Genomic DNA, 225,675 nt, shown 5'->3' on the forward strand with positions numbered 1-225,675 from the left:
GCTCGTTCAGCAAGTGCCGCGCGAGCCATTATAACCGAATTAAAATTGCTATTGACCAGCATAATTTGGAAATCACCCTGCTTTAAGCCACTACCAATCTAAAATAAATCAGTCTGAAAAAGATAGTATGTTCCAATGGATAAATACGTTGGTTAGTAAGCCGGTGAGACCTCTGAAATCATGTAGCTGCTATGTCGGAAAGGTAAAATTTATAATTATGCGTGATCAAGCGACTCAATCGTGTGCATACAACTCTGTGTGCGAATGGGATTCCATAAGTATAGAATCCCAAAAATTGAGTAAGCTTTTCAAAATAAAATTTAAGGATTTCTAATTCGGTCTAAACCTGCTGGCGCGAGTTTAGTGCAGCGTAACTCTTGCCTGCTTTGAGTGGAGACTGTGCCTCTGCTGACGCGTTAGCGGTAAAGTAGTTTATGTCGGTTGGCTCACCGCCCAGCTGGCGGTAATGAGCGGCGCCGCGGCCGCCAATACCCTGCTGCAAATTCAAGTCGCCTCCCTCAAAGCCAAAGGCGAAGTCATCACCCCCGAAGCCGAAAAGGAGCTGCTCGACCGCATCAAAGCCCGCTACGAGGAGCAATTATCGCCCTACTACGCGGCGGCCCGCCTCTGGGTCGACGCGGTAATTGACCCACTGGAAACCAGGAAGGTGATTTCGGAGGGAATTAGCGCGGCGAATCACGCGCCAATTGAGAAGGCGTATAATGTTGGGGTAATTCAGGTGTGATATTATGACTTATAACTTCTTGGCAGCTAAGTTGGATAAAATGAATGTTCTCAATCATATTTTCGAGAATACTGACTTGCAGCTATTTGATAGCTATTCTGAATATGGTCAGGAGATTTGCCGGTACAGAAGTGCTTCTGAGATAGCCACCAAATTTGATTTGGAAAACGGTGGGCAATTTGCTATAACTCTCCAAATGTGGAGTCCTCGCTTTGGTGTAGAAATAGCATTTAGCAGAATTAAATTAAACCCAAAGTATTGTGATGGCCACACCTTCCGTTACTCGACAAGTGGCTGGGGCCTGATTCAATTATATCTAGGTGGGTGTCAGAAAAACTGTCTCCATCATTCCCATATTGGTCATTTTAATGAAAGAGGGGCTATGGGAAGGGTGGATAATGATAGTGAGTTGGCCGAAGTCAAACGTTGGAATTGGAAACAAATAGCATCGACTTCAGGACGTTTAAGAAGGCAGATTAGTAAAATGTCTGTTAGGAAATTTGACGGACTTGATGCGTTACCTGGTGCTGATGCTTTGAGTAAAGGCGGAGTAGAACTACGGTACTAAATCAATGATTCCCCTGCTTCCAGATTTGCCGTCAAGGCCCTTCACTTTCATGAATGCCGCCGCCCCGCCCGTAACTTAGAGCAACCATCCCACCAGAAAAGCCATGCAAACTCTCACGCTACACCTGCCCGATTCGCTGGACATGACTTTCAAAGAAGTGACTATGCTGCTGGCCACGCGGCTCTATGAGCAGGGATAAGCTGTCGCTGGGGCAGGCGGCCGAAATGACGGGTTACAGCAAGCGCACCTTCATGGAGCTGCTGGGCGACTACGGTGTGTCGGTGTTCAATTACCCGGCCGAGGACATCGCGCGGGACGCGGCCAATGCCTGAGCTTATCATCGCCGATGCCAGCTGCCTGATTTCGCTACCTGATATACTGGCTGCCGCAAGTTTGTGAATACTGCCATCGAACAAAATGCTTACCTTTGGCGTTAGTAACGCAGAGCGTAAGTATGATTGTATCATTTGGCTCGAAGGAAACGGAGCGAATCTGGCAGGGCGAGCAGGTAACCAAGTTGCCGTTGGAAGTGCAGAAGATTGGACGACGCAAGCTGCGCATGCTTCACAACTCCCAAAACATAGCTGACTTACGCATACCACCCGCAAACCGCCTGGAAAAGCTGGCTGGCAGCCTCAAGGACTTTTATAGCATTCGGATAAATGACCAATGGCGCATTGTCTTTAAATGGGATGCCGGCCAAGCTACTGAAGTAGCAATCATGGATTACCATTAATTTGCCTTCTGTCGATAACTGCATTTTTCTCCGTAGCCGCCCGGTTCAGGCTGCACCCTATAATGAAACGCCTCCCCAACATTCATCCCGGCGAAGTTTTGCAAGAGGAATTCTTAACCGAACTTAACCTCACAGCTTACCGCTTGGCGCAGGACCTGCGCATTCCTCAAACCCGCGTGGCGGCTATCCTGAAAGGTAAGCGCCGCATTACGGCCAATACGGCGCTGCGGTTGGGGCGCTATTTTGGCAATTCGCCCAAGTTCTGGCTGGGATTGCAAAATGATTATGACCTTGAAGACGAGCAACTAGCGCACGGGGTAGAGTTGGATTGCATCCAGCTTCTCTCCAAAGCAGCCGCATAGGTTGGCACTTGCGGCGTCTGTATCTGTCCAAAGCAAATCCCTAAAGCCGCCTCGCCAGCGGCTTTTTTGGGCCCCAAAAATTATTTCAGTATCGTGAGAATCAGATATCAAAAAGCTGATGTACGTTTGCAGTGTACTAGAACATTAGTACACTAAAACAACAGACACATGGTGCGCATCAGAAACCTCCATTTTGGGTACTCGCGGCGGGTGCCGCTGTTTGAAAACCTGAGCCTGACGCTGGAGCGGGGCCACATCTACGGCCTGCTGGGCAAGAACGGGGCGGGCAAATCGACGCTGCTCAAGAACATCGTGGGGCTGGCGTTTCCGCAGGCGGGCACCTGCGAGGTGAACGGCCTGCCGGCGGCGGCGCGGCTGCCCGCGGTGCTAGAGGACCTGTTTTTCCTGCCCGAGGAGCTGCACGCCCCCGCCCTCACGGCCGACCAGTTCGTGGCCCACACGGCGGGCTTCTATCCCAAGTTCAGCGAGGTGCAGTTCCACCGCTACCTGGCCGAGCTGGAGGTGCCGCGCCAGGTGAAGCTGCCGAAGCTCTCGTTCGGGCAGCAGAAGAAGTTCATGATTGCCTTCGCGCTGGCCGCCAACACCGGCCTGCTGGTGCTCGACGAGCCCACCAACGGCCTGGATATTCCCTCCAAGGTGCAGTTCCGCAAAACACTGGCCGGGGCCCTGAGCGAGGACCGCTGCATGATCATCTCCACCCACCAGGTGCGCGACCTCGACAGCCTCATCGACACGGTGCTGGTGGTGCACAACCGCGAAATCGTGCTCAACGCGGACCTCGAAGAGCTGGCCGAGCGCCTCACCTTCGGCACCGCCGGCCCAGCCGACAGCGCGGGGGCCCTGTACGCCGAGCCCTCGGTGAGCGGCCGCCAGGTGGTGCGCCCCAACCTGGGCGGCGCCTACGGCAAAGTCGATTTGGAGTTGCTTTTCAACTCCGTGACCGGCGACAACCCGGCCGTCGTCAACTACTTAAACGCCAACTCCGTGCGCCATGAATCAGCTGTTTAGTTTTTCGCGGTTTAGCCGCTTGTTCAGCCGGCACACGGCCGAGTTTCTGCCCGGCTACGCCATGGCCACGGCCGTGCTGGCGGGCGGCATCGGGCTGGTGCTGGGCTTCGTGGTGTACCTGAATGTGCTGAACCCTGAGATCCAGGGCCTGCTATTCCAGCTGGGGCTACTGTCGGCGGGGGCCCTGTTCACGGCCGGCATTTTTGCGCAGTATGGGGCCCCCAAGCAGGCCACGGTGGCCCTCACGCTGCCGGCCTCGCAGCTGGAGAAATACCTGGTGGGCTGGGTGTACTCCTTCCTGATTTTCAGCGTGGTGTACACGGCCTGCTACTACCTGGTGGACTGGCTGATGGTGGGCATGGACGACTGGTACGGCCGGCCTAAAGAGCTGTTTAGCCTGTTCGATGCGCACAAATTGTACGAGGCGTATTTCTACTACGCCGCGCTGCACGCCGGGGCCCTGTGGGGCGCCATTTTCTTCGAGAAGAACCACTTCATCAAAACCGCGTTTGGGGCCCTGGTGCTGGGCATAGTGCTAATTGCAGCCAACTACCAGGTGGTGAAGGCCTTCGTAGGGGATCACCTGCAAATGGCTTCGCCCTTCAGCGGCATCACGCTCAGCGAAGCCCCGGACCTGTACCGCGTGAGCCTGCCCGACGCGCAGGCCCAGTGGTTCATCCTGCTGCCCTTGGCCCTGGCGGTGCTGCTGTGGCGGGCCACGTACCTGCGCCTGACGGAAAAACAGCTATAAGCATGGAATTCAAAGACAACGAGGCCATTTACCTGCAAATTGCCGGGTACGTGAGCGAGCAGATTTTGCGGCAGCCCTGGGGCCCCGACGAGAAGATTCCGTCGGTGCGCGACCTAGCCGGCGAGCTGCAAGTGAACCCCAACACGGTGATGCGGACCTACGAATTCCTGCAAAACCAGGGCGTGGTGTACAACAAGCGCGGCATCGGCTTTTTTGTGGCCCCCGACGCCGAGACCCGGGTGAAGCAGTTCCGCCGCGAGCGGTTTTTGCAGCAGGAGCTGCCGGGGTTTTTCAACACGATTTCGCTGCTGGGCATCGGGTTCGATGAGCTGCAGCAGCGCTACCAAGCGTTTCAGGCCGGGCAAGCCGCCCTCATTCCCACTATTACCGATGAAAAACAGTAACAAATGGGTGCTGGCGGCCGTGCTGCTGCTGCTCGGCTCGCTCACGGCCTATAACATGGGCCTGCGGGCCGAGTACCGCACCGGCAACTACAAAGACCCGCTGCATAACTTCGCGGCGCTGGATTTCAAGAACTTCACCAGCGTGAGCGTGCCGGCGGCCACCGCCCTGCAAGTGAAAATCGTGCGGGGCCCCTTCGGCGTGCGCCTCAACAGAGACGTGGCCACGGCGGTGCACGTGGCCCAGCGGGGCGGGCAGCTGGTGGTCACGGCCAGCTTCGCGGGGCAGCGCCGGTACTGGGGGCCCCGCGACGTGCTCATCATTTCCTGCCCGCGGCTCGACAGCCTCAGCACCGACGCCGTGTACCAACTCGACGGAAAGCCCCAAACCGATAAAAACGGCACCATGGGCCGCGTGGCGGTGGAAGGCTTCGTGCAGGACACCCTCGTGCTGCGCCAGCGCCGCGCCAGCCGCGTGGCCCTGGCCGGCAACACGCTGCGCTACCTGCGCGCCGAAGTGGGCAGCGGCCCCGGCGGCGCGGCCCTCGACCTGAACGGTAGCAACCGCATTGCCGCCGCCGACCTCGACGTGCGCCGCCACGGCGAGCTCTCTATCAGCAACGTGGCCATTCCCCAGCTGCGTTACCATTTCGCCGACAGCGCCCAGGCCACGCTCGCGGGCACGGCGCTGGGCCAGCTGGCGCGCTAGGGCCCCGGCCGTCGCGTATTTGCCATTGCAACGGGCCCCGGTTGCACGGAGCAAACTTGAATCTGGAGAAAGCCCACGGCAACGGGCGCGGAAAGGGCCCGGCAATTTTTGCCGGGCCCTTTCCGCGCCCGTTGCGTACAACAGTTGGCTTTATCTCTGAAATTATGTCCCAAAAAACAGTAGCGGAAATCATCGTTGACACCCTGCAAGCGGCCGGGGTCAAGCGCGTGTTTGGCGTGGTGGGCGACTCGCTCAACGGCATCACCGACGTGCTGCGGGCCCGCGACGGCATCGAGTTTGTGGCCGTGCGCCACGAAGAAGGTGGCGCCTTCGCGGCCGGCGCCGAGGCCCACCTTACCGGCGATTTGGCCGTGTGCGCCGGCTCGTGCGGGCCAGGCAACACCCACCTCGTTAACGGCTTGTACGACTGCCACCGCAGCCGCGTGCCGGTGCTGGCCATCGCCGCCCAGATCCCGAGCGTGGAAATTGGCACCGGTTACTTCCAGGAAACGCACCCCGAGCGCCTGTTCCTAGAGTGCAGCCACTACTGCCAGGTCGTTGCTGTGCCCGAGCAAGCCGTGCGCATGGTGGAATCGGCCGTGACGGCGGCCCTTAGCCTGGGCGGCGTGGCTGTGCTGGTCATCCCCGGCGACGTGGCGTATTTGAAAACCGACGCCCCCGAAGTGCGCCTGCCCACCCTGCGCCGCCGCAGCGCCCTGGTGCCGTCGGCGGCCGATATTGCGCAGGCCGCCGCGCTGCTCAACGACTGCCAGAAAGTAACCATCCTGGCCGGCATTGGCTGCGCCGATGCCCACGCCGAACTGCTGCAAGTGGCCGGGGCCCTGCAAGCACCGGTGGTGCACGCGCTGCGCGGCAAGGACGTGGTGGAGCCGGACAACCCCTACGACGTGGGCCTGACCGGCCTGCTGGGCATGCCCGCCGGCTACCACGCCCTGATGGACGCCGACGCCATCCTGATGCTGGGCACCGACTTCCCGTACCGCCAGTTTTTCCCCGACGACGCCCGCGTGGTTCAGGTGGACAAGCGCCCTGAGCACCTCGGCCGCCGCACCCGCGTGGAAGTGGGCCTGGCCGGCGACGTGGCCGCCACCCTGCGCGAGCTGCTGCCCCACCTCATCGCCAAAGACGACGCCGACCACCTGAAAACCGCCCAGGAGCGCCACCGCAAGGACGACGAGCACCTCGCCGAGCTGGCCACCGGCGCCGCCGGGGCCCCCGAGCTGCACCCGCAGCACGTGGCCCGCTTGCTGAACGAAATCGCCGCCGAGGACGCCATTTTCACCTGCGACGTGGGCACGCCCACCATTTGGGCGGCCCGCTACCTGCGCATGAACGGCCGCCGCCGCCTGCTGGGCTCGTTCGTGCACGGCAGCATGGCCGGGGCTCTCTCGCAGGGCTACGGCGCCGCCCTGGCCTGCCCCGGCCGCCAGGTGGTGGCCCTGTGCGGCGACGGCGGCTTCGCCATGCTGCTGAGCGAGTTGCTGACCGTGCGCCAGCACAAAGTGCCCGTCAAAATCATCATCTTCAACAACTCGGCCCTGGGCTTCGTGGAGCTGGAGATGAAGGCCATGGGCACCCTGGAGTACGGCACCTAGCTGGACAACCCCAACTTCGGGGCCCTGGCCGAGGCCGCCGGCCTCAAGGGCTACCGCGTGAGCGACCCCGGCCAGCTCGAACGCGTGCTGCGCGAAGCCCTGGCCCACCCGGGGCCCGTGGTGGTCGACGCCGTGGTGCGCCGCCAGGAGCTGAGCATCCCGCCCACCATCGAGGCCAAGCAGGCCGCCGGCTTCGGCCTCTACGCCCTGAAAGCGCTGATGGACGGGCGCGGCGGCGAGCTGCTGGAAGTGGCCAAAACCAATTTGTTTCGGTAGGCCCCCCGGTTGGGTTAAAACGCAAACGGCGGGCCGGGCCCCCAGGGTTCGGCGCGCCGTTTGCGTTTCTTGGCTGGTAGCGAAGGTTTTCGCAGGTTCCGCGGTAGCTATCCGAACAGAAAGTTGTCATTCCGACGAAGGAGAAATTTGAATACTCAATTTGGCTGGTGTTTTTCGTCGGAACGACAAATTCACCGCCCTTCGTATAGGCTTTAAGTTACTCTTTCGTCAGTAACCAGTTGAAGCTGATGCCTTTCGATTCTTCGGTGCTTAGGTCAATGGATGAGCGTCCGGGCTGCGGGCGCCGGAGTTGGCGGTAGGGCCGCTGCTGGCCGTCGGCCGCTACCACCGCTAGGCTGGCGTAGGGAATAAAAATGTAGAGGTGGTCGCCGGGCTGGCAGGCTTTCGCCAAGGCCCGCAGGTCTACTTGCGGCTGCGTGGTGCGCCGGGTTGGCAGCACGGGCCGCCCGCGGCGCACCAGCGTCAGCTCGGCACTGCCGAATGCGTAGCGCGCCGGGGTGGGGCAGGCGGGGTCGGCTTGCACCTGCAACGTGGCGCGGAGGGCTAGGGCGCTGCCCGCGGCGGGCACTTCCCCCTGGTCAAGCAGCACCCTCAGTACCGGTTTTGGGCAGTCGGGCTGGGCGCAGGCTGCGGACGGAGCGGCGAGCGCCACCGCAAGCAAGAGGCGTTTTAGCGAGGGCAAGTGCATGGGCGCGGCAAAACAGCAGCAGGCTGAAAACGAAGTGTTTGGAAACGTGGAGCTGCTTGCTGCCAACGCCCGAAGCCAACTGGCATTGTGCAGGGCAAGCGGATAGCCGCTGTAGCACGCGATGCTACGCGGCTTCGGAAAGGGCGGTGGCGGTAGGAGCCCCGGGGCTGGCGTGGCCGCTGGGCCCCACGCCGCGGCCTTTTTCTTTTTACCTGGCCGCCCACGGAACACAAAGCCCGGCTCCGGCTGTTAAATTCGGCCCCGCCACCGCAGCGGCGACCGTTTTTGTACCCGATGACCAACAAAGAAATCAAAGCCCTTATCTCCCTGCTCGACGACCCGGAAATAGCTCCCCAGGTCCACAGCGAAATCCAGCACCTGGGCGAAACCATCATCCCGTTCCTGGAAGAAAGCTGGGAGGAAACCCTTGACCCCCAGCAGCAGCAGCGGCTCGAAGACCTGATTCACCACCTCCAGTTCGAGGGCTTGCAGCAGCGCCTGCGCGTGTGGCGCGAGGCCGGGGCCACCGACCTGCTCGAGGGCATGTGGCTGCTGAACACCTACCAGTACCCCGACGCCGACTACCAGGCCCTGAACCGGGCCATCGAACAGCTCCGCTTCGAGGCCTGGACGCTGATGCGCCCCGACATGCACCCCGCCGACCAGGTGCAAACCCTGAACTACGTGCTGTTCCGCTCGCACAAGTTCGCGGCCAACACCCAGCACTTCCATTCGCCGGCCAATTCCATGCTCCAGCGCGTGATTGAAACCAAGCGCGGCAACCCGCTGGCGCTCTGCGTTATCTACCTGCTGGTGGCCCAGCGCCTGCACTTGCCCGTGTTCGGCGTGAACCTGCCCAACCTGTTCGTGCTCACCTTCCGGCCCGAGCTGCCGGGGGCCGTGCCGTTCTACCTCAACTGCTACAACCGGGGCCTGGTGCTCTCGCGCACCGACATTGCCCACTACGTGAGCCAGCTCAACCTCACGCCCCACGACATCTTTTTCGAGCCCTGCTCCAACCTCGACATCGTGCGCCGGGCCCTGCGCAACCTGCAAATGAGCTTCGAGAAGCTCCAGGAGCCCACCAAAGCCACCGAAGTAGCCCAGCTGCTGGAAATTCTGACCGACGAAGCGCCGGAGGACGAAGAGGAGGACCAATAGGGCGTATTTTTGAAACGGTCGTGCTCGGCTGCGCGGACGCCGGATGAGCACGACCGTTTTTACGAATCAGGGAGGGCCCCCATTCGCGGACTCGCAGCCGCCGCGCTGCATTCCATCCATGCTGCTACCGCTTGATGAGGCAGCCGGCGGCCCGCTTGTCGGCCACGCCGGCGGGGCGGCCGGCCAGCAGGTTGTCGAGCACCTGGCGCAGGTAGGGCTGCTGCACGCCGCCGGCCACCTGGGGGTTGTCGTCGATGGCCCCGCGGTAGCGCACGGCGAAGCCGCCGCCGCCGGGTTGCAGCACCACGGCCTCGGTGGTTTTGTTGATGCCCAGCTGGCCGCTTACCTGCTGGCTGGCGTCGGTGAGGGTGGGCAAATCGACTTCGCCGGGGGCCGCGCCGCCGGGGGCGTCGAGGTTGATGGGCACGTTCACGAACAAAAACTGCACCCCGCGCCCGCTGAAGCCGCTGCTCAGCGCGGCCAGCCGCTCCTGGTAGAGGCGCGAGTAGGCGCAGGCCGGATTCAGAAAGATGACCACCACGGCCTTCTTGCCGGCGTAGCTTTTCAGCGACACGGTGGCGTTGCTGGCCGTTTGGAGGCTGAAATCTTCCACGGTGCTTTGGGCGCGGGCCGTGCCCAGGGCCACCGTGCAAAAGAGCAGCGCGGCGGCGGCAAGGATGGAAAGGCGGCGAATCGACATGGCAAAAGGGTAGGAGTAGGGCATAATCGGCAGCTAATGGATAAAGGCCGGAACCTCAGATTCCCAGCAGTAAGTGAGCACGTAGCCGGCCGCTGGCTGAGAATAGCAAACCCGGTGCCGGGTTTGGCCCTCGGCCAGGTGCAGCGCCGCCGGGATTTCCCCCGCCGGGGCCGCCGCGAACGGCTCCGGTAACGGCTCGAGTAGTAATTGCTGCTTAAAAATAAGGCCGCGCCGCGCCGCCAGCTTGTACAGCGTTTCTTTGGCGCTCCACAGCAGCGTGTAGTGGGCATCGTCGGCGGGCCCGGCCTGGGCCGCGGCCAGCTCGGCGGCCGACAGAAACTTAGGGGCGATGCGCCGGGCTTTGTCACGCACGACTTCCACGTCCACGCCGGCCCGGCCGCCGGCCGTGAGCAGGGCGGCGGCCCACGCGCCCGAGTGCGACAGCGACACCACGGCCCCGGCCGGCCGGCCGGGGCCCGCCAGGTAGGGGCGGCCGGTGGCGTCGTTTTGCACCAGCGGGGCGGGGGCCCCCGGCCAGAGCGCCGCCGCCACGGCGTGGGCCAGTACCCGCCCGGCCAGCCACTGGGCCTGGCGCTCGGGGCCGGCGGCGGGCAGCAGCGCGGCGTAGGCGGCCCCCGCACCGGCGGGGAGCAGGGCCCCGAGTGCGGCGGCGGTTTCGGTGCGGTGCCAGAGGCCGAGCACGGCGGTGGGGGAGAGGCGCAGCAGGCGGTGCAGGGGCATGGAAACGGGCGCGGAAACGGGCGCGGTCGGCGGGGCCGCGAAGGTAGGGCCCGGCCGGGTCCGGCCTACCTTCGCCCCGTGATTCGCCCCGACGTCCAAAAGCTAGCCGCCCTCACCGGCCACCGCGACGCGGTATTCGCCCTGACCGGGGGGCCGGCCAGCGCGGTGTATTCGTCGGGGGCCGACGGCCTGGTGGTGGGCTGGGACGCCGCCGACCCCGCCCGCGACGGCGAGGTGCTGGCCCGCGTCGAGAACTCGGTGTACGCCCTGCGCCACTTGCCGGAGTTGGGCTGGCTGGTGCTGGGCCACAACTTCCAGGGCCTCCAGGCCATCGACTTAAGCCAGAAAACGCTAGTGCGGGCCGCGGCCCTGCCGCCGGTGGCCATCTTCGAGATTGTGGCGTCGGAAAGCCGCCAGCGCCTGTACGCGGGCTTGGCTGATGGCACGCTGGCCGTGCTCGCGCTGCCCGACTTGCGCCTCGAAAAGCTGCTGCGCGTGGCCCAGGGCAAAAGCCTGCGCTGCCTGGCCGTGCACGAAGGCCGCGCCGAGCTGGCCGTGGGCAGCTCCGACGCCCTCACCCGCATCCTCGACCTCGACTCGCTGGCCCTGAAGTACGAGCTGGGCGAAAGCACCAACTCGGTGTTCGCCGTGGCCTACTCGCCCGACGGCGGCACGCTGCTCACGGCCGGGCGCGACGCCCAGATTCGGGCCTGGGACGTGGCCGCCGGCTACGCGCTGGCGCAAACCGTGGCGGCCCACATGTACACCATCAACAACCTGGCCTTCAGCCCCGACGGGCGCTACCTGGCCTCGTGCAGCCTCGACAAAAGCATCAAAATCTGGGACGCCGCCGACCGCACGCTGCTGCGCGTGCTGGACCGGGCCCGGGCCGCCGGCCACGGCACGTCGGTGAACCGCCTGGTTTGGCCGGGCACCGAAAACCGGCTAGTTTCGTGCAGCGACGACCGCAGCCTGGCCGTGTGGCAGGTTCAGGGGGCTGATGGCTGATGGCCATCGGCTGTTGGCTTTTTGGTCGACGCACCCGCAACTATTTAAAACGGAAAGCCATCAGCCAACAGCCATCAGCCATCAGCTAAAAATATGAAACTTACCGCCCTCGACATCCGGCAGAAAACGTTTGAAAAGTCCTTCCGGGGCGTGGACCGCGACGAGGTGCAGGCCTTTTTGACCACCGTGTCGCAGCAGTGGGAGCGGCTGGGCGACGAAAACCGCGAGTTGCGCCTCAAGCTCGAGCACGCCCAGCAGGACGTGCAGAAGATGCGCGAGGTGGAAAGCAGCCTCTACCGCACCCTGAAAACGGCCGAAGACACCGGCACCAGCATCACCGAGCAGGCCCAGCGCGAGGCCGACCTGCACCGGCGCGAAGCTCAGCTGCAGGCCGACCACACCCTGGCCGAAGCCCGCCAGCGGGCCCGCGCCATCGTGGACGAGGCCTACCAGACGGCCGAAAAGACCGTGGCCGACATGCAGCGTCAGGCCAGCGGCCTGGGCCAGGAGTGCCAGCAGCTGGAGCAGCAGTTCGACGGCTTGGTGCGCGAGCTGCACCGCCTGGCCGCCGACGCCCTCGAGAAGGCCGAAAAAGCCGGCCAGCGGCCCAAGGGCGGCGCGGCGGCCATCCTTTCGCGGGCGGCCAGCGTAAAGGTGGAACGGCCCGCCGAACCGGCCGCTCCCCAACCCCACCCCGCTATGCTTACTTCCGTTGCTGAACCCGTAGCCGCGCCGTCGGCCCTCAGCCCGTCGGCTTTCGTTGACCGCCCCGACCAGGCCCCCGGCCGGGCCCCGGCCAACTACAACCCCAAGCCTGGCCAGCAGCCCGACCCCGACCGGGCCCCGGGCCCCGACATCGAGCGGCCCCACGCGCCGGCCGAAAACCCCGGCATCGCGCCCGCGCCCAACATCGAGCAGCCCGCCCCGTCGCAGGTGCCCGACCCCGCCCCGCCTTACGTGGAGCCCGCCGCGCCCGACATCCAGCCCATTGGCCCCGACCGGCCCGAAATTGGCCAGCCCTCGCCCGTGACGCACCCCGGCCAGCCGATGGGCACGGGGGCGGAGAAATCGTTTTTTGACGAGATTTAACCCGGAGTCATAACCGGAAAAGCCCGTGCTGGTCGCGGGCTTTTTTGGGCCATTTTTTGGCCACGGGCCCCGGTAAACTGCCCGTGTGCGCAATTGCCCGGGGCAGCAACGCATCTTTGCTACGCAGTCGCCGCCCGGTTGCGGTTCGATTCCATCGTTCAAGCCGGCGGCGCCAAGACGCGTCGCTGCCCCGGGTCGGAAACCAAAAACTGTCCCGGACCGCTGGCGTTAACTGCTCATTACTAACTGTTAACGGTAAAGAAAGCATGGGCCAGATTGCACTCGAAGGCATGGAGTTTTTCGCCTTCCACGGCTACTACGACGAGGAGCAGCGCATGGGCAACAAGTACGGCGTGGACCTGTACATCCGCACCGATTTGCTGGCGGCGGGCGAGTCGGACAAGCTGGGGGCCACCGTGAACTATGAAGTGCTTTACCGCCTGGTGGCCGAGGAAATGCTGGCCCCCGCCCGCCTGCTCGAACACGTGGCCCACCGCGTGCTCGACCGCGTAATGGCCGAGCTGCCCCACGTGCAGCGGGTAAAAATCAGCGTCAGCAAGTTCAACCCGCCGCTGGGCGGCATCTGCCACCGGGCCCGCGTGACGCTGAAGCGGAAGCGCTAACAAGTTGCGGAAATCGGGAAGCAAGCAATATTTATAGAAAAATATTTACTTAATTAGCAGGCGGTTAACGCGGATAAAGCGCATCATACGAAATAATTCGTATGATGCGCTTGCAACTACGAATGAGTTCGTATAATCTTTGCGTTGTCCTACGAAATAGTTCGTAGCGCTTAGCCTTATCCGCATGAGCAAAGCCCCGCCCAAACCTACCGATTCCGAGTTGGAAATCCTGCACGTGCTCTGGCAGCACGGGCCCGCCACGGTGCGGGCCGTGAACGACGAGCTGGGCCAGCGCCGCCGCGCCGAAGTGGGCTACACCACCACCCTGAAGCTGCTCCAGCTGATGCTGGACAAGGGCCTGGTGCGGCGCGACGACGAGGGCCGCAGCCACGTGTACCGGGCCGCCGTGCGCGAGCAGGACACCCAAAACCTGCTGCTCGACAAGTTCGTGGCGGCCACCTTCGGCGGCTCGGCCCTGAAGCTGGTGATGCAGGCCCTGGGCAACCGCGCCACGTCGGCCGACGAGCTGGCTCAGCTGCGCCGGCTGCTGAACGACATCGAGATTCAAAATTCCTCTACCCCTACTTCCGCCCCCGACGATGAGCACGCTTGAGCAATTGGTTTCGCCCGCCGTGCTGCGGGCCCTGGGTTGGACGCTGCTGCACTCGCTGTGGCAGGGCGCGCTGGCCGCCGCGCTGGTAGCGGTGGCGCTACTGGCGCTGCGCCGCCACGCGGCTGCCGTGCGCTACCGGGTGGCGGCCGGGGCCCTGGGGGCCCTGGTGCTAGTGGCAGCGGGCACGTTTGGCTATTACTACGGGGCCCCGGAAACGCTGGCCGCGCCCACTTACGGCGTCGTTGAGCTGGCCCAAACCACGGCCGCGCCCGCGGCGGTAGCTGCGGATTTTGCATCTTCTGAAACGACTGTCGTTGCCACGCCGCCTTCGAGCTGGCTGGCCACCGCCCGCGCCCATTTCGACCAAAACCTGCCCTGGCTGGTGCTGGCTTGGGGCCTGGGCCTGCTGGTGATGAGCGTGCGCTTATTGGGCGGGCTGCTGTACGTGCGGCGGCTGCGCCGCCACCGCACCCGGCCGCTGCCGGCCGCCTGGCAAGCCCGCCTGGGGGCCCTGGCGGCCCGGGCCGGCCTGCGCCGCCCGGTGGCGCTGCTCGAATCGGGGCTGGTGGCCGCGCCGCTGGTGGTGGGGCACCTGCGGCCCCTGGTGCTGCTGCCGCTGGGCGCGGCGACGGGCCTGCCGGTGGCCTGCGTGGAAGCCATCCTGGCCCACGAGCTGGCCCACGTGCTGCGCCGCGACTACCTCGTGAACCTGCTGCAAACCCTGGCCGAAACCGTGTTTTTCTACCACCCGGCGGTGTGGTACCTGGGCCAGTGCCTGCGGGAAGAGCGCGAAAACTGCTGCGACGACCTCGCCACCCAGCTGGTGGGCGGCGACCCGCTGCGGCTGGCCCGCGCCCTCACCGCCCTGGCCGAGTGGAGCCAGGCCGCCGTGCTGGCCCCCGCCCCGCGCCTGGCCCTGGCCGCCACCGGCGGGCGCGGCTCGTTGCTGGGCCGGGTGCGCCGGCTGGTGCAGGCCGCCCCGGCCCGCCCCACCCGCGGCGAGAGCCTGGCAGCGGTGGCCCTGCTGCTGGGTGGCCTGGGCTTGCTGGGCACCGGCGTAGCCTTGGCCGGTCCGGCGGCCCCGGCCCCGGCCGGCCCGCGCCTGCGCCAACTGGTGCCCGCCGCCCCGGTGGTGTGGCACTCGCTGTCCGTCCCTGCTGATACCGTCAGACGCTTGGCGAAGGTGCCCCTGCCGCTCTCGGCCCCGGCCGTGCCTGCCATCCCCCCGGTTCCGCCCGTGCCACCGGTGGCCGACGCGCCCGAAGCCCCGAACGCTCCCGAAGCGCCCGCGATGCCCGAAGTGCCGGCAGCTCCCGACGCGCCGCGTCCGCCGCGGCTCCGCCGGCTGCGCGGGGGGCAGCCGGGCCCCGGCAGCACCGTTATCGTTGAGAAAGACAAGAAAGGCCGCCTCACCAAGCTGATTGTGGACGGGCAGCCGGTGGAAACCCAGGGCCCCAGCAAGAAAAGCAAGAAGGATAAGAAGATGCAGGTAGAAGTGATTCAGGTGCCTCCGGCGGGTGCCTGGGCCGTTGTGCCCGGCGGGCCCGGTAACCCCGAAGCCACGCTGCGGGCCCTTGGTATGGGGCCCCTGGTGCAAACCTTCGGGCCGGAGGCCAACCTTGAACAGCAAACCAAAATGTTCAAGGAGCAGGAGAAGCTGTTTAAGCAGCGCGAAAAGTTGTTTCAGGAGCAAAAGCAGCTGTTACGCCAGTTGAACACTTACAAGCTGGATACTTATAATCAGCAGCTTAACGGTCTTGCTCTTGTCACGCCGGACGTGAACATCAACATGGACCTGGACACCGACGCCATTGAGCGCGACGCGGTGGAATCGGCCCGGCGCAGCTTGCGCCAATCGCTGCAAAGCCCCACCCTGAGCGACGACGACCGCCGCGCCACCGAGCAAGCGCTGGCATCGCTGGAAAACCGCCGCATCAGCCGCAACAACAGCCAGGCCGAAGCCAACGCGCGCCGCGCCGAAGCAAACGCCCGGCAGGCCGGCGTGAACGCGCTGCGTGCTGACGCGAACGCCCGGCGGGCCGATGCCAACACGCGCCGCATCGACGCGGAGGTGCGCCGCCGCGAAGCGCAGGACCGGGCCGGTGAATCGACGGACGATGTGCGGGAGCGCCGCCGCGAGCTGCAAGTGCAAATCCGCGACGCCCAGCGCGAGCTGGCCCTGTTGCAGCGCGAAGAGGCGACGAGTAACAACGCGGCCGGCTCGGCCCGGGGCCCCCGCGCGCCGCAGACTCCGCCCGCGCCGCCGGCTTCCACGTCGTCCACCAAGGTGCGCGACGAGCTGCGTCGCGATGGCCTCATCGGCGCCGACGACAAAAGCTTCTCGTTTCAGCTCGACGACAAGGGCGGGCGCGTGAACGGCAAGGCCCTGACGCCGGCCCAGGCCGAGAAGTACCGCCGGCAGTTTTTGCCCGCGGCCACGGGTGGCGGCAAAAATAAATCCGCCATCAGCATCAACGTCAACGAGCGGTAGCCACCGGTTGCCGCCGCCAAGTACTTGGGCCAGCTTCTTGATTTGCAAGGAGCTGGCCCATTTTTTTGATTAAAAGCCCTCCTTTGCCAGTGACCAATCACATGCCCGTAAAAATATTTCTTCGGGGCCCCGTAACGAACCGCCCGCCCGGCGGTACTCCTTCCAAACCCTTCCTTCTCGTCGTTTGCTTTCACGTGTATGCCGCTTGCCGTAGTTGATGCGCCGCCCAGCGACGAAGCCCTGATGGCCCGGGTGCGGGCCGACGAGCTGGACTGCCTCACGGGGCTGTTCGAGCGCTACCAGGGGCCCCTGTTCGGGTTCCTGGCCCGGTTGGCCAACGGCGACCGGGACGTGGCCCAGGACCTGACCCAGAACGTGTTCGTGCGGGTGCTGCGCTACCGCGCCAGCTACCAGCCCGGGCAGCCCTTCCGGGCCTGGGTGTACCAAATGGCCCGCCACGTTTGGGCCGACCACTACCAACGCCAGCGCCCCACCGCCGACCTGGACACCGTAGAAAAAACCGCCGCCCACGGCCGCGCCGCCCACGCTCAGCGCACCGCTACCGACGAGCACCAGGCCCTGCACGAAGCCCTGGCCCTGCTGCCCGCCCCCCAGCGCGAGGTGCTGGTGCTGCACCGCTTCCAGGGCTTCGACTACGCCGAAATTGGCGAGCAGCTGGGCTGCTCCGCCGGCGCGGCCCGCGTAAAAGCCCACCGGGCTTTGGACGCGCTGCGGCGAATTTATTTGAGCTAATCAGTTAAAAGTTAACCTTTATCCATTAACAGTGGACACAAACTATCCTACTTCCGCCCCCTTGCCCGACCCGGCTTGCGCCGCGCTGCGGCCCTGGCTGCCCGAGCTGGCCGACGGCCGGCCGCTGCCGGCCGAGGCGGCGCACTTGGCCGCGCACTTGTCCACCTGCCCCGCCTGCCAGGCCGAGCTGACTCAGCTGCGCACGCTCTTCGCCGACCTCGACGCCCTGCCCGCCGAAGTGCCGCCGCTGGCCCTGCGCGACGATTTTCTGGCCATGCTGGCCCAGGAAAAAGCGGCCCTGGCCGCCAGCACTCCCGCCGCCCCCGGCCTGACGGCCCAGCGCGGCGAGCAGCCGTTAGCCATTCAGTTACCCCAGAACCCAGGCCCCAGGCCCCAGGCACCAGGCACCAATAATTGGGTGCGCATCGCGGCCAGCGTGGCGCTGGTGGCCATCGGCGCGGTGCTGGGCCTGCTACTGCGCGGCGGGGCCCCGGCGGCCCAGGTGGCGAGCGTGGCGGCCCCGGCGCAGCCCCCGCTGTCGGCGCAGTTGGCGGCGGCGCGGCAGCGGCCGGCTTCGGCCAGCCAGCGCCTGCTGCTGGTGAGCCAGGCCCCGGCCGCCGTGGTGGAGCCCGGCGACCCCGCCGTGCTGGCCCTCATCCACACCCTCGACACCGACCCCAACCCCAACGTGCGCCTGGCGGCCTGCGACGCCCTGTTCCGCCTGCGGGCCGACCCGCGCGTGGGCCCCGCCCTGGTGGAAGCCCTGCCCCTGCAAACCGACCCCAACGTGCAAATTACCCTTATCGAAACGCTGGTGACGCTGCGCGAAAAACGCGCCGTGCCCCAGCTGGAACAAATGAGCCGCCAGCCCGAAGTACTGCCCGCCGTGCGCCAGCAAGCCGAAAGCGGCCTGGGGCAACTGATTTGACCCCCACTGCCAAGTACAACGGAGGGGCCCGCCGTTCCCCGCGGGGCCCCGCAACGGCGCGCCACTCCGTTGTACCCGGCCTTTTCCCCCGGCCTTTTTTAAGGCTGCTGATTCCCTTCTTTCGTCCTCTTATCATGAAAAAATACGCGCTTCTTCCGCTGCTGGCCCTGGGGCTGGCCCTGCCCGCCCAGCTGCGGGCCCAGGAATTCCGAATGAAATTCAACAGTGCCCAAAACCGCAAGGTGGTGCTCGACATGCACGGCAGCGACGTGACGGTGGAGGGCTACGACGGCGACGAGCTGATAATTAAAGGCTCGGGCGGTTACGAGGCCCCACCGTCCAGCGCTATCGGCCTGCACGCCGTGTACAGCGGCGGCACCGACAACACCCGCCTGGGCCTGGCCGTGTCGCAGGCCGGCGACAACACCATCCGCGTGGTGCGCACCACCCGCGGCGAAGACCACTACACCGTGCGCCTGCCCCGCCAAACCGACGTGGCCTTCGGCCAGGACGGCTGGGGCAGCGACGACCTGCTGCTGCGCGACCTGGCCGGGCGCATCGAAGTGAGCCTGAAATCGGGCGACCTCCGGCTGCTGAACGTGAGCGGTCCCGTGGTGGCCAACACCATCAGCGGCGACATTCAAATAAAATTCGGGGCCACGCCCACCCAGCCCAGCGCCGTGTCGTCGGTGAGCGGCGACGTGGACGTGACGCTGCCCGCCGCGGCCAGAATCAGCCTCTCGATGCGTTCGATTTCGGGCGAAATCTACACCGATTTCGACCTGAGCCTGGGCGGCGGCAACGGCCTGCGCCACGTGGGCGGCCAAACCGTGGAGGGCCGCGCCAACGGCGGCGGCGCGGCCCTGTCGCTGAAGACGATTAGCGGCGACATTTTCGTGCGCAAAGCCAAGTAAAAAAATGTGAAAGATGTGGGGATGTGGGAGATGTGGAAATGAATGGACGGACAGCGGAGGGGCGCTTGGCTCAGTTCGGGCGCACCGCCTAGCCATGCTCGTCGCACCACTTCCTGTTCAGTTCCATATCCCGCACAGCACTGCATTTTCCACATTTTCACGTTCTCGCATCTCCACATTAAAAAAGCCATGAATCGTTTTCTACTCGCCGCCTCTTTGCTGCTCGGCAGCCTGGGCCCGGCCCTGGCCCAGCGCCTCGTGGCCCAAACCGCCGCGCTGGCCAGCGGGCAGGGCGTATTTCTGGACTTAAAGTACGCCCACAGCATTCGGGTGCGGCCGGGGGCGGGGCTGAGCGTGCAGGCCCGCGTGGCCCTCAACGACAACCAGAACAACGACTTGTATAGCCTGGACCTGGTGCCGGGCGCGGCGGGGCTGGGCGTGGTGGAAAAGCTGGACGAGGAGAAGCTGCGCCAAACCCACTTCGAGGGCGACTGCGACGAGGGCAGCCGCAACAACTCGGGCGGCGGCGTGCACGGCGGCTACACCCGCTCCGAAAAGACGGGCGGGCTGCGGCCCACCCTCAGCTACCACAAGGGCGGCTACAGCTACTGCGTGAAAATCGACTACGAGGTGACGCTGCCCGCCGGCACGGCCCTGCGCATCACCACGATTAGCGGCGACATCGACCTGAGCGGCCTGTCGGGGCCCGTCACGGCCAAAACCGTGAGCGGCAACCTGCTGCTGAGCGCCCTGAGCGGCCCCCTGACGGTGCGCAGCGTGAGCGGCGACGTGACGCTGAGCAACCTGGCCAGCGCCGCCGTGGAAGCCACCACCGTGAGCGGCGACGTGGACCTGAGCTGGCCCCCGGCCACGGCCGCCGCCCTGACTATGAAGACCGTGACCGGCGAGGTGTACGCCGACCCGGCCGTGACCTTCAGCAACCTCAAGGCGCACAGCTACGTGGGCTACGAGCTGCACGGCAGCTACGGCAGCGGCCCCGGGCCCCTGGTGAAGCTGGAATCGGTGAGCGGCGACGTGTTTTTTCGCCAGCAGCCGTAGGGCGGCCGGGCGTGGGCGAGGAGTGCCGGGGCCCGGGGCCCGGGGCCCCGGCCGGGGCGGCGTGCCCGAACCGCCGGCCCCCGGCGCGATAAAAAGTCGGGCCCCAGGCAACGGCGGCACTTTCCCCGGGTCATTGGCCCGCTCTAACTCTCCCCACCCAACGTTATGTATTACCTCCTGGCCTTGCGCGGGCCCCTGGCTCTAGTGCTGAGCTTGTTGTGCCTGGCCGGGGCCGCGCCGGCCGGGGCCCAGCCGGCCCCGGCGGCGGGGGCCCCCGCGGCCGCCGCGCCGCGCCGGCAGCTGGCGGCCCGCCGCACGGCGGCCCCCATCAAGCTCGACGGCCTGCTCGACGACGCGGCCTGGGCCGACGCCCCGGTGGCCGGCCGGTTCACCGAGCAGCAGCCCCACCCCGGGCGGCCCGAGCGGCTGCCCACCGAAGTTCGGGTGCTCTACGACGACGCGGCCATGTACGTAGGGGCCAAGATGGTGGAGGCCGGCCCCGACAGCATCAAGCGCGAGCTGACGCAGCGCGACAACATCGGCAACACCGACTTCATCGGCGTGTTTCTCGACCCCTACCGCGACCACCTCAACGGCTACGGCTTCCTGGTGATGAGCACCGGGGTGCAGTTCGACGCCCGCTACTCGCCCGCCAACGGCGAAGACGACTCCTGGAACGCCGTGTGGGACAGCCGCGTGGCCCCGCTGCCCGATGGCAAGGGGTGGAGCGTGGAAATTCGGATTCCCTACTCGGCCATCCGCTTCGCCCAGGCCCCGGTGCAAACCTGGGGCCTCAACTTCATGCGCCAGCGCAAAAAGGACAACCAGCGGTTTTTCTGGAACGAAATCAAGCCCAGCGTCGATGGCTTCGTGAACCAGTGGGGCGAGCTGGGGGGCCTCGAAAACCTGCACCCGCCGCTGCGCCTCTCCCTCACGCCTTACGTGAGCACCTACGTGAACCACTACCCCTACCAGGAGCAGGGCCGGCAAAACACCACCACCAGCTTCAACGGCGGGGCCGACGTGAAGTGGGGCATCAACGAGAGCTTCACGCTGGACGCCACGCTGGTGCCCGATTTTGGCCAGGTGCAGAGCGACAACCAGGTGCTTAATCTCTCGCCTTTCGAGGTGCAGTACCAGGAAAACCGCACGTTTTTCACCGAAGGCACCGAGCTGTTCAACAAGGGCGGGCTGTTTTATTCGCGGCGGGTGGGGGCCCAGCCGCTGGGCTTCGGCGACGTGGCCGGGGCCCTGGGCAAGGGCGAGTTCATCGCCCAAAACCCCGGCATAACGCGCCTGCTGAACGCCACCAAAGTGTCGGGCCGCACCCGCAAGGGCCTGGGCATCGGCGTGTTCAATGCCGTATCGGCGGCCAGCTACGCCACGGTGCAGGACTCGGCCAGCGGCCGCCAGCGCCGCGTGCTCACCCAGCCGCTCACCAACTACAACATCGTGGTGCTCGACCAGAGCCTGCCCCACAACTCCTTCGTTTCGTTCATCAACACCAACGTGAGCCGCGCCGGCGGCGTGTACGGGGCCAACGTGGCGGCCGGCCTGTTCCGCTTCAACGACCAGAAAAACCGCTATTCCTTCCGGGGCCAGGCCACTTACTCGCGCCGCCGCGGCCAACTGCTGAACGCGGACGCGCCCGTGGACGACCCCGACGGCTACCAGTACTACCTGAACTACGGCAAGATATCGGGCAACTTCACCTGGTACGTGGACCACGGCATCCAGTCGGCCGCCTACAACCCCAACGACCTGGGCATCCTCTTCGGCAACAACAACATGAGCCAGTCGGTGAACGCGGCCTACAACAAGTACCAGCCCTTCTGGAAGGTGAACAACCTCTACACCAGCGCCGGCGTCAACCACTCGTACCTGCTGCGGCCCCTGCTCTACCAGAGCCTGGACTTCTACGCCCAGGCCAGCACCACCTTCACCAAAAGCTTCCTGAACGCCTCCCTCACCCTGAACGTGGACCCCCGGCAGCGCGACTTTTACGAGCCGCGCACCGCCCCGCTCGGCCCGTACTACGTGCGGCTGCCGGGCAGCACCTACCTGGGTGGCTCCGTCTCGTCGGACGGCCGCAAGAAGCTGGCCTACGACCTCAGCGCCGTGGCCCGCCAGTACGCCCTCGACGACCGCCTGACGCGCCCGCGCCGCGCCACCTACGCCCTCACCCTGAGCCCCCGCTACCGCCTCAGCGACCGCCTCAACTTCCGTTACACGTTTGACTATAACCTGAAAGTGAACCAGATGGGCTACGTGAACGACGGCTTAAACCCCGCCGACCCGCTCGACCAGCCGCTGCTGGCCGTGCTGGGCCCCGACGTGCTGCTGGGCCGCCGCCGCGTGGTGACGTACACCAACACGCTGGCGGCCAACTACACCTTCACCAACCGCATCTCGCTCACGTTCCGCGCCCGGCACTACACCAGCAACGTGCACTACCTGGCGTTTGCCCGCCTGGGCCCCGGCGGCAACGAAGCGGACTTGCCCGCCTACCGCCGCAACCACGACAACAGCTTCAACGCCTTCAACATCGACACCGCCCTCGTGTGGTGGTTCGCGCCCGGCTCGCAGGTCAGCATCGTCTGGAAAAACGCCAACTCGACCTACCTGGAAGGCAACGAGGCCACCCCGCTCTACTTCGACAACTTGGCCAACACCGTCAACACCCCGCACAACAACAACGTGTCGGTGAAGGTGTTGTACTACCTCGACTACCTCGCGCTGCGGCCCCGGCGGGGGTAGGGCGGGCCGTAGCAGGGGCTTTAATTTGCCTCAGGCTTTAATTTGCGTCATGGTTAAAAAGCTTCTCTTCTGCGCCGGGACTGCCCTGCTGGCTCGCGCCGCCGTGGCCCAAACCGCCGCCGTGCCCCTCGATTCGTTGCGGGCCCGCGTGGAACGCACGCTCCAAGCCAAGCGCTACCCCGACGCTGCCGCGCTCCTGGGGCAGCAGGCGGTTGCGGAGCCTTACCGGTCGGCCAAAGCCGATGCCTATTACAACCAGGCCTGTGCCTTCGCGCTGGCCGGCCAGCCCGCCGCGGCCCTGCAAGCGCTGGCCGTTGCCCAAAAGCTGGGCTGGAACCGGGCCAGCCTGGCCCGCCAGGACGACGACCTCGCCAGCCTGCGCGCCACCCCCGCGTTTGCCAAAACGGTGGGCCGCATGGACAAAATCGAAGCCCAGTTGTCCGACCCCAGAAATGCCCGGCTGGTGACCAGCGACATCACCTTGTTTTGGCGGGCCTACGACCTGGTGGCCAAAGACCCGGCGCACGCCGCGGCCATCTACCAGCGCGAATACTTCGACAAGGGCAGCCCCGGCTTGCAGGACTACTACCAGCTGAAGATTAAGTCGGTAAAGGCCTTCGTGGCCAACCAAACCGCCAAGCCCGAGTTTTACCGGGCCATCCGGCCCAATACGCTGCGCATCGCCACCATGACGCCGCAAATCCAGGCGGGCTTCGTGAAATTGAAAGAAATCTACCCCGAGGCCCGTTTTCCCAACGTGTACTTCGTGGTGGGACGCTGGAATTCGGGCGGTACGGCTTCCGGCAACGGCATGCTCGTCGGGGCCGACCAGCAGTGCCGCACCCCCGATACGCCGCTGGCCGAGTTGGACCTGTGGGAGCGCAACAACTTTGCCGACCTCAGCGGCCTGCCGGGCCTGGTGGCCCACGAGCAGGTCCATTTCATCCAAAAAAGCAGCAGCGACCCCAGCTTGCTGCGCGGGGCCATCAACGAGGGCATGGCCGATTTCCTGGCTGAATTAACGACCGGGCACAACCCCAACGCCCGCCTGCAAGCCTACGCCGGGGCCCACGAAAAGGAAATCTGGGCCAGTTTCACCAAGGAAATGGCCGGCAGCAGCTGGAGCAACTGGATTGGCAATGCCACCCAGGAAACCGCCGACAAGCCCGCCGACCTGGGCTACTTTGTGGGCTATAAAATCTGCCAGAGCTACTACCAGGAGGCGTCCGATAAGAAGCAAGCGGTGCATGACATACTGAATATCAGCGACTATCCCGCCTTTCTGGCTAAAAGCCGCTACGCCGAAAAGCTGGCCGTTCGCTAAGCCCGCCAAGGCCCTGCCCGCTCATCAATAGCCTGGCTGCCACATCCCATGAAAGCCCAGCGGGATGTGGTGCGGCAGCCGCAGGCGGGCCAGCAGGCGCAGGTCGGCCGCGTCGGCCACGATTAAATCGGTGGCGTCGTCGGGGGCCGAGTAGCGCAGGTAGGCCAGGTAGCCGTCGTCTTCGGCGGGTTCGGGGCGGCCGTTGGGGGCCCGGCGGGGCACCACCACGGGCTCGCTGCACAGGGTGTCGGGGGCGTAGGCGTGGCGCACTTCGCCGGTCTGCACGTCGAGCTTGAGCAGGTGGTCGAGCAGGGGCAGGGGGTGGCCCGAGGGGCGGCCGATGGTCCAGGCGTAGCGGTAGGGGCGGCCCGTGTGGGCGGGGTGGATTTCGGGCAGCTCGCCCTCGCAGTCCGACAGCGACTGCCGGGCCACGGTGCCGGCGGCCAGGTCGAGGCGGAAGCGCACGAAGCGCGCCTGGGGCTGGTCGTCGGGCAGGTGGCCGCTCAGGTAGGCCTTGATGGCGGCCGAATTGGGGTAGTTGCCGAGCAGCAGCGCGTCGGCCACCAGCGTGCCGTCGGCGTCCTGGAAGCCGTTCACAAAGTGAAACGCGAAGCCGAATTCGGTGTGCAGCCGGTGCACGGTGCCGTCCGGGGCCACCACGATAATTTGCGTCGGCTGAGCGGTGTTCACCTTAATAGAAGCCGCCGGCGAGGTCAGCCCCGCGAAGGCCCGCAGCACGTCGAAGGCCACCGGGGTCAGGAAGAAAATCTGGTGCCCGCTCTCCGTCAGCACGAAGTCGTGGGCGAAGGTGGCTTCGGGCATGGGCAGCGCGTGGGCCAGCCGGGCCTCCCCCGCGGGGCTCACCTCGTAGAGCACCAGCCGGTGCTGGGTGCCGGCCACGGTGCCGAAGTTGTGCAGCACCCCGGTGGTGGGGTGCACCTTGGGGTGGGCCGAAAACGGCAGCTCGGGCGTGATGCGCCGGTCGAGCCACGAGAACGGGTTGCGCAGCACCCCGCCGTAGTCGAAGCGGCCGCGGGTGGCCAGCGTGGCGGGGTCGAGGGCGTGGGGCAAGCCCCCTTCCCACAGGGCCAGCAGCTGGCCGCCGTGCTGCACCAGGCTGGTGTTGGCGGTGTTCTTGAACTTGGTTTTGAGGAAGTTGGCGCGCAGGCCCCCGGGCAGGTTGGTGCCGAAGCTGCGGTAGAGCATCCGCCCGGCCTGCTCCTCGGCCACGAACTCGTCGGTGCGCACGTAGCGGTTGCGGTAGCGCACCGCCTGCCCGTCGAACACGAACCGCGCCACCATCCCGTCGCCATCAAACAAGTGGTCGTAGCGCACGCCGTGCTGCTCGAAGTGGCCGTTGCCGTTGCGCAGCAGCGTGCCCACCAGGTCGGGCGGCAGGGCCCCTTCCAGCAGCTCCAGGGCCACGTCGTCGTATTCGGGCGTGGTGCGGCGGTTGGCCTCCACGTAGTTGTGCAGGGTCGGGTAGTGGCGGACGGGCATAGAATTGACGGAGGAGGTTGCGGTAGTAACTCCTGACGGGCGCAATTAGTGGCAATAAGCGGCGGCAATTGGTTGGTGAATTGCTTATGCAATGCGATTCGCCGCAGGGCAACCTCACCCCCGGCCCCTCTCCTGCGGAGAGGGGTGCCAGTACCTCAACGTCGGGGGCTGAACGAGCAAATTGAACGCACCCCTCTCCGCAGGAGAGGGGCCGGGGGTGAGGTTGCCCTGCACCGCGCTACTCCGCCCCCAGCAGCCGTTCGGCTGCCGCCCAGGGCGTGAGCTGCCCGGCTGCTACGGCGGCCCGCACGTCCGCCAGGGCCCCCCGCACCCCCGCCCGGCCGTAGAACTGCGCCGCCAGGGCCTGCTGCACGGCGTCCTCGAACCACTGGAGCTGCTGCTCGGCCCGGCGCTGCGCGAAGTAGCCGCTGGCCCGGGCCGCGGCGGCGTAGGTTTCGACGGTGGCCCAGGTTTCGGGCAGGCCCGCGCCCGTGACGGCGGAGGTGAGCAGCACCGGCACCACCTGGCCCGAGGGCGCGGGCGGGAACAGGTGCAGCGCGTTCTGGTAATCGATGCGGGCGCGGCGGGCAGCCAGCTCGTTGGCCTGGTCGGCCTTGGTGATGCAGAGCGCGTCGGCCATTTCCATGATGCCGCGCTTGAGGCCTTGCAGCTCGTCGCCGGCCCCGGCCAGCAGCAGCAGCAGGAAGAAATCGACCAGGCCGTGCACGGCGGTTTCGGACTGCCCCACGCCCACGGTTTCGACGAAAATGACGTCGTGGCCCGCTGCCTCGCACAGCAGCAGCGCCTCGCGCGTGGCCCGCGTGACGCCCCCCAGGCTGCCCCCGGCGGGCGAGGGCCGCACGAACACCGCCGGGTGGGCCGACAGCCACGGCATCCGGGTTTTATCGCCCAGGATGCTGCCGCCGCCGCGCTGGCTGCTGGGGTCCACGGCCAGCACGGCCAGCTTTTTGCCCAGCGTTTCCACCACGTGGCGGCCCAGGGCCTCAATAAACGTGCTTTTGCCCACGCCCGGCACCCCCGTGATGCCGATGCGCAGGCTGCGCCCGGTGCGCGGCAGCACGGCTTGCAGCACCTCCTGGCCCAGGGCTCGGTCGGCGGGCAACGTGCTTTCGGCCAGCGTAATGGCTCGGCTCAGCACGCCGCGCTGCCCAGCCAGTAAGCCCTCAACAAAAGCAGCAGCGGAAAGGCGGGGGGCGGGCAAAGTAGGCGCGGGGCAGTGGTGGGGCCCCGTAAACTTACCTGTAGCGCAGCCTTCGCAGCCCGGTGGCCCAACGTCAAGCCCGTCAGTTAGCTCCCTGGCCCGGCCAATCGACTGGAGGTAGAGACGCGACCCTTCGCGTCTCCGCCGCTGCCCGACGACTACCGTAGTAATTGCCGTTCGGCAATGGAGACGCGAAGTGTCGCATCTCCACGGTCGTTATTTTAGCCGCCAAATACCTTTTTCAGCAGGGCGGTGGTGCGGGCCACGGGGTTTTCGCGAATGTCGGCTTCCTGCTGGGCGATGAGCGTGAACAGGCCGTCGATGGCCTTGCCGGTGGCGTACTGGTTGAGGTCGGTTTGCACGGGCTTCACCAGCGGCAGCTGGTTGTAGCGCGTGGTGAGGCTGGTGTAGTACTTGGTAGCGTCCACTTTTTCAAGGCTTTGCTGCATGATGGGCTGGAAAGCCGTGGTGAGCTGCGTAGTGGTGGTGCGTTTGAGGTACTGCGTGGCCGCGTCCTTCGAGCCGGTGAGGATGCCCCACACGTCGCTGAACGACAAGCTCTTGATAGCATTCAGGAAAATGGGCTTGGCGCTCTTAGCCGCGTCCTCGGCCCCGCGGTTCAGCGACAGCTCAAACTTATCGACCTGGCTGCCCAAACCGATGCTGCGCAGCGTGGTGGCCACGCGCTGCGCATCGGGCGGAAACGGGATGTGAATGAGGCTGTTCAGGTTGAAGCCGTCGGTTTTGGAAGCCTGGTCGGCTCCCTTGCTGATGCCCTGGATGAGGGCCTCCTTGAGGCCGCTGGCCGCCTCCGTGCTGCTCACGCCCGCCGGTACGCCGGTAGCAGTGCCGGCAGCCGGGGCGGTTTTGCCCAGCGTGGGCAGCTTGAGGCCCCCAATTTTGGGCAGCGAAAACTGGGCCTGGGCCCCGAGCGAGGCCCCCGACAGGGCCAGCAGCAAGGCGAAGAAGGAAGGTTTATTCATAACAAAAATAGGCAGCTGAAAGCGTGAGGATGGTGATGCCTAAGAAAAAAGCGTGCCGTTGTATTGTACCGAAAGCCTATCCAAAAAAGGCCGTCATGCCGACGAGCGCAGCCGAGGCATGACGGCCTTTTTTGGATAGACTCTTAATAGCTAACAGCTAACTCAAGGCACCACCACGAAGTTGGGCAACCCTAATTTACTGCGCCGCCCGCCCAGCTTGAGGCCATCATCGACGTACTGGCACGCTTTGCCGACCGAATTAGGACTTTGGATGACGCCGAGGCTGGGGTTGTCTTCGCGGGCCACGTAGATTTTGCCGTCGGGGCCCCGTTGCAGGGCCCCGATTTTGCGGTTGGCCGAGCGGCCCACCAGCGTGGCGGCGCCTTTCTTGGACAGGTCGAACTGCCAGATCTGGGTTTCGCCGCCGCCCGTGCCGTTGCAGCTGCCGTAGAGCTTGCTGCCGTCGGGCGAAAACTCGACCCCGTAGGCCTCGGCGTAGGGCCCGTAGCTGCGGGCGTTGCTGACTTTGCCGGTGGCGCGGTCGAAGTCATACACCTCGAACTTGTTGTTTTCGCGCCACAGCGCCGCGGCCACGTGGCGGCCGTCGGGCGAGAATTTTAGGGCCCCGATGGCGTTGCGGCCGGGCCCCGAGTTCACGCTGCCCACGCTGCTGAGCACCGGCTTGTTGCCCTGCACGCCGTCGGCCGTGACGAGGTAGGCCACGAAGGCGCTGGAGTTCCAGCGGTGGGCCAGCACCCAGGTGTCGCGGCCGTTGGCGTGGCGCACGGCGGCCAGCTTCTCGGCCACGGGCTGCACCAGCAGCAGGTTGGTGCGCGGCAGGTCGCCGAGGCCGTCGGCGCGCGTCATGTCGAGCAGCGAGTAGCGCAAGCCGTCGCGCCCGCCCTGCGGGGCCACGGTGAAGACGTAGAACAAGTTGCCCGAGCCCGGGTCGGGCACGATGAGGGCCGACTGGGTGCTGCTGCCGGGGCCCGTGGCGCTGGTGCCGCCCAGCAGGTGCTGGCCGTTGGGCATCACCTTGTGCTGGCGGTTCCACACGCTGATGCCGTTGGTATAAAACAACAGCTCGCCCTTGGCCGTGGTGGCCACCGCGCAGCCCTCGTAAGTGGCCATCTTGCCGTCGAGCAACGGCTTGGGGTCGCCGTCGGCGAAGCTCAGGCCGGCCTGCTGGCCGAAGTACCACAGGTCGGTGGGGCGCTGGGCGCGGGCCGTGCCGGCCAGTAGCAACAGCGGCAGCACGAGCAGGCGCAGGGAGAAAGCGGGAATCTTCATAGATGCAAAAAAGCAGTATATATGCCGGGTAAACGAAAACCGGGCCAACCGCGGGGCCCCTTTATTTAGTTTTGCACGGTGAAATGGTTTTGCACGGTGAAAGAATAGAACGTCATGCTGAGCGCAGCCGAAGCATCTCTACCGCAGCAGTAATCAGCTTGATTAGTGAGCGGTAGAGATGCTTCGGCTGCGCTCAGCATGACGTTCAAGTAGATGGCAATAATTAACCCCCATTCCCACAACGCCGGCCGGCCGCTGCTATTTTGCGAGGCCCTAGCCAGTCGGCCGCAGGGCCCCGTTTTCCGTTGGTACGCCCATGCAGCTTCCCCCACTTTTTGATTTCCTCGCCCGCCTGGCCGCGCACAACGACCGCGCCTGGTTCCAGGAGCGCAAGGCCGAATACACCCGCCTACGGGCTGATTTTGAAGAAGATGTCGCCTTCTGGCGGCAGGAGCTGAACCGGCTCGACCCGGCCCTGGCGGGGCCCCTGGGCCGCACCAGCGTGTTCCGCATCTACCGCGACGTGCGCTTCTCAAAAAACAAAGACCCTTACAAAACGCACTTCTCGGCCTACTTCACTGCCAGCGCAGGCAAAGACATCGACGCGCCCGGCTACTACGTGCAGGTGGGCCCCGGCGGCCAGACCCTGGTGGCCGCCGGCCTCCACCAGCCCGACAAAACCCAGCTGGCCGCCATCCGCCAGGAAATCGACTACAACGCGGCCGGCCTGCAGGCCGTGCTGGGGGCCCCCGGCTTCCGCCGGCACTTCGCCGGCCTCAGCGGCGAGCAACTCAAAAAAGCCCCCGCCGGCTACGACCCCGCCCACCCCGAAATCGAGCTGCTGAAGTTTAAGAGCTTCACCGCCAGCCAGGAAATCCCCGATGCTGAGGCGCTGGCCCAAAAGGACTTCCGCGGCTACGTGCTGGCGCGGCTGGGGGCCCTGGTGCCGCTCTGCGGCTTTTTGCGCGACGCGGTAGGATAAAAACGACGTAGAGACGCGACACCTGGCCTTGGCAATGCCTACCAGCTCAGCGTTTCCTGCTCGTGGCCCTGGCGCAGCAGGGCGCTGGCTTTTTTGCCGTTGGCTTCCAGGTTCACGATGTTCATCTGGTCAGCAAACGAGTCGAGCAGCACCGCGTTGCGGATTTGCACGCCCGTGGCCTTGCCCGGCACGGCCACTTTACTGTACAGCCAGTACGAGTCCTTTTCGGGCTGCATGCCCAGGAATTGCAGCGGCAGCGGGGCCCCGGCGGGCGTGTGCAGCACCAGCGTGCGGCGCAGGTAGTCGGCCGTGAGGATGGCCCCCTGGGGCCCCGCCGTCAGCAAATCGACGCGGACCGGCCGGCCTTCCGACAAGCCCTTTTCAAAGTCGTCGGTGAACACCTTGGTGGCCAGCTCCAACTGCTGCCTGGCCGCGTTGTAGCGCAGCTCCGTGATGCTGGCGTGGTAGGCGTGGAGCGCCGGCCGGGCGGGCGCGGGGCCCCCCAGCAGCGCCAAAACCAAACCAAGCAACGGCGCGAAGGATAGCATGAGGAAGGAGGGTTTAACTAAAGGCCGTCGTGGTTAATGGTCGTGGTTAATGAGGAACGTCATGTTGAACGCAGTGAAGCATCTCTACCGCGCCAGTAATCAGCGTTTACTGCTGCGGTAGAGATGCTTCACTGCGTTCAGCATGACGTTCTACTTGAAGGGCACCCGTTCTAGTGGATGGCCTTGAGCAACGGCTTGAGGATGATGACGTAGGCCATCAGCATCAGAATCAGGACCGTACCGATTTGCTGGGCCACGCCCAGGAACTTGTCGGATGGCTTGCGGCGGGCAATTATTTCGTAGAGCAGGAACACCACATGGCCGCCGTCGAGGGCCGGAATGGGGAGCAAGTTCATGAAGGCCAGCACCATGCTCAGGCCGCCGGTGAGGCCCCAGAAGCGCTGCCAATCCCACTGCCCGCCGTACTGCTGGGCAATTTCCACGGGGCCCCCGAGGCTTTCCGAAGCCTTGGCTTCGCCGCGGAAAATCTTGGCAATGGCGCGGCCTTGCAGGCCGATGACGCCGAATGCCTTGCTGGCACCCGCCGGCACGGCCTGGGCCAGGCTGTACTGGCGCTGCTCGAAGTGCATGGTGGGCTTGGGCTCGAAGCCGAGCTTGCCCGCGGCCGTCACGGCCGCCGTCAGGGTCAGGGGCTGGCCGTCGCGCTCCACGGCAAGGGCGGTTTTCTTGCCGGCGTTGGCCACCAGGGCGGCTTGCAGCTCGTCGAAAAACTGGACGGGCTGGCCCGCAATGGCCACGATGTGGTCGCCGGGCTTGAGGCCCGCCTCGGCGGCGGGGTTGCCGGCCACCACGCGGCCCACGGTGAAGGGCTCGCGGGGCCGCACGAACAGGCTGTCCTGCTGCTGGGCGAAGTGGTCCATGAAATTGGCGGGCACGTTCACGTCCACCAGCTGCGTGCCGCGCTCCACGGTGAAGTAGGAGTGCGAGCCCAGCAGCACCTCGGGCTTGTACACTTCGTCGAACTCGGCAAAGGGCCGGCCGTTGATTTTCACGATCTTATCGCCGGTGCGGAAGCCCATGCTGCGGCCCAGGCCGTTGGGCAGGATGCCGTAGCGGGCCTCGGAGGCCGGTAGGTAGCTCTCGCCGTAGTGCAGGGTGATGGCCGAGAAAATGACGATGCCGGTAATCACGTTCATGATGATGCCGCCGAGCATCACCAGCAGGCGCTGCCAGGCCGGCTTCGAGCGGAACTCGTCGGGCTGCGGGGGCCCCGCCAGGGCATCCGCGTCCTGGGTTTCGTCAATCATCCCGTGGATTTGCACGTAGCCGCCCAGCGGGAACCAGCCGATGCCGTACTCCGTCTCGCCCACCTTTTTCTTGACCAGGGCGAAGTTCATCACCGCCGGCAGCGGGAACAGGAAGTCGAAGAAGATGTAAAACTTATCGACCCGAATCTTAAACAGCTTGGCGAAGGCGAAGTGGCCAAATTCGTGCAAGCCCACCAACAGCGACAGGCCCAGCAGCAGCTGGCCGGCCATAACGAGAATTTCCAAACGGTGAATGATTGAAGGAGTGAATGAGTGAGGTCGGTGAATGAGTAGAAAAAAAGGGGGAGTTATCGACTAACAACTCACTCCTTCGCTCCTTCAATCATTCACCGCAACAACACCGAAGCGGCCCGCCGCGTTTCCGCATCGGTCTGCATCAGGTCGTCGAGCGACGGGTTGGCAAGGTACGGCACCCGCGCCAGGCACCCGGCCACGAGGTCGGACATCTGGCGAAAGCCGACCGCCTCCCGCAAAAATGCGGCCACGGCTATCTCGTTGGCCGCGTTGAGGATACAGGGCGCGTTGCCGCCCCGGCGCATGGCCCCAAAGGCCAGCTCCAGGTTGGGAAACGCCGCCCGGTCGGGGGCCTCAAAGGTGAGGCTGGGGTAGTCGAGAAACGAGAACCGCGGGAACGTGTTGGCCAGCCGCTGCGGGTAGCCGAGGGCGTACTGGATGGGCAGCTTCATGTCGGGCAGGCCCAGCTGGGCCTTCAGCGAGCCGTCGGCAAACTGCACCAGCGAGTGCACGATGCTTTGGGGGTGCACCACCACGTCAATCTGCTCATTCGTAAGCCCAAACAGCCACTTGGCCTCAATCACTTCCAGCCCTTTGTTCATGAGCGAGGCCGAGTCGATGGTGATTTTGGCGCCCATCTCCCAGTTGGGGTGCTTGAGGGCCTGGGCCTTGGTGACGGCCTCCATTTGCTGGGCCGAGCGGCCGCGGAAGGGGCCCCCGGAGGCGGTGAGAATAATCTTCTCCACCGGGTTCAGCTCTTCGCCCACCAGGCACTGGAAGATGGCCGAGTGCTCGGAATCGACGGGCAGCAGGCGCACGCCGTGCTGCTGCACCAGGCTGGTAATCAGCTCGCCGGCCACCACCAGGGTTTCCTTGTTGGCCAGGGCAATGTCCTTGCCGGCCCGGATGGCGGCCACCGTGGGCAGCAGCCCGGCGTAGCCCACCAGGGCGGTGAGCACCACGTCGATGCCGGGCCGCGTAACGACCTCGGCCAGGGCAGCCGGCCCGGCCAGCACTTCGGTTTCGGGCTGCCCGGCCAGGGCGGCCTGCACGGGGCCCCGGAGGCTTTCGTCGCCGATAACCACGGCAGCCGGGCGAAACTCCCGCGCCTGCCGCACCAGCAGCTCCCACTGCCGTTGGGCGCTCAGCACGGCCACCCGAAAGCGGCCCGGCTGCTGGCGGACCACCTCCAGCGCCTGCGTGCCAATGGAGCCGGTGCTGCCGAGCAGGGCCAGGGTTTTTATGGTAAAATCGGGGGTCATTTATTGAGTGGGAAAGACGCGGGCAAAGGTAGGGGCGGGGCGGGCCGCCGGCTTTTCGCCGGCTGCCCGCTACTCGTTGCTTGGGTTGGTGGGGCTAAAAATCGCCATCGCGGAACTTCACCCCCGGCCCCTGGCGATTTACAGGCAGTCGGCGAAAAGGCGGTAGGCCGGGGCACCCGGTAAGCTCGGCATATCTAACCGAGGCGCGGCCGCGTAAGCAGGAAAGTCGCCCGCGCGACTAAAAAATCCGGTTTCCTTTCATTTCTCCCTTTCCATGCCCCACCAACCTAAACCGCTCGACCAGCAAATCATTGTCATCACCGGGGCCACCAGCGGCATCGGCCTGGCCACGGCCCGCGCCGCCGCCAAGGCCGGGGCCCGCCTGGTGCTGGCCGCCCGCTCCAAAAAAGACCTCCGCACAGTGGCCCAGCAGCTCGAAGCCACCCGGGCCCACGTGGCCACGGTGGCCGCCGACGTGGCCCGCCCCGAGGACGTGGCCCGCATCGCCGAGGCGGCCCGCAGCCACTTCGGCGGCTTCGACACGTGGGTGAACAACGCCGGCGTGGGCATCTTCGGCCGCATCGAAGACGGCAACCCCGACGACCACCACCGGCTGTTCGAGACCAACTTCTGGGGCGTCGTCAACGGCTCGCTGGAGGCCCTCAAGCACCTTAAGGCGCACGGCGGGGCCCTTATCAACGTCGGGAGTGTGGTGTCGGACGTGGCCGTGCCGCTGCAAGGCATGTACTCGGCCAGCAAGCACGCCGTGAAGGGCTTCACCGACGCGCTGCGCGTCGAGTTGGAGCACGAGAAAGCGCCCGTAACGGTGACGCTCATCAAGCCGGCGTCCATCAACACCCCGTTCAACGTGAACGCCCGCAACTACACCGACCACGAATTGCAGCTGCCCCCGCCCGTGTACGCGCCCGAGGAGGTGGCGCTGGCGATTTTGCACGCGGCTGTGCACCCGATGCGCGACATTTACGTGGGCGGCGGCGGCAAAGTGATGAGCGTGGCCAACAAGTACGCCCCCGGCGTAATGGATTGGATCAGCGCCAAGGGCATTGCAAACCAGGAGGAAAGCGACAAGCCCGCCCAACACCCTGAAGGAGGCTTGCAGCAGCCCGGCCTAGGGGGCCACGCGCACAGCGACTACCCTGGCCACGTCGTGAAAACCAGCCTGTACACCCGCGCCACGCTGCACCCCGTGCTGGCCGGCACGCTGGCCGCGGCGGGCGTGGCCGCCGCCGCACTGCTCCTCAACGGCGGCTTCTCGATAGGCCCCAAGCAAGACGCCTGGGTGCACGAGTCGGGCCCGGTGCCGAAGTAGGGCCCCCGCCCGTGGTTGCGCCGGGGGTTGGGCCCGGGCCATGAGGAAAGCTAACGCTTCTGTAAAATTTTCTTGTGGCCCGGGCCCAACCCCCGGTGGCACGACCCCGCCTTGCCCCACCGGGCGTAACACTTTGCCGACCCCATCAGTCCCCCGAAATTATGGAATCCCACTCTGCCCGTCCCGAAGATTCGCTCTTCGATGCGGCCCGCAAGGGCGACGTAGGCGAACTTGAACGCCTGCTTCAAGACCCGCAAATTGATATTAACATTCAGAACGGCAAGGGCTTCTCGGCCCTCGTCTTGGCCACCTACGACAACCACCTCGACGCCGCCCGCCTGCTGCTCGACCACCGCGCGAACCCCGATTTGCAGGATGCCAGCGGCAACTCGGCCCTGATGGGGGTCAGCTTCAAGGGCTACGCCGAAATTGCCCGCCTGCTCATCGCCCGCGGGGCCAGTCTAAACCTGACCAACGGCAACGGCGGCACGGCCCTCATGTTCGCCACTATTTTCGGTCGCAACGAGCTGGTCAAGCTTCTGGTCGAGGCCGGGGCTGATACGACCATTCGGGACGCGCGGGGCCTGACGGCCCTGCACCTCGCCGGCCAACAAGGCAACCAGGAAGCTTGGCAACTATTGGGCGGGCCCCCCGAGGACGGTAAATAAATGCGCCTAAAGTCAGCAGTTAATAGTCTGGCAACCGGTAACTAGTGCCCAAAAAAGCGGCCGGTACCCAGCCGATGCTGGGTGCCGGCCGCTTTTTTGGCAACGCACGTATTTATATGCTGCGCACCACGCCGCCGTCTACGCGCACGGCAGCCCCGTTGGTGGCCGCCGCCAGGGGGCTGGCCAGGTAGGCCACCATGTTGGCAACTTCATCGGGGGTAATGAAGCGCTGGAGCAGCGACGATGGCCGCGCGTCGCGGACAATGCTAATACCAAGGTGAAAGGCGGCCGGCCGCGCGGCTTCGCCCCCGGGAGTTATACGGGTGGGCCGCGGCAACGCGCTGTGCTTTGCCGTTTGCAAGCGCCCGGTACGCCGACTGATTTATTCACAAAGCCATATTTTAAATAATTATATTAAAATTAAATAAAATAAATACTATACAAGTGCAGATATTATTTATTTATAAGTAAAAAAATCTTTTTATTTGTCTAGTCTTCAATAAAATTGCATAAATTAGTTGTGTAGTAATCGTCGATTTGCATTAATTATAGTTTGAATTTATTTTGTACTATACTAATAATAAGCATTGCTGATTCGGCCTGGTCACGCGGGAGAGTCGCGGTGGCCATTGGCTTTGGCTTTTCGCAAACATCGAATTTCTCCGGCCAACGCAACGACTGCGCCAGACGCGCTACGCCCCGTCGGGGACCCCCTTTTTTAATTCATCACCACTTTTACTTCAACCGCTATGTTGCCAGCTCTTTACGCAAATATTTTATTGTTGGGCCACGCACTGCTGCCACCGTCCGGGCCGGTGGCCCCGCCGCTCAAAACGCCCACTTCCGTGGGACTGGTCCGTTCGGCGGCGGCCTTGTCGGGGCGGGTGCTGACGGAGGCGGGGGCGCCGCTGCCGGGGGTGATCATCGTGGTGCAGGGCTCGCCGAGCGTGTCGAGCACGAACTCGGACGGGCGCTTTTTGGTGCCGCTGGCCGTGGCCGACCCGGTGCTCGTCTTCAGCTGCGCCGGCTACCGGGCCCAGACCGTGGTGCCGCCGGCCGAGGGGCCCCTCAGCGTGACGATGTACGCCACCACCGGCAGCGGCTCGGACGCGGCCACGGCCACGGCCGGCAGCGCGGTATCGGCGGGCGGGCGGGCCCGGGCGGCGGCGCTGCCCTTTGCGCAAGTGATGCCCGCTTTCACGGGCGGCGAGGAGGCGTACAAAACTTACCTGCGCGAAAACGCGCACTACCCCGCCGACGCTCAGGCGCAGAGCCTGCGCGGCGAAGTGTACGTGGGGTTCGTGGTGGACGAGCAGGGGCGCATCTGCGACGCGGAGGTGGTGAAGGGCTGCGGCCACGGCTTCGACGAGGAGGCCCTGCGCCTCATCCGCCTCATGCCGTGGTGGCAGCCCGGCCTCGATGAAGGCAAGCCCGTGCGCGTGGCCCGCACCCTGCGCATCATATTTCGGGTTCAGAAGCCGTAGCGGCCCGCCGCTTCGCCCAGCATTCCGGCGTTGCCGAAGCGCCGGGCTGCTACCCGCACTCGTTCGGGCCCGGCCCGGGGCCGCCACCCTTCCCGCCACAAAAACGTCCATCCGCCGCGTGCCGCCCGGTTTCCATCCTGCCCACCCAAATGCTAACCGTTATGCTACTAAATCTTTACGCCGCTACACTGCTGTTGGGCCACGCGCTGCTGCCCCTGTCGCCACGAGCAGTTTCTCCCGCGGCAACCGTGGCCGGCCGCTGGGCCCGTTCGGCGGCAGCCTTGTCGGGGCAGGTGCTGACGGAGGCGGGGGCGCCGCTGCCGGGGGTGATCATCGTGGTGCAGGGCTCGCCGAGCGTGTCGAGCACGAACTCGGACGGGCGCTTTTTGGTGCCGCTGGCCGTGGCCGACCCGGTGCTCGTCTTCAGCTGCGCCGGCTACCGGGCCCAGACCGTGGTGCCGCCGGCCGAGGGGCCCCTCAGCGTGACGATGTACGCCACCACCGGCAGCGGCTCGGACGCGGCCACGGCCACGGCCGGCGGCACCGTGTCGGCCGGGGGCCAGGCCCGGGCGGCGGCGCTGCCTTTTGCCGACGTAATGCCCGACTTCACCGGTGGCAGCCAAGCCTACCGTGCCTACCTGCGCGAAAACGCGCACTACCCCGCCGAGGCCCTGGAAAAAGTGCTGGCCGGGGCGGTGTACGTGGGGTTCGTGGTGGACGAGCAGGGGCGCATCTGCGACGCGGAGGTGGTGAAGGGCTGCGGCCACGGCTTCGACGAGGAGGCCCTGCGCCTCGTCCGCCTCATGCCGTGGTGGACGCCCGGCAAAATGGCCGGCCGGCCCGTGCGCGTGGCCCGCACCCTGCGCATTGTTTTTGAAGCGGTGGAACGGTAGCGGGCGCACCTGTTGTACGCAGCCCGGGGCAAAAACGGCCGTGCCCGCGGAGGCCGTTGCAACCCCGCCCGGCCCCCCAATTGAAAATGACGCCACTCCCCCCGCCGGCTGCTGTCGAGCCCCTGGGCCGCCCCGTGCCCCCGCGGCTTGGGGCAGTGAATGCGCTGCGGGGCTGTGCGCCACCGGGGCAGTGGCAGTTGCGGCGGCGGAACTGGCCGCGCAAAAAGCTGCCGACGCGGCTCCGTCAGGAAAATTCTGCGGCCCAGCGGCACCACCGGCCGGCGGACGTTGGCCCACGAAATAAGTGGAACTATGCTAAGCTGAATTATGCGAAGCAAAATTCTCGTGGACCATTCAATTAAGTTAAAAGAACGATCGTGCTAACCTGCATGTACGCCAGCTAAATATGGCCGTCTAATCGGATAGGCGTTTGTTATTATTAATTAAAAAAATAACATTGATTATGCATATAGAAAGCGTAAATTTTATCATAACAAAGTACTGATTAAGACGTTTCAAATATGAATAGTAAGTTCTCGCAACTTGTACCTATTTAATTAATTATTTCCTAGTTTAAATTATATAAAATAGTGAGGCTTCTTACTTTATCAGGTGCTACAAAGCACGTTGGCAACACGTTATCCAAAAGGCTTGAAGAGGTGGATGTGTTGCGGGGGTTTTCTTTGCTGGGTATCTGGCTGGTTCACTTTCTGTTGCCTTATGCCGTTCAGAATACTGCCGGCCATGTGCATGCGCACAGTACTGGGAAACTGGCGGTTGGGCTGGGGGTAGAAATGCTCATGGTGGGGAAATTTTTTAGTATTTTCTCGCTGCTTTTTGGACTAGGTTTTTCCTTGCAGTTGCGGAGCGCCAGTGCCAAAGGCCACCCCTTTGTTGGGCGTTACATCTGGCGGCTGGTCCTGCTGGGGGCCATCGGCGGGCTGCACCGGCTCATTTTCGAGTCAGATATTTTGCACCTCTACGCAGTGGTTGGCTTGCTGCTTGTGCTGGTTCGCCGGTGGGGCAATGCTTGGCTACTGTTCACCAGCGCCTCGCTCTTTATGGGGGGGCTCTGCTTTTCTTTCTGCGTGGCCCCGGCCACCGCCCTGTTCATCCGCGTGGCTGGCGAACCAACTGGCAGGTTCCTGATGGATGAAATCCTGGTTTATCGGTTGTTCACTGTCGCTGCCATGTTTGTGTTGGGCCTGTACCTGGGGCGCAAAAACGTATTTTCAGACGGGCCCGCAAACCGGGTTTTCTTCAAGCGGGTGTTGTTCGCGGCGGCCGGGCTATTCGTGGGCTTAAAGCTCGGGTACTACCTGCTGGGCTTGGGGGGGGGGGGCCAAGCGCACCCCTACGATGGTGCCTACTTCGCATTGAAAAACATTTCGTTGTCGGCTCTGTACGTGGCCGGCATCGTGCAACTGTACCAGCGGCCATTGCTGCGGAAAAAAATGGCCTGGCTGGGGCCCATCGGCCAGATGGGGATGTCCGTTTACGTGCTGCAATCCCTGTGCATGGTGTTTTTTGCCTGGGCCATCGAGCGCTACGTGGAGGTAGCGGCCCCGCAACTGGCGTGGGTGCTGGGGGCCGCCGCGCTGCTGTTTGCGGGGCAGGCCGTGGCGGCGCGGTGGTGGATGCAGCGTTTCCGCTACGGCCCGCTGGAGTGGGCGTGGCGCAGCCTGACGTACTTGAAGCGGCAGCCGCTGCGGCGGGTGCGGGCGCGGGTGTACTACCTGAGAAAAGATTTCGTCCCGGTTAGAACATTCGCCTTGCGCACCGTTCCTCTCCAGGCCAGAAGAAGAGCCGGCACCGGCGCCAAGCAAGCATGACGCCCCGCCCGCAGGCACCACTGCGGCAAAAATGCATGCCGCCGAAGGGCGGCGGGCCAGGGGGGCGTGCCGGCTATTGTGCCTCCAGCTTGCCCAAAATTTCCATCGCGGCCTTGGCAATCACCGTTCCGGGGCCGTACACGCCGGCCACGCCGGCATCGAAGAGGAACTGGTAGTCCTGGGCGGGGATGACGCCGCCGGTGATGACCAGGATATCGGGCCGGCCTTGCTCTTTTAGCTCCCGGATGAGCAAGGGTAGCAGGGTTTTGTGGCCGGCGGCGAGGCTGCTCACGCCCACCACGTGCACGTCGTTGTCCACGGCCTGCCGGGCCACTTCGCCGGGGGTTTGGAACAGGGGCGCCAGGTCCACGTCGAAGCCCACGTCGGCGAAGCTGGTGGCGATGATTTTTGCGCCCCGGTCGTGGCCGTCCTGGCCCATTTTGGCCACCAGCATGCGCGGGCGGCGGCCTTCGTGGGCGGCGAAGGCATCGGCGGCGGCGCGGGCCCGGGCAAAATCTTCGTTGTGGCTCATTTCCTGCGAGTACACGCCCGACACGGTGCGCGTGGTGGCCTGGTGGCGGCCGTACATGGCCTCCAGCGCGTCCGAAATTTCGCCCAGTGTGGCCCGGGCCCGGGCGGCGGTAACGGCCAGGGATAATAAGTTAAAAGTTAAAAGTTGAGAGTTAGGAGTTGACGCGTCAGTATCAGATTTTAACTCTTCACTTTTAATTTTTAACTCCTCTAGGCGCAGGCCGGCGGCCTCGGTGAGGGCGGCCAGGGCTACTTTCACGGCCACCGCGTCGCGGGTGGCCCGCACGTGGGTGAGGCGGGCCAGCTGGCTTTCGCGCACGGCGTCGTTGTCGATGTCTAGCACTTCGACCTCCGTTTTTTCGTCGGTTTGGTACTTGTTCACGCCCACAATCACTTCCTTGCCCGCGTCGATGCGAGCCTGCTTACGGGCGGCGGCTTCCTCGATGCGCAGCTTGGGCAAGCCGGTTTCGATGGCTTTGGCCATGCCACCGAGCTCCTCCACCTCCTGAATGAGGGCCCAGGCTTTATCGGCTAGCTCGTGGGTCAAGGTTTCGACGTAGTACGAGCCGCCCCAGGGGTCCACCACTTTCGTCACGTCGGTTTCGTGCTGCAAGTACAGCTGCGTGTTGCGGGCAATGCGGGCCGAGAAGTCGGTGGGCAGGGCAATGGCCTCGTCCAGGGCGTTGGTGTGCAGGCTTTGGGTGCCGCCGAGCACGGCCGCCAAGGCCTCGATGGCGGTGCGGGCCACGTTGTTGTAGGGGTCCTGCTCGGTGAGGGAGTAGCCCGAGGTTTGGCAGTGGGTACGCAGGGCCAGGCTCTTGGGGTTCTGGGGCCCAAACTGCTGCATGAGCTTGGCCCAGAGCAGGCGGCCGGCCCGCAGCTTGGCGATTTCCATGAAGTGGTTCATGCCGATGGCCCAGAAAAACGACAGGCGCGGCGCAAAATCATCGATGGGCAGGCCCACGGCCAGGCCGGCGCGCACGTACTCCAAGCCGTCGGCCAGGGTGTAGGCCAGCTCCAGGTCGGCGGTGGCCCCAGCTTCCTGCATGTGGTAGCCGCTGATGCTGATGGAGTTGAACTTGGGCATGCGCGCCGCTGTGTAGCTGAAAATGTCGGCGATGATGCGCATGCTGGGCCCCGGCGGGTAGATGTAGGTGTTGCGCACCATGAACTCCTTCAGAATGTCGTTTTGAATGGTGCCGGTCAGCTTTTCGGGCGGCACGCCCTGCTCCTCGGCCGCCACGATGAAGAAGGCCAGTACCGGCAGCACGGCCCCGTTCATGGTCATGCTCACCGACATCTGCTCCAGCGGAATCTGGTCGAAGAGGATTTTCATGTCCTCCACCGAGTCGATGGCCACGCCGGCCTTGCCCACGTCGCCCTGCACCCGCGGGTGGTCGGAGTCGTAGCCCCGGTGGGTGGCCAGGTCAAAGGCCACGCTCAGCCCTTTCTGGCCGCCGGCCAGGTTGCGGCGGTAGAAGGCGTTGCTGGCCTCGGCCGTCGAGAAGCCCGCGTACTGCCGCACCGTCCACGGGTTTTGGGTGTACATGCTGGCGTAGGGCCCCCGCAGGTAGGGGGCCTGCCCGGCCCCGAAGCCCAGGTGGTCGAGGTGGGCCACGTCGGCGGCGGTGTAGCGGGGTTTCAGCGCAATGCCTTCGGGCGTGGCCAGGGCCGGCGCGCCGGGGCCCCCCGGGGCGGGCTGGGGCGGGGCAGCGTCGTAGGCAATGGCGGCGAAGTCGGGTTTCATCAAAAGGGGGTTAGGAGTTATAAGTTATGGGTTATGAGTTGAGTAATGAAGTAGATACGAGCGAAGCAGCGCGTTTGCACCATGGAGCTGGCAAAGCGCAAACGGTTGAAAAAACTCACAACTTCTGACTCATAACCCATAACTAACCTTTACCGCCCTTGCAGGCGGGACAATACTTCTTCGGTGGTGTAGCCCTGCACCCGCATTTCTTGGAAGCCGAACACGCGCACGGCTTCCTGCAACGTAGCCAAATCGGAGGAGAGCAGCACGGGCGGCATGAATAGCTGCCGCTCGACCGGGATGCGGTAGAGGAAGCGGGCAAAGCGCTGAAACTGCTCGGGCGTGGCGTACATCAGGGTGGCCTCTTCGGGCGACGAAAACAGGAACGACAAGGTGCCCTCGGGGTGGCTGGCGGCCAGTTCGGGGCGCTCCAGGGCCGGCAGCAAGCGCCAGAACGACTCCTCGATGTGGCGGTTCACGCCCACGCCCAGCAGCACCAGGGCCGCCTGGCGGGTTTTGCGCTCGCGCCGCTCGAAGTGCAGGGCCGTGGCCAGGCGCAGCACTTCCGTCGGGTACGCCGCGCGGGTGGTGTCGAACGCGGCCGAGCGCAGCAGCTTCTTGGGGTTGAAGGGAAAACGCTCGGCGCGGTTTTCGAAGCGGTTGGTGCCCACCACCACCTGCTTGCCGGCCGCGATGCGCCGGAAGGTGGCCGTAGCGGCCGTGTGCACGTTTTCGAGCACCTGTGGGCGGGCCGCCGGCAGCCCACCCGCCGCCTCGGTGTGCTGGAACAGGGCCCAGGCCGCGCGGGCCAGCTCGTCGGTCAGGGTTTCGAGGAAGTAGGAGCCCGCGGCGGGGTCCTGCACGGCGTCGAGGTGGGTCTCCTCCTTGAGAATGAGGGACAGGTTGCGGGCCAGGCGGCCCGAGAATTCGTTGGGCGCGGCAAATAGGCTGTCGAACGTGCCCACCGACAGCGAATCGGCCCCGCCCAGCACGGCGCTCATGGCTTCGGTGGTGGCCCGCAGCAGGTTGGTGTGGGGGTCGAGGGTGGTTTGCGTCCAGGTGGCGGTGGCGGCGTGCACGCGCAGGGCGGCGGCGGGCGGCAGGCCGTAGGCGTGCAGCAGCGTGGGCCAGAGGCGGCGCAGGGCCCGCAGCTTGGCCAGCTCGGGAAAGTAGCTGGGCCCCACGGCCACGTGCCAGTGCAAGGCCCCGGCCACGGCGGCCAGGGGCGTGGCCGCGTCGGGCAGTTCGGCCAGCAGGGCGGCGGCGGTGCTCAGGCCATAGGCCAGCTGCTGCGCGTCGGTGGCCCCGGCGTTGCCAAAATACGCCGCGTTCACGGCCAGGGCCCGAAAGTCGGGCCAAGCCTGGGCCAGCGCTACGCAGCGCCGCAGCGCGGCCCCGTAGCCAACCTGCTCGCCGCCTTCGGGGCCCAGCGGGGGCGCGAAGCGCAGGAAGCCGCGCAACGCCGTGCCCGGGGCGGCGGCCACCAGCCGGGCCAGCAGCTCGTCGGGCCCGCTGGCCACGGTGTAGCCGATAAACGTGGTGGCCAGCGGCAGCCGCCCGGCCAGGTAGTCCGCGTCGAACGTGGCCGCGTGGGCCAGCTCGAAGTGCACGCCCTCGGCCCCGTGCGCCAGGGCCGTCAGGGCCCGCTCCACCTCAAAGTGGCCGTCGGAGCCGGCCGGTACGGGCAGGGCGGGCACGTTCAGCCAGGGGCGCGCGGGAAAGGGCAGGGGCGCGGGCGGGCCGCCCAGCGCGTCCAGCGCCTCGCGGTGGTAAAAGGGCTCCAGCACCAGGCCGTCGGGCAGGGGCCAGCGCAGGGCGGCGGGGTCCTGGCCTTTCAACTCGCGGGCCAGGCGGGCCTGCCATTCGGCGCTCGTCAGGGCCGGAAATTCGGTGAAGGCAACCGGTTGCGCCGGGAGAAGCTCGGACATAAGAAAGAGGCAGAAAACCACGGCCGCGCCCGGCCCGATGGTGCCCGCAAGATACCGCCCCTACCGGGAAAGGCCCGGCCAGCGGGGCCGCCAGAATTGCCGGGGCCCTACCTTCGCCCGGCGAAGAGGGCCCGCCGGCCCGTTCGTTCTCCTTACTGCTCCCGCGTTTTTTCATGCTGCGTTCCTTTCGTTTCACGGCCGCTGTGCTGGCCTTGGCCGCGGCCGCTGGTTGCCAGCGCGGGCCGTACCAGCCCACGGCCCACTTTGCGCCCGCCACGAGCCAGCCGGTAGCCAAAACCCAGGCCGAGGACCCCGCCGTAGCGGCCCTCATCCGGCCCTACCACGACAAGGTGGCGGCCGAAATGCAGGCCGTGCTGGGCACCGCTCCCGAAGCCCTGAACAAGAAACCCGGCGAGTCGCCGCTGGCCAATTTTGTGGCCGACCTGCAGCGCCAGCGGGCCGCCGAGCTGCTGCACGAGCCCGTGCCGCTGAGCGTGATGAGCAACGGCGGCCTGCGCGCCGGCCTGCCCGCGGGGCCCGTCACGCTGGGCAGCGTGTTCGAGCTGATGCCGTTCGAGAACGAGCTGGTGGTGCTCGACGCGCCGCCCGCCGTGGTGCAGCAGCTGTTCGACTACGCCGCCCGCGTGAAAATGGCCGTTTCGGGGGCCGTGTACACCGCCACGGCCGACGGCAAGGCCCAGGACATCCGCATCGGCGGCCAGCCCTTCGACGCCGCCCGGGCCCGGCCCTACGCCGTTGCCATCTCCGATTACTTGGCCGGGGGCGGCGACAACATGGTGTTCTTCAAGAACATTGCCCCGCGCCACACCGGCGTGCTGCTGCGCTCCGCCATCGCCGACCACATCCGCGACCTCACCAAGGCCGGCCGGCCCGTCACGGCTCAGGTGGAGGGCCGGGTGAAAGTGCGGTAGCTTAACGGCCTGCTGGAGTTAGTAGGAATTAAGAATATATTTATATAATTGGTTAAATAATTTTCCATGCAGCGCCGCGATTTCCTCCGTAATTCCTTGCTCGGCACCGCCGGCCTCACCGTGCTGGGGGGCTTGGCCAATTCGGCTGAGGCCGCCGTCAGCAAAAAAGCCGCCGCTCGGCTCACCATCTTGCACACCAACGACATGCACTCGCGCATCGAGCCCTTCCCGGACAACGGCGGGCAGTGGGCGGGCCTGGGCGGCATGGCCCGGCGGGCGGCCCTGATTGCCGACGTGCGGGCCCGGGAGCCCAACGTGCTGTTGCTCGACTCGGGCGATATTTTTCAGGGCACGCCGTATTTTAACTTCTTCGGCGGCGAGCTGGAATACAAGCTGATGACGCGCATGGGCTACGACGCCAGCACCCTCGGCAACCACGACTTCGACAACGGCCTCGACGGCCTGGCGCGGCAGCTGCCCAACGCCGGTTTCCCCTTTCTCGTCGCCAATTACGACTTCACGCAGACGCCGCTGGCCGGTAAGTTCCAGCCTTACAAAGTGTTCGTGAAGCAGGGCGTGCGCGTGGGCGTGTTCGGCCTGGGCCTGGAACTGGCCGGCCTGGTGAGCGACCGCAACTTTGGCCAGACCTTGTACCTCGACCCCGTGGCCAAGGCCAAGGAAATGGTGACCCAGCTACGAGGCCCCGAGAAGTGCGACATGGTGATATGCCTCTCGCACCTGGGCTATAAGTACGACAACGAAAAAATTGACGACCGCAAGCTGGCGGCCCAAGTCGCGGGCATCGACCTGATTCTGGGCGGCCACACCCATACGTTCATGGACGCGCCCGAGCCCATCAAGAGCCCCGACGGCCACGCCACGCTCATCAACCAAGTGGGCTGGTCGGGCATCAACCTGGGGCGGCTCGACTACGATTTTGCGCCCGGCGCGAAGCGAGGCGGGCTGGCGAGTGCCGCCGTAGTGCCCGTGGGCGGGGCCTGCTAAAAGCCCGACATAAGCAAGGAACATCCGACTTTTTTTCCTGCTAAGTTTTCCACAATTTTGTTCCCCCCCGGCTGAAACGCGTCCACGTTCGGGCCGGGTTTGGTTGTCTTTCTACCCTCGCTTGACTCTGCCCGGTTCGCTGGCGGACTTGTCCCATGCTCAAAGATTTTCGCACCGTTTGGGCAGGCTGTCTGCGCACGATTGCGGCCGAAATCGGCGAGCAAAGCTTTAAAACCTGGTTCCGGCCCATCGTGCCGATTGAGTTGAAGGACAACGTGCTCACCATCCAGGTGCCGAGCAACTACTTCTACGACTGGCTGGAAGAGCACTACGTGGACGAGCTGCGCCGGGCCCTGTTCCAGGAGCTGGGCCCCGCCGGGCGCCTCGAATACAGCGTAGTGGTGGACCAGGGCACGCCCCTCGACCAGCCCAAAACCCTGCACCTGCCCCCGGCCCGCAAGCAGGCCGCCCCCGCCCAGGACGCGCCCCCGCCCGAGGCCCGGCCGCGCCCCGTGCCCGGCAACGGCCCCGCCAGCGGCCCGCGCTACTACCAGGCCGCCGGCAGCCACCGCCCCGTGGGGGGGGCCGCCGCCGCCATCGCCGAAGCGGCCCCGCGCAACCCCTTCCAGCAGGCCCGCGCCGTGGACGGCAACCTGGTGCCCTCGCAGCTCAACGGCTCCTACACGTTCGACAACTACATCGAGGGCGACTGCAACCGCCTGGCCCGCTCGGCGGGCATCGCCGTGGCCAACAAGCCCGGCACCACCAGCTTCAACCCGCTGATGGTGTACGGCGGCGTGGGGCTGGGCAAAACCCACCTGGTGCAGGCCATCGGCAACCACATCAAGGCCTCGGGGCCCGAGCGGTTCGTGTTGTACGTGTCGGCCGAGAAGTTCACCAACCAGTTCATCGAAAGCGTGAAGTCGCACAAGGTGCAGGACTTCGCCAACTTCTACCTCCAGGTGGATGTGCTGATTCTGGACGACGTGCAGTTCCTGGCCGACAAGGACAAGACCCAGGAGATGTTCTTCCACATCTTCAACCACTTGCAGCAGTCGGCCAAGCAGATTGTGCTGACATCGGACCGGCCGCCCAAGGACTTGCAGGGCCTGGAAGACCGGCTGCTCTCGCGCTTCAAGTGGGGCCTGACGGCCGACGTGCAGACGCCCGACTTTGAAACGCGGGTGGCCATCATCCGCAACAAGATGGAGCAGGACGGGATTGACATCCCGGCCCCGCACGTGGTCGATTACCTGGCCAACTCGGTGCACACCAACGTGCGCGAGCTGGAGGGCGTCATCGCCTCGCTGGTGGCCCAGAGCAGCCTGAGCCGCCGCGACATTGATTTGGAAATGGTGAAGCAGGCGCTGCGCCACATCATCGAGGAAGTGGAGGCGGAGGTGAACCTCGACTTCATCCAGAAAACGGTGGCTGCCTACTTCGGCGTGTCGGTGGAGCTGCTGAAGGACAAAACCCGCAAGAAAGAAGTGGTGACGGCCCGGCAGGTGGCCATGTACTTCGCCAAGCACCACACCGCCCACACCCTGAAAACCATCGGCTTCCACTTCGGCGGGCGCGACCATACCACCGTGATGCACTCGGTGCAAACCGTGTCGGACCTGGTGGACCTGGACAAAAAATTCCGCGCCCAAGTAGACGATTTGCGGAAGAAATTCGCCAAATAGGGTACCGGGCTTTTCGGCGGGGCGGATTATCTTTGGGAGAACCCCGCTTTTGTTATGGAACGCTCCGCTGCTGCTCTTTCCGAATACGAGTCGGAGCGCGGCAAGCCCGGGCCCAGCGAAAACCACGGGGCGGTGCAGTCTAATCTGATTTTTGAATTGGGTACCCGTTACCGGTCGCAGTACCGGTTTTTGTCGGAAATCGACCTCAATGTTGGCGGGCGGGTGCTGGTGCCAGACATCGGGATTTTCTTCCCAATGGTCGTTGATATGGCGCACGACCAGCTAGTAGTGGAGCAGTTGCCGCTTACTGCGATTGAAATTATTACGGTTACCCAAGAATTGCGCAACCTGATTAGCAGGGCCAATCAATATTTGCGGGCCGGCGTGAAATCGTGCTGGGTGGTACTGCCCGAAGTAGCGGGCATCTTGGTGTATTCCGCCCCCGGCGAGTATAAATTTTTCCACGGCCCCCAGACCTTGACTGACCCGGCCACGGGCATTGAGCTGCCGCTGGGGCCCTTGTTTGAGTAGGGCGTTAAACGCGCGGCGGGTTGGGTTCGACCAGGGCGATGCCGTAGCGGACGGCGAAACGACGTATCTGCTCGCGGAATACCATTTTGCGGCGCTTGCCCTTCACTTCCTTCAAATCGAGGGCGTACAACTCGTTGTCTTTCAAACGTACGCGCATCACGGAGGCCAGCAGCTCCAAGCTGGCAATGTTCTCGACGGCGAAGACCTGCTTGGGCCGGAACAGGCCGTTTTTGTGCACCATGTAGCCGGGTGTAAACTCCAAGTAGCTTTGGGTGCCGAACACCGGGGCGTTGTTCACCAGCACGTAGCCGATGTACACCAAGCTGAAGGCCATGAACACCCAGTGCAGGAAGTGGTGGTCGTTGGCCATGGTGTCGCCCCAGGCCATGCCCGCCACGTACACCAGCCAGAACAGGCCGATGGCCAGCTGCCCCCAGAACGGGATGCGCGAAGTGTTGGCGGGGCGGAGGCGGATGCGGGTAGAACCAGTGGGCATGGCGACAAAAATAGCTGTCAGTTATTAGTTGTCGGTTGTCAGGCGCTCAGGTCCTTATCGGAACGATGACGCAAGCACCTGACAACCGACAACTATCAACTGACAACTAAACCTACGCCAGCTTGGCTTCCAGCGTCATTTTGGGCACGGCGCTGAGCACTTTCGACACCGGGCAGTTGGTTTTGGCGTCCTCGGCGTGCTTCTGGAAGTCGTCGGGCGTGATGCCCGCGCCCGTTACCTTGCCCACGGTGTGCACGTGGATGTGTTCGATGACCGGGTGGCCGTTGTTGGGGTTCATCGTCACGGTGCTGGTCGTGGTGATGTTTTCGATGGTGTGGCCGTGCTTGGTGAGCACGCTGGTGAGGTACATGGTGTAGCAACCGGCGTGGGCGGCGCCAATCAGTTCCTCGGGGTTGGTGCCCGGCTGGCCCTCGAAGCGGCTACCGGCCGAGTACGGCGCGTTGAGCTGGCCGCTATCGGTGGTGAGGGTGCCGCTGCCCTTAATGTCGCCGTTCCAAACGGCCTTGCCTGCATGATCTGCCATGATGGTGTTTTGAGTGGGTGAAGTTGTGGGGGAGAAACGGCGGGCCCGGCTTTAGGTTGTGCCCGCTGGGCCGCGAAGCCGCGCGGCGGCGCTTCCTTTGGGCCATGGGAATCAAATCAGCGCTGAGTCGGCCCCTGGCGGCCTACGTGGTGCACCGCGACCGGCAGTGGCAGCGCGAGCCCGTGGCCGCGCAGCTGCGGCTGCTGCGGCGGCTGGCGGCCACCGGGGCCCCCACGGCCTTCGGCCGGGCCCACGACCTGGGGGCCCTGCGCACCCCCGCCGACCTGGCCCGCCTGGTGCCCGTGCGCGACTACGAGGGCCTGAAGCCGTACTTCGACCGCACCCAGGCCGGCGAGGCCGACGTGCTCTGGCCCGGCCGGCCGCTGTACTTGGCCAAAACCAGCGGCACCACCAGCGGCACCAAGTACATCCCCATCACCCGGGCCAGCATCGGCAACCACATCAACGGGGCCCGCGACGCGCTGCTGCACTACGTGCACGCCACCGGCCGCAGCCGGTTTCTGGACGGCAAGCTCATGTTCCTCAGCGGCTCGCCGGTGCTGGAGCAGCACCACGGCCTGGCCACCGGCCGCCTCTCGGGCATAGCCAACCACCACGTGCCCGCTTACCTGCGCCGCAACCAGCTGCCGAGCTACGCGGCGAACATCATCGAGGACTGGGAAGCCAAACTCGACCGCATCGTGGAGGAGACGCTGCCCGAAGACCTGACCCTGATTTCGGGCATCCCGCCCTGGGTGCAGATGTACTTCGACAAGCTCTTGCAGCTCACCGGCCGGCCCATCAAGGACATTTTTCCGAACCTCAACCTGTTCGTCTATGGCGGCGTCAACTTCGCGCCCTACCGCGCCAAGCTCTTCGAAAGCATCGGCCGGCCCATCGACAGCATCGAGCTGTTTCCGGCCTCCGAAGGCTTCCTGGCCTTTCAGGACGAGCCTGGCAACCCCGGCCTGCTGCTGCTGCTGAACAGCGGCATTTTCTTCGAGTTCGTGCCCGCCGAGCGGTTTTTTGAGGCCAACCCGCCCCGCCTCACCATCGCCGACGTGGAGCTGGACCGCCAGTACGCCGTCGTGCTCACCTCCAACGCCGGCCTGTGGGGCTACTCGCTCGGCGATACGGTGCGCTTCGTGGGCCTGGCCCCGCCCCGGGTGGTGGTCACGGGCCGCCTCAAGCACTTCCTGTCGGCCTTCGGCGAGCACGTCATCGGCGAGGAAGTGGAGGGAGCCCTGCGCGAGGCAATGACCCAGTTCCCGGCGGTGGAGGTGGTGGAGCTGACCGTGGCCCCGCGCGTGAGCGCCGACCCCGGGCAGCCCTCGCGCCACGAGTGGCTGGTAGAATTTGCCCGCCCCCCGGCCGATGCCGCCGCCTTCGCCGGGGCCCTCGACGGGGCCCTGCGCCGCCGCAACACCTACTACGACGACCTGCGCCGGGGCAACATCTTGGTGCCGCTGCTGCTCACGCCGCTGCCCGCCGGCGCGTTTCAGCGCCACATGAAGCGCCTGGGCAAGCTCGGCGGCCAGAACAAAGTGCCGCGCCTGAGCAACGACCGGGCCCTGGCGGAGGGGCTGGTCGAAAATCCGTAACTTTAGCCATGCTCCGCCTCGACAAAACCGTGACCCGCAAAACCACTTTGCACGCCGACCAGGATGCGGAAGACGTGCTTTTTTGGCTAACTAAAACCCCGGAGGAGCGCATGGCGGCCGTTGAAGCCATTCGCCAGCAAACCTTCGCATTTCACCTGCCCAATACCGATGAAGGCCAATCAGCTCAGCCCCGACTTCAAAGAGTTTGTCGAATTATTAAACGCTCACGCGGTTGAATACCTCATCGTTGGGGCATTTGCGGTGGCTCGGTACGGAGTGGTACGCAACACCGGCGACATCGACATTTGGGTCAGGCAAACGGCTGATAATGCGGCCAAGTTGGTGCGGGTAGTGGCAGAATTTGGATTGGCCAGTTTAGGTTACACTGCCGCTGATTTTATGGAGGCTAATATCATCGTGCAAATTGGCGTTACGCCTTTCCGCATCGATTTATTGACTGCCATTGATGGTGTCACCTTCGCCGAATGCTACCCGAATCGGCAAACCTCCATGCTCGATGGAGTACCCGTTGCAGTTATCAGCATCCATGACCTGCGCCGCAACAAAGCGAGCACCGGCCGCGCCAAAGACCAAGAGGATTTGCGTTTGTTAAGCTTGCAGAATCCTGAGAACCTATCTGGAATTTAGCCCCATGCTCAAGTTTCTCAGCCTCTTTAGCTGCTGGCTGCTACTATCCAGTGGCATCAGCCAAGCGCCGCCTATTCGCTCGGCATCGCCAGCTAGTTTGTGCCGTGACTGTCCTCAACAGGTTCTCAGGTTTGACCCCTACGAGGTGCCCTCCTTCTTTGCAGTGCGTTTCCTTGTGGGAAGCAGTGTCTTTGCACCGGTTGGCCCTCTTGCCGAATGCACCAGGGGCGATTGCCAATTAAGCAAACAACTCCGTTTTGGGGCAATTTACTTAGCTGAGGGTAATCATAATGAAGGCCTAAGTCGCTACCCACATCCCATTGTGTGCAAGCGCGGCAAAGAAACGATGGTGGTGTATATACGGCCTAGTAGTGGTTGGGTGAATTCTCTCTACGACTCCATTCCTTTTCGGCCGGGTCGATACGAATTACTTCAATTGCCTGATAATACAATTGTAACAAGTCCACTCCGAATGCCGGACGGGACAACCATGACATCTTATCCGCGTGAAGAAGATATAGGTTTTGCTGCGTATTTCAGGCAGCATGAAGCTGACTTGTCTCAGGCTAATCCCTTTACGGGCTGCCGCTTCGACGACAGGTATAAGCCGAGCGCGGGCCGTAACCCCGCTGATTATGTGCCCACCACACCCGCCGATATATTTCGGCTATTGTTGGTGCACAAACACTACCTCAGTATTACGCACTGGAAGCTGCGTCCACTCACGGGCAAAGAGCAACGTTTGCTCGACGAGACTAGCCAAACCCACTAATTTTGCTTCACTCGCTTGAGGACCGGGCCGTGCGTTGCCCCATTCAGCTTTAGTCCATACCCGCAATGACCAAGCCCGTCCTCCACGCCGCCTGCCAGGCCTTTATTGAGCAGCGCATGGCTGCGGCCGCCCAGGCTATGCAGGCGGCCCAGGAATCGGCCAACTCCGACACCAAGAGCAGCGCGGGCGACAAGTACGAAACCGGCCGCGAGATGGCCACCCAGGAGCGCGACCGCCACGCCGCCCAGCTGCACCAGGCCCGGCAGCTGGCCGCCGAGCTGGCCCGCATCAGCCCCGACGCGCCCTGCGACGCGGTGCGGCCGGGGGCCCTGGTGCAGACTTCGCTGGGCTGGTTCTACCTGGCCATCAGCGCGGGCCGGCTGGTGGTGGACGGGCAAGAGTACTTCGCCGTGTCGGGGGCCGCGCCGGTGGCGGGGGCCCTGAAGGGCAAGCGGGCCGGGGAGGAGGCCTTGTTCAATGGCCAAACCGTGCGGGTGCTGGCGGTGGCATGAGGGTAGGCCAGGTACTTGCTTGTCAGCGGCTTTAGGCGCTGCCGGGCGGGTGCCGGGCGCGCCACTCGGCCATCAGGGCGGGGAAGTCGTCGGTGCCGTCGGTGAGCCAGCGCATGGCCGATTCCGGGTCGGAGAAGTAGTGCGCGTCGAACCGGATGGCCGGCTGCACCAGGTCGTGAAGCGCGTCGATGGCGAGCTGGTTGTGGACGCGGCTCTGGTCAATTACCAGCACCAGGTGCTGGAGGGGCAGCTGCACGAGGCCGGGCATCCAGTGGGCCCCCAGCCACAGCTGGTCGGCCACCGGAAGGTCGGGCACGGTGTTCATGTCAATCAGCAGGCGGCGCAGCCCCAGACGGTGCGCCAGGTCCAGCAGCTGCCCGGCGCTGGCACGTAGGCGCTGGGTGTTGGGCCCCGAAACCCATTCTACCCGCAACAGCCCCAGGGCCTCGGCGTGTTGCAAGTAAAAGTCGGGAAGGTGGCGGATGAGCATAAAAAGCAAGCGGGACAATTTACGGGCCTGAACCAAAACGGGCCGCGCGGGGCGCTTGGGCGGCCAACGCCCCGCGCCACCTAACGGCCGCGGCTGGGCGTGGGGCTGCCGGCCCCGGCGGCAAAACAAAACATTGCAAAGGTGCCGCCGTCTACGGCGGGGTAGGCCGGCCATCGTCCGGTTTTTTGCGAATGAAAATACTAGGCAAGGCCCCGGCGGCGGCGCAGGTGCAGCAATTTATCACGCTGCCCAACTTTAAAAACGGCAAGTTCCAGAACCTGGGCGGCGTCACATTCAGCCCCGGCGACATCCCGCTGGGCAAGCTGCTCGGCGGCTTCCTGAGCAAGCCCAAAACCAGCCGCCCCAGCCGCCCGGTGCCGTCGGTAACCACCGATTTGCGGGCCCCGGGCCCCTTCGCAAAGCCCACCATCATTTGGTTTGGCCACTCGTCGTACCTGATTAAATACCAGCAGCTTAATATCCTGGTCGACCCCGTGTTCAGCGGCAGTGCCTCGCCGGTGCCGGGCTCGGTAAAAGCGTTTGCGGGCAGCAACGGCTACGGCGTGGCCGACCTGCCGCCCCTCGACGTGCTCGTGCTCACCCACGACCACTACGACCACCTCGACTACGCCACCGTGGCCGCGCTGCGCCCGCGGGTGCCGCGCGTGGTGACGGGCCTGGGCGTGGGGGCCCACCTGCGCTCCTGGGGCTACGACGCGGCCCAAATTACCGAGCTGAACTGGCACGAAACCGCCGCGCCCCTGCCCGGCGTGCAGCTCACGGCCGTGCCGGCCCAGCACATGTCGGGCCGGGCGTTTGCGCCCCAGAACACCTTGTGGGCCGCTTTTGTGCTTCAGCTGGGGCCCTATCGCCTGTACTTGGGCGGCGACAGCGGCTACGGCCCCCATTTTCAGGAAATCGGGGCCCGGTACGGCCCCTTCGACCTGGCGCTGCTCGAAAACGGGCAGTACGACCAGCTGTGGCACGCCATCCACACCCTGCCCGCGGAAACGGCCCAGGCCGCCCACGACCTGCGGGCGGCCGTGCTGTGGCCGGTGCACTGGGCCAAGTTCGGGCTCGCCTACCACCCCTGGAACGAGCCGGTGCGGCTCCTGTTGCCCGCCGCCGCGGCCCTGGGCGTGCCCGTCACGGTGCCCCGCATCGGCGAGCCCTACGCCGTGGGCGACCCCGTGCGGCAGGAGCCGTGGTGGGAGTTTGCATAGGCGGTTTTGGGTCGGAGCCCCTGGGACTATAGCACGGGGTGGCACTCCATTTTTGCGCTGCTGTCCAAACGAAGTACCACTCCGTTCTACCAAACCGTACCTAAACATTCGGGCGGCCGAAGGGCTTTGCTACCAAACCTATGCACTGCGCCGGGCTCGGAAAATGGGGCGGTATGGCCGGCAGCAACCCGAGCCAACGCGGCAAAGGAACCGGCCGCCGGGGCACTAAACGAAAACCAGTATGATTACCGCCGCCCACATCGCCCAACTCGTCGTCGCCCTGTCGGTCATCTACGTGTGGGTGTTCCGCTTCGATAACATCGTGCTGGAATTCAAGCAGTACGGCCTGAGCGACCAAACCCGCACGCTGGTGGGGGCCACCAAAATAGCCCTGGCCACCCTGCTGATTGCGGGCCTCTGGTACCCGGCCCTGGTGCTGGTGCCCGCCCTGCTCATGGCCGCGCTGATGCTGGCCGCGCAGTACTTTCATCAAAAGGTAAACAACCCGCTCGTCAAACGCGCCCCTTCTTTTATCCTGCTGGTGCTGAGCTTGTTCATTGCCTACGCCGCCCTGCACATTTCTGCCGCCTGATGCACCTGCTCACCGCCCTCATCCTGATTTCCAGCTTGTCTTTTCTGGGGTACGGGGTGGCCTATTTCGTCTCGCCCAACATGAAAAACGAGTTCCGGCGCTTCGGGCTGGGCCGGGTGGGAATAGTGGCCATTATTTTCGAGCTGCTCGGGGCCGTGGGCCTGCTGGTGGGCCTGCGGAGCAACCCCGTCCTGCTGTTCGCTTCGGGCGGCCTGGCCCTGCTGATGTTCCTGGGGGTGGCCGTGCGGCTGAAGATGAAGGACAGCTTCCTGGTGTCTTTGCCGGCCTTGTTCTACATGCTGCTGAACGCCTACATTTTCGCCAAAGCGCTGTAGGTCAGGATATTAGAGCGGTTTCGGGGGCAGTGGCTGGTAGCGCGAACTTTGCAGTTCGCATCGCTGCCCGGCCATCGCCCGAACGAAGCGAGCAACGCGAACTACAAAGTTCGCGCTACGGCCCGCTGCGCTGTACGCTGCAACCGCTCTAGCCCATAGGCAGCTATGATTTTTAACGAAAACTTACCGGCCAAGAAGCAGTAGCCAAGCTAACAGCTAACAGCTAACAGCTAACAGCTAACAGCTCATTTCCAGGCCGGTGCGTCGCCGTCGGGCCGGAGGATGCGGAACTCCACGCGGCGGTTCACGCGGGCGTCTTCCTCGGTGGCTTCGTCTCGCAGGGGCTGCGAGCTGCCGTAGCCGCCGCTTTCGAGGCGGGCGGGCGCGATTTTGCCCTTGCGCTCGATGTAGCGCCGGATGGCTTCGGCCCGGGCCTGCGACAGCACCAGGTTGGCGTCGGGGTCGCCCTGCGCGTCGGTGTGGCCCGCGATGCTGAGGCGGTAGGTGGGGTGGTCGGCCAGGAAAGTCGTCAGGCGGTCGAGGGTGGGGTGCATCGCCGGCAGCACGTCGGCCTGCCCGGCCCGGAACTCGATGTTCTTGAACACCAGCGGCAGCTTGTAGTTCAGGCTGTTGGTGAGCAGGCTCACCACGGTGTCGCCCTTCAATTCGAACTTCTTCTCGACGCTGAAAAAATCGGGGCTCTGGATGAGCAGCACGTAGTGCGAGCCGGCAATCAGCTCGAAGTCGAAGCTGCCGTCGGGGCGCAGGTACTTGCTGGCCACCTCCACGCCGTTGTCGGTGTCGATGATGCTCACGATGCCGTTCAGTGGCTGGCGGGTCACGGAGTCGCGCAGGGTGCCGGCCACGGTGGTGGTGGCCAGGGGCTGGGCCTCCATCGGCAGCGGAAACGAGTAGAGGTCAAGATTATTGACGTCGGTGGCCTCGGAGCGGGCGTAATATAGGTTCTTGCTCTCGCGGTCGATGGTGAAGTAGTACTCGGGGCCCTTGCCGTTCACCAGGGGCCCGATGTTGCGCGGCTCCTGCCAGCGCCCGCCCACGCGGTAGGTTTTGTAGATGTCGAAGTCGCCAAAGTTCAGCAGCTGCCCGCGCGAGCTGAAGTACAGCACGTGGTAGAGCGGGTGGTAGAAGGGGCTCACCTCGTTCTCAATGGTGTTCACCACGGGCCCCAGGTTTTGGGCGGGGCCCCACTGCCCGTTCCGCTGGCGGGCGGTGTAGTAGATGTCGCTCAGGCCGAAGCCGCCCAGGCGGTCGGAGGCGAAGTACAGCGTGTCCTCGTTGGGCGAGAGCGAGGGCTGCGAGTCCCAGGCCACCGAGTTCACGGCCGGGCCCAGGCTGCGGGGCACGGTCCACTTGCCGTCGCGGCCCAGCCGGGCGGTGTACAAGTCGCAGTTGCCGTGGCAGGTGGGGCACTCGCAGCGGGCAAAAAAGATGGTGCGCCCGTCCTTGCTGAAGCAGGCAGAGCCCTCGTTGTAGGGCGAGTTGATGGGCTTGGGCAGCGGCTCGGCGTCGGTCCAGCCCCCGCCCTCGCGGCGCGACGTGTACAGGTCCTCGTCCACGGTGCCCGTCAGGCCCCGGCGCTTGCGCTTGCTGCTGAAGAGCAGCAGCGAGTCGTGCCCCGCCAGGGTGGGGCCGTAGTCGGGGTACTGGCTGTTCACGGCGTCGCCCATGCTCGTGTACACGCCCTTGGGGGGGTGGAACGTGTTGAGGTTTTTGCGGTACTCCACCATCTCGTAGTACATTTTCAGGGGTACGTAGAGGTCAACGTTTTTCTGCTCCAGCGAGTCGTAGTACAATTGTACTTTGGTGATGTCCGTCCGGTGATGTTTCAAGGCCAGGCGGTAGTACGCTTTGGCCTTTATCATTTGGCTGTCGCGCTCCAGCAATTGGCCCATGCGCCAAAGCATCCCGGTGCCGCGGGCAAAATTTTCGGGCCCGAACCGGGCCACGTAGTCCTCCAGCAGCAGCCGCGCCTGGTGGTAGCGCCGGTGCTTTTCGGCCCGGGCAATGGCATGCAGGGCCTTTTTGTCCTCGTAAAAATGGTAGCGGTTGATAAAAACGAAGTCGGGCGTGCCGTCGGTGCGCAGGTGCAGCTGGCGGCTGAGGTGGCTGTTGAGGCCGCGCACTTTGTAGGCCGCCGGGGCCGCCGGGGCGCTGGGCGTGCCCTGGGCCCGCACCGCCCCCGCCAGGCCCAGGCCCCCAAAGAAGACGAGCACCCGCAGCGCCCACCGGCAAAACATTACAGGCATGGCCCGAGGGTAAAGAATTAATTAGCGGACGCAAGTTGTTCAAAAAAATATAATTATCCGGGTAAGCGCCGCTTTGTCCGGCCGCCGCGCCTGGCACGGCGATTGAAACCTCGGGGCCGCCGCCGGGCTTATCTTGTCGGCTTATTATGTATGCGCGGCGGGCTGCCAGTCTGGCACCCGCCGCGTTCGTCCTCCTGATTCTTCTGCCATGCCCCTGGCTCATTCTTTTGCCGCCGTGCCGCACCTCTACCATTCGTACCATTCGCGCGGCGAAGCCAATCCCCAACCCGAGGCCATCGCCATCATGGCCGCCGACCCCGACCACCTGCTCAACGGCGACGACGCGCCCGCCAAGCTGCCGCTGCTGCCCGTGCGCAACACCGTGCTGTTTCCGGGCGTGGTGCTGCCCGTCACGGTCACGCGCAAGAAAAGCGCGAAGCTGGCGCGGGCCATTTACGCCAGCGGCGACAAGCTGCTGGGCGTGGTGGCCCAGCGCAGCCCCGACGATGCCGAGCCCACCGTGGCCGAGCTGCACCCCGTGGGCACGCTCGCCCGCATCCTCAAGCTCATCGACCAGCCCGACGGCCAGGTCACCATCATCATCCAGGGGCAGGTGCGCTTCGCCATCGAGGAAGAGCTGAGCTACGCGCCCCGCCTCACGGCCCGGGTGCGCTACTTCGCCGAAACCGCCCTCAACGCCGACGTGCCCGCCGAGTTTGCCCTGCTGCAAAGCCTGCGCGAAGCCGCCGGCAAGGTGGTGGAGCTGAGCCCCGAGATTCCGGCCGAAGCCCGCGGCATGCTCGACGGCATCCAGTCGCCGGCCTTCCTCACGCATTTTTTGTGCTCCAACGTGCAGCTCGACCTGCTGGCCAAGCAGCAGTTGCTGGAGCAGGACGACCCCGAGCAGCAGGCCCGCCAGTTGCTGGAGGCCCTGCTGAGCCAGGTGGAGCTGCTGGAAATCAAGCAGGACATCCGCACCAAAACCCACACCGGCATCGACGCCCAGCAGCGCGAGTACTTCCTGCGCCAGCAGCTCAAAACCTTGCAGGACGAGCTGGGCCAGGAGGGCCCCGACCAGGACATCAGCCGCTACCGGGCCCGCGCCGAAACCAAGCAGTGGCCTGAGCCCGTGGCCCAGCACTTCGCCAAGGAGATGGACAAGCTGGCCCGCACCAACCCGATGGCCCCCGACTTCTCGGTGATTTCCAACTACGTGGAGTTCCTGCTCGACCTGCCCTGGCACGAGTATACGAAGGACAAAATCAACCTCAAGCAGACCCGCAAAATCCTCGATGCCGACCACTTTGGCCTGGAAAAAGTGAAGGAGCGCATCCTCGAATACCTGGCCGTGCTCAAGCTGAAGCAGGACCTGAAATCGCCGATTCTGTGCCTGTACGGGCCCCCCGGCGTGGGCAAAACCTCGCTCGGGCGCAGCATTGCCACGGCCCTGGGCCGCAAGTACGTGCGCCTGAGCCTGGGCGGCGTGCGCGACGAGGCAGAAATCCGGGGCCACCGCAAAACCTACGTGGGGGCCATGCCCGGCCGTATCATCGCCCAGATTAAAAAGGCCGGGGCCAGCAACCCGGTCATTATTTTGGATGAAATCGACAAGGTGAGCGCCGACTTTCGCGGCGACCCCAGCTCGGCCCTGCTCGAAGTGCTCGACCCGGAGCAGAACTCGACCTTCGTGGACAACTACCTGGAGGTGGAGTACGATTTGAGCAAGGTGTTATTCATCGCCACCGCCAACTCGCTCGACACCATCCAGCCCGCGCTGCGCGACCGGATGGAAATCATCGACCTGACCGGCTACACCCAGGAAGAGAAGGTGCAGATTGCCAAGAAGCACCTCTGGCCCAAGCAGCTGCGCGAGCACGGCCTGGGGCCCCAGGAAGTGAAAATTACCGACCCCGCCCTGCACCGCGTGGCCGACGACTACACCCGCGAAAGCGGCGTGCGCGGCCTGGAGCGCAAGCTGGCCGCCGTGACGCGCAACCTCGCCCGCCGCAAGGCCGGCAAGGAGCCCATGCCCGCCGTGCTGGACCCCGCCGAGGTGCGCAAAATCCTGGGGGCCCCCATCTTCGACCGCGACATGTACCAGGACAACGACACGGCCGGCGTGGTGACGGGCCTGGCCTGGACCAGCGTGGGCGGTGATATCCTGTTCGTGGAGAGCCTGTTGAGCCGGGGGCGCGGCAAGCTCACGCTCTCGGGCCAGCTCGGCGACGTGATGAAGGAATCGGCCATTACGGCCCTGAGCTACCTGCGCAGCCGGGCCGATGAAATCGGCATCGACTACCGCCTGTTCGAGCAGTACGACTTGCACATCCACTTCCCCGAGGGGGCCGTGCCCAAGGACGGGCCCAGCGCGGGCATCGCCATTTTCACCAGCATGGCCTCGGCCTTCACCCAGCGCCGGGTGCGCCCGCGCCTGGCCATGACCGGCGAAATCACGCTTCGCGGCAAGGTGCTGCCGGTGGGCGGCATCAAGGAAAAGCTGCTCGCCGCCCGCCGCGCCGGCATGACGGACATCATCCTGTGCACCAAAAACCGCAAGGACGTGGACGAAATCACGGCCGACTACCTCCAGGGCCTGCACATCCACTACGTGGACCGCGTGCTGGACGTGCTGGGCGTGGCCCTGCTCGCCGAATTAGTGCCCCACCCCCAAAAGCTGCCCGTGCGCGACGAGCCGGTGCCCGCCGCGGGCCCCAGCGTGGAGGTGCAGTGAAGGGAGGGAATAGGTAATAAATTCTTACGCAAAACGTTTTTGCTTAAATTTAGAACGTCATGCTGAGCGCAGCCGAAGCATCTCTCCCGCTGACTAATCAAATGAATTAGTCAGCGGGAGAGATGCTTCGGCTGCGCTCAGCATGACGTTCTACGCTGCATTACCCGTGCCTAAATTCGTGCCTAAATTCCCTTTGTGAAGCACCTCTCCGCCCGCCGGCTCGCCGGCTTTGCTTTCGGACTCGCGGCCGTGCTGGCGGCCCGGCCCGCGGCCGCCCAGCTCGGGGGGCGCTCGGTGCTGTCGTTTCTGGACCTGCCGCCCAGCGCCCAGCTCGCGGCCTGGGGCGGCATGAACCCCTCGGCCCGCAGCTCTGACCCCACCATGCTCTTCGGCAACCCCGCGCTGCTGAACGAAGCCATGGACCGCCGCATCGCCCTGAGCTACGTGGGCTACGTGGCCGACATCAAGCAGAGCACCGCGGCCTACGTGTTCAACACCGCCAAGGCGGGCCGCTTCGGCCTGGCCCTCACGTACATCAACTATGCCGATTTGCCGAGCTTTGATGCCGCCGGCAACAGCCTGGGCTCGTTCGTAGTGAATGAGTACACGGCGGGCGTGAGCGACAGCTACACCAAAGGGCGGTTCACGGGCGGGCTCACCGCCAAGCTGGCCGTGTCGAGCATAGCAGGCAACCGCTCGGTGGCCGGCGTGGCCGACGCCGGGGTGCTCTACAAGCACCCCACGCAGGACTTCACGGTGGGCCTGGTGGCCAAAAACGTGGGCTACCAGCTCCGGCCCTACGATGGTACCGCCCGGGGCCCCCTGCCGCTCGACGTGCAGCTCGGCACCACCGTGAAGCCCGAACACATGCCGTTGCGCTTTTCGCTCACGGCCCACCACTTGCAGCAGTGGGACATCCAGTACCTCGACCCCGCCGCCACCACCCTCGACGCCAACGGCGTGCCCCAGGTGCCCAAGAAAAGCTTCGCCGACAACCTGGCCCGGCACTTCACGGTGGGCGCGGCCCTGCTGCTCAGCGACAACCTCCAGCTGCGGGTGGGCTACAACCACCTCCAGCGCCGCGAGCTGCGCCTCGACAACACCGCCGGCGGCGCGGGCCTCAGCTTCGGGGCGATGGTGGCCATCAGCGGGTTCCAGCTCGATTACACCCACGCCACGCTGCAAGCGTCGGGGTCAAGCAACTATTTTACCCTGGCGCACGCTTTGGCTAAGAAGAAAGAATAATCCACGGCCCCCGGGCTGGCGCACCGCCGGCCCGGGGCCCTCCCGCCTTATGCTCCAAGAACACTTCCTGACCCCGGCCCAGATTGTGGCCGAACTCGACAAGTACATCATCGGCCAGCACGAGGCCAAGCGCCACGTGGCCATTGCCCTGCGCAACCGCTGGCGGCGCCTGCACGCCCCGGCCGACATGCAGGCCGAAATTGTGCCCAACAACATCCTCATGATCGGGGCCACCGGCGTGGGCAAAACCGAGATTGCCCGCCGCCTGGCCCACCTCGCCGACGCGCCCTTCATCAAAGTCGAAGCCAGCAAGTTCACGGAAGTGGGCTACGTGGGCCGCGACGTGGAAAGCATGGTGCGCGACCTGGCCGAGCAGAGCGTGAACCGCGTGCGCCAGCGCCGCCAGGAAGCCGTGCGGGCCCAGGCCGCGCAGGCCGTGGAGGAAGTCATCCTCGACGCCCTTATCCCGCCCGTGGCCCGGCCCAACGGCAAGGGCAACGCCCGCCCCGTGCCCGGCTTCGGGGCCCCCGTGCCCACCGACGACGAGCTGGCCGCCGACCCCCAGGCAGACGACGCCGACCTGAACGAGCGCACCCGGGCCCGCTTCCGCGAAAAAATCCGCAGCGGCGAGCTGGACGACCGCCGCATCGAAATCCAGGTGGCGCAGGCGGGCCCCAGCGTGGGCGTGATGGGGGCCCCCGGCATGGACGAGGCCGCCCTCTCGGGCTTGCAGGACATGCTGGGCAACATGCTGCCCAAGAAGTCGCGCCGCCGCAAGGTGACTGTGGCCGAGGCCCGCAAGCTGCTCCTCGACGAGGAAGCCGCCAAGCTCATCGACATGGACGAGGTGAAGGAAGAAGCCATCCGCCAGGCCGAAAACGCCGGCATCATCTTCATCGACGAAATCGACAAGGTGGCCACCAGCGGCGGCGGCAAGAGCGGGGGCCCCGACGTGAGTCGCCAGGGCGTGCAGCGCGACCTGTTGCCCATCGTGGAGGGCTCGGCCGTGAGCACCAAGTACGGCACCGTCAACACCGACCACATCCTGTTCATCGCCGCCGGGGCCTTCCACGTCAGCAAGCCCTCCGACCTGATACCCGAGCTGCAAGGCCGCTTCCCCATCCGCGTCGAGCTGCAGAGCCTCACCAAGGACGACTTCTACCGCATCCTCAAAGACCCCAAAAACGCCCTCACCAAGCAGTACGAGGCCCTGCTAAAAGCCGAGGAAGTAGAATTGACCTTCGACGACGCGGCCCTGGAGCGCGTGGCCGAAATTGCCTTCGAGGTGAACGCCGAAGTGGAGAACATCGGGGCCCGCCGCCTGCACACCGTCATGAGCCGCCTGCTCAACGACCTGCTCTTCGACGTGCCGGATAAAATCGGCCCCCACGCCCACATCCAAATCACCGCCGCCCTGGTAGAAGAGCGCCTGGCCAGCATGGTGAAAAACCGCGATTTGAGCCAGTATATTTTGTGAGGTGTACCAAGCACAAGGCTGTATTCACGACAAAGGGCCCTGGCGTGCACGCCAGGGCCCTTTGTCGTGAATACAGCCTTGTATCTTACTTAACAAGGCGGACATCGACCTCGGTAGTAATGAGCGTCGTGCCGTCTTCCAGCGTTAAAAGGAAAAAGAAGCGCAGCTGGTTGGGCGTCAGGGGGCTTGTATTCGGCGTCAGCGTGCCACTGCCTCCCGTTGAAGTGCCGGTGAAGGCGAAGGCCGGAGTCATCGTGGCGCTGCTGGGCAGGGTAGCAAAAGCAGCATTGAGCCGAGCGCTGTAAGCCCGCACGGCGTTGAGGTCCGAGCTGAAGGTGATGGTGTTGGACCCATTGCCGGCCACCGTAGTAGTTAAATAGTTGGGATACTGGGTGTTCTGCAAGTATTCGACGCCGCTGTTGCCGGTTGCCACCCGCGTGATTTCCTTGATTTTGCCTCGGTCGGCCGGAATGCTGAAGGCAATGGTGAATTTGCCCGTGGAATTGGCGCTGCCGTTGGCGGTATCTACCTTGGTGGTAACGACGGGAAAACGCTCAAAAAATTCCTGGTTGGTGACCGTGACCGGAATTGCGGCGACGGCGTCCTGAAGCGGGCCGAGTTGGTTGCCGTAGTCCTTTTTGCAAGCCGCGAAGCTTGTGGAAAAGAGCACAAGGGCAAAAAGTTTAATAGCTATTTTTTTCATGGTGCGAAGCGAATGAAAGTTGTCGGAGCCGGGCGCTACGTAAGCCGTGGTGCACAAGTAAGCGCACACGAGTTTTTCAGTAAAAAACTACTAATCAAAACATAAGCTAACAGCCAGCAGCTAAAAGCTAACGGCTGGCTACTTAGAAGCCCACCAAACCCGGTCGGTGATGACCGCCTTAGGAATATTATCCCCGTTGCCAGCAACTTCGGACGGCGGGTATAGTAGGCGCTGCGGAATGTTCGGGGTCACGGAAACGTTCAGCGCCGGTTGCAGCTTGGGATAACCCGTTCTGCGGTAGTCATTGTAGGCTTCGTAGCCGTTGCCCACCCACGCGGTCCACTTTTGGCGGATGATTTGGCTGACCTTGTGTTCGTCGCTCCCGCTCAGCGTTACGATGGCGGGGTTGGCGGTGAAATAAGCATCGATATCGGTGTCCGAGAGGCCGGTTTTTTCCATCGACAGCCGAATGCCTTCTTGGTAAAGCGCGTTGGCATCGCCGGCTGTTTTCAGCTTCACGGCGGCCTCGGCCAGGATGAAAGCCCGCTGAAAATTGGTAAGGATGCGAATCGGTGTCTCCCCGCCCGTGCCCAACACGTAGCCGCCGTACACCGAGCGGTTGGCTCTGACGGGGGGGGTAACGTTGCTGCCGTTTTCAAAGCCGGTAAACTTGCCGAACGTTGTGACCTCAGTTGGGGCCGGGCTGCTGGGCGTGGTCGTGAAAAACTTGGGTAAGCGCGGGTCTTTAAAGGCCGCCAGCGAATCCAGAAAGCGCGTGCTGGCCATCTGGTCGTCGGGGCGGTTCGTGACGTTGTAGGAGTAGTAGGGGTTTGTGTTGCCAACCGCGGTGCCGAACGGAACCTCAAAATCGTCGGCATTCGCGCTGATGGCAGCGCTGCCGGCGGCTCCCTTGGCCAGCACTTCGTTAATCACTTTCGTGGCCAGGGCCGGGTCCTTCACGCTCACGGTGTTGGCAAACTTCAGCAGCAGCATGTTGCCCACTTTTTTCCACTTCGTGAGGTCGCCTTTGTAAACAACGTCGTCGGTTCCGGGCGTCAGCGCACTGGGCTTGTCCAGGTCCGCCAACCCTTCGCGCACCAAGTCGAACAGGCTCTGAACCCCGGTGGCCCCTTCGTAGATGTCCTGCTGCTTGTCGAAAGTGGGGTGAATAGTAGTCAGGCCTTGCAAAGCCTGCGAGTAGGGCACATCGCCCCACAGGTCGGTTGTCAACGCAAAATTGTAGGCCTTGATGAGCTTGGCAATGCCCGCGTAGGCGGGGCTGGTCGCCTGGGTGCTGGCAATCAGGGTTTGCGAGCCGTTCAGGTTGTAAGTGTACAAGTCATTCTCCCATTCGTTATCGTAGTTGCCGTTGATGACGTACTTGTCTTCCGTTTGGGGCTGATTGGCTATGCCCGCGTAGTGCTGTATGAAGAGGTCGGCGTCGCGGCCCAGGGTGTTGCCCACCACAAATCCGGTACCGATGGTAATGGTCGGCAGCTGCACGGACGGCGGAACGGTGCTCGTGTTGTTCGGACTGACGTTAACGTCCAGGAAACTATTGGGTGAGCAGCCTACGGTTGCAAGCGCAGCCACGACCAGCGCGGAACGCCGGAGAATAAATGAATTCTTCATTTTTATGATTTCTTTAGAGAGTAAACCGCAGGTAGGCACCGTAGCTGCGGACGCTGGGCGGGCCCTGCAGGTCAAGGCTGCGGATGTTGCCGGCACCTTGCGTGTTTACTTCCGGGAAGAAGTTGGCATTGGGTGCGTAGTAGAACAGGTTGCGGCCCGACAGCGACACGGACACGTTTCCGAAGGGCGTGTGCTCCAGCAACCCCTTGGGCAAGGTGTAGCCCAGAGACACCTCCCGCAGGGTGTAGTGGGTGGCGTCGAACACCTGCAGCTCGCTTTGGAAGCCCTGCCCGGTCCAGTAGCTCTGCGCATCTACCTGGATGTTGTTTTGGCGGTAGGTGCCGTCCGCGTTCTGAATCACGCCCGGAATGACGCGCGGCAGCTCCCGGTCCTGGCCGGTTTCTTTCAGCATGCCGGCGTACTTGTAGGCGGCCTGGGTGAAGGACAGCACGTCGCCGCCCACGACGGCATCAACCAAAAAGGAGAACCGGAACCCTTTGAAAGAAAAGGTATTGGTTATTCCTCCCTGCCAGTTTGCGTTGGGGTTGGCTATAACCTGCGAGTTCAGCTCGGGCACCCACAGGCCGGTTTTGCCATCAATCAGGTACTGGCCGTCGGGCGCGGTTGCCTTTTTTTGGCCCAACACCACCCCGTAGGGCTGGCCGACTACATAGGACGGCACGGAACCGATGAAGTAGTCCCCCGGGATCGACGAACTGGTTACGCCCGGGTAAATATCCTTGACCATGTTGCGCAGCCGGGTGTAGTTAGCGGCAATGTCCCAGATAAAGCCGGAAGCAGACTTTACGGGCGTGATGATGCCCAGCAGCTCAATGCCCTTGTTTTCGAGCCGGCCGGCGTTGGTTACGAAGCTGGTATAGCCGGACGTGGCCGGTAGGGTGACGGGCAGGATTTGGTTGGAGCTGACGGTGCTGAAGTAGGTAGCGTCGATGGTGAACCGGTTATTGAAGAAACCCAGGTTCAGGCCGACTTCGCGAGAGCTGGTGAATTCGGGCTTCAGCACGTCGCCACCGCCCAGGGAAGTGCTGGGGGTGAAGCCCACCAACCCGTTGAAGGGAAAGGTGACGTTGGCCACGTTGTTGCCCTGGCCCGCCTGGCTGTAGTAAGTGTCAAGAACGTAAGGGTCAGCGTCGCGGCCGACGCGGGCCAAGCTCGCCCGGACCTTGCCGTAGGAGAACAGGTGCGAATCGATGTGAAAGGCATCGGTGAAGACGAAGCCGGCCGAAATGGACGGGTACAGGAAAGTGTTGTTGTTTTTGGGCAGGGTCGACGACTGGTCAACCCGCGCCGTTCCTTCCAGAAACAGGAAGTTATTGTAGGCCAGGGACAGGTCGGCGTAGTAGCCGAGCAGGCGACGAATGCTCGAAAACTCACCGCTGCCGTTGAAGTTGGCGGCGTTGCTGGTGTTGTAAAAGCCGGGCAAGGAAAGCGAGGCCGCCGAAACGTACTGCTGGTTGCGCCGGCGCTGGTTAATCTGCTGGCCCGCTAGTAGCGTGGCGTTCAGCTTATCCAGGAAGATATTTTCCTTCTTAGCCGTGATCAGCAGGTCGCCGGTGAACTCAGCGTACTGCACATTGTCCTGGAAAATCAGGCCGCTGGGGTTGCGCACCGAGCCAAGCGCGGCAATCTGTTTCCGGCGGTCGGTGTAGGCATCCAGGCCAGCCCGGTACGTAACGTTGAGCCACGGGAAAAAATCGTAGCCGATGCTGGCCACGTTGATGAAGCGGGTGACGTTGCTGGTCGTGTTGGCATTCAGCAGGTTCCAGGTAGGGTTGTCCTGGCCCGGGAAATACAGGTTTCCCCCCGTAGCCGTCTGGTACGGTTGCCCTTGCAGGTCGAAGCTCCGCGGAACAGCGCCCAGGGTACCAAAGGGACTGGCGTAGTTGCCCGTCTGCGGGGCCAGCTGCTCGGTCTGGGAAAAATTTACCGAACCCGCGATTTTCACTTTGTTCTGTAGGGTAGTGCCGCCGCCCAGCTGAATGTTGGTGCGCTTCAGGGTGGACGATTGGGTAATGCCTTTCTGGTCGGTGTTGTTGACGTTGAGCGAGAAGTTCGACGTGCCATTGTTTCCGGCCAGTTGCACCCCGTTCGTTAGCAGGTGTCCCCGCTGAAAGAAATTGCGGATGTTGTCCGGATACGCCTGATAAGGCAAGGTCGTGCCATCGGCGAGCAACAAGCCGTTTGCCGCGGTGGGCGTCGTGCCGAAGCGGGGCCCCCAGGAATTGGTGCTGCCCGTGTAAATATTGCCGGCCCCGTCTGCGGTGGTATTCACGCCGTAGTCGCCTTGGCCGTAGTCGTTTTGAAAGGCGGGTAGGCCCTGCACATTCTGAATGTTAAAGCCGGAGCTGACATTAATTTCCAGCTTTTTGCTGACGTTTGCACCTGATTTGGTGGTAATCAGGATGGCCCCCGAGGAAGCACGCGACCCGTAAAGCGCGGCTGCGGCCGGACCTTTCAGGATGCTGATGCTGGCCACGTTCTCCGGGTCAATGTCCGCCGCCCGGTTGGGCGTTTGTGCGCCGTACAGGGTGCCCGCCGCGCCTCCGTTCGTGCGGTCGGCGTCGTTGCTGATCGGAATGCCGTCCACCACAAACAAGGGCTGGTTGCTACCAGTCAAGGATGTAATGCCGCGGATGTTGATGTTGGTAGAAGAACCGGCCAAGCCGCTGGCTCCCGTAATGTTAACCCCGGAAACCTTCCCTTGCAGGGCATTTATCACGTTGGGCTCGGATTTCTGAGCGATTTCCCCGCCTTTAAGCTCCTGGGTGGCGTAGCCCAGCGTGCGCTTGTCTTTTTCGATGCCCAACGCCGTTACCACGACTTCACTCAGCTCCCGCGTGTCCTGGAGTAGGACAACGTTAATCTGCGATTCCTTGCCAATGGGCCTCTCCTGCGTAGCCATGCCCACCGACGAAAACGTCAGCGTTGTCCCGTTCTCAGGAATGGTTAGCGTATATCCACCGTCAGCATTGGTAGAAACGCCTGATGTAGTGCCTTTTAGGAGCACCGTTACCCCCGGTAGTCCATCACCGGACTTTTGATCGGTTACTCTTCCCGAGATGGTCCGCGTCTGGGCCATCGCGTGCTGAAATAGCGTGAGCGTGAGCATCAAGCTCATGAGTAGGATTCTTTTCATATGCAATGAAAAAGGTTTGTTTGCGGAGAAACAAGTGTGAGATTCGGAAGAGCATATTAGTGCACCTGCTAAAAGTAGGAATTAGAAATGACTATAAAAACGGTTTGTGGACTGAATATTATAATTTTTTTATCAAATAGTAATAAAATATATCATTTAGGCTCATGACTAATTGAATATAAACAATTAGAAATCAACAAATTAATAAAATATAAGTGATAATGATAATTTTAATGTATTTACTTCTATTTAGTTGCTGTCGGGTCTATCCCTGTCAGTAAACCCAACGGCCTGATAAGCCACAAGGGCCCCGTCCGAAATTTTCTTTGGCATGAACACGGTACTCGTCGCCTCTACACCGTCATGAGCCGCCTGCTCAACGACCTGCTCTTCGGCGTGCCCGACAAAATCGGCCTCCACGCCCGCATCCAAATCACCGCCGCCCTGGTGGAAGAGCGCCTGGCCAGCATGGTAAAAAACCGGGGCTTGAGCCAGTACATTTTGTGAGGATTATGCGGTTTTTAGCCATAAAAAAATCCCCGGCCAATCTGACCGGGGATTTTTTATGTCCATTGCGCAGTACGGTTAATACATTGGATTCTGCGCAATCAAATTGTTGGTGATGTTGGTTTCGCGCTGCGGAATGGGAAACAGGTTGCGGAAGGTTTGCGTGTATGTAGGCAAAGCCGTCTGCACGGTGTTGGTGCGGCGCAGGTCGAACCAATAATTGCCTTCGTACGCGAGTTCCAGCCGGCGCTGCAACAGGATGTCGGTAACCAGGGCCGCTGCCGTGGTAGCCGTGGTCGGGGCCAGGCCCGCCCGGGTGCGAATAATGTTGAGCTGCGCGGCGGCCGTGGTCAGGTCGCCGGTTTGAGCGGCGGCTTCGGCAATGGTGAGCACCACTTCGGCGTACCGCACTACGTTGAACGGGTCGTCGCGGGTAGCGGTGTGGGTGTACTTCAGGGTTGTGCCCGAAGCGGCCACGTTAACGGCCAGGCGGCGGTCGCCGGCGGGGTGGGCCGCGGCAAGGGTGGTACCCGGGTCAAATTCGTTGCGTCCGCCCGGCGACGGGTACCAATAGAATGCGTACGAATTCTGGTCGGTAACCGAGAAAGCCAGCTGCCAGATGGCGTCGGGGCTTGTGAGACCAGTGGCGGCCGCGGTGGCGAACCCGGTGGTGGCGGGCACCTGTTTGGCGAAGGCCAGCGCGTCGGCATATTTGCGCATCCGCAGCTCAAACCGGGCCCGCAGGGCGAGCGCCGCGCTCTTCGTAATGGTGGTGCCGGTGCCAGTGGTCAGGTTGGCGATGGCAAAATCCAAATCGGCCCGGATGGCCGTGGCCACGTCAGCTTCTGACGACCGGGGAATGGCCGCCGTCTCGGTGCCGATGGCCGTGGTGGGCGTAAGGCGAAGCGGCACGCCCAGGCCCCCGTCGTAGCCGTAGCCCTGGGTGCTGCCGCCCCACAAACCCAGCAGGTTCATGTAGTGGTAGGCCCGCAGCGCACGGGCCTGGGCCTGGGTGGTTAGCTTTGGAAAAGCCGGGTCGGTAATCTTGTCGCTCTGCTGAAGCAGGTAATTGGCGCGGTTAATGGCTATGTAAATGACATCCCAGGTGTTCCCTACTTGCACGTTATCCGGCAGCGTCTGGTTCTGGGCGATTACTCCGTAAGTGGTGTTGAACGTGCCTACTTCCCGAATTTCTCCGGCAATCAGGTCGGCCGTGGACGGGAACGCGACTCCATCGTAGTCAGCCGCTTGTACTGCGTCGTAGCAGCCAAGCAAGCCGGCCGCAGCGTCTTCTTTGGTACTGTACCCGGTATCTGAGCTGACGCTGTTGCTCGGCTGTACGTTCACCGCCTTGTCACACGCTCCCAGCGCTAAACCCAGGCTCAAAAGCAGGGCCGAACGGGTGCTGAGCTGACGAAAATTTATTATTTGCATGGTTATGAGAGGCAAAGATTAGAACCCGAGTGTGACGCCGCCGGTGATGGTGCGGGCCTGGGGATAGGTGAAGAAGTCGGTACCTGGCGAAGTATTCCCCGAAGCGCTGGCAGCAGTAAAAGTGCTCACTTCCGGGTCGAGGCCCGAATACTTGGTAAACGTCACCAGATTCTGCGCCTGGGCGTATATGCGAACGGTGCGCAGGTGGGCTTTGGTTGCCAGCGCAGCCGGCAAGTTGTAGCCCAGGGTCAAGCTTTTCAAGCGGGCGTACGAACCGTCTTCCAGAAAACGGTCGGAAGTGCGAACGTTGGTGTTGGGGTCGTTGTACACGGCCCGCGGAATGGTAGTGTTGGTGTTGGTGGGCGTCCAGCGGTTCAACACCTCCACGTCTTGGCCATAACTCGTATTCATGCCTTGAGTGTAGGATTTTGACGTGTTGTATATCTGGTTGCCAACGTTGTACTGAAAAAAGACGCTGAGGTCAAAATTCATGAAGCGGAAAGTGTTGGTAAGGCCACCGAAATACTTGGGCTGGGCACTGCCCATAATCTCCTGGTCCGCCGCAGTGATAACGCCGTCGCCGTTCAAGTCTTTGAACTTGATGTCACCGGGCCGGGTGAGCGTCGATTGATAAGCGGCAGTAGCCGAACCCGTGGCCGTCTTGGCCGCGGCGTCCAGGGCACTGATTTCGTCCTGGGTTTGGAAGATGTGGTCAACCCGGTAGCCGTAGAAAGCGCCGAGGGGCTGGCCCACGATGAGGCGGCTGGCGAAGCCCTGGGCCGTGCCTGTAACGCTGGGGTCCGACAGTTTCGTGACGAGGTTGCGGTTGAAACTGATGTTAAAGTTCGTCTCCCAGTTGAAGCCCGTTCCTTCGTTGCGAATGTTGATGGTAGTCAGCGCAACCTCCAGGCCTTTGTTTTCAAGGCTGCCAACGTTGGAGCTGTAGCTGAAAAATCCCGTATCGTAGGGCAGGTTCTGCGCGAGCAGCAAGTCGTCGGTTTTGCGCTTGTAGATGTCCGCCGAAACGTAGAAGCGGTTTTGCAGAAAGCCAAAGTCCACGCCGATGTTGGTTTGGCGCGTGCGTTCCCATTTCAGGCTCGGGTTTGCCAACTGCGAAAGGTAGAGGCCACCCTGGTCCAGGTAGTTGGCACCGGGACTGATGAGGCCGCGCGAGCCGAAGTTGCCAAGGGGCTGGTTGCCCGTTTCGCCGTAGCTGCCCCGCACTTTCAGCTCGCTTAGCACGGTCTGGTCTTTCAGGAAGCTCTCTTCTATCACGCGCCAGCCCGCCGATGCGGCCGGGAAATACCCTACTTGGTTGTCAGCGCCGAAGCGTGAGCCTTGGTCGCGGCGAATAGAGGCCCCTATCAAGTAGCGGCCCTTGTAAGCGTAGTCCACTTTCGCCAGCGTACCAAACAGCGCGCTACCGGTCGAAGTCGAGCTGGCGGCCGTTTTCGTAGCCCCCGCCGATAGCTCACGGATGGCGTTGCTGGGGAAGCCCGTCACCTCCGTGAAAATGTCGCTTTCCGCATCGCGCTGGTATTCGGCCACAACCAAAGCGCTTAAGCTATGGTCGGCACCGAACGTCTTGTTGTAAGTCAGCGAGCTGATGTGGTTGTAGTTCAGGTCTTGCAGGGTCGCCGCCGTGGCATCGCCGCGCACCGCGGCCCCGGCGTTGGTAAGGGTCGAGTAGAAGCGGTCGTCGCGGCCGTAGGTGTAGTCGATGCCAAACGTAGCCCGGTACTTGAGGTTCTTGATTAGCTCAAACTCGGTGTACTGGCTGCCAATCAAGCGGTTATTCGTGCTCTTGATGTACGGTTCTTTGGCGGCCGCCACCGGGTTTTCCAGGGAGCCGTTTTTGTAGTACGTACCGTCCGCGTTGTAAATGGGCAAGTCGCTGGCGTAAAGGCGGGCGGTTGTCAGCACCCCATAAATGCTGTTGTCGCCGTTGATGCGGTTGTTCACGCTCTCGCTCAATCCAACGGAGGCCCCCATCCGCACTTTCTCCGACAGCTTGTTGTCCAGCGTCAGGCGGGCACTGCCCCGGGTGAAGCCCGAGCCGATGACCGTGCCTTTCTGATCAAAGTAGTTCAGGGCCAGCCGGTAGCGGCTGGCATCCGAGCCCCCCGAGAAGGTCAGGCCGTAGTTGCTGATGGGTGCCGTGCGCAGCACTTCCTTGCCCCAGTCGGTGCTGGTGGCCGTGGAGGGGTTTTGGAACTGGCTCAAAGGCCGGACAGGGCCAGCGTCCACGTACTGGGCCAGGCCGTTGACGACAGTAGCTCCCCCCGGACCGTAGATGTAAGCGGCCAGGTCGGCATTGCTGCGAAACGTCGTGCCGAAAGCCGGGTAGTTACCAGCGGCGTTGGCCGGGTAGCGGGCAGCGGCGGCGTCCAGAAACAGCTGCGTCTGCTGCTCTCCGTTTATTATCTGAGGGCGTTTCCACACCGATTGGCCTCCCGTGTAGTAATCGAGGTCGATGCGGGCTTTGCCGCTTTTGCCGCGCTTGGTGGTAACCAACACCACACCGTTCGAGCCCCGCGAACCGTAGATAGCCGCCGAAGCCGCGTCTTTCAGGACTTCGATGGACTCGATGTCGTTTGGGTTGATGTCATTCAGGCCGTTGGTCAACTGGTTGCCCGTGCCGAGCTGCGTCGTGTTGCCGGTGTTCACGGGTAGGCCATCTACTACGTACAAAGGCTCGTTGCTGGCCCCAATGGATGCCGCTCCCCGAACCCGGACGTTGACGCCCGAACCGGGCGTGCCCGAGCTTTGCGTTACCTGCACCCCGGCTGCCCGGCCCTGCAAAGCCTGGTCAAGACCGATGATGGGTTGGTCTTTGTAATCGGCCGAGTTCACCACGGCCACGGCACCTTTTACTTCACGGCGGTTCAGCTGCTGGCCGTAGCCCGTCACGACAACTTCGTTTAGTTGCTTGGTGTCGGTGACCATTGCCACGGTTACCAGCGAAGAGCTGCCGATGGCTTGTTCTTGCGTCACGAATCCAACAGAACTGAAAACCAGCGTGCCGCCCGCAGCGGGCACATTAAGGCTGAAGCCGCCGTCGGCGCCGGTAGAAACACCCGTGGTGGTGCCTTTAAGTAAAACCGTTACGCCGGGTATGCCCCCGCCGTTGGTTTGGTCCGTCACTTTTCCCGTAATGGACCGGGTTTGGGCCATTGCATGTTGAAACAAAGTGAGTATGAGCACCAGGCTCATGAGTAAGGTTTTTTTCATGTGTAATGAAAAGAGGGAAATGGTTGGTGAACTTAATGTGACGCTTTAGTAAATGAACTGTTGTGAATAATAAAAGTATGAATTACAAGTGAGTAAAAAAAAATATTTTAGTAAGAAATAATGCGATTTTTTTTAAGACCATAGCAAGAAAGATGCGACTTTATATGATTTTTAAGAGCTGCACTGAAGTCTATAAAGGATAAATAATCAGTTTTATAAATATTTCGGAAAAGGCAGGGCCTGTCGAAATAAGGGGAAGTCTTGAACTATTCTTTGGAGAGAAAATAGAAACGCAACATGTATTTGTGCTCAGCGACGACCAAGACTGGATGGATGGTGCAATGACAAAAAAAGCCCCGACTCACCGAGCCGGGGCTTTTTAGGCCGTTAAAATGTGATTTTAGGCTTAGTAGCCCGGGTTTTGCTGGGCCGCTAGCACCGGGTTGGTTTGCGTTTCTGAGCTGGGAATGGGCCACAAAAACAACGGGCTGCTGTACGCCACGGCCGGTATTGCCTGGCCCGTCAGCTGGGCGGTGTTGCCGCAGCCGTATCGTGCCAGCACCACCTGGCCGCTGAGCTGGCCGTTGAATTTGGCCGGAATGCCGCCCCCTGCTATCGGTGCGTATTGCGTGTCCTTCGCCAGCCGCGAGATGTCGCCCCAGCGGAAGCCTTCGCCCACCAGCTCTACCCGGCGCTCGTTCAAGATGGCTTGCACCAGGCCAGTACCCGTCAACGAGCCGGTGGCGTACTGGTCGGTGGTGGCCACCGACCGGTTCCGTACCGCGTTGAGCAGGTTAAGCGCTACCGCGCTGTTGCCGGTGCGGGCCTGGGCTTCGGCCTGGTTCAGGAGCACTTCGGCGTAGCGGATGATGGGCGCGAAGTCCGTGGAAGTAACGGCATCGGTGTACTTTTTGAGGACGTAAGCGGTCCGAAGGCCGCCGTCCTGCTGCATCATCACGGTGCGCCGCAGGTCGCTGCACGTGAAGAACGGCGCGTTGTACAGGTTGGGGCTCACGGCCAGCAGGGCCCGGCCGGCGATGCCGGTGGGGGCCGCCGCCGACGAGCCGTACACGTTTGCCAGGGCCCCGTTCACACCCGGGTTGTCGGTAGAGCTGTTTTCAACCGAAAAAATGTTTTCGACCGTTACCGCCGTGCCACCGGGAAAAGCGGCCCGCTGGGTGGGCATCAGCATGTAGCTGCCAATCGGGCTGGTGAATGTGGTGGTGCCGGTTATCAGCTTGTTGCCCTCCGTGATGGCGGCGGCCCAGTTGCCCTGGTAGAGCCGGATGCGCTGCTTCAGCGCGATGGCGGCTCCTTTGGTGGCCCGGGTTACCGAACCGAACGACCCCAGGCCCGAACGGGTGGTGGGCAGGTTGGTCTCCGCGAAGTCCAGGTCGGCCAGCATTTGGGTGTAGTCGTCGGCCACCGTGCCCCGGTCCTGGGCCGCGCTGGTGGTCACGTTGGCCACCGTGTTGTTCGGCACTGTCCGGTAGGGCACGCCGGGGTTGCTGCCGTTGCCGTCGGTGTAGGGGCGGGCAAAGTTGAGGACCAGCTCCAGGTGCGCCAGGGCCCGCAGGAACCGCAGCTCTCCTTCGTACACCAGCTCATCGCTGGCCGTGATGATGCCGCCCGTAGCGGCCTGCTGAATGCCCGCGATGGCCACATTGGCCTTGTTGGCCACCGCGTAGCAGTTGGCCCACATGTACGTGATGTTGGGGCTGGCCGCCGTTATCGAGTTTTGAAAGACGACGGCAAAAAAGCCGGCCTCGTCAGCCACGTCTTCGCCGCGCACGTCGCCCTGCTCGTTGGCTGCCGCCCCAAATGGGTAGCCCCGCGACCCACCGGAGTTGCCGTTGTAAAAGCCCGACTGCGCGGCATCGTACACCCCTGTCACCGACAGTGCCACGTGCGAAGCATCGCTGTAGGCAACCGCCTCGGACACGGAATCTACCGGTACAACGTCGGTTACGTGGCAGGCTCCTAGCCCTAGGGTCAGCGTGAAGGCAGCAGCCAGGGCGCGGCGGCGGTTGCCCGCCGCCAGAATCAATATATTTTTCATTGAGATTAGACGCTAAAGAGATTAAAAACCGATGTTCAGGCCGCCCGTGAACACGCGCTGCTGCGGGTTGCTGTTGTAGTCAATCCCGCGCAGCGTGTTGTTGGCGCTGCTGCTCACTTCCGGGTCCGCGCCCTTGTATTTCGTGAAGGTGGCCAGGTTCTGCACCTGGGCAAAAATGCGCACCCGGCTCAAGCGCACCGGGCCCAGCACGCGGCTGGGCAACGTGTAGCCCAGCGTGATGTGCTGCACCCGCACGAAGTTGCCGCTTTCCACGAAGCGCGACGATGCCGCGTTGGTCGTGTTCACGAAGGCATCGGTGCCGTACACGGCGCGGGGCGTGCTGGTCACGTCGCCGGGCTTCTGCCAGCGGTCCAGAATTTCCGTGCTGTTGTTCAGGAACGTCATTTGCAGCAGCTGCTGGCGGGTGGCGTTCATAATCTGGTTGCCAAAGCTATAGCGCAGGAAAACGTCCAGGTCGAAGCCTTTGTAGGTAAAGCCGTTGTCGAAGCCGCCAAACAGCTTGGGGTTGGTTTGGCCCAGAATGATTTTGTCCGCCGTGGACAGCGACGAAACCGTGGTGAGGGCCGTCGGGTTGGCGGGGTCGTACACGTAGTAGGTGCTACCAGTAGTTTTGGGAGTAACGCCGGCGGCACTGCCGGTAATGTTGCCCTGCACCAATGTGCCGTCAATCTTCTTGTATATCGGGTTGCCATTGGCCGAGTTGACGCCCTGGTAATCGAAGCCATATAAGGAGCTAATCGACTGGCCTACTTGCACGACTGTGTAAGTGCCGCCGAGATACGTGTTGTAAATTGGCGTGTTGTTGGCCCCCAGCGAGGTTACCTGGTTGCGGTTGGTCGAGAAGTTGAGCGTCGTGGTCCAGCTGAAGTTTTCGTTGCGCACGTTTTGGGTCGAAATGCCCAACTCGAAGCCCTTGTTGTACATCGAGCCCACGTTGTCGCTGTACGAGTTGTTCGGCACGCCCAGCGAGGGGGCCGTCGGCACGCCCAAAATCAAGCCGTCGATGATGTTGCGGTAGTAGTCGGCGGTAACTGTGATGCGGCCCCCCAGGAAACCCATGTCGATGCCGTAATCTTCTTTTTTCGATGTTTCGTACTTCAACAGGCCGTTGCCAAACTGGCTGTAGCCAACGCCCGCCTGCGCTCCGTACTGCACCGGCGAATAAGTGCCGGCATAGGGGAAAATTCCGATGTCGGAGTTGCCCACCTGCGCATACGAGGCTCGCAGCTTGAAGTCCGTCCAGACCCGGCCCAGGGCCGAGTTCTTGAAGAAGTCTTCCTGCGACACGCGCCAGCCCAGCGAGCCGCCCGGGAACGTACCGCGCTGGTGGCCGGGGGCCAGCGACGACAGCGCGTCCGAACGCAGGGTGAAGCTCAGCAGGTACCGGTCTTTGAACGAGTAGTTCACCCGGCCGAAGTACGACTGGTAGCCGTTCTGGTAGTAGTCGCCGCCAATGGTTGGGGTCGTCAGCGTGTTGCTGATGATGCCGTTCACGCCCAGCAGGCGGTCCGAAATGCCGGTGCCTTGCGCCGAGAAATAGCTACTGGTCGTCTTCTGGTACTCTACCCCGACCACGGCGTTGATCTTGTGGTTTTCGCCGATAATGTTGCTGTAAGTAGCAGTGTTGATCCAATTCCAGCGAATATTGGGGCTGAAGTACTGGTACACCAGGCCGTTCACGCCGCGGCCATCGCCCTGGCGCGGGTCGTAGTAAAGCAAGTCGTTTTCCAGCTGCGTGTCCGTGCTGAGCTGCGTGCGCAGGCGCAGGTTCTTCACCGGCTCTGCTTCCAGGTAGCCATTGCCAAGAATGCGGTAGCTGGTGGACCGGTAGATGTTGTTGTCGAGCGCGAAGTCGATGTTGGGGTAGCTGAAGGAGATGCCCTGGGTGTTGCTGCCCTGGCCCAGCGTACCCGCAGCGGTGGAGTAGGGGGTGCCGTCGGCGTTGCGGGCCGGCACGTTCGGAAACAGCAGCAGCGCGGCGGCCACGTTGCCCGACAAGCCGTTGCCGGCCGTGTTGAGGCCAACGGTCTGCGTCCGGGTCAGGCCGATGTTCATGCCCACTTTCAGCCAGCTTTTCACTTCGCTGTCAACGTTGGCCCGAAAGGTGAAGCGTTGCAGCGAGTTGGGCTTAATAATCCCGCTTTGATCGGTGAAGCCCCCCGAGAAGGCGTAGCTGGTTTTGTCAGTGCCGCCCGATACCGATATGGCGTGGTTCTGCTGGAAACCGGTGCGGAAAACTTCTTTCTGCCAATCGGTGCTGACGTTGTTGTTGGCCCCGGTGGCGTCCGTGAACGCCTTGGCCAGTTGGCCGCTGCCGCCCGCGTTGATGTCCTTTTCGTTGCTGATGGCAATGAAGTCGTCGGCCCCCAGGACCTTGTAGCGCTTCAACACGTTGGCCGCCCCGATGTACGTGTCGTACGTGATGGTGGCCTGCCCTTTGCGGCCGTGCTTGGTGGTGATGAGGATGACCCCGTTGGCTCCGCGCGAGCCGTAGATGGCCGTGGCCGAGCCATCTTTTAGTACTTCGTACGACTCAATGTCGTTGGGGTTGATGTCGGCCAGGCCGTTCGAGCCGTTGGCATCAACGCCGCTGAGCTGGCCCGTAAAAATGGGCTGGCCGTCCACCACCACGAGCGGGGTCGAGCCCGAAGTGATGGAGTTGGTGCCCCGGATTTGGATGATTGGCTGCTGGCCGAGCAAGCCGCTGGGGGTTTGCACCTGCACCCCGGCGGCCCGGCCTGCCAGCTGCTGGGCAAAGCTGGGGGTGGCCAGGTTGGCAATGGTTTCGCCCTTCACCGATACCACGGAGCCCGTCACGTCGCGGCGTTCCTGGGTGCCGTAGCCGGTCACCACCACTTCGCTCAGTTGCTTGGTGTCCTCCACCAGGGCGACGGTAAACTGCGACTGGCTGCCAATGGGCAGTTCCTGGGTCACGAAATTCACCGAGCTGATGACCAAGGTGCCACCGTTAGCCGGCACGTTCAGGCTGAAATTACCATCGGAGTTAGTCGAAACGCCCGTTGTGGTGCCTTTGAGCAAAACGGTTACGCCCGGCAGGCCGTCGCTGGTTTTTTGGTCCGTCACCCTTCCCGAAATGGCCCGGGTCTGGGCCATTACCTGTTGGAATAGGGCGAACATGAGCACCAGGCTCATGAGTAAGGTTTTTTTCATAAGAAAAGTGGGAGTGGAGAAATGGGTGAGTTTAGAAGTGAAATGAGCCCTGGGATTTTTTTAAAAACAGGTGTAAAACTATGCCCCAGTCAGCAAGTGTATTATTAGAATGAAGCACGAAAATCGCCAAAGACAAGCAAAGTAATAGCCAATAAAACTATATAAATCAATAAGTTGAAATAATAAAGAGTATTAATAATAATATATTTAATGCAATGATTTTGCGCAGTAGGTAAATGGCCCGAAAATTTGTGAAACCTGTTAATTCTGGCGGTATCCGATGCTGCTGTAGAGTCGGGTTTGCCAGGTCTTTAATTATGTGCTTCCATCACCCCACTAAATTCCTCACTTGACGAAAAGACTGGCGCAATATACCGCGGCTTCGGTAAAAGCTCGGCTTAGAAAGGCGCAACCCAGAAAAAATAGTGAGTTGTGTGCAAAAGCAGTTGGCCACCGGCTAATAAGAGGGTATAGCCTACTTGCTCGGCCAGCGCAAGGGTCCCCGTGGGGCCCCAACCAAGTGCGTTCGCCCTGGCCCAGGGCCCCACGGGGGCCGTTGTGAAGAGCTAACCGCTCCCTTACTGCTGCATCAAAAAGCCCTTGATGTACTCGTCCAGGTCGCCGTCCAGCACATTTTGCACGTCGGTGCGCTCGATGCCGGTGCGCAGGTCTTTGATGAGTTTGTAGGGGTGCAGCACGTAGTTGCGGATTTGGGAGCCGAAGTCGATGCGCTTTTTGGTGGCTTCGATTTTGTCGCGCTCGGCGTGGCGCTTGTCCATTTCCACCTGGTAGAGGCGCGAGCGGAGCATGCGCAGGGCGTGCTCCTTGTTCATGAGCTGGCTGCGCTCGATTTGCACGGCGATGACGATGCCCGACGGGGCGTGGGTGAGGCGCACGGCGGTTTCGACCTTGTTCACGTTCTGGCCGCCCGCGCCACCGGCCCGGAACGTGTCCCAGGAAATGTCGGCGGGGTTGACGTCGATGACGATGGTGTCGTCGACCACGGGGTAGGCAAATACCGACGCGAACGAGGTGTGCCGCCGGCCGCTGCTGTCGAAGGGCGACATGCGCACGAGGCGGTGCACGCCAATCTCGCTCTTGAGGTAGCCGTAGGCGAAGGGCCCATCGATTTCCAGCGAGGCCGACTTGATGCCCGCGCCCTCGCCGGGCTGGTAGCTGAGCTGGCGCACGCCGAAGCCGTGGCGCTCGCCCCACATGATGTACATGCGCATGAGCATCTCGGCCCAGTCCTGGCTTTCGGTGCCGCCCGCGCCGGGGTTGATTTCGATGACGGCCGGCAGCTGGTCTTCCTCGTCGGAGAGCATCCGCTTGAATTCCAGGGCCTCCACTTTTTGCTGGGCGGCGTCGAACTCCTTTTGGAGTTCGGCCTCCGTGGCGTCGCCTTCCTTATAAAAGTCGAACAGTACTTCGACGTCGGCCACGGCGGCCTGCACGGCTTCGAAGTCGTCGGTCCAGGTCTTGATGGCCTTGATTTCGCGGAGCTTGGTTTCAGCCGCCTTGGAGTCGTCCCAGAAAGTAGGGGCCAGGGTGTCGGCTTCGGCGGCTACAATTTGTTCTTTGCGGGTATCGTAGTCAAAGATACCTCCTTAGGGCCTCGGCGCGGCCCTTCAAGTCCCGCACGTGGTCTTGAGTCATTCTTAGGAGCGTTGAATGGTAAAAATTGGGGTTGAACGGGCAAAGGTCCGCAAAAAAAGGCAGCCGGCCCGTTGCGGGGCCGGCTGCCTGGACTATTCAATTAGGGGTTGGCTACTCGCCCACGGGCACCATCCAGCCGTGCGGGTCGGGGGCCTGGCCGGCGCGGATGGCCCCGAGGGCCGCGCCGAGGCGCTGCGACAGCGCCTCGGGAGCGGAGGCGGGCAGCTCGTAGTCGCGGCCTTCGTGGCCGATGGTGGCAATGGGCGCGATGGTGGCCGCCGTGCCCACGCCGAAGGCTTCCTGCAAGGTGCCGGCCTCCAGGGCCCCAATCACTTCGCGGCTGCTCACGCGGCGCTCTTCCACGGCCACGCCCATCTCGCGGGCCAGCTGGAGCACCGAGCGGCGCGTGATGCCGTCGAGGATGGACGTGCTGAGGGCGGGCGTGATGAGCTTGCCGTCGATGACGAACACGATGTTCATCGTGCCCGACTCTTCCACATACTGGTGTTCGGAAGCATCGGTCCAGATGAGCTGATGGTAGCCCTCCTGCTGGGCCAGCCGGGTGGGGTACATGGCCGCGCCGTAGTTGCCGGCGTTTTTGGCGAAGCCCGCGCCGCCCTCGGCCGAGCGCACGTACTGCTGCTCGAAGCGCACGCGCAACGGCTTGGTGTAGTACACATCAACGGGGCAGGTGATGATGGCGAAGCGGTAGCTTTCGGAGGGCCGCACGCCCAGCATGCCGTCGGTGGCAAACATGAAGGGGCGGATGTAGAGGGCCCCGCCGGGTACCCGCGGCAGCCAGGGCGCGTCGAGGCGCACCAGCTCCTTCAGGCCCTGCATGAACAGCTCTTCGGGCACGGGCGGCATGCACATGCGCTCGGCCGAGGCGTTGAGGCGGGCCCAGTTGTCGAGGGGCCGGAACAGGGCCACGCCCCCGCCGGCGGTGGGGTAGGCCTTCATGCCCTCAAAAATGGCTTGGCCGTAGTGCAGGGCCGAGTTGGCCGGGCTCACGGGCAGGTCGCCGAAGGGTAAAATCTGCGCTTCCTGCCACTCGCCGGCGCGGTAGTCCACGACGAGCATGTGGTCGGAAAATACCTTGCCGAACTCCAGGGGAGTGGCGTCGCGCTCGGCGATGCGCGAGGCGGTGGTGCGCTGGGTGCGAATGGCGAGGGTGTCGAGCATGGGCATAAAATTGAGGGGGCGAAGAGCGAACGGGTGGGATGGCCGCGAAGGTACGCGGGCCCCGGCCAATCCAAAAAAGGGCTATACCCGGGCCTTCCAGGTCACTTCCTCCACGCCCAGCTCGTGGGCCATGTAGCGGCTCAGCACGAACAGGTAGTCGGAGAGGCGGTTGAGGTACATCACCACCAGGTCGGCCACGAACGAGTCTTCGCGCAGGTGCACGGCCAGGCGCTCGGCCCGGCGGCACACGCAGCGGGCCACGTGGGCCTGGCTCACGGCGGGGTGGCCGCCGGGCAGGATGAAGGCCCGCAGCTCGGGCAGGGCCTCGTTCATGCGGTCCATCTCGTCTTCGAGCAGGGTTACGTCGGCATCGTGCAGGTCGGGCAGCTTCATGCGCGACTTCTCCGGGTCGGCGGCCAGGGCCGAGCCGATGGTGAAGAGGCGGTCCTGAATCTCCTTCAGCAGCGGCCGGCGCGGGGCGTTGATGTCCTGGTCGCGCAGCAGGCCGATGTAGGCGTTCAGCTCGTCCACCGTGCCGTAGGCTTCGATGCGCAAGCTGCTCTTCGGCACGCGGGTGCCCCCAATGAGCGAGGTCAGGCCCTGGTCGCCGGTCTTGGTGTAGATTTTCATGCAGTTAATGGTTGAATTGCTGAATGTTAAATTGTTAATTTTTTAAACGTTGGTTGCTGCTGGGTTAAGCAATTTCTGGAAACACCAATGGCCATTTATCCAACCATTAACAATTCAACAATTTATCCATGCACCGGCTGCTGGTTCACTTCCGTGTTCACCGCGTCGGATTCCACCAGGCCGTCGCGCAGGCGCACGATGCGGTGGGCGTAGCGGGCAATGTCCTCCTCGTGCGTCACCATGATGATGGTGTTGCCCTTGGCGTAAAGGGCCTCGAAGAGGTCCATGATTTCGTGGCTCGTCTTGCTGTCGAGGTTGCCGGTGGGCTCGTCGGCCAGGATGATGCTGGGGTTGTTGACTAGGGCCCGGGCGATGGCCACGCGTTGGCGCTGGCCGCCGCTCAGCTCGTTGGGGCGGTGCTTGGCGCGGTCGCCCAGGCCCACGCTCTGCAGCGCGTGCATGGCCCGTTCGTCGCGCTCGCGCTTGCCAAAACCGGCGTAAATGAGCGGCAGGGCCACGTTGTCGAGCGACGAGGCGCGGGGCAGCAGGTTGAAAGTTTGGAAGACAAAGCCGATTTCCTTGTTGCGCACTTCCGCCAGGGCGTTGTCGCTCATGCGGCTCACGTCCTGGCCGTTGAGCACGTACTGGCCGCCGCTGGGCGTGTCGAGGCAGCCCACGATGTTCATCAGCGTCGATTTGCCCGAGCCCGAGGGCCCCATGAACGCCACGTACTCGCCGCGCGCAATGGTGATGCTGACCGAGCGCAGGGCGTGGATTTCCTCGGTGCCCATGCGGTACACGCGGGAGATGTCGTGGGTTTCAATGACGTTCGGAGACATGGACGGGCGCGAAAAACAAACAAAAGAAACGCTTAAAAAACCGCGTGGGCCGCCCGGCGCGCCGCAAATTGCGCCTGAAGCGCCGCAAAAGCCGCCGGCGGCAGCTGCTGGCGCAATTTCGCGAGGGCCTCGGCCGCATAGTCGGCCAGGCCGGTGTCAACTGCTGCCAATACGTAGGCTTGCAACAGCGCCGGCGCGGCGGGGTTTTCGGCCAGGCCGGCCTGCACCGCGTCGTAAGCCGCCGGGTAGTCGCGGCGTTGGGTGTAGAAGCGGGCCGCCCCCAAAATGGCCGGCTCGTTGAACGGAGCCTCCCGCACGATGCGCCGGTAGAGGGCTGCCGCGGCGGGCCCCGGGCCAGCGGCCTGGGCCTGCGCCAGCCAGGCGGTGCCCAGCTGTGGGTAGCGGGCCGCAAAAGCCGCCCGCCACTGGCCGGCGTCGGCCGTGGGCAAGGCCCGGGCCAGGGGCGCGGCGGCGCGGCGCAGGGCCGTGTCGGGGGCCGCGGCGATGCGGGCCAGAACCACGCGGGCCGAATCGGCCCGGCCGGCCAGCACCAGGGCCGCGGCGCGGGCCAGCGGCGCGGTGGTGGCCCCGTGGGCGGCGGCCAGCGCCAGCTGGTCGGCGGCGGCAGCGTACTGGCCCTGCCGCAACTGCCACAGGCCCAGCAGCTGCTGGTAGTAGCCGGCCGTGGCCCCGGTGCCCGCCGCCAGGGGCTCCAGCAGCTGCCGGGCCGCCTGCTCCTGGCCCAGGGCGTGGCGCGTGAGGGCCTGCAAAAACAGCAGCTGCTCGTAATATGGCGCGTTGGCCGGGCGGGTGGCGAGGCGGGCCAGCGCGGGCAGCAGCGCCGGGCGGGCCTGCTGGGCCGCGGCCAGCGCCGCGTGGTACACGGCCGCGAACGTGGCCGCGTCGAGGTCGTCGCCGGCCAGGCCCACGGCAGGGGCGGCGGGCTGGTGGCGCAGCAGCCGCAGCAGGGTCAGGTTGCTGGCCAGGGCCGGCTCGTCGGGGGCGGGCCGAAAGCCTAGGGCCAGCTGCTGGGCCGCGGGCAGCAGGTTTTGCTGCATCAGAAACGCCAGCCGGTTGGTGCGGCTGGGGTACGCGCCCGGAGCCAGCCGCTCGGCTTTATCCAGGTAAAAAGCCACCGAATCGGTGAGGGACGTTTGGGTGAAGAGCTGGGCCAGGTCGCCGGCCAGGGCGGCGCTGGTGGGCTGCCGGCGCAGGCCCTGGCGCAGCGCGTCGAGGTCGTCGAACAAGTCCTGGGGCGCGGTGCCGAGGGCCGCCAGGCGCAGCGATACTTTCTCGTTGGGCGCGGGCAGGAGGGCCCGGCGCAGGGCCCCCAGCTCGTTCTGGCGCTGGTCGCGGGTGCGGTACAGGGCCGCCCGGCCCAGCTGGGCGGTCAGGTTGTTGCGGTCGAGCACGTCGCCGCTTTCGGCGTAGTAGCGCTCGGCCAGCAGGGCCAGGCCCAGCTCGTCGGGGCGGGCCTCGCTCTGCCGGCGGGTGAGGTCGCCGAGGCAATTGTACTGCCCCGCTCGCACCTGCGCGAGCAAGGGCCAGCCGAGGCGCAGCTGCACGGCGAAGAGCAGGCCCAGGCCCAGCACGTACACCGTATAAAACGGCAACCGCCGGGGCGCGAACACCACCCGGTACACCGGCAGCCGCTGCCGGATAAGGGGCCCAAAATTCACCAGCACATAAATAAAAAACGCGGCCCCCAGCCCCAGCAGCGCCGTCCCGCTGAAGCTGCGGGCCGCCTCCAGCAGGGGCGTGTTGTGGGTGGCCAGGGCGTAGGCCAGGGCTCCGGCAGCGGCCATTAGCAACAGCGGGTACAGCTGGGCGGCCCCCGGCGCGTAGGGCAGCCGGGCCGCGTAGCTCGGGGCCCGCAGCCGCAGGCCCAGGCCGGCCACCAGCACCGCGGGCAGCAGCAGCACCAGCGGGTCGAGGCCCACGCCGCGGTACAGCGGCAGGCGGCCGTCGGTCCAGAACCACGCGGCCAGCAGGCCGAGGTAGAGCAGGCTGGCTCCCACGAACGGGCCGAGGCCCAGCCGGGCCCCCGGCGTGGCGGCGCGGCCGGCCAGCCAAAGCACGCCCCGCACGTTCTCAATGCCCACCCACAGCACCAGCGCGGCCACCAGCACGGCCCCGCCCGGCGTGGCGTAGGCCGCCAGGTGCAAGGCCAGGTCGGGCCCCGAAAGCTGGCCCCGGGCCAGCAGCAGGGCCCCCAGCCCCGCCACCGCCGCCGCGCACAGCGCCGCCCGCCCCGCCAGCGGCACCCGCTCGCCGTAGGCGTGCAGCCCAAAAGCCAACCCGCCCACCAGCACCAGCGCCAAGCCCAGAAAGTACTGCTTCCCGACCGAAAAAACGCCCACCAGGTCCAGGTTAAGCGACATCAGCAAAAAGATGACCGGCACCATGGCGGCCACGAAGGCCGCCCGGCGCAGCGTGCTGGCCACCGCCACCCAGCCCGCCAGGGCCACCGCCAGCAGCCCGGCAAAAAGCCCCGCCGCCTCCGGCTGCGCGAAGGGCCCCGCCAGGTCGTGCGTCAGGCTCACGCCGAAGCCGCTGGCCTGCACGGGCAGCGCCACCGGCCCCACGGCCAGCGTTTGCAAAGTGAGGGGCTGGGGCAGCAGGTGCGGCACCAGCAGCAGGGGCAGCGCGGCCGCCGCCCCCGTGAAATAATAGTAAGCCGCCAGGCCCACGGCCAGCGCGGCCAAAAAGGCCAGCAAGTTGGGTCGCCAGGGCCGGGCCGGGCCCCGCAGAGGTAAGGGTGCCGCCAACTAATCGAGCACTTTGGGCACCCGGAAATAATCCGAATCCTTGCGCGGGGCGTTGCGTAGGCCTTCCTGGTGGCTCACGGTGTTGCGGCCCTCGTCGTCGCGCAGCACGTTGATTTCCTGCGACAAATGCACCAGCGGCTCCACGTCGGTCGTATCCACGGCTTCGAGCTGGGCCACGAAGTCGAGGATGTTGTTCAGGTCGCCGAGCATTTCTTTCTCGTGGGCCTCGTCAAATTCGAGGCGGGCCAGGTGGGCGAGGCCGCGCAGGGTGGCAAGGTCGGTGCTCATGTCCTTGGGTTATGAATTATGAGTTATGAATTATGGGTTGAACTAGATCGTCATGCCGGACGTGGCCAAGCAGAATATTAGCGTCTTGGAACGTCGTGCTGAGCGCAGCCGAAGCATCTCTCCCGCTTCGCTGGGGCCGTTCAGCGAAGCGGGAGAGATGCTTCGGCTGCGCTCAGCACGACCGTTTTTTGTTCTCACTAAATCACCGCCACGTGCTGGGGCCGGGCTTTTCGGCTCCTTCGGGCAGGAAGTCGGCGGCGAGCTGGGCGGCCACGCGGGCCTTGAGGGCGGGCACGTCGGCGGCGGTGAGGCCGGTGGTGGGAATGGCGGGGTGAAACACGATTTTGAGGCGGTGGCGGCGCACCCGCAGGCTGCCCTTCACATCGGGCATGAACATGTGGTTCAGCGGCATGCCCACGGGCACGATGGGCACCCCGGCGGCAATGGCCAGCTGGAACGCGCCGTCCTGCAACGGCAGCAGCTCGCGGCCGGGCGTGGGCGAAATGCGGCCCTCGGCAAAGATGGCGATGCTGCGCCCGGCGGCCAGGCCCTGGCGGGCCGCTACCAGGGCCCGGCCCCGGCTCACGGCGCTGGTGCGGTCCAGGGTGATGTAGGCCTTTGCAAACAGGGGGCCCCAGAGCGGCACCTTGGCCAGCGTGTGCTTGCCCATCATGTTCAGGTAGCCGGGGATGGTCTTGAACATCAGCATGATATCGATGTAGGAGCCGTGGTTGGCCACGTACACGCAGGGCTGGGGCAGGGGCCCGGCCTCCTCGTGGATTTCCTCAATCGGGATGCCCCACAGGGCCATCGAAAACCGGGCCCAGCCGCTGTAGATGCCGTGCAGCGCGGGGTAGCGGGCCGGCTTGCGGCCCAGCCACCACTGCGCCGGGTAGGTGACGACGAACGGCAGCACAAACCAAAACGTGGCCCAGGTGGTGTACAGGCGGTGGCCCAGGTAGCGAAACAGGTGGCGCATGGGGCAAAGTTAGCCCTTGGCGCGGGCCGCCAGCACGCGCTCGGCCTTCAGCAGGCCCGCCACGCTGATGCCGTCGGTGATGCGGTCGTCGAAGGCCATCTGCACGGCCTCGGCCAGGGGCAGCTTCCAGAGGCGCAGGTCCTCGGTTTCTTCGGGCTCGGTTTCGCCGGCGGTCAGGTCTTCGGCCAAGAACACGAAGCCTTCCTCGTCGGTGACGGAATTGGAGGTGTGCAGGCGGGCGATGCGCGTCCAGCGGCCGGCCAGCAGGCCGGTTTCTTCGCGCAGCTCGCGCTGGGCCGACGCCAGCACGTCCAGCTCTACGGGCCCCCCGCCCATCGGAATTTCCCAGCTGTACTCGTTCAGCGGGTAGCGGTACTGGCCCACGAGCCAGGTATTGCCCTCACTGTCAACGGGAATGATGCCAATGGCTTTATTCTTCATGCTCACCACGCCGTAAATGCCCGCGCCGCCGCGCGGGTTCAGCACTTGGTCCTCGCGCACTGAAATCCAGGGGTTTTGGTACTTTACATCGCTGGCTAAAACGCGCCACGGGTTGCGGGTTTCGTCGAAGGCGGGGTCGGGGAGCATGGGCAGGGCCGCGGGAATTGAAGAAAAATAGGTGCGGTAAATCTACGCCGCGTCCGCGCACGCCTTACGGCCGGCGTGCATTCGGAGAGAAATACGGTCCCTTGACCGAGTAAGTACAGGCGTTGGTCTAATTTAGTAAACATGCGACCCGACGGCCCTTTAGATTTGTTTTCATAAGTGCCCCGCACGGGCTGGAAATGTGGAAAGGAAGGACCTCTCGTGCGCTGGCGGGGTTGGCCAAAAAGCTGGGGTAGACAGCTTCCGGCCGGCCCTGCTGCTTATAAGGCCGTCGCCCCCGGGCGGCGGCCTTTTTTTGTGCCCCTGAACCCCGTTTAGGCAGCCTGCGTAAACCCCAGAGCCGCCCCGCGCCGACCACTTCCCGGCTTCGGGGCCCTGCTCATGGCCCAAAACCCCACCAAAAAGCCCGCCGCCGACCAAGCCGCCGATCCGCTCTTCAACCTCAAGCACGCCCAGGCCGAAGCCGACTTGGCCGCCAAAACCAACGGCCTCGGCCCCACCACCAACGAGTACGTCTCTTCCGACGAAGACGACGAAATTGCCGGCGCCGAGGGCCCCCGCGACAGCCAGGGCCAGCGCCGCGGCGAGAACGACGAAATTGTTAAGGGCGACGCCGCTGGCAGTCACTGAATAGAAAATTAAAAGCTGCGCGTGAAAAAGGGCCTGCCTTCGTCGACGAAGGCAGGCCCTTTTTCACGCGCTACAGCAGCCGGAACCCCGGGCGGTGCAGCGGGGTGGGGCCGTGGGCGCGGATGGCGGCCCGGTGGGCCGCGGTGGGGTAGCCGGCGTTCTGGGCCCAACCGTAGGCCGGGTACTGCTCGGCGAGGGCCGCCATGCGCTCGTCGCGGAAGGTTTTGGCCAGTATAGACGCGGCGGCGATGCTGCGGTAGCGGCCGTCGCCGCCCACGAGGCAGGTGTGGGCGTACCCGGCCAGCGGCCGGAAGCGGTTGCCGTCCACGAGCAGGTGCGCGGGGGGCACGGCCAGCGCTGCCACGGCCCGGTGCATGGCCAGGTAGCTGGCCTGCGCGATGTTGAGGGCCCCGATTTCTTCCACCGTGGCCTCGCCCACGGCCCAGGCCACGGCTTCGGCGCAAATGAGGGGGCGCAGCTGCTCGCGCTGCCGGGCGCTCAGCTGCTTGGAGTCGTGGAGCAGGGGCGGGGCAAAACCGGGCGGCAGGATGACGGCCGCCGCGAACACGGGCCCCGCCAGGCAGCCCCGGCCGGCCTCGTCGAGGCCGGCCTCGTGCGGCAGCCCGGTGTGGGTGGCCAGCAGCGCCGGGCGTACTTTGGGGGGCCTCACCCCTTCAGCTTAATCAGGTCCAGGAACAGGCTGAAGCCATCGACGCTGGTGCCGCCTTCGCCGAAAGTCTCGAAGCTCAGGGGCTTGACGATGTAGCCGCTCACGGCCAGCTGCCGGGCCTTGTAGCGGTCCGAGTCGAGGTCCGAGGTGGTCATGATGAACACGTTGAGGTCGGCAAACTCGGGGTCGGCCCGCAGGGCTTCGAGCAGCTCCAGGCCGTTCATGCGCGGCATGTTGATGTCGAGCATCACCACGTCGGGCCGGGCAATTTTGGCCTGGCCGTTCTCGCCGCGCAGCAGGTCGAGGGCTTCGCGGCCGTTGCGGGCGTGCGTCAGGGGCACTTCGATGTGCTGGCGGCGCAGCTCGCGCTGCACGTTCATCACGTCCATCTGGTCGTCTTCGACCAATAAGATGCTGGTGGGGGAGGGGTCGGGCGTCATGGAGAAAAAAAAGGATCGGGGGCGGGGCCCCGGCAAAGGAATTAAGTCAGGCGGCCAGCGCGGGCACGGCGGCGCTGGCCTTGGCGGCTTTGGGCTGGGCCGCGGCCGGCTGCTTGGGCCAGGTGAAAAAGAACGTGGCGCCCTGGCCCAGGGCCGATTCGACGCCGATGGTGCCGCCCTGGCGCTCCACAATTTTCTTGACGATGGCCAGGCCCACGCCGGTGCTTTCCAGGGTGTCGCGCTCCACGAGGGTTTGGAAGATGACGAATATCCGCTCGTGGTACTCCGGCGCGATGCCCGGCCCGTCGTCGGCCACCGAGAAGCGGTAGAAGGCGTCGGCGTCGTCGCAGCCGATGCGCAGGGTGGCCGATTCGAGATGTTCGTGGTACTTCACCGCGTTGCTGATGAGGTTGGTGAACACCTGCTCCAGCTGCACCCGCGTGGTGACGAGCGTGGGCAAAAAGAAGGGCAGCTCGAATTGCAAGCCGGCCGGCAGGTCCAGGCTGGCTACGATTTCGCGCAGCAGCTGGCGCACGAACACCGTTTCGTGCACCTCGGCCACGCGCCCCACCCGGGCCAGGTCGAGGATGCCGGTGATGAGGTTTTCCATGCGGTGCACGCGCTGGCGCATCAGGGCCAGGAACTCGCGCACGTGGGCCGGCAGGCCGGTGGGCCCCATGTCCTCCTCGATCCAGCGCGAAGCGCTTTCGATGCCGCGCAGGGGCGCTTTCAGGTCGTGCGACACCACGTAGGCGAACTGGTCCAGCTCGCGGTTGCGGGCTTCGAGCTGGCCGATGTTGGCGCTGATGGTGCGGCCCAGGCCGTTGAGGGCCCCGGTGAGCAGGCTCAGCTCGTCCTGCTCGCGGTCCACCAGCTGGGCGTCGTAGTCGCCGGCGGCGAGGCGGCGGGCCAGGCCCACCAGCCCGTCGAGGCGCCGCGCCAGCAGCCGCACCAGGTACACGGCCCAGGCCAGCCCGAACACCAGCGCCGCGGCGGCCACGGCCGCCGAAATCCACTGGGCCCGGCCCACGCTGGCGTCGCGCCGCGCCGCCAGCCGCTGCCGAATCCCGGCTTCGAGCACGTCGAACTGGCCGAGCTGGTAGCGCACGTTGTCCATTACCTGCTTGCCCGTCAGTCCCTCTACCAGCCAGCGGTGGGGCAGGCCCTGCAACGCTTCCAGGTCGGGGCGGTGCTGGTGCAGCGTGCGCTTCTCGCCGATGATGAGGTGCGTGTAGGCGCTCCACTGCTGGAACAGCCGCTGCGAGCGGTTGAGGTGGTCCAGCTGCACCGGGCTGTGGGTGACCAGGGCCCGCAGGTCGTTGAAGCGCCCCACCAGCTGCCGCTCGCCCTGGTAGTAAGGGTCGAGCAGCTGCTCGTCGCCCAGCAGCAGGTAGCCGCGAAAGCCAGTTTCCATGTCGATGATGTTGCTCAGCAAGCCGTTGGCTTCTTCCGACACCCGCTGCGACGTGGCCACGGCCCGGGCGTTGCTCACCACCTGGTCGGCCAGCCGGTAGTTGACGAACAACACCGCCGCGAAGAGTCCCAGCAGCAGTAAAAAGCCGGCAAACAGCTTGGTGCTAAGGTTCATTTTCATTTATTTGCCGCGCGGGAAGCCCGCCGGAAAAAATCGAAAAAGCGGCAGCGCTAGGCTTCGGTACGCAGCTTGCGCTCAATGGTTTGCAAAAGGGTCACAATGCCCTCGGCCTGGGCCAGCACGGCTGGCAGGCCGGCGGCGGCCGCCTCGGCGCGGCCGGCCAGGCGGTGGTCCATCAACACGTTGGCCGCCTGATGAATGCGGCGGTGGGCGGCGTCGAGGTCGCGCATTTCGGGCACGTGGGCGTAGGCCCGGGCCCGGCGCTCGGCAATCCAGTGCCCGAGGCTGCACTGGTCGGGGTCGCGCAGGGGGCCTTCTTCGTAGCCGTTGCCGTACAGAAACGAGCGCAGCTTGGTTTTAAAGGAGAAGTGGCGGGTCATGGCCGACTCGAAGTCTTGCTTGATTTCGCCGGGGCTCATGGCGGCACGCGGGGGAGTGGGCATAGACCCGCCTACGGGCCCGGGCCAAAAATGGCTATTTTCGCGGGCCAAAACCGCCGCGGCCGGCCCCACCCTTCTTTTCTACATGACCGTTTCCTCGCTCAAAACCGTTGCCCTCGACGCCACCCACCAGCGGCTGGGGGCCAAAATGGTGCCTTTTGCCGGCTACAACATGCCCGTGCGCTACTCCTCCGACCTCGACGAGCACCACACCGTGCGCCGGGCCGTGGGCATGTTCGACGTCTCGCACATGGGCGAGTTCCGGGTGCGGGGCCCCCAGGCGCTGGCCCTCATCCAGCGCGTGACGACCAACGACGCCGCCAAGCTCCAGCCCGGCAAGGCCCAGTACTCGGCCCTGCCCAACCACACCGGCGGCCTCGTCGACGACTTGCTGGTGTACATGCTGGCCGATAACGATTACCTACTGGTGGTCAACGCCTCCAACATCGAAAAGGACTGGAGCTGGATTCAGCAGTTCAACACCGACGGCGCGGAGATGGAGGACATTTCCGACCGCACCAGCCTCTTTGCCGTGCAGGGCCCCAAGGCCGTGGCCGCGCTGCAAGGCCTCACCAACGTGGACCTGGCCGCCATTCCGTACTACTCCTTCACGCAGGGCCCCTTCGCCGGGGCCCCCGACGTCATCATCTCCGCCACGGGCTACACCGGCGCGGGCGGCTTCGAGCTGTACGTGCCCAACGAGTACGCCCAGCGCGTGTGGGACGCCATCATGCTGGCCGGCCAGCCCCACGGCCTCAAGCCCATCGGCCTGGGCGCGCGCGACACGCTGCGCCTCGAAATGGGCTACAACCTCTACGGCAACGACATCGACGACACCACCTCGCCCCTCGAAGCCGGCCTGGGCTGGATCACCAAGTTCACCAAGGAATTCACCAACAGCGCCGCCCTGAAGGCCCAAAAAACGGCCGGCGTGGCCAAAAAGCTGGTCGGCTTCGTGATGGACGGCCCCGGCATTCCGCGCGGCCACTACGAGCTGGTGGACGCCGCCGGCCAGAAAATCGGCGACGTCACCAGCGGCACGCAGTCGCCGAGCCTGGGCAAGGGCGTGGGCCTGGGCTACGTGCGCGCCGAGCTGGCCGCCCCCGGCACCCCAATCTTCGTGCAGATTCGGGGCAAGAACCTGCCCGCCACCGTGCACAAGCTGCCGCTGGTGCCGGGTACGGAGGAGGCGTAGCTCAGTTCCCGCTTCTCCGAGGCCGTTGCGCAGCGGGGAGTAGCGCGAACTTTGTAGTTCGCGTCGCTCGCTTCGTCCCATCGATCTAACTTTTGGGCGACCGGGCGGCGACGCGAACTACAAAGTTCGCGCTACTCTCCGCTACGTAACAGTAGTTCTTCGCTTTCCAAAACTCCAAAAATGCCTGCTGTAGACGTTTGTTTCTCCCCCGATTTGCTGCCGCTGTACGATTTGCGGGGCCGGGTGGCGGTTATCGTGGACGTGCTGCGGGCCAGCACCACCATCGTCACGGCCCTGGTGGCGGGCGTCACGCACGTGTTTCCGGTGGGCAGCCTGGAGGAGTGCGCCGCCCTGGGGGCCCAAGGCTGCCTGACGGCGGCCGAGCGCGACGGCGTGCCGGCCGAGGGCTTCGACCTGGGCAACTCGCCCTTCGGCTTCCTCGACCCCGCCCGGCCGGTGCGGGGGCGCGCCCTGGCCATCAGCACCACCAACGGCACCCAGGCCCTGCGCCGCTCGCTGGCGGCCGAGGCCGTCGTCATCGGCGGCTTCGTAAACCTGACGGCCGTGGTCAGCTTTGCCCAGCAGCAGCAGCGCGACGTGCTGGTGGTGTGCGCCGGCTGGAAGGGCCGGTTCTGCCTCGAAGACAGCCTGTTTGGCGGGGCCCTGGCCGCCCGCCTGGGGCCCCTGGGCTTCGACGTGGAGCACGCCGACAGCACCCTGGCTGCGCTGCACCTGTGGCACCAGGCCCAGGCCGACCTGCCCGGCTACCTGCTGCAATCGGCCGCCGTGCGCCGCCTTAACGCGCTGGAAGCCAACGACGATTTTCTGTTCTGCGCGAAAATTGACACGTACGCCAATGCGTTGCCCTTGCTGAAAGACGACCGGCTGGTGCTGGCGTAGGGCCCCGACTACTTCAGCTTCTCGTTGTCCTGGTGCCGCTGGGCGTCGCGCTGGGTTTTCTTGGCCAGGTTGCGCGCCAGGGCCTCCGTGAGGTTGACGCCGGTTTGGTTGGCCAGGCAGATGACGACGAACAGCACGTCGGCCAACTCGTCGCCCAGCTCGTGGCCTTTGTCCGACTCCTTGAACGACTGCTCGCCGTACTGCCGGGCGATGAGCCGGGCCACCTCGCCCACCTCCTCGGTGAGGATGGCCAGGTTGGTCAGCTCGTTGAAGTAGCGCACGCCGGTGGTCGTAATCCACTGGTCCACGGTCTGTTGGGCTTGCTCGATGGTCATGTTAGATGACTGATAAGGAAGGCGTTAAGCAGCCGTGCATAAGTAAACGCACATTGCATGCCGTGTAAATTATTGAAAATTAGGAAGAAGGCTAATAGCTAGCAGCTAAGAGCCAACAGCTCACGATTTAAGCGGCGGGCGAATCGAGCACGATGGTGACGGGGCCGTCGTTCACCAGGCTCACCTGCATGTCGGCCCCGAAGATGCCGGTGGGCACGGGGCGGCCCAGCAGCTCGGCCACCAGGGCCACAAATTGCTGGTACAGCGGTTCGGCTACGGCCGGTGGGGCGGCGCCCACGTAGCTGGGGCGGTTGCCCTTGCGGGCATCCGCGAGCAGCGTGAACTGGCTCACCACCAGCACCTCGCCGCCCGTATCGAGCACGCTGCGGTTCATCTGGCCCGCCTCGTCGGCGAAGATGCGGAGCTGCACCAGCTTCCGGGCCCCCCAGGCCAGCTGGGCGGGGCCGTCGGCGGGGGCGAAGCCGGCCAGCACCAGCAGGCCCGGCCCGATACGGCCCGTGACGGCCTCCGCCACGGTAACCTGCGCGCTGCGAACGCGCTGAATGACAAGGCGCATAAGAAAAATGAAGTAGAATACTGGCCCGCCGGGGCCCCGGCGGGTGCCCGTGCCGACCTTTGCGGCGGCCCGGCCCCGGGGCCCTAATTAGCCCCCAATGCCTGCAAATAACGCCGTGCCGCCGCTTCCCGCCCCGCCCGATGCCCGCTGGGGACTGGGCCTGGCGCTGCTGGCGGTGCTGGGCCTGCGGCTGTGGCACCTGTCGGCCGCCGGCTTGCCCGACTACGACTCGGTGCGCAACTGGCAGCTGGTGCAGGAGCTGGCGCACGGCGACGGCCATTCGATGTTCTTCACGGCCGGGCCGGGCTTCAACCTGCTGTTTGCTCTACTGGCCTGCGTCACATCGGATGTGCGGGCGTTTCAGGTGGCCAACGCGGTGCTGGGCGCGGCGGGGCTGGGGCTGTTTGCGCGGTTTGTGGGGGAGGCGGTGGCAGGCAGCGGGCGGCCCTGGCGCAACGCCGAGGCGGTGGCGCTGGTGCTGCTGGGCGGCACCGGGCTGCTGCTCACGTTTTCGGGGCGCGATTTCACGGCCGGCGCGGGCGGGCTGGTGCTGGCGGCGGGCCTGCTGCGCAGCCACTTCCGGCGGGTGCAGGCAGGGCCCCTGGCCGGGCGGCAGGCGGCGCTGCGGCAGGCCGCGTGGTGGCTGGCGGCGGGCCTGTGCTACAGCTACAAGTTCCTGCTGGTGCTGCCCATATTAGGGGCCCTGGAGGGGTGGCGGGCCGACTGGCCGGCCTGGCGCGGGGCCGTGAAGTGGCAGGTGCTGGGCCGCCTGGCCTTGCCCTACGCGGTGCTGATGGCCGCCGGGGCCCTGCTGGCCGGCCTGCCCTGGTACCGCTGGCCGGCCACCTACGTGCGCCTCGTGCTGCCCGACGCGCCCAACCCCGCCGGCCGCCAGCTGGTGCTGAGCCCCGATTTTTTCTTCTACTTCCGCTACTTGTGGGCGTTCGAGTCGCCGCTGCTGCTGCCGGGGCTGGCGGCGGGCGCATGGCTGGGGGGACGGCAGTGGCGGGCGTTGCCCCCGGGGCCCGCGGGCCGGCCGCTGCCGCTGCTGCTGTACCTGGCCGTCTGGGCGGGGTGCTGGCTGGCGGGCATGGCCCTGCTGCAAAAAGCGCCCCGCGGCCTCACCTACGCCTTTTTGCCGCTGGCGGCGCTGGCGGTGCTCAGCCTGAGCTACTTGCGCGGCCGTTGGCGGGGCCCCGGGGCCGCCGTGCTGCTGGCTGCCCTGGCCCTGAACGGCTACCGGCTCTGGCAGCACATTTACCGCTACCCGCCCAGCCACTACCCCGCGGTGGCCGCCTGGCTGCGCACCCACGGGGCCCGGCGCGTGGCCAGCACCGTCGGCCTGGGCCTGGCGCCGTATCTATCTGAAGACAAGCAGTTCCTTAGCATCACCAACGAGCGCCAGCTGGGGGGCCTGCGCCGCCAGGGCTACGACTACGTGGTGCTCGATGCCTATTGGCAAGTGGCCCACGTGGCGCGGTTCGACTCGCTGCGCCGCCAGCGCCCGCTGGCCGCCTGGCCCGAAACCCGCCTCACCGAGCCGCTGCTGTTCCTGGAGCACTCCGAGTTCACCGGCCTCACCTACGCCCAAACCCTGGACTGGCAGCGCGAAGCCGCGCACGATTCGGTGCAGCTGCGCGTGTACCGCCTGGGGCCCCGATAGCGGTTTCTAGTTGTCAAATAGTATTCGGAGGAAGCGCAAAAAAACGTCATGCTTCGGCTGTGCTCAGCATGACGGCCTGCTAGATTACTAAAGCGTACCCTCACCGTTTCACGCCCAGGCTGTCCAGGTGGTGCTGGTAGCGGCGGGCGTTGCGCTTGTGCTGGGTGTAGGTGGCGGCGAAATCGGAGAAGCCGCTGCCGTCGGGGCGGGCGCAAAAGAAGAGGTTGCCGTTGTGGGCGGGGCGTAGCACGGCGTCGAGCGAGCTGGCGCGGGGCGTGGTGATGGGGCCCGGCGGCAGGCCTTTGTGGCGGTAGGTGTTGTAGGGCGAATCCACTTTTTTGTCCACGTTCAGCACGCGCTTGCGGGTGCCGAGGCCGTGCAGGGGCCACAGCAGGGTGGGGTCGGCCTGCAAGGGCTGGCCCAGGCGCAGGCGGTTGAGGTACACGGCGGCAATCAGCGGCTTGTCGGTAAGCTGGGCCGTTTCGCGCTGCACAATGCTGGCCAGTACGCTCACCTGCACCTGGCTCAGGCCCAGCGAGTCGGCCCGGGCCCGGCGCGCCCGCGACCAAAACCGGCGGTGCCGCGCCGCCACGGTATCCAGGAAAGCGGCGGCGCTGGTGTTCCACAGCAGCCGGTAGGGCCCCGGGATGAACAGCGTGCGCACCGTGCAGGTGTCGAGGCCGTAGCGGGCTTGCAGCCCGGCGTTATTATTCAGCAGCAGGCTGAGCTTGAACGAGTCGGCCTCGATTTGGCGGCTGACTTGCCGGGGCAGGTTTTCAAGGTAGTGAAACGGCGTCAGCTCAAACTGCACCGTGTCCTGGGGCCCGCTTTCGAGCAGCTTTAGTAGCGCCAGGTTGCCCAGCCCGGGGCCTAGGCGGTAGCGGCCGGGGCGCACGTGCGCCGGGTAGTTGCGCCAGTCGGCCAGCCAGGCAAAGGTACCCGGCTCGCGCAGCAGGCCCGGCCGCCCCAGCGAGTCGCGCACCGCCCCGTAGCCGCTGCCGGTGCGGATGTACAGGTAGGCATCGCCTTCGGGAAAGGCCACCACGTTGGGCCGGTACAGCACCCGCCACGCCGCGTAGCCCGCCGCGCCCAGGGCCAGCAGCCCAACCAAGAGCCAGCTAAGCTTTTTTGTCACAAAAAAACAGAAGGTTGGAAGCCTTGCACTACGGCTGGGGCAGGAAAAATGGCCTACTCCGCCTCAAAATTAGCCGCGCGCGGCTTGGCGCTGCTCCCACGCCAGGCGAGTGCCACGGCCCCGAAGGCCGCCGCGGCCGGAAGGATTCCTGGTAGCGTGCTGACCGCTTGATTTCGAGTGTTACTTTTAAAAATAAGTATTTGATTTTCTTATTCTTAAAAGTAACTCGAAATCAAGCAATTAAAACACTGGTAGTTAATGGCTGCTCACTCAAAAAAGCCCTTTCGGCCGTGCGGCCGAAAGGGCTTTTTTGAGTGGTTGCCCCGCTAACTTGCCGCTTTTCAGGCGGAGCTGACCGGCAAAAGGGGCCTCGGCGTTACGGCTGGGAAACCGGAATTTTTTTGGATACGAACCAAGCCAGCCGGACGGGGCTTTTGGTTGAACAGGGCGGGGGCGGTATTTCGTCAATCCTTGGTGCGGCGCTCGCGCAGGCGCTTCAGGCCGTAGGCAACACCGCCGGCAAGCAGCAGCGACGCGCCCCCGTCGAGGGGTGCCTCGGTGGGCCCGCCGGGGGGAACGGGGGTGGGGGCCGGGCTGGGGCCGCCGCTGCCGGGCTGGGCAAGGGCCGTTGCCGCCAGCACGAGTACGCAAATTGCTGTGCCGCACAGCGTGCCAATAAAAGTCTGGATGTTCATAAAAAAAGAGCTGACAAAAAATGAGGAGGAAGCTGAGCCGCAGGGGTGGCCATCAGTGGTCGAGCCGAATGGATTAGGCAGCAAGGCGTTCGTGCGCAGCTGGCGTCCGCTTGCCGAAGCAATGCCGTCGCTTCGTTGAACGATTGATTGGTGAGCGGTAGCGCTGCTTCGCAAGCGGACCGCCGGCTGCGCACGGCGTTCTAAAACGTTGAATCAGTGTCATCGAACTGCTTGGCCCGGGCCGACTGTTTCGGCCCGGGACGGTCAGCACGCAGTTACTTTATTACCATGCGCTTCACTACCTGGCCAGTGGCCGAGGTGAGGCGCAGCGAGTAAACGCCCGGGGCGAGGGCCGATACGTCGAACCGGGCGCTGGCTCCGGCCGCCGTCATGGCCACCGAGCGCTCCGACACCAACTGGCCGAGCTGGTTGACGACCTGGACCGAGACGGGCGTGCGGCCCAGCTCGGCGGGTAGCATCAGCGTGAAGCTGCCCTGCGCCGGGTTCGGGTACAGCTGCACCTGCTGGGCCAAGGCCGGGGCGTTGGCGGCCAGCGCGGCGGCCGGCCCGAAGCGCAGGCTGAAGCGGCCCGGCAGTGCCGTCGCGTCGGCCTGGAAGGTGTAGCCAGGCTGCTGGCTCAGGTTGATGCGCGCGCCGGTCTGGGTATCGAGCAGGAGCACTTCCGTGCCGGGTTCAAAGTTGACCAAGCTGCTCGCCTTCAGGGTGTAGGCACCGGCGGCGGGCACGTGCAGGTTCAGCGGCACCGTGGTGGCGCTGGTGAGCGGCGCCAGTCCGTTCACCGATAAGTCGTTGCTGGCCGTGAGGCTGCTCACGCTCAGCCCCGACGAGTTGGGCAGCTTGAACGCATCGAAATGGGCATCGAAAGCGGACGAAGCGCCCTGCTCGAAGTACACGGCCGTTTCGTCGGTCAGGGACTGGTTGCTGCCTTGCAGGTGCAGCTGCACCAGCGGGCGCGTGTCGGCGGTGCCCCGGTTAAAGGCGACTGCGGCGGCGGTCGTGGTTACCCGGATGCTGTTGTTCAGCGCGAAGCTGCCCGTGGCATGGCCGTCGCTCACCCGCACAAAAAATCCCTGCATGGCGGCCACCAGCGGGTTGCCGCCCACGCCGTTCACGTAGCTGCGGTACTGCCCGGCGTACCGGTCGGTGCTGTGGTACACGTACACGGCATCGTCCACGTTGGTCCGCACCACGCCGCTGGTCTGGCTGAAGTCAATGGGCGAAGGGTAGGGGTTGCCCAGCAGCTGCCAGCCGCTCTGGGGCTGGTTGCCGCGGGCGAGGTCGGTGCGGCTCACGGGGCCGTTGGTGAGGGCCCCTTGCAGGTCCACCACTTGGCCGGCGTCGATGTTCACGGTGTAGCCCCTCAGCACGTCCAGCACATCGGTGCCCGCGGGCACCAGAAAGCCTTGGTCGAAGGCGGCGGTTGTGGCAGCGGGGTCCACCACGCGGGCCTGGTCGTAGCCGAACACGTTTGGAAAGGGCGTTGCCGCGTTGCCCGTCGTGTTGTAAGCTTGGTTGAAAATCGGCGCGAAGCCCGGCGTGCCCAGGTCGTTGAACGTGGTGCTGGCCACCGGCGAGCTGTAGTGGCGGTAGCCCGAGGCAACATTAAAGGCCGGGTCGATGTAGCGCTGCACGGTGGCGGTGCCGCTCACGGTGCCGCCGGTGTTGTCCACCAGGGCCGTGCCGGCCGCGTCGGAAAGCAGCGTCAGCGGCTTGCCATTGGTGGTGAGGCCGCCATTGGTGAGGGCCAGGGCCCCGTGGACGCTTACCGCCCCGGCCTGGCTGGCCCCGGCGGGGTTGGTGATGGCCAGGCCCCAAAACTGGGTGCTGCCGCTGCCGCCGACGGGCTGCGCCGCGGTGCCGCTCAGGCGCACGGTGCCCGCCGTGGCGCTGATGGTGCCGCTGTTGTCCACGCTGCCCAGCACGTCGAGGGTGCCCCCGGCCTGCGTGAAGCTGGCCCCAAAGCCAATGGTGAGGCTTTTGGCCGCTGCGTTGCCGCTGGCAACCAGCGGGTAAGGCGACGTGCCGGTGGGCACAACGGCGTCCAGCACGCTGGTGGGCACGCCGTTCGACCAATTGCCGGGCGTGAACCAGTCCGTGGTGCCCGTGCCGAGAGGATCGCCCAGCCAGAAGGTTTGGGTAGGCGCCGGGGCCACGGCGGGCAGCGGCAGCGTGACCGTGCTCGAAGTCGACGAGATGCCCCCGCCGCGCGAAAGGCCCCGGCCTTCCACCACCGCGCCGGTAATCAGGTTGATGGCGCCGTCGACCAGCAGCGTGCCCCGCATCACCGAGTTTTGCCCCAGCGTGGCCAGGCCCCTTATCTGCCAGTACACGTTGCTGGGGTCGGCGCCGTTTTGCGTCACCACGCGGGAGTTGGCGCCCGTGGTCAAGGCGCCGTTCACCATCAGGAAAAACTTCGCATTCGGGTCGCCGCCGCCATCCAGAATCAGCGTGCCGGCCAGGGTGGTTGCCTGTTTCACGAAGTACGAGCCCGGCAGCAGGGTTACGGGCGGCGTGCCGCCGTACACGGCCTCTTCGGTTACGTAAATAACGCCCGACATGTAGGCGTAAGCCGCCTGCACGTCCGTGGCCGCTTGCGTAGCATAGGTGTCCCCCACGTGGATGTTGCCGTTCACCACCCCCGGAGGAAACCCGTTGAAGGCCCCCGCGTTGGTCCCGATGTCCCCGTTGATGACGGTGGGGCCCTGGTTGTCGACCGCGCCAACCGCGGTAAACAGGGCAAAGCTGGCCGCGGCGCCCAGCGGCGGCGCAGTCTGGCCGTGGCTCGCTTTGGGAAAAACCAGTAGCGTGGCCGAAGCCACCGTAAGGAGAAAGGATGTTTTCATAGATTTTGAACTTTACCGATGTGCAATAATTTTCACACGGCAAAGTTCATTCTCCCGCTTCTCAGAAAGTTTACATAATCTTCAAAATGGTTTGCATCATTCACACGTCCTCAAGTGCCAGGCGCCGCTTGTATTGTTTGAGCTGCCTGAAATAGCTTGGCGTCAATCCAGTAGCTTTCTTAAACTGATTAGATAGGTGCGACACACTGCTGTACCTTAAACTATTAGCAATCTGAGTAAGTGTAAGCTCATCGTACAAAAGCAATTCTTTTATCCGCTCAATTTTTTGGGCGATGAGGTAATGCTCGATGGTAATGCCTGTTGTCTCTGAGAAAAGGTTGGCGAGATACGTGTAGTCGTGGTTGAGTTTATCACTAATAAATTCAGAATTTTTTATTCTGATTTCTTCTTTGGTATAATGTATTATTTGAACAATTACATTTTTTATCTTTTCGACCAGGATGGCTCTTTTATCGTCCATCAGCTCAAGTCCCGATTTTAATAAAGCCCTGCCTAAGTGGTCGCGCTGTTCGTCCGTAATCACCCCGTCGACTTCGACTTCGCCCAACTCCACCGCCCCGCACTGTAGCCCGAGCTTGTGCAACTCCTCTTGCACCAATATTTTGCAGCGCCTGCTCACCATGTACTTGATGTAGATTTTCATTTTTTTACCAATGAGTGAACAGTTAAGGGCTTGGTATCCACTGCGCCGCTGTAATGGGCTGAATTTGCGCCTTAGTTTAGTTAATTTATTGGTAGCATGAAATTTACTGGAGGAAGTAGCGGGTGCTGGGAGGTAATTATTTGTTTGATACGCCCAAAGCAATGGCTGGCCAGCCCGGCGCTCTTGGTGAGGGTGTATTCGCTTGGGCCTCATTTCGGCTGAGTTCTACTGGTGCCCAGGGGAAGGCTCGCGTCCAAGTCTACCCCGTCGGGCCACTGCCGGGGCTTCCACAGTCGGGCCGTGTATTTTACGCTTAGGACTTGCGCACCTGGGCACCCAGTAGCCCCGGCGGGGCGGCTGTTTAGCAGTAAGTAATTGATTAAGAGAGTAACTAGTTAGGGCAACTAACGAGTATTCCTAATCAGCCGGCGTCCGCTTGTCGAAATAGTTCTCCTGCGTAACGGCCGCAACCGGCTGGGTTAAGGGCGCGGGCGAGCTACCTCGGCTGCGCGGCCGCTGGGTGGGCAAGGCGGCCTTGTAGGACAGGTACTTACCCGCGCTGGCGGTATCCGCTGGCGGGCCCCTATACTACTGGGACGTAGCGCCCGGCTATGCCGGTTCTGCTGGCTTCGGCGCCCCCACCAGCGCGGCCACGGCCTCGGCGTAGGCGCGGCGCGCGGCGTCTTGGTCCAGGCGCAGGGGCGGAGCGGCGCGCACCTCGCAGTTGGGCACGGCGCAGCGCTCGCAGGTTTCGTTCACGGTTTTGATGAGCAGGGCGGGGTCGGCGAAAAACTTGAGCTGCTGGCGCAGGGCGTCGTCGCAGCGCAGGCCCACCGTCACGCTGGTGGCGGGCTGGCCGGGGCCCCCGGCGCGGGCCAGCGTGAAGCACAGGTACTCGTCGGCGGTGCCGAAGTACTGCGAGCGCTGGGCCCCCAGCAGCAGGGCCGGGGGCTGGCCGGGCCCGGCAATGGCGGCCGCCGCCCGGGCCTCGTCGAGCAGGCGCAGGCTCACCCAGCGGCGGCAGTAGTGCTCGTTCAGCTCGTTGCCGTGGGGGTTGTGCAGGCGCGAGAGGTGCAGCTCCTTGGTCAGCTCGTAGGGGTAGCCGGCGGCGGCCTGGTCGAAGCGCAGGAAGAACAAGCTGTTCAGTCCGAAGTGCTTGGGCAGCAGCGTGGTGAGGCGCTGCATGAACATCTCCGCGCTCACGTCGTGCTGCGTCAGCAGGTCCAGCCAGGCCTGTGGGGCCCACTTGCGGGCCCCGAACAGCTGCCGCAGGTCGCGCACCAGCGCGTCTTCCTCCAGCAGCAGGGCCCCGGCGAAGTACGAAGCGCGGAAGTTGTTCAACACTTCGTCAAACGACGGCACGGCCGCGCTGCTGGGGTGGGCGTAGGGCCGCTCCTTCATTCTCAGGTAGTTGAAGGCCACCTCGCGGCCCAGCAGGAAGGCCTGCTGCCCGCGGCTCAGGCCGGGGCGCAGCAGCAGGGTGCGGGTTTTGGGCTGGAACACGGCCCGCAGCCGGCCCTGCGCCGCCGCCGGGTGCTCGCCCAGCGTGGTGCGGTCGAAGGCGTAGCCGTACTCCTGCGCCAGCACGGTTTCGAGGGCCGCCAGGGCCCCGGCCGGCGCCGCGCCCACCGCCGGGTGGCTGCCCAGAAACGCCCGCACGTCCTGCTCCAGGTCGTCAAAATAATTGTCGTGCATCTCCTGGTACGAGCGCAGCGCGGCCAGGAAAAAGTCTTCCTGGCCCATTTCGTAGTTGCGGGCAATTTCGAAGATGGTGCTGATGAAGGCGTTCATCCGGGCCGGCGCGTTGGCAATCAGGTCGAAGAGCCGGGCCACGTCGAGGCCGTACATCTCCAGCGGAAATTCCTGGAGCACCTTGGAGTGCAGCAGGTCGGAAATGGGCTCCAGCCGCCGCGGCAGCGTGGTGGACGTCAGCTGGTCGTAGCTCACGCCCAGCACCTTGCTCAGGCTCAGAATCTTGTCCGCCTTGGGGTATTTCTTGCCCTTCTCAATCTCGTTGAGGTAGCTCACCGACACGTCGCAGCTCCGCGCCAGCTCGGCCGGGGCCAGGCCCAGCTCCTGGCGCAGCTCGCGCAGCTTCAGCCCAAAAATGAGGCGCACGACCTGGCCGTGGTTCAGCATCGAGATATTTTTTTAAAGAAAACGCCGCGCGCTAAAACAGGGCCCCGGGGCCCCAAACGAGCATTTGCCGTCCGCGTTGGGGCCCCACAAAGGTAAGGAAGCAAAGCGAATCCACAGTATTAGCGAATATTCGCTAATACTGTGGATTCGCTGACGTATGTTTGCAGTACCACCCGCTAGCGCTGGCCCGGTGGCCACTGGTTTTCACCTCTTTCCCCTGCTCATGTCCTTCACCGCGCCTGCCCCCGCCCCGCCGCCCGCCTACCGTGCCCCCGCCCAAGTGCGCGTCATCGGCGCTTTCCGGCCCGAGTTTGCCGAAATCCTCACGCCCTCGGCCCTGGCCTTCGTGGCCGAGCTGCATCGGCGCTTCGACCCCACGCGCCGGGCGTTGCTGGTCCGCCGCGAGGCCCGCCAGGCCGAGATTGCGGCCGGGGGCACGTTCGATTTTCTGCCCGAAACTCGGCGCTTGCGCGAGCAGGACTGGACGGTGGCCCCGCTGCCCGCCGACCTGCTCGACCGCCGCGTGGAAATTACGGGCCCCGTGGAGCGGAAGATGATTATCAACGCGTTGAACTCGGGAGCCAAGGTGTTCATGGCCGACTTTGAGGATTCCAACGCGCCCACCTGGGCCAACGTCATCGAGGGCCAAATAAACCTGCGCGACGCCGTGCGCCGCACCATCCGCCTCAGCACGCCCACCAAAGAATACCGGCTCAACGAGGACACCGCCGTGCTGATGGTGCGCCCCCGCGGCTGGCACCTGGAAGACAAGCACGTGCTCGTGGACGGCGAGCCGGTGAGCGGCGCGCTGCTCGATTTCGGCCTCTACTACTTCCACAACGCCCACGAACTGGTGCGGCGCGGCTCGGGGCCCTACTTCTACCTGCCCAAGCTGGAAAGCCACCGGGAAGCCCGCCTCTGGAACGAGGTGTTCAACTTCGCCGAGGACAACCTCTCACAGCGCCGGGGCACCATCAAGGCCACGGTGCTGATTGAGACGCTGCCCGCCGCGTTCGAGCTGCACGAGATTCTGTACGAGCTGCGCCAGCACAGCGCGGGCCTCAACTGCGGGCGCTGGGACTACATCTTCAGCTACATCAAGCGGCTGGGGCTGCGGCCCGAGTATTGCCTGCCCGACCGGGCCCAGGTGACGATGACGGTGCCGTTTATGGCCGCCTACTCGCAGCTGGTCATTCAGACCTGCCACCGCCGCGGCGTGCACGCGATGGGCGGCATGGCGGCCCAGATTCCCATCAAAAACGACCCCGCGGCCAACGACGCGGCGATGGAAAAGGTGCGGCAGGACAAAATCCGGGAGGCCACCAACGGCCACGACGGGACCTGGGTGGCCCACCCCGCGCTGGTGCCCGTGGCCCTGGAGGTGTTCAACCGCCTCATGCCGGGCCCCAACCAGCTGGCTAACAAGCGCCTCGACGTGCAGGTGAGCGCCGCCGACCTGGTGCGGGCCCCCGAAGGCACCATCACCGAAGCCGGCCTGCGGATGAACATCGACGTGGCCATCCGCTACCTGGCCTCGTGGCTGGGGGGCAACGGCTGCGTGCCCATCCACCACCTGATGGAGGACGCGGCCACGGCCGAAATCAGCCGGGCCCAGGTGTGGCAGTGGCTGCACACGCCCGGCACCGCCCTGGCCGACGGCCGCCCCGTCACGACCGAGCTGTACCGGGCCCTGGTGCCCCCCATCATGGCCATCATTGAGGCCGAAGCCGCGCCCGGCAACCACATAATGGCCGCCGCCCAGCTGTTCGACCAGCTGGTGATGAGCCCCAGATTCATCGAATTCCTGACCCTGCCCGCCTACGACCAGCTGGCTTAAAATCGGCTCGGCGCTGGCCGCAGTTTAGCGCGCAGCGCGTAACTGCTGGCCGCCAAACGGCGCGAGTTTGTAACTCGCAAAATTGAACGGCCTGCCCTGCGCAACCCGCTGGGCCGCTGCGCGGCCGTGAGTCGCAGACTCACCCCGTTTACCGGCCAGCAGTTGCGCGCTGCGCGCTAAACTGCGGCCAGCGCGCTGGCTTTTCCCCCTCGTTTTCCGAATCAAAAATGCAGCTCCTGTAGCCTGCCGGGCGGCGCTTTGCCTTTTCTCAACGCTTCAATCTCTCACTCCAACCCACTCCATTCGCATGAAATCGCAACTGCAACGCACCGCCGACCTGGCCCTGGACTGGGCCACTAACCCCCGCTGGGCGGGCATCGAGCGCCCGTACTCGCCCGAAGATGTGCTGCGCCTGCAAGGCTCGGTGCGCATCGAGTACTCGCTGGCCCGGCAGGGGGCCGAGCGCCTCTGGGAGCTGCTGCACAGCCAGGAGTACGTGGCCGGGCTGGGGGCCCTCACGGGCAACCAGGCCGTGCAGGAAATCCAGGCCGGGTTGCAGGCCATTTACCTGAGTGGCTGGCAGGTGGCGGCCGACGCCAACAACGCCGGGCAGATGTACCCCGACCAGAGCCTGTACCCCGTGGACAGCGTGCCGGCCGTGGTGAAGCGCATCAACAACGCCCTGCTGCGGGCCGACCAGATTCAGCACCTGGCCGGGAAGTCGGACATCCATTACCTGGCCCCCATCGTGGCCGATGCGGAGGCCGGCTTCGGCGGCAACCTCAACGCCTTCGAGCTGATGAAGATGATGATTGAGTCCGGGGCCGCCGGGGTGCACTTTGAGGACCAGCTGTCGTCGGCCAAGAAGTGCGGGCACCTGGGCGGCAAAGTGCTGGTGCCCACCCAGGAAGCCATCAACAAGCTGGTGGCCGCCCGCCTCGCCGCCGACGTCCTGAACGTGCCCACGCTCATCGTGGCCCGCACCGATGCCGACGCCGCCGACCTGCTCACGGCCGACGTGGACGCCCGTGACGTGCCCTTCATCCGGCAGGACGCCGCCCGCACCAACGAGGGCTTCTACCGCATCCGCTGCGGCGTGGACGCCGCCATTGCCCGCGGCTTGGCCTACGCCCCCTACGCCGACCTCATCTGGATGGAAACCTCGGACCCCGACCTGGCCCACGCCCGCCGGTTCGCCGAAGCCATCCACGCCCAGTTCCCCGGCAAGCTGCTGGCCTACAACTGCTCGCCGTCGTTCAACTGGGCCGCCAAGCTCAGCGTGGAGCAGATGGAGACCTTCCGCGAGGAGCTGGCCGCCCTGGGCTACAAGTTCCAGTTCATCACCCTGGCCGGCTTCCACGCCCTGAACACCAGCATGTTCGAGCTGGCCCAGGCCTACCGCCAGCGCGGCATGGCCGGCTACTCGGAGCTGCAGGAGCGCGAGTTTGCCCTGCAAAAAGAGGGCTACCAGGCCGTGAAGCACCAAACCTTCGTGGGCACCGGCTACTTCGATGCCGTGCAGAACGTGGTGACCAGCAACCAGACCAGCACCGCCGCCTTGGTCGGCAGCACCGAGGAAGCGCAGTTCTAGCCGTCTGAACCGCAGATTAAGTGGATTTAACGGATAAGAACGGATTATAACTGCCCCTTATTTGTAATGAAAAAGGCCACTCAACAAGTGGCCTTTTTCATTAGACTTTAAAATTTCAATAGGGCCCCAGAATCGCCGCACACCGGATATCAAGGGTAGGAAGCTATTGGATCATCCGTTCTTATCCGTTAAATCCACTTAATCTGCGGTTCAGACAATCAGACAATTACGCAAACGGCTCGGCGAGCTGCCCATAGTCTTCGCCGTGCTTCTCGGCCGCCTCTTTTAGCAGCTGCTGCTGCCAGGGGCGGAGGGCCTCTGTGGCACCCTGCTCCACGATGTCGGCGATGAGGCGGTTGCTGAGCACCATGTTGGCCAGCACGGGGCCCTGGTCGGCGGCGAGGTGGGCTTTGAGGGCCAGCAGCAGGGTTTCGCGGGCTTCGGCGCGGTTGGCGGCGGCCCCGTTCAGGCGGCGGCGGAAGGGGAACTTGCGCTGGTCGGCGGGCAGCGGGGCCTCGTCGGGCAGGTCGGTGGTGCCGATGGCCAGCAGCTGCTCCGCGTAGGGGCCCCGCTTCAGCTCGGGGTGCAGGCCGTTGGCGGCGCGCAGCTGGTTGGCGGTTTCGAGGGGCTGGCGGGCCAGCTCGGCCAGCCGGTCGTTGCTGATGACGTGGTAGGGCGGGCGGTCGAGCTGCCGCGCTACGGTGTCGCGCAGCTTGTACAGCTCGCGGAACACCGGCATTTCCTGGGGCGAAATCTTGAACTTGGCGGCGTTGCGGGCCCAGGGGCGGGGCTCGTCGCGGCCGTAGCGCACGGCTTCCAGGGCGTGGTTTTCCTCGGCGGCCCACTGGGCGCGGCCCATCTCGGCGAGGCGGGCGGCCAGGCGGTCGGTCAGCTCGAACAGGTACAGCACGTCGTTGGCGGCGTACTCCTTCTGGGCCTCGGTGAGGGGCCGCTTCAGCCAGTTCGACTTCTGCTCGCCCTTGTCCACCTCAAAGCCCAGCTCACTTTGGATGAGGCGGCCCAGGGAGATGTTGTTGTCCTCAGCCGCCAGCAGGCTGAACTGCACGCTGGTGTCAACAATGGTGCGGCAGTTGACGCCAAATACTTCATCGAGGAGCAGAATGTCCGACTTGCAGGAGTGGAACACCTTGGCCACCGCCGGGTCGCGCAACACGGCGAACAGCGGCTCCAGGCCGGCGGCCATGTCGGGCTCCAGCGGCAGCGGGTCGATGAGGTACACTTCCTGCCCGTCAAATACTTGGATGAGCGCCACGTGCCGGCCGTAGCGGTAGCGCATGTCGTCAAACTCTAGGTCGATGCCGATGCGCGGCAAAGTGGCAAAATGGGCAGCAGCCGTGGCAATGGCGTCGGCCGTGGTGAGGTAGTGAATTGTGGACATCAAGGGCAAAAGTAGGAATAATCAAGGCCACTCGGGGCGTGGCAGGCAGCACCGGGCGAAAGTTGCCCGATTGGAATAAAGGGGGTAAAAAAAGAGGGCTATTTTCACGTAAAAAGTATTTTTTATGAAAAAACAGGTAAATTTTTACCGGTCTTCAGAAAAAATTCATGATGTTTGCGGGGCTTACCCCTTCCTTCCAAATCATTCAATCCTCAAAGTTTTTCTTATGGAAGTGAAAAAATTTACTCATTACACGCTCTTGTTGCTTTTAAGCTGGCTGCTGGCCGTTCCGGCCTGGGCGCAGGGCCAGGCCATCAGCGGGCGCGTAACCGGTGCGGACAGCGGGGCCCTGCCGGGCGTCACCGTCCTGGAGCAGGGCACCACCAACGGGGCCACGAGCGGCTCGGACGGCCGGTTCACGCTGAGCGTGCGGCCGGGGGCCACGCTGGTGTTCAGCTCGGTGGGCTACCTCAGCCGGACGGTGCCCGTGGGCAGCCAAACCAGCCTCGACGTGACGCTGGACGTCTCCACCACCGACCTGGCCGAGGCCGTGGTGGTGGGCTACGGCACCCAAACCAAGGCCAACCTGACCGGCGCGGTGGCGCAGCTCACCAGCAAGGACGTGGGCGACCAGCCGGTGCAGTCGTTCGAGCAGTCCATCCAGGGCAAGGCGGCCGGGGTGTTCATCGAAAACAGCAGCGGCAAGCTGGGCCAGGGCATCCGGGTGCGGGTGCGCGGGGTGTCGAGCATCAGCGGCAACACCCAGCCGCTGTACGTAGTGGACGGGGTGCCGGTGGTGTCCGACAACCTGTCGTCCACCTCCGCGGCCACCAACCCCATCGCCGACATCAACCCCAACGACATCGAGAGCATCTCGGTGCTCAAGGACGCTGCGGCGACGGCTATCTACGGCTCGCGGGGCACGCCCGGCGTCGTGCTCATCACCACCAAGCGCGGCAAAGCCGGGGCCACCCGCTTCAGCCTGGGGGTGCAGGGCGGCACCAGCGAGCCCACCCACAAGCGGGAGTTTCTGAACGGCCAGGAGTACGTGGCGCTCATAACCGAGGCCCTGGTGAACTCGGGCCGCACGCCCGCGGCCAACGCCACCCGCCTCACCGGCTACGCCGCCGGGGCCGCCGACCCGCTGACCTACGACACCAACTGGCAGGACCAGGTGCTGCACCGGGCGGCCTTCCAGCAGTACGACCTGAACGCCAGCGGGGGCAACGATAAAACCCGGCTCTTCTTTTCGGGGCAGTACAGCAAGCAGAAGGGCATCATCGTCAGCAACCAGTACGAGCGCATGGCGGCCCGCTTCAACGTGGACCACCAGGCCACGGAGAAGCTCTCGTTTGGCCTGAACCTGACGGCCACGCGCTCGGTCAACAACCGGGTGCCCAACGACAACGCCTTCAGCACCCCGCTGCAAATCGTGGCCCTGCCCCCCATTACGCCGCTCACCGACCCGCGCTCGGGCCTGATTAGCGGAGCCCTCGACCCCGCCACGGGCCTGCCCAACGCCACGTTTCCGCTCTACTACAACCCGCTGCTGAGCATTCAGGGCGGCTCGTACGTGACCACGGCCTACCGCCTGCTGGGCAACGTGTACGGGCAACTGAAGCTGACCAAGAACCTGGTGTTCCGCTCGGAACTGGGGGCCGACCTGCTGAACCAGGACGAGGAATCGTACAACGGCCGCATCACGGCCCGCAACTCGGGGCCGACCAACGGCAGCGCCTTCAGCGCCATCCAAACCGATGCCAAGCTGGTGATAAACAACTTCTTCTCGTACAAAAACACCATCGCCGACAAGCACAGCCTGGAGCTGACGCTGGGCACCAGCTACGAAACCGGCCGGCTCAACGGCACGAACGTCACGGGCACGCAGTTTGCCTCGGATGCCTACCGCAGCATCGACAACGCCTCGCAGATTACGGCGGGCAGCTCCTTCATCACGTCAAGCTCGCTGGTGTCGTACTTCGCCCGCGGGGCCTACGCCTTCGCCGGCAAGTACCTGATTGGGGGCAGCGCTCGCGTCGATGGCTCGTCGCGCTTCGGGGCCGAGCGCCGCTACGGCATCTTCCCGGCCGGCTCGGTGGGCTGGCTGATTTCGGAAGAAGACTTCCTGAAGGGAAACACCGTGCTGAGCCTGCTGAAAGTTCGGGCCAGCGTGGGGAAAACGGGCAACCAGAACTTCCCCAACTTCGCGTCGCGCAGCCTCTTCACGGGGGTGGGCTCGGGCTACGTGGGCACGCCCGGCCAACGCCCCTCGCAGCTGGGCAACAACCTGTTGGGCTGGGAATCGACGGTGCAGTACGACGCGGGCCTGGAGTACGGCTTCTTCGATAACCGCATCAGCGGCGAGGTGGACATCTACCGCAAAAACACGACCGGGCTGCTGCTGGCGCAGCCGGTCGCTGGCACGTCGGGCTTCTCGACCTACAACGCCAACGTGGGCAGCCTGCGCAACCAGGGCCTGGAGCTGGCCCTCACCACCCGCAACTTCGTGGGGGCCTTCGCCTGGACGACCAGCGTGAATGCGTCCATCAACCAGAACAAGATTCTGGACCTGGCGGGCCCCGATATTCTGGGCAGTTCCCTGAACCGGGCGCGGGCCGGCCAGCCGCTGGGCGAGTTCATCGGGCCCGAGTACGCGGGCGTGGACCCCGCCAACGGCAACGCCCTCTACTACCTGAACACGACCAAGACCGACGGCAGCCTCGACCGCACCACGACCACCAACATCAACCTGGCCACCTCCGTGCCCGTGGGCAACCCCAACCCGACCTGGACGGGCGGCTTCACCAACACGTTCACGTTTAAGGGCTTTGACCTGTCCGCCACGCTCGTCGCCGTGTTTGGCAACCAGATTTACGACGGCGGGGCGCAGTACTACTCGGTGGGCTTCAACAACGGGGCCGACAACCAGACCCGCGACCAGCTGAGCCGCTGGCAGAAGCCCGGCGACGTCACCAACGTGCCCAAGGCCGTGTACCTGGGGGGCAACGGCATCGGGGCCTCGTCGCGCTTCGTGCAAAACGGCGACTACGGCCGCCTGCGCTCGGTGGTGCTGGGCTACAACCTGCCCAGCGACCTGGCCAAGCGGGGCTACCTGCAATCGGCCCGCATCTTCGTGCAGGGCTACAACCTGCTGACCTTCACCAAGTACACCGGCTGGGACCCCGAGGTGAGCACCGACTACGTGAACGGGGGCGGGGTGTCGCAAACCCAGGGCAACATCAACCAGGGCATCACCTTCTACACCGCGCCGCAGGCCCGCACCTACACGGTGGGCATCAACCTGGGCTTTTAAACCCCGCGCGGCGGGCTCGTTACGCAGCCATTAATTTGAAGAAGGCCGCCCCCTTTTGCCTGCGGGCGGGGGCCGGGGCCGGCCACTTTTTCTTCTTACCCTTAGCTTTTCGTCTCATGAAAAAAATACTACCCGGACTGCTCACGGCGGTTCTGCTGTTGGGCGGCCTGGAAAGCTGTAACAACAACCTCAACGTGCAGCCCACCAGCTCCATCGATTCGGCCACCGCGTTTTCCAATTCCAGCGACGTGCAGGCGGCGCTGGTGGGCTGCTACGCGGGCCTGCAAAGCACCAACCTGTACGGCGGCTACCTCCAGTTCCTGACCGACCTGATAGCCGACAACGGCGACGAGGCCTTCGTGGGCACCTTTTCGCAGCCCCAGGAGGCCCAGCGCAAAGCGCTGCTCATCACCAACAGCCAGGTGAGCGCCACCTGGCTGAGCGCCTACGACGTCATCAACCGCGCAAACAACGTGCTGGCCAACCTGGGCAAGCTCGATACGCCCGCCCAGCAGGCGGCCGTGGAAGGCGAGGCCAAGTTCATTCGCTCGCTGGTGTACTTCGACCTGGTGCGCACCTTCGGCAAGGCCTGGAACGACGGCACCCCCCCGGCCAACCCCGGCGTGCCGCTGGTGCTGACGCCCACCGCCAGCGTGGCCGACGCCGTGCCCCTGCCCCGCAACACGGTGGCGGAGGTATATGCCCAGCTCATCACCGACCTGACCGCCGCCGAGGCCAAGCTGACCACGAGCGGCGGCCTCAACACGTTTTCGGCTTCGCGCTACGCCTGCGCGGGGCTGCTGGCCCGGATTTATTTGCAGCAGGGCAGCTACGCGGCCGCCGCGGCCGCCGCCAGCCGCGCCATCAGCACCACGGCCCGGCTGAACGCTTACTACGGCGACAACTTCGGCTACAACCTGGCCACCAACAGCGCCAGCCAGCTGGTGGGCAACACGGCGGAGGACATCTTCGCCATCCAGATATCGGCGCAGAGCGGTAGCAACCAGCTGAATACGTTTTATTCGCGCACCCGCCGGGCCGACGTGAACATCAACGCGCAGTTCCTGGGCCTGTTTGAGACCGGCGACAGCCGCCGGACGCTGTACTTCACCACCGCGGGCGTCACCTACACCACCAAGTACGACGCCCTCTACGGCAACATCAAGCTCATGCGCCTCGACGAGATGCTGCTGACCCGGGCCGAAGCCAACTTCCGGGCGGGCGGCACCCCGACGGGCCCCACCCCCGTGGCCGACGTCAACACCATCCGGGCGCGGGCCGGGCTGCCCGCCCTCACCGCCGTCACGCTGGCCGCCATCCTGAAAGAGCGCCGCATCGAGCTGGCCTTCGAAGGCTTTCGCCTCGCCGACCTCAAGCGCAACACGGAAACGACCATCGACCCGACGGGTGCCGCCGTCGCCTGGAACTCGCCGCGGCTGGTGTTTCCCATCCCGCTCCGCGAAATTAATGCGAATTCTAACCTGGTCCAGAACGCCGGATATTAGCCCCCCGGAATTTGGCTAAAACGGGTAAGGGCCCGTCCCGGGCCCCCCCTCTTATGCCTCGCTGTAGCAAAGGCCCCGACTAAGTAGTCGGGGCCTTTGCTGCGTGCGGAACTACCGGGCCCAGCGGTGCTGCGAGAGCAGTAAAAATAGCCGGTTGCCGGGCATAATAATTTGAAAATCAATTACAATAGGTAGGGGTAAAATTTAAGAATTAATATATAGTAAAAAATATAATATTCTGTTCACAGTGGTGGATAGGTTGCTTGAAGCACCGATATGCGGCCGCGGTGTGACCAAGCCGTGTGGCCAGCAGCGTGTTGGCGACGTCGGATTAACTTTAGGATAATATTAATAACAATTAGAATAAAAGGATATAGCGTAGCTGTTAGGGCAGAGTAAAAAAACAGGCCACCTTTGGCCATGATGAGACATAAACGAATACTTTCGCCTTCTGTACGTAGGTCAGATGGCGAATAATGTGCACCATTTGTCGTCAACTACCATCTATTTCTACCCATTCACTCTTTTCAGTTTCACTTTATGAAAATGAAATTTTTTACACGCTGCAAGCTTGTGCTGCTGCTAAGTTGGCTACTGGCCATTCCAGCCTGGGCCCAGACGCAGGCCATTAGTGGCCGGGTTTCGGGCTCCGACGGCGGCGGCCTGCCTGGGGCTACTATCCTGGAGCAAGGCACTACCAACGGGGTCAGCACGAACTCCGACGGGGCTTTTACCTTTAGTGTGAAGCCAAACGCTACGCTGGTCATCAGCTCGGTGGGGTACATTACCCAAACCATTCCGGTGGGGAGCCGGGCCACTTTCAACGTGACACTGACGGCCAGCGCCACCGAACTGGCCGAGGCCGTGGTGGTGGGCTACGGCACCCAAACCAAGCAAGACTTGACGGGCTCCATCGCGACGGTGGGCAGCAAGGAAATCAACAACGTGCCGGTGCTCACGTTCGAGCAAGCTATACAAGGCAAAGCGGCCGGGGTGTTCATCGAGAGCGGGGGCGGCAAGCTCGGGCAGGCTACCAAGGTGCGCGTGCGCGGCACGACGTCGGTAAGCGGCGACAACCAGCCGCTGTACGTGGTAGACGGCATTCCTGTCATCAACGACGACCTTTCGGGCAATGGGGCCCCCACCAACCCGCTGACGGACCTGAACCCCAACGATATAGAGAACATCAGCATTCTCAAAGACGCTTCGGCTTCGGCCATCTACGGCTCGCGGGCATCCAACGGCGTTATTCTGATTACGACGAAGCGGGGCAAAAGCGGGGCCACGCACTTTGAGCTGGGCTACCAGACGGGCGTGAGTGACCCCACCCGCAACCGGAAATTCCTGAACGCCACCGACTACGTGGCGCTGGTGCGGGAATCCGCCAACAATACCGACGACATTCTGGGCATCCCCCGCACCGACCCCAACGGCTACACAGCTTACGCTGAAAGCAAGCTCCAGAGCCTGTCGGGCGGCAACGACGATTACAAGACCGGGCTGGTGAACACCGACTGGCAAAAAGAATTGCAGCAGCGGCGGGCTGCTACAAACCAGTACAGTCTGTCGGCAAGCGGGGGCGACGAGAAGACCCGGTTCTACCTGGCCGGTAACTATATTAAGCAAAACGGCATCATCCGCAACAACAACTTTGAGCGGATAAATACCCGGATAAACATCGACCACAAAGCCACTACTAAATTAGTGCTTGGCTTGAACCTCAACTTGTCGCGTACGCTCAACAACCGCATCGACAACGACAATTCGTTCGGGACGGCCTACCAGGCCGTGGCCCTCTCGCCCATCACGCCGGTCATCGACCCGCGCACCGGCCTGGCCAGCGGGGCATTCAACCCCGCTACAGGTCTGCCGAACACTACTTTTCCGCTCTATTACAACCCGCTGCTGAGCCTAGATAACGTGCGCAACGCCACCACCGTGTACCGCACGCTGGGCAATGTGTACGCGGCTTACGACTTGGCCAAAGGGCTTACTTTCCGCAGCGAACTGGGCATCGACCTGCTCTTCCAAACCGAAGATTACAAAGCCGGCCTGCTCACGGCCCGCAACACGGGCTTCACTGTCAACGGCTCGGGCTACAACACCACCGCCCGCAACACCCGCTTCACCACGAACAACTACTTCACGTACCGCCCCACCCTGGGTGAGAAGAATTCGTTGGAAGTGGTGGCGGGTACGGCTTACGAAGAGCGCCGCCTCGACGCCAACTCCGTCTCGGGCCAGCAGTTTCCGAGCGACGCCTACCGCCTGATAAATGCGGCGGCGGTGATTAGCGGTGGCTCTTCTTCCAGCTCCCGCAGCGCCCTGCTCTCCTATTTTGGCCGGGCCAACTACGCTTTTGATAATAAATACTTGCTGACGCTGAGCGGCCGTGTTGATGGCTCGTCGCGATTCAGCAACCGGTACGGATTCTTCCCGGCAGCTTCGGTGGGCTGGCTGCTGACGGAAGAAAACTTCCTGAAAAACCAGAAGATTCTCAGCACCCTCAAGCCCCGCGTCAGCATCGGCCAGACCGGTAACCAGCAAGGGTTTCCCGACAACGCCTACACGGCGCAGTATAGCGCTGGCGCTTACGGCGGCATAGCCACCCAGCGCCCCGCAAGCATTGCCAACGACAATTTGAAGTGGGAAACCACCACGCAAACCGACGCTGGCATCGATTTTGGCTTCCTCGACGGGCGGATTTCAGGCGAAGTTGATGTCTACCAAAAGAAAACCAAGGGTTTGGTTCTCAATACCAATCTGCCCGGCATAACGGGATTCACGACCTATTTCCAGAACGTAGGGGACATGGAAAACAAGGGGTTAGAGTTCTTGCTTACCACCCGCAACGCCCTGGGGGCCTTTACTTGGACCACCAGCTTCAACGCCGCCACCAACATCAATAAGGTGACGAACCTGGGCGGGCAGGTTATTAACGGCGGCTACATCAACCGCGCCGTGGAAGGGCAGCCCATTGGCGTGTTCTACGCCCAGGAATTTGCCGGGGCCGACCCCATGAACGGGGACGCGCTCTACTGGAAAAACCGGACGATAACCGACGGCAGCACCGTTACCACCGTTATCGACCATAGCACGGGCACGACTAACGATTATAACACGGCGGCCCGCGTGGTATTGGGCAACCCCAACCCCCGCTGGACCGGCGGCGTCACCAATACACTGGGCTACAAAGGGATTGAGCTAAACTTCACGTTTCAAGGGGTGTTTGGCAACAGCATTTATAACGGGGCCGGGCAGTACGAATCAGTGGGCTTCGGCAACGGCCTCGACAACCAGACGACCGACCAGCTCGACCGCTGGCAGAAGCCGGGCGACATCACCAACGTGCCGCAGGCGCGGCTGTTCCTGGGCAACGGCATCAGCAACTCGTCGCGGTTCCTATCGCACGGCGACTATGTGCGCCTGAAAACGACGACCCTCAGCTACACTTTTCCTACCAGCTTGCTGGGCCCCGCGCACATCAGCAACGCCCGCCTGTTCCTGACCGGCGTCAACCTGCTGACCTTTACGAAGTACAATGGGGCTGACCCGGAGGTGAACGCCGACTACATCGCGGGAAACATTGGGCAGGGCAACGATTTCTATTCGGCCCCGCAGCTGCGCACCTACACGCTGGGCGTCATCTTGGGTTTCTAATCATTGGTCGTAGCCACGCTGCGGGGCATTGCCCTGCTGGGCCATTCTATCCATTCCTCACATGAAAAAAATAATTCACGTAGTTGCGCTGGGCTCTGCTTTGCTGGTAGTGCCCATGGCGGGTTGCAACAGCCGGCTGGATATCCAGCCCGTCAACACGGCCCCGGCCGACAAAGCGCTGAACACTTCTGCCGACGTCCAATCTTTGCTGCGGGCCGGCTACGCCGTCGTCGGCAGCGTTGACCTGTACGGGGGCCGCCTGCAATACACCGCCGATTTGCTCGGCGACCCCGCTGGGCCCAGCGGCGAGCTGTTCTGGCAAGGCACCTACTCGCAGCCCAACGAGATTTACAACAAGCGCATCACGACCACCAACACGTTCGTAGCGGGCACTTGGACGCAGGCTTACCAAGCCATCAACATTGCCAACACGGTGCTGGCCAACCTGAGCAAGGTGTCCGCTGTGCAGCAGGCCCAGGTAGAAGGCGGAGCTCGGTTTATTCGGGGTGCGATGTATTTTGAGTTGGCGCGTTTTTATGGCCGGGACTGGAACGACGGCTCGCCCAGCACCAACTTGGCCGTGCCCATCTTACTGACGCCCACCAACGTGCAGGACCCCAGCGGGGTGCTGGGCGATGCGGCCAAATTGCCCCGCAACACGGTGGCCGACGTGTACGCCCAAGCCATCAGTGACCTGACGGCGGCCGAAAGCAAACTGAAGGCTTCGGCCCCCAGCTCGCCCACTAGCTCGGACGTGGCCACAACCTATACAGCCTCGGGCATGCTCTCGCGGGTGTACCTGCAGCAGCAGCGCTACGACTTGGCGGCGGTAGAGGCCGATAAAGTGATTAGCTCAGGAATTTTCCGCCTTACTACGCCCATTGCCGACGAATTCAACTCGAAAATCAACACCAACGAAGACATTTTCGACGTCCAAATAACGGTGCAGGCGGGGGTGAACGACTTGAACACGTTTTATTCGACCAACGGCCGCGGGGGCGATATTTCCGTGCAGCAGCCGCTGCTAGACATGTTTGACCCGGCCGACGACCGCCTGAACCTGTTCAACCAGGACAACGGGGTGCTCACGACCAAATTCGACCAGGTGTACGGCAACATCCACGAGATGCGCCTCTCTGAGATGTACCTGACCCGGGCAGAGGGTAACTTCCGCGCCAATACCACCGTGGGCGGGCTGCCTGTCGATGACATCAACATCGTGCGGGCCCGCGTCAACCTGCCCCCGCTGGCTGCAACGGACCTAACGGTGCCCATTATTCTGCAAGAGCGGCACCTGGAACTGGCCTTCGAGGGATTTTACTTGCACGACCTCAAGCGCAACAAGCTGCCAGTGGGCACCCTGCCTTACAACTCGCCGCGCTTGATTCTGCCCATTCCCCAACGCGAGATTGACGTCAACGCCAATTTGGTGCAAAATGCTGGTTATTAGAGCGCAATGGTTAGCTACTGGCTGGTAAAAAGTTGAATAAAAAAGGCGGCTCCGTATTCGGAGGCCGCCTTTTTTATGAATCAATCTGATTAATACTATTTGTCTCCAATCAGCAGTTGCGGGGTGGCCCCGCGGCCGCCGCCCATGATGATGACCTTGGCGTTGGGGGAGGTGGCGATGGCTTGGTTGGCCTTGATGGCTTCGTACTGCAACAGCTTGTCGCTGAGCTGGGTGTTCACAATGCGCTGGTAGTCGGCGATGCCCTGGGCCTCGACGCGCTTGCGCTCGGCTTCCTGCTTCTCTTTTTGCAGCACGAACTGCATTTTCTGGGCGTCCTGCTCGGCGGAGATTTTGCTCTCGATGCTGGCTTTTACCGACTGGGGCAGCTGGATGTTGCGGATGAGGAGCTGGTCGAGCTGGAGGCCGTTGGTGCGGAAGTCCTTCTCGATGGCGGCCAGGATGCGGGCCTGGAATTCCTCACGGCGGGTGGAATACAGGGCTACGGCGTCGTAGTACACGGCATTGTCGCGGATGCGGGTGCGCGAGATGGCCCGCACGATTTTATCCTGGTAGTCCTCGCCGATGGTGGCCAGGATGTGGGGGGCCTGGGCGGGCACCACGTGGTAGAGCACGGTGAGGTCGATGACGACTTCCAGCCCGTCGGCCGACAGCACGCGGATGGCGTCGTCGCCGGCCTGCTGGCCTTCGTTGCGCACCGCCGACATGGTGTAGTTCTGGGTGCGGGTGTCGAAGCGGGTCACGTCCACGAGGGGGTTCACCACGTTCAGGCCGGGCTGGAGCACGCGGGACTGCACCTGCCCGAAGAGCGTTTGCACGCCCACCTGGCCCACGCCAATCTGGGACACCGTGCTCAAGGCCAGGCCCAGCACCAGCAGTGCCCCACCTAGAAATATCAGGCCGCCGCGCAGGTGCTCCAGCCGCTCGGAAAACCGGGCCGCGTTCAGCCCTAAGATCAACAGAATGAAACCGAAAACGATGAGGGTCATGTCAGTAAGTAGTTAACAAATAACAACGCGCAATCCGCGCGTTGAGCAAGCACTTCCGGTGGCCGGATACGCCAACGGTCATCACCCCTCGTCGTCGGCGCTGAAATCGAGGGCGCGGGCCAAGGCCACGCCTTCGCGGGCAATTTCGTCGAGCAGCGCGGGGGTATCGGCGTCCAGGGTGCGGCCGAACAGGTTGAGCAATTCCTCGCCCTGCTCATTCACGTAGAGGTTATCGTAGAGCTGGTCGAAGAGCCGGGCATCGCGGCTCACGATGCGGTCGATGTCCTGCGGGTTGCGGCTCTGCTCCAGGGCCCGGTGCAACACGTCCTGTACCCGGCGGCTTTCGTCGTGGTCGCCAAGGTCGGCCAGTAGCTTAAGCAGACCCATCGCGAGGCCCAGGCGCAACTGCTCGAAGCGAAAAGGCTGCTCGGCGGGTGGAGCGGTCCGGAACCGGTCGTGGGCCTGCCGGGCGGTAGGAGTGAGGTAGTGGGATGCCTCGGCCGGGGCGGCAAAAGCGAGGTGTAAAAGTTGTTCGTAGGGCAACATGGAACGCACGGCGCGACGCCGCGGGGCAAACGGGTAGCGGGGCGCAACCTTAGGGCCGAAAGTTACGCTTATAACAAAGCGTGGCCCGGATTGGGTCAACTCACCAGCCCCAACTTTTACTTTCTTTTGTTCCGATGACGCACAAAGCCAAATGGTTATCTTTTGCCCCTGCCGGGCTCTTGTTCATCGGGGCCGGGGCCAGCATGGTGCACTGGGCCGGATCCCTGAAAGACCGCCGGGTGCCGGCCCCGCAGTGGCTCGCTGCCGGCACGGCCGCCCTTGTCGTGCTCAACGCCGGCGTCAGCCTGTTCGGCCGCGGAGTAGTAGAAAAGGTGCTGCACGAAGCAAGAGAAAAGCCGTAGCACGTGAGGTAGCATGGTAACCGCTTAAACCCAAAAAAAGCGCCCCGGACCAGTCCGAGGCGCTTTTTTAGCAGGAAAGAAAAGCTATTCGCTCTTCGCTTCCATCTTAGCGGTGCCAGTTTTGGCTTTGCGGCTGGCTTTCATGCTGGTACGCTTCACGGCACCTTCGGTTTTCTTGGCTCCGCTCTTGATGGCTTTGCCGGTCTTTTTGGCCACGTTGCCGGCGGCGTCGGCCGTGTTGTCGAGGGCCTGGCCCACGTTGGTTTTGCCGGTCTTGGTCACCACTTTGGTGGTGCCGTTGTCACGGGTTTTTACTTCGGTGGTCGGAGTCGTTTGGGCAAAAGCGGCAGTAGAGAAAGCAACGCTGGCGAGCAACAGGAGTACTTTTTTCATGGGATGGGTGTAGAAAAATCGTTATGGGCCTTTGTACGATGCCCGGGTGCAAAAGTTATTTACAAGGAATGTGCCAGAAGCCGCGGCTCCCAAAAAAGGTGCTTCTTTAATCCGTCAGGGTAGCAGCAGGGAGCTGTCGCCGTAGCTGAGGAAGCGGTAGCCGGTGGCCAGGGCGTGGTCGTACACCGCGCGCCAGCCGGGGCCCAGCAGGGCGGCCACCAGCAGCAGCAGGGTGCTTTCGGGCTGGTGGAAGTTGGTGATTAGCCCTTGCACCAGCCGAAAGCGGTAGCCCGGGGCGATGAGCAGCCGGGTATTGGCCGCCAGCGCCTCGGTGCCGGTGCTTTCGAGGTGGCGCAGCAGGGCCCCCAGCGCCACGTCGGGGGCCACGTCGGGGGCGTTTTCGTAGGGTTGCCACTGGCCCACGGCCAGCTCCGGGCCCACCGGGGCCCCGGCGGCCAGCGCGGCCCCCAGCCAGTACAGGCTTTCGAGGGTGCGCAGGCTGGTGGTGCCCACGGCAATAACCGGCCGGGGCCGGTGGGCCAGCAATTGGCGCAGCAGGGCCGCCGTCACAATCAGCGGCTCGGTGTGCATGGGGTGTTCGGCCATCTGGGCGGCCTTCACGGGCTGAAACGTGCCGGCCCCCACGTGCAGCGTGACGTGGGCCGTGGCAACGCCCCGGCGGGCCAGCTCGGCCAGCAGCTCGGGGGTGAAGTGCAGGCCGGCCGTGGGGGCCGCCACGGCCCCTTCGTGGGCGGCGTACACGGTTTGGTAGCGCACGGCGTCGGCGGCGGTGTCGGGGCGGCCCAGGTAGGGCGGCAGCGGCAGGTGCCCGGCGGCGTGCAGCACTTCGGCAAACGTGAGGTAGACCGGTTCCCAGCGGAAGTCCAGCAGGGCCGTGCCGCCCGCTTCCCGGGCCTGGCGGGCGGCCCACAGGGTGGCGGGCTGGCCATCGGGGGCGGTAAACTCCACCGCCACGGGGCCTTCCTTCCAGCGGCGGCCATTGCCCACCAAGCCGCGCCAGGTGCAGGCACCGGTTTGGGCCAGGGCGGGCTCCAGGGCCCGGTGCGGGGCCACGGGCTCCAGGCAAAACAGCTCCACGGCCCCGCCGGTGGGCCGCTGGGCCAGCAGCCGGGCCCGCACCACCTTGGTGTCGTTGAACACCAGCAGGGTCCCTGGGGGCAGCTCGCCGGGCAAGTCGCGGAAGGTACGGTCCTGGATGACGCCGCCCCGGCTCACCAGCAAGCGGCTGGCGGCGCGGTCGGGAAGGGGGGCGGGGGCAATGCGCCCAGGGGGGAGGTCGTAAGTAAAACTGTGGATGGCGAGCTGGCGCGGGTCCGTCGGGGGGTTCATGGGCCCAAAGGTCGGGTTTCCAGCTAAAAATCGAGCATGGGGCTATTTGAACACAGCTTCATGCTCAAATTTTGATGAACCTAAGACCGGCGGAATAGCAGTAGGTGCTGCTGGGGCAGGGTTTCGATGGTGCCGACGAACTCCAGGCCCACGGCGGCCATTTCCTTGCGGGCCTGGGCCACGCTCATCTTGTGAATTTGCTTGATGGGCACGTTGGGGTCTTCGGCGCGGTACTCTACCAGGGCCAGGCGGCCGGTACCGGGCCGCAGGGCCCGCCGGATGGCGCGGCCCATTTCGCGCGGGTAATCGAACTCGTGGTAAGCATCCACAATCAGTACCAGGTCCACGGCGGCGGCGGGCAGGTTGGGGTTGTCGGGGCGGCCCAGCACGGGGCGCACGTTGGCCAGGTGGTTTTTGGCTTTGTTAGCGTTTAGCTCGGCAATCATCTCGGGCTGGATGTCGACGGCCAGCACCTCGCCTTTGGGCACCAGCCGCGCCATCTGGAAGGAGAAATAGCCCGTGCCGGCCCCGATGTCGGCCACTACGTCGGTGGGTTTCAACTTCAGCTCTTTCAGCAGTAGGTCGGTGCCTTCCTCCTCGCGGCGGTCGCTGCGGTCCAGCCAGTCGGCCCCTTCGTGCCCCATCACGTGGGCAATCTGCCGGCCCAGGTAGTACTTGCCAATGCCGTTGGGGTCGCGGGGCGGGGCCAGCTCGTAGCCGCTGGTGTCGGGCAGCTGCTCGGCGGGGGCGGCTACCAGCGTGGCCACGCGGCCGGTGGTGGCGGTTTCGGTGGGCAGCTGGGCGCAGGCCAGGGCCAGCAGGCCGGTGGCGGGCCCCAGCAGCCAAAGCACAAAATGTTTACGCATGGGAAATCAAGGCTGTTTGCGCGGGGTGAAACGCTGAAAGCGCCCGTACCGTTCAGGCCAGCAGGCCGGAAACAGGGCCCTCCGGTTAGAGTGTGAGCCAAAAGCAGGCGTCCGGGTTGGCCGCGAAAATTAAAAAAAGTGCGCGGGGTCAGCCACCAATGGCCAACTTCTCCGTAGAACGCCCAAAATAGCTTTTCATTTCTTCTCATTCTTTCTCATCATGAAAAAAATCTCTTCCCCCTTCGCGCGTCTCCTGGCCGTGGCCGGCTGTGCCCTGGCCCTCGGCAGCTGCAACCGCGCCGAGTACGCCACGCTGCCCAAAGCTTCGACCTACTACGGCGAAGCCGCGCACCGCCGCGCCGTGGCCGTAGCTGCCCCTGCTGCCGCCACGCCCGCGCCGGTTGTAGCTGCTGATGCCCCCATCGCTCCGGCTCCCGTGGCCACCACCGCGCCGGCCCCCGTGGCCGCCGCGCCGGTAGCCCCGGCCACCAAGCCGGTGGCCGCCGCTGCCCTGGCCGAAGCCGCCGCTGCCACCACAGTGGCCGCCGCGCCGGCCCCCAAGCCCACGCTGGTGCAGCGGATGCTGGCCAAAAAGGTGATGAAGAAGATGGACAAAATGATGGCCAAAGTGCAGCACAAGGACGCCACAGCTTCCACGGCCCGCATCGACGGCAACCTGCGCACCGGCCTGCTGTTCTTGCTGGTAGGCCTCATCGTTTCGCTCTTTGCTGGCGTTTCCAGCATCTTCGGGGTTATCGGGGCCATTCTGGCCGTTATCGGCATCATCTTCATTATCCTCTGGCTGCTCGACCAGGCGTAGTACCATCCGCAAGGCAACCAAAAAGGGCCCTGGCTTAATTGCCAGGGCCCTTTTTGGTTGCCGCCGGTCGCCCGTGCTACATCGGGTCCACGTCGGCCACCAGGCGGGCCTGCTTGAACTCTTTTTGGTCGCGCACCGCGTCCATGGCCTCGCCAATCTGCTCCTTGGCGTGCTTGAGTACGGTGTGGGCCCGTTCGAGCTTGACGGTGATTTCCTGCAAGAAGAAGTTGCGGATGCGGAAAATGTAGGGGGCTTCGGGGCCCAGCACGGCTGCCTGGCCCAGGCGGGCCACCAGCTCTTGGGCGAGCAGCACGGCGGCCTGCTCGGCCACGCCCTGCTCCACGTGCTTCACCGTCAGCTTGATGATGCGGGTGAAGGGCGGGTAGCCGTGCTCGCGCCGCTGCGTGATTTCGTACTCGTAGAACTCCAGGTAGTCGTTGCGCATCACCTTGTCGAAGATGACCTGCGCCGGGTCGGCGGTCTGAATCAGCACTTTGCCCTTCTTGCCCTTGCGCCCGGCCCGCCCGCTCACCTGCACAAACATCTGGTAGGCCCGCTCGTGCGCTCTGAAATCAGGATAATGGATGATGCTGTCGGCGTTGATGATGCCCACCAGGCTCACGTTGGCGAAGTCCAGGCCCTTGGTTACCATCTGGGTGCCCACCAGCACGTTGGTTTTTTGCAGCTCGAAATCGGAAATGATTTGTTGATAAGAGTTTTTGGCGCGGGTCGTGTCCAGGTCCATGCGCTGCACATTGGCCTGGGGCAGCATAATCTTGAGGTCGTCCTCGATTTTTTCGGTGCCGAAGCCCACCGTTTTCACCGCCCTGGAGCCGCAGGCGGGGCACTTGGTCACCATGCTTTCGTGGTAGCCGCAGTAGTGGCAGCGCAGCTCGTGGCTGTGCTTGTGGTAGCTCAGGCTCACGGCGCAGTTCGAACATTTAGGTATCCAGCCGCAGTCCTGGCAAGCCACCACTGGGGCGTAGCCGCGCCGGTTCTGGAACAGAATGACCTGCTCCTGGGCCCCCAGCTTGCGCTCAATCTCCCCCAGCAGCTCGGCCGAGAAGTGGTTGTGCATCGTTTTCTGGTCGCGGGCCTTGCGGGTGTCCACCAGCACCATATCCGGCATGCCCGCCTCGCCGAAGCGCTTGCTGAGCGTGACGAGCCCGTAGCGGCCCTGGCGGGCCTGGTAGTAGGTCTCGACGGCCGGCGTGGCCGAGCCCAGCAGCACCTTGGCCCCCTGGTAGCTGCCCATCATCAGGGCCACTTCGCGGGCGTTGTAGCGCGGGGCGGGGTCGTACTGCTTGTAGCTCGACTCGTGCTCCTCGTCCACGATAATCAAGGCTAGGTCATCGAAGGGCAGAAACACCGCCGAGCGCACGCCCACCACCACCTGGAAGCGGCCGGCCAGCACGCCGTTCCACACCTCCACCCGCTCGTTGTCGGAGAATTTGGAGTGGTACACGCCCAACCGCGAGCCGAACACGCGCAGCAGCCGGGTCACGATTTGGGCGGTGAGGGCAATTTCGGGCAACAGGTACAGCACCTGTCCCCCGCCGCCCAGGGCCTGCTGGATGAGGTCGATGTAAATCTCGGTCTTGCCCGCGCCCGTCACGCCGTGCAGCAGGGCAATGTCGCGCTCCCGAAAGTGGGCCATAACTTCGTCGCGGGCCGTGAGTTGGGCCGCCGTCAGGTCGAAGTTGGGTTGCACGGCGGCGTTTTCGTCCAGCGGAAAGCGCGACACAATCTGGTCGAACTGCTCCAGTACTCCGTTCTTAATCAGCGTATTTACCGCCGAAGCCGACAGGCGCGGGCTGCTGGTGAGGGCCGCTTTCTCGAGGCCTCCGTGGTTGGCGTGCTCGTTGTGGGCCACCGGCACCCGTTGCAGGTAGTGGAGCAGCACGTCGAGCTGCTTGGGCTTGCTTTCGAGCTGCTGAAACAGCTGCTCCACGGCGGCTTCGGCCACGAAGCGGTGGGCCAGGCGCACCTTCTTCAGCACCTTGGGGGCATACTTGTCGGCCGTGTGCTCAAAGAGGAAAATCACATCCTTTTGCATCAAGGACTTGATGACCTTGTGGAACGAGGCGATGCCCAATAGGTCGCCCACCTCGGTAAAGGTCAGGGCCTTGCCGTCGCTCACCACGCCCAGCGCGTCGATGATGACTTCTTCCTGGGCCGTGAGCGGGTACTCGTTTTCCTCCCGCGCAAAGCCCGGGTGCAGCTGGATGCGCGACTCGGAGCTGAGCTTGAGCGCGGCCGGTAGGGCGGCGTTTATTACCTCGCCCAGCGTGCAGAGGTAGTAGTCGGCCATCCAGCGAAACAGCCGAAGCTGCGGCTGCGTGACGACGGGCGCGTCGTCGATGAATTCGAGGATGTACTTGGCCTGGTAGTTGGCCGGCGGCGTTTCGTGCACGGCCGCCACAATGCAGCTCAGCGTCTTCTTAGCCCCGAACTGCACGATGACGCGCCCGCCAATCACCACGTTGTCGTTCAGCTCAAACGGCACCCGGTAGGTGTAGAGCCGGGGCAGCGGCAGCGGCAAAATCACGTCCACGAACAGCGTCACCCGGTCAGGCGAGCCGGCCGGGGTCGGCGAAACAAAGTCAAGCGCTAAAGTCAAAACGGCGGCAGAGTAGGCGAATAGTAAAGATAACGAGCCGGTCCCAGCCGCGGCACTGGCCGCAGTTTAGCGCAAAGTGCGTAACTGCCGGCCGGCAAACGGGGCGAGTCTGTGACTCACGGCCGCGCAGCGGCCCGGCGGGTCGGCCGTTCAATTCTGCGAGTTGCAAACTCGCCCCGTTCATCAGCCAGCAGTTACGCGCTTCGCGCTAAACTGCGGCCAGCGCTACAGCACCACTATTTCAGCGCGGCCTGGGCGGCGGCCACGCTTTGCACCGGGGCCAGGCAGGTATAGTTGCGGCACACGTAAATGTCGGTGTGCCCCGGCCGGGCCGGGCGGTGCTGGAGCAGTGGCAGGGCCCCCATCTTCGTCCCCCCGGCTACTACCGTGTCGAACAGAAACTGGCGGTTCAGCCCGGCGCGGAAGGCGTCGGCTTCGTGGCCCACAATGGCAATTTCGGGCCCCGGGTGCAGCTGGGCCGCGTACAAGGCGGCCCAGTTGGTGAGGTGCTGGGGCTCCTTCACCACCAGCGCCTGCACCTGGGCCAGCATGGCGGCCGCCAGGTCCACGTAGTCGGCGCGGCCGAGGTGGCGGCCCAGGCGGCGCAGGTTGTGCGCCATCACCGAGTTGGAGGCCGGAATCACGTTGTCGAACAGCTCCTTTTTGCGGGCAATGAGCGGCTCGGCGCTGCTGTCGGTGTAGAAAAACTGCGTCTCGGCAGGGTCGAAAAACTGGTCCAGCGCGTACTGGGTCAGGGCTTCGGCCTCCCGCAGCCACCGCTCGGCAAACGTCACTTCGTAGAGGCTGAGGTAGGCCTGGATGACCAGCGCGTAGTCCTCCAGAAAGCCGCTGATGTGCGCCGTGCCGGCCTTGAACGTGCGCCACAGCCGGGGCCCCTGGCGCAGGTGCTGCTCAATAAAATTTGCGTTTCGCTCGGCCATCGCCAGGAATTCGGGCTCGCCAAAGGCCCGGTAGGCGTCCGTGAGGCCTTGCAGCATCAGGGCGTTCCAGCCGGTCAGGATTTTATCGTCGAGGCCCGGCCGCACCCGCCCGGCCCGGGCGGCCATTATTTTCTGCTTCCAGCCCGCCACCAGCGCCGCCAGGGCCTCGGGCGCGAGGTGGTGGTGCACGGCAAAGTCGGCATCGGGCTCGCGGCGGTGCAGGATGTTGCGCCCGTGCTCCCAGTTGCCCTCGGCCGTGCAGTTGTAGTACTCGGAAAACAGCGGCTCCTCGGGCCCCATGATTTCGCGCAGCTCGTCGTGGGTAAACACGTAAAACCGGCCTTCCTCGCCTTCGCTGTCCGCGTCGAGCGACGAGTAAAAGCCGCCGTCTTCGCTGGTCAGCTCCAGCCGCACAAACTCCACGGTGTCGTACACCACGTCGCGAAACAACGGCTCGGCCGTTACCTGAAAGGCCTCGCTGTAGAGGCTCACGAGCTGGCCGTTGTCGTAGAGCATCTTCTCGAAGTGCGGGGCCAGCCAGTCGCCGTCCACCGAGTAGCGGGCGAAGCCACCGTGTGCCTGGTCGTAGATGCCGCCCCAAGCCATTTCGCGCAGCGTGAGCACGGCCTGGTCCAGGGCCCCCTGGCTGCCGGTCACGGCGTGGGCCCGCAGCAAAAAGCGCCAGATGCTGGGCATCGGAAACTTCGGGGCCCGGTTGGTGCCGCCCCGCTCCCGGTCAAAATTCAGCCCCAGGTGGTAAAGCAATAGCTTGAATTCTTCATCCGACACCCCACCAGCCGTGGCTACTGTGGCCCCGTATTTTTCCAGCTCGCTGGCCCCAATCACCTCCACAAACCGTGCGGCTGACTGCTCTAGCTCGGCGCGGTGCTCGCCGGCGTAGGCTTCACCGATGTTGGCCAGCAACTGCATCCAATTGGCCCGGGGGAAGTACGTGCCGCCGTAGAACGGCCGGGCGTCGGCGGTCAGAAACACGTTCAGCGGCCAGCCGCCCTGCACCCCCATGGCGTGCAGGGCCTCCATGTATACCTGGTCCACGTCGGGCCGCTCCTCGCGGTCCACCTTGATGCACACGAAGTGCGTGTTCATCACCGCCGCCACCGCCTCGTTCTCGAACGATTCGCGCTCCATCACGTGGCACCAGTGGCAGGCCGCGTAGCCGATGCTCACCAAAATGGGCTTTTGCTCGGCCTGGGCGCGGGCCAGCGCCTCGGGGCCCCACGCGTACCAGTCCACGGGGTTGTAGGCGTGTTGCAGCAGGTAGGGGCTCGTCTCGTGCGCGAGGCGGTTGGGGGCATGGGTGGGCATGGGAAGGAAGGCGAGGGGCGTGGCAGGTAAACAACAAACCCGGCGAACGAGGCCGGGTTTGAATTAATGCCGACTTACGCCGATAAATCCGAATCGGGGCCCGCGTCCGGCGGGGCCGCTGCTTTCTTCGCCCGCGTCGCCCGTGGCTTGGCCGGCTGCTGGGCGGCAGCCGGTGCGGCCGGTGCGGGTTTGGCGGCCGGTGCCGCCACGGCGGGTTTGGCGGCCGTGCGGCGCGACGCAGGTGCCTTCCTGGCCTCCACGGCCGGGGCAGGGGCTACCTCGGCCTTTTTAGTAGCACCGGCTTTGGCCGTTGGCTTGGCGGGTTTAGCTACCGGCCCGGCTGCTTTGGTCGTGGGCGTAGCCGCTTTGGCGGCGGGCTTAGCCGGCTTGACGGTTGCTTTGGCTGCGGGCTCAGCTGTCTTAGCTGCGGGCTTGTTTGCTTTAGCTGTTGGTTTAGCTTCCTCCACCGCTGGCTTGGTTGCCTTAGCTGTCGGTTTAGCTGCTTTGGCAGCCAGTGTGCTGGTCACCAGCGTGGCTGTGGCGCCCCGCATCCGGCCGGCTACCGGGCCGGTGGGCCGCACCAGTGGTGGGGCCAGTAGCTCGGCCAGGGTAGGGCCAGGTTTGGGGCGGGCCTCGTACTCGGGCCGCGCCGCTGGTGCAGCGGGCGGTGCGGCCGCGGCGGGCGTGGCAAACAGCGGCCGGGCTTTGGGCTGTTGCCGGCGGTCGTCGCGGTTCCGGTTGCCCGATGGCTCCGGCGCGGCGGGCACCAAGGCTTCAGCCGCCAGCGGGGCCCCGGAGACTGGCTGCCCCGCAGCAGCCGGCAAAGTCGTTGCTGATCCCGGGGCCGATTCGGCCGCGGGTGCGCCTTCGGCGGCCGCGGCATGGGGCTGGGCCGCGGCTTTTTCGGTGTTGCGCCCACGGTCGCGCCCGCCCCGCTTCACGGGCACCGACTTGGTGATGACGCTGGACTTCTGAGGTTCCGGCTGCGGGTTGCGCGGCGCGGCGGCCACTTCCTCAGCAGGAGCGGCCAATTCCGCATCGGCCACGGGGTTCTCAGCGCCTTCCTCGGCCTCCGTCGTTGCCAGCCGGGCCGCGTTTTTGCGGGCCGTGCGCTTGGCCCCGCCCCGCGAGCGGCGCTTCTTCTTTTTCGACGGATCGGTTTCGGTACCGTCGGCCGCGAACAGCGCGGCCTGGCCAGCCACCGGCGCAGCCGCTTCCACCGACTCAGCAGGGTACGGCACGGGCGGGGCAGCCGGCGCAATCGGCTCCTCCACGGGCATTTGCTGGTCCGCGTTGCGGCGGTTGCGGCCGTTGCGGTCGTTGTTGCGGGCCGCCCGCTGGGCGCGGAATTCTTCGGGCGACAGGCGCGGGGCCCGCTCGCCCGTCGTTGCCGGGGTATCGGCCGGCCGCTCGGTTGCTCCTGCTGCGGCGGTTTTCGTGCCTACGTCAATGCGCTCCTCCTCATCGGGAACCGCCTGCCCAAAGGCCGGAGTCGTGGGGACGGGCAGCGTGGCCAGCCGCTCGCTTACTTCGCGCAGCTCGGCGGCCACGTTCACGCGCTGGCGGCCCAGCTGCTCCAGTCGCTCCCTGGTGTTTTCCAGAAACTGCCGGTGCTCGGGGGCCGCCGCGTTCAGCGGCCGGTGCCCCAGGGCCTGGCGCAGCCCGGTCCATTCCTTGCGGAAGCGCCCAAAATCGGCGTCGAAGTACGCGCGGGCAAACTTCTCCCACACGTAGTCCTCCGCTACTTCCGACGGGTGCAGCATGTCGGCGGCGTAGAAGCGGTAGTCGCGCAGGTCGTCGGTCAGCAGCTCGAACGCGGGGAAGTAGCTCACGTCGGGCAGCAGCTCGCTCAGGTAGTGGCAGGCCACGCGCAGCACCGATTTGCTCACCGCATTCAGCGGCAGCGTGTCGCGCAGGTGGCGCACCGGGCTCACCGTCAAGATGATGCGCAGCTTGGGGTTGACGCGCCGCAGGTAGGCGTGGGTTTCGGCCAGGGCGTTGATGATTTCGTCGGGCGTCAGCAGCACCTTCTCGAACAGCTCGGCGGGCATCTTGTGGCAGTTGTTCACCAGCTCCCCGGTTTCGCGCAGGCGATAGGCCCAGGCCGTGCCCAGCGTGAGCAGCACCGCGTCGGCCCCGCGCAAAAACTCGCCCGTGCGCCGCACCGTTTGCTGGATGTCGTGCAGCAGCTCTACCGGCGTGGGGGCCCCCTGGCTGCCGTGCAGGTCGTAGCTCTGCCAGCGGCCCCGCGCCTCCACCAGGTGCTGCTGCCAGTCCACGTCCTCGCCCAGCGCCGCCCGCAGCAGCCGGCCCGCCGCCAGGGGCTGGAACACCGTTCCGAAGGGGTTTACCAGCACATTCACCTTGTCGGCGGCCAGCCGCGCCCCCATGCTGTCGGCAAAGCACGAGCCCAGCGTGAGCACCCGCGCCGCCGCGGACAGCTGCTGCGCCGCTGGCGCAATTATCAGTTCAGTTCTAAACATCGAAGCAAAAGTAGCCGCCCTGCACCATTAAAATAAAAAGCAAAAGGCCCCGCCGTTACGGCGGGGCCTTTTACAAGCCTGGATAAGTTTCACCTACTCGGCCACCACGCGGAAATGAACCGTGTGCTTCACCTCCTTGTGGAGGCTCAGCGTGGCAGTGTAGTCGCCGGCGGCCGAAGGCTCCTGGTCGAACGATAGGCGCTTGCGGTCCACGTCGATGCCCTTGGCCTTCAGGGCCTCGGCCAGCTGCAAAGTGGTGACGCGGCCGAAAATCTTGCCGCTTTCGCCCACCTTGGCCGGGATGTCCAGCACCATGCCGCCAATCTGGTCGGCCACGGCCTGGGCATCGCCCTTGATTTTGTCGGCTTTGTGTGCGGCTTGGCGCACGTTCTCGGCCGTAATTTTCTTGTTCGTCTTGTCGGCCAGCATGGCCAAGCCCTGCGGCAACAGGAAGTTGCGGCCGTAGCCCGACTTCACGGTCACGGTGTCGTTCTTGTAGCCGAGGCCCTTGACGTCGTCTTTGAGGATGATTTCCATGTCGTTTTTTCTGGTAATAAGTATTCGGTAGCGGGGAGTCGGCCAAGGAAATGGCCAAAAACTGCCTGCTGCCCAATACGGACTACTTATTTAAGGGCATCTGCTACGTAAGGCATCAGGGCTAGGTGGCGGGCTTTGGCCACGGCCTGGGTCACTTTGCGCTGGAACTTGAGGCTGGTGCCCGTGAGGCGGCGGGGCAGCACGCGGCCCTGCTCGTTCACGAACTTCAGCAGGAAGTTTGGGTCCTTGTAATCCACATACTTGATGCCGTTCTTCTTGAAGCGGCAGTACTTCTTGCGCGTGTCCACCGGCTTGTTCATGGCCGAGCGGTCGTTGTTGCGGTTGTTCGAGGGCGTTGCCATATCGCTGTTAAAATTATTGTGCTACGGCTTCGGTCTCCTTGGCAGCCTTCTGCTGGTTCATCTCGCCGTTGCGGCGGCGGCGGTTGTAGTCCACGGCGTGCTTGTCGAGCACCGTGGTCAGGAATCGAATGATGCGCTCGTCGCGGCGGTAAGCCAGCTCCAATACATCAACGATGTTGCCCGAGCCCGTGAATTCCAAGCAGAAGTAGTAACCAGTGGTTTTCTTCTGAATGGGGTAGGCCAGCTTGCGCAGGCCCCAGGCTTCGGTGGACAAAAGGTCGGCGCTATTTTCCTTAAGCACCTGGGTGAACTTCTCGACCGTCTCTTGCACCTGGCCCTCGTTCAGCACGGGGGTTACGATGAAGACCGTCTCGTAATTTCTTACTTCCATTACGACGGGGTGAAAACTGATGAAAAAAATTTGATTGGGGCGCAAAGGTACTTATTTCCAAACAGACTACCAAGCTGTTGGCCACTTTCTCGGCAAGACTGCATTTCTTGGGCGAAACGCTGAACAAGTTGCCCCGCTTTTTTGTCCAGAAGGTGGTAGCATTCCAACAGGAAACGGCCCTGCGCCCCGAGCGGCCGGGGCAAGGCTGGGCAGTACTGAGCTGCTGTGGTAGCCGAATAGTTGACTATTTAAATGACGCTTTACTGCTTATCTATTCTGATTCTAAATAGTGTTCTCACGTTGTTCCCAGGCCCATAATCGCCCCTCTGGCTTTTGCTGCCCACGATTCGTATCCTACCTTTGTGCCCCTGAAATGCCTTGGCGTTTCGTTATTTCTGCCTGTTTTCGTATGAATAGCAACCGACTAAGTTCGTTATCTCACCTGGTGCTGGCGCTGTTGTTCGCATTCGCCAGCGTGCGGCCCGCCTCAGCACAAGACCCCAGCTCTAGCGCCGCCACCGTGAGCAAGGCGGGCGTGACCCCTGGGGCCACCGCCGGTGCCACGCCAGCCACCGCTGTCGCGCCAGCCGCTGGCGGTGCCGATGCCGCTGCCGTGCAGGCCGGCGATGCCTTGTTCAAGGCCAACTGTACCCAGTGCCACGCCGTGAACGAGCAAGTGGTGGGCCCCGCCCTGGGCGGAATCAGCAAGCGTCGCCCCATTACCTGGATCATTCCGTGGATTCACAACTCGTCCAAAGTAGTGGCTAGTGGTGATGATTATGCCGTAGCCCTCTACAACAAGTTCCAGAAGCAGCAGATGCCTAGCTTCGCGGCGCTGTCGGATAAAGAGATTACCTCGATTGTGGCCTACATCACTTCGCAAGAAGGACAGGCTGCTGGCCCAACTTCCCAAGTAGTGGGTCCAGTTGATGGTAAGACCGATGGTGGGAGTGCTGGCGCTGATGCCGGTGGCTCTGGTAAAGCCGTTGATATCCTCCTCATCGCCTTGGTAGTGGTACTGATTGTGATGGTGGTTACCCTCGTCATCATCGGAAACCTGATGAAGGACGTGCTACGGGGCCGCAAGGACTTGGACGGCCGCGACACCGAGATTTTGGATCAGCGCTTCGATTGGGGCAAGCTGTACCGCTCGTCCGTGATGCGCGGCATCGTGGGCACGGTCTTCGCCCTGGTGCTGCTCTACGAAGGGGTGCAAAGCGTGATGGCCGTGGGCCTGACGCAGGGCTACCAGCCCACCCAGCCGATTGCCTTCTCGCACAAGCTGCACGCCGGCACCAACCAGATTAACTGCGCCTATTGCCACACCTCGGTGTACAAAGGTAAATCGGCCAACATTCCCTCGGCCAACATTTGCATGAATTGCCACTCGCAAATCAAAACCGAATCGCCGGAAATCAAGAAAATCTACCGGGCCATTGAGCGCAAGCAGCCGGTGCAGTGGGTACGTATCCACAACTTGCCCGACCTGGCCTACTTCAACCACTCGCAGCACACCCAGGTGGGTGGCCTCCAGTGCCAGACCTGCCACGGTCCCATTCAGAACATGGAAGTGGTTTACCAATACTCGGCCCTCACCATGGGCTGGTGCATCAACTGCCACCGCGAAACGCCGCTCAACACCAAAGGCAACGCTTATTACGACAACCTCGTGAAACTGCACGACACCAAAAATGCCGGGGCTCCTTTTACAGTGTCATCGAACGGCGGCACCGAGTGCTCGAAGTGTCACTACTAATCGGCTAAAAGCGGTTTAGGATTTTTTGAACATCGTTCCTTAATCCTAAACCGCTGCTTATCCCGCTTACCACAAAGAGAATCCGCTTATAAAATTCAAGTACCTCGCGGTTCTGGAGCATTACCAGCTAATCTTCCAAATCCCCGAGTCCCTAAGTCCCCAAAAATGAAGTACTGGAAAGGAATTGAGGAACTAGAAAGCACTCCCGAATTCATGAGCACGGCTTTTGCCGAGTTTCTGCCAGTTAAGGAGAGCCACGAAAGCAAGGACGCCACATCGGCTCCGCGTCGTGACTTTCTGAAACTAATGGGTTTTGGAGTTGCTGCCGCGACGCTGGCCTCGTGCGAGGCTCCGGTGCACAAAGCTATTCCTTACCTCAACAAGCCGGAAGAAGTAGATCCGACCATCTCCAACTTCTACGCTTCGACCTATTTTACCGGTTCCGATTATAACGCTGTACTGGTGAAGGCCCGCGACGGACGGCCAATTAAACTCGAAGGCAACCCCGAATCGCCCATTACCCGAGGCGGCCTTTCGGCCCGGGCTCAGGCCGCTGTACTTGATTTGTACGATAGCGCCCGCCTGCAACACTTCGCTATTAAAGGGCAACGCACCGAGACGGCCGAGGTTGACCGGCAAATTCGGGCTAAGCTAGCGGCCACGACGGGCAAGATCGTCATCGTATCGCCGACCATCATCAGCCCAAGCACTAAAAAGGCCATTGCGGTTTTTGCTGCCCGGTACGGTACCACGGAGCACGTAATGTATGATGCCCATTCGGCGAGCGGCTTGCTGCAAGCTAACAATGGAGTGCTACCGGGCTACGATTTCAGCCGAGCCAACGTTATCGTGAGCCTCGGGGCCGATTTTCTGGGCACTTGGCTCTCGCCGGTAGAGTTCGCCAAACAGTATGTGAAAAACCGGAAGGTGAGCAACGACAAACGTACCATGTCGCGCCATTTCCAATTTGAAGCAAGCATGTCGCTTACTGGCTCTAATGCCGATGTACGTGAAGCTATAAAGCCCTCGGAAATGGGAGCCGTAGCTGTGGCCCTCTACAATGCGGTAGTGGGCGGGGGAAATACTCCTACGTTCAGCAACCCGCGCGTGGCCCCGCAAATTGCTAAGGCTGCCGCCGAACTGAAAGCCAATCGGGGGGCCAGCTTGGTGGTAGCGGGTTCGAATGACCCTGCAGTGCAAGCCTTGGTAGCTGCTTTGAATCAGAGCCTCGGCAACGTTGGCACCACTTTAGATCTGACAACTCCCAGCTATGTGCGCCAAGGCGATGACGCCCGCATGGCCGCGCTGGTAAAAGATATGAATGCCGGTACCATTGGGGCCGTAATTTTCTACAACGCCAACCCGGTGTACAACCACCCGTTGGCCGCGGAAGTGAAATCTGGCATCGCCAAAGTGCCATTGACCATCTCGTTTAACGACCGCCTCGATGAAACTGGCAGTCTGTGCCAGTACGCTACTCCCGACAACCACTGGCTGGAATCGTGGAACGACTTTGAGCCCAAGCGCGGCTTTTTGAGCTTGTCGCAACCGGCCATCACACCGATTTTCGCTACCCGCCAGGCCCAAGAAAGTCTGTTGCGCTGGGCTGGAAACAATGAAACGTACTACAATTTTCTGCGCAATAACTGGCGCGGAGTTGTGAGCGGCCCTTTCGACGCGGCCTGGGACAAGGCGGTGCATGATGGAGTGGCCTTAGGTACAGCTTTGCCGGCTGCGCCGGCCATGCTTACCCCGGCTATGAGTGTTGGCGATGCCGTGTCGCGCATCAGCAGCGCACCTAAGCCTGCCGCTAATATGGTGGAGGTATCATTCTACGAAAAAGTAGGCATTCCAACCAGTGGAACGGGTTCTAATAATCCGTTCTTGCAGGAATTGCCTGACCCGATTTCGAAGGCTACCTGGGGTAATTACCTCGCCGTGTCCCGGTCTATGGCCGTTGCCAACAAGTGGGAGCAAGGGGACGTTATTAAAATCTCGGCTCCCAACGTGGCTCCCATTGAGCTACCCGTGCTTGTACAGCCTGGCCAAGCTGCTGGTACGGTCAGTATCGCGCTGGGCTACGGACGTACCATGAGCGGCAAAGCCGGCGACGGGGTGGGAGCCAACGCCGCGCCGCTGTTGATGGTTGCCAATGGTGGGGTTATGTACACTACAGTGGTCACCCTGGAAAAGACTTCGGCGAAGTCGCCCATTGCCCAAACCCAAACGCACCACACCATCATGGACCGCCACGAGGTGGTGCAGGAGAATACGCTGGCCAAGTACAAGGAGAACCCAAGAGAGGTAACTGAGCACGAGAAGGTGTACACGCCCGACGGCATGGAGAAACCTAACAAGGTTTCGCTGTGGCAGGACTACCAGTACAACAACCACCACTGGGGCATGGCCATTGACCTCAACTCATGCATCGGCTGCGGCTCGTGCGTGTTGGGCTGCCAGACAGAGAACAACATTGCCGTGGTGGGCAAACAACAGGTTATTAATCGCCGCGAGATGCACTGGATGCGCATCGACCGCTATTACTCTTCGGACCACCACGAAAACGAGTTTGAAACCAATGGTAAGATCAGTACCTACGCTGCCATGGAAGACCCTTCGGATAACCCGCAGGTGATTTTCCAGCCGATGATGTGCCAGCAGTGTAACCACGCGCCCTGTGAAACGGTATGCCCTGTGTTAGCTACTACGCACAGCTCGGAGGGTCTGAATCAAATGACTTATAACCGTTGTGTGGGCACGCGCTACTGCGCCAACAACTGCCCATACAAAGTGCGTCGTTTCAACTGGTTCTCGTACTACTCAAACGAGAAGTTCGAAACTGTTAACAGTCACATGTTCACCGACCTCGGGCGGATGGTGCTTAACCCGGACGTGACCGTGCGAGCCCGGGGCGTGATGGAAAAATGCTCTTTCTGCATTCAGCGTATCCAGTTGGGTAAGTTGGAAGCTAAAAAGCAAAAGCGCCGCCCTAAAGACGGTGAGATTGTTTCGGCCTGCGCCCAGTCGTGCCCTACTGATGCCATCGTATTCGGCGACATGCGCGACCCCACCACCCGTCTCAGCCAGTTGCTGCGCCGCGAGGACGGGGAGCGGGCCTTCCACTCGCTCGAATCTATCAATGTGCAGCCCAATGTGACGTACCTGACCAAGATTCGCAACTCGGCATCGGAAATGTTCGGCCCGGAAGAAGAAGCTTAATCAAGTTGCTTTACTGTTTGTTTCTCAGTACCTAAGCTCCAATATCCACTATGCAACACGTATCAGCAATTCGTGAGCCGCTCGTTACCGGGGGCAAAACGTTACACGACGTGACCCAGGATATTTGCTACCAAGTGGAAGCCAAGCCCAACATTCGTTGGATTGGGGCCATGAGCGTGGCTTTGTTCTTTCTGGGCATCTTTTTCTACTCCGTTTACCGGACCTTATGGTATGGCATCGGTGAGTGGGGCCTGAATAAAACCGTTGGTTGGGCATGGGACATCACCAACTTCGTGTGGTGGGTGGGTATCGGCCACGCCGGCACACTTATCTCGGCAGTGTTGCTGTTGTTCCGCCAGAAGTGGCGGTCATCCATCAACCGGGCGGCCGAGGCCATGACGATTTTCGCAGTTATCTGCGCCGCCATGTTCCCAGTGCTGCACATGGGCCGTCCTTGGTTGGCCTTCTACGTGTTTCCGCTGCAAAACACGCTGGGTTCGCTGTGGGTAAACTTTAACTCTCCGCTGCTCTGGGACGTGTTTGCCATCTCGACCTACTTCACTGTGTCGTTGGTGTTCTGGTACACAGGCCTTGTGCCCGACTTTGCTTCCATCCGCGACCGTGCCAAGGGCCCGATTGCTAAGTTCAGCTATTCCATGCTGAGCATGGGCTGGACGGGTTCGGCCAAAGCTTGGTCGCGCTACGAGACGGTATCGCTGATTCTGGCCGGTGTTTCCACCCCGCTAGTGCTTTCCGTGCACACCATTGTATCGATGGACTTTGCCACGGCCGTTGTACCTGGCTGGCACACCACCATTTTCCCGCCCTATTTCGTAGCTGGTGCCATTTTCTCCGGCTTCGCTATGGTACTCACGCTAATGCTTATCACCCGTGTGGTATTCAAGCTGGAGGACTATATTACTCTGGAGCACATTGCCCTTATGAATAAAATCATGATGGTAACTGGCTCCATTGTAGGGGTAGCGTACATCACGGAATTCTTTATCGCCTGGTATTCGCAAGTAGAATACGAGCAGTATGCTTTCCTCAACCGGGCTACTGGGCCTTACTGGTGGGCATACGCCATGATGATGACCTGCAACGTAATTACTCCGCAGTTGGTGTGGTTCCGCCGGGTGCGCTACAGCATCGGGCTGACGTTCATCCTCTCCATTGTCGTTAACATCGGTATGTGGTTCGAGCGTTTCGTCATCATCGTAACCTCGCTGCACCGTGACTACCTGCCGTCGAGCTGGGCTATGTTCTCGCCTACCATTATCGATATCGGAGTATTCGTTGGTACGCTGGGCTTGTTCTTCACCCTGTTCCTGCTGTTCGCTAAGTTCTTCCCGGTTATTAACATGGCTGAAATAAAGGCGATTCTTAAGTATACGGTCGATAACGGCCCTACTTATTCGAACAACCCTGGCCACCACGCCCCAGCCACTATTACGACCGTAACTCCTGGTGTGCCTGCTTCGGCTCCCGTAACCTACGACAAGCATGACTAAGCGCTTTGCCCTCGGCGTCTTCGATGACGAAGACATCCTATTGCACGCCATTGATAACATCCGCAGCGCGGGGGTCAAGATATACGACGTGTTCTCGCCCTACCCGGTTCACGGCATTGATGACGCATTGGGCATTGAGCGTTCGCGCCTGCCTATTGCTGCTTTCTTCTACGGGCTGTGCGGCCTTTCTTTCGCCCTGTGGCTCCAGATTTACACTTTGGGCTTCGACTGGCCAATGATTATTGGTGGCAAGCCACAGATTGGCCTGCCCGCTTTCATTCCGGTTTCCTTTGAGTTGACGGTGTTTTTTACCTGCCACGGTATGGTAATAACCTTTTACACCATCACTGGGCTGTACCCGCGCTTTAAGACGCCGGTGATGGACGTGCGCTCAACCGATGACAAGTTTGTAATGGCCATCGAGTTGGATGAAACCAGTTCGGCGATGCCGAAATTGACCCAACTGTTGCGCGAAAATGGCGCTTCAGAAGTCAATCAGAAAGAAATGACCAAGAAATAATGACGCATCCGCTGAACCTGAGTCTGCGCGTTTCGGCGCTGCTGCTGTCCCTGGGGGGGCTGGCCTCGTCCTGTTCGCCCCAGGCTGATAGCCCTGGGGTAGAGTACGCCCCTGAGATGTACGAGTCCATCCCTTATGAGCCATTGCGCCAGACGGGGTACAATACCATCAACGCGTTTGGCATCAACGAGCGCACGCCACCCACGGGTACGGTAGCCCGTGGCAAACTAAGCTACTACGATCACATTCCAAAGGATAGCGTTGGCATTGCCGAACGCACTCTGCACAACCCGTTTGTTTACACCAAAGCAAACCTGGAAGAGGGCCAACTGCTGTATTCCCGTAATTGCCAGCATTGCCACGGTGAGCAGGGCAATGGCCAGGGCCCCGTTGGACTCAAGTTCAAAGGCGTGCCTAATTATGCTACTGGCTACTACGCCAAGATGAACGATGGCCACATTTACCACGTCATCGAATGGGGCCGCAATCGCATGATGCCCCACGGCTCGCAGGTGAACCCTGAGGAGCGGTGGAAAATAGCTATGTACGTGCGGGCCCTTGAGCTTGGCAAGGGCCCCGACGGCCTGAAGGAAATGATTGCTAAAGGGGCAAACGCTACGGCGGCCGACACGGCGTCCGTGGGTGGGGCCCCGCCCACCAATACAGCCGGCTCAGATAAGGGTTCTGAAACGCCCGGTCAGGGTAATACCAAAGGCCACAACGGCTCCGCTAAATAATTCCTATCGCACGTACTATGGCAACTCTGACGCAACAAGAAAGCGCCACGGCTGAACGGCTCGTCGTTACGGATGGTGCCCGTAAGATATTTCTCACCATTATCATTGCCGGGGTAGTGTTGCTGGTGGCAGGTGTATTGGCCGCTATTTTTCACTGGGGGGCTGCTTCCGAAGCTACGGGAACCGTGGCACATCAAGCAGGCAGTCCACTCTGGCTGAAGCGCATAATAGTGAGCTTGTGGCACAGCAACCTATTCATTTTAGGCATTTCGGCCGTTGGGACCGTGTTCGTAGCTATTAACTACGTAGCATACGCCGGTTGGTCGGTAATTGTGAAGCGTATCGCGGAGGCGTTTAGCGTTTGGCTTATCCCTGGGGCCATCATCATGTTTGTGGTGTTCCTATTGGGCCGTCATGACATTTTTGACTGGACGCGAGAAGGAGTGATGACTAAGGGCTCAGCTACTTACGACCGTATCATTGCCGGTAAGAGCGGCTTCCTAAGCACGCCATTTTACCTGATTCGCATGGTATCGTACCTGGTCATCTGGTGGGCTTTCTCATGGAAGTTGCGTAAGCTATCCTTAGAAGAAGACTTAAACGGTGGCACTCAGTACTTCCACACTAGCGTGACCACTGCTGCACTTTTTCTCGTGCTATATGCGGTAACCTCGTCCATGTCGGCTTGGGACTGGATAATGTCGGTAGATGTGCACTGGTTCAGCACTATGTTCGGGTGGTATGTATTCGCATCTTGGTGGGTATCAGGCATTGCTGGGATTACGCTTACGGCTATTTTCTTAAAGCAGAACGGTTACCTGCGTTTTCTTAACGCCAACCACTTGCATGACTTGGGTAAGTTGATGTTTGGTTTTAGTATTTTCTGGACCTACGTATGGTTTTCTCAGTTCATGCTGATTTGGTACGCCAACTTGCCTGAAGAAGCTGTGTATTTCAACCAGCGTCTGGGGGGATTCAATGGCCAGTATACTGCTATTTTCTTCTTCAATATCGTCATCAACTTCTTCTTTCCGTTCTTGGCTTTGATGACTCGTGACGCCAAGCGGCAAATGATTGTCCTTAAGATTGCGTGCATTGCTATTCTAGTCGGCCATTGGTCAGACTTCTATTTGATGCTAATGCCGGGCACTATGCGGGGAGAAAATGGGTTTCTGATTGAAATAGGGGTCGCCGCCATTTTCTTGGGTTCCTTCCTGCTATTGATGACGCGCCGCTTGTCGGAAGCCTCGTTGATTCCTATGAACCACCCATTTGTTGAAGAAAGCATTCATCACACTACTTGATTATTGCCTGCATTAACTAGTAGCTGGGCATAACCTAAGTCAATCCGGCCTGTTATCATCTAGCAGTTGGTTAATCACCTCTGACCACCAATACAAATCTCAATGTCCACCCTTGTCATTATAGCCGTTTTGGTGTTGTTACTGGTCGTTTTCGGCCTGTTATTTCGCCTCCAGATTCTGTCTTCTATCTTTTCTGGTTCCTTCACCCGTGATATTGGCATGAGTAACAGCGTAAACGCTGTGTTGATGCTGGTGTTTCTGGTTGGTGGCGGCAGCTGGTTTGCCTACTCCTTCGTGGAGAACTATGGCAAAATGAACCCTCCGATTGCCTCGGTACACGGCCACCACATGGAAACCATGTTCTGGACCACGATGGCTGTTATCGGGGTAGCTTTTGCGATTACCCAAACGCTTCTCTTTGTGTATGCCTATAAGTACCAATACAAAGAAGGCCGGCGGGCATACTTTTTTTCGCACAATAACAAGATTGAAGTCATCTGGACGATTATTCCCGCTATCGTTATGGCGTCGCTGATTTTCGCGGGCTGGAAGGCTTGGACGCGCATCACCGGTCCAGCACCCAAAGATTCGGTAGTAGTTGAGTTGATGGGCAAGCAGTTTAACTGGCTTGTGCGTTATCCGGGCCGCGACTTGAAGCTGGGCGTAATTAATTACCGGTTGATTGATGCCTCAAACGACTTTGGCATTGATTTGAACGACCAAGCATCGCAGGACGACTTCACGACCACTGAAATTCACGTTCCCAAAGGCCACCCGGTACTGTTCAAAATCCGCTCCCGCGATGTATTACACGCGGTGTATATGCCGAATTTTAGGGTCCAGATGTACGCCGTACCTGGTATGCCGACTCGTTTCTGGTTCACACCTACAACATCGACGGATGAGATGCGGGCCAAGCTTGGCAATCCGAAATTTAACTACGAGCTGGCTTGTAACCAGGTATGTGGCAAAAGCCACTACGCCATGAAAGCGACGGTAATTGTTGATGAGCCCGACGACTATCAGAACTGGTTTGCTTCGCAGAAATCATTTGCTTCGCTAAACCCCGATTTGGTAGCTTCCTTTAAAAAGAAAGCCATCGAAGGAACCCCAAAGCCAGCAGTTGCCGCGGAAGGCAAGGAGACCACGCCCGCGCCCCTGGCCAACGCTTCGTTTTAAATAAACCTTAAGAGCCTTTCGATATGTCAGATATGTCAGCCAAGCCGAACCTGTCGGCTGGAGTTCAGACGGCCGGCGGCATAGGCACTGCCCCCGCATCGCACACGGAACATGGTGAGCACGCTCACCATGACGAGCACGAACACCACGAGCAACATTGGTTGTGGAAGTATGTGTTCAGCCAGGACCATAAAGTAATTGGTAAGCAATTCCTGATAACCGGTATTTTCTGGGCCATCATCGGTGGTACGCTTTCAAGCCTTTTCCGTTTGCAGTTGGGCTGGCCCGAAGGCACCATGGAATGGCTGACCCCAGTGCTTGGGAAATGGATTGAGGGGGGCAAGCTGAACCCGGAGTTCTACTTGGCCTTGGTCACGATGCACGGTACCATCATGGTATTCTTTGTGCTGACGGCTGGCCTTAGCGGCACGTTTTCCAACTTTTTGATTCCGCTTCAGGTGGGGGCCCGCGATATGGCGTCGGGCTTCATGAATATGCTCTCGTACTGGTTCTTCTTCCTGTCGAGCATAATCATGTTTATGTCGCTGTTTCTGGAGACTGGTCCGGCGGCTTCGGGTTGGACCATTTACCCGCCGCTGTCGGCGCTGCCCCAGGCCATTCCTGGCTCGGGCATGGGCATGACGATGTGGCTGGTGAGCATGGCATTCTTTATTGTGTCGCAGTTGTTGGGTGGGGTTAACTACGTTACTACGGTCATCAACCTGCGTACCCGGGGCATGAGCATGAGCAAGCTGCCCCTGACCATCTGGGCATTTTTCCTGACGGCTATCCTGGGCATCCTGTCGTTTCCGGTGCTGTTTTCAGCGGTTCTGCTGTTGGTATTCGACCGTTCTTTCGGTACTTCTTTTTTCCTCTCGGATATCTACATTGCCGGCCAGGCACTGCCTAACCAAGGTGGTTCGCCGGTACTGTTCCAGCACTTGTTCTGGTTCCTGGGCCACCCTGAGGTGTACATTGTGATTATGCCTGCCATGGGTATGGTTTCGGAAGTATTGGCAACCAATGCCCGGAAGCCGATTTTTGGCTACCGCGCCATGATTGGCTCGCTGATTGGTATCTCGCTACTCTCTTTCGTAGTGTGGGCTCACCACATGTTCGTGACGGGTATGAATCCTTTCCTGGGTTCGGTCTTCATGTTCCTGACGCTAATTATCGCCGTGCCTTCCGGGGTAAAAGTGTTCAACTGGCTGGCTACACTGTGGCGTGGTAATATCAGGTTCACTACGGCCATGATGTTTAGCATTGGTTTTGTGTCACTGTTCATTTCCGGGGGCCTGACGGGCATTATCCTCGGCAACGCCACGCTGGACATCCAGATGCATAACACCTACTTCGTTGTTGCCCACTTCCACTTAGTAATGGGCTCCGCAGCCTTCTTCGGCCTGTTCGCGGGGGTGTACCATTGGTTCCCGAAGATGTTCGGCCGCATGATGGACGAGAAGTTGGGCTACGTCCACTTCTGGCTCACGTTCGCCGGGGTGTACCTAGTATTCCTGCCCATGCACTACGTTGGTATCGCTGGCTTCCCCCGTCGCTACTACGCCTGGACTGGTTTTGACTCGTTTTCGCAGTTCGCTGACCTAAACAAGTTTATTTCGACAGCTGCCATTTTTGCTTTCTTCGCGCAGTTTATTTTTATCTTCAATTTCTTCTACAGCATCTGGCGCGGCCGTCGCGCTACCGAGAACCCTTGGAACTCGAACACGCTGGAGTGGACTACCCCGGTGGTGCCCGGCCACGGCAACTGGCCCGGCGAGATTCCTGCCGTGTACCGCTGGCCCTACGACTACAGCAAGCCCGGTGCAGAAGCGGATTTTATTCCGCAGAACGTCCCGTACTCGCAAACGCAGTCGTCGAACCTGCCTTACGAGCAAGAGTTGGCTGATTAATCGCTGCTTACCAACTGTCCGAAGCGGGCTGCCTAACCGGCGGCCCGTTTTTGTTTGACCCTTGTACAGGTAAGCATTTTGCCTTCTCAACTGTTGTTATCAATGCATGACGCTGCTTTTCGCCGTTTCCGTTTTGTGGGTTTGCTCACGGTTGTATCGGTCTATTTGCTGATTCTCGTAGGGGGCGTGGTGCGTAGCACCGGCTCGGGCATGGGCTGTCCCGACTGGCCAAAATGCTTCGGTACTTGGGTACCACCTACCAAGGCCAGTCAGCTGCCAGCCAACTATAAGGAGGTGTACACTGCTCAGCGAGTAGCAAAAAATAAAAAGCTGGCCCTAACGCTGCAACGCCTAGGGTTTGCCCAAGTGGCGGGTAGCATCTTCGCGCATCCCACGCAGTACATTGAAACGGATTTTAACCCCGTCAAGACTTGGATTGAGTATGTAAACCGCCTTTTGGGGGCCCTGATTGGTATTTTCGTGTTCCTGACGGCAGTGCTGGCCTGGCCCTACCGGCGGCGCGACCCACCGGTGTTTTGGCTGGCCGTATCAGTTTGGCTGCTCACCGGCGTGCAGGGTTGGCTGGGGTCCTTGGTGGTGTCGACCAACTTACTGCCGGTGATGGTAACGGTGCACATGGGGCTGGCGCTGCTGATTGTGGCCATTCTGCTGTATGCCGTGGACCGCGCCCGGGCGCAAACAGGTGCTACGGTGGCCCAGCCTCCCATGCTGGCCTCGGGGGGCCTGCGGGCGGTGCTTTGGCTGGGGCTGTTGGTCACGTTTGGGCAAATCATCCTGGGTACCCAAGTGCGCGAGCAAGTTGACATTGTATCGGCCGCCGTGAACTACACGGGTCGGGCCGGATGGGTAGGCCAGTTGGGAGGCGTATTCACGGTACACCGGGCTTTTTCGGGGGCCGTGTTGGCGCTGGTGCTGTACTCAGCATATGAATTGTGGCAGCTGGGGCCCCGGCGGCGGCGGCTAGCCCAAGGCATGGTGGCCGTGTTAGTGGTCGAAATGCTGGCGGGCATTGTGCTGGCCTACGCCGCCCTGCCGCCGGTGGTGCAGCCGGTCCACCTCACGCTGGCCACCGTGCTGTTCGGCCTCCAGTTTCTGGGGCTGCTGGCGGTAGGGAAACGGCCTGCCCGGCTGCAGATTGAGGTGCTGACCCGGCCCGCTCACGGGGTTGTTGCGTAACTTTGCGGCCCTGTTTGGCCCTCGAAGGGGCAATCCGCGTTTGTAGTCACCCCGTTGAATGGTAAAGGCCCGCGCCTATTTTCAGCTGCTCAAATTCCGGCTTTCGCTCACCGTGGCGTTTTCCAGCGCCATTGGCTACATGCTGCGGGTAGCGGAATTTCGTTGGTCCAACGTGCTGCTGGTGATGCTGGGCGGGCTGCTGGTCACGGGCTCGGCCAACATCATCAACCAGGTGCACGAGCGGGAACTGGACAAGCTAATGACCCGCACCGCGAAGCGGCCGCTGCCGCTGGGCATCGTCTCGCCGGCCGAAGCGTGGGTGTTTTGCGTGGTACTGGGCGTGGCCGGGCTGGCGTTGCTGGCGTGGCAGTTCAACTACCTCACGGCGGCGCTGTCGCTGCTGTCGCTGGTGCTGTACGGGTTTGTGTACACGCCCCTAAAGACGATTTCGCCCGTGTGCGTGGCCGTGGGGGCCATTCCTGGCGGGCTGCCGCCCCTCATCGGGTGGGTGGCCGGCATGGGGCCCGCGGCCACGTTTGCGGCGATGGGCCCCCAGCCGTGGGTGCTGTTCGGCATTCAGTTCATGTGGCAGTTTCCGCACTTCTGGGCCATTGCCTGGGTGGCCGACGACGACTACAAGCGGGCCGGCTTTAAAATGCTGCCCTCGCCGGGCAAGCGCGACCTGCGCACGGCCTTTCAAATCATGACCTATACGCTGCTGCTGATTCCGCTGAGCCTGCTGCCGCTGGAGTTCAACATCGCGGGCCGCATCTCGGCCGGGGTAGCGGCCGTGTGCGGGGTGCTGTTCCTGCTGCTCACCGTGCAACTTATGCGCACCCAGGACCGCAAGGCCGCGCTGCGCATCATGTTTGCCTCTTTTTTGTACCTGCCCATCGTACAAATCGCGCTGGTGTTGGACAAAATACAGTAGTTCTTTGTTAACAAGCCAGGGGGCACACCGCCCCCGCCGCGGCAACGCGGCCCTTTTAATAGCACACCGCTAACCAAGCGTATGAACCCCATCGAATCCCTTTCCGAAAAGGAAATAGGCCTGGGCTGGCACCCCAAGCGCGTTTTGCTGATTTTGCTGATGGTGTCGAGCACCATGATTTTTGCCTCGCTTACCAGCGGGTTCATCGTGCGGCGCGACGAAGGCAACTGGCGCGAGTTCGACCTGCCGTCTATTCTGGCATTTAACACGATAGTAATTGCGCTGAGCAGCGTGGCCTTGCAGTGGGCCTACATGTCGGCCAAGAAGGACGAAATAGGCCGTGTTAAGTTGGGCCTGGCGCTGGCGTTGGGGTTGGGGCTGGTGTTTCTGGTGGGCCAGTGGCTGTGCTGGGGGGCCTTGGTGGACGGCCGCACCTTCTTCGGTGGCATGGACGCCAACGTGTCCGGCTCGTTCGTGTACGTGCTGATGGGAATGCACGCCTTTCACCTGCTGGCGGGACTAGTTTTCCTGGCCGTGGTGCTGCGCCGCACGTTCAACTATCAGGTGCATTCGCGGGCTTTGCTCTCCATCGGCAACGCATCCATTCTGTGGCACTTCCTGGGCGCTCTTTGGCTGTACCTGTATTTGTTCTTACTTTTGAACCACTAAAACGCCCTATTTTTGTCCGCTATGGCCCAAACCACCACCTTGCAGCCCACCGCGGCCCCCACCCTCGACGCGCCCCGCACCGGCAACTGGGACGGTGGCAACGAACCCTTCAAGGCAAGCTACGGCAAGCTGATGATGTGGATTTTTCTGCTGTCGGATGCCTTTTCGTTCGGGGCCTTCCTGACCACTTACGGCATGATTCGCCACAAGCACGCCGTGTTTACCGGCGAGGCTTCGGCGTTCCATTTCAGCACCAAGTGGTGGCCGATTCCCGACCACGTATTCAATGCCTTCCCCGGCATGGGCCACGCCAACGTGCCGCTGGGCTTTGTGGCTTTGATGACCATGATTCTCATCTTTAGCTCCGTGACGATGGTGTTGGCCGTAGAGGCCGGCCACCGTATGGACAAGGCCGACGTGCAGAAGTGGCTGTTGTGGACCATCCTGTTCGGCGCGATTTTCCTCTCCAGCCAGGCCTGGGAGTGGGGCCACTTCATCCGGGGCCACGAAGAAGGCACGCTGATGGCCGACGGCACCGTGTTCCACGGGGCCAACCTGGCCGTGAACCAGTACGGGCCGGTGCTTTTTGCCGACTTGTTCTTCTTCATCACCGGCTTCCACGGCACCCACGTATTCTCCGGGGTGTGCCTACTGGTCTGGTGCTTCATCGCCACCACCAACGGCACCTTCGAGAAGCGCGGGCACTACGAGATGGTCGAAAAAATCGGTCTCTACTGGCACTTCGTGGACCTAGTGTGGGTATTCGTATTCACGTTCTTTTACCTGGTTTGACGATGAGTGAGCGAATGGGGGAACAGGGGGTGAAACACGACATCACCGGCTGGTAAACCTCATCTCAAAAGATACTCATCCACTTAGCTACTCATCCGCATCATTATGTCTTCTCCCGCTGCTACCGACCACGCCACGCTGAACGGCGAAATTGCCAAGCCCAACACCAGTTGGATTTGGCGGGTATTCTTCGTGCTGGTGGCCATCACGGCCGTTGAATTTGCCATTACGTTTGCCCTGGAAGCCCAACACTTCCGGACGCTGCGCAACAGCATTCTGATTGGCCTGACCATTCTCAAGGCCTTCTTCATCGTGGGCGAGTTCATGCACCTGAAGCACGAAACCAAGGGGCTCATCTGGATGATTCTGGTGCCGTCGACCTTGCTGATTTGGCTGCTGGTGGCTTTGGTAACCGAAGGCTCTTTCATCGGCGAGACGATGGCCCACATGTTCAGCTAGCGGATGCGGCCCCGCCAAACCCTGTTGCTGGGCTTTCTGCTGCTGTTGCCGGTGCTGGCCTTTCTGTTTCTGTACCGTTTCGGCTCCAACCGTTACGCGCTGCCAACCTACCTGCCCGACCGCGTGGATTCCACGCAGGTTGGCGGTAAGTGGCAGCGCGATACTGTTTTCCACCAAGTAGCGCTGTTTCGCCTGCTGGCTTCCGACGGCCGCGAGGTGAGCAGCCAGGACCTGGGCCGTGGCGTGTGGGTGGCCCAGCTGTTCGGGCCCGACGAGACCAGCGCCCGAGTGGCCCGCGAGCTGCTGCAAGTGCAGGAAAAATACCGCCACGACCCCCAGGTGCGCCTGGCGTCGGTGGTGCTGGACGCTGGTCCGGCCCCCGCCGCCGCGCTGGCCCGGCTGGCCGAACAATACGGCACCATTGCCGGTAAATGGATGTTCTTAACGGGGCCGGCGGCGGTGCTGGGGCCCCTGGTGCGGGGCGAGCTGGGCCGGGCCGCCCGCCCGCACCAGCTGCCCCCCGTGCCGGCCGCTGACTTGCTTCCGGGCCGGCTGCTGCTGCTGGACCGCGACCGGCGCGTCCGTGGCGTGTACGACGGCACCAAGCCGCGGGAAATTGACCGCCTGCTCACCGAAATCAACGTGCAACTCTACGACTATGCCCACCCCCGCTGAACAACTGCACCCGCCCGTGCTGCCCGCTGGCGACTACACGCGCTACAAAATTATCCTTGGTACGCTGGGCGTGGTGGTGCCGCTGCTGGTAGCGGTGCTGTTTTCGTTTCCCAACGTGTTCCGCATTCCCGGGGCCCAGGTAAAATTTCTACCGGCCGTGAACGCCGTGCTGAACTCGCTGACGGCGGTGTGCCTGCTGGCCGGCTACTACTTCATCCGGCAAAAGCAGGTGCTGCGCCACCGCGCCATGATGGGCACGGCCTTCGCCCTGGGCGGTCTGTTTTTGCTGTCCTACGTGGCTTATCATTCGCAGGTAGCCAGCACGCACTTCGGGGGCGTGGGCGCGGTGCGCTACGTGTACTTCCTGCTGCTGCTCACCCACATCAGCTTGGCCGTGGTCACGGTGGGCCTGGTGCTGTTTACGCTCTACTTTGCCCTCACGGGCCAGTACACCAAGCACAAGGCCATTGCCCGCTGGACGTTTCCGGTGTGGCTCTACGTGTCGGTGACGGGCGTTATCGTGTACTTCATGATTGCCCCTTATTATACTTAAGTTTTGGCGGTGCGCCGGGCGGGCGGGCCGAACTTTACCGTTAAAAACCTGTTGGTAGCTTATATGAAAACGAAAGCAACGATTTTCCGGGCACTGGCCGCGCTGGCGCTCGTGTTTATGCTGGGGCTGGCGCCGTTGGTGGCCGGGGCCCAGTGCGTGATGTGCAAGGCCCAGGTGGAGGCCGCCAAAGCCGAAAACGACGACTACGACGTGTCGGGGCTCAACAAGGGCATCGTGTACATGGCCTCCGTGCCCTACCTGCTGATGGGGGCCGTGGGCTTCCTCTGGTACCGCCGCACCCACCCCAAGCCCGCCAAAGCCAAGTAGGGCGGCTCCTGGCCCGGCCCCGCACCGACTGATTTTATAAAATGCCGCCAATTGGCGGCATTTTTGCTGAAATGAGCTTTCGCTTCAGCCCTTCGTCCGTGAGAAAATTGCTGACCACTTGGCGGCCAAGCCCGGTGGCGTTGCTGGTGCTGGCGGGGGTATTCTTTACGTTGGGCTTTCTGGCCAGCCGCTACGGCCAGCTGCCGGGCGTGGTGCGCCGCACCGACCTGCGCCGCCTGCAACAGCTGGTGCGGGCCGCCGAAACCGTGGCCAGCCGCGACGCCGACGCCATCGCCGCCCAAGTGCCGCGCGGCGACTACAGCTTCGCCCGGCTGCTGGCCACGTCGTACTACCCCGCCTTCGTGCTGCGCGACGGGAAGCTGCGCTACTGGTCGTCGGCCGAACTGCGCCCCAGCGCCGACGACCTGGCCGGGGCCGGCCCCGAGCGGGCCGTGGAAACGACGTTTGGGCGCTTCCTCCTGGTGCGCCGCCGCGCGGGGCCCTGGCAAGTGCTGGTTTACGTGCCCCTGGAGCGGCACTACGGCATCCGCAACCGCTACCTGCGCGAGGGCAGCACCGCCGACGTGTTCCAGGGCCTGCGCCTGCGGGTGGTGCTGGACAGTACGGCCCAGCAGCTGCCGGCGTTTCGGTCGCCGCAGGGAGCGTACCTGTTTTCCATCAAGCAAGCATTTCCGTACCGGCTCACGGGCCAGTACGTGCCGTTGGCGCTGCTGGTGCTGGCGGTGCTGCTGTACGCGGCGGGCTGGGGCGGGCTTGCCTGGCGCTACTGGCGGGCCGGGCGGGCGGGCACGGCGCTGCTGGTGGTGGGCGGGCCCCTGCTGCTGCTGCGCGGGGCGCTGCTGTACCTGGGCCTGCCGTTTTCGTTCATCGAATTGCCCCTGTTCGACCCGCGCGTGTACGCCGCCTCGCTGGTGGCCCCCTCGCTGGGCGACCTGCTGGTGAACGCCTTGCTGGCCTTTGGGGCCGCCGCCGGGGTGGGGGTGCTGTGGGTGCGCAGCCGGGTGGCGGAGCGGGCCCCGGCCCCGCGCGGCCCCCGGGGGCAGGCGCTGGCCATTGCGGCGCTGGGGGGGCTGTTCTGGGGGCTGCTGTGGCTGCTGTACGTGGACTACGGCAGCATCTTTACCGGGGGCCAGCTGAGCCTGGACGTGACGCGCGGCCTGCCCCTGACCGGTTTTCGGGTGGTGCTGGCCCTGGCCCTGGTGGCGCAAACGGGGGCCTACCTGATTGGCTTCTTCCTGCTCACGCAGTTGGCCGAAACCGTGCTGCAACACGTGCCCGAGCGGTTGCTGCTGCTGGGCACCGCGGGCACCGCCGCGGTGTCGTTGCTGCTGGGCCTGGTGCTGGGCCAGCCGCTGGCGCTGCTGTTGGGGGTGCTGGCCACGTTCGGGGCCCTGGTGCGGGCCGCGCGGCTGCGGGTGGGCCCGGCGGGGGGCTACCAGCTGGGGGCCCTGGGAGTGCTGCTGGGGGGGCTGGCCGCCACCACGGGGGCCCTGGCGCTGCACGAGCAGTTCGAGCAGCAGCTATTGGCCGACAAGCAGCGGCTGGCCAGCAGCCTGCTGGTGGACAACGACTTCCAAGGGGAGTTTCTGCTCGAAGAGCGCATCAATAAGATTGCCGCCGACCCGTTCGTGCGGCAAGCGCTGACCGGTTCTTTCGGCCGGGTAGAAAGCGCCGTGCGGCGCGTGGACCGGCAGTACCTGGGCGATTATTTCGACAAGTACGAGAGCCAGGTGACGCTGTACGACGCCGCCGGCCAGCCGCTCGACGCCCCGGCCGGCACGCCCAGCCTGGCCCAGGCCGGCCGTGCCATTCGCCGCCGGGCCACCCGCACCGACCAGCGCGGCGTGTACCTGCTGCGGGCCGACAACTCGTTCAGCTCGCGGCACTACGTGGCCCTGGCGGCCGTGGGCGGGCCCGGCCCGGGTGGCGTGGGGCCCGCCCTGGGCACGGTGCGGGTGGACCTCACCCTGAAAAAGCTGACTTCGTACAGCGTGCTGCCCGAGCTGCTCGTGGACCAGAAGTTTTTCCGGCCCAGCAGCGTGGACCAGCTCAGCTACGCCGGCTACGACCGCGGCCGGCTCGTGTACAGCGAGGGCGAGTTCGACTACGCCAACCGCCTGCCGCCCGCCCGCCTGCGCGACCCGCGCCTCTACGCCCTGGGGCTGGAGCTGGGGGGCTACCAGCACCTGGCCGTGCGCGGGGCCGGGCAGCGCACCGTGGTGGTGACCACGGCTACCTACTCGCTGGCCGACGGGCTGGCCAATTTCTCGTTTCAGTTCCTGCTGTCGGCCGGGTTTTGGTTGGTGCTCGGCGGGGCCTACCTGCTGCGGCGGCGGCGGGCCGGGGTGCGGCTGCGGCTCAACTTCAGCGCGCGCATCCAGCTGCTGCTGAACGCGGGCATCGTGGTGCCGCTGGCGGTGGTGAGCGTGGCCACGGCCGGCCAGCTTATCGCCTCGTACCGCTCCGACCTGATGCGCACTTACGAGCGGCGCGGCGAGCTGGCCCTGGGCAGCGTGCGCGCCCAGCGCCGCCTGCTGGCCGACACTACCGCCCGGCCCCTGCTGGCCGCCCTGGCCCGCAACGTGGCCGCCCTCACCGAAACCGACATCAACCTCTACAACGCCCGCGGCGAACTGCTGGCCAGCAGCCAGCCCCTCATTTTTGAGGCCGGCCTGCTGGGGCCCCTGCTCAACCCCGAGGCCGTGGCCACCCTGCGCGAGCGCGGGGCCCGCCGGGCCCTGCTCACCGAGCAGGCCGGCACGCTGGCGTTCACGGCCCTGTACCTGCCGGTGCGGGCCAGCGCCAGCGAGGTGGCCGACAGCGCCGGCTACCCCCTCACGGGCCGCCGCCCGCGCGGGGCCCCCGCCGACCTGCTGCCCGACGACGCGGCGGGCCCCATCGTGGGCTACCTCGGCATTCCGTTCTTCGACTCGGCCAAAAATCTCGATACTAAGCTCACGGGGCTGTTTACTACGCTGCTCAACATCGTAACGGTGATGTTTCTGCTGTTTCTGGGGTTGGCCTTCGTGGCGGCGCGGCAGCTCACGGCCCCCCTTAAGCTCATCACCGAAAAACTCACCCGCACCACCCTCACGGGCCAGAACGAGCCGATACCGTACCGCAGCAGCGACGACGAGATTGGCCTGCTCGTGCGCGAGTACAACGCCATGCTGGGCAAGCTCGAAGCCAGCCGCCGCGAGCTGGCCGCCCAGGAAAAAGAAGTGGCCTGGCGCGAAATGGCCCGCCAGGTGGCCCACGAAATCAAGAACCCGCTCACGCCGATGAAGCTGAGCCTGCAATTTTTGCAGAGGGCCATTGCCGAGCGCCGCCCCAACGCCGAGGAGCTGATTGGCCGCATCAGTCAGACGCTGATTACGCAGGTGGACGTGCTGAGCGACATCGCCACCTCGTTCAGCACCTTCACTAACCTGCCCGCCATGCGCCCCGAGCGCCTCGACGTGGTGGCCGTGCTCCGGCGCTGCGCCGATTTGTTCCGGCAGAGCGACGGCGACGAAAACGGCGAGCTGCGCCTGGCCCTGCCCCCCGACGGCACCTACACCGTGTTTGCCGACGAAAGCCTGCTCGTGCGCACCTTCAACAACCTGCTGCTGAACGCCAAGCAGGCCGTGCCGCCCGGCCGGCCGCCCCGCCAGACGGTGGCGCTGCGGGCCGCGGGCCCCGGCCAGGTGCTGATTACCATTGCCGACAACGGCGCGGGCATCGCCGACGACGTGCGGCCCAAGGTGTTCGTGCCCAACTTCACCACCAAGGAGGGCGGCTCGGGCATCGGGCTGGCCGTGGCCAAGCGTGGCATCGAGAGCGCCGGGGGCCGCCTCTGGTTCGAAACCGTGGTGGGGGAGGGCACCCAGTTCTTCATCGAGCTGCCCCTGGCGGGCTAGGCGGTGGGCCGTGACACGAAACCGGGCCCGGCGGCGTTACGGCCCCGTTCCGACCTTTACTGCATGGCCCGTTTCTACCGCTTGCGCTTTCCCTGGCTGGGCCTACTGGTGGCGGTGTGGGCGGGGCTGAGCGGCCCGGCGGCCCGGGCCCAGCAGCGGCCGGGGGCCGACACCCTTAAACCAGCGGCCGCGCTTAAGCTGGCAGCCGCCGCGCCCAAGGCCGCGGGGCCGGCGGCCCCCGCCCCGCCCCGGCCGGCCCGCGAAGCGCTGCCGCCCAACACCCGGCGCTGCCGCTACCTGCGCCTGGCGCTGGGCCGCGACACCACCGACTTCGCCCTGGCCGACACGCTGACCGTGGTGCCGGCCTCCGTGACGGCCGGCGGCCGCGCCGTGGCCTACGACCCGCGCACCGCCCGCTACCGCCTCGTGCGGCCCGCCCCGCGCGACAGCGCCGGGGCCCCGCGGCCCGACTCGGTGCTGCTCTGCTACCGGGTGCTGCCGCTGCGGCTGGAAACGGCCCGCTTCCGGCGCTCGGCCCGGCTCATGGACAGCGTGGGGTTCCGGCAGCGGCCGTTCGGGTACGAGGATTTTTCGGTGAAGGAGCAGATTCTCAACACGCCGGGCATCAGCAAAACCGGCAACCTGGCGCGGGGCATCAGCTTCGGCAACACCCAGAACGTGTTCGTGAACTCGGCCCTGAACCTGCAATTGGAAGGGCAGCTCACGGACGGCATCCACCTCACGGCGGCCATTTCGGACCAGAACGTGCCGTTCCAGCCCGAGGGCAACACCCAGCAGCTCCAGCAGTTCGACAAGATTTACATCACCCTCACCAGCCAGCAGGGCAGCCTGACGGCCGGCGACGTGGTGCTGCGCAACAAGCCCGACTACTTCCTGCGCTACTACAAAAACATCCAGGGCGCGGCCATCGAGGCCAACATCGGGCCCCCGCTGCCGGGCCTCACCAACGGCCCGGCGGCCCAGGGCGTGGCCAACACGGTGTTTCTGAACGGCCAGCCCGGGCAGCTGCCGGCCGCCCCGGGCGGGGCGGTGCCCACCCTCAACCCCGCCGGCATCAGCCAGCCCCAGCAGGCCGACCCCAACCGCCGGGCCCCGCTGGCCGGCGCGGCCCCGCTGGCCGGGGCCACCGCCACGGCCAGCGGGCGCACGGCCAAGGGCCTGGCCTGGCAATCGTCCACGGCGGTGGCGGGCGGGGTGGCCAAGGGCAAATTCGCCAGCCTCGACGTGGCCCCCATCGAGAACGTGCAGGGGCCCTACCGCCTCACGGGGCCCAACGGCGAGCAGTTCATCATCGTGCTGGCCAACTCGGAGCGGGTGTACCTCGACGGCCGGCTGATGGTGCGGGGCTTCGACGCCGACTACACCATCGACTATAATTTGGCCGAAGTGACCTTCACGCCGCGCCACCTCATCACCAGCAACTCGCGGCTCAAGTTCGACTTTGAGTATTCCGACCTCAACTACTCCCGCTCGCTCTACGCCCTGAGCCACTACCAGCAAATCGGCAAGCTGGCCCTGCACGCCAGCTTCTACCAGGAATCGGACAACCCCGACAACGCCGCCAACCTGGAGCTAAGCCCCGCCGACCGCCTGCTGCTGCGCGGAGCCGGCAACGTGGCCGCCGTGGACGCGCCGGGGGCCGACTCGGCCGCCTTCAACCACACCATTGTGCAGTACCACCGCGACGTGGTGCTGCCGCCCGGGGCCGCCCAGCCGGTGGCCGTGTTCACCTACGTGGGGGCCACCGCGCCGATTGACTCCGTGCGGGGCGTGTACACGGTGCGCTTCACCGACCTGGGCCCGGGCAACGGCGACTACGTGGCCAGCACCAAGTACGTGGCCGCCAACGGCCGCGTGTACGAGTACGTGGCCCCCGTGGGCGGGGTGCGCCAGGGCCGCTACCAGCCCACGCGCCGCCTGCCCACGCCGCAGCTCAAGCAAATGGCCAGCGCCGGGGCCAGCTACGAGGTGGCCCGCGGGGCCACCGTGTTCGTGGACGTGGCCCAGTCGCGGCTCGAGCGCAACCGCTTCTCGCCCGAGAGCGACCGGGGCGGGGCCTTGCACGTGGGCTACGCCGTGCAGGACCGCCGCCTGAACCTGCCCGGCCTGCGCGACTACCGCCTGCGCTCGACGCTGGATTTTGAGTACACGGCCCCCCGCTTCGCGCCCATCGACCGCTACCGCGACGTGGAGTTCGACCGCAACTGGAGCACGGCCAGCACCGTGCAGGGCAACGACGTGGGCGGCGTGGCCCGGTCGGACAACGTGCTGAACTTCAGCGTGGGCCTGGCCAAAAACGTCAACAACAATTTCAGCTACCGCCTGAGCCGGCGCTACCGGCCGGGCGCGGTGAACGGCTTGCAGCACTGGCTCGACGGGGCCCAGAAATTTGGGGGCCTGGAGCTGCGCGGCTCGCTGTTTTTGCTGAATTCCGACGCCGGGCGCTTCCACTCCACCTGGGCGCGGGGCGAGGGCACGGCCCGCTACGTGGGCGGGCCCCTGGTGCCGGGCTACGCCTACCGCTTCGACAAAAACCGGGTGGCCCTGCCCTCCGGCGACAGCGTGCGCACGGCCAACTACTTCGACGAGCACAACTTCTTCCTCCAGAGCCGCGACTCGGCCCGCACCAAGTTCCGCCTCGACTACAGCTACCGGCGCGACCAGGCCCCCACCGCCGACCTCCAGGCCCTGGCCGTGCGCAGCACCGCCCAAACCTGGCAGGGCAGCCTGGCCGCCCGCCCCGGCAAAAACCAGGATTTGCGCGTCATCGCCACCTACCGCAGCCTGGCCCAGCGCGACAGCGCCCTGAGCCGCACCGTGCTGGGCAAAATCGACTACAACGTGGGCCTGTTCCAGAACCAGGTGCGCTCGGAGCTGAGCTACAGCGTGGCCACCGGGCGCGAGCTGCGCCGCGACTACTCCTTCCTGGCCGTGCCCGCCGGCCAGGGCACCCACTACTACGTGGACGTGAACGGCAACGGCATCCAGGAGAAGAACGAGTTTTTTGAGGCCCAGACGCCCGACGCCCAGTACCGCACCTACATCAAGGTGTACCTGCCCACGGCCGACTACCTCACCGCCTTCACCAACCGCCTCAGCTACCGCCTCACCACGGCGGCCCCGCGCGGCTGGCACGAGGCCGGGGGCCTGCGGGCGGCGGCCGCGCGCTTCGCCACCCTCACCAGCATCACCGTGGACCGCCGCACCACCAACCCCGGCCTGGGCCAGCGCCTGAGCCCGTTCGGCTACGGCACCCAGGACGACCAATTGCTGGCCTACAACCAGCTGCTGCGCAACACGCTGTATTTCAACCGCTCCAACCCCATCTTCGGAGCCGAGCTGACGGTGCAGCAAACCCAGCAGAAAACCCTGCTCACCGAGGGGTTCGACTTGCGCAACCTGGCCACCCAGAGCCTGCTGGTGCGGCGCACGCTGGCGCAGTTTTTCACGGGCCGCCTCACCCTCTCCCGCGACATCCGCGAGGCCCAGAGCGACTACCTCACCACGGCCACCACCAGCCGCAACTTCCGCCTGCTGAACTACGCCGTGCAGCCCGAAATCAGCTACCAGCCCTCGCCCGCGCTGCGCTTCACCGGCACCTACCTGCACACCAGCAAGCGCAACGTGCGCGAAGATGCTTTTTACGGCGTGGCGGGCGTGTTCGACGATTTGGGCCTGGAAACCCGCCTCAGCCAGGTCAGCAAGCGCACCCTCACCGCCGCCACGCACGTCACCCGCGTGGGCTTCGGCGGCGACCCCAACTCGGTGGTGGGCCTGGAAATCCTGAACGCCCTGCGCGCCGGCACCAACCTCACCTGGAACCTGAACCTGGAGCAGCGCCTCAGCAACGGCCTCAACCTGACGGTGGCCTACGACGGGCGCAAGTCCAGCGGGCTCAACATCGTGCACACCGGCCGCATGCAGCTGGCGGTGCTGTTTTAGGGGCCCGGCGGGTACCGGCGCGGCAGCTCCCCCGGCGGGGCTCCACAAACGATTGCCGGCCCAATGCCCGCCCCGATGGTGACTTTGTTGCGAAGTTTGAGCACCTTCGCCTTTTAGACGGGGCCCGCGCCGCCCGGCCAGGGCGGCAGTGGCGTGGCTCTGGCTTTGGTTGTCACCTCTTTCCACCGATTTGGCGGGTCCCGCGCACCTTTCCCTCCTCATGAAGCAACACCAACTGGCCACGGCCGACTACATCGTTTTCCTCATCTACTTCGTGGTCGTCGCCGGCTACGGGCTGTGGATTTACCAGCGCAAAAAGTCCGAAGCCAGCGGCTCGAAGGACTACTTCCTGGCCGAAGGCTCGCTGACGTGGTGGGCCATCGGCTCGTCGCTGATTGCCAGCAACATTTCGGCCGAGCAGTTCGTGGCCATGTCGGGCTCGGGCTTCAAGATGGGCCTGGCCATCGCGGCCTACGAGTGGATGGCGGCCATTACGCTCGTGGTGGTGGCGGTGTTCTTCATTCCGGTGTACCTCAAAAACCGGATTTTCACCATGCCGCAGTTCCTCAACCAGCGCTACAACGGCACGGTGGCCATGATCATGGCCATTTTCTGGCTGCTGCTCTACATCATCGTCAACCTGACCTCGATCCTCTACCTCGGGGCCATCGCGGCCAGCACCGTGTCGGGCATCAACCTCAACGTGTGCATGTACGCCATGGCGTTTTTCGCCGTCATCATCACGCTGGGCGGCATGAAGGTGATTGGCTTCACCGACGTTATCCAGGTGTTTTTCCTGATTCTGGGCGGGTTGGCCACCACCTACCTGGCCGTCAACCTGGTGTCGGAGCATTACGGCACCACGGGCGTCTTCAACGGCCTGCACCTGATGTACACCCAGGCCAACGACCACTTCCACATGATTCTGCACCGCGACAACCCGAGCTACATCGACCTGCCGGGCATGACGGTGCTGCTCGGGGGCCTCTGGATCGTGAACCTCAACTACTGGGGCTGCAACCAGTACATCACCCAGCGGGCCCTGGGGGCCGACCTGCCCACGGCCCGCGGCGGCATCCTGTTCGCGGCCTTCCTCAAGCTCCTGATGCCCGTCATCGTGGTGCTGCCGGGCATCGCGGCCTACATTCTCTACAAGCAAAACGTGTTCGGCGCCGGCGAGTTCCTGCAAGGCGGCGAGGTGAACCCCGACCGCGCCTACCCGGTGCTGCTCAACATCCTGCCGGCGGGCCTCAAAGGGCTTTCGTTCGCGGCCCTCACGGCGGCCGTGGTGGCCTCGCTGGCCGGCAAGGCCAACTCCATCGCCACCATCTTCACGCTCGACATCTACAAGAAAGCCATCAACCCCGAGGCCTCGGAGAAGACGCTGGTGAACACCGGCAAAATCGCCGTCGTGGTGGCCATGGTCCTGGGGGCCCTCATTGCCCCGCACCTGGGCATCGACAAAAAGGGCGGCTTCACCTACATCCAGGAGTACACGGGCTTCGTGTCGCCGGGCATTTTCGCCATGTTCATCCTGGGCTTCTTCTGGAAGAAGGCCACGTCCACAGCGGCCATGTTTGCCACCATTGGGGGCTTCCTGCTGTCGGTGCTGCTCAAGTTCCTGCCGGGCTTTGCCAACCTCTCGTTCCTGGCCCCGTTCGGCTTCGCCGTGCCCGTGAACGGGGTGTACGAGATTCCGTTCCTCGACCGCATGGGGTTCGTGTTCGTCTTCTGCATTATCGGCATGGTCGTCATCAGCCTGCTGGAGAGCCGCCGCACCACCCGCACCGGCGGCCTGGAAATCGACACGGCGATGTTCCGGCCCAACGCCACCTTCACGGCGGGGGCCCTGCTGGTGCTGGGCATCGTGGTGGCCCTGTACTCGGTGTTCTGGTAAGAAATTCTGCCATCTTTGCGGGCCGCCGGCTAGCGCACAGCGCGGGCGGGCGGCCCGTTTTTTGGCCCTTCCCTTCACTTCCATCCTTTCCCCATGAGCACCCCCGACCCCCAAAAGCACCTCGTATTCGAGGAAGTAGCCCAGCGCCTGCGCGGCGAGGGCTTCGGCATTGACAAGCAGGACGAGACGCGCCCCTGGGGCGGCTTCTTCGTGCTCGACGAAAGCCAGGCCCAGCAGTTTGCCGATAAGTACTTCGACGGCCTCTCCATCGAGGGCCTGAAAATCTCGGGCAAGCTCAGCCCCAAAATTCTGGTGGTGGCCCCCTTGCAGCGCCTCTCGTGGCAGTACCACCACCGCCGCGCCGAAATCTGGCGCGTGGTGCAGGGCCCCATCGCCGTGGCCACCAGCGCCACCGACGAGCAGCACGAGCCGCAGCACTACGGCCCCGGCGAGCAAATCACCCTCCAGCAGGGCGAGCGCCACCGCCTCATCGGCCTCGACGGCTGGGGCATCGTGGCCGAAATCTGGCAGCACACCGACGCCGCCCAGCCCTCCGACGAGGACGACATCGTGCGCGTGCAGGACGACTTCGGTCGCTAGGGCCCCAGCACCTGAAAATTGAAAAGCCTCGATTCTGCTTGAATCGAGGCTTTTTGTTGGGCCTTAGTCAGCCTGATGGTGGCGGGTAGGCTGCTTAACGATTCGGTTATAACCCTTGTAACGTTTAGCAATTCACGGTTTGCAGAACGTAAAAACTACGCTCGATGCAGGCTACTATCGCTGTGCTGAGACCTTTAGCCTGACGAATTCTCCTCGCAGCTGGTCGAATCAGCCACAGAACCAAGTTCTCCCGGCGTGGTCGGTTGCGCGCTGCTGGGTTGCGCCCGCGCCGCCAACGTGGCACTGAGCGCCTGCGCGGCGGCTACTACCTGCGCCGGGTAGTGCAGGCGTGCCAGCAACCGAATGGCATTGCGCGTGGTGAGCGGCCCGGCTTTGAGGCGGTAGTCGAAGTGCCAGTCTTCCGCCGTGACCGTCTCGCAAAAGTGGTATTCGACAAAGCACGCCTGCAAGAGCGCGCCCAGCTCCCCGTCGTGGGTGGCCGCCACGACCCAGCTGCGCGGCTGCAAATAGGCCAGCACGGCCTGGTTGGCGGCGATGCGCTCCTGCGTATTCGTGCCTTTGAACAGCTCGTCCAGCAGCAGCAGGTAGCCGCCGGGGGCCGCGTCGCAGGCCAGCAGCAGCTGCCGCATGGTTTCGGCTTCGACCAGGTAATAGCTTTTGCCCGTGGGCAGGCTGTCGGCCAGGCTGAGGCTGGTGAGCACCCGGCAAAAAGGGGCGCGGTAGGCGGCGGCCGGGCACGTTGCTATCGTCTGGGCCAGCAGGGCATTCACGCCCAACGTGCGTATAAAAGTGGTTTTGCCCGCCATGTTCGAGCCGGTAAGCAGTACGCCGGGCCCGGCCAGGGTCAGGTCATTGGGCACGCACCCCGGCACCAGCGGGTGGTAGGCGGCGTGCAGCTGGATGCCCTCGGCGGCCGGCCCGAAGTGCGGCACGCAGGTGGCGTGGCGCTGGCGGAAGCTGGCCACCGCCAGGGCGCAATCGACGTAGCCAACGGCCTCAAAGACGGTCCGAATGGCGGGCGCTTGCTGCTGCACGGCCACCCGGCAACGGGCATACAGCAGCACGTCGAGCAGCAAAAACATCCTGAGTAAGCTGAGCACCAATAAGTTGTCTTCCACCTGAAAGAACGCTACTTGCCACATGATGGCCCTCAGCCGGGCCAGGGGCGCGGCCAGCGGCTGAAGCGGCCGCAGGGGCAGGGCCGCCCGGTGCAGCGCCTGGCCCGCCCGACGCAAGCGGCCCAATTGCAGCAGCGGGCGAACACAGTTCCTAATCCGCTTGAGCTGCCAGAAGTGAAATACCGCATTGGTGAGGGCCAACACGAGCGTCCCCACCCAGAGCCCGGGGAGCCAAAAGCCCCCGAGCAACGTGGCCAATAGCCCCAGCGCGAGCAGCGGCGCGAAGCGCGCGCCGGGCAGCGTGGGGAGGGGCTGCCCACTCAGTAAATCGGCCAAGTAGTACGCCTCGTGGGCCGTCAGCTGGTCGAGGGCGAGCAAGGCCTGCCCGCGGGCCACGGGTTGCTGCGCCAGCAGGGTCGTGGCCGCATCGAACTCCTGCAAGGCGGCCTCGTCGGCGAGCGGGCTGCGTAACCGGTGGTAGAGGCACTGCTGGCCTACCGGGCTCACCGTGGCATCGAGCAGTCCAAAGAGCAATTCGCCGTTCAGGTCCGCCCAGGTTTGGTCCGGTAGGCGCTGGTACGCGGGCTCGTGCTGCACGTGGTCGTAGTAACGGGCCACCAAAGAGAAGTAGGGGGAGCGTGCAGGCGGCTGGTGCCAGGCCGCCTCCAGGCGGCGTAAGCGCGTGCGGGAAGAAGTCCACATGAGAAGCAAGGGTAGCTACCAGGGCGTGGGCGGTGAGGTGAAGCCACTGGTGATTACGGGCAGTGTGAAGAGTAATTAAGTAGTGCCTATGCGGAAAGTGCCACACTGGGTACAATAGCTGAGCGGGCCAAAAACCGCCCCTTTTTCAAGAAGTGCCCGGTTAGCAGCATTATGCTAATGGATAAAAATCTGATAGGCGGGGCCCATCACCACCTTCTACCCACCAAAACGCCCCTACAGCCCCGTCAGCCGCCGCGCAGCCTTCACCACGGCCAGCTCGGCCTGGCCGGCGGGCAGCTGGGCGTCGTCGAGGGCGGCGCGGGCCGTCATTTGCCACACGGGCAGGGCGGGCTGGTTGGTTTCGAGCTGCGCGAGGCGCTCGAGCAGCACCGTGGCCAGGGCCCCCAGCCGCGTGGCGAGCGGGGCGTACTCGCTCAAGACGGGGCCTGCTAACAGCAGGGGCTGCAAGGCGGCGCTGGTGGCTTGCCAGCGCAGCAGCTGGGCCCGCAGCAGCAGCAGCTGCCGGGCCAGGGCGGGCGGGCGCACCGGGGCGGCCAGGCCGGCCAGTACACTGTCCACAGCCGTGCCAAACTCCCGGGCCACGTCCGATTCGGCCGGGGCGGCGTCCACGAGGCGGGTCAGGGGCGTTTGGGTGGTGTACTTGAAGCCCAGGAAATGGCGCTTGTAGTCCTTCACCGGCTCCAGCACGCCGGCCAGGGTGGTGAGGGGCCCCAGGGCCCCGGCCGGGGCCATTTGCCGCAGCAGCTGGGCCGGGGCGCGGCGGTGGCGCAGGCCCAGAGTTTCCAATTGAGCGGAGACCAAGGCCAGGCGGCGGTACAGGTCGGGCACGTCCTGGGTGGTGGCTTGGGGCGACCACAGCCGCTCGGCCACGGCCGCCGCCCGGGGCCAGACCCGCGAATCGTAAATAACTGAATCGGCGAACTCGCTCCACATGGCCGCCTCGCCGCCCAGCACCAGTTTTTGCTGGGCCGCGTCGAGGGGCGTGGCGGCGGGCAGCGGGTCGGCGGCGTAGGCGTCGGCGGCGGGGTGGTTCAGGTCGAGGTAGTAGCCGCTGGAGAGCAGGGCGGGGTGGCCCAGGCGCACGGCTTCGGCCAGGCCTTTGGCCCCGCGCCAGCTCTGGACGACGACTTCCCGGGGCAGGTCGGGGCCCAGGATTTCGTCCCAGCCCACCATTGTTTTGCCCCGGGCCTGCAAAATGGTCAGCACCTGCCGGTTGAAATACGTCTGGAGCTGGTGCTTGTCCACGGCCTGGCTGTCGGCCTTCAGCATCCGGTGCTCGCGCATGAAGGCCACGATGCGCGGGTTGCGCCGCCACTGCCGCCCGTCGTTTTCGTCGCCCCCCACGTGGAAGTACGGGTCGGGAAAGAGCCCGGCCATCTCCGTCAGCAGCGAATCGAGGAAGGCGTAGGTGCCGGATTTTGTGGGGTCGATGGCGATATTCAGCACCCCCCAGCGGATGGGCACGGCCTTCACGGAATCGTTGGAGCCCAGCCGGGGGTAGGCCGCCACCAGGGCCCCGGCGTGGCCCGGCAGGTCGAACTCGGGCACCACCCGAATGCCCCGCGCCGCGGCGTAGGCCACCACCTCGCGCACCTGGGCCTGGGTGTAGTAGCCGTCGGCCCCGGCCACTTGTTGCAGGCGCGGCAGCCGCTTGCTTTCCACCCGCCAGCCCTGGTCGTCGCACAAGTGCCAGTGCAGCACGTTCAGCTTCACGGCCGCCATGCCGTCGAGGTTGCGCTTAATAACGGCCACCGGCAGGAAGTGGCGGGCCGCGTCAATCAGCAGCCCGCGCCAGGCGAAGCGCGGCTGGTCCTGGATGTCGGCCTCGGGCAGGTAGCGGCCGGTTGTGGCGGGGCGGGGCAGCTGCTCGAGCGTGGCCAGGGCCCGCAGCACGCCCAGGCCGGTGGGCGCGTCAATCAGCACGCCGCCCGGCGTGATGCGCAGGCTGTAGCGCTCCTCGTCTAGCTTTTCGGGGCGGCCCGCCCGCCCGTAGCGGATTTGCAGCACCGGGCCGGGCGTGCGCGGGGCCCGGGCGGGGCCCTGCAAGCGGGCCAGGGTGCGCAAGGCGGCCGGCCGGATGGCCGGGTCGGCGGGGCCGGTGATTTGCAGGCGCAGCGGGGCTTTCAGGGCCAAGCGGCCGGTGCCCCAGCGCAGCTCGGTGGGCTGGGGCAGCAGGGGCGAGGGCTGGGCCGCCGCCGGGCGCGTCGTCAGCACCAGCAGCACCCAAAGCCACCTCGCCCATTCGCTCGCTTCACCGGCCTTGCGCGTCATATTCAGCCTAATAATTAGCTCAACAATGATTTTCTGCTTCAAAGTAATCGTCCACAAAATCCGTGAAATTCGCTAAAATCCGTGCCCATCCGTGGTTCATATCAATCCCCGGGCTTTGAATTCCAAGTATTTATTAATTGTATTCGCCGTCAAATCTTTCGGCGCGGTTAAGAGCGAGTAGATGCCGTAGCGCTGCAATTCGAGCACAATTTGGCGCTTTTCCTGGGTAAATTTCTCGGCGATGGTCTGGTTGTACACGTCCTCCGTGGTGTCGGCGGGGGCGGCGAGGTAGGCGCTCAACTCGGTGTTTTCAAAAAAAACGACCAGTAACAAATGGTCCCGGTTGAGGCGGCGCAGGTAGGGCAGCTGGCGCTCCAGGCCGTGCAGCGTCTCGAAATTGGTGAAGAGCACCAGCAGGCTGCGCTGCCGCACCCGGGCCCGCACGGTGGCGTAGAGCCCCGCAAAATCGGTTTCCAGGTACTGCGTTTTCTGGCGGTAGAGCACCTCCAGAATCTTGAGCAGGTGGCCGGGGCGGCGGTCGGCCAGCAGGGCGGCCCCGGGCTTGTTGGAGAAGGTGAGGAGCCCGGCTTTGTCGTGCTTGAGCAGGGCAATGTTGCTGAGCACCAGCGTGGCGTTGATGGCGTAGTCGAGCAGGCTGAGGCCGTCGAAGGGCATGCGCATCACCCGGCCCTTGTCGATGAGGCAGTACACGGACTGGGCCCGCTCGTCTTGGAAGTGGTTCACCACCAGGGCATCGGCGGCCCCGGTGCCGGCGCGGCGGGCGGTGGCCTTCCAGTTGAGGGTGCGCGGGTCGTCGCCGGCCACGTAGGGCCTTATTTGCTCGAACTCCTGGCTGTGGCCCACCCGCCGGATGCGCTTCACGCCCACGTCGGTGAGGCGGTTGTGGATGGCCAGCAGCTCGTACTGCCGCATCTGCAAAAACGACGGGTACACGGGCACCACCCGGCGTTGGTCGTAGCGAAACCGCCGGCGCACCAGCCCCAGCGGCGAGGCGGCGTAGATGTTCAGGGCCCCGAACTCGTACTCGCCGCGCTTGGTGGGCCGCAGCTGGTAGCGAATCACCTGCGTTTCGCCCGGCCGGATGGCCGCCTTGAACAGCACGTCGCGCCGCTGGAACTGGTGCGGAATCTCGTCAATCGTCTCGGTCTGCGCCGCGAAGCGGTAGCGGTTTTCGAGGTACAGCTCCACGTCGTTGTCCGAGCCGTTGGCCAGCTTGTCGCCCAGCACCCGCCGCCCGAAAATGGGCGCGGCCCCGCCCTTGGCCGGCGCGTAGAGCAGCGCCGCGTCGAGCCCCACCAGGGCCCCCAGCAGCAGCCCGAGCACCTGCACCGGCCCCAGCAGCCACGGCAGAAAAAAGGCCACCGTGAAGCCCGCAATGAGAGCCACGAGCAGGTAAAAGAAGCGCGGAGTAAGAAAAAAGCTCATCGGTTTTGCAATTGGTCCCGCACTTCCATCAGGGCAAAGCCCAGCAGGTTAGGCCCCCGCCAGCGGTCCGGGTGCTCGGCATCAGCCGCGTCGGCGGCCAGGCCGATGCCCCAAATGGTGTCCACTGGGCTGGCCTCGACCAGCACCCGGTCGTGCGTGTTGCGTAAAAATTCAGCCAATGCCGCGTGCTGGCTAAACTTGTGCAGGTTGCCAGCCTGCACGATTTCACATTTGTGCGCCTCCCACAGCTCCGGCTCGAAACCGCGAATTTCGCGCCCCAGCTTCTTGGCTTCGGCGGGGCTTTTGGTGGCTAGTATTTGATTTTCGATAAGCGAGTCGTTGAACAACCGGGCTTTTTCAGCCATCATCCAGTGCTCGGTAGAACGGTACGTGACGCCCGCCACCACAAAATCAACCGGCCACCATTGGCTCAGGCAGGATTTAGTGACGGTACCGTCTTTGCTTGGCTGGTTGCCCCAGAAGAACAGGTATTTCACGCGGTGGCTCTGCTCAAGCTGGCCAAGTAGCCAATCGGTTGAATACTTCACAACAAACTAATTAGCAGTAGGAAAATGTAGAGACGCGACACTTCGCGTCTCGGCTGCTGAACGGTGGCTGGGTAATCGTTCCACGGCAACCGGGCAGCGATTAAGACGCGAAGTATCGCGTCTCTACCCTAACATTACCGCGGTACTTCTATTGACTGCACAATCTGCTGCACCACCTCGTCCGGCGTGCCGCCTTCCATTTCGCGCTCCGGCGTGAGCATCACGCGGTGGCGCAGCACGCTGGGGGCTAGAAATTGCACGTCTTCGGGCGTCACGAAATCGCGGCCGCGCAGGGCGGCCAGGGCCTTGGCTCCGTTCAGCAGGGCCAGCGAGGCGCGGGGCGACGCCCCCAGGTACAGGGCCTTGTGGGCGCGGGTCTGGCCCACGAGCTTGGCGATGTACTCCAGAATGTTGGGCTCGACGCGCTGCTGGCGCACTTGCTCGCGCAGCGCGGCCAGGTCGGCGGCGGTGAGGACGGGCTGTACGGATTCCAGCGCCGCGCCGCCGAAGCCGGCGTGGTGGCCCTGTAAAATCTGGATTTCCTCGGCCAGGCTGGGGTAGCCCACGCGCAGCTTGAAGAGGAAGCGGTCGAGCTGGGCCTCGGGCAGGCGGTAGGTGCCTTCCTGCTCCACCGGGTTTTGGGTGGCCAGCACCAGAAAGGGGGCCTGCATCACGTAAGTGGTGCCGTCCTGGGTCACGGTGCGCTCCTCCATCACCTCAAACAAGGCGGATTGCGTCTTGGCCGGGGCCCGGTTGATTTCGTCAATCAGCACCACGCTGGCGAAGATGGGCCCCGGCCGGAACTCGAACTCGCCGGTGTTCTGCCGGAATACCGACGTGCCCAGCACGTCGGCCGGCATCAGGTCGGGCGTGAACTGGATGCGGCTGAACGGCACGGCCAGCGTGCGGGCCAGGAGCTTGGCCATGAGCGTTTTGGCTACGCCCGGTACGCCTTCGAGCAGCACGTGCCCGTCGGCCAGCACCGCCGTCAGCAGCAGTTCCAGCAAATCGGTCTGGCCAACGATGATTTTGCTGATTTCGGCCCGCACGGACTCGGCGCGGGCCGCGAGCTGGGCAAAGTCGGTGCGGGGCGCGAAGGTGCCGGCCGGCTCAGCCGCTTCCGTTGATGCGGCAGCCGCAATTGCTTCGGGCGGTGCGGCGGATTCGGGCATGGCTGCGGTTTCGGGCGACGTGGTTTCGGGCGACGCGGCAGGTGCGGCGGACAACAATTGGCCAGCGTCGGTCTCAGGCGTATGTTTAGGGGCGAAATCAGTGGGTTCCATTGAGTGGTAAGAGGGGCAAAGAGGGCTGAAATTCGGGTAAAAAGCCGGTTTCCAGTCAATCAACGCCTGATAGTGGAATAATACAATTGGGTAAAAAGACGGTTTCTGGGTTCAGTGCAAAAATGCTCAGCGGCTCACTTCGCGGCGGAAGGCGTTGATGGCGCGGCTAAGCTGCAACAGGGCCCGGTCGTCGATTTGGGGGGCGGTGCGGGCCAGGTTCACCAGCCGCAGCAGCTCGTCCACGCGGGCGCGGGGCAGGCCGGCTTTCTGGCTCAGCCGCTCGCGGAAATCGTTGTCGCCCAGGTCGGGGCTGGCTTCGTGGAAGCGCACCCGCAGGTAGTCCAGGAACAGGGCCACCTTCTTTTCGGCGATGAGGGCGTGGTTGCGGCCCTGGCGGTAGAGCCCCGCCACGGTGCGCGTGAAGAGCAGCGTGGTGTTGGGCAACGGCTTGAGGGTGGGGATGATGCGCTGCCGCCGCCGCGCTTCCACCAGCACAAACAGCAGGGCCCCCAGCAGCGTGAGGTAGTAGGCCCCGCGCAGGGCCGGGTGCGCCAGCAGCACCCGCAGCAGCGACTGCTCGCCCAGGGCCCCCTGCTTCTGGTACTCGTCCCACCAGGTTTGGCGGGCGGGCAGGTAGGCCAGGGCCCCGGCGGCAAACCCGGCGGTGCGGGGCTGGAGGAAGTAGTAGTTCGTGAAGGCCAGCGGCACCGAACACAGGTAGAAATGGCCCGCCCCGTGGTCGAGGCGCAGCAGCACGGCGCGGCCCTGGGCGTCGGTGGCCAGGGTGCGGCCGGTGGGCGGCGGCCCCCGCCGGGCCCCGGGCCCCGTCACCGAATCGAGCACGAGGCGGGCCCCGGCCGCGGCGGGCAGGCGGTAGCGGGCCCCGGCCAGCGCGGGGTTGGTGAAGCGCAGCGTCACGGAATCGGGGCGGGGGCGGCCCGGGGCCCCGGGGGGCAGGGTAGGGGCGGTGTCGTCGGTGCGCACGCCCAGGGCCCGGCCCAGCGGCCCGCCAAAGTCGTCGGCCGTGATGAACACGTCGTTGCCCCGCGCCACGAAGCCGAGCAAAGCCCGCAGGTCGGGCCGGCTGGCCGCGAAGCCGTCGTTGATGAACAGGTAGTTGGCCCGCTCGGGGCGCAGGGGCAGCGAATCGGCCGCGGCCACGGTGGTACCCGAATCAGTCGCTTCTTCCTCTGAATCGGCTGCTGCTGTGGAATCTGCCGACGGGGAAGCCGTGCGCGTGGCCCCCGAATCGGCTGAATCGGTCGTGGCCACTGAATCGGCCGGAACTGCGGCGGCGGCCGAGTCGGGGGCGGCCGAATCTGGGGCCAAATCTGCGGCTGAGTCGGGGGCGGCCGGGGGCGGGCCGGTGGGGGTTTCGGGCACATCTACGCCCGCGTCGGGGGCGGCCCCGGTGAGCTGGCTGTAGGCGGGCAGGCGCACCACGGCCACCGAGTCGGTGCCGAGCAGGCGCGGGAGCTGGTCGAACAGCACAAAGGTGCCGTAAGGAATCTTGTCCTTGTTGAAGTACGTCGGCGTCCAGTCGAGCGGCTTGGGGCGGTTGTATTCCAGGGCCACGTAGCCCGCAAACAGCAGCCCGATGCCCAGCAGGTACAGGCGGAAAGTGGAGAGCTGGCGCATCAGGCGGGCACGGCGGTGGCAGTGGACGCGGCAGCCACGCCCCGCTGGGCCCGGCGCACCTGCTGGTACAGGGCCGCGCTCAGCGGCAGCTCGCCGTACCACACGTACTCAAACTGGCGGGTGCATTCGCGGAAAGCCTCGCGCAGGGCCCCGGCGGGCAGCTCGGCCAGGTAGGCGCGGTTGGTTTTGTCGGGCTGCCAGTCGAGCCGGCCGCCGTCGCTCAGGTGCTTGAGCACCTCCAGGTAGCCCAGGCGGGCGGCCAGGCGCAGGTTGCCAGCGGCCTCGGCCTCGGCCAGGCGGGCGGGGAAGTCCACGGCGTGGATGTCTTCGCTGAGCAAGTCGTAGGGCAGGCCGGCGCGGCGCGGGGCCCGCCCGAAGGCGCGGGCCAGGTCCACTTGCAGCAGCTTCAGCACCGCGAAGCCCAGGATGCCCGCCAGGGCCAGGTAAAACACCCAGTTCCAGGCCACGCGGCCGGTGCGGGTGCCGCGCAGCCCGTCCAGCCAGCGCCAGATGCGCGCCCAGAAGTTGTCCCAGAACCCGGTTTCGGCGGCGGCCTCCACGTAGCGGAACTCGCGCTGGCCGCGCAGCTCGCGCAGGCGGGCGGCGTCGGGCCGGCGGGCGGGCAGCGGCAGGGTGCGGTCGGGCGGCAGCGGGGGCAGGGCCGCCGGCTGGGCGGGGGCCGCGCCGGCCGCCGGGTGGCCCGGCGGCAGGGCCCCGGCCCGCCCGGCGGCCGGCGCGGCCAGCAGGGCCAGCGCCAGTCCGGCCTGGGCGGCGCGGCGGGCGGCGTACGTAAGAAGGAAAGGAGCGGTCATGCGGGCTGATTAGTACTCGCCTTCTTCGTCGGGGCGGTAGAGGCCGCTGGCCACGCCGGGGGCCGGGGCCTGGCCGAGCTGGCCCAGCAGCTGGAAGCTGCCGGTGCCCTCGCGGCGCTCCACCAGGCTGAAGTACTGGAACATGATGGCCAGCAGCGGAATGGCGTAGGTGAACAGCAGCCCCAGGGAGTAGATGCACTGCCCGGCGATGCCGAGCAAATCGGAGTCCAGGTACGGGATTTTCAGCACCTTCCCGAACATCACCGCGTACTGCGGAATGATGAAAACGAAGGCCACGAAGCTCTGGATGATGGTGCTGATGAGCAGCAGCCCGAACGTGGACCACCACTTGCCCTTAACCAGGAAAAACGCCCGCTTCAGGGCCTGGCCAATGCCGGCGTCTTCGAGCCAGAGGATGGGAAAGAACAGCGTCAGCACCACCGCCAGCCAGGTAAAGAGCACGAACAGGCCCAGCACCCCAAAGAAAACCGCGACGGGGCTGGAAATTCCGCCGGCGGCGGTGCCCGCCAGCACGAGGCCCGCCCCCATGCTCACCAGCACGCCCGCGGCCCCCAGCACCACCACGGCCAGCAGCGCTTTGCCCAGCCGCGGCCGCATGAAGGCCCACACCTGGCTTGGCTGCACGTCCTCGTCGGCGGGCAGGGCCAGGCGCACCCGCACGAAGCTGTAGAGGGCCCCGGTGATGAGCAGGAACGACACCAGAAAGGCCAGCGAAGCCACCCCCATGCCGCCGAACATCTTGGGCAGCAGCGCCGCCGACATCTGCGTGGCAGCCGCGGTACGCCGCGTGCCCGGGGTGGGCATCTGGTTGTAGATGAGGTTGGTGAAGGTGCCCATGCCCACGCCGGCCACCAGGGCCCCCGGCAGCACGAAGTAGGCCAGCGTCTTCACCAGGGCCCGGAAATTGGCGCGGATGAAGTCGAAGGTGGCGCTGATTTTGGCCCCGAAGTCGCGCTCCTGGCGGAAATCGGCCTCGCGGGTGAACGGCCGGGGACGGGTAGAAACTGGCTGCATAGATAAGGAGAAAAGGACAAGTTATTGACCGGCGGCGGGTAGGGTGGCCCGCCGCGCCAGCCGCCGCGGGTACACCACGAAGTACCAGCCGATGAACGCCGCCGAGCTGCCGATGATGGCCACGCTGGCGGCCATGGGCATCTCGGTGTGGCGCGTCACGAAGCCTTCGAGGAAGCCGGCCACCACGAATATCGGCACCAGGCCCAGGGCCAGCTTCAGGCCGTCGCGGGCCGCCGCGCGGAAGGCTTCGGCCCGGCTGTAGGTGCCCGGGAAAAGGATGCCCCGCGCCATCACCAGGCCCGCGCCGCCGGCCAGGATAATGGCCGAAATCTCCAGCGTGCCGTGAATCCAGATGGTGAGCACCGAGGCCCGCAGCACGTGGTACTTGTAGAAAAAGAACTGGAACGCGCCCAGCATCACCGCGTTCTGGAACAGGGCCCCCACCGTGCCCACGCCCAGCGTGACGCCCAGCACGTAGGTGCGCAGGGCCACGTAAATGTTGTTGGCCGTGATGCCGAGGAACATCACCGCCTCGGGCCCGCTCTTGTAGATGGCCATCGGGTCGCCCTTGCGGATGTTTTCCAGGGTCTGGTTCACGTAGTCGTCGCCGAGCACCACGCGCACGAACGAGTCGTCGTAGGCCGCCGAGAGGGCCCCCACCAGCGTGAAAAGCGCAAACAGCGCCGCCGCCACCGCCAGCGTGCCGTGGTGGCGGGCCACCACCAGGGGCAGCTCGCGGGCCCAGAAGCGGCCGAAGCGGCCGGTGTCCTCGCGCTTGGTTTCGTAGAGGCGCTGGTGCAGCTTGGCGGTGGCCCCGTTGAGGTAGGCCGTGGTGGGCGAGCCGGGGTAGAAGGTCTGGGCGTAGGCCAGGTCGTCGGTGAGGGCCACGAAGCGGGCGGCCAGCTCGTCGGGGCCGGCGGGGGGCCGCTGGTCGTACTGCTGCCAGCGGGCCTGGTTTTGGCGCAAAAAAGCGGCTTCGCGCATGGGGCGTTTCTTAGTGCCTTAAAGGTAGGGCGCGGGGCCGTAGTCGTGAAACCGGCGTGAAGAAATAATAACCGGCGGGGCCCCGGCGGGGCCCCGCCGGGGCTTTCCGGTTTTCGCCGTTATTTGCCGGTCGCTCAATCCCTACCCGCTAGCAATTGCCCGCCGCATGGCCATTATCCGCGTCCACACCACCCAAAACGTCACCCTCGAGTACGAAACGGCCAGCCTGGGCGAGCGGATTCTCGCGGCGCTCATCGACTACGCCATCATTTTCGCCTGGTTCGGGGTTTGGGTGGGCCTTGGGGCCTGGGCCGTTTCCTCGGCCGGCCCCACGAAAAATACCGGCTCTAAAGACGAAACCGCCGGCATCATCCTGCTGGTCATCATTGCCCTGCCCTACGTGTTCTACCACCTCGTCTGCGAGGTGTTTTTCAACGGCCAGAGCCTGGGCAAAAAGGCCCGCCACATCCGGGTGATGCGCCTCGACGGCACGGCCCCGCGCTTCGGCGACTACCTGATGCGCTGGCTGCTGCGCATTTTCGACAGCGGCATGATTGCCGTGATTGCCGTGGCCGCCAGCAGCCGCGGCCAGCGCCTCGGCGACATGGCCGCCGGCACCACCGTGGTGAGCGTGCGCCCCCGCCCGGCCCAGGCCACGCCCCTGGCCGCCGACCTGGCCGAAGTGGCCCGCTACCGGGTGGTGTTCCCGCAGGCCGCCCAGCTCGCCGACCACGACGTGGCCCTGGTGCGCCAGCTCGTGTACCAGGCCCAGGCCCGCGGCAACTACGAGCTGTTGCACGAAACGGCCAACAAGGTGAAGGCCCTTACCCACATCGAAACCGACCTTCCCGACCTGCCCTTCCTGCAAACCGTGCTGCGCGACCACGCCCACCTGGCCGCCCAGGAGTAGCAAGTAGCGCGAACTTTGTAGTTCGCGTGTTTGCACGGTTACCGGCAGGACGAAGTAAGCCCTGCGAATTGCAAAGTTCATGCTACCGCCCTGATGCATAAAGGCCTTCCTGATGATTCAGGAAGGCCTTTATGCGTACCAATTACTTGGCCTAACGGAGCGCCTCACCCCCCGGCCCCCTCTCCGAAAAGGAGAGGGGGAGTCGATTGTCCGTTAATGGCAGGTAAGCCAATTTTTCATCCGTCTCCCCCTCTCCTTTTTGGAGAGGGGGCCGGGGGGGTGAGGCGCTCCGTTAGGCCAAGTAGCTGACAAACCGCTTTGCTCAGCAAGGCCTTCCTATTGCACCACTACCTGGCGCGTGGTGGCCGGCTGGCCGTCCACGGCCAGGCGCACGGTGTACACGCCCGGGCGCACGCCGCTGGTTTCCCAGCGCAGGGTGTGGGGGCCGGTGGGCAGCGGGGCCGAAATTTGGGTGGCCACGCGGCGGCCCAGGGCGTCGAACACGCTCAGCTCCACGCGGCCGGCGCGGGCCAGGGCGAAGGCGAGGGTGGTGCCGCTGGTGGCCGGGTTGGGGTAGGCACTGAAGCCCGTGGCCAGGTCGGTGCGCTCGCGCACGCCCGTGACCACGCCCGCCGCGCCGGCCACCGCGATGTCGCGGGCCGCCAGCCCGAAGCCGACGGGGCCCACCAGCGTGGCGGCCCCCGTGGCCAGGTTCACGGTGTAGAGCGAGGTGTTCACGGTGTTGGTGGCGGTGGAAGTATTGGCCACCAGGTAGGCGGTGTTCACGCCCGCGCTGGGGCTGTAGATGTCCAGGTCCACGTTGGGGGCGGCGGCGGTGGCCGTGATGCCCGACGCGCCCACGGTGGTCAGCTGGCCGTCCATCGGCGGGTTGGCGGTGGCCTGGGTGTTGAGCAGGTTCAGGGCCACGTCGTAGTTGTAGAGCATGGTGCCCGAGGCGGCGCTGGCCCCCATGAAGCTGTTGATATAGGCCACGGCCCCGACGGTGGGCGTGTTGGTGCCGGTGGCGTAGGCCACGGGGCCGTCGGTGAAGGCCAGCACGCCGGTGGCGGGGTTGTTGGGGTTCAGGCGGTAGTTGTTGCGGTTGGAGCCCACCACCCGGATGCGGTCCACGGTGGGGTTGAAGTCGAAGCCGACATCGAAGCCGTTGACGTTCGGCGTGCCCAGCTCGAGGCGCACGGCGGCCCCGATGGCCGTGGCGATGCCCGTGGTGGCGTCAATCGTGTAGAGCTGGCTGTTGGGCGTCGCCGTGTTGTCGGCCGCCGTGGTGTAGCCCAAGGCGTACAGCGCGTTGTTGAGGGGCCGCACGTCGAGGCCCACCAGTGTCTGGGCGGCGTTCACGCCCGTGATGCCCAGCGAGGTGCGCACGAAGCCCGGCGTGCTCGTGTCGAACGTAATCAGGTTGGTGCCGGCCAGCGCGTAGGCCAGCTGCCCCGTCACGGCCGGCAGGGTGGCCGGCCGGTCGATGGCGAAGGCAATGTCGGTCACCAGCGTGCCCACGGGGCCCACGTTCCCCACCGCCGTGGCGTTGGCCCCGGTAATGAAATCCAGGGTGTAGAGTTGGGTGGTGGGCGCGGCGGTCGTGCCGGTGGCAATGGTCAGGTAGGCTTTGTTGACCCGGGCGGTGGGGTCGAACCAGATGTCCAGGTCGGTGGCCAGGGCGGTAGCCGTGCTCACGGGCAGCGTCGTGCGGCTGTTGAGGGTGCCGTCGTTGGGCGGGTTCTGGGTCGTGTACAGGCTTTTGGCCTCGTCGAGGTCGTAGAGCACGGTGTTGGTGGCCCCGATGTATGAGTTGGCGTAGGCCACGCTCCCAATAACGGGCGTCTGGCCGGCGTTGGCGTCGGGGGCTACCACGGGGCTGGCCGTGGCGTTGCCGGGGTTGTAGTTGAGGGCCAAATCGGTGGCGGCCACGGCCCCGTTGGCCGGGTTCACCCGGTAGTTGGTGTTGTTGCTGCCCGTGACGCGGATGCGGTCCACGGTGGGGTTGAAGTCGAAGCCAATCCGATTGGTGGTCGGGCCCAGGTTGAGGGTGGTGAGGGCGGCCCCCACGGCGGTAAGCGCCCCGGTGGCCGGGTTCAGAATATACAGCTGCGACTGCGTGCCGGTGGGGTTGTAGCCCAGGGCAAACAGCTGGCCCGTATTCGGCCGGGTGTCGAGCCCCACCAAGGTCTGGCCGGCTGTGAGCCCCGTAATCGGCAGCGTGGCCGTGAACGTGCCCGGGGTTGCCGCGCTGAACGTAACCAGGCTTTGGGTAACTGCGGCGGGCGAGAGCAGGCCGTACACCGTTTGGGCCCGGAGCGCCGGTGTGCCCAAAGCAAACAGGCCGGCGACGGCTGCCAAACGCGGAGTAGTAAAAATTTTGTCCATGAGGAGGAGATGAAGAAATTTGGTTTCATCACCTTACGAAATGCTGATAGAATCAGATTGATTTTAATACAATTTTAACACGAACAGATTGTGCCTCTTAAAGCCCGACCGGGTGGCAACAACAAAAGCCCCGCAATCCGGCGGGCGGTTGCGGGGCGGAGTTGGTTGGGCGGCCAGCGGCCTAGTTGCGTTCAATAAGCGTATTTGTGAGCAGTTCCGAAGAAGGAATGGGCCACACGTAGAGCGTGCTGGCTGGTAAAACTTCTTTCACAGGACCTTTGGCGGGAAAGGGTGCGTTGAGGCGCGTGACGTCGATGTTGCGGATGCCCTCGCCCAGAAACTCGATGCGCCGCTCCAAGAGCAGGGCATCGGTCATGGCACTCGCCGAGCCCAGGCCAGCGGCCGTGTACAAGCCAGTGGGGTTGGAACGGCCCCGCACGGCATTGAGCAGGACCAGGGCCTGCGCATCGATGGTATTGGTTGAGCGCACCTTGGCTTCGGCCAGGTTGAGCATTACTTCTGCGTAGCGAATAACCGGTGCCTTGTCGGTGTAAGGAGCACTGGCCAGCGAGCCGGTCGTGTACTTTTTGAGGAAAGACTCCGTGCCCGACACGACGACGAAGTTGGTACGGCGCGCATCGGTCGCCGCAAAGCCAGGGTTCGTTAAAATGCCGCCGGTCGTGGTGTTCAGGCTATATTCGCCGCCACCGCCGAGCGCCGCCGGCAGGAAGTAGAAGGCCAGCTGATTTTGAGTGCCCGGGGTGTCCTGCGCGGTAAATGCAAAAGAGAGAATGCTTTCCGTGGTTTCTTCGGGCAGCGTAAACACGGCGGCTACCGAGGAGTTCAGCGCGTTGGCTACGCCCGTTGAGGCAGCAAAGGGAGCAGCGGCCGGCACCAGCTTATTCGCCTCCGTGATAACGTCGCTGTAGCGCCCCATGCTCAGGTACACGCGGGTTTTGAGGGCAATGGCGGTGTTGCGGTGTGCCCGCGTCACGTTGAGCGGAGCGGTGCCGTTGGTGAGGGGCAAGTTCTTCTCCGCAAAATCCAGGTCCAGAATAATCTGCGCGTACACATCGGCTACTGAGCTGCGCGCCAGGTTGTTGCCGGTCAGGCCGGTTTCAGCTTGCAGGCGCAGGGGCAGGCCGGGCTTGGTGCCATTGCCGTCGCTGTAGGGCCGGGCGTAGTACTGCAACAGGGTGTAGTAGCTCAGGGCGCGCAGCAGCCGGGCTTCGCCCTGGTAATTGAGCGCGGTAGCGGCAAAAGTAGCCGGGAAAGTGGGGGCCACAAACCGCGCGGCGTTGGCGTCGAGGCCAGCCAAAAACACGTTTACCTGGTTGATGGCCGCGTAGGCGGCCCCCCACATGTTGATGACGTCGTTTTGCGAGGTTTCGGTTTCCGTGTGGTTCCACACACTGTAGCCGGTCACGGCGTTGTTGGTGCGGTTGAGGAAGTCGTTGGCCCGAATGTCGCCGTAAACCTGGGCGCGTCCACCCAGAAAGTTGCCCGCTTTTACGTAGGCATACAAACCATTGACCTGCAAGGCAATGCGAGCGGGGTTGCTGAATATGACTTGGTCAGAAAACTGGATTTGCGGCGTTGGCGACAGCAAATCTTTTTGGCAGGAAAACGTGCCCAGCGCGAGCAGCAGCGTGCTGGCAGCTACTGCGGTCTTTTTAAAAGCTACTTTCATGATAGACAATGCGATTAGAAGCCAATGTTGAGCCCAGCCGTGTAAGTGCGCGCCTGGCCCACCGAGTTGCGGTCGACGCCCGCCGCCCCGTTGACGCTGGCGTTGGCCGTGTTATTGGAGGAAATCTCGGGGTCGATGCCCGAGTATTTTGTAACCAGGGCCGCGTTTTGCACTTGCACGTACACGCGCAGGCTGGCTATTTTGAGCGTATTCAGCAGCGGCTGGCTGAGGCTGTAGCCCAGTTGCACGTTGCGTAGGCGGGCAAAATCCCCTTTCTCCACATTGGACGACATAACCAATGCCGACCCGTTCGAAACGTTGTCGCCGTACACCACCCGGGGGTACTTGGCGTTTTGGTCGACGGCGGTCCAGCGCTCCAGAATATCCGTTTTATTGTTCCAGAAGCGCTGGTCGTGCAAGCCCGCGTTCGTACCGTTGTAGATGTAGTTGCCCCCCGAAAACTGGATGAATACCCCTAGGTCGAAGTTTTTGTAGCGGAAGGTGTTATCGAAGCCCCCGTACCAGGTAGGCAGCACCGGGCCATAGTACACGCCATCGGTGCTCTGTGTGGGCGCGGCGGTGGTCAGGCCGGTGGCTACGTCGGTCCAGCCCGTGCCCTGGTGGTCGTATTGGGCCACTACGCCATTCGCCTTCTGAATCATGCGGCGGCCGTTGGCTGGGTTCACCCCCAGCGACTGCACCGCCAGGACTTCGCCAATGGAATGGTCAGCTTCCAGGAAGTTCACCGTTTCCAGGCCCGACGTGGCAACGCCAACGCGCTGGCCCTCAGTAGCCAGGCTCAGTACGCGGTTTTTGAGCGTGGTCACGTTAGCGTTTACCGTCCAGCTGAAGGCTTTCTTTTCGATGGCATTGAAACGGAAGCTGAACTCCACGCCACTATTTACCATCGAGCCGATATTGGCCGAAATGGAGTTGTTGGGAACCCCGCGGGAAGGAGCCTGCGGTACCGCCAGAATCAGGCCGTCGGCGAGATTGCGGTAGTAGGCCACGTCGCCCGTCAGGCGGTCCTGCAAAAAGCCAAACGACAAGCCGATGTCCGTTTTCTTGCTGGTTTCCCACTGCAAGTCCGGGTTGCCGGCATTGGTGTAGGCAAGCGTGGCATTGGCGGCATTCAGCCCAGAGGTGTACGTGTTCAGCGAAGCAAAATCATCCAAGCCATTGACGTTGCCCACTTTACCGTAGCTACCGGTAACTTTCAGGAAAGAAAAAATTTCGCCCAGCTTGCTGGTTTTCCAGAATTCCTCTTCCGAAATGGCATAGCCCAGCGAGCCGCCGTAAAAGTTGCCGTACTTTTTAGCCAGGGCCGAATAGCCGTCGCGCCGGGCGGTGAAGCTGAATAGGTACTTGCGGGCGTAGTTGTAGTTGAGGCGGCCGAAGAACGACGCCAAGTAATTGGTGCCTTGCGCGTTGCCCGAGGAGGCAATGTTAGTAAAGTTGCCTTCGAAGGTGGTGAAGAAGGGGTCGGCTACCTGGGTGCGGGTGGCGCCCCAGCGCAGTACATCCGTTTTCTGCTGCTCATTGCCGGCGAGGAACGAGAAGTTGTGGTTGGTGCCGAAGGTGCGGTCGTATTGCAGCGTGTTCTGCCAATCCCAGCGCTTGTTGGTGCGGTAGTAGTTGCTGGCCGAGCCCACTTGGTAGCTATCACCCGCAATCGGGGTTTGGAAGGCCCTGTCCTCGTAAGAAATGTTGTCGAGCCCGAACTGGGTGCGCAGGCGCAAGCCCTTGATTATCTCCCAGCTAAGGTAGGTGCTGCCTTGAATCTGGCTGGCCTCCGATGAGAAGTAGTTGTTGTCCAGCTCTACCACCGGGTTGTAGTAGCCCGGCAGCAGCCCGGCCTGGGTAGGCGAGGTGGGGTTGATGTTGGGGCCCGGGCCGATGCCCGCGTTGCCATTGGGCACGTAGATGCCCGCGTTGTAATTGCCATCGGGGAGGTAGGGCGCAATGTTGGGCGGCAACACCAAGGGCAGGCGGCCCAGGCCCGCCGTACCAAAGGCCCCGTCGCCGGTCGAGCCCGAGTTGGGCGACAAGTTGCGCGAGTTGGAATAGTCGAAGCGCAGCCCGACCGTCACTTTATCAAACAGGGTATGGTCGACGTTCAAACGAGCGGCGTAGCGCCGGAACTCGTTATTCTTCAGCATTCCCTTCTGATTGGTGTAGTCCACCGACGTGTAGTAGGTGGTCTTATCGGTGCCGCCTGAGAAGTTCAGGCTGTTATTGGTGGAAAGGCCGGTGCGGTAGATGTAGTCGTACCAGCGCGTGTCCACTGTGTTCCCGCTGGCATCCGTGGCCAGCTTGAAGCTGTTCTCGTTGTTGGTGCCCGGTACAAAAACCCCGCTAGCGTTGGTGCGGCCCTGGTTGATGTTCAGGTTGTGAACGGCCTCGTTTTTGATGGTAACGTAATCTTGCGCGCCCAGCACATCGTAAAGCCGCACGGGTTTGGTCATGCCCACCCAAGTATTAAACGAGAGGTGGCCCTGGCCTTTTTTGCCGTGCTTGGTCGTAACCAGGATAACCCCTGCTGCGGCCCGTGAGCCGTAAATGGCCGTGGCCGAGGCATCCTTCAGCACGTCCATGCTCTCGATGTCATCCGGGTTGAGGTTGGCCAGCGGGTTGTTGGGCACGCTGCCCACCGCCGACTGGTTGCCCGTGTACGTCGGGATGCCGTCGATGACGATGAGCGGTTGCGAGCTGAGCGAGATGGAGTTTACCCCGCGCACGCGGATAATGGGCGGGTTGTTGAGCACCCCGTTGGGGGTGGTGATGTTCACGCCGGGGGCCCGGCCTTGCAGGGCTTGGTCGAAGCTTTGCACCGGCAGGGTGGCAATTTCTTTGCCCGCGATGGTGGCCACGCTGCCCGTCAGGTCGCGGCGCGACTGCGTGCCGTAGCCCACCACCACCACCTCGTCGAGGCCCGTAAGGTTGGCCACCAGCTTAATGTTGATGGTCGATTGGTCACCGATGCGGGCCTCCTGGCCATCGTAGCCCACGAAGGAAAAAACCAGCGAGGTAGCCGTGGCCGGCACCGACAGGTTGTATTTGCCCTCGGCATCGGTCGAGGCCCCCTGCGAGGTGCCTTTTACCACGACGGTCACGCCGGGAATGGCCACCCCATCCGCCCCGGCCACGGTGCCCGAAACGGTTCGGTTCTGCGCCCTGAGTTCGTGCGCCGACAGGGCAAGGACCAGCGAAAAAAACAACAGTAGTAGTCTCTTCATGAGTTTAATTATGTGTGGGAAATGTTTGCTAGTGTTGCGAATATAGTTGCGCAACTTTAATAGCTACATGTGCTCTTCACAATTAAATCATGTAATTTTCATAAAAAGTCTTAAGTATCTATAATTCAATATTTTGGTTAAGTACTTTTATCAAGTAATATTTGCATGATACCGTTCAAGAGAAGGGCCCTGCCCGCCAAGCCCCCTTTGCACCGGGGCTTGGTGGGCAGGGCCCTAATCGCAGATAATTACTTAATTTTTAAAAATACCCCCTTCTACCAAATGGGCCATCCAGGTAATTTAACTAAAAAAGCGATTGATAGGCATTCGATAACAAGGGGTAAATCGAAGAAACGTTATTGCAAGAGATTATTTTCTAGAGCAATTTTTTAGGCAAAAAACGGTCAGCATGCGCTTACAGACCACCTTTTTGTTGCGTAAACTGGCCCGGGTACCAAACCCTGATGCCCAAAACCGCTGCGTAGGACCAAGGGCCTACCACGGCACGGACTGGTTCTGCCAGGTCACGAAGCCGCCGTTTTCTTCGGCGTGGAGCTGCTCGGCCAGGCGGATGATGCCGCGGGCCGAGTCGGCGGGCTCCTGGGTGGCGTGGGTGCCGCCCATGCCGGTGCGCATCCAGCCCGGGTCCACGATGACGGAGAGCACGCCCTGGTGGCCCACTTCGGCGGCCAGGCTGCGCATGTACATGTTGAGAGCGGCCTTGCTGGCGCTGTAGTGGTAGGGCTCGCCGGAAGCCTTCCAGGTGAGGGAGCCCAGGCCCGACGAGATGCTGACGATGCGTGCCTTGTGGCCGGCCCGCAGCAGCGCCAGCAGCGCCTGCGTGACGAGCAGGGGCCCCACGGCGTTGATGCGGAAGGTTTCGGCGGCGGCGGCGGCCGTGAGCTGCCCCAGGCCCTGCGCCACGCCCCCGGGTTGGTACACGCCGGCGTTGTTGAGGAGCACGTCCAGGCCCGCGACGGCCTGGGCGGCGGCCTCGGCGGCGGCGGCAATGGAGGCGTCGTCGGTCACGTCGAGGGCCAGCAGCACGAGGCGCTCGGGGTACTGGCGGCGCAGGGCCTGCAGCTCGCGGGCGGCCTCGGGCTGGCGGCTGGCGGCCAGCACTTGGTCGCCGCGCTCCAGGTACTGGCGGGTGAGTTCGAGGCCCAGGCCCCGGTTGGCTCCGGTGATGAAAATGCGTTGCATGGGAAGGTGGGAGAGGGTGGGAAACTGCTTGAACGGCCACGTGCCGGAAGAGCGGGCTGCTGGAACCCGCGGCAGTCCATAAAGTTGAGCCGAAGAAAAGCAGGAAAGCAACGCGCCCGCGTCCGGTGCGGGTGCCGAAGGGATTTGAATGGAACGCCATGGCGCGGCCCGCGCCATCGGCCGCGGGGGCGGCCCACCGCGCGGAAGCCCCGCGACGGGGCCCCGGGTGCCCCCGTCGCGGGGCTTCCGCGCTTGCCGGGGCCGGGCGGGCCGCCGCGAAACCCCGGCTACCGCCGGGTGCGCCCGGCTGCTACATTTGCCCGGGCGCGGCCCGCCGGCAGGCGGTGGCCGCGGCGTGCGTGGCTGCCGGATGGGCCCCCGCTGGCCCGCCCGGTTCTCCCAAGCCTTCACCCTCGAAATTCCGCCATGAAAGTTTTGAACTACTCCGAAACGACGTTTGAAAAGCTGCCGGTAACCATTTTCGAGGAAGCCGGCGCGGGCGCGGCGCGCGTTGCCGGCGAGATAGCCGGGCTGGTGCGCACCAAGGCGCAGAAGGGCGAACAAGCCGTGCTGGGCCTGGCCACCGGCTCGTCGCCCATCGGCGTGTACCAGGAGCTGATTCGCCTGCACCGGGAAGAGGGGCTGAGCTTTGCCAACGTCGTCACCTTCAACCTCGACGAATACTACCCGATGCCGCCCGACGAGCTGCAGAGCTACGTCTATTTCATGCACGCGCAGCTGTTCGACCACGTGGACATCCGGCCCGAAAACATCCACATCCCCGACGGGACACTGCCCGTCGAGCAGGTGAGGGAATACTGCCTGGCCTACGACAAGCAGATAGAAGCCGCCGGCGGGCTGGACCTGCAGCTGCTCGGCATCGGCCGCACCGGGCATATCGGGTTCAACGAGCCGGGCTCGTCCATCCAGTCGGCGACCCGGCTGGTGAAGCTGGACCCGCTCACGATTACCGACGCCGCCAAGGACTTCATCAAGGAAGAATACGTGCCGCTGCGGGCCCTCACGATGGGCGTGGGCACCATCATGAAAGCCCGCCAAATCGTGCTCCTGGCCTGGGGCGAGGGCAAGGCGAAAATCCTGCGGGAAACGGTGGAAGGCCAGATTTCGGAGCAGGTACCGGCGTCGTTTTTGCAGCAGCACCCCCGCGTGCAGGTGGTGGTGGACCAGTGGGCCGCCCTGGAGCTGACCCGCATCAAGACGCCCTGGCTGGTGGGCATGTGCGCCTGGGACGACCGCCTGATTCGGCGGGCGGTTATCTGGCTGAGCCAGCACCGGCAAAAGCCCATCCTCAAGCTCACCGACGAAGACTACAAAGACGGCAGCCTGAGCGATTTGCTGGTGGAAGCTGGCCACGCGTACAGCCTCAACCTCAAGGTGTTCAACGCCATCCAGCGCACCATCACCGGCTGGCCGGGCGGCAAGCCCCACTCGAACGATGCCCAGCGGCCCGAGCGGGCCGCGCCGGCCCACAAGCGGGTGCTCGTTTTCAGCCCCCACCCCGACGACGACGTGATTTCGATGGGCGGCACCCTGCTGCGGCTCGTGGACCAGGGCCACGACGTGCACGTGGCGTACCAAACGTCGGGCAACCTGGCCGTGTTTGACGACGACGCCCGCCGCTTCGCCGATTTCGCCCTGGATTTCGCGAAACAGCAGCACGGGGACGCGGACGCCCTGCGGCGGGAGCACGCCGAAGTGGTGGGCTTCCTTCGGCACAAGAAGCTGGGCGAAGAAGACAGCCCGCTGGTGCAGAAAATTAAAACCCTGATTCGCAAGGGCGAAGCGGCCGCGGCCTGCCGCTTCTGCGGGGTGCGGGAGGCGAACGTGCACTTCATGAACCTGCCCTTCTACGAAACCGGGCAGGTGAAAAAGAAGCCCCTGGGCGCAGCCGACGTCCAGGCGGTGGTGGACATTTTGCAGGCCATCCGGCCGCACCAGATTTTTGCGGCCGGCGACCTGCGCGACCCCCACGGCACCCACAAGGTGTGCCTGGACGCCATATTTGCCGCCCTGGCCCGCCTGAAGGGCCCGGCCGCGTGGCTCGAAAACTGCTACCTGTGGCTCTACCGCGGGGCCTGGCAGGAGTGGGACGTCGAGGAAATCGAGATGGCCGTGCCCCTCAGCCCCGAGGAGCTGCTGCGCAAGCGGCAGGCCATTTTCAAGCACCAGTCGCAGAAAGACAGCGCCGTGTTTCCCGGCAACGACAAGCGCGAGTTCTGGCAGCGCTCCGAGGACCGCAACCGCGCCACGGCCAGGCGCTACGACCAGCTGGGCCTGGCCGAATACGAAGCCATGGAAGCGTTCGTGCGGCACCGGTTCTAGGGCCCCGGGGCCGGGGTTTGGCGCCGGGCGGGCGTGAGCGCCGCCGGCAGCGGGTTGCAGCGGCATTTCTTCTCCAGGGGCAGCTGGATTGGGTCGGTTGCGCGGGAGGGTTGCTTCCTTCGCCGGTGGGGCCGTGCTTCTGCTGCCACCTGAAGAGGTACTTAACGCAGCAGCGGCAGGGCCCAGTTCAGCAGCAGCACGCCGCCCAGGCCCACCACCGACACGATGGTTTCCATGGCCGTCCACGAGCGCAGCGTGTCCTTCACCGAGAGGTTGAAGTACTCTTTGTACAGCCAGAAGCCGCCGTCGTTGAAATGCGAGAGCAGCAGGCTGCCCGCCCCGATGGCCAGCACCATCAGGTTGGGGTCGGCGTGCGAGCGGGCCATGGTGGGCAGCACCATGCCCGCGGCGGTGAGGCCGGCGATGGTGGCCGAGCCCAGGGCCACGCGGATGACGGCCGCAATCAGCCAGCCCAGCACCAGCGGCGGCAGCCCGGTACCTTGCAGGCCGGCGGCAATTTCGGTGCTCGCGCCGCTGGCCACCAGCACCTGCTTCAGGGCCCCGGCCCCGCCGATGATGAGCAGAATCAGGGCGATGTCCTTCACGGCGCTGCCGTAAGCGTCCATGATGCCGGCCATGCGTTTGCCCCGGGCCAGGCCCAGGCTGCCCGTGGCCACGCCCACCGACACCAGCAAAATAATGGCCGGCTCGGCCAGAAAGGCCAGCGCCGGGCCCAGCGGGCCCCCGGCCGGCAGCACCGCCCGCAGCCCGGCCACGCCCACCAGCAGCAGCACCGGCAGCAGCGACGACACGAAGCTGTTGATGCGCCCCGGCAAGGCGCTTTCGGGCAGGCTCTCGGCCACGAAGCCCGCCAGCGGCCGCGACACGATGCCCCGGAGCGTGCGCGCGTACAAGGGCCCCGCGATGACGACGGCCGGCACCGCCACCAGCAGCCCGTAGAAGAACGTGCGGCCCAGGTCGGCGTGGAACTGGGCCACGAGGGCCGTGGGCGCGGGGTGGGGCGGCAGGAAGCCGTGCATCACCGAAAGCGCCGCCAGCATGGGCAGCCCCACGTACACGGCCGGCAGCTTGTACTTGTACACCACCGAAAAAATGAGCGGGACCACCAGCACGAAGCCCACGTTGTAAAACAACGGAATGCCGATGATAAAGCCCGCCGCCATCAGCGTCCACTGAATATTATTGGTGCCAAAGGCCCGGATCATCACGGCCGCAATCTGCTGGGCGGCCCCGCTCTCGGCCACCAGCTTGCCCAGCATGGCCCCCAACACAATGATAATCACCACCGAACCCAGCGTGTCGCCCAGCCCCTGGTACATGGCGGCCAGCAGCCGGGCGGGCGGCAGGCCCAGGGCAAAGCCCACGGGTATCGTCACCAGCAAAAACGCCAGAAAGGCATTCACCTTGCCCCAGCTGATGAGCCCGGCCAGGGCCAGCACGGCCAGTAGAATGATAACCAGGGTCATGCGGGTGGGAACAATGCGCAGGAAACACGCTGGCCGCGGTTTAGCGCGGAGCGCGTAACTGCTGGCCGACGGATGGGGCGAGTTTGTAACTCGCAAAGTAGGCCGGCCAACCTGCGCAAGCCGCCTGGCCGCTGCGCAGCCGTGAGTCGCAGACTCACCCCATGCCGTGGCTCGCAGTTCCGCGCTCCGCCCTAAACTGCGGCCAGCGCGTCCACTGGCCATTTCCTGGTGCCTGGCCTTTACCAGTTGGGCGCTAGGTCAACAGTTAATCAGAACAAAAGCAAAAAGCTAATAGCTAACGGCTAATTAATTACCCCGCCGACACGGCCCGGCGGCGGCTGGTTTTGGGCAGGCGCTCCTCGCCCTGGGCCAGCAGCTCGTCGTCGCGCTCGGTGGCTTTCTTGCTCCAGCTCAGCGAGAACAGGTCTTTGCGGCGGTCGCGCAGGTTGCGCACGGCGCCGCTGGTGTTCAGGTCCTTGAGCAAGTCCAGGTCGAGGTCGGCGATGAGGGTCATTTCCGTGTTGGGGGTGGCTTCGGCCACGATGGCGTCGTGCGGGAAGGCGAAGTCGGAGGGGCTGAACACGGCCGACTGCGAGTACTGGATGTCCATGTTCTCGACGCGCGGCAGGTTGCCCACCGAGCCGGTGATGGCCACGTAGCACTCGTTCTCGATGGCCCGGGCCTGGGCGCAGATGCGCACGCGCTGGTAGGCGTTCTTGGTGTCGGTCCAGAAGGGCACGAACAGGATTTTCATCCCCTCCTCGCTCAGCAAACGGCTCAGCTCCGGGAACTCCACGTCGTAGCACACCAGGATGCCGATTTTGCCAAAATCCGTGTCGAAGCACTTCAGCTTGTCGCCGCCGCGCATGCCCCAGTAGCTGGCCTCGTCGGGCGTCACGTGCAGCTTGTACTGCTCGTCCACGGTGCCGTCGCGGCGGCACAGGTAGCTCACGTTGTAGAGCTTGCCGTCCTCGTACACCGGCATCGAGCCGGCAATCACGTTGATGTTGTGGCTCACGGCCAGCTCGCTCATCCGCACCTTGATGGGCTCGGTGAAGGCCGCCATGCCGCGGATGGCCGCCGCCGCCGATTCCTCGTTGGTCAGGGCCATCATCGGGGCGTTGAAGAACTCGGGGAACAGCACGCAATCGGCCTTGTAGCCGCTCACCGTGTCCACGAAAAACTCGATTTGCTGGTAGAAGTCCTCCAGGCTCTTGGTGGCCCGCATCTGCCACTGCACGATGCCGATGCGCACGTTCGACTTCTGGTTGCCAATCAGCTTGTCGAAGTCCTCGTCGTAGTACACGTTGATCCACTCCAGCAGCGTGGCGTAGGCCTTGCTCTCGGAATCGTAGGGCAGGTAGCCGCGGATGATTTTGCGGACGTAGAAGTCGTTGCTCAGCTGGAAAGTGAGGATGGGGTCCTTGATTTCCATGTTGCGCACCATCTCCACGTACTTGGCGGGCGTCATCTCGTGGGCGTAGGCGGCGTAGCCGGGAATGCGGCCCCCGGCCACCATGGCGCGCAGGTTCAGGTTCTCGCACAGCTCCTTGCGGGCGTCGTAGAGGCGGCGGCCCAGGCGCAGGTTGCGGTAGGCGGGGTCCACGAACACGTCCACGCCGTAGAGCGTGTCGCCCTCCTCGTCGTGGGTGTCGAACTTGCCGTTGCCGGTAATCTTGGCATAGGTGTGCTTGTCGCCGAACTTGCTGTAATCCACGATGATGGCCAGGGCCGCCGCAATCAGCGTACCGTTGTCCTCGATGCCAATCTGGCCCTCCGGAAACTTGCGCAGCAGCGCGGCAAACTCGTCGGCGGCCCAGGCCCCCTCCATGCCGAAGTACACCTGGTCCATGATGGCCTTGATGGCCTTGAAGTCGGAGCGGCGCAGCTGGCGCAGCACCAGCTTGTGGGCCGGAATGGCGGTGGGCGTCAGGCGCTCGTCGAGCGTGGGCTTGCCGATTTTTTTGTGGTGGGTGCCGCCGGGAACGGTTTTGCCGTTGGGGGCCCCGGCGGCAGCCGAAGATTTGCCGTTGGTAGGAATAGCCATTGAAATAGGTAAAAGGAAGGCCGGGCAACGGCCAAAAACAAGGCCTGCGGTGGCAGGCCTCGTCCCTCAACGCCAATGCGGGGCCCGCGGTTCGGCCCACCGGGCGTTTCGCGGCGGGCCGAACCGCAGACCGACCCCAAAATAACGAAGCTATTTCGCTTGAAAGATATCCTGGCCGCGCCCCGGCGGCGGCTGGCCCTAGCCTTAGCGGCCGTACACTTTCATGATGTCGGGCACTTCGTCCTTCGTCACAACGGCCTCGTTGTGGTAGAGGTAGCGCAGGTAGGTGGGGTCGAGTTTTTGTAGGTGGCTGGTGTGCCACTCCATCCACCAGAGCCACACGGTGCCGTCGCGGCGGCAGCTGTCGGGCTGGGGCGGAATGCCGCACTCGTGGTAGGTAATGGGCTTGCGCGTGCCCACGATACTTTGCATGGCGTGGTACATGTTGGCCTGCGGGGCGTTGTCCTTGGAGTAGGTGTCGGCCCCGGCAATGTCCACGTAGGCGTCGCCGGGGTACCAGGCTGCGTCGGGCCGGCCGGTGTAGCACAGCACCCAGATGAGGTTGTTGAGCTTGCGCTTGTGCACGTAGTAGTCGTACATCGTAATCCACAGCCGCTTGAACTGCTCGGGCCCCTGCTTGCCCCACCAAAACCAGTTGCCGTTCAGCTCGTGGAACGGCCGCCACAGCACCGGCACCTTCGCTTTTTGCAGCTCCTCCAGCAGGTCGCCCTTCTTCTTTAGCTCGGCCCAAAAGGCCACGTACTGCGGCGTGCCCTTGATGAAGCAGCTGTCGATGCTCACCGGCTTCTTGCTGTTTTCGTAGCCTTCGCCGACGCCCGGGGCCCCCCAGTGCCACATGATGGTGGGGATGCCGCCGGTTTTCCACCAGTCCAGGGCGTGCTGCACCTCGGCCTGGTTCTGCCGGTCGTCGATGAAGTCCATGCCCCGGATGGCGGGCTGCTTGCCGGTGCTGTCCTGGATGTACTTCAGCTCGTCGATGCCCCAGCTGGCCCACATCTGCCCCGCCAGGGTTTTCTTGCCGTAGATGTCGTTGAGGTAGGCGTACAGCGCCCGGGCTTCCTTGGAGGCCCGGCGGTTGGTGAGGGAGCGCGCGGGCTGCGCAGCCAGCAGCAGCGGCAGCGCCAGCAGGTAGCACACGAAATACGAAGCGCGGCGCAGCATAGGGACCTGTTTTGGGGGGTAGAAATCGGCTGGGAAAGCTAAGCCGTTGTCCACCAGTTACGCGGATGTTGGGAAACGGTTGGCCCGCGCGGTAGCGCCGCGGGCCCCAAGCGGGCGCGGGGCCCCGCGCTAGAGCGCCATCTCCGGCACGTCCGCGTCGGGGCCGGGCACCACGAGCCGGCCGGCGGTGGCCGCCCGAATGGCGGCCACGCTCACGCCCGGGGCCCGCTCGCGCAGCACGAAGCCGTCGGGCGTCACGTCGAGCACGGCCAGCTCGGTCACGATTTTCTTCACGCAGCGCAGCCCGGTGAGGGGCAGCGTGCAGGCCGGCAGCAGCTTGCTGGAGCCGTCGCGGGCCACGTGCTGCATGGCCACGATGATGTTTTTGGCCGAGGCCACCAGGTCCATCGCCCCGCCCATGCCCTTCACCATCTTGCCCGGAATCTTCCAGTTGGCGATGTCGCCCTGCTCCGACACTTCCATGGCCCCGAGGATGGTCAGGTCCACGTGCTCGCCGCGAATCATGCCGAACGAGTCGGCCGAAGAGAAGATGCTGGAGCCCGGTAGCGTGGTCACCGTCTGCTTGCCGGCGTTGATGAGGTCGGGGTCCACCTCGGCGTCGGTGGGGAAGGGGCCCATGCCGAGCAGCCCGTTTTCCGACTGCAATTCCACATTGATGCCGGCCGGGATGTAGTTGGCCACCAGCGTGGGGATGCCGATGCCGAGGTTGACGTAGGAGCCGTCTTTCACTTCCTGCGCGATGCGCCGGGCGATGCCGTGTTTGTCGAGAGCCACAGATTTAATGGATTGTAACGGGTAAAACAAATTTTTGGGGGCCCGCGCCGGGTAGGTGGCGGGGCCCGGGCGCGGGCTACCGGCTTTTTCGCCGCCTGCCCGCTAATCGCTGCACGGTTGGTGCAAGACGGTAATCGTTGCAAGCGGCTGGCTGGGGGCCCTACACCGCCGCAGCGATTAGCGGGCAGCCGGCGAAAAAGCCGGCAGTCCGCCCCGGTCCGGGGCCCTACTGCGGCGCGTTGCGCTTGAGGATGGCCTCGTACACGAGCTTTTTGAACTTGGCCGATAAGTCGGCGGCCGTGGTGTTGGGGTACTTCTGGGTGTAAATCAGGGCGACGATTTTTTCTTTCGGGTCCACCCAGTACGTGGTGCCGAAGATGCCGCCCCACTCGTACGAGCCCTCGGTGAGGCCGCTCTGGGCCGCGCCCGCGGCCGTGACGATGCTGAAGCCCAGGCCGAACTTGTTCACGCCCTGGTTCACGGCCCCGATTTGGTTCTGGGTCATCAGGGCCACGGTTTCGGGCCGGAGCAGGCGGCGGCCGTGGTACTCGCCGCCATTCAGCAGCATTTGCAGGAACACGGCGTAGTCGTCGATGGTGCTCGACAGGCCCCCGCCGCCCGAGAAGTAGGTGCCGGTGGCCTTGGGGTAGTCGGCCCGCAGGCTGCCCTGGGCCACCAGGGGCACCGTTTTCTTATCCGCGTCCTCAGTGTAGAGGGTGGCCAGGCGCGGCTGCAAGGCGGCGGGCAGGTAAAACCAGGTGTCGCGCATGGCCAGCGGCTCAAAGATGCGCGTGCGCAGGTACTGGTCCAGCGGCTGGCCCGAGAGCACTTCAATCAGCCGGCCGAGCACGTCCACGCTCAGGCCGTAGGTGAACTTCTCGCCCGGCTGGTGCATCAGCGGCAGGGGCCCCAGCGCGTCGATGGCCGCCGCCAGGGTGCCGCCGGGCGTGCCCACCCCGCTGGGGATGTGCGCCTTGGCGTAGATGGCCCGCGCCTCCTTGCTGCCAATCACGGCGTAGCCGATGCCCGAGGTGTGCGTAAGCAGCTGGCGAATGGTGATGTCGCCGCGGGACGGCACGGTGGTGTAGGTCGAATCCTTTTCGTTAAAAGTCGCCAGCACCCGGGGGTGGGCAAAGGCCGGCAGGTACTTCGCCAGCGGGTCGTCGAGCTTGAAGCGGCCCTGGTCGAAGAGCATCATCACGCCCACGCTGGTGATGGCCTTGGTCTGGGAGGCAATGCGCACGATGGCGTCGGCCTTCAGGTAGGTGCGGCTCGCCTCGTCGGCGAAGCCAAACGCCTGGCGGTACACGATTTTGCCGTCGCGGGCCACGAAGCCGATGGCCCCCGGCACCCGGTCGGCGGCGGTGTACTCGCGCAGCAGCTGGTCGATACGCTGCAAGCCGGCCTCGCTCATGCCCACGGCCTGGGGCGCGGCGGTTTGCAGCACCGGCGTGCGGCCGGGCTGGGCCCGGGCCCCCAGGGTGCCCAGGGCCAGCAGCAGCGGAAGGAGCAGTTTTTTCATGCGGGGCAGGGGAGGGATATAAGAACGATGAGCATGACGGCCTTATTACCTTCTAACTCATCTAACTCATTGTAGCAAACATCACTCTGCCGCCGCCCGCACTGTGCGCTGCTCGATGCGCTTCTCGTAGTTTTTGCCTTCGAAAATGCGCTGCACGAAAATGCCCGGCGTGTGAATCTGGTTGGGGTCGAGGGCCCCGGCGGGCACCAGCTCTTCCACTTCGGCCACCGTGATTTTGCCGGCCGTGGCCATCATGGGATTGAAATTGCGGGCCGTGCCTTTGTAGACGAGGTTGCCGGCGGTGTCGCCCTTCCAGGCCTTCACGAAGGCAAAATCGGCCGTCAGGCCGGTTTCGAGCAGGTACATCTTGGTGCCGAATTCGCGGCTTTCCTTGCCCTCGCCCACTTCCGTGCCGTAGCCGGCGGGCGTGTAAAAGGCCGGGATGCCCGCCCCGCCCGCGCGGATGCGCTCGGCCAGCGTGCCCTGCGGAATCAGGTCCACTTCCAGCTCGCCGCTCAGCAGCTGGCGCTCAAATTCGGCGTTTTCGCCCACGTAGCTCGCAATCATCTTCCGCACCTGCCGCGTTTGCAGCAGCCGGCCGATGCCGAAGTCGTCCACGCCCGCGTTGTTGCTGATGCAGGTCAGGTCCTTCACGCCCAGGCGCAAAATCTCCTGGATGGCGTTTTCGGGGATGCCGCAGAGGCCGAAGCCGCCCAGCATCAGGGTCATGCCGTCGGCGAGGCCTTCGAGGGCGGCCGGGGGGCCGGTAACTACTTTATTTATCACGGGTTGGGGGTGGTGTGCGCGGGGGCGGGGAGGGCGGCCGCGGTGGGCGGCTCGTAGTTGAGGGGCAAAAATTCACCTATTTTTTCGAATCCCCAGTATTCACCGGCCGATACGTCCAGCGGGTTCAGCAGCGAGCCGTTGGGTTGGATTTCCGCTTCGGGGGCTTCCAGCCGCAGCCGCGACACCTCCCGCAGGGGCGGGTAGGGCTTGCGCGAGGGCCCCAGCGTGGCCATCGGCTTGCCGTACTTGGGGTCGGGCGCTTCGCCGAAGTGGCACACCTGCAGCTCGCCGGTGAAGCGCAAATACGTGTGCTGCCGGTCGGCCGACACCCGGCGCAGGCTGTCGATGGGCCGGTCGGCGGGGTAGAGCGTGGCCGACACCGGCACCGCCCGCGCCCATTTTTTGAGCGAGTCCTGCTCGGCTTTGCTGAACGGCCCGTCGGGCCGCTGGGCCAGCAGGGTGCGGCGCAGGCTATCAGTTAGTTCGAAGCGGTGGTTTTCCACCACCGTGATTTGCTGGGTGAGGTAGCCCTCGGCCTTCACCCGGTTGTTGTACACGCTCTTCAGGAAGTGGGCAAACGAGCCGATATAGGCCGCGGCGCGGTTGGTGGCCCACTGGCGGCGCTGGGCCTCGTCGCGCGGCGTCATTTCCTCAAACACCGGCTCGCCGTAGAAGCTCAGCGACCCGTCCTCGTCGTTGCTGGCGAAGCGCAGCCCGTAATACTTCACGCGGTAGCCCAGGGCGTCGTTGTCAATCTGCACGAACTTGCGGGCCCGGGCCGTCAGGTCCTTGGTCGAGTCGTTGACGAACACCACCACGTCCTTGGGGTTGGTGATGCGGCACTGGTCCGAAAACGCGGTGCGGCCCAGGAACTGCTCCGTGAACTTCTGGTAATCTTCCGGCTTGTTGGGCGTCGATTCCACCACCACTTCGCCCAGCCGGTTGCCGGTGGCTCCCAGCAGCAGCGTTACCTGCTGCGGGGCCCGGGCAATGGTCACGCTCTGCTTGGCCAGGCGGTAGCCCACGTACGAGCCCACCACGTTGTAAGTGCCCGCCGGCACCTTTGGAAACTCAAACTGCCCCTGCTCGGTGGTCGTCGCCCCGAGCGTGGTGTTGGCCAGGAACACGCTGGCAAAGGCCAGCGGCTGGTGCGTCACCGAGTCCTGCACCACGCCGCTGAGCGACGCCTGGGCCCGGGCCCCGCCCAGGGCCCCCAGCCAAAAACAGCTCACCAAAAATAATCGCAAAATACTCATCGTCAAAAGAATAGGTGGTAAGTAAGTCGGGAAAATGGCCTGGTAATAAAAAGGTCGTCATGCCGAGCGCAGCCGAGGCATCTCGCGTGCAGTGGTAATCCAATCGGGGCAACGACGCACGCGAGATGCCTCGGCTGCGCTCGGCATGACGTTCTTCTTTAAACCAGATTCTATCGAATACTCATGATAGGGCAAAATAACAACGACTATGCCAGGGCCGCCCGGGTGGCCAGCGCGTCCAGCGCCAGCTGCGCCTTGAGGGCCGCCAGGCCGTCGTATTTCTCCTCGCCGCGCAGCCAGGCAACGAATTCCAGGGTCAGTAATTGCCCGTACAGGTCGCCGCTGAAATCCAGCAGGTTCACTTCGATGGTTTGGGCCAGGCCGGCCCCGACGGTGGGCCGCACCCCGATGCTGAGCATGCCCGGGTGCCGGGTGCCGGCCGCCGTGGTGGCCCACACCGCGTAGATGCCCTGGGCGGGCACCAGCTTCAGCGGCTCATCAATTTGCAGGTTCGCCGTGGGGTAGCCTATCGTGCGGCCCAGCTGCTGGCCCGTCACCACAAGGCCGGTGAGGGGGTAGTCGTAGCCCAGGTAGCGGGTGGCGGTGCCCACGTCGTGCCCGCGCAGCGCCGCCCGGATGCGGGTGCTGCTCACGCCCACCGCGTCGATGTCGGCCCGCGGAATCTCCTCCACCGTGAGGCCGTAGCGGGCCGCGTGCCGGCTGAGGTAGTCGAAGCCGCCCTCGCGGTTTTTGCCGAAGCGGTGGTCGTAGCCGATGACCAGCTGCCGGCACCCCACCGTGCCCAGCAGCAGATTCTGGATGTAGTCTTCCGAGGTCCACTGCGCAAACTCGCGGGTGAAGGGCATGATGAGCAAATAATCGACGCCGAAGGCGGCCAGCCGGGCCGCCCGCTCCTCCAACGTGTTGAGCAGCTGCAATTCCAGCAGCTCGGGGTGCGAGGGCGGGGGCCCCAGCACCAGGCGCGGGTGCGGCCAGTAGGTGATGACCACCGCTGGGGCCCCCGCCGCGTCGGCCGCCTCGCGCAGCCGCGCCAGGATGCGCTGGTGCCCGCGGTGCACGCCGTCGAACGTGCCGCTCGTAACGACGGCGTTGGCCAGGCGAGGAAAAGCGGCGGGGTCGCGGATGACGAGCATATGAACCGGTCGGCGTGGTAACGAAGCTGCAAAAATCGCCCGCAATCGGCAATGTGCCGCATTTCTTTTCCGGCGGGCGGGACCAGTGGGTGCCGGGGCCGCCGCGCCGGCTACTCCGGGGCTTCCGCCGCCGGGCCCCCGGCGGCCTGCTGGGCGGCGTAAAAGTCGAGGCCCGCGCGGCGCGGGGCGCGGCCGTCGCGGCGGGGCCGGGCGTCGGGTACGCCCTCGGGCCGGGGCGGGGCCAGGGCCTGCACGTCGGCCAGCGTCAGGGCGTCTTCTACCCGGTACGCGCCGATGCGGGTGCGCCGCAGCGCCGTGAGGTGGGCCCCGACGCCCAGGGCCGCGCCCAGGTCGCGGGCCAGGCTGCGGATGTAGGTGCCCTTGGAGCACACCACCCGAAAATTCACGTCGGGCAGGGCGATGCGCGTCAGCTCGAAGGTTTTGATTTCGACGGACTTGGCCTTGATTTCGGCCTCCTGGCCCTTGCGGGCCAGCTCATAAGCGCGCTTGCCGTCGATTTTCACGGCCGAAAACAGCGGCGGCGTTTGCTGGATGGGGCCCACGAACTGCTGCGTCGCGGCCCGGATGTCTGCCTCTGTAAGGTGAGCGTAGGGCCGCTCGGCGTCCACGGCGGTTTCCAGGTCGAAGCTTGGCGTGGTCTGGCCCAGGCGAAAGGTGCCGGTGTACTCTTTTTCCTGGGCCTGAATCTGGTCGATTTCCTTGGTTTTCTTGCCCGTGCAGAGGATGAGCAGGCCGGTGGCCAGGGGGTCGAGGGTGCCGGCGTGGCCGATTTTGCGGATGCGCAGCGCGTTCTTCACCTTCCGCACGCCGTCGAACGACGACCAGGTGAGGGGCTTGTCGAAGAGCAGGACGACCCCTTCTTCCAAGCTGTTAGCTGATATTTCTAAGCTGCTGGCTGATATTTCTAAGCTGTTGGCTGATAGCTGCTGGCTGTTAGCTTTTTCGGCGGTGCGGTCAGCTACTGGCGGTTGGCCAGTAGCTTTTTCAAAATCATTCTCCATTGCTCATCAACACTTCTCAAGGGAAAAAGCTAACGGCCAACAGCTATCAGCTAACAGCCAAAAACCTACACCAGCTGCAAGTTCACGCCCAGCCCGATGAGCAGCAGCAGCAGCCCGCCCACGATGATGCGGTAGATGCCGAAGGCCCGGAAGCCGTACTTCGCCACGAAGCCCACGAACAGCCGGATGGCCAGCAGCGCCACCACAAACGCCACCGCGTTGCCCAGCAGCAGCAGCTTCACCTCCTGCCCCGAAAACAAGTGGCTCGGACTGATGCCGTGGAGCTTGGCTTCCTTGTAGTAATCGTACACGTCTTTGGCGGCCGCCGCGGCCATCGTGGGCATGGCCAGGAAAAACGCAAACTCGGCCGCCGCCCGCCGCGTGAGCTTCTGGGTGAGGCCCCCGATGATGGTGGCGGCCGAGCGGCTCACGCCCGGCACCACGGCCAGGCACTGAAACAGGCCGATGACGAAGGCTTCCTTCCAGCTCGGGTTCGTGACCGGGTGGCCGCCGCGCTGCGCGTCTTCCTGCGGAAACCACCGGTCCACAAACAGCAGCACCACGCCGCCGAGCAGCAGCATGGCCCCCACCGTCGTCACGGATTCGAGCAGCGCGTCGATGTGCTTTTTTAGCAGCAGCCCCACCACCACGATGGGCAAAAAGGCCACCAGCAGCTTGAGGTAAAAATCAAAGCTCTGGAAAAACCGCTTCCAGTACACCACCAGCACCGAGAGGATGGCCCCCAACTGAATGACCACCAGGTAGAGCTTGGCAAACGGCGTCATCTGCACGCCCAGCAGGGCGGAGGCGATGATCATGTGCCCGGTGCTGGACACGGGCAAAAACTCGGTGATGCCTTCCACGATGGCGAGGAGCAAGGCGTGCCAGTAGGTCATTATTTCAGTTAGCGGTTAACATTTATCATTTAACAATCAGCATTTACCATTCAATATTCAGGGCTTTTCACTCAATTTCCTGCCGCGCAGTGGGGATGATGGATGAGTGTTAAATGTTGACTGATAAATGTTAAATGACTCAGAGGCGCTTGTAGGTAGGCTTGGCTACCGGGGCCACCGGCGCGGCGGGTGCCGGGGCCCCGGTGGGGTTGAGGGTGAAGGCGGTGGGGGCGGGGGCCGCGTCGGAGCGGCTCACCACGGCCGAGTTGTCGCGCACCAGGATGGCCGCGAACTCTACCAGGAAGCCGGCGATGAGCAGCAGGGGCCCCAGGGTGATGCCCACGAAGTCTTCGCCGTAATTATTCTTGTCGCCGAACATCATCGTGACGAAGCCGATGGCGAGCAGCACCAGGCCGATGCCCATGAGGCGGTAGTTGCGGGGGCCGAAAGCGAATCGTTGCATAGGGAGTTAGTACAGGTCGTCGAGCGACCCTTTTAAGTATTTATTGACGGCCCAGTACGAGCTAAAAAACCCGATGACCACGCCCAGGCCCACCACCGCCAGCAGCAGGGCCCCGATGAGCAGGTCGTCGCGCAGCTGGCCCAGCGGCACCACTTCGAGGTAGGCGTATTGCAGCAGGGCCCCCAGCAGCAGGGCCGCCAGCACCCCGCTGGCGAAGCCCTGCCAGGTGGCCCGCCGCAAAAACGGCCCCCGGATAAAGAAGGGCGTCGCGCCCACCAGTTGCATGGACCGGATAAGAAACCGCTGCGAGAAGATGGCCAGCTTGATGGTGTTGTTGACCAGCACGACCACCGCCGCCACCAGCGCCGCCGCAAAGCCCAGCAGCACCAGGCTCACCCGCGTCAGGTTGGCGTTGATGCTGGCGAACAAGTCGCGCGGGTACTGCACCTCGAACACGCCGCGTTGGGCCCGCAGGCTGCGCTGCAGCTGCCCCAGGTGCAGCGTGTCGGTGTACTCGGGCCGCACTTTTAAGGTGTAGGCGTCGCGCAGGGGGTTGTCGTCCAGGAACTGGCGGAAGTCCTCGCCGGTGCTTTGCAGCAGCTGCCGGGCCCCGTCTTCCTTGCTCACGAAGCGAATTTGGGGGCGGCCATCGCGCTCGGCCACGCCGGGCTGGCGGCCCAGGTCCTGCTGGAGGCGCAGCAGCTCGGTTTCGGGCAGGTTGCGCTCCAGGTACACCTGCACCTCCAGGTTTTCGCGCACCGCCTCGCTCAGCTTGTGGGCGTGCACCAGCAGCAGGCCAAACAGGCCCACTACCACCAGCGCCAGCGTAATGCTGCACACGACCAGAAACGTGGGGTAGGAGCCGAGCTTTTTCTTGTGAACGGGGGGCATGGGCCGCAAAGGTAGCCCTTCGGGCAATGAACATTTATCAATTAACATTTAACAAGCAGGCCTTGGTGAACGGCTATGCCGTTCCATTAGCTGTGTCAGCACGAACGCCTAACGCTGCCCGACGGCTCTTTTTGAACGGCTGTTAAATGTTAATTGATAAGTGTTAAATGGCCTCACAACGCCGTGCGCGGGTCGTTTTCCACGCTCAGCACTTGCTTGCCTTCGCGGGCCCGCTGCCGGTTGCGCTCGCTGGCCCGCGGGTTTTTGCGGCTGAACAGCTCCCCGAACGAATCGAACTGCTCGGTGTGGAGCAGCGAGAGGCCGGCGCGCGGCTGGTTGATGGTTTCCAGGTCGCGGGGCGTGGTTTCGTAGCGCAGCTTGGCCCGGAATTTCCCGTCGGGGCGCAGGTAGTACTCCAGGCTCAGGTCGCCGAGCAGCGACGTTTGGCCCGAATAGTTGGCCAGGGTGCCGCTGGTGGTACCGGGGGCCGCCAGCCCGGCGCTGCTCGTGAAGCCGCCCTCCCGCGTCACGCGCAGGCGGCCCCCCAGCAGCGAGTAGCTCAGGCGCACTTGCAGGGCCTGGAGCTGGTCGGCGGTGAGGCCGTTGATGTTGAAGTCGATTTCCAGGTTCTGGTCAATCTGCGACGTCAGCAGCCCGAGCTGGGTGCTCAGTATCTGCCCCAGCGAGTTCTGCACCGTGTTGTCCTGGCCCCGGATGGAGAGCTGCGTGAACGAGCCCGGCGGGGCCAGCTGCTTGAACACCAACAGGCTGAATACCTGCCGGTTCAGCTCCTGCTCGTCGTTGCGCAGCGACGACGTGAAGGCCGCCAGATCGCCCTGCAACGTGCCCGGCGCGTCGTTGAACTCCAGCCCCAGCTTGATGGCCGGCAGCAGCAGGGGCCCGGTCAGCGTCATCACGGCCGTGACGGGCACCACGGCGGCGGCCGAGCCCCCCGCGCCCAGCACCGGGGCCAGCGACGTGCGCTGGGTGTAGGTGGCCGTCACGTTCATCTCGCCGGCCAGCGGGTCGCCGTTCCAGGAGATGATGCCGCCCGGCCGCACCACGAACTCCTTGTTAATCAGGCCTTGCAGCGTAAAGTTGTAAGCCCCCCGCACAATCTCTACCTGGCCGTACATGTTGAAGTCGCCCCGGGTGTCGATGTTCAGGCGCAGCTGCCCGGCCGCCGAGCCCCGGATGACGTCGCCGGTGCTCTCGTCCAGCAAAATCTCCAGGTAGGCGTCCGGCGTCACGGTCAGGTTGAAGTCGAGCTTGACGCCCGACAGGTCCACCTTGTCGGTCGCCGCCACCGGAATTTTCTTGGTCGTTACGGTATCGGCAATGTTGTTATTGACGAACTTGATGTAGCTGGCCTTCTGAGCCTTGGCGGCGTTGTCGAGGGGCAGCGAAAGGCGGGTGCCGGCTTCACTGGTGGCCCGCACCACGATGGACAAATCGTCGGTGGGGCCCGTCACGCGGGCCGTGCCGGTGGCGTAGGCCGTGCCGAAGTACAGGTCGTTGTCTTTGCGGACGGTATTGAGCACTTGCATCTTGCGGAAGTTGGCCGCGATGTTCAGGCGCATGTCCTGGAATTGGTGGTGCGCAATCACGCCGTCCACCACGCCCTGGTTGCCCAGCGGGTCGTGCAGCTTCACGTTGTGAAACGAAATGTCGTTCAGCGTGAAGCTGATGCGGTCGGCAAACGTGTAGGTGGTGCCCAAGTAGCCGAAGGTGAAGCGGCCGTTCTTCACGTCCACGTCGCCCACCAGGTTGGGGGCCGCAAACTTGCCCGTGAGCCAGAGCGCCCCGCGCCCGGTGCCGCCCAAGTCGCGCAGCAGCGAGCCCAAAAAGGGCTGGGCCAGCACCACCGGCGCGTCGTTGAGCGTGCCGGTGAGGTTGAGCTGCTGCTCGGCGCTGCCCGGGGCCAGGTAGCCGCCCACCGTCAGCACCGACTGCCCGGCGCGGGCAATGTCGAGGTCCACGCCGAGGCGGCCGGTGCGGTTGTCCCAGGCCCCGGTGCCCTTCACCTGCCCAATCAGCGTGCCCTGGTAGGCGAGCGTGTCCACGGTGAGCTTGGTTTCGAAGGCCAGGGGCCCGTACACGCCGCTTACGCTGCCCTCGGCGTTGAGGCGGCCGCCCAGCTTCTGCCCGGTGCTCAGGCCGTTGAGGGTGGCCAGCTGGAAGTCGCGCACCAGGAGCTTCAGCGGCGGCTTACTGGCATCGGATGAAATAAACCCTTGGGCCCCAATGAACTGCGGGCCGTTGCTCAGCGTCAGGTTTTTGACGTCGTAGGCCCGGCCGTAGTCCGAAATCAGCACCGAGTTGTTGGCCGCAATGGTCCACTCCTTGTCCAGGATGTGCACGCCCGACTGGCGGAACACCACTTCCACCGCCCGGGGCAAAAACGCCAGCGAGCCGTTGATGGCCGCCCGGTTGGTGGTGCCGGTCTGGCCCAGGGAGGTCGAGAAGTTGATTTTCTGCTGGTCCCACACGCCTTCCGCCACGAACTTTTCGGTGCGCCCCAGCGTGGGCAGCACCTGCTGGTCGGAAGTGATGCTGGCCTGGGCCAGTACTTCGGGCCGGTAGGGCAGCTTCGAGGTGGTGAAATCCAGGTTGTTGTTCACCGCGAACACGGGCCCGTAGCGCAGGCTGTCGAGGTGGCCCCCGAACTGAAAAATCGAGGTTTCGCCGTTGCGGAACGAGCCGTCGAACCGGCTCCCGTCGGCCACCGCCAGCTCGGGCACGAACAGCTGGAGGAGCGGGTTGGCGTGTTTCAGGTTTATCAGCAAGTCAATCTGGTACGCGGCCAGGGCCCGCTGGCGCTTGCGCTGGTAGTAGGCGGCGGTGGCGGCGGGGTTGCTCTCGAAATTGAGGCGGTACTCGGCCACCAGCGTCCGCACGTCCGCCACCACCACCGACGTGCTGAAGGCCCCGGCGGCACTCACGTTCAGGGCCTCCGAGCGCAGGCTCACGCGCCGCTCGTTGCGGCGGTTGCGGGTGCTCAGCACGTCCAGGGTATCCAGGGCCAGGCGGCGGCCGTTCAGCGCGAACTGCGAGTGGCGCAGGTAGGCGTGGCCGATGAGCGAGTCGAGCTGCACGCCCCGGAACTGCACGTCGGCGGTGGTGGCCACCACCAGCGGGGCCCCCAGCAGGTGCAGGGCCCCCAGGTCGGCGCGGGCAATTTTGGCCCGCAGGTTCACGTCCTGGTGGGCGCGGTCCAGGTCCACGTGGCCGTCGGCGCTCAGGCGCAGGTTGGGGTCGTTGACGGTGAAGTGGCCGGAGAAGGCCCGCTCGTGGAAGTCGCCGTTCAGGGCCAGGTGCTGGTAGCGGTAGCCGTTCAGCCACACGCGGGCTACCGTGGCCTGGGCGTGGCCCCGGGCCACGGGCGGCGCGAAGCCCACGCCGGCCACCTGCCCGTCCACGGTCACGTCCCGAATCACGTCCTCGTTGCCAATAAATTTGCCCAGCTGGAAGTCCGTCGAGTGCACGTGGCCCGAGTAGGCGGCGTGCGAGAAGTCGGTTTTCGTCTTCAGGTTCAGGTCGGTAGCCACCTGGCCCAGGGCCGTGTTGAAGGTAGCGTCGGCCACGAAGTCGTTGTAAAACCCCAGGAACTGCCCGTTCAGCCGCACGCGGCCCAGGCGCTGCACCAGCGTGTTGGCGTCTTTGGGCAGCCAGCGGGCCAGGTCGCTGGCCAGCACCTGCGAGGGCAGCAGGCGCAGGTCAAGGAAGCTTTCCTTGTAATGCGGCAGGTTGTTGGCGTTGACGTGGCGGGCCACCACGTGGGTGCCGCGGCCGTAGCGCAGGTCCAGGTTATTGATTTTGAAGTCGCGCACGTAGCCCGTGGCGTCGCCCGAAATGATAACCGACTCTTTGAGCGCGGCCAGGGCCGGGGCAAACTGGGCGATGTCGCTCGAAAACAGCTGGGACCCGCGCAGCCGCGTGGTCACCTTCATCGAGTCGTTAAAATCGGAGAAGTTGCCGAACTTACGGAAGTCAAACCGCAGGTAGTTAGTAAGCTGGCTGCGGCCCAGGGCCAGGCGCAAATCATCAAACTGCCAGAAGTGGGGCCCGTAGCGCATCGTGGCCGTCAGCTCGTGCAGGTGCGTCTGCGAGGGCGTTTCCACGGCCCGCAGGCCCTGGATTTGCATGGCCAGCGTGTCGCCCAGCCGCACGTGCGAAATGTCGGCGTAGATGCTGTCCACCTGCATGTGGGCGTAGTCCACGCTGCGGCCGTAGTGGGGCTGGCGCGGTTCGTCGGGCTTGTCGAGCACGAAATGGCCGTTGCGCAGGCCCACGCTGGCAATTTGGAAGTCGAACGCCGACTTGGTGCTGTCGCTGGGCCCCGAGAGCCGGCGCACGGCGGCCAGAAACTGGCTCAGGATGGTGGTGTCGGGCTGGCCGGGCAGGTTGCGCAGCTCGAAGCGGGGCTCGTCGAGCACCAGCCGGCCCACGTGCAGGTGGCGCGGGTTGAAGACCGAGAACAGGGCAATGTCGGCGTCGGCCCGGCCCACGCTGAACAGCACGCCCCCGCGCCGGTCCAGCACCCGCACGCCGTCGAGCAGCACCCGCGAAAACGGCCGGATATCGACCCGCCCGATTTCCACCCGCTGGCCCAGCTTCTGGCTGAGGAGGGCCGTGGCCCGCCGCGCCACCCGCGTTTGCACCGCCGGCACCCGCAGCGCCAGCAGCACCCCCAACAGCAGCAGCACGGCCAGGCCCACGAGGCCCAGCAGCAGCTTCAACACAACGGAAAGGACGCGACGCACCGGCAGCTAAACGAATAAAACGGAACGTATGAAAAGGCGAAGTTGCGGCTTTTTAACGGCTTGCGGGCCGGCCCCGGCCGGCAAACGGCGGGCGGGGGCCCCGGGTTCGGCCGCCAAGCCCGAACTTTGCGGCCCCCGCCCGCCCCGTTGGACGAAAAACCGGCCGGCCGGTTTGCTTACCCAATTTCATGCCCGATTTTCCCCGCATCCTGGCCCTCGAATCTTCGTGCGACGACACCGGCGCGGCCGTGCTGGCCGGCGGCCGCCTGCTGAGCAACGTGGTGGCCACCCAAAAAGTACACGAGCAGTACGGCGGCGTGGTGCCCGAGCTGGCCTCGCGGGCCCACCAGCAGCACCTGCTGCCGGTAGTGGTGGCCGCCCTGCGCGAGGCCGGCCTCACCAAGCACGACCTCGACGCGGTGGCCGTCACCCAGGGCCCCGGGCTGCTGGGCTCGCTGCTGGTGGGCGGTATGTTTGCCAAAACCCTGGCCCTGGCCCTGGGCAAGCCCCTCATCGCCGTGAACCACATGCGGGCCCACATCCTGGCCCACTTCCTGGCCGAGCCCCGGCCCACGTTCCCGTTCCTGTGCCTCACGGTGAGCGGCGGGCACACGCAGCTGGTGGTGGTGCGCTCGGCCCTGGACATGGAAATCATCGGCCAGACCATCGACGACGCGGCGGGCGAGGCCTTCGACAAAACCGCCAAGCTGCTGGGCCTGCCCTACCCCGGGGGCCCCCACCTGGATAAGCTGGCCCGCACCGGCAACCCGCTGCGCTTCGCCTTCCCGGTGGGGGCCATGGCGGGCTACGACTTCAGCTTCAGCGGCTTGAAAACGGCGGTGCTGTACTTCCTGAAAAAAGAAACCGCCCAAAACCCCGACTTCATCGCCCACAACCTGGCCGACCTCTGCGCCGGCATCCAGCACACCATCATCGCCACGCTGCTGCGCCAGCTGCGCCGCGCCGCCGCCGACACCGGCCTTACGCAGGTGGCGCTGGCCGGCGGTGTGGCTGCCAACTCGGGCCTGCGCACGGCGTTGCAAGCCGAGGCCGCCGCGCAGGGCTGGCAGGTGTTCATTCCCGATTTCGCATTTTGCACCGACAACGCGGCGATGGTGGCCCAGGCCGCTCATTTCCAGTTCCTGGCCGGCGATTTTGCCACCCAGCTCCTCAGCCCCGACCCGCGCCTGAAGCTGCGCTAGCCCAGCCCGGGCCGTAATGAGGAGTCAGAAATTAATAAGGGAAGAGTTAGAAGGCAAGGTGAGTTTTAACTCTTCCCTTTTAACTTCTAACTACGAAAGCACTATGAAAGACAAAACGCCTGCCCCCGTCAACATCAAGAACCGCCGCGCCAGCCACGAATATTCCTTCCTGGCCAAGTACGACGCGGGCGTGATGCTGCAAGGCACCGAAATTAAGAGCATCCGCGAAGGCAACGTGAACCTGCAGGACGGCTACTGCCTGTTCCACACCGACGGCAGCCTCTGGATTCATTCGCTGCGCATCGCGCCCTACATCTTCGGCACCTACAACAACCACGAGCCCCTGCGCGAGCGCAAGCTCCTGCTCAACAAGCGCGAGCTGAAGCAGCTGGCCGGTAAAAGCCAGGACCAGGGCCTCACCATCATCCCCCTGCGCCTGTTCGTGACGGACCGCGGCTTCGCCAAAATCGAGATTGCCCTGGCCCAGGGCAAAAAGCTCTACGACAAGCGCAACGACCTGAAGGAGAAGGCCCAGAAGCGCGACCTGGAGCGGCAGTAATTCAATTAGTGAATGGAGGAATGGGTGAATACGGGCATGAATACGGGCAAGCGGTAAGCGGACCGTTAAAAGCATCCTTGCTGCCTTTCCTTTGCATCACCCATTCCTTCATTCCTTCATTCACCCATTCTTTCATTCACTCATTCACCCCTTGACCCCCGGCATTTGCGCCCTGAGCGCCGTCCCCGTCCGCGCCGAGCCCAGCGACAAGGCCGAGCAAGTCACGCAGCTGCTGTTTGGCGAGTGCTACACCGTGCTGCAAAGCCAGGGCAAATGGCACCGGGTGCAGGTGGCCGCCGACGACTACGTGGGCTGGGTGGACCACCTGCAGCACACGCCCGTCACGCCCGACTACTTCGCCGCCTGGGCCGCCCAGGACCACCCCCGGGTGCTCGACGTGGTGCAAACCGTGAGCGACGAGGCCACCCGCATCCCGGTGCTGCTGGGCAGCCGGCTGCCGTTTTTCGACGGCATGACCTTGCAGCTGGGCGACAAAGCGTTCTTTTTCAACGGCACCGCCACCAACCCCGGGGCCCCGGCCGAGCCGGCCCGCCAGGTGCAGCTGCTGCGCAAAATGGGCCACCTCTACCTCAAAGCGCCCTACCTGTGGGGCGGCAAGGGCGTGTTCGGCGTCGATTGCTCGGGCCTGGTGCAGCAGCTTTATGGCCTGGTGGGCGTGCAGCTGCGGCGCGACGCCTGCCAGCAAATCGAGCACGGCCAGCCCGTCGATTTCGTGACCCAGGCCCGCCCCGGCGACCTCGCCTTTTTCGACAACGCCGAGGGCCGCATCGTGCACGTGGGCATGGTGCTCGACGAGGGCCTCGTCCTGCACGCCTCGGGCGAGGTGCGCCTCGACCCGCTCGACCACCACGGCATCTACCACCGCGGCCGGCAGGCGTACTCGCACAAGCTGCGCTTAATCAAGCGGTTGCTGGGAGAGTAGGCGCGGGGCCCACGGTGTCGGCCTGGGTAAATCACCGGGGTCGGGCCCGCCGCTAAGATTCGGCGTTTCGGCCGAAACGAACGCGGAAATCCTCGAACTTAACCCCCCCACCAGCTTGTTTATACGCGCAGAAACTCTTAGCTTTCGGCGGGTTATCCGACCCCCTTGCGTGTATGGACCAAAAAGTATTAGTGCTGAATGGCGACTATACCGCCATCACCCTGTGTAGTGTGCAGAAGGCCTTTGTGCTGTTGTTTTTGGACAAGGCGGAGATGATTGCCAAGTCCGAGCACGGGGCCCTGCGCACCGTGTCGCAGGCCTACCCCAAGCCGAGCATCATCCGCTTGCAGCGCTACGTGCGCGTGCCCTACAAAGGCATTGCCCTGAGCCGGCACAACCTCTTCAAGCGCGACCATTTCGAGTGCCAGTACTGCGGCTCGACCAAAACCCTGACCCTCGACCACGTGCTGCCCCGCTCGCGCGGCGGCGAATCGAGTTGGACCAACCTGCTCACCGCCTGCGCCCGCTGCAACCACGCCAAGGGCCACCGCACCCCCGCCGAGGCCGGCCTCACCATCCGCCAGCAGCCCAAAAAGCCCACCCTCACGGGCTTCCTCAAGCTCTCGGCCGGCACCATCGACCAAAACTGGCACGCCTACCTCAACTGAGCCGGGCCCCCTGGGGCCGCTGCAAGCGGTAGCACACGACCGGCCGCCGGGCCCCGCGCGATGAAGCGGGGCCCGGCGGCCTTTTCTTTGGGCCATGAAAAGATTCTGCCGGCTCCTGCTGGTCACCGCGGCGCTGGGTGCGGCGCTGGCCGCCTGCCATTCCGATTCGAAGCCGCGCACCCCGGCGGCCAGTGCGCCCGCCGCCCCCGGGGCCCCCGCCACCGCGCCGCCAGCCAGCGCCACCAACTCGCCCGGCGCGTCGTACCGAATGTACCGCGGCCAGCTGCCCGGGGCCCCCGACAGCATCACGCTGCACCTGCTCACCACCGCCCGCCGCACCGAGGGCGACGAGATGCTGGGCTCCTTCGCCACTTACGCCGGGGCCGACGGCCACCCGTACCAGCTCCTGCTTCACCGCAGCGCCGCCCCCGACAGCCTCGTGCTGGAAGACATCAGCCCCGAGAAAACGGGCCCGAATGAAAGCCCGGGGCCCCTGTGGCGGCTGCGCCGGCAGGGCTCCGCGCTGGTGGGCACCTACCAGGGCCGGCCGTTGCGCCTGCGCGAGGCCCAGCCCGCTGGCACCCTGGCCCTGGCCGTGCAAACCTTCGCCGATTCCGTCGAAGCCTTTCCCGGCAAGCAAAAATCGCCCTGGGGCCAAATCGACTTCCAGGCCGTGGTGCCCACCAGCGGCCCGGCCGCCCTCGCCGACAACGTGTTGCGCCGGCTGAACGACGACACTTTGCCCGGCCGCTCCGCGCTGCCCCCGGCCCAAATCTGGGCCCGGCAGCGCCAACAGTTCCGAACCGAGTACCGCGAAGCCGCCGCCGACAGCCGCTCCGACGCGCCCGCCGACACGGCCGCGCCCTACGGCTACGGCCTGCGCTACCAGCAGCAAGTTGCTACTTACGTGCTCTGGAACCAGGCCCCGCTGCTCAGCCTGGGCTATTTCACTTACAGTTTCAGCGGCGGGGCCCACGGCGGCTACGCCACCCGCACCGTCAGCTACGACACGCGCACCGGCCAGCCGCTTACGTTCGCCGCCGTGTTCCGGCCCGGCGCCCGGCCCCGGCTGGGGGCCTTGCTGGAGGCCGCCGTGCGCCGCACGCTGCGCATCCCCGCCGGCCAGCCGCTCGATGAGCAGCTGTTGGTCAAAAAAATCCCCGTCACCACCAATTTCTACCTCACCAGCGGCGGAGCCGTGTTCACCTACGGGCCCTACGAAATTGCCTCCTACGCCCAGGGCGAAATCAGCGTATTCATTCCGATGGCCGATTTGCAGCCGTTGCTGCTACCCGCCGTTGCCAACCTGGCCAGCTAGGGCCCCCCTAGCCAGTAAAAAAAGCCCCGGCCGGAAATTAATCCGGGCCGGGGCTTTCGTATGATTGGGCGAAAACCGGCTAGCTCGCCGCACCGACGAACTCCAGCAAGTCCGCATTGAAGCGGTCGGGGGCGGTTGTAACGAGGCCGTGGGGTTCGCCGCCGTAGGTAAGGAGCTTGGCCCCCGGCACCAGCTTCACGGCGCGCTCAGCGCTGTTCTCCAGCGGCACGGTTTTGTCCGCGTCGCCGTGGATGAACAGCGTGGGTACTTTGATGGTGGATAGGTCCTGGCGGAAGTCAGTGGCGCTGAAGGCCTTCACGCACTCGGTGGTGGCCCGCGCCGTGCCTTGCAGGGCAATGCTCAGGTTCCAGTCCAGGGTGGGCTGGCTCACGGGATGGCTCAGGGTGCTCACGCCGAAAAACGGTTTCAAAAAGTCGGCCAGGAAGCTCGGGCGGTCCTTGCCGATGCCCTCAATCATGCCGTCGAACGCCGACTTGTCCACACCGTCGGGGTTGCCGTCGGTCTTCAGCAGGTAGGGCGTCACGGCGCTCACAAACACCACTTTGCCCACGCGGGCCCCGTTGTGGCGGCTCATGTAGCGGGCCACTTCGCCGCCGCCCATCGAGAAGCCCACCAGCGTCACGTTCTGCAAATCCAACTGGTCGAGCACTGCTTTCAGGTCGTCGGCCAGCGTGTCGTAGTTGTAGCCGTCCCAGGGCTTGCTGCTCTTGCCGAAGCCGCGGCGGTCGTAGGCCACCACGCGCACGCCGTGCAGCGGCAGCTCGGCCAGCTGGTACTCCCACGACTGCAAGTCGAGGGGCCAGCCATGAATCAGCACCACGGGGTTCCCCTGGCCATAATCCACGTAATTGAGTTCCACCGGCTTGCCAGTAACGTCAGTGCCTGCTTTAATGAATTCCATCGAGAGGAGAAAGTTGAATGGGAAATTGAACGGTTCCGCTTACGGGGTTTGTGCCGCGGGGGCCATCACGCCCGCGTTAAGATTTATGATCAGGGCCCCCAGAGGCCTATGCGCCACGCGGTTTGCGGGCACAGCAAGGCTTGTATTTTTTGGAGCTCTTGGGCATAGGGTTTTAGCTGTACTTTTAGATAAGATGTATGTGTGGTGGAGAGTAAAAATCTCTTTATAAACGGCCAACCTGCGGGCTTATGAAAAATGTAACTGTGCAGCTTCCCGATTCGATAGATTTGAGTGAAGCCGAGATTCAGCAATTAGTACTGACCAGCGTGGCCGCGCGGCAAGAAAGAACTGGCTCGGCAAACACTGATTCGAACACGCTACTGGTTCACCTGCCATTTCCCGCCGAGGCCGACGACATCCGAAACCTCATCGGCTTGTACTACGCCGAGCGTGCCACGCAATTGGTTGATGACCTATGGGATGAAAAAGGGTGGACTGCTGATACGATGCACGAGTGGCTACGTGAACACATGCGTACCGCCCACGGCCGTCCCGCTGCATGAGAATAGTGCTGGATACCAACGTACTATTGGTCAGCATTGGCCGCCAGTCTCCCTTTCGCTCAATTTTCGATGCGCTGCTGCGGCAACGGTTAACGCTGGCCGTAAGCACCAGTATTCTGCTGGAGTACGAAGAGATATTGACGCAACGCAACGGGCCAGCCGTTGCGCAAAACGTAGTAGAAGCGCTACGCAACTTGCGCAATGTGAGCCGCCACGAAGTGCGCTACAGTTGGCGCTTGCCTTTCGCCGACCCCGACGACGAAAAGTTTGTGGACTGCTACGTGGCCGCCCAGGCCGATTACCTCGTCAGCAACGACCGACACTTTGAGGGCCTCAGCGCCGCTGGGTTCCCGGCGATGCGGGTGGTATCGGCAGCGGAGTTTTTGACGTTGCTTTAAATTTTTTCTGATTTCCAATGAGCAAACGGCGACTTACCCATCGGGAACAACTGCGCAAGATGATAAAAGCAGCCGAGCCAGGTTCAATTTTAAGCAATGAACTCGCGGCAGTACAGGCAATCATTTTGAAACCAAAATACCGAGCAACGACTGAATTACTTAACCTTCTGAAACCGGTATTGCAGCAAGAAACCAAATGGTTCATCACCACGATATTTGAATCTGTCAGGGATGAACGAATTATCCGTCCACTGATGCGGGCAATGCAAGCCCCTGAAAATACTAAGTGCAGGTCGTTTTTTCTCTGGCCACTCATAAAGTATGACTGCACAAAGCACCTCAAATTCTTTGTGAATTTCATCGATAAGCTTGATGAACCCGGCGAGGCTATGATGGTAAGTATTGAGGTCATTCGGGCTATGAAAGGTCCATTTGAGCCAATTCTAGCAAGAAAAAGCATTAGAAAATTGCTAGCGGAAACTACAGTGCTAATGGATGCGGAGACGAAAATGCAGACCGAAGCATTCCGATTGGAAGCCGCAGATTTCATTATGGCAAAGTATTTTAACCAAACCCGCAAAGCGTTTTGGCAAGAGCGAGGTGGCAGTGTTATCATTTTCTAAACCACCTGAAATTTCGTACCTTTGCGCCCCCGCCAGGGTGGCGGGCCTTGCGTGCTGGCAGTAGTTGCCACGGCAAGTGCATCAAACACAACGCGTAACGGCCCGGGCCCCGGCTGGTGCGTGTATCACAGGGGCCCACACCATATAGTATGGCAGAAGTAATCGACGATTTCGATTGGGACAACGTTGGAGCCACGGGCTTCGGCGGCAACTACTCGGCCGACCAGCGCGCCGAGATGGAGAAAATGTACGGCGACACGCTGACGACCGTCCAGGAAGAAGAAGTAGTGAAGGGCACCGTGGTGGGCATTACCGACCGCGACGTGATTCTGAACATCGGCTTTAAGTCGGACGGCCTCGTGTCGATTACTGAATTCCGCGACCTGCCCGACCTGAAAATCGGCGACGAGGTGGAGGTCTTCATCGAAGACCAGGAAGACGTGAACGGCCAGCTCATCCTGAGCCGCAAAAAAGCCAAAATCAAGCAGGCCTGGAAGGCCATCTACGATGCCCTCGAGCTGGACACCATCCTCGAAGGCGTGGTGAAGCGCCGCACCAAAGGCGGCCTCATCATGGAGCTCGACGGCGTAGAAGCGTTCCTGCCCGGCTCGCAAATCGACGTGAAGCCCATCCGCGACTTCGACATCTACGTCGGCCGCCGCATGGAAGTGAAGGTGGTGAAAATCAACTCCGCGTTCGACAACGTGGTGGTCTCGCACAAGGTGCTCATCGAGAAAGACCTCGAGAAGCAGCGCGAAGCCATCCTGAACAACCTGGAGAAAGGCCAGATTCTGGAAGGCAACATCAAGAACATGACCAACTTCGGCGTGTTCATCGACCTGGGCGGCGTCGATGGCCTGCTGCACATCACCGACATCTCGTGGGGCCGCATCGCCCACCCGAGCGAAGTGTTGCAGCTGGACCAGAAGCTGAACATCGTGGTGTTGGACTTCGACGAAGCCAAGAAGCGCATTTCGTTGGGCCTGAAGCAGCTGACGCCCCACCCGTGGGATTCGCTGCCGGCCGACCTGCAGCCCGGCTCGAAAGTGAAGGGCCGCATCGTGAACGTGGCCGATTACGGCGCGTTCATGGAAGTGGTGCCCGGCGTGGAAGGCCTCATCCACGTGTCGGAAATGAGCTGGAGCCAGCACCTGCGTAACCCGCAGGACTTCATCAAGCAGGGCGACGTGGTGGAAGCGCAGATTCTGACGCTCGACCGCGAAGACCGCAAGATGAGCCTCGGCATCAAGCAATTGACCGAAGACCCGTGGACCCGCGGCGATTTCGGTGGCAAGTACGCCGTCGGTACCAAGCACAACGGCCTGGTGCGTAACCTCACCAACTTCGGCCTCTTCGTGGAGCTGGAGGAAGGCGTGGACGGCCTCGTGCACGTGTCGGACCTGTCGTGGACCAAGAAAATCAAGCACCCTTCGGAGTTCGTGAAGGTGGGCGACCGCCTCGACGTGGTGGTGTTGGAGCTGGACCTGGGCGCCCGTCGCCTGGCCCTGGGCCACAAGCAGCTGGAGGAAAACCCCTGGGATACGTTCCAGACGGTGTTCACCCCCGGCTCGGTGCACCGCGCCACCATCACCGAGAAGTCAGAGCGGGGTGCCGTGTTGGAGTTGCCCTACGGCATCGAAGGCTTTGCTTACCCGAAAGGCCTGGTGAAGGAAGACGGTGGCAACGCCGAAAACGGCGAAGCCCTGGACTTCCGCGTGACCGAGTTCTCGAAGGACGACCGCCGCATCGTGCTCTCGCACACCGCCGTGTACAACCAGGCCGCGGCCGCCGAGGACGACAGCCGCAACGCCAAGTTCAAGAAAAAGCCTGGCACCAACGCCAAGGGCGAGCCCCAGGGCGAAGGCAAGATGAGCGACCTGAAGAAGCCGGCCGACGACAAGTCGACCCTCGGCGACCTCGACGCCCTGAGCGCCCTGCGCGACCAGATGGCCGGTGCCGAGCGCAAGGCCGGCGAGCAGAAACTGAAAGACCAGGTGGCGGCCAAAACCCCCCTGGCCGGCGACGCGCCCGACAACGCTGAAATTCAGGGCGAATAGCCTATGGAATAACGGCTAGAAAAAGCCCCGGCGCGTGCGCCGGGGCTTTTTTTGCGGGGTTTCGTTGCCGGGGCCGGGCGGGCTGCGTACCTTTGCGCTCCCGAAAGGCCCTCTGGTGACGTGACCGAGCGGCTAGGTAGAGGTCTGCAAAACCTCCTACGGCGGTTCGAATCCGCCCGTCACCTCTTCTTTACCAAGCAGAAAAGCCCCGCTGGCCCCACGGCCGGTGGGGCTTTTTCGTGCCCGTTGAGGCCCGTGATATGATTTTAGGCGGTGTTGTGCCTACATTTCGTGGCTGGGCTTGTGTTTAATAGCCCACTTCCCGGAAAACGCCGTTAACCCACCTCGCGGATATGAAAATTGTTGACCTGCGCACCATGCGCGGCCCTAGCTACTGGTCGGTGAAGCATTATAAGCTCATCGTGGCCAAAGTCGATGTGAAGGAATTTGCCGGCCAATGGTCGAGCGCGGTGGCCGGCCTGCCCGAGCGGCTGGTGGCCCTGCTGCCTGGCATCGGCCTGGCCCACCAGCCCCCGGGCGTGAGCGGGGCCGGCAGCCGCCACACCAACAAGCACCCGCCCCTGACGCTGGAGCGGTTGCACGACGGCGAGCCCCTGGGCCACGTCATCCAGCACGTGGCGCTGGAGCTGCAGCGCCTGGCGGCCATGCCCGTGTTCTGGGGCAAGTCGTACCCGGCCCGCGAAGACGGCGTGGAGTACGTGGTGTTTGCTTACCAGGAGGAGCGCGCCGGCCGCGCCGCCGCCGAAGCCGCCGTGGCCGTGGTGGGGGCCCTGTGCCGCGGCGAGGCAGTGGATTTGAAGTCCATCATCGCCGAGCTGCACGAAATTCGGGAGGAAGAATTTTTCGGGCCCAGCACCTACAGCATCGTGGCCGAGGCGGCTTCGCGCAACATTCCCTACATCCAGCTCAAGAACACGTCCATTATCCAGCTCGGCTACGGCGTGAACCAGCGCCGCATCTGGGCCACTACTACCAGCCTTACCTCGCACGCCGGGGTGGAGGTAGCGGGCAATAAGAACCGCACCAAGGCCATGCTCGAAGACTCGGGCGTGCCCGTGCCGCGCGGCACCACGGTGTACTCGGAAAACGGGCTGCGCGATGCCATTGAGGAGCTGGGCTTCCCCATTGTGACCAAGCCGCTCGACGGCAACCACGGCAAGGGCGCCACCATCCGCATCATGAACTGGGAGGACGCCGCCGAGGGCCTCAAGGCCGCGCAGGCGTACTCGCGGGCCGTGATTGTGGAACAATTTATTGAAGGCTTCGATTTCCGGCTGCTGGTGGTAAACGGCCGGCTTATTGCCGCCGCCAAGCGCACCCCGGCCGCCGTGAAGGGCGACGGCACCAGCACCATCCAGCAGCTAATCGACAAGGTGAACGAGGACCCGCGCCGCGGCGTGGGCCACGAGAAAACCCTCACCAGCATCAAGGCCGATGCCCACACGCTGGCCCTGCTGGCCAAGCAGGGGAGGGCCCTGGACACGGTGCTGCCCGCCGGCGAGGTGCAGTTCCTGAAGAGCACGGCCAACATCAGCACCGGCGGCACGGCCTCCGATGTGACGGACCAGATTCACCCCTACAACCTGCTGCTGGCCGAGCGTGTAGCGGGCATCGTCGGGCTCGACATCTGCGGCATCGACTTGATGGCCAACGACATTGCCGTGCCGCTCAACGAGAGCCGCGGGGCCGTAATCGAGGTGAACGCCGCCCCGGGCTTCCGCATGCACATCGACCCCACCGAGGGCTTGCCGCGCAACGTAGCGGCCCCCGTGGTCGACATGCTGTTTCCGCCCGGCAGCACGGCCCGCATTCCCATCATCGCCATTGCGGGCACCAACGGCAAGACCACCACCACGCGCCTCATTGCGCACTTGGTGGCCAGCATCGGCTACAAAGTGGGCTTCACGACCACCGACGGCATTTACATCCAGGGGGTGCAGCTGCAAAAGGGCGACTGCACGGGGGCCCAAAGCGCCGAGTTTGTGCTGCGCGACCCGACCGTGAACTACGCGGTGCTCGAAACGGCCCGCGGCGGCATGCTGCGCTCGGGCCTGGGCTTCCACACCTGCGACATTGCCGTGGTGACGAACGTGGCCGCCGACCACCTGGGCCTGCGCGACATCTACACGGTGGAGGAAATGGCGGCCGTGAAGGGTGTGGTGCCCCGCACGGTGCGCAAAAACGGCTGGGCCGTGCTCAACGCCGACGACGACCTAGTGTACGGCATGGCCCGTACCTTGGAGTGCCAGGTGGCCCTGTTCAGCATGAACGAGCACAACCCGCGCATCCGCGAGCACGTGGAGGCCGGCGGCGTGGCCGCGGTGTACGAGGAAGGCTACGTCACCATTTACCGCAACAGCTACAAGCTGCGCATCGACCGGGCCGCCGAGTTTCCGGTGACGTTTGGGGGCCGGGCGGGCTTCAACATCGAGAACAGCCTGGCGGCGGCGCTGGCTGCCCACTTGGCCGGCTTCAGCCAGGACACCATCAAGACGGCGCTGCGCACCTTCGTGCCGTCGGCCGCTAAGACGCCGGGGCGGATGAACGTCTACAAATTCCCCAAGTTTGAGGCCATCGTCGACTATGCCCACAACACGGCCGGCATCACCAAATTTGCCGAATTCATGGACGCCACCACGGCCACCCGTAAAATCGGCGTGGTGTCGGGCCTCGGCGACCGCCGCGACGAGGACACGCTGGGCTTTGCGCGCATCGCGGGCCGCATTTTCGACGAGGTAATTTTGCGCCAGGACAGCGACCTGCGCGGCAAGTCGGCCGAGTTTCTACGCGAAATCATGACCCGGGGCCTGCGCCTCGACAAGCCCGACCTGCCCATCACCTACATCGAAAACGAGCTGGAGGCCATCGACTACGCGCTGGCCAACGCGCCGGAAGGCTCCGTCGTGACGATGTTCACCGAGAATATCACGGCCACCATCGCCAAGCTGGACGCTTATGAGAAGACTGTCTGAACCGCAGATTAAGCAGATTTAACGGATAAGAACGGATTGTAATGGCCTTTGTGTAACCGGTAGGTGGCCGACGGCCCCCCAATCAAGCGGTATTAAATTCGAAAAGCCAACAGAAAAGGCCACTCGTCGAGTGGCCTTTTCTGTTGACAAATAAGGGGCAATTACAATCCGTTCTTATCCGTTAAATCCACTTAATCCGCGGTCCTACTTGAGGGTAAACGTGGTCTTGCCCATCAGGGCCCCGCCTTCGTACAGCTCCACCGTGTGGATGCCCTTCTTGTACTCCGCGCCTTTGGCGTAGGTGAATTCTACGGCCTGGTGGCTGTTGTCGTACACCACGTCTTGCTTCTGGGTGTAGAACGATTCCTGGCCATCGACGGTGAAGGTGCCGCCGCCCGTGCTCAGGTTGTAGAGGGCCGCGCCGTCGGGCTCCAGGATGCGCATGAAGATGGACTTGGCGTCTTTGGGCGACACATCGTTGCGGGCCAGCTTAAAGGTCACCTTCACTTTTTCCACGCGCTTGGCCTTGAACTCCTCTTTGTCGTCGTCCTTCTCTTTGTTTTTCTTGGTGATGATGGCCACCTTGATGTTGTCGGCCTGGAGGCGTGAGGCCACCGTCACCTTGGCGGACAGGTCCTGATTGGTCTTTGAAATGGTGCTGATGGTGTCGGTCAGCTTGTTTTGCCGCTCCTTTAGCGTCGTGGTTTCGGTGTAAAGCGTCTCGTTGTCTTTCTTGAGCTGGGCAATTTCCTCGTCGCGCTTTTTCAGCTGGCCTTCCAAGTTCGTGGCCCGCGTCTTATACTGCTTCTGCATGGCCAGCGAGAAGCTGCCAGCCTTAAACGAGCGCAGCCGGAGCAGGTCGGCGTTGACGCTGGCAATGCGCGATTGCAGCGAATCGTTGCTCTGGCCCAGCTTCTGCAGCTCCTGGCTCTGGCGCTCAAAATCGGCCTTGATGGTCTCGTACTCTTTGATTTGCTCTTGCAGCTTGGTATCCTTGGCCTGCACGTCGGTCGTTAGCTGCTCGTTCTTGTCCTGCTCCTGGCTGCGCAGGTACAGCAGCACGCCGTTGATGCCCAGCAGCACAAGCACGAGGGCTACCCAGAGGTAAACGCGGCTGTTGTTTTTGCGGGGTTCGGTGGGGTTGTTGGGATTCATACAGGGTGGGGTTAAGCGAAAAAAAGGTGGGCGAAATGCGAACCGCCCGCGCAGGCGGGCGGCGTAAATGTAGCGGCTGGCGGCGTTTGCCAAAACCGGACCGTCCGGGCTGTATACTTTTGTCGGGTGAAAACGGTTTCCTCTGCCCTGGACGCCGCCTACTGGCGGCAGCGCTACGCCACCGGCCGCGACGGCTGGGACGCCGGGGCCCCCACGCCCCCGCTGCGGGCCTACTTCGACCAGCTCGGGCCGGCCGCGCAGCCGCGCATCCTCATCCCCGGGGTGGGTCGCGGGTACGAGGCCGAGTACCTGCACCGGGCCGGCTTCCGGCAGGTGTTCGTGGCCGACTTTGCGCCCGAGGCCCTGGGGGCCCTGGCCGCGCGGGTGCCCGATTTTCCGGCCGCGCACCTGCTGCCGGCCGATTTCTTTGGGCTCTCCAACGACCCGCCCTACGATTTAATTGTGGAGCAAACCTTCTTCTGCGCCCTGGCCCCCGCCCAGCGGCCCGCCTACGCCCGGCAGTGCGCCCGCCTGCTGCGCCCCGGCGGCACCCTCGCGGGCCTGCTCTTCGACACCGCCTTTGCCGGGGCCACCGAGCCGCCCTTCGGCGGCACCGCCGCCGAATACCGGGCGTACTTCGCGCCGTACTTCACGTTTCAGCATTTTGCCCCGGCCACCAACTCGCTCCGGCCCCGGCAGGGCAAGGAGCTATTCATCTGCCTCAAAAAGAACTGATTATCGCATGATTAACGCCCTCGCCAACGCCCTTCCGCATTTCCGCCACACCCAGTCGGGCCAATTTTTTCTAATGGCGGGGCCCTGCGTCATCGAAGGCGAAGACATGGCCCTGCGCATCGCCGAGCGCATCAAGCATATTACCGACAAGCTCCAGATTCCCTACATCTTCAAGGGCTCGTACCGCAAGGCCAACCGCTCGCGGCTTGACTCGTTCACCGGCATCGGCGACGAAAAGGCCCTGCGCATCCTGCAAAAAGTGGGGCGCGAAATCGGCGTGCCCACCGTCACCGACATCCACGAATCGGCCGAGGCGGCCCTGGCGGCGGAGTACGTCGACGTGCTGCAAATCCCGGCCTTCTTGTGCCGGCAGACCGACCTGCTCATCGCGGCGGCGAACACCGGCAAAGTCGTCAACATCAAAAAAGGCCAGTTCCTGAGCGGCGAGGCCATGAAATTTGCCGTCGATAAGGTGCGCGAGTCGGGCAACCCGCACGTCATCCTTACCGAGCGGGGCAACTCGTTCGGCTACTCCGAGCTGGTGGTGGACTACCGCAACCTGCCGGCCATGCAGCGTTTCGGCGTGCCGGTGGTGATGGACGTGACCCATTCGCTGCAAAAGCCCAACCAGCACAGCGGCGTCACCGGCGGCCAGCCGGCCCTCATCGAAACCATTGCCAAGGCCGCCATCGCCGTGGGGGCCGACGGTTTGTTCATCGAAACCCACCCCACGCCCGAAACCGCCCTGTCCGACGGGGCCAATATGCTGCCCCTGGACCAGCTGGAAGGCCTGTTGCAGCGCCTCACGCGGGTGCGCGACGCCGTGCGGCCGACGGGCGAAATCGAAACCAATCGGCTGCCTTAGCGCCCCGGCCGCGGCTCAAATCCAGCCGTCGTGCGGGCCATCCAGGCGCAACGCGAAGTGCTGCCGGGGCTGCCCGCGCCGAAAAAATACCAGCCCAACGTAGAACAAGTCCACGGTTACCGTTACCTTGGGGTGGGCCTGGATGGCGGCCCACGCTTCCTCCATCTCGGCCGACCAGTGGATGTCGTCGAACACGAACACCGATTCGTCGGTGCGGTGGGCCAGGCACTGCGCGAAGTAGCGCAGCGTGGGTTCGCGGCGGTGGTTTCCGTCGAAGAACACGAAGTCGGCCGGGGCCCCCAGCACGGCCAGGGCGGGCCCCAGGGTGGCGTCGAGGTTGCCTTCCACCACTTCCACGTTCGGCAGCCGTAGCGCGGCGAAGGTGGCGCGGGCGGCGGCGGCCACGTTGGGGCAGCCCTCGAACGTGATGACGCGGCGGCGCGAGTCGGCCGCGGCCAGGTAGGCGGTGGTGAGGCCCAGCGAGGTGCCCAGCTCCAGCACGGTGACCGGCCGGAAGCGGTTCACGAGCCGGAACAGCAGCTGCGCCAGGCGCGGCGGCTTGGCGGCGGTGCGGGCAATGGCGGACACGCGGCGCACCCGCCCCGCGCCGGTGTGCGAGCCGGCCCCCAGGTCCGTGACGCTCAAGCGGGCCGTACTTTTTAACAGGGCCCGCCGCTGCGCCTCGATGGGCGCGAAGGCCGCAAATTCCCCGTCGTGGCAGATGACCGTGGTGTAAAGGTCGTACACGAACGGCGAGTGCAGGCCGTGGGCGTTGCCGGCGTGCAGCCGGAAGCGCAGGTAAGCAAGAAGTTGAAACAAGTAGCTGTCAGTTGCTCGTTGTCAGTTGTTAGCCAGGGCTTTAGTGAAAAGCTAACAACTGACAACGAGCAACTGACAACCAAAAATTAATTCAGGCGGAAGGGCACCATCAGGGTGAATTCCGGGATTTCGACGGTGAATTCCTGGCCGTTGGCCACGCGCTCCATCAGGTAAGTACCGCACATCTTGCCCACGCCCGATTTCAGGTTACAGCCACTCATGTAGTGGTGCGACTGGCCGGGCTCGAGCACGGGCTGGCGGCCCACCACGCCTTCGCCCTCCACTTCGCGCACGGGGCTGTTGGCGTCGTGGATGTGCCAGTGCCGCCGCAATAGCTTCACGGTCAGCTCGCTGTTGTTGCGAATCGTGATTTTGTAAGCGAACACGAAGTGCTCCTGCGTCGGACTCGAATAATCGGGCAGGTAGTTGGTCGTAACCGAAACGGTAACGCCCTGCGTAGTGGTAGTAGGCATAAAAGAATCGGTCAATAAAGCTAAAAAATCCAACAGCGGCCCGCGCCGATTGGTTTTACGCCAACAAGCTTTCCAAGGTCGGAAAGATTTCGCTAATTCTCCCCAAAATTTCGCCAATTCCCCCCAAAATCGATGGTAAAAATAGCCGCGAGCTGGCAGCCGGTGCTGGCCGATGAGTTTGCCAAACCGTATTTCCAGCACCTCATTGCGTTTGTGAAGGGCGAGTACGCCACCGCCACCGTTTATCCGGCCGGCCCGCAAATTTTCCATGCCTTCGAGGCCTGCCCGTTCGAGGCGGTAAAGGTCGTCATCCTGGGCCAGGACCCGTACCACGGCCGGGGGCAGGCCCACGGCCTGTCGTTCTCGGTGGCCGAGGGGCAGCGCACGCCGCCTTCGCTGCACAACATCTTCAAAGAGCTGCAAAGCGACCTGCCCGCCGCCGCGCCCGCCCCCAACGGCAACCTTGACCGCTGGGCCCAACAGGGCGTGCTGCTGCTCAACGCCACCCTCACGGTGCGGGCCGGCGAGCCGGGCTCGCACCAGAAAAAGGGCTGGGAAGACTTCACCGACGCCGTTATCCGCAAGGTATCGGAAGGCCGGCCGCACGTGGTGTTCATCCTCTGGGGGGCCTACGCGGGCAAAAAAGCGGAATTGATTGATGCCCGCAAGCACCTGGTTTTGAAATCGGTGCACCCGTCGCCCTACGCGGCCGACAAAGGGTTTTTCGGCAGTAAGCCGTTCAGCAAAACCAACGCCTGGCTCGAAAGCCAGGGCTTGGAGCCCATTGAGTGGTAGGTGGCTCAATCTGGGCAAAAAAGGCCGTCATGCTGAGCTTGTCGAAGCATCTCTCCCACTTACTAATCAACTGATTTAGTGTGCGGGAGAGGTGCTTCGGCTGCGCTCAGCATGACGGCCTTTTTTGCCTAAAAAAAACCCGCCTAATTAATGGTGTGGAACAGGCGGCTCCAGCGGACTTTGTGGAAAAAGTCGGCGTAGGGGTCGATGGAGAGCCAGATGAGCACGGCCTTGCCCACCACGTGGTCTTCGGGCACGAAGCCCCAGAAGCGCGAGTCGAGCGAGTCGTGGCGGTTGTCGCCCATCATGAAGTAGTAGTTCTGCTTGAACGTGTAAGTCTTCAACGGCTTGCCGTTTTGCAGAATCACGCCGCCCTGCATCGTGATGCCCGTGTTGTGCTCGTAGCGCAGGATAATCTTGTAGTACAGCGGCACATTGTCGGCGGTCAGCTCCACGGTTTCGCCTTTTTTTGGCAGCGAGATGGGCCCGTAGTTGTCCTTGTTCCAGTGGTGCAGGCCGGGGGCCCCGGGGAAGTTGAGCGTGGTGGGGTAGTCGGGGTTGTCGGGGAACACCGCCTGGTTGGTTTCGGGCTGGCCGGCCGGGATGGTTTCGGCGACGACCTCCTTCACGTAGGGCTGCTTTTTAAAGTATTCTGCCACGGCGGGCGTGCAGTCCACCTCGTAGCCCGTGCCGTAGCCGGGCACGTCGCGCAGGGTGGGGTCGCCGGTGGCCAGGTTTTGGTAGTCCACCACGCCCTGGGCGCGGAAGGCGGCCACCACTTCGTCGTTGGCCTCGGGAATGCGCAGAAAGTACTTGCTCTGCAAGCCGGGCGGGTTCACGGCCGGCTGGCCGTTGATGTACACCTGGTGGTCCTTGATTTCGAGCTTGTCGCCGGCAATGGCCACGCAGCGCTTGATGTAGTTGGTGCGCAGGTCGGCGGGGTATTCCAGCTCAAACGGCACGTGGAACACCACCACGTCGTTGCGCTGGATGCTGCTGAAGCCCGGGAAGCGGAACGTGGGCAGCTGAATCAGGTCGGAGTAGCTTTTGAGGTGGAAAATCGGGTCCGTCTGGTGCGTGAGCGGAATTTGCAGCGGCGTTTGCGGCGTGATGGTGCCGTAGTGCAGCTTGCTCACGAACAGGTAGTCGCCCACCAGCAGCGAGTGCTCCATGCTGGGCGTGGGGATGGTGTAGGCCTCGAAGGTGGCCCAGCGGATGAGGGTGGCTGCCACGATGGCAAACAGCAGCGAATCGGTCCACTCGCGGGTTTTGCTCTTGGGCTTCTGGGGCGGCGCGTCGGCGCTGTAGCGCTTGATTTTGAAGAGGGGCATAGACAAGGACGCCGGCCGCGGCCGGCGCTTGGGGCGGGTTGGAAAAACGACTGATTGGAAAGCCGGCGCAAGCTAACGATGCCGGAAATGCTTTCGTGCGGAAGGCCCTACAAGCCCAGCAATTCCTTCATGCCGAACACGCCCGCCCGGCCCGGCAGCCACTCGGCGGCCAGCAGGGCCCCCTGGGCAAAGCCGGCCCGCGAGTGCGCTTCGTGCTTCAGCTCCAGCGTGTCGACTTCGGAAGTATAAGTTACCACGTGCGTGCCCACCACGTCGGCCGTCCGCTCGCTGAGCACGGCCAGTTCCCGGGGCCCCTGGGCGGGGGCGTTGCGCCAGCTGGTTTTGGCCGGGAAGTGGGCCAGGATGCCCTCGGCGGCCGTGACGGCGGTGCCGCTGGGCTGGTCGAGCTTTTGGAGGTGGTGAATTTCGCGCACCGCCACGTCGTAGCCCCCGAACTGGTGCATTTTGGCGGCGATGTACTCGTTGAAATGGAAGAACAGGTTCACGCCCACGCTGTAGTTGGAAGCGTAGAACAAGCTGCCCTTCAGCTCGTTGGTCAGGGCCACGGCCTCGTCCCACTGGCCCAGCCAGCCCGTGGAGCCGCAGACCACCGGAATGCCCTGGCGCAGGCAGGCCGCCACGTTGGCGAAGGCCGCGTCGGGCCGGGTGAACTCGATGGCCACGTCGGCGGTGGCGGGCGTGAAGTCGGCGATGGCCGGGCCCTCGGCTTGGCCCGGGTCCACGATGCCGGCGATGCGGTGGCCGCGGGCGGTGGCCAGGGCCTCCAGCGTGTGGCCCATCTTGCCGTAGCCGATGAGGAGAATGTTCATGCGGGAGAAATTACTTGAAGTGCAGGCCCACCGCCACGCCGGGCGCGAGGGCCAGCCCCCCCACCGGGCCGGGTACGGGCAACAGCGTCGGCTGCCAGCGGAAGCTTAAATCGTCGCTCACGTCGAACGAGTACAGGTGCGCGTCCACGATGGCGTCGATAATGGTAACGCCGTAGGCCAGCGCGGTGTAAAGGATGAAGCCGTCGCGATAATGGCGGTAGAAAATGATGCCGTTTTGGATGCCCGCCACGGTGCGCTCCTTGCTCACCCGGTCGCCGGGCAGGTTGGCATTAGGCAGCGGCATCGCCGCAACCGTAGGGTCGGTTGAGATTAAGTTGGAGGCGTTGGTGTATTCGTTGAGGGCCCGCTGCTCGTAGCTCAAGATGTACGCCACCGTCCCAATGCCGCCGTACACGATGGGCAGCTTCCACCATTTGCGGTTGTATACCTGGCCCAGGCCGGGCACCAGGGCCAAGTAGCCGGCCTTGGCCGGCCGCGTCACGCGGAAGCCGAACAGCATTTCGGTGCGGCGCACCGAGTCTTCGGCGTGCTTTTTTCGCTTGTCGGCCAGCGTGGTTTTGCGCACGCGGGCCGTGTCGGGGCGAATGGTCTTGGGAACGGCGGGGTTGTTGGCGTTGGGGTTGGCCGGGTCGTACACTTGGGCCCGGGCGGCCCGGGGGCCCAGCAGGGCCCCCAGCACCAACAGCAGCAAGGCGGCGAGCCGTAGCAAAGGCTTGTTCATAACCAGCAGACCATCCGTGAAAGCGTGAAAGGAAATTTCACTAAGCGGGGTGCAGAATGTGCAGAATCCGTTGCATGTCCTCCACCGAATCAAAGGCAATTTTGATTTCGCCGTTGCCTTTGGGGCCCGGCCGCACCTGCACCCGCGACCCGAAGCGGTCGGTGAGGGTGCGCTCGGTGCGGCGAATTTCGGCCACGGGCACCACCGAATCGGCGGGGCGCGGGGCGCTGACCGGGCCGGGGCCGTCGGCGGGCAGCCGGCCGAAGCCGTTGCGCACCAGCTCCTCCACGCGGCGCACCGACAGCTCTTCGGCCACGATGCGGCGGTAGAGGGCCACCTGCTGCTTGGCGTCTTCGATGCCGATGAGGGCCCGGGCGTGGCCCATGCTGATGTCGGCGTCGCGCAGGCCCACCTGGATGTCGGGCGGCAGCTTCAGCAGGCGCAGGTAGTTGGTGACGGTCGAGCGGTTTTTGCCCACCCGCTCGCCCAGTTCTTCCTGGCGCAGCTGGCACTCGCTGAGCAGGCGCTGGTAGCTGAGGGCGATTTCGATGGCGTTGAGGTTTTCGCGCTGGATGTTCTCAATCAGGGCCATTTCCAGCATCTGCTGGTCGTCGGCCTTGCGGATGTAGGCCGGAATGGCGTCGAGGCCGGCCAGCTTGGAGGCCTGCAAGCGCCGCTCGCCGCTGATGAGCTGGTAGGCGCTGGGCCCCAGCTGGCGCACCGTCACGGGCTGGATGATGCCCTGGATTTTGATGCTGTCGGCGAGTTCGGCCAGGGCTTCCTGGTCGAAGTGGGTACGGGGCTGGTAGGGGTTGGCCTCGATCTGGTCCACCGAAATCAGGCCCACCGAGTTGGCCGGGTGGGGCACCACGATGCGCTCCCGGTCGCCTTTTTTCTCGTAGCTGCCCTCAATCAGGGCGTTGAGGCCCCGGCCGAGGCCGCCCAGCTTGCGCTTGGGCTGCGGGTGCAGGGGGGTGGCGGGGGCTTTCTCGTCGTGGTTCTCTGCGGTCATCGGGGCATGGCGGCTGCGGAAAATGCGGCAGCAGCAAGTTCAAAATTACGGATAGTAGGGCGAAGCGCAAGCCGGGGCTGGTGCTTTAGAATTTTGCCAAGCCGGCACCGGCGCCGGCAGCGCGCTCAATCCATCTAAAAAGTAGATAGCGCGCGACTTTGCAATGCTTGCATCGTGACCGTCGTAGACGAGCCGGTCCGAAGCCTGGAGGGGGCACGCATGGCGAACCGAACCGGGGACCCGGCCCGATAAACTTTACCTTGCGGGCCAATGGCTGATTCTATTACTGGAGTTGTTCGGGCCAGTAAGGCCGCCCGCCCCGCCTGGCACCGTTGGGTGCCTCGTGCATTGCTTGGGGTGCTGCTGCTGTTGGGGGCCGTCCTGTACCGGGGCTACGGCATTTCCTGGGACGAATTTACCGATCATAACCTCGGAAACGTTACGGCGAATTACGTGGCCAGGCGCTTGGTTCCGGCCCGCTGGCAGTCGCGGTTGCCCACCGACCCGCGCGTTCTTTGGCTGCCCACGAGCGGCATCATCCACGGCCCGGTGGTGGAAACGCCCGCGGCCGTGCTGGGCCGGCTGCTGTATCCGCAGCAGCCGCGCGGCTACTATGCGGTGCGGCACGGCTTTGTTTTTTTGGTGTTTGCGGCGGGCGTGGCGGCCTTGTACGGCCTGGGGCGGCTGCGCTTCGGCAGCCGGCGCCTGGCCTTGCTGGGCGCGGCCCTGCTGGTGCTGTCGCCCCGCTTTGCGGCCGAAGCGTTTTACAACGGCAAAGACGTCGGCTTTATGGCCCTGTTCACGGTGGCCATGCTGGCGCTGGCCTGGCTAGCGCGGCGGCCGGCGGCCGGCCGGGCCCTGCTGGCCGCCGGTGCCACGGGGCTGGCCATCGGGGTGCGGATGCCGGGCATAATCCTGCCCGCGTTCGCCCTCGGCTGGTTGGGCTGGCAGGCTTGGCGCGCCGGCCCGGGCCCGGCACGCCGGCGGCGGCTGGGCGTAGCGGGGCTGTACGCGGGCGCCACGGTGGGCGCTACCGTGCTATGCTGGCCCTACCTGTGGGAAAGCCCCCTGGCCAATTTTCGCTACGCCCTGCTCGTGATGAGCCACGTGCCCTGGCCCGGCACAACCCTGTACTGGGGCCGGCTGCTGCCGGCTCCGGCCTTGCCCTGGCACTACTTGCCCGTCTGGATCGTCGTCACGACCCCGGTGCCCTACGTGCTGGCCGCCCTGGTAGGCGCGGGCGTGGCGGTGCGCCAGCTGTGGCAGAACCAAAAAAGCGGGGGCTGGGCCACGCAGCTCGATTGCTTGTTTCTGCTGTGGCTACTGGCCCCGCTGGTGGCCGTTATCGGGCTCCGTTCGGTGGTGTTCGATGGGTGGCGGCACCTGTACTTTATCTACCCGGCGCTGCTGCTGCTGGCGGTGCGGGGCGTGCAGGCGCTGGCCCACCGCTGGGGGCCCGTTTTGCGGGGCCCCGGCCGGTGGCGGCGCGGGCTGGTGGGGCTGGCGCTGGGGCTCGTGGCGCTCGACGGGGGCCGCACGCTGTGGTTCATCGTTCGGGCTTACCCCAACCAGCAAACCTACTTCAGCTGCCTGCCCAACGCCACGGCCGAGCGCTTGTTCGAGCGCGACTACTGGGGCCCCAGCTACCGCTACGGCCTGGAGTGGCTGCTGCGCCACGACCCCAGCCCGATCATCACCGTGACAGGGCCGCAGCCCGCTATAATTTACGTCAACTTATTTGCGCTGAGCCCCGCGCAGCAAAAACGCATCCGGCTCATCGATAGCCCGGCGGCCCGCTACTACCTCACCGCCTACCGCTGGCACCCGCAGCCCTACGCCGACAGCCTGGGGCCCGAGGTGCTGGCCTACCGGCCGGGCGGGGGCATCAAGGCGCTCTCCATCTTCCGGCGCGACTCGCTGCGCCGCCCGCTGCCGCCCGCGCCCATCGGGCGGGCGCCTTTGCCTTGAAGAAGCATTCTTACGAATTGCCGCGAAGCCCAAGCACCTCTACTACCTCGCAAACGCCAATTCTCTTGCCTTCGTGAAGGTAGCCTCGCACACCGGGTCTTATATGCTGACGATGAAAGTTTCGGTAAGCAGGATTGGTGATAAACTACTCTACCCTACTAAAATTTGAGGCATAAAAACGGGGCGGCCCGACCTTTGGAGTTCCTACACAGCCAAACTCGTTCCGCCCCGTGAAGCAAG

At 63.9% G+C, this 225,675-nt stretch carries 179 protein-coding genes, 1 tRNA gene and 2 pseudogenes; 93 read left to right on the plus strand and 89 right to left on the minus strand.

Features of this window, described 5'->3' with window-relative positions:
- Positions 1–439 precede the first annotated feature (439 nt).
- The 10 genes and pseudogenes from HNP98_RS08850 to poxB all read left to right on the plus strand — a co-directional run.
- Positions 440–745, plus strand: a pseudogene (locus HNP98_RS08850) (carboxyl transferase domain-containing protein); the annotation flags it as partial.
- 4 nt (positions 746–749) lie between these two features.
- A complete protein-coding gene (locus HNP98_RS08855; protein WP_173809713.1) occupies positions 750–1,313 on the plus strand; it encodes a hypothetical protein in 564 nt (187 codons plus the stop codon).
- Between the two features lie 185 nt (positions 1,314–1,498).
- A complete protein-coding gene (locus tag HNP98_RS21855) occupies positions 1,499–1,645 on the plus strand; it encodes a UPF0175 family protein (RefSeq protein WP_246275051.1) in 147 nt (48 codons plus the stop codon).
- 122 nt (positions 1,646–1,767) lie between these two features.
- The gene (locus tag HNP98_RS08865; RefSeq protein ID WP_173809714.1) at positions 1,768–2,049 is read left to right on the plus strand and encodes a type II toxin-antitoxin system RelE/ParE family toxin; all 282 of its coding nucleotides are present in this window, start codon (positions 1,768–1,770) and stop codon (positions 2,047–2,049) included.
- Between the two features lie 62 nt (positions 2,050–2,111).
- On the plus strand, positions 2,112–2,411 hold the full coding sequence (locus tag HNP98_RS08870) for a HigA family addiction module antitoxin (protein WP_173809715.1): 300 nt from the start codon (positions 2,112–2,114) through the stop codon (positions 2,409–2,411).
- Between the two features lie 168 nt (positions 2,412–2,579).
- A complete protein-coding gene (locus HNP98_RS08875; protein ID WP_173809716.1) occupies positions 2,580–3,440 on the plus strand; it encodes an ABC transporter ATP-binding protein in 861 nt (286 codons plus the stop codon).
- Positions 3,424–4,191: a hypothetical protein gene (locus tag HNP98_RS08880; RefSeq protein WP_173809717.1), complete on the plus strand. Its 768-nt coding sequence runs from the start codon at positions 3,424–3,426 to the stop codon at positions 4,189–4,191. The genes HNP98_RS08875 and HNP98_RS08880 overlap by 17 nt, the downstream gene beginning before the upstream one ends.
- Positions 4,192–4,193: 2 nt before the next feature.
- Positions 4,194–4,595 (plus strand): GntR family transcriptional regulator, encoded by a 402-nt coding sequence (locus tag HNP98_RS08885; protein WP_173809718.1) that lies wholly within the window; start codon positions 4,194–4,196, stop codon positions 4,593–4,595.
- Positions 4,582–5,301 (plus strand): hypothetical protein, encoded by a 720-nt coding sequence (locus HNP98_RS08890; RefSeq protein WP_173809719.1) that lies wholly within the window; start codon positions 4,582–4,584, stop codon positions 5,299–5,301. The genes HNP98_RS08885 and HNP98_RS08890 overlap by 14 nt, the downstream gene beginning before the upstream one ends.
- Positions 5,302–5,465: 164 nt before the next feature.
- Positions 5,466–7,193 (plus strand): annotated as a pseudogene (gene poxB / locus HNP98_RS08895) (ubiquinone-dependent pyruvate dehydrogenase).
- 217 nt (positions 7,194–7,410) lie between these two features.
- Here poxB and HNP98_RS08900 read toward each other — a convergent pair.
- Entirely contained in the window at positions 7,411–7,803 is a 393-nt protein-coding gene (locus HNP98_RS08900) for a hypothetical protein (protein WP_173809720.1), read from the minus strand.
- A 393-nt stretch (positions 7,804–8,196) separates the two neighbouring features.
- Here HNP98_RS08900 and HNP98_RS08905 point away from each other — a divergent pair, with 393 nt between their 5' ends.
- Positions 8,197–9,063: a transglutaminase-like domain-containing protein gene (locus HNP98_RS08905; RefSeq protein WP_173809721.1), complete on the plus strand. Its 867-nt coding sequence runs from the start codon at positions 8,197–8,199 to the stop codon at positions 9,061–9,063.
- Positions 9,064–9,187: 124 nt separating this feature from the next.
- Here the strand turns inward: HNP98_RS08905 and HNP98_RS08910 are convergent, their stop codons facing one another.
- Both HNP98_RS08910 and HNP98_RS08915 read right to left on the minus strand, forming a co-directional pair.
- Entirely contained in the window at positions 9,188–9,787 is a 600-nt protein-coding gene (locus tag HNP98_RS08910) for a redoxin domain-containing protein (protein WP_246275052.1), read from the minus strand.
- Positions 9,788–9,796: 9 nt separating this feature from the next.
- Positions 9,797–10,504, minus strand: a complete 708-nt coding sequence (locus tag HNP98_RS08915) for a 4'-phosphopantetheinyl transferase family protein (protein WP_173809722.1) — start codon at positions 10,502–10,504, stop codon at positions 9,797–9,799.
- A 78-nt stretch (positions 10,505–10,582) separates the two neighbouring features.
- On the opposite strand from HNP98_RS08915, the gene HNP98_RS08920 reads away from it, so the two are divergent.
- From HNP98_RS08920 to HNP98_RS08970, 11 genes are all read left to right on the plus strand, one after another.
- A complete protein-coding gene (locus HNP98_RS08920) occupies positions 10,583–11,512 on the plus strand; it encodes a WD40 repeat domain-containing protein (RefSeq protein ID WP_317171078.1) in 930 nt (309 codons plus the stop codon).
- Between the two features lie 93 nt (positions 11,513–11,605).
- Positions 11,606–12,601, plus strand: coding sequence for a DivIVA domain-containing protein (locus HNP98_RS08925; protein WP_173809723.1), 996 nt, complete (start codon positions 11,606–11,608; stop codon positions 12,599–12,601).
- A gap of 266 nt (positions 12,602–12,867) precedes the next feature.
- Positions 12,868–13,224, plus strand: a complete 357-nt coding sequence (folB, locus tag HNP98_RS08930) for a dihydroneopterin aldolase (RefSeq protein ID WP_173809724.1) — start codon at positions 12,868–12,870, stop codon at positions 13,222–13,224.
- 184 nt (positions 13,225–13,408) lie between these two features.
- The gene (locus HNP98_RS08935) at positions 13,409–13,837 is read left to right on the plus strand and encodes a BlaI/MecI/CopY family transcriptional regulator (RefSeq protein WP_173809725.1); all 429 of its coding nucleotides are present in this window, start codon (positions 13,409–13,411) and stop codon (positions 13,835–13,837) included.
- Positions 13,824–16,328 (plus strand): M56 family metallopeptidase, encoded by a 2,505-nt coding sequence (locus HNP98_RS08940; RefSeq protein WP_173809726.1) that lies wholly within the window; start codon positions 13,824–13,826, stop codon positions 16,326–16,328. The genes HNP98_RS08935 and HNP98_RS08940 overlap by 14 nt, the downstream gene beginning before the upstream one ends.
- 198 nt (positions 16,329–16,526) lie before the next feature.
- Positions 16,527–17,081: an RNA polymerase sigma factor gene (locus HNP98_RS08945; protein WP_173809727.1), complete on the plus strand. Its 555-nt coding sequence runs from the start codon at positions 16,527–16,529 to the stop codon at positions 17,079–17,081.
- A 61-nt stretch (positions 17,082–17,142) separates the two neighbouring features.
- Entirely contained in the window at positions 17,143–18,009 is an 867-nt protein-coding gene (locus HNP98_RS08950) for a HEAT repeat domain-containing protein (RefSeq protein WP_173809728.1), read from the plus strand.
- Between the two features lie 134 nt (positions 18,010–18,143).
- Positions 18,144–18,923 (plus strand): DUF4097 family beta strand repeat-containing protein, encoded by a 780-nt coding sequence (locus tag HNP98_RS08955; RefSeq protein WP_173809729.1) that lies wholly within the window; start codon positions 18,144–18,146, stop codon positions 18,921–18,923.
- A gap of 189 nt (positions 18,924–19,112) precedes the next feature.
- A complete protein-coding gene (locus HNP98_RS08960; RefSeq protein WP_173809730.1) occupies positions 19,113–19,982 on the plus strand; it encodes a DUF4097 family beta strand repeat-containing protein in 870 nt (289 codons plus the stop codon).
- 165 nt (positions 19,983–20,147) lie between these two features.
- Positions 20,148–22,739 (plus strand): DUF5916 domain-containing protein, encoded by a 2,592-nt coding sequence (locus tag HNP98_RS08965; RefSeq protein ID WP_173809731.1) that lies wholly within the window; start codon positions 20,148–20,150, stop codon positions 22,737–22,739.
- A 49-nt stretch (positions 22,740–22,788) separates the two neighbouring features.
- The gene (locus tag HNP98_RS08970; RefSeq protein WP_173809732.1) at positions 22,789–24,063 is read left to right on the plus strand and encodes a gliding motility protein GldB-related protein; all 1,275 of its coding nucleotides are present in this window, start codon (positions 22,789–22,791) and stop codon (positions 24,061–24,063) included.
- A gap of 24 nt (positions 24,064–24,087) precedes the next feature.
- On the opposite strand, the gene HNP98_RS08975 is transcribed toward HNP98_RS08970, so the two are convergent.
- The 4 genes from HNP98_RS08975 to HNP98_RS08990 form a co-directional block, all read right to left on the minus strand.
- Positions 24,088–25,563 (minus strand): carotenoid oxygenase family protein, encoded by a 1,476-nt coding sequence (locus HNP98_RS08975; protein WP_173809733.1) that lies wholly within the window; start codon positions 25,561–25,563, stop codon positions 24,088–24,090.
- Positions 25,564–25,801: 238 nt separating this feature from the next.
- Positions 25,802–26,785 (minus strand): methylmalonyl Co-A mutase-associated GTPase MeaB, encoded by a 984-nt coding sequence (gene meaB / locus HNP98_RS08980; RefSeq protein WP_173809734.1) that lies wholly within the window; start codon positions 26,783–26,785, stop codon positions 25,802–25,804.
- A 221-nt stretch (positions 26,786–27,006) separates the two neighbouring features.
- Entirely contained in the window at positions 27,007–27,768 is a 762-nt protein-coding gene (locus HNP98_RS08985) for a DUF4197 domain-containing protein (protein ID WP_173809735.1), read from the minus strand.
- 162 nt (positions 27,769–27,930) lie between these two features.
- Positions 27,931–29,058: a TolB-like translocation protein gene (locus HNP98_RS08990; protein WP_173809736.1), complete on the minus strand. Its 1,128-nt coding sequence runs from the start codon at positions 29,056–29,058 to the stop codon at positions 27,931–27,933.
- Between the two features lie 316 nt (positions 29,059–29,374).
- On the opposite strand from HNP98_RS08990, the gene HNP98_RS08995 reads away from it, so the two are divergent.
- Positions 29,375–30,040 carry a DUF2461 domain-containing protein gene (locus HNP98_RS08995; protein ID WP_173809737.1) on the plus strand — a complete coding sequence of 222 codons (666 nt, stop codon included), beginning with the start codon at positions 29,375–29,377 and terminating at the stop codon, positions 30,038–30,040.
- 38 nt (positions 30,041–30,078) lie between these two features.
- Here HNP98_RS08995 and HNP98_RS09000 read toward each other — a convergent pair whose 3' ends face one another.
- The 3 genes from HNP98_RS09000 to HNP98_RS09010 all read right to left on the minus strand — a co-directional run bounded on the left by HNP98_RS09000 (position 30,079) and on the right by HNP98_RS09010 (position 33,373).
- Positions 30,079–30,588, minus strand: coding sequence for a DUF6702 family protein (locus HNP98_RS09000; protein WP_173809738.1), 510 nt, complete (start codon positions 30,586–30,588; stop codon positions 30,079–30,081).
- Positions 30,589–30,758: 170 nt separating this feature from the next.
- Positions 30,759–32,102 carry an RIP metalloprotease RseP gene (gene rseP / locus HNP98_RS09005; RefSeq protein ID WP_246275053.1) on the minus strand — a complete coding sequence of 448 codons (1,344 nt, stop codon included), beginning with the start codon at positions 32,100–32,102 and terminating at the stop codon, positions 30,759–30,761.
- A gap of 101 nt (positions 32,103–32,203) precedes the next feature.
- Positions 32,204–33,373, minus strand: a complete 1,170-nt coding sequence (locus tag HNP98_RS09010; RefSeq protein WP_173809739.1) for a 1-deoxy-D-xylulose-5-phosphate reductoisomerase — start codon at positions 33,371–33,373, stop codon at positions 32,204–32,206.
- Positions 33,374–33,647: 274 nt separating this feature from the next.
- On the opposite strand from HNP98_RS09010, the gene HNP98_RS09015 reads away from it, so the two are divergent.
- Positions 33,648–34,703: an SDR family oxidoreductase gene (locus tag HNP98_RS09015; RefSeq protein WP_173809740.1), complete on the plus strand. Its 1,056-nt coding sequence runs from the start codon at positions 33,648–33,650 to the stop codon at positions 34,701–34,703.
- Between the two features lie 161 nt (positions 34,704–34,864).
- Positions 34,865–35,371 (plus strand): ankyrin repeat domain-containing protein, encoded by a 507-nt coding sequence (locus HNP98_RS09020; protein ID WP_173809741.1) that lies wholly within the window; start codon positions 34,865–34,867, stop codon positions 35,369–35,371.
- Between the two features lie 112 nt (positions 35,372–35,483).
- Here HNP98_RS09020 and HNP98_RS21530 read toward each other — a convergent pair whose 3' ends face one another.
- Complete coding sequence (locus HNP98_RS21530) at positions 35,484–35,732, minus strand: SDR family oxidoreductase (RefSeq protein WP_217425708.1); 249 nt, start codon at positions 35,730–35,732, stop codon at positions 35,484–35,486.
- 421 nt (positions 35,733–36,153) lie between these two features.
- Between HNP98_RS21530 and HNP98_RS09030 the strand changes: the two genes are divergently transcribed.
- The 3 genes from HNP98_RS09030 (at position 36,154) to HNP98_RS22325 (ending at position 39,580) form a co-directional block, all read left to right on the plus strand.
- On the plus strand, positions 36,154–36,855 hold the full coding sequence (locus HNP98_RS09030) for a TonB family protein (protein ID WP_173809742.1): 702 nt from the start codon (positions 36,154–36,156) through the stop codon (positions 36,853–36,855).
- Between the two features lie 161 nt (positions 36,856–37,016).
- Positions 37,017–37,748: a TonB family protein gene (locus HNP98_RS09035; protein WP_173809743.1), complete on the plus strand. Its 732-nt coding sequence runs from the start codon at positions 37,017–37,019 to the stop codon at positions 37,746–37,748.
- A 590-nt stretch (positions 37,749–38,338) separates the two neighbouring features.
- Positions 38,339–39,580 (plus strand): DUF418 domain-containing protein, encoded by a 1,242-nt coding sequence (locus HNP98_RS22325; protein WP_173809744.1) that lies wholly within the window; start codon positions 38,339–38,341, stop codon positions 39,578–39,580.
- 73 nt (positions 39,581–39,653) lie between these two features.
- Here the strand turns inward: HNP98_RS22325 and scpA are convergent, their stop codons facing one another.
- Positions 39,654–41,858 (minus strand): methylmalonyl-CoA mutase, encoded by a 2,205-nt coding sequence (gene scpA / locus HNP98_RS09045; protein WP_173809745.1) that lies wholly within the window; start codon positions 41,856–41,858, stop codon positions 39,654–39,656.
- A 149-nt stretch (positions 41,859–42,007) separates the two neighbouring features.
- Positions 42,008–43,786 carry a methylmalonyl-CoA mutase family protein gene (locus tag HNP98_RS09050; RefSeq protein ID WP_173809746.1) on the minus strand — a complete coding sequence of 593 codons (1,779 nt, stop codon included), beginning with the start codon at positions 43,784–43,786 and terminating at the stop codon, positions 42,008–42,010.
- A 173-nt stretch (positions 43,787–43,959) separates the two neighbouring features.
- On the opposite strand from HNP98_RS09050, the gene HNP98_RS09055 reads away from it, so the two are divergent.
- The 4 genes from HNP98_RS09055 (at position 43,960) to HNP98_RS09070 (ending at position 47,939) form a co-directional block, all read left to right on the plus strand.
- Positions 43,960–44,718, plus strand: coding sequence for a 5'-nucleotidase C-terminal domain-containing protein (locus tag HNP98_RS09055; RefSeq protein ID WP_173809747.1), 759 nt, complete (start codon positions 43,960–43,962; stop codon positions 44,716–44,718).
- A gap of 66 nt (positions 44,719–44,784) precedes the next feature.
- Positions 44,785–45,723 carry a bifunctional metallophosphatase/5'-nucleotidase gene (locus HNP98_RS09060; RefSeq protein WP_173809748.1) on the plus strand — a complete coding sequence of 313 codons (939 nt, stop codon included), beginning with the start codon at positions 44,785–44,787 and terminating at the stop codon, positions 45,721–45,723.
- A gap of 155 nt (positions 45,724–45,878) precedes the next feature.
- A complete protein-coding gene (dnaA, locus tag HNP98_RS09065; RefSeq protein WP_173809749.1) occupies positions 45,879–47,408 on the plus strand; it encodes a chromosomal replication initiator protein DnaA in 1,530 nt (509 codons plus the stop codon).
- Between the two features lie 54 nt (positions 47,409–47,462).
- Positions 47,463–47,939, plus strand: a complete 477-nt coding sequence (locus tag HNP98_RS09070) for a Uma2 family endonuclease (RefSeq protein WP_173809750.1) — start codon at positions 47,463–47,465, stop codon at positions 47,937–47,939.
- A gap of 4 nt (positions 47,940–47,943) precedes the next feature.
- Here HNP98_RS09070 and HNP98_RS09075 read toward each other — a convergent pair whose 3' ends face one another.
- Both HNP98_RS09075 and HNP98_RS09080 read right to left on the minus strand, forming a co-directional pair.
- Positions 47,944–48,435: a hypothetical protein gene (locus tag HNP98_RS09075; RefSeq protein WP_173809751.1), complete on the minus strand. Its 492-nt coding sequence runs from the start codon at positions 48,433–48,435 to the stop codon at positions 47,944–47,946.
- Between the two features lie 112 nt (positions 48,436–48,547).
- Positions 48,548–48,979 (minus strand): OsmC family peroxiredoxin, encoded by a 432-nt coding sequence (locus HNP98_RS09080; protein ID WP_173809752.1) that lies wholly within the window; start codon positions 48,977–48,979, stop codon positions 48,548–48,550.
- A gap of 104 nt (positions 48,980–49,083) precedes the next feature.
- On the opposite strand from HNP98_RS09080, the gene HNP98_RS09085 reads away from it, so the two are divergent.
- From HNP98_RS09085 to HNP98_RS09105, 5 genes are all read left to right on the plus strand, one after another.
- A complete protein-coding gene (locus tag HNP98_RS09085) occupies positions 49,084–50,580 on the plus strand; it encodes a GH3 family domain-containing protein (protein ID WP_173809753.1) in 1,497 nt (498 codons plus the stop codon).
- 8 nt (positions 50,581–50,588) lie between these two features.
- Positions 50,589–50,816: a hypothetical protein gene (locus tag HNP98_RS09090; protein ID WP_173809754.1), complete on the plus strand. Its 228-nt coding sequence runs from the start codon at positions 50,589–50,591 to the stop codon at positions 50,814–50,816.
- Positions 50,749–51,228: a nucleotidyltransferase gene (locus HNP98_RS09095; protein WP_173809755.1), complete on the plus strand. Its 480-nt coding sequence runs from the start codon at positions 50,749–50,751 to the stop codon at positions 51,226–51,228. Before HNP98_RS09090 ends, HNP98_RS09095 begins: the two co-directional genes overlap by 68 nt.
- Positions 51,229–51,232: 4 nt before the next feature.
- Positions 51,233–52,000 (plus strand): hypothetical protein, encoded by a 768-nt coding sequence (locus tag HNP98_RS09100; RefSeq protein ID WP_173809756.1) that lies wholly within the window; start codon positions 51,233–51,235, stop codon positions 51,998–52,000.
- Between the two features lie 65 nt (positions 52,001–52,065).
- On the plus strand, positions 52,066–52,512 hold the full coding sequence (locus HNP98_RS09105) for a 3-oxoacyl-ACP synthase (protein WP_173809757.1): 447 nt from the start codon (positions 52,066–52,068) through the stop codon (positions 52,510–52,512).
- A gap of 31 nt (positions 52,513–52,543) precedes the next feature.
- On the opposite strand, the gene HNP98_RS09110 is transcribed toward HNP98_RS09105, so the two are convergent.
- The gene (locus HNP98_RS09110) at positions 52,544–53,002 is read right to left on the minus strand and encodes a hypothetical protein (RefSeq protein ID WP_173809758.1); all 459 of its coding nucleotides are present in this window, start codon (positions 53,000–53,002) and stop codon (positions 52,544–52,546) included.
- 191 nt (positions 53,003–53,193) lie between these two features.
- Here HNP98_RS09110 and HNP98_RS09115 point away from each other — a divergent pair, with 191 nt between their 5' ends.
- The 3 genes from HNP98_RS09115 (at position 53,194) to HNP98_RS09125 (ending at position 55,152) form a co-directional block, all read left to right on the plus strand.
- Complete coding sequence (locus HNP98_RS09115) at positions 53,194–54,225, plus strand: MBL fold metallo-hydrolase (protein WP_173809759.1); 1,032 nt, start codon at positions 53,194–53,196, stop codon at positions 54,223–54,225.
- A gap of 241 nt (positions 54,226–54,466) precedes the next feature.
- Positions 54,467–54,817, plus strand: a complete 351-nt coding sequence (locus HNP98_RS09120) for a DoxX family protein (RefSeq protein WP_173809760.1) — start codon at positions 54,467–54,469, stop codon at positions 54,815–54,817.
- Positions 54,817–55,152 (plus strand): DoxX family protein, encoded by a 336-nt coding sequence (locus HNP98_RS09125; protein WP_173809761.1) that lies wholly within the window; start codon positions 54,817–54,819, stop codon positions 55,150–55,152. Before HNP98_RS09120 ends, HNP98_RS09125 begins: the two co-directional genes overlap by 1 nt.
- A gap of 245 nt (positions 55,153–55,397) precedes the next feature.
- Here HNP98_RS09125 and HNP98_RS09130 read toward each other — a convergent pair whose 3' ends face one another.
- On the minus strand, positions 55,398–57,419 hold the full coding sequence (locus HNP98_RS09130) for an OmpA family protein (RefSeq protein WP_246275054.1): 2,022 nt from the start codon (positions 57,417–57,419) through the stop codon (positions 55,398–55,400).
- A 304-nt stretch (positions 57,420–57,723) separates the two neighbouring features.
- Here HNP98_RS09130 and lon point away from each other — a divergent pair, with 304 nt between their 5' ends.
- The 3 genes from lon (at position 57,724) to hslU (ending at position 62,872) form a co-directional block, all read left to right on the plus strand.
- On the plus strand, positions 57,724–60,150 hold the full coding sequence (gene lon / locus HNP98_RS09135) for an endopeptidase La (protein ID WP_173809878.1): 2,427 nt from the start codon (positions 57,724–57,726) through the stop codon (positions 60,148–60,150).
- Positions 60,151–60,345: 195 nt separating this feature from the next.
- Positions 60,346–61,395, plus strand: a complete 1,050-nt coding sequence (gene porQ / locus HNP98_RS09140; protein ID WP_173809762.1) for a type IX secretion system protein PorQ — start codon at positions 60,346–60,348, stop codon at positions 61,393–61,395.
- Between the two features lie 49 nt (positions 61,396–61,444).
- Positions 61,445–62,872, plus strand: coding sequence for an ATP-dependent protease ATPase subunit HslU (gene hslU, locus HNP98_RS09145; protein WP_173809763.1), 1,428 nt, complete (start codon positions 61,445–61,447; stop codon positions 62,870–62,872).
- 85 nt (positions 62,873–62,957) lie between these two features.
- Here hslU and HNP98_RS09150 read toward each other — a convergent pair whose 3' ends face one another.
- The 3 genes from HNP98_RS09150 to HNP98_RS09160 form a co-directional block, all read right to left on the minus strand.
- Positions 62,958–63,575, minus strand: a complete 618-nt coding sequence (locus HNP98_RS09150) for a hypothetical protein (RefSeq protein ID WP_173809764.1) — start codon at positions 63,573–63,575, stop codon at positions 62,958–62,960.
- A gap of 138 nt (positions 63,576–63,713) precedes the next feature.
- Positions 63,714–65,207, minus strand: a complete 1,494-nt coding sequence (locus HNP98_RS09155; RefSeq protein ID WP_173809765.1) for a SusD/RagB family nutrient-binding outer membrane lipoprotein — start codon at positions 65,205–65,207, stop codon at positions 63,714–63,716.
- 13 nt (positions 65,208–65,220) lie between these two features.
- Positions 65,221–68,364: a SusC/RagA family TonB-linked outer membrane protein gene (locus HNP98_RS09160; RefSeq protein ID WP_173809766.1), complete on the minus strand. Its 3,144-nt coding sequence runs from the start codon at positions 68,362–68,364 to the stop codon at positions 65,221–65,223.
- 363 nt (positions 68,365–68,727) lie between these two features.
- On the opposite strand from HNP98_RS09160, the gene HNP98_RS09165 reads away from it, so the two are divergent.
- Positions 68,728–68,871, plus strand: coding sequence for a hypothetical protein (locus HNP98_RS09165; protein ID WP_173809767.1), 144 nt, complete (start codon positions 68,728–68,730; stop codon positions 68,869–68,871).
- A gap of 78 nt (positions 68,872–68,949) precedes the next feature.
- On the opposite strand, the gene HNP98_RS09170 is transcribed toward HNP98_RS09165, so the two are convergent.
- The 12 genes from HNP98_RS09170 to HNP98_RS09225 all read right to left on the minus strand — a co-directional run bounded on the left by HNP98_RS09170 (position 68,950) and on the right by HNP98_RS09225 (position 87,717).
- A complete protein-coding gene (locus tag HNP98_RS09170) occupies positions 68,950–70,146 on the minus strand; it encodes a RagB/SusD family nutrient uptake outer membrane protein (protein ID WP_173809768.1) in 1,197 nt (398 codons plus the stop codon).
- Between the two features lie 177 nt (positions 70,147–70,323).
- Positions 70,324–73,536, minus strand: coding sequence for a SusC/RagA family TonB-linked outer membrane protein (locus tag HNP98_RS09175; protein ID WP_173809769.1), 3,213 nt, complete (start codon positions 73,534–73,536; stop codon positions 70,324–70,326).
- A 406-nt stretch (positions 73,537–73,942) separates the two neighbouring features.
- A complete protein-coding gene (locus tag HNP98_RS09180; RefSeq protein ID WP_173809770.1) occupies positions 73,943–75,595 on the minus strand; it encodes a RagB/SusD family nutrient uptake outer membrane protein in 1,653 nt (550 codons plus the stop codon).
- Positions 75,596–75,616: 21 nt separating this feature from the next.
- Positions 75,617–78,787: a SusC/RagA family TonB-linked outer membrane protein gene (locus HNP98_RS09185; protein ID WP_246275055.1), complete on the minus strand. Its 3,171-nt coding sequence runs from the start codon at positions 78,785–78,787 to the stop codon at positions 75,617–75,619.
- Positions 78,788–79,365: 578 nt separating this feature from the next.
- A protein-coding gene (gene prfB / locus HNP98_RS09190) for a peptide chain release factor 2 (RefSeq protein WP_173809771.1) occupies positions 79,366–80,443 on the minus strand; the annotation gives its coding sequence in 2 pieces (ribosomal slippage) (positions 79,366–80,382 and positions 80,384–80,443; 1,077 coding nt in all).
- 111 nt (positions 80,444–80,554) lie between these two features.
- Positions 80,555–81,625, minus strand: coding sequence for a branched-chain amino acid aminotransferase (locus tag HNP98_RS09195; protein WP_173809772.1), 1,071 nt, complete (start codon positions 81,623–81,625; stop codon positions 80,555–80,557).
- A gap of 81 nt (positions 81,626–81,706) precedes the next feature.
- Positions 81,707–82,255 carry a cob(I)yrinic acid a,c-diamide adenosyltransferase gene (locus HNP98_RS09200; RefSeq protein ID WP_173809773.1) on the minus strand — a complete coding sequence of 183 codons (549 nt, stop codon included), beginning with the start codon at positions 82,253–82,255 and terminating at the stop codon, positions 81,707–81,709.
- Positions 82,256–82,377: 122 nt separating this feature from the next.
- Positions 82,378–83,094 carry an ABC transporter ATP-binding protein gene (locus tag HNP98_RS09205; RefSeq protein ID WP_173809774.1) on the minus strand — a complete coding sequence of 239 codons (717 nt, stop codon included), beginning with the start codon at positions 83,092–83,094 and terminating at the stop codon, positions 82,378–82,380.
- Between the two features lie 32 nt (positions 83,095–83,126).
- Positions 83,127–85,799: a tetratricopeptide repeat protein gene (locus HNP98_RS09210; RefSeq protein WP_173809775.1), complete on the minus strand. Its 2,673-nt coding sequence runs from the start codon at positions 85,797–85,799 to the stop codon at positions 83,127–83,129.
- Between the two features lie 63 nt (positions 85,800–85,862).
- On the minus strand, positions 85,863–86,150 hold the full coding sequence (gene gatC / locus HNP98_RS09215) for an Asp-tRNA(Asn)/Glu-tRNA(Gln) amidotransferase subunit GatC (protein WP_173809776.1): 288 nt from the start codon (positions 86,148–86,150) through the stop codon (positions 85,863–85,865).
- Positions 86,151–86,352: 202 nt separating this feature from the next.
- Positions 86,353–87,129: a lysophospholipid acyltransferase family protein gene (locus HNP98_RS09220; RefSeq protein WP_173809777.1), complete on the minus strand. Its 777-nt coding sequence runs from the start codon at positions 87,127–87,129 to the stop codon at positions 86,353–86,355.
- A gap of 9 nt (positions 87,130–87,138) precedes the next feature.
- Entirely contained in the window at positions 87,139–87,717 is a 579-nt protein-coding gene (locus tag HNP98_RS09225) for an NUDIX domain-containing protein (protein ID WP_173809778.1), read from the minus strand.
- 399 nt (positions 87,718–88,116) lie between these two features.
- Here HNP98_RS09225 and HNP98_RS09230 point away from each other — a divergent pair, with 399 nt between their 5' ends.
- Positions 88,117–88,365, plus strand: a complete 249-nt coding sequence (locus tag HNP98_RS09230) for a hypothetical protein (protein ID WP_173809779.1) — start codon at positions 88,117–88,119, stop codon at positions 88,363–88,365.
- A 70-nt stretch (positions 88,366–88,435) separates the two neighbouring features.
- Here the strand turns inward: HNP98_RS09230 and HNP98_RS09235 are convergent, their stop codons facing one another.
- From HNP98_RS09235 to HNP98_RS09250, 4 genes are read right to left on the minus strand one after another with little or no spacing between them, the layout of a single operon-like run.
- Positions 88,436–89,035: a ribonuclease HII gene (locus HNP98_RS09235; RefSeq protein ID WP_317171080.1), complete on the minus strand. Its 600-nt coding sequence runs from the start codon at positions 89,033–89,035 to the stop codon at positions 88,436–88,438.
- Entirely contained in the window at positions 89,032–89,475 is a 444-nt protein-coding gene (locus HNP98_RS09240; protein WP_173809780.1) for a response regulator, read from the minus strand. Before HNP98_RS09240 ends, HNP98_RS09235 begins: the two co-directional genes overlap by 4 nt.
- A 46-nt stretch (positions 89,476–89,521) precedes the next feature.
- Positions 89,522–91,069: a sensor histidine kinase gene (locus HNP98_RS09245; RefSeq protein ID WP_246275056.1), complete on the minus strand. Its 1,548-nt coding sequence runs from the start codon at positions 91,067–91,069 to the stop codon at positions 89,522–89,524.
- Between the two features lie 50 nt (positions 91,070–91,119).
- Positions 91,120–91,512 (minus strand): CZB domain-containing protein, encoded by a 393-nt coding sequence (locus HNP98_RS09250; protein WP_173809781.1) that lies wholly within the window; start codon positions 91,510–91,512, stop codon positions 91,120–91,122.
- 82 nt (positions 91,513–91,594) lie between these two features.
- On the opposite strand from HNP98_RS09250, the gene gcvT reads away from it, so the two are divergent.
- Both gcvT and HNP98_RS09260 read left to right on the plus strand, forming a co-directional pair.
- On the plus strand, positions 91,595–92,704 hold the full coding sequence (gene gcvT, locus HNP98_RS09255; protein WP_173809782.1) for a glycine cleavage system aminomethyltransferase GcvT: 1,110 nt from the start codon (positions 91,595–91,597) through the stop codon (positions 92,702–92,704).
- Between the two features lie 180 nt (positions 92,705–92,884).
- On the plus strand, positions 92,885–93,604 hold the full coding sequence (locus HNP98_RS09260; protein ID WP_173809783.1) for a 2-phosphosulfolactate phosphatase: 720 nt from the start codon (positions 92,885–92,887) through the stop codon (positions 93,602–93,604).
- A gap of 8 nt (positions 93,605–93,612) precedes the next feature.
- On the opposite strand, the gene HNP98_RS09265 is transcribed toward HNP98_RS09260, so the two are convergent.
- Positions 93,613–93,939 carry a nucleotide pyrophosphohydrolase gene (locus HNP98_RS09265; RefSeq protein ID WP_173809784.1) on the minus strand — a complete coding sequence of 109 codons (327 nt, stop codon included), beginning with the start codon at positions 93,937–93,939 and terminating at the stop codon, positions 93,613–93,615.
- Positions 93,940–94,066: 127 nt separating this feature from the next.
- Positions 94,067–94,516, minus strand: coding sequence for a D-aminoacyl-tRNA deacylase (gene dtd, locus HNP98_RS09270; RefSeq protein WP_173809785.1), 450 nt, complete (start codon positions 94,514–94,516; stop codon positions 94,067–94,069).
- Positions 94,517–94,613: 97 nt separating this feature from the next.
- Between dtd and HNP98_RS09275 the strand changes: the two genes are divergently transcribed.
- A complete protein-coding gene (locus tag HNP98_RS09275; protein WP_173809786.1) occupies positions 94,614–96,179 on the plus strand; it encodes a hypothetical protein in 1,566 nt (521 codons plus the stop codon).
- 100 nt (positions 96,180–96,279) lie between these two features.
- On the opposite strand, the gene mltG is transcribed toward HNP98_RS09275, so the two are convergent.
- The 5 genes from mltG to HNP98_RS09300 all read right to left on the minus strand — a co-directional run bounded on the left by mltG (position 96,280) and on the right by HNP98_RS09300 (position 103,676).
- Positions 96,280–97,314: an endolytic transglycosylase MltG gene (gene mltG / locus HNP98_RS09280; RefSeq protein WP_173809787.1), complete on the minus strand. Its 1,035-nt coding sequence runs from the start codon at positions 97,312–97,314 to the stop codon at positions 96,280–96,282.
- Between the two features lie 464 nt (positions 97,315–97,778).
- Entirely contained in the window at positions 97,779–98,009 is a 231-nt protein-coding gene (locus HNP98_RS09285) for a PID-CTERM protein-sorting domain-containing protein (RefSeq protein ID WP_173809788.1), read from the minus strand.
- 275 nt (positions 98,010–98,284) lie between these two features.
- On the minus strand, positions 98,285–100,873 hold the full coding sequence (locus tag HNP98_RS09290) for an ice-binding family protein (RefSeq protein WP_173809789.1): 2,589 nt from the start codon (positions 100,871–100,873) through the stop codon (positions 98,285–98,287).
- 100 nt (positions 100,874–100,973) lie between these two features.
- Complete coding sequence (locus HNP98_RS09295; RefSeq protein WP_173809790.1) at positions 100,974–101,537, minus strand: helix-turn-helix domain-containing protein; 564 nt, start codon at positions 101,535–101,537, stop codon at positions 100,974–100,976.
- 609 nt (positions 101,538–102,146) lie between these two features.
- Positions 102,147–103,676: a helix-turn-helix domain-containing protein gene (locus tag HNP98_RS09300; RefSeq protein ID WP_173809791.1), complete on the minus strand. Its 1,530-nt coding sequence runs from the start codon at positions 103,674–103,676 to the stop codon at positions 102,147–102,149.
- 223 nt (positions 103,677–103,899) lie between these two features.
- On the opposite strand from HNP98_RS09300, the gene aceB reads away from it, so the two are divergent.
- Entirely contained in the window at positions 103,900–105,513 is a 1,614-nt protein-coding gene (aceB, locus tag HNP98_RS09305; protein WP_173809792.1) for a malate synthase A, read from the plus strand.
- Positions 105,514–105,820: 307 nt separating this feature from the next.
- Positions 105,821–107,104 carry an isocitrate lyase gene (gene aceA, locus HNP98_RS09310; RefSeq protein ID WP_173809793.1) on the plus strand — a complete coding sequence of 428 codons (1,284 nt, stop codon included), beginning with the start codon at positions 105,821–105,823 and terminating at the stop codon, positions 107,102–107,104.
- A gap of 226 nt (positions 107,105–107,330) precedes the next feature.
- Here aceA and HNP98_RS09315 read toward each other — a convergent pair whose 3' ends face one another.
- The gene (locus HNP98_RS09315) at positions 107,331–108,503 is read right to left on the minus strand and encodes a ribonuclease D (protein ID WP_173809794.1); all 1,173 of its coding nucleotides are present in this window, start codon (positions 108,501–108,503) and stop codon (positions 107,331–107,333) included.
- A 226-nt stretch (positions 108,504–108,729) separates the two neighbouring features.
- On the opposite strand from HNP98_RS09315, the gene HNP98_RS09320 reads away from it, so the two are divergent.
- From HNP98_RS09320 to HNP98_RS09335, 4 genes are all read left to right on the plus strand, one after another.
- Entirely contained in the window at positions 108,730–111,816 is a 3,087-nt protein-coding gene (locus HNP98_RS09320; RefSeq protein WP_173809795.1) for a SusC/RagA family TonB-linked outer membrane protein, read from the plus strand.
- A gap of 116 nt (positions 111,817–111,932) precedes the next feature.
- Positions 111,933–113,321, plus strand: coding sequence for a RagB/SusD family nutrient uptake outer membrane protein (locus HNP98_RS09325; RefSeq protein WP_173809796.1), 1,389 nt, complete (start codon positions 111,933–111,935; stop codon positions 113,319–113,321).
- A 546-nt stretch (positions 113,322–113,867) separates the two neighbouring features.
- Positions 113,868–116,981 carry a SusC/RagA family TonB-linked outer membrane protein gene (locus HNP98_RS09330; RefSeq protein WP_173809797.1) on the plus strand — a complete coding sequence of 1,038 codons (3,114 nt, stop codon included), beginning with the start codon at positions 113,868–113,870 and terminating at the stop codon, positions 116,979–116,981.
- A 61-nt stretch (positions 116,982–117,042) separates the two neighbouring features.
- A complete protein-coding gene (locus HNP98_RS09335) occupies positions 117,043–118,431 on the plus strand; it encodes a RagB/SusD family nutrient uptake outer membrane protein (protein ID WP_173809798.1) in 1,389 nt (462 codons plus the stop codon).
- Between the two features lie 95 nt (positions 118,432–118,526).
- Here the strand turns inward: HNP98_RS09335 and HNP98_RS09340 are convergent, their stop codons facing one another.
- Complete coding sequence (locus tag HNP98_RS09340; protein ID WP_173809799.1) at positions 118,527–119,438, minus strand: prohibitin family protein; 912 nt, start codon at positions 119,436–119,438, stop codon at positions 118,527–118,529.
- An 81-nt stretch (positions 119,439–119,519) separates the two neighbouring features.
- Positions 119,520–119,993 (minus strand): hypothetical protein, encoded by a 474-nt coding sequence (locus tag HNP98_RS09345; RefSeq protein WP_173809800.1) that lies wholly within the window; start codon positions 119,991–119,993, stop codon positions 119,520–119,522.
- Positions 119,994–120,118: 125 nt separating this feature from the next.
- Here HNP98_RS09345 and HNP98_RS09350 point away from each other — a divergent pair, with 125 nt between their 5' ends.
- Complete coding sequence (locus tag HNP98_RS09350) at positions 120,119–120,346, plus strand: hypothetical protein (RefSeq protein WP_173809801.1); 228 nt, start codon at positions 120,119–120,121, stop codon at positions 120,344–120,346.
- A gap of 84 nt (positions 120,347–120,430) precedes the next feature.
- Here the strand turns inward: HNP98_RS09350 and HNP98_RS09355 are convergent, their stop codons facing one another.
- The 3 genes from HNP98_RS09355 to HNP98_RS09365 form a co-directional block, all read right to left on the minus strand.
- Positions 120,431–120,739, minus strand: coding sequence for a hypothetical protein (locus HNP98_RS09355; RefSeq protein ID WP_173809802.1), 309 nt, complete (start codon positions 120,737–120,739; stop codon positions 120,431–120,433).
- Positions 120,740–120,853: 114 nt separating this feature from the next.
- A complete protein-coding gene (locus HNP98_RS09360) occupies positions 120,854–122,089 on the minus strand; it encodes an S-adenosylmethionine:tRNA ribosyltransferase-isomerase (protein ID WP_173809803.1) in 1,236 nt (411 codons plus the stop codon).
- 80 nt (positions 122,090–122,169) lie between these two features.
- Positions 122,170–122,955, minus strand: a complete 786-nt coding sequence (locus HNP98_RS09365) for a class I SAM-dependent methyltransferase (protein WP_173809804.1) — start codon at positions 122,953–122,955, stop codon at positions 122,170–122,172.
- A 220-nt stretch (positions 122,956–123,175) separates the two neighbouring features.
- Between HNP98_RS09365 and HNP98_RS09370 the strand changes: the two genes are divergently transcribed.
- Entirely contained in the window at positions 123,176–123,775 is a 600-nt protein-coding gene (locus HNP98_RS09370; RefSeq protein WP_173809805.1) for a hypothetical protein, read from the plus strand.
- Positions 123,776–123,851: 76 nt separating this feature from the next.
- Here the strand turns inward: HNP98_RS09370 and priA are convergent, their stop codons facing one another.
- From priA to rpsF, 6 genes are all read right to left on the minus strand, one after another.
- Positions 123,852–126,395, minus strand: a complete 2,544-nt coding sequence (gene priA, locus HNP98_RS09375; RefSeq protein WP_173809806.1) for a replication restart helicase PriA — start codon at positions 126,393–126,395, stop codon at positions 123,852–123,854.
- Between the two features lie 236 nt (positions 126,396–126,631).
- On the minus strand, positions 126,632–128,662 hold the full coding sequence (locus tag HNP98_RS09380) for a thioredoxin domain-containing protein (protein WP_173809807.1): 2,031 nt from the start codon (positions 128,660–128,662) through the stop codon (positions 126,632–126,634).
- A 74-nt stretch (positions 128,663–128,736) separates the two neighbouring features.
- Positions 128,737–131,145, minus strand: coding sequence for a GSCFA domain-containing protein (locus HNP98_RS21535; protein WP_217425710.1), 2,409 nt, complete (start codon positions 131,143–131,145; stop codon positions 128,737–128,739).
- A 93-nt stretch (positions 131,146–131,238) separates the two neighbouring features.
- On the minus strand, positions 131,239–131,682 hold the full coding sequence (rplI, locus tag HNP98_RS09390; protein ID WP_173809808.1) for a 50S ribosomal protein L9: 444 nt from the start codon (positions 131,680–131,682) through the stop codon (positions 131,239–131,241).
- Positions 131,683–131,768: 86 nt separating this feature from the next.
- Positions 131,769–132,002, minus strand: a complete 234-nt coding sequence (gene rpsR, locus HNP98_RS09395; RefSeq protein WP_173809882.1) for a 30S ribosomal protein S18 — start codon at positions 132,000–132,002, stop codon at positions 131,769–131,771.
- Between the two features lie 55 nt (positions 132,003–132,057).
- The gene (gene rpsF, locus HNP98_RS09400) at positions 132,058–132,435 is read right to left on the minus strand and encodes a 30S ribosomal protein S6 (protein WP_173809809.1); all 378 of its coding nucleotides are present in this window, start codon (positions 132,433–132,435) and stop codon (positions 132,058–132,060) included.
- Positions 132,436–132,844: 409 nt separating this feature from the next.
- Between rpsF and HNP98_RS09405 the strand changes: the two genes are divergently transcribed.
- From HNP98_RS09405 to HNP98_RS09500, 20 genes are all read left to right on the plus strand, one after another.
- Positions 132,845–134,191, plus strand: a complete 1,347-nt coding sequence (locus HNP98_RS09405; RefSeq protein WP_173809810.1) for a cytochrome c3 family protein — start codon at positions 132,845–132,847, stop codon at positions 134,189–134,191.
- 165 nt (positions 134,192–134,356) lie between these two features.
- Complete coding sequence (locus HNP98_RS09410) at positions 134,357–137,410, plus strand: TAT-variant-translocated molybdopterin oxidoreductase (RefSeq protein ID WP_173809811.1); 3,054 nt, start codon at positions 134,357–134,359, stop codon at positions 137,408–137,410.
- Positions 137,411–137,460: 50 nt separating this feature from the next.
- Positions 137,461–138,921, plus strand: a complete 1,461-nt coding sequence (nrfD, locus tag HNP98_RS09415) for an NrfD/PsrC family molybdoenzyme membrane anchor subunit (RefSeq protein WP_246275057.1) — start codon at positions 137,461–137,463, stop codon at positions 138,919–138,921.
- Positions 138,914–139,441, plus strand: coding sequence for a DUF3341 domain-containing protein (locus HNP98_RS09420; protein ID WP_173809812.1), 528 nt, complete (start codon positions 138,914–138,916; stop codon positions 139,439–139,441). The genes nrfD and HNP98_RS09420 overlap by 8 nt, the downstream gene beginning before the upstream one ends.
- Positions 139,441–140,178 carry a c-type cytochrome gene (locus tag HNP98_RS09425; protein WP_173809813.1) on the plus strand — a complete coding sequence of 246 codons (738 nt, stop codon included), beginning with the start codon at positions 139,441–139,443 and terminating at the stop codon, positions 140,176–140,178. The genes HNP98_RS09420 and HNP98_RS09425 overlap by 1 nt, the downstream gene beginning before the upstream one ends.
- Before the next feature lie 17 nt (positions 140,179–140,195).
- The gene (locus HNP98_RS09430; RefSeq protein ID WP_217425711.1) at positions 140,196–141,482 is read left to right on the plus strand and encodes a quinol:cytochrome C oxidoreductase; all 1,287 of its coding nucleotides are present in this window, start codon (positions 140,196–140,198) and stop codon (positions 141,480–141,482) included.
- A gap of 102 nt (positions 141,483–141,584) precedes the next feature.
- Positions 141,585–142,661, plus strand: a complete 1,077-nt coding sequence (locus tag HNP98_RS09435) for a cytochrome c oxidase subunit II (RefSeq protein ID WP_173809814.1) — start codon at positions 141,585–141,587, stop codon at positions 142,659–142,661.
- A gap of 23 nt (positions 142,662–142,684) precedes the next feature.
- Positions 142,685–144,571 (plus strand): cytochrome c oxidase subunit I, encoded by a 1,887-nt coding sequence (locus HNP98_RS09440; protein ID WP_246275058.1) that lies wholly within the window; start codon positions 142,685–142,687, stop codon positions 144,569–144,571.
- A gap of 102 nt (positions 144,572–144,673) precedes the next feature.
- Positions 144,674–145,768: a COX15/CtaA family protein gene (locus HNP98_RS09445; RefSeq protein WP_173809815.1), complete on the plus strand. Its 1,095-nt coding sequence runs from the start codon at positions 144,674–144,676 to the stop codon at positions 145,766–145,768.
- Positions 145,769–145,826: 58 nt separating this feature from the next.
- Positions 145,827–146,699 (plus strand): heme o synthase, encoded by an 873-nt coding sequence (cyoE, locus tag HNP98_RS09450; RefSeq protein ID WP_173809816.1) that lies wholly within the window; start codon positions 145,827–145,829, stop codon positions 146,697–146,699.
- Between the two features lie 81 nt (positions 146,700–146,780).
- On the plus strand, positions 146,781–147,368 hold the full coding sequence (locus tag HNP98_RS09455; RefSeq protein ID WP_173809817.1) for a cytochrome c oxidase subunit 3: 588 nt from the start codon (positions 146,781–146,783) through the stop codon (positions 147,366–147,368).
- Between the two features lie 21 nt (positions 147,369–147,389).
- Complete coding sequence (locus tag HNP98_RS09460) at positions 147,390–148,160, plus strand: cytochrome c oxidase subunit 3 (protein WP_173809818.1); 771 nt, start codon at positions 147,390–147,392, stop codon at positions 148,158–148,160.
- Between the two features lie 105 nt (positions 148,161–148,265).
- Positions 148,266–148,619, plus strand: a complete 354-nt coding sequence (locus HNP98_RS09465) for a cytochrome C oxidase subunit IV family protein (protein ID WP_173809819.1) — start codon at positions 148,266–148,268, stop codon at positions 148,617–148,619.
- Positions 148,620–148,622: 3 nt separating this feature from the next.
- Positions 148,623–149,294, plus strand: a complete 672-nt coding sequence (locus HNP98_RS09470; protein ID WP_173809820.1) for a hypothetical protein — start codon at positions 148,623–148,625, stop codon at positions 149,292–149,294.
- Complete coding sequence (locus tag HNP98_RS09475) at positions 149,278–149,847, plus strand: DUF420 domain-containing protein (protein WP_173809821.1); 570 nt, start codon at positions 149,278–149,280, stop codon at positions 149,845–149,847. Before HNP98_RS09470 ends, HNP98_RS09475 begins: the two co-directional genes overlap by 17 nt.
- Before the next feature lie 63 nt (positions 149,848–149,910).
- Positions 149,911–150,174 (plus strand): hypothetical protein, encoded by a 264-nt coding sequence (locus tag HNP98_RS09480; protein WP_173809822.1) that lies wholly within the window; start codon positions 149,911–149,913, stop codon positions 150,172–150,174.
- A 98-nt stretch (positions 150,175–150,272) separates the two neighbouring features.
- The gene (locus HNP98_RS09485) at positions 150,273–154,094 is read left to right on the plus strand and encodes a sensor histidine kinase (protein WP_173809823.1); all 3,822 of its coding nucleotides are present in this window, start codon (positions 150,273–150,275) and stop codon (positions 154,092–154,094) included.
- 63 nt (positions 154,095–154,157) lie between these two features.
- The gene (locus HNP98_RS09490; RefSeq protein WP_173809824.1) at positions 154,158–158,057 is read left to right on the plus strand and encodes a hypothetical protein; all 3,900 of its coding nucleotides are present in this window, start codon (positions 154,158–154,160) and stop codon (positions 158,055–158,057) included.
- A gap of 220 nt (positions 158,058–158,277) precedes the next feature.
- Complete coding sequence (locus HNP98_RS09495) at positions 158,278–159,954, plus strand: sodium/sugar symporter (RefSeq protein WP_173809825.1); 1,677 nt, start codon at positions 158,278–158,280, stop codon at positions 159,952–159,954.
- A gap of 93 nt (positions 159,955–160,047) precedes the next feature.
- On the plus strand, positions 160,048–160,554 hold the full coding sequence (locus HNP98_RS09500) for a cupin domain-containing protein (RefSeq protein WP_173809826.1): 507 nt from the start codon (positions 160,048–160,050) through the stop codon (positions 160,552–160,554).
- A 194-nt stretch (positions 160,555–160,748) separates the two neighbouring features.
- On the opposite strand, the gene HNP98_RS09505 is transcribed toward HNP98_RS09500, so the two are convergent.
- From HNP98_RS09505 to HNP98_RS09545, 9 genes are all read right to left on the minus strand, one after another.
- Entirely contained in the window at positions 160,749–162,395 is a 1,647-nt protein-coding gene (locus HNP98_RS09505) for a MutS-related protein (protein ID WP_173809827.1), read from the minus strand.
- 234 nt (positions 162,396–162,629) lie between these two features.
- Positions 162,630–164,687 (minus strand): beta-N-acetylhexosaminidase, encoded by a 2,058-nt coding sequence (locus HNP98_RS09510; protein WP_173809828.1) that lies wholly within the window; start codon positions 164,685–164,687, stop codon positions 162,630–162,632.
- Between the two features lie 96 nt (positions 164,688–164,783).
- Positions 164,784–166,133 (minus strand): DUF58 domain-containing protein, encoded by a 1,350-nt coding sequence (locus HNP98_RS09515; RefSeq protein WP_173809829.1) that lies wholly within the window; start codon positions 166,131–166,133, stop codon positions 164,784–164,786.
- Positions 166,130–166,681: an NADAR family protein gene (locus HNP98_RS09520; RefSeq protein ID WP_173809830.1), complete on the minus strand. Its 552-nt coding sequence runs from the start codon at positions 166,679–166,681 to the stop codon at positions 166,130–166,132. Before HNP98_RS09520 ends, HNP98_RS09515 begins: the two co-directional genes overlap by 4 nt.
- A 134-nt stretch (positions 166,682–166,815) precedes the next feature.
- On the minus strand, positions 166,816–167,907 hold the full coding sequence (locus HNP98_RS09525; protein WP_246275060.1) for an AAA family ATPase: 1,092 nt from the start codon (positions 167,905–167,907) through the stop codon (positions 166,816–166,818).
- 183 nt (positions 167,908–168,090) lie between these two features.
- Positions 168,091–169,602 carry a DUF4350 domain-containing protein gene (locus tag HNP98_RS09530; protein ID WP_173809831.1) on the minus strand — a complete coding sequence of 504 codons (1,512 nt, stop codon included), beginning with the start codon at positions 169,600–169,602 and terminating at the stop codon, positions 168,091–168,093.
- Positions 169,602–170,414, minus strand: coding sequence for a DUF4129 domain-containing protein (locus HNP98_RS09535; protein ID WP_173809832.1), 813 nt, complete (start codon positions 170,412–170,414; stop codon positions 169,602–169,604). Before HNP98_RS09535 ends, HNP98_RS09530 begins: the two co-directional genes overlap by 1 nt.
- 9 nt (positions 170,415–170,423) lie before the next feature.
- Positions 170,424–171,449 (minus strand): hypothetical protein, encoded by a 1,026-nt coding sequence (locus tag HNP98_RS09540; protein ID WP_173809833.1) that lies wholly within the window; start codon positions 171,447–171,449, stop codon positions 170,424–170,426.
- A gap of 21 nt (positions 171,450–171,470) precedes the next feature.
- Entirely contained in the window at positions 171,471–172,433 is a 963-nt protein-coding gene (locus tag HNP98_RS09545) for a stage II sporulation protein M (protein ID WP_173809834.1), read from the minus strand.
- A 166-nt stretch (positions 172,434–172,599) separates the two neighbouring features.
- Here HNP98_RS09545 and HNP98_RS09550 point away from each other — a divergent pair, with 166 nt between their 5' ends.
- Positions 172,600–173,343, plus strand: coding sequence for an RDD family protein (locus tag HNP98_RS09550; protein WP_173809835.1), 744 nt, complete (start codon positions 172,600–172,602; stop codon positions 173,341–173,343).
- Positions 173,344–173,679: 336 nt separating this feature from the next.
- On the opposite strand, the gene HNP98_RS09555 is transcribed toward HNP98_RS09550, so the two are convergent.
- The 4 genes from HNP98_RS09555 to HNP98_RS09570 all read right to left on the minus strand — a co-directional run bounded on the left by HNP98_RS09555 (position 173,680) and on the right by HNP98_RS09570 (position 181,857).
- Positions 173,680–175,701, minus strand: coding sequence for a DUF4394 domain-containing protein (locus HNP98_RS09555; protein WP_173809836.1), 2,022 nt, complete (start codon positions 175,699–175,701; stop codon positions 173,680–173,682).
- Positions 175,702–175,909: 208 nt separating this feature from the next.
- Positions 175,910–177,418 (minus strand): RagB/SusD family nutrient uptake outer membrane protein, encoded by a 1,509-nt coding sequence (locus HNP98_RS09560; protein ID WP_173809837.1) that lies wholly within the window; start codon positions 177,416–177,418, stop codon positions 175,910–175,912.
- Positions 177,419–177,432: 14 nt separating this feature from the next.
- Complete coding sequence (locus HNP98_RS09565) at positions 177,433–180,654, minus strand: SusC/RagA family TonB-linked outer membrane protein (RefSeq protein ID WP_173809838.1); 3,222 nt, start codon at positions 180,652–180,654, stop codon at positions 177,433–177,435.
- Between the two features lie 495 nt (positions 180,655–181,149).
- Positions 181,150–181,857, minus strand: coding sequence for an SDR family oxidoreductase (locus HNP98_RS09570; RefSeq protein WP_173809839.1), 708 nt, complete (start codon positions 181,855–181,857; stop codon positions 181,150–181,152).
- 426 nt (positions 181,858–182,283) lie between these two features.
- On the opposite strand from HNP98_RS09570, the gene nagB reads away from it, so the two are divergent.
- A complete protein-coding gene (gene nagB / locus HNP98_RS09575; RefSeq protein ID WP_173809840.1) occupies positions 182,284–184,200 on the plus strand; it encodes a glucosamine-6-phosphate deaminase in 1,917 nt (638 codons plus the stop codon).
- Positions 184,201–184,361: 161 nt separating this feature from the next.
- Here nagB and HNP98_RS09580 read toward each other — a convergent pair whose 3' ends face one another.
- The 13 genes from HNP98_RS09580 to HNP98_RS22210 form a co-directional block, all read right to left on the minus strand.
- Positions 184,362–185,687, minus strand: a complete 1,326-nt coding sequence (locus HNP98_RS09580; RefSeq protein WP_173809841.1) for a gluconate:H+ symporter — start codon at positions 185,685–185,687, stop codon at positions 184,362–184,364.
- 310 nt (positions 185,688–185,997) lie between these two features.
- Complete coding sequence (locus HNP98_RS09585) at positions 185,998–187,539, minus strand: carbon-nitrogen hydrolase family protein (RefSeq protein WP_380266783.1); 1,542 nt, start codon at positions 187,537–187,539, stop codon at positions 185,998–186,000.
- 399 nt (positions 187,540–187,938) lie between these two features.
- Positions 187,939–188,916: a glycosyl hydrolase gene (locus tag HNP98_RS09590; RefSeq protein ID WP_173809843.1), complete on the minus strand. Its 978-nt coding sequence runs from the start codon at positions 188,914–188,916 to the stop codon at positions 187,939–187,941.
- 129 nt (positions 188,917–189,045) lie between these two features.
- Positions 189,046–189,711, minus strand: a complete 666-nt coding sequence (locus HNP98_RS09595; protein ID WP_173809844.1) for a CoA transferase subunit B — start codon at positions 189,709–189,711, stop codon at positions 189,046–189,048.
- A gap of 226 nt (positions 189,712–189,937) precedes the next feature.
- A complete protein-coding gene (locus HNP98_RS09600; protein WP_173809845.1) occupies positions 189,938–191,233 on the minus strand; it encodes a serine hydrolase domain-containing protein in 1,296 nt (431 codons plus the stop codon).
- A gap of 81 nt (positions 191,234–191,314) precedes the next feature.
- Positions 191,315–192,019 (minus strand): CoA transferase subunit A, encoded by a 705-nt coding sequence (locus HNP98_RS09605; protein ID WP_173809846.1) that lies wholly within the window; start codon positions 192,017–192,019, stop codon positions 191,315–191,317.
- Entirely contained in the window at positions 192,016–193,251 is a 1,236-nt protein-coding gene (locus HNP98_RS09610; RefSeq protein ID WP_317171085.1) for a carboxypeptidase-like regulatory domain-containing protein, read from the minus strand. The genes HNP98_RS09605 and HNP98_RS09610 overlap by 4 nt, the downstream gene beginning before the upstream one ends.
- Before the next feature lie 230 nt (positions 193,252–193,481).
- The gene (locus tag HNP98_RS09615) at positions 193,482–194,429 is read right to left on the minus strand and encodes a bifunctional riboflavin kinase/FAD synthetase (RefSeq protein ID WP_173809848.1); all 948 of its coding nucleotides are present in this window, start codon (positions 194,427–194,429) and stop codon (positions 193,482–193,484) included.
- A gap of 110 nt (positions 194,430–194,539) precedes the next feature.
- Complete coding sequence (truB, locus tag HNP98_RS09620; protein ID WP_246275061.1) at positions 194,540–195,316, minus strand: tRNA pseudouridine(55) synthase TruB; 777 nt, start codon at positions 195,314–195,316, stop codon at positions 194,540–194,542.
- A 200-nt stretch (positions 195,317–195,516) separates the two neighbouring features.
- A complete protein-coding gene (locus HNP98_RS09625; protein ID WP_173809850.1) occupies positions 195,517–196,347 on the minus strand; it encodes an undecaprenyl-diphosphate phosphatase in 831 nt (276 codons plus the stop codon).
- Positions 196,348–196,486: 139 nt separating this feature from the next.
- Positions 196,487–196,810: a DUF3098 domain-containing protein gene (locus HNP98_RS09630; protein ID WP_173809851.1), complete on the minus strand. Its 324-nt coding sequence runs from the start codon at positions 196,808–196,810 to the stop codon at positions 196,487–196,489.
- A gap of 6 nt (positions 196,811–196,816) precedes the next feature.
- Positions 196,817–197,701 carry a cell division protein FtsX gene (locus HNP98_RS09635; RefSeq protein WP_173809852.1) on the minus strand — a complete coding sequence of 295 codons (885 nt, stop codon included), beginning with the start codon at positions 197,699–197,701 and terminating at the stop codon, positions 196,817–196,819.
- A gap of 173 nt (positions 197,702–197,874) precedes the next feature.
- Positions 197,875–202,464, minus strand: coding sequence for a translocation/assembly module TamB domain-containing protein (locus tag HNP98_RS22210; RefSeq protein WP_173809853.1), 4,590 nt, complete (start codon positions 202,462–202,464; stop codon positions 197,875–197,877).
- 188 nt (positions 202,465–202,652) lie between these two features.
- Here HNP98_RS22210 and tsaD point away from each other — a divergent pair, with 188 nt between their 5' ends.
- The 5 genes from tsaD (at position 202,653) to HNP98_RS09665 (ending at position 207,154) form a co-directional block, all read left to right on the plus strand.
- Positions 202,653–203,666, plus strand: a complete 1,014-nt coding sequence (gene tsaD, locus HNP98_RS09645; protein WP_173809854.1) for a tRNA (adenosine(37)-N6)-threonylcarbamoyltransferase complex transferase subunit TsaD — start codon at positions 202,653–202,655, stop codon at positions 203,664–203,666.
- Between the two features lie 103 nt (positions 203,667–203,769).
- Complete coding sequence (smpB, locus tag HNP98_RS09650) at positions 203,770–204,225, plus strand: SsrA-binding protein SmpB (protein WP_173809855.1); 456 nt, start codon at positions 203,770–203,772, stop codon at positions 204,223–204,225.
- Between the two features lie 151 nt (positions 204,226–204,376).
- The gene (locus HNP98_RS09655) at positions 204,377–205,168 is read left to right on the plus strand and encodes a C40 family peptidase (RefSeq protein WP_246275062.1); all 792 of its coding nucleotides are present in this window, start codon (positions 204,377–204,379) and stop codon (positions 205,166–205,168) included.
- A gap of 173 nt (positions 205,169–205,341) precedes the next feature.
- Positions 205,342–205,836, plus strand: coding sequence for an HNH endonuclease (locus HNP98_RS09660; protein ID WP_173809856.1), 495 nt, complete (start codon positions 205,342–205,344; stop codon positions 205,834–205,836).
- A gap of 94 nt (positions 205,837–205,930) precedes the next feature.
- Positions 205,931–207,154: a DUF3298 and DUF4163 domain-containing protein gene (locus HNP98_RS09665; RefSeq protein WP_173809857.1), complete on the plus strand. Its 1,224-nt coding sequence runs from the start codon at positions 205,931–205,933 to the stop codon at positions 207,152–207,154.
- 79 nt (positions 207,155–207,233) lie between these two features.
- Here HNP98_RS09665 and HNP98_RS09670 read toward each other — a convergent pair whose 3' ends face one another.
- Complete coding sequence (locus tag HNP98_RS09670; protein WP_173809858.1) at positions 207,234–208,076, minus strand: alpha/beta fold hydrolase; 843 nt, start codon at positions 208,074–208,076, stop codon at positions 207,234–207,236.
- A gap of 248 nt (positions 208,077–208,324) precedes the next feature.
- Between HNP98_RS09670 and HNP98_RS09675 the strand changes: the two genes are divergently transcribed.
- From HNP98_RS09675 to cphA, 6 genes are all read left to right on the plus strand, one after another.
- Positions 208,325–208,639, plus strand: coding sequence for a hypothetical protein (locus HNP98_RS09675; protein ID WP_173809859.1), 315 nt, complete (start codon positions 208,325–208,327; stop codon positions 208,637–208,639).
- On the plus strand, positions 208,636–209,037 hold the full coding sequence (locus tag HNP98_RS09680; protein WP_173809860.1) for a putative toxin-antitoxin system toxin component, PIN family: 402 nt from the start codon (positions 208,636–208,638) through the stop codon (positions 209,035–209,037). The genes HNP98_RS09675 and HNP98_RS09680 overlap by 4 nt, the downstream gene beginning before the upstream one ends.
- Positions 209,038–209,054: 17 nt before the next feature.
- Positions 209,055–209,660, plus strand: coding sequence for a hypothetical protein (locus HNP98_RS09685; protein ID WP_173809861.1), 606 nt, complete (start codon positions 209,055–209,057; stop codon positions 209,658–209,660).
- A gap of 149 nt (positions 209,661–209,809) precedes the next feature.
- A complete protein-coding gene (rpsA, locus tag HNP98_RS09690) occupies positions 209,810–211,717 on the plus strand; it encodes a 30S ribosomal protein S1 (RefSeq protein WP_173809862.1) in 1,908 nt (635 codons plus the stop codon).
- Between the two features lie 114 nt (positions 211,718–211,831).
- Positions 211,832–211,902: transfer RNA gene (locus tag HNP98_RS09695), tRNA-Cys, on the plus strand.
- Positions 211,903–212,070: 168 nt separating this feature from the next.
- The gene (gene cphA / locus HNP98_RS09700; RefSeq protein WP_173809863.1) at positions 212,071–214,710 is read left to right on the plus strand and encodes a cyanophycin synthetase; all 2,640 of its coding nucleotides are present in this window, start codon (positions 212,071–212,073) and stop codon (positions 214,708–214,710) included.
- A gap of 204 nt (positions 214,711–214,914) precedes the next feature.
- Here the strand turns inward: cphA and HNP98_RS09705 are convergent, their stop codons facing one another.
- Positions 214,915–215,865, minus strand: coding sequence for a hypothetical protein (locus tag HNP98_RS09705; RefSeq protein WP_173809864.1), 951 nt, complete (start codon positions 215,863–215,865; stop codon positions 214,915–214,917).
- Positions 215,866–215,991: 126 nt separating this feature from the next.
- Here HNP98_RS09705 and HNP98_RS09710 point away from each other — a divergent pair, with 126 nt between their 5' ends.
- Both HNP98_RS09710 and kdsA read left to right on the plus strand, forming a co-directional pair.
- Entirely contained in the window at positions 215,992–216,600 is a 609-nt protein-coding gene (locus tag HNP98_RS09710) for a methyltransferase domain-containing protein (RefSeq protein ID WP_317171083.1), read from the plus strand.
- Positions 216,601–216,607: 7 nt separating this feature from the next.
- Positions 216,608–217,465 (plus strand): 3-deoxy-8-phosphooctulonate synthase, encoded by an 858-nt coding sequence (gene kdsA / locus HNP98_RS09715; protein ID WP_173809865.1) that lies wholly within the window; start codon positions 216,608–216,610, stop codon positions 217,463–217,465.
- A gap of 15 nt (positions 217,466–217,480) precedes the next feature.
- Here the strand turns inward: kdsA and HNP98_RS09720 are convergent, their stop codons facing one another.
- Together HNP98_RS09720 and apaG are read right to left on the minus strand one after the other, a co-directional pair.
- On the minus strand, positions 217,481–218,284 hold the full coding sequence (locus tag HNP98_RS09720; RefSeq protein ID WP_173809866.1) for an O-methyltransferase: 804 nt from the start codon (positions 218,282–218,284) through the stop codon (positions 217,481–217,483).
- A gap of 86 nt (positions 218,285–218,370) precedes the next feature.
- Positions 218,371–218,757 (minus strand): Co2+/Mg2+ efflux protein ApaG, encoded by a 387-nt coding sequence (gene apaG, locus HNP98_RS09725; RefSeq protein WP_173809867.1) that lies wholly within the window; start codon positions 218,755–218,757, stop codon positions 218,371–218,373.
- A gap of 132 nt (positions 218,758–218,889) precedes the next feature.
- Between apaG and HNP98_RS09730 the strand changes: the two genes are divergently transcribed.
- Positions 218,890–219,552 carry a uracil-DNA glycosylase gene (locus HNP98_RS09730; protein ID WP_173809868.1) on the plus strand — a complete coding sequence of 221 codons (663 nt, stop codon included), beginning with the start codon at positions 218,890–218,892 and terminating at the stop codon, positions 219,550–219,552.
- Positions 219,553–219,695: 143 nt separating this feature from the next.
- Here HNP98_RS09730 and lepB read toward each other — a convergent pair whose 3' ends face one another.
- The 4 genes from lepB to HNP98_RS09750 form a co-directional block, all read right to left on the minus strand.
- A complete protein-coding gene (gene lepB, locus HNP98_RS09735) occupies positions 219,696–220,883 on the minus strand; it encodes a signal peptidase I (RefSeq protein WP_173809869.1) in 1,188 nt (395 codons plus the stop codon).
- A gap of 107 nt (positions 220,884–220,990) precedes the next feature.
- A complete protein-coding gene (gene dapB / locus HNP98_RS09740; RefSeq protein WP_173809870.1) occupies positions 220,991–221,713 on the minus strand; it encodes a 4-hydroxy-tetrahydrodipicolinate reductase in 723 nt (240 codons plus the stop codon).
- Between the two features lie 10 nt (positions 221,714–221,723).
- Positions 221,724–222,455, minus strand: coding sequence for a DUF5683 domain-containing protein (locus HNP98_RS09745; RefSeq protein WP_173809871.1), 732 nt, complete (start codon positions 222,453–222,455; stop codon positions 221,724–221,726).
- 40 nt (positions 222,456–222,495) lie between these two features.
- Positions 222,496–223,467, minus strand: a complete 972-nt coding sequence (locus HNP98_RS09750; RefSeq protein ID WP_173809872.1) for a ParB/RepB/Spo0J family partition protein — start codon at positions 223,465–223,467, stop codon at positions 222,496–222,498.
- Between the two features lie 453 nt (positions 223,468–223,920).
- Between HNP98_RS09750 and HNP98_RS09755 the strand changes: the two genes are divergently transcribed.
- Positions 223,921–225,435 (plus strand): glycosyltransferase family 39 protein, encoded by a 1,515-nt coding sequence (locus HNP98_RS09755; RefSeq protein WP_217425713.1) that lies wholly within the window; start codon positions 223,921–223,923, stop codon positions 225,433–225,435.
- The last annotated feature ends 240 nt before the right edge of the window (positions 225,436–225,675 follow it).

Source organism: Hymenobacter caeli, from assembly GCF_013294115.1.
GTDB lineage: Bacteria > Bacteroidota > Bacteroidia > Cytophagales > Hymenobacteraceae > Hymenobacter > Hymenobacter caeli.

Bases quoted from the DNA above. Each gene is read 5' to 3' on its own strand.
- HNP98_RS08855 (WP_173809713.1), top strand. From the start codon at position 750: ATGACTTATAACTTCTTGGCAGCTAAGTTGGATAAAATGAATGTTCTC.
- HNP98_RS21855 (WP_246275051.1), top strand. From the start codon at position 1,499: ATGAGCAGGGATAAGCTGTCGCTGGGGCAGGCGGCCGAAATGACGGGT.
- HNP98_RS08865 (WP_173809714.1), top strand. From the start codon at position 1,768: ATGATTGTATCATTTGGCTCGAAGGAAACGGAGCGAATCTGGCAGGGC.
- HNP98_RS08870 (WP_173809715.1), top strand. From the start codon at position 2,112: ATGAAACGCCTCCCCAACATTCATCCCGGCGAAGTTTTGCAAGAGGAA.
- HNP98_RS08875 (WP_173809716.1), top strand. From the start codon at position 2,580: ATGGTGCGCATCAGAAACCTCCATTTTGGGTACTCGCGGCGGGTGCCG.
- HNP98_RS08880 (WP_173809717.1), top strand. From the start codon at position 3,424: ATGAATCAGCTGTTTAGTTTTTCGCGGTTTAGCCGCTTGTTCAGCCGG.
- HNP98_RS08885 (WP_173809718.1), top strand. From the start codon at position 4,194: ATGGAATTCAAAGACAACGAGGCCATTTACCTGCAAATTGCCGGGTAC.
- HNP98_RS08890 (WP_173809719.1), top strand. From the start codon at position 4,582: ATGAAAAACAGTAACAAATGGGTGCTGGCGGCCGTGCTGCTGCTGCTC.
- HNP98_RS08905 (WP_173809721.1), top strand. From the start codon at position 8,197: ATGACCAACAAAGAAATCAAAGCCCTTATCTCCCTGCTCGACGACCCG.
- HNP98_RS08910 (WP_246275052.1), bottom strand. From the start codon at position 9,787: ATGCCCTACTCCTACCCTTTTGCCATGTCGATTCGCCGCCTTTCCATC.
- HNP98_RS08915 (WP_173809722.1), bottom strand. From the start codon at position 10,504: ATGCCCCTGCACCGCCTGCTGCGCCTCTCCCCCACCGCCGTGCTCGGC.
- HNP98_RS08925 (WP_173809723.1), top strand. From the start codon at position 11,606: ATGAAACTTACCGCCCTCGACATCCGGCAGAAAACGTTTGAAAAGTCC.
- folB (WP_173809724.1), top strand. From the start codon at position 12,868: ATGGGCCAGATTGCACTCGAAGGCATGGAGTTTTTCGCCTTCCACGGC.
- HNP98_RS08935 (WP_173809725.1), top strand. From the start codon at position 13,409: ATGAGCAAAGCCCCGCCCAAACCTACCGATTCCGAGTTGGAAATCCTG.
- HNP98_RS08940 (WP_173809726.1), top strand. From the start codon at position 13,824: ATGAGCACGCTTGAGCAATTGGTTTCGCCCGCCGTGCTGCGGGCCCTG.
- HNP98_RS08945 (WP_173809727.1), top strand. From the start codon at position 16,527: ATGCCGCTTGCCGTAGTTGATGCGCCGCCCAGCGACGAAGCCCTGATG.
- HNP98_RS08955 (WP_173809729.1), top strand. From the start codon at position 18,144: ATGAAAAAATACGCGCTTCTTCCGCTGCTGGCCCTGGGGCTGGCCCTG.
- HNP98_RS08960 (WP_173809730.1), top strand. From the start codon at position 19,113: ATGAATCGTTTTCTACTCGCCGCCTCTTTGCTGCTCGGCAGCCTGGGC.
- HNP98_RS08965 (WP_173809731.1), top strand. From the start codon at position 20,148: ATGTATTACCTCCTGGCCTTGCGCGGGCCCCTGGCTCTAGTGCTGAGC.
- HNP98_RS08970 (WP_173809732.1), top strand. From the start codon at position 22,789: ATGGTTAAAAAGCTTCTCTTCTGCGCCGGGACTGCCCTGCTGGCTCGC.
- HNP98_RS08975 (WP_173809733.1), bottom strand. From the start codon at position 25,563: ATGCCCGTCCGCCACTACCCGACCCTGCACAACTACGTGGAGGCCAAC.
- HNP98_RS08985 (WP_173809735.1), bottom strand. From the start codon at position 27,768: ATGAATAAACCTTCCTTCTTCGCCTTGCTGCTGGCCCTGTCGGGGGCC.
- HNP98_RS08990 (WP_173809736.1), bottom strand. From the start codon at position 29,058: ATGAAGATTCCCGCTTTCTCCCTGCGCCTGCTCGTGCTGCCGCTGTTG.
- HNP98_RS08995 (WP_173809737.1), top strand. From the start codon at position 29,375: ATGCAGCTTCCCCCACTTTTTGATTTCCTCGCCCGCCTGGCCGCGCAC.
- HNP98_RS09000 (WP_173809738.1), bottom strand. From the start codon at position 30,588: ATGCTATCCTTCGCGCCGTTGCTTGGTTTGGTTTTGGCGCTGCTGGGG.
- HNP98_RS09010 (WP_173809739.1), bottom strand. From the start codon at position 33,373: ATGACCCCCGATTTTACCATAAAAACCCTGGCCCTGCTCGGCAGCACC.
- HNP98_RS09015 (WP_173809740.1), top strand. From the start codon at position 33,648: ATGCCCCACCAACCTAAACCGCTCGACCAGCAAATCATTGTCATCACC.
- HNP98_RS09020 (WP_173809741.1), top strand. From the start codon at position 34,865: ATGGAATCCCACTCTGCCCGTCCCGAAGATTCGCTCTTCGATGCGGCC.
- HNP98_RS09035 (WP_173809743.1), top strand. From the start codon at position 37,017: ATGCTACTAAATCTTTACGCCGCTACACTGCTGTTGGGCCACGCGCTG.
- scpA (WP_173809745.1), bottom strand. From the start codon at position 41,858: ATGAAACCCGACTTCGCCGCCATTGCCTACGACGCTGCCCCGCCCCAG.
- HNP98_RS09050 (WP_173809746.1), bottom strand. From the start codon at position 43,786: ATGTCCGAGCTTCTCCCGGCGCAACCGGTTGCCTTCACCGAATTTCCG.
- HNP98_RS09055 (WP_173809747.1), top strand. From the start codon at position 43,960: ATGCTGCGTTCCTTTCGTTTCACGGCCGCTGTGCTGGCCTTGGCCGCG.
- HNP98_RS09060 (WP_173809748.1), top strand. From the start codon at position 44,785: ATGCAGCGCCGCGATTTCCTCCGTAATTCCTTGCTCGGCACCGCCGGC.
- dnaA (WP_173809749.1), top strand. From the start codon at position 45,879: ATGCTCAAAGATTTTCGCACCGTTTGGGCAGGCTGTCTGCGCACGATT.
- HNP98_RS09070 (WP_173809750.1), top strand. From the start codon at position 47,463: ATGGAACGCTCCGCTGCTGCTCTTTCCGAATACGAGTCGGAGCGCGGC.
- HNP98_RS09075 (WP_173809751.1), bottom strand. From the start codon at position 48,435: ATGCCCACTGGTTCTACCCGCATCCGCCTCCGCCCCGCCAACACTTCG.
- HNP98_RS09080 (WP_173809752.1), bottom strand. From the start codon at position 48,979: ATGGCAGATCATGCAGGCAAGGCCGTTTGGAACGGCGACATTAAGGGC.
- HNP98_RS09085 (WP_173809753.1), top strand. From the start codon at position 49,084: ATGGGAATCAAATCAGCGCTGAGTCGGCCCCTGGCGGCCTACGTGGTG.
- HNP98_RS09090 (WP_173809754.1), top strand. From the start codon at position 50,589: ATGCTCCGCCTCGACAAAACCGTGACCCGCAAAACCACTTTGCACGCC.
- HNP98_RS09095 (WP_173809755.1), top strand. From the start codon at position 50,749: ATGAAGGCCAATCAGCTCAGCCCCGACTTCAAAGAGTTTGTCGAATTA.
- HNP98_RS09100 (WP_173809756.1), top strand. From the start codon at position 51,233: ATGCTCAAGTTTCTCAGCCTCTTTAGCTGCTGGCTGCTACTATCCAGT.
- HNP98_RS09105 (WP_173809757.1), top strand. From the start codon at position 52,066: ATGACCAAGCCCGTCCTCCACGCCGCCTGCCAGGCCTTTATTGAGCAG.
- HNP98_RS09110 (WP_173809758.1), bottom strand. From the start codon at position 53,002: ATGCTCATCCGCCACCTTCCCGACTTTTACTTGCAACACGCCGAGGCC.
- HNP98_RS09115 (WP_173809759.1), top strand. From the start codon at position 53,194: ATGAAAATACTAGGCAAGGCCCCGGCGGCGGCGCAGGTGCAGCAATTT.
- HNP98_RS09120 (WP_173809760.1), top strand. From the start codon at position 54,467: ATGATTACCGCCGCCCACATCGCCCAACTCGTCGTCGCCCTGTCGGTC.
- HNP98_RS09125 (WP_173809761.1), top strand. From the start codon at position 54,817: ATGCACCTGCTCACCGCCCTCATCCTGATTTCCAGCTTGTCTTTTCTG.
- HNP98_RS09130 (WP_246275054.1), bottom strand. From the start codon at position 57,419: ATGCCTGTAATGTTTTGCCGGTGGGCGCTGCGGGTGCTCGTCTTCTTT.
- lon (WP_173809878.1), top strand. From the start codon at position 57,724: ATGGCCGCCGACCCCGACCACCTGCTCAACGGCGACGACGCGCCCGCC.
- hslU (WP_173809763.1), top strand. From the start codon at position 61,445: ATGCTCCAAGAACACTTCCTGACCCCGGCCCAGATTGTGGCCGAACTC.
- HNP98_RS09150 (WP_173809764.1), bottom strand. From the start codon at position 63,575: ATGAAAAAAATAGCTATTAAACTTTTTGCCCTTGTGCTCTTTTCCACA.
- HNP98_RS09155 (WP_173809765.1), bottom strand. From the start codon at position 65,207: ATGAAGAATTCATTTATTCTCCGGCGTTCCGCGCTGGTCGTGGCTGCG.
- HNP98_RS09160 (WP_173809766.1), bottom strand. From the start codon at position 68,364: ATGAAAAGAATCCTACTCATGAGCTTGATGCTCACGCTCACGCTATTT.
- HNP98_RS09165 (WP_173809767.1), top strand. From the start codon at position 68,728: ATGAGCCGCCTGCTCAACGACCTGCTCTTCGGCGTGCCCGACAAAATC.
- HNP98_RS09175 (WP_173809769.1), bottom strand. From the start codon at position 73,536: ATGAAAAAAACCTTACTCATGAGCCTGGTGCTCATACTCACTTTGTTT.
- HNP98_RS09180 (WP_173809770.1), bottom strand. From the start codon at position 75,595: ATGAAAAATATATTGATTCTGGCGGCGGGCAACCGCCGCCGCGCCCTG.
- HNP98_RS09185 (WP_246275055.1), bottom strand. From the start codon at position 78,787: ATGAAAAAAACCTTACTCATGAGCCTGGTGCTCATGTTCGCCCTATTC.
- HNP98_RS09195 (WP_173809772.1), bottom strand. From the start codon at position 81,625: ATGCTCGACACCCTCGCCATTCGCACCCAGCGCACCACCGCCTCGCGC.
- HNP98_RS09200 (WP_173809773.1), bottom strand. From the start codon at position 82,255: ATGAAAATCTACACCAAGACCGGCGACCAGGGCCTGACCTCGCTCATT.
- HNP98_RS09205 (WP_173809774.1), bottom strand. From the start codon at position 83,094: ATGTCTCCGAACGTCATTGAAACCCACGACATCTCCCGCGTGTACCGC.
- gatC (WP_173809776.1), bottom strand. From the start codon at position 86,150: ATGAGCACCGACCTTGCCACCCTGCGCGGCCTCGCCCACCTGGCCCGC.
- HNP98_RS09220 (WP_173809777.1), bottom strand. From the start codon at position 87,129: ATGCGCCACCTGTTTCGCTACCTGGGCCACCGCCTGTACACCACCTGG.
- HNP98_RS09225 (WP_173809778.1), bottom strand. From the start codon at position 87,717: ATGCTCCCCGACCCCGCCTTCGACGAAACCCGCAACCCGTGGCGCGTT.
- HNP98_RS09230 (WP_173809779.1), top strand. From the start codon at position 88,117: ATGGCCCAAAACCCCACCAAAAAGCCCGCCGCCGACCAAGCCGCCGAT.
- HNP98_RS09240 (WP_173809780.1), bottom strand. From the start codon at position 89,475: ATGACGCCCGACCCCTCCCCCACCAGCATCTTATTGGTCGAAGACGAC.
- HNP98_RS09245 (WP_246275056.1), bottom strand. From the start codon at position 91,069: ATGAAAATGAACCTTAGCACCAAGCTGTTTGCCGGCTTTTTACTGCTG.
- HNP98_RS09250 (WP_173809781.1), bottom strand. From the start codon at position 91,512: ATGCCCACTCCCCCGCGTGCCGCCATGAGCCCCGGCGAAATCAAGCAA.
- gcvT (WP_173809782.1), top strand. From the start codon at position 91,595: ATGACCGTTTCCTCGCTCAAAACCGTTGCCCTCGACGCCACCCACCAG.
- HNP98_RS09260 (WP_173809783.1), top strand. From the start codon at position 92,885: ATGCCTGCTGTAGACGTTTGTTTCTCCCCCGATTTGCTGCCGCTGTAC.
- HNP98_RS09265 (WP_173809784.1), bottom strand. From the start codon at position 93,939: ATGACCATCGAGCAAGCCCAACAGACCGTGGACCAGTGGATTACGACC.
- dtd (WP_173809785.1), bottom strand. From the start codon at position 94,516: ATGCGCCTTGTCATTCAGCGCGTTCGCAGCGCGCAGGTTACCGTGGCG.
- HNP98_RS09275 (WP_173809786.1), top strand. From the start codon at position 94,614: ATGCCTGCAAATAACGCCGTGCCGCCGCTTCCCGCCCCGCCCGATGCC.
- HNP98_RS09285 (WP_173809788.1), bottom strand. From the start codon at position 98,009: ATGAACATCCAGACTTTTATTGGCACGCTGTGCGGCACAGCAATTTGC.
- HNP98_RS09290 (WP_173809789.1), bottom strand. From the start codon at position 100,873: ATGAAAACATCCTTTCTCCTTACGGTGGCTTCGGCCACGCTACTGGTT.
- HNP98_RS09295 (WP_173809790.1), bottom strand. From the start codon at position 101,537: ATGAAAATCTACATCAAGTACATGGTGAGCAGGCGCTGCAAAATATTG.
- HNP98_RS09300 (WP_173809791.1), bottom strand. From the start codon at position 103,676: ATGCTGAACCACGGCCAGGTCGTGCGCCTCATTTTTGGGCTGAAGCTG.
- aceB (WP_173809792.1), top strand. From the start codon at position 103,900: ATGTCCTTCACCGCGCCTGCCCCCGCCCCGCCGCCCGCCTACCGTGCC.
- aceA (WP_173809793.1), top strand. From the start codon at position 105,821: ATGAAATCGCAACTGCAACGCACCGCCGACCTGGCCCTGGACTGGGCC.
- HNP98_RS09315 (WP_173809794.1), bottom strand. From the start codon at position 108,503: ATGTCCACAATTCACTACCTCACCACGGCCGACGCCATTGCCACGGCT.
- HNP98_RS09320 (WP_173809795.1), top strand. From the start codon at position 108,730: ATGGAAGTGAAAAAATTTACTCATTACACGCTCTTGTTGCTTTTAAGC.
- HNP98_RS09325 (WP_173809796.1), top strand. From the start codon at position 111,933: ATGAAAAAAATACTACCCGGACTGCTCACGGCGGTTCTGCTGTTGGGC.
- HNP98_RS09330 (WP_173809797.1), top strand. From the start codon at position 113,868: ATGAAATTTTTTACACGCTGCAAGCTTGTGCTGCTGCTAAGTTGGCTA.
- HNP98_RS09335 (WP_173809798.1), top strand. From the start codon at position 117,043: ATGAAAAAAATAATTCACGTAGTTGCGCTGGGCTCTGCTTTGCTGGTA.
- HNP98_RS09340 (WP_173809799.1), bottom strand. From the start codon at position 119,438: ATGACCCTCATCGTTTTCGGTTTCATTCTGTTGATCTTAGGGCTGAAC.
- HNP98_RS09350 (WP_173809801.1), top strand. From the start codon at position 120,119: ATGACGCACAAAGCCAAATGGTTATCTTTTGCCCCTGCCGGGCTCTTG.
- HNP98_RS09355 (WP_173809802.1), bottom strand. From the start codon at position 120,739: ATGAAAAAAGTACTCCTGTTGCTCGCCAGCGTTGCTTTCTCTACTGCC.
- HNP98_RS09360 (WP_173809803.1), bottom strand. From the start codon at position 122,089: ATGAACCCCCCGACGGACCCGCGCCAGCTCGCCATCCACAGTTTTACT.
- HNP98_RS09365 (WP_173809804.1), bottom strand. From the start codon at position 122,955: ATGCGTAAACATTTTGTGCTTTGGCTGCTGGGGCCCGCCACCGGCCTG.
- HNP98_RS09370 (WP_173809805.1), top strand. From the start codon at position 123,176: ATGAAAAAAATCTCTTCCCCCTTCGCGCGTCTCCTGGCCGTGGCCGGC.
- HNP98_RS09380 (WP_173809807.1), bottom strand. From the start codon at position 128,662: ATGCCCACCCATGCCCCCAACCGCCTCGCGCACGAGACGAGCCCCTAC.
- HNP98_RS21535 (WP_217425710.1), bottom strand. From the start codon at position 131,145: ATGTTTAGAACTGAACTGATAATTGCGCCAGCGGCGCAGCAGCTGTCC.
- rplI (WP_173809808.1), bottom strand. From the start codon at position 131,682: ATGGAAATCATCCTCAAAGACGACGTCAAGGGCCTCGGCTACAAGAAC.
- rpsR (WP_173809882.1), bottom strand. From the start codon at position 132,002: ATGAACAAGCCGGTGGACACGCGCAAGAAGTACTGCCGCTTCAAGAAG.
- rpsF (WP_173809809.1), bottom strand. From the start codon at position 132,435: ATGGAAGTAAGAAATTACGAGACGGTCTTCATCGTAACCCCCGTGCTG.
- HNP98_RS09405 (WP_173809810.1), top strand. From the start codon at position 132,845: ATGAATAGCAACCGACTAAGTTCGTTATCTCACCTGGTGCTGGCGCTG.
- HNP98_RS09410 (WP_173809811.1), top strand. From the start codon at position 134,357: ATGAAGTACTGGAAAGGAATTGAGGAACTAGAAAGCACTCCCGAATTC.
- nrfD (WP_246275057.1), top strand. From the start codon at position 137,461: ATGCAACACGTATCAGCAATTCGTGAGCCGCTCGTTACCGGGGGCAAA.
- HNP98_RS09420 (WP_173809812.1), top strand. From the start codon at position 138,914: ATGACTAAGCGCTTTGCCCTCGGCGTCTTCGATGACGAAGACATCCTA.
- HNP98_RS09425 (WP_173809813.1), top strand. From the start codon at position 139,441: ATGACGCATCCGCTGAACCTGAGTCTGCGCGTTTCGGCGCTGCTGCTG.
- HNP98_RS09430 (WP_217425711.1), top strand. From the start codon at position 140,196: ATGGCAACTCTGACGCAACAAGAAAGCGCCACGGCTGAACGGCTCGTC.
- HNP98_RS09435 (WP_173809814.1), top strand. From the start codon at position 141,585: ATGTCCACCCTTGTCATTATAGCCGTTTTGGTGTTGTTACTGGTCGTT.
- HNP98_RS09440 (WP_246275058.1), top strand. From the start codon at position 142,685: ATGTCAGATATGTCAGCCAAGCCGAACCTGTCGGCTGGAGTTCAGACG.
- HNP98_RS09445 (WP_173809815.1), top strand. From the start codon at position 144,674: ATGCATGACGCTGCTTTTCGCCGTTTCCGTTTTGTGGGTTTGCTCACG.
- cyoE (WP_173809816.1), top strand. From the start codon at position 145,827: ATGGTAAAGGCCCGCGCCTATTTTCAGCTGCTCAAATTCCGGCTTTCG.
- HNP98_RS09455 (WP_173809817.1), top strand. From the start codon at position 146,781: ATGAACCCCATCGAATCCCTTTCCGAAAAGGAAATAGGCCTGGGCTGG.
- HNP98_RS09460 (WP_173809818.1), top strand. From the start codon at position 147,390: ATGGCCCAAACCACCACCTTGCAGCCCACCGCGGCCCCCACCCTCGAC.
- HNP98_RS09465 (WP_173809819.1), top strand. From the start codon at position 148,266: ATGTCTTCTCCCGCTGCTACCGACCACGCCACGCTGAACGGCGAAATT.
- HNP98_RS09470 (WP_173809820.1), top strand. From the start codon at position 148,623: ATGCGGCCCCGCCAAACCCTGTTGCTGGGCTTTCTGCTGCTGTTGCCG.
- HNP98_RS09475 (WP_173809821.1), top strand. From the start codon at position 149,278: ATGCCCACCCCCGCTGAACAACTGCACCCGCCCGTGCTGCCCGCTGGC.
- HNP98_RS09480 (WP_173809822.1), top strand. From the start codon at position 149,911: ATGAAAACGAAAGCAACGATTTTCCGGGCACTGGCCGCGCTGGCGCTC.
- HNP98_RS09490 (WP_173809824.1), top strand. From the start codon at position 154,158: ATGGCCCGTTTCTACCGCTTGCGCTTTCCCTGGCTGGGCCTACTGGTG.
- HNP98_RS09495 (WP_173809825.1), top strand. From the start codon at position 158,278: ATGAAGCAACACCAACTGGCCACGGCCGACTACATCGTTTTCCTCATC.
- HNP98_RS09500 (WP_173809826.1), top strand. From the start codon at position 160,048: ATGAGCACCCCCGACCCCCAAAAGCACCTCGTATTCGAGGAAGTAGCC.
- HNP98_RS09505 (WP_173809827.1), bottom strand. From the start codon at position 162,395: ATGTGGACTTCTTCCCGCACGCGCTTACGCCGCCTGGAGGCGGCCTGG.
- HNP98_RS09510 (WP_173809828.1), bottom strand. From the start codon at position 164,687: ATGACGCGCAAGGCCGGTGAAGCGAGCGAATGGGCGAGGTGGCTTTGG.
- HNP98_RS09515 (WP_173809829.1), bottom strand. From the start codon at position 166,133: ATGAGCTTTTTTCTTACTCCGCGCTTCTTTTACCTGCTCGTGGCTCTC.
- HNP98_RS09530 (WP_173809831.1), bottom strand. From the start codon at position 169,602: ATGCGCCAGCTCTCCACTTTCCGCCTGTACCTGCTGGGCATCGGGCTG.
- HNP98_RS09535 (WP_173809832.1), bottom strand. From the start codon at position 170,414: ATGACCGCTCCTTTCCTTCTTACGTACGCCGCCCGCCGCGCCGCCCAG.
- HNP98_RS09540 (WP_173809833.1), bottom strand. From the start codon at position 171,449: ATGCAGCCAGTTTCTACCCGTCCCCGGCCGTTCACCCGCGAGGCCGAT.
- HNP98_RS09545 (WP_173809834.1), bottom strand. From the start codon at position 172,433: ATGCGCGAAGCCGCTTTTTTGCGCCAAAACCAGGCCCGCTGGCAGCAG.
- HNP98_RS09550 (WP_173809835.1), top strand. From the start codon at position 172,600: ATGGCCATTATCCGCGTCCACACCACCCAAAACGTCACCCTCGAGTAC.
- HNP98_RS09560 (WP_173809837.1), bottom strand. From the start codon at position 177,418: ATGAAAGTAGCTTTTAAAAAGACCGCAGTAGCTGCCAGCACGCTGCTG.
- HNP98_RS09565 (WP_173809838.1), bottom strand. From the start codon at position 180,654: ATGAAGAGACTACTACTGTTGTTTTTTTCGCTGGTCCTTGCCCTGTCG.
- HNP98_RS09570 (WP_173809839.1), bottom strand. From the start codon at position 181,857: ATGCAACGCATTTTCATCACCGGAGCCAACCGGGGCCTGGGCCTCGAA.
- nagB (WP_173809840.1), top strand. From the start codon at position 182,284: ATGAAAGTTTTGAACTACTCCGAAACGACGTTTGAAAAGCTGCCGGTA.
- HNP98_RS09580 (WP_173809841.1), bottom strand. From the start codon at position 185,687: ATGACCCTGGTTATCATTCTACTGGCCGTGCTGGCCCTGGCCGGGCTC.
- HNP98_RS09585 (WP_380266783.1), bottom strand. From the start codon at position 187,539: ATGGACCAGGTGTACTTCGGCATGGAGGGGGCCTGGGCCGCCGACGAG.
- HNP98_RS09590 (WP_173809843.1), bottom strand. From the start codon at position 188,916: ATGCTGCGCCGCGCTTCGTATTTCGTGTGCTACCTGCTGGCGCTGCCG.
- HNP98_RS09600 (WP_173809845.1), bottom strand. From the start codon at position 191,233: ATGAAAAAACTGCTCCTTCCGCTGCTGCTGGCCCTGGGCACCCTGGGG.
- HNP98_RS09615 (WP_173809848.1), bottom strand. From the start codon at position 194,429: ATGCTCGTCATCCGCGACCCCGCCGCTTTTCCTCGCCTGGCCAACGCC.
- HNP98_RS09625 (WP_173809850.1), bottom strand. From the start codon at position 196,347: ATGACCTACTGGCACGCCTTGCTCCTCGCCATCGTGGAAGGCATCACC.
- HNP98_RS09630 (WP_173809851.1), bottom strand. From the start codon at position 196,810: ATGCAACGATTCGCTTTCGGCCCCCGCAACTACCGCCTCATGGGCATC.
- HNP98_RS09635 (WP_173809852.1), bottom strand. From the start codon at position 197,701: ATGCCCCCCGTTCACAAGAAAAAGCTCGGCTCCTACCCCACGTTTCTG.
- tsaD (WP_173809854.1), top strand. From the start codon at position 202,653: ATGCCCGATTTTCCCCGCATCCTGGCCCTCGAATCTTCGTGCGACGAC.
- smpB (WP_173809855.1), top strand. From the start codon at position 203,770: ATGAAAGACAAAACGCCTGCCCCCGTCAACATCAAGAACCGCCGCGCC.
- HNP98_RS09660 (WP_173809856.1), top strand. From the start codon at position 205,342: ATGGACCAAAAAGTATTAGTGCTGAATGGCGACTATACCGCCATCACC.
- HNP98_RS09665 (WP_173809857.1), top strand. From the start codon at position 205,931: ATGAAAAGATTCTGCCGGCTCCTGCTGGTCACCGCGGCGCTGGGTGCG.
- HNP98_RS09670 (WP_173809858.1), bottom strand. From the start codon at position 208,076: ATGGAATTCATTAAAGCAGGCACTGACGTTACTGGCAAGCCGGTGGAA.
- HNP98_RS09675 (WP_173809859.1), top strand. From the start codon at position 208,325: ATGAAAAATGTAACTGTGCAGCTTCCCGATTCGATAGATTTGAGTGAA.
- HNP98_RS09680 (WP_173809860.1), top strand. From the start codon at position 208,636: ATGAGAATAGTGCTGGATACCAACGTACTATTGGTCAGCATTGGCCGC.
- HNP98_RS09685 (WP_173809861.1), top strand. From the start codon at position 209,055: ATGAGCAAACGGCGACTTACCCATCGGGAACAACTGCGCAAGATGATA.
- rpsA (WP_173809862.1), top strand. From the start codon at position 209,810: ATGGCAGAAGTAATCGACGATTTCGATTGGGACAACGTTGGAGCCACG.
- cphA (WP_173809863.1), top strand. From the start codon at position 212,071: ATGAAAATTGTTGACCTGCGCACCATGCGCGGCCCTAGCTACTGGTCG.
- HNP98_RS09705 (WP_173809864.1), bottom strand. From the start codon at position 215,865: ATGAATCCCAACAACCCCACCGAACCCCGCAAAAACAACAGCCGCGTT.
- kdsA (WP_173809865.1), top strand. From the start codon at position 216,608: ATGATTAACGCCCTCGCCAACGCCCTTCCGCATTTCCGCCACACCCAG.
- apaG (WP_173809867.1), bottom strand. From the start codon at position 218,757: ATGCCTACTACCACTACGCAGGGCGTTACCGTTTCGGTTACGACCAAC.
- HNP98_RS09730 (WP_173809868.1), top strand. From the start codon at position 218,890: ATGGTAAAAATAGCCGCGAGCTGGCAGCCGGTGCTGGCCGATGAGTTT.
- lepB (WP_173809869.1), bottom strand. From the start codon at position 220,883: ATGCCCCTCTTCAAAATCAAGCGCTACAGCGCCGACGCGCCGCCCCAG.
- dapB (WP_173809870.1), bottom strand. From the start codon at position 221,713: ATGAACATTCTCCTCATCGGCTACGGCAAGATGGGCCACACGCTGGAG.
- HNP98_RS09745 (WP_173809871.1), bottom strand. From the start codon at position 222,455: ATGAACAAGCCTTTGCTACGGCTCGCCGCCTTGCTGCTGTTGGTGCTG.
- HNP98_RS09750 (WP_173809872.1), bottom strand. From the start codon at position 223,467: ATGACCGCAGAGAACCACGACGAGAAAGCCCCCGCCACCCCCCTGCAC.